This window comes from Polyangiaceae bacterium (assembly GCA_015075635.1).
Taxonomy (GTDB): Bacteria; Myxococcota_A; Polyangia; order Polyangiales; family Polyangiaceae; genus JADJKB01.
The window spans coordinates 2,234,264-2,463,534 of record JABTUA010000002.1 but is presented as its reverse complement, the minus strand read 5'-3'; the positions used below and the strand labels follow the sequence as shown (position 1 = coordinate 2,463,534).

The window sequence follows — 229,271 nt, the reverse complement described above, 5'->3', positions numbered from 1 at the left end:
GGGGAGCCGCCGGGCTCGCTCGCCGAAGACGGCGCAGCCGCAGCCGGGGCGGCTCCCGTTTGCTTCACCAGCTCGAGTCGGATCGTGTCCGCGACCCCTGCCTCCGCTCGGACCTCGCGCTTGCCGGGTTCGTGCCCGTCCAGCTTGGCCTCCACGACGTGATTCCCTGGGTCGAGGAAGACCTCGCTCGCCAGGGGCGAACGCCCGGCCGGCGCCGAGTCGATGGTCACTTCGGCGTCCGCGACGCTCACCTCGATCGTCAGCGCGAACACCTTCGAGCGCGCGGTCCTCGCGCCATCTTCGATGCGCTTCTTCGCGTCCGCCGTCGGTTCCAAGTTCGGGAAGTTCCGGAGCGCGAAGTCCAGGTGCTCCGCGGCGTCCCGGTACTTCGCCAACTTGAGCTCGCTCTGGCCGAGCAGCGCCGCGGTGTCGAAGCTCTTCTTCAGTGCCCACGACTTCAAGAGGAGGTCGCGCGCACGCTGCCAGTCCTTCTTCTGTACCGCTTCACGACCTTCCTTGAAGAGCTCTTCCGGTGTGGCCTGGGCGTGCGCGAGGGAGGAGGCCGACAGCGCGAACGCGACGGCGAGCAAACAAAGAAGCAGGCGGAACGGCATGACGATTGCGATCAAAGAAAGGGTCGATCCGGATCCGGCGGCGTGGGCGGCTTCGCGCTCGGCGTGGGGGCTGCAGGCGGGCTGGACGCGGGAGCTGGCGCCTTCGTCGGCCGGTTCGGCGCAGAAGGAGCCGACGACCCCTCCGGAGCCGCGGAGCCCGTCGCAGTGGCGGCGGTCGGCACCGGGCTCGTGACCGCGGCCGGCGCGGGAGCGGGAGCGGGCGCAGGCGCGGGCATCGGCGACGACGCGACGGGCGAAGGCGTGGTGCTTGCCGCGGGTGTTCGGAGCAGGCGCCACCCTGCGAACAGCGCGATCGCTGCGATCGCGAGCAGCGCGACGGGAAGCCAACGTGCCTGAGGAGCGGCTGGCCGCCCGCCCTCGACGCGGGGTCCTTGGTCGCTCGCGGTCGGCACTTCGGCCTCCGGCGTCCGCGCAAACTGTCGGAACCAGCCCGACGGAGGCCGGCGCCAGAGCTGCGGCGGGACCGTGAACTCCTCTTGCCGCAGTCTGCGCTCGGGCTCCGCCGTGCTCGGCGGCGCTAACGGATCCCCCACGCCACGCAGGGTGTCGCGGCGCTCCGACGGGGCGAGCTCGACGGGCACGTCGGGAGGCAGCCGGGGCTCTTTCGAGTCCGCGCTCATGAAGCCTCCGCCTCCGGAAGAACGCACCACCACCCGCACGGGCCGCGATCCGTACCGTCCTTGGAGCATTCGGCCAAGTCCCGGGCGGCCGCTGAACCCGACGCCGGCGTGCAGCATCGGGCTTCAATATCGGCAGCTCGCCGGCCAGGTTGCGGGGTTTCTTCGTTTGCCATCGCTCAGAGCCCAGATCCCGGGAGTTTGTGGGCCCCAGCCCCGCTGCGAGGCGTCGGCCTCGGGGTCACCGCTGCGGACGGCGGGCCGGACGCCGCGGGGGCCTTCCGCGACTCCGTCGGGACGTCCGCCGAGGGCGGCGGAGGAGGTGAGGGGACGGCAGCGCTCGCCGGCGTCGGCGGGCGCTCGTCCGTCGTTGGATCAGCCGGAGGTGCCGATTGCTTTGCCGGCGGAGCGGCGGCGGACGGTCTCGTTGATGTAGCGGAGCCAGATGTCCGCGCTCGGAGCGCAGCCCCCGTGACCAGCACCAGGCTGGCGCACACGAACGCAATGGCGAGGACCCAGCCCATGCGCACCGTGGGAGGCGCAGGGGCGGCCGCCGGTGGGGTGGGTGGCGACGGTCGGGGCGTGGCGATTCCAGAAGGCGTGGGCGTTTGGGCTGCGCTCGGCGAGCGCGCGACGGGCATCGCCGAGCGCGCCTCGCGTGGCTCAGGTGGCGGCGGCGGCTCCGAGTCTTGCAGGGATGCCGCGCTGAGCACGAACGCAGCCAGCTCGGACCGCGCGAGCTCCGAGTCCTCGGCTGCGCCGAGCAGGAGGGCGAGCAGCGCTCCGCGCGGGGCTGGGTGCATCGCCACCGGAGTCCTCCCGAACGCCACGAGGATCGAGAGGGCGAAGCTCTGGACGTCTGCATCCGCGGCACCGAGCTTGAAGAGCGCGGACTCCGCGGCGTCCGAGCGCGTGCCCGGCTCGAGCAGCAGCGCTGCACCGAGCGCGATGTCGGTCCGCGGCGACGGTGAGCGGTTTGCGTTCCCGGCGCGTGTCCGCTGAGCGAGCAAGGCTTGAAGACGGCCGATGAGGCGCTCGCGCGACTCCTCGCGCTCCGTGCCGATGCGAGCGACGGCGGCGCGCAGCGGCGCGCGCGAGCGGTCGTCGCACTCGGCAGACGCCAGCGAGAGATCGCGACAGATCATCGAGTCACCGGCTGCGGCTGCGATGGCCCGGAGCCCCTGCTCCACGTCCGTTGCCTGCGGAGACGAGCTGGCGAACCTGACGGCTCCACGCATGAGCGCGGCATCGATGGCAGTCGCGCTCCGCCCTCCTGCCTTCGGGTGCTCCGGAGCACTGAACGGTACGGCTGTTTCCTCCGTCGTCGTCGCGAACGACTCGCGCTCACGCGGCGAAGCGACGGCCTTGGGGGCGGTCGGCCGCTGGAACCTGGGCGCGCTGGAGCACGTCGCGAGCGCGGCTTGGAGCTCCGCCGCGAGCTCTCGCATCGACTGCTGGCGATGCCGGGGGTCCTTCGAGAGAGCGCGCAGCACCATGCGATCGACCACGGCGGGGAGCCCTGGCACGTGCTCCGCGAGCGGCGCGGGTGGCGCGTAGATCTGGCGCATGCCGAGCTCGATCGCCTCGGGCAGGTCGAGCGGCCCCGGGCCGTCGCTCCAGCAATGCCGTCCGGCGATCATCTCGTACAGGATGTGGCCGAGCGCGTAGACGTCCGCGCGACCGTCGGTGCGCTCGGCCTTCAATCGCTCCGGCGGCATGTAGGCCTGGGTGCCGATCAGGCGAAACCGGTCAGTGGTCTTGAGCGCCCCGGAGCGACCGAGCTTGTTCGTGATCTTGCTCGTCCCAAAGTCCAGGACCTTGACGCTGGCGTCCCGAAGCACGAACACGTTCTCCGGCTTGAGATCGCGGTGGATCACGCCTTGTTCATGCGCGGATGCCACGCCTTCCGCGACCTGTATTCCGACGCGGAGCGCGCGCTCGACGTCGAGGGCCCCTTCCTTGTTGAGGAGCTCTCTCAGCGAGGAGCCCTGCAAGAGCTCCATGGTGAACCAGACGACGCCATCCGTTACGCCGCCGTCGGTGATCTGAACGATGTTCGGATGACGCATCTCGGCGAGCGTTCTCGCCTCGGCTTGCATGCGTTCGGGATGGTCGCCGGCGCGATTGTGGAGCGCCTTGAGCGCCACCTTGAGGCCCGTGAAGCTGTGCTCTGCTTCGTAGACGACACCGACGCCTCCGGCGTTGAGGCGGCGCAGGATGCGGTAGCGCCCATCGACGGTCTGTCCCGCCTGGAACGGGTCGTCGCCCCCCTCGATCTCCCTCCGGGTCCCCATGGCTGGCTCGGGTTTCTGAGGATACTCCTGGAGCCGGCGCGGACAATCACGGCAAGAGAGTCGGGACGAATCGCGCGGTGACCGTGGCGCAGGCCATGCTCGCCAAGAGCACCGCTGCGAGCGCTGCGATGGAGCGGGTGTCGACCAGCCACAGGCCGAGCGCGGACACGACCACCGCCACCAACGCCGCGCTGGAGTACGCGAGCACGGGGCTCCCGCCCTTGTTCGCGTTGGGCACAGTCGACGCACCTGCCGCTGCCGGGGGCGCCGGTGCTCCCCGTGCCGTGCGCGTGGGGAGCTCGGCGCTTGCCTGCGGCGCCGCGCCCGCGACCTCGATGACCTCGGTCCGTGTGGACGCGCGAGGCCCTCCGCGCGTGGGTGCCGTCGTGGACTCGCCACGGAGCCGCTGCTCGAGCTCAGCGTCGGGCGCGGTGTGGTCGGAGTCCAGCGGTGCGACCGCCTGCTTCGCGGGGTCGCTCGGCGTAGTCTCGAGCCAGCCCATGCGCGCGGTGCGTCGGCTCGAGATCGCCTCGAGCGCCGCGGAGAACTCCGCTGCGCTTTGAAAGCGGTCTGCGGGGTTCTTGCGGATCGCCCGCAGGATCGCCGCGTCGAGCTCGTGGGGCAACGGCTGACGGGCCACGTCGGAGGGTGCGGGCGGATCGTCTCCGAGGTGCGCGATGAAGAAATCCTCCTGACGCTTGATCTGATCGAACGGACCGCGACCGCAGACCAAGGTGTAGAGCACGAGGCCGGTCGCGTAGATGTCGGCGCGATGGTCGATTCCCTTGGCGAGCACCTGCTCCGGGCTGACGTAGCGTGGCGTGCCCACGATGGCGCCGTCCGCCGTCGGCAACGTGAGCGGCGCGGGTGCGCGACTGCCGCGTCCAGCCAACACCTTCGCCACGCCGAAGTCGAGTAGCTTCACGACCCGTTCGCCGGACGACGTCGCGTGCAGGAAGACGTTGTCCAGCTTGATGTCCCGGTGGACCAGCCCGAGCTCGTGTGCAGCGCTCAGTCCCGCGAGGATCTGACGGACGACGCCGATCGCTTCGTCCACGGGGTAGGCGCCGCGGCTCCGGTAGTCTTCGCCGAGAGTGCAGCCGTCCAACTGCTCCATGACGTAGAAGGGACGGCCGTCGGCGGTGCGGGCGAAGTCCGTCACGTTGACGATGTTGCGGTGCGACAGCGCGGCCAGGGCCTGGGCCTCGACGCGCATTCGATCCGCGACGGCCGGATCCTTGGCGAGCTCCAACCGGAGGACCTTCGCGACCGACAGTCGGCCGACGATCTCGTGCTCGACCTCGTACACTTCGCCCATCCCGCCGGCGCCAAGCTGGCGCAGCGCGCGGTATTGGGTTCCCCGAAAGGGGTCCGCCGCCGTCGGGTCGCCGGGTTCCGCCATCCTTCGCACAGACTACCTGACCAAGGTCACGGTGTTTACCGGCATCCATCGGTGCGCCGCGCTGGTGAGTTGCCGAAATTGTCGGAAGGGCGCGCAACTCGTTTCTCCGACCGCCCGATGGTTCGGGTGCCATGACCACCCACCCGATCAAGCGCCGGCCGAGGCGCTTCGCCTTGTACTGGTGCACCACTCCTGATGGCGACGAGGACTGGTTCGTCGTCGCGCCGACCGCGCGTGCCGCCCGGGCGTTTCACGACCTGGCAGAGGGGTACGAGGCGGGCAGCGCGACGGCCGAGCGCGTCGTCGCGCTGCCGCCGCAGTTGCACGAAGGAGACACGTGGATGGACCCCGAGACCGGCGAGCGATCGCACCGCGCGGGTTGGCCCAGCGACGCCGTGCTCAGAGCCTGCGGCGGGGAATTGGCAGAGCTCGAGACCGACGGCATGCGCTCCGCCTTCGGGGTCGTGTGCAAGCTCGTGCGCATCGGCGCCCGCGTCTTCCGCCCAGGCGACAGCGTCTGGAACCGCGAGCGATTGATGGGACTCTCGCTCCGTCCGCGGTTGGGGGTGTTTCGGGGCGGGGAGTGAGAGGTGCCACGGTGCCTGAGCGCTTCAGCTCCCTGTAGCATCTCGCGGCGCGTGCGATACTCACAGGGTAATGAAGACCGCCGCTACTATCGACGTCACGGTTCCCGAGAACCGGGAGCTCAACGTCGTTCTGCCACCGGAGGTGCCGGCGGGGAAGGCCAAGCTCTTGGTCATGGTCGAAGATCCAGCCGACAGCCTGGATGGCCAGGACTTCGATGAAGTGGAGCTCGTCGAAAAGGACGGAGTTCTGATCGCGCGCTCCAAGACCCCCCGCGATTGGCCGTTGGAAGCGTTCGACCATCGTCGACTTCGAGAAGAGCGCATTCGCAAGCTCGCGGGACTCTAGTGCTCGTCGCGTTCGATACCTCGCTGCTCGTTGCGTCCCTCCGCGAAGCTCACCCTCATCACTTTCGCGCAGCCCCGTGGCTGGCAGCTGCGAAGCGTGGCGACTTTCGGGCCATCGCGCCGGGGCCGGTGCTTTCAGAAACGTTCTCATCGGTGGCGGCATGAACAAGGTCCTGACCGCACGCGTTGGGAAGCGCGCGCACGCCGCGTTGACGATGCGGGCGCGGGCGGCGGCTGCGACTGCGTGAGCCGCCCACCCGCTAGCCCGCAGTCGGCACTTGCGCCCCCGCGCTTTCCTTCCACCGTTGTAGGTGCGCGCTAAACCGCCGCGAAAACGGGTCGTCGAACCGGGCGACGTAGCTGGCGAAGCGATCGAAGTCGATGCAGCGATCTCCGCCGGTCGCCGTCGGCTGAACGTAGATGACCTCGATCGGGCTATCGATTGGTGCGACAACGATCTGGGCGAGCTTTGCTGAGAGCCCCGAGCGCGGCGCGGGGTACAGGTACCTTTCCAGGTCCGGCGGCAGCTCGAGGTACCCGAGGCGAGCGAGCGCGGCGCTGAGGTGGTGGTACTTCTGGTGCGCCGACGTCGCCTTGATGATCGAGTGGATGCCCTCGACGATGGGTCGAAAGCCCAATCGCTTGGCGGCTTCGAGGTACTCGTCCTGCGAGTCGCGGCGAGAGGCGTCGTCGGTCTTCAACTCGACGAAGAAGACCTGGCTGCGGTCCTTCGCAAAGAGTGCGTAGTCGACCTTGACGGACTGCTCGGTGGGTCGGTCGGACCAGATCAGGTCGCGCTTGATCGGCAACTCTGGAACGAGCTCGTCCTCGAGCGCGACGCCGGTGAGCTCCTCCACCAGGCCGCGCAAGTAGACCGAGAAGAAGACATCCACGCGGCGCTCTAGCTGGTACGCGGGAAGGTGCCGCCAAGCGTCCAGGTGACCGAAGATCACGTCCAGAGGTTCCATGCGGGACTCACTTCACCGCGCGTGTTTGGTGGCGTCCATACCCGGCGCTCGCCGCCGGCCAATCTCCCTCAACGTCTCCACGATCTTCACCAACCCCCACGTGTCGAGCTCACAGTACGCGAGCAGCGCCGCCCTCAGCTTCGCCCGCTCCGCCAGGGACATCTCCGCGCCACCGAACATCAGCCGCTCGAGCTCCGCCGTCGCGACGCCGCCATCCTGGATCTCGAGCTGGGCGTGGCTCAGCCCCGGCACGAGGGCCGGGAGCACGCGCTTCAAGCCGAAGCCTCCGCCGAATTCAGGGTGGTAGACGTGGTTGCGGACGACGGGGAGCAGATCGCGCACGCGCCCGGCGATGTCTGACAGAGGCGAGGCGAGATGGGGTAGGGCATCGGCGAGCTCGCGAATGCGCTCGATCTCGAAGCTGGCGTTGTAGGCCACGATGGTGTGAGCGCCGCGGAGGGCGCGGATGAGCGCTCGTGCCAGGGGCTCGCGCGGGTCGTCAGGCCCATCGGCGAGCCACTCGTGATGGTCGAGGGCGCCGCGGGGGTTCTCGATGTGGCAAGACAACTGCACTGGCACCGAGTCGTACGGACTGCACCCCTGCCAGACCGGGATGGGTAGGGACACGGTCTCGAAGTCGAGATAGGCGAGCGGCCCCTCGAGCTCTGCCAAGGCGGCGCCGAGGCCGGGCTCGACCACCATCTCTCCGCGCTGCACGGCGCGGCGTTGCCGATCGGCGATGGTGCTCAGCTCGACGTCGCCGGGCAAATCGTGGATGGACTCGTGGCCGCCCTCGACGAGCTGCTCGACCCGTTTGCGGCCGATCTTGTAGAGCGTGCTCACGTGGTCCTTCGGCGCCTCGGGCCAGCACCGGGACACGAACGGGCAGTCGTAGGGGTCGTTGCAGTGATCGCCGATGTCGACGTCAGGCAGCGGGCCCTCGAGCATTCGGAGCTGGCGCCGGACCTCGCGCGGGATCGCGGGTAGCTCGGCCTCGACCTGCTCGGTCACGTCGGCGCGCGTGAACAGGTTTGCCAAGTTCGGGTGACGGCACTGGGTGTTCAGGTGCATGACCTCGGTGCGCGCGACGTCGAGCCCGACTTTGCGAACCACGTGGGTCTGGATGGCGGCGTCGGGGATGTGGGCGGCCTTCACGCTCGCGGTGCTCTTGACCTCAGTGACGATCCAGCCGCGCTTCGACCGATGGAGGATGTCCACGGCGACGAAGACGTCGTCCGCCTTGAACGACGCCTCGTAGATGACCCTGGCTCCGCTTTCGAGCGCCTTGCGGGTGTCGGCGATGCGTTGCTTCACCTCATAGTGAGGCAGATCGATGAGTACGCCGCCCGGGATGTAGCCGCGCGCAACCTCGCCCACGTCGGAACCGTGGTCGAACACGACCTGAAGCGACGCATCGATCTGAAGCTCGGGCGCGTTGCGCTCGTGAACGGTCCACCACAAGCGACGGTGGCACTGGAGCCCGGTTGTGAATCTCGACTTCGACAGCTGCACGGCGGTTAACCTCCAACCAACCTAGCGCTGCCAAGCGACGCAAGCTGTCGCACCTCCCGCTACCTGTTCTCGCGCACGTGCTTCCACACCTCGCGGCTGTCGATGGCTGCGGCCAGCGCGTGGATGAAGTGTGCAGGAGCCTTGTCGAGGAGGTCGGACTTGCGGCGGACGTGGACGTTGAACACGGCGAAAGGCTGGACGACGTGCTGGATGTACAACGATCCATCTGGCATCACCCACGCGCGCGTGATGCAGCGCCCGCGGTGATCCACGAAGATCCGAATCCCGCCCGGCGGCAGGGCGAGCTTCTTGGCCAGAGCGCGTGCAAACCCGAGCGCACGGCGTGCGGGCTCGGCAGCGCCGGCCCTCTCGAGGGCTTTGGCTCGCGCCTTCGTCCTCTCGAGCGCGTCGGATTGGGCCTTCCGAACCCGAGCCTCGCGCTTCTCGCGGGCTACGAGCTTGGGAACGTCAGCGGGGATTCGAATGGGCATCGGACACCTCATCGTGAGCGGCAGAGCCGCATCCGGCGTTGCCACCTTGCCTCGTGAGGTAGGTTGGCCGGGCTTCGATGGGCCGGGTCCCTCTGCCCGTCTGGATGAATGAGGCAAGCGTAGCACCGGGCAGCGACGCAGGCGGTCGCAGGTGAAGGGTTCCTGGAGTCACTCACGAATGCGGATACGAGACTCCTCGACGATCCAGAGTCTGCCCGTGAGCTCAGCGGGGTCGAGCTGCCCGCGCAACGCGTCGAGCACAGAAAGGACCTGACGTTTTCCCTGCCTGCCGAGGCGGAGCACGATGATTCCCGGGTATTCGGAAGGCCGGTAGTTCTGCACGTTCGCAAAGTCGACGTCGAGAGTCACGAGCACGCGCCCTTCGCTTCGGCCAACCCTGGACACATCCGGGTCCGGGTGTCCCCCAAGTCCTTGTTGCATGACGCTGCTGACGTCATGCCCGTCCTGCTGGAGCAGCGCGACAGCCTCGGTCGGCAGGTTCTCATCGAGCTTGAATGCGATCACGAGCCCGTTGCACCGAACGGCAAGACGCGCTCCCGCGCCAAGTCGGCCGCGTATGACATGGCCGCGCGGACATCGTCCACGGTCAGCGTCGGGTAGCTTTGAACGATTTCGTCGGCGGACAGCCCGTCTGCCAGATTATCGAGGACCACGCTGACCATTACTCGCGTGCCGCGGATAGTCGCCTGCCCGTGACAGATCGAGGGATCGGCTACGATGCGATCACGCCAAGTCATGTCGATCGTGAGCGTACCACGTCGTTCGCGTGCAGGCGATCCGGAGCGAGTCCTGACCTTCAACGCCGCCGGCCGGGTCTGTCGCGGTGTGCCGGTCGGCCGCCCTTCGCGGCCCTCACCCCGCCGCTGCGCAGTGATACACCGCGCCCTTCCAGACGGCCGCGGCGTAGCTGACGCTACCGGACGTCCCGGAGAGCGTCTCGCTATTCGTCGGAGACGGCACGCGCGTGGTGTCGGCCGAGCCGAGCTCCTTCAGCGCCGCGCGGACTGCGTCTGCGGCGGACGCCTTCGCCTGCGTGCTTTGCGCGGGCTCCAGAGGCAGATCGGCCAGCGCGCCGCGGAGGCACTTCTGGAACGCGCGCGCGAACAGGCGGCTGGAGCCGAAGAGGTCGATCAGGACCACGCGGCCGTCGCGAACGACCGCGAGGCCGACCTGGTCAGGCAATGGCCGGAGCGTGCTCATCGCGCGCTCCGTCTCCTCGGCGCGCGTGCGGCGGGCGTCCTCGAACGCGGAGGTGGCGGAGTGCGTGCCGGTGGCCTCCATGTAGTCGTGCACGTCCGACCAGACGCTGCGCTGGTTCGAGTCGTAGGTACCCGTGGTGCGGATGGACTCGTTCACGCGCTTCAGCTTCCGCGCGCGGATCTCGGGCGCCAGCGTATTCGACCCCGCCACGAAGCTCCGCGTGGTGTGGCGCCAGCGCCCCTGCTCGACGCAGCTCACGGGCAGCACCACCTCCGCGCCGGGCTCCACCAGGAAGCTCGAGTTGAACGAACGGTTCTGCTTGGCGCCGAGGATCTGCTCACCCTGCAGCACCAGCAACGGGATGCCCCCGCGGTGGAGCACGCGCACCTGACCCACGACGCCGCTCTCGCCAACTTCGTTGACCTGCGTCTGACCGGAAGCGATCCCTTCCTCCAACAACACGGCGTCCGCTTGGCTGTCGGCGTCGCTCAGCAGCAACGGCACCAGCTCGACCCCGAGCAGGACGCTGGCCTCGCCGACCGAGAGTTTCGCGAAGAGAGCCTGGGTTTCGAGGGGTGCGTTCATTTTCGACTCTTTCTGCGGGTTCGGAGGTTGGCGGTGGGAGTACGACACGGACCTGCCCGGCGGCCTTGGCGGGTCAGGCCATGGCGACGTGCGCGCGGGTCGTCGGGGCGTCGCCCACGACCCAGTCGATGAAGGCCGCGGCCGAGCTCGTGAAGTGGTTGACGGCGGCGGTCGCCACGTGAGCTTCCGCCGCGTCGATGCCCGAGAGCCGCGTGTGCCGGGCCGCGTCGGCGAGCTCGCTCGCGTGGCGGGCTCGGCAGGCCGCCATGACCTCGGCGTGGGACAGGACGCAGGCGATGGTCGCCGCATCGCGGTGGAGTAGCGCCATCTCGGCGGCGGCCGCGGCGAGCGCGAGCTCGTGCACGAGCGCGTTGGCGTGGAGTGGGTTCGGGAGGCGGGTCAGGCTCAGGAGCACGCGGGCGGCTTCGACGCGCTGCAGGGCTAGTCTACGGAGCGCGAGCCGGCGACTGGCGCGCAAGTAGCTCGCGACGGACGGGACGCGCGTCTCCCGGTCGGTGATCTGCTGGCAGGAGGTGCAACAAAGGTCGATCTTCGCCTTCTGGGCGTGAACTTCCGTCGTCAGCGCCAGACGCGCGCGCTCGAGCCACTGGAGGTCCGTACCGTTTTCCAGCCATTCGCGTGCACACTCGAGCGCCTCCAGCACCGCCGGTCCGTCGGTGAGTCGGGGCGCGCCCTCCGGATGGAGCCCCTCGAGGAGGGCGAGCGCAGCGGCAACCAGCCTGCGATGTGCGTCACTGCCGGTCTCGACGGCGGTCTTCCCCGGCGCGTGCTCGCTCGACGCGCCGAAGCGAGCCAGCGCCCGTGCCCGCAGCTCCTCGGCCAACCGTTCGCTGATCCCTTCATGTGTCAGGACTTCGACCATCGCTGCTCCTTCCTCGCCGTCTCCAACCTAGGTCTGCCGACCGACGAAAGTCGTCGCAGCTCAGTTCCCCAACCGGAGCTCGACCTGAGACCTCCCGCGACGCACCCGCCCACCGGGCGCCTGCCCGCGCGCTCGCGAGTGCCCGCTCAGGACGTGAGCGAGCTCGGGCAGCAACCGGACGTCGTCGGCGTTGTGCTCCAGCAGGATCTGGCGGGAGTCCGTGCAGTGCTTGCCGAGCCAGCGATGGTACGCGGCGACCATGTCGGCGCCGGTGGTGTCGTCCTCGCGATCGAGGGCGAAATGCTCGAGCACCGTCTGCAGCCGGCAGTCCTCGGGCGCGCGGTAGGTGCGCCGCCAGCGCCGGGCCTCGGGGAGCAGATCCCAGTGCTGAAGGTCGGGCCAGTACGAGCCGTGGCGATCCGCCCGGGCGTGCAGGAACGGGATGTCGAAGCCCAGCCCGTGGTAGGTCACGACCGTCGAGAACTGCGCGACGCGTCGCGCGGCCTCGCGTAGGACCCGACCCTCGTCGCGGGGGTGATCGACGAAGTGCTGCTCGACGACGCGTCCGCCAGGCACCGCGTACGTCAGCCCGACCAGGGTCACGCCGCCCGCGCGCGGCGAGAGCGACGTGGTCTCGATGTCCAGGAAGACCATCTTCCGCTCGTCGGAGCCGCGGAAGTGAAGACTCGGAACCTCGGTGTAGATGCTGCGCGCCCAGAGCGACATGTTTCCAGCCTACGCACGTCGCGGAGAGCAGCAAGCAAGCGCGGGACAGAGAATGTCACACGTCGTCGGCGATTACACCGGCACGCGGAACACGCGACCAGTCGACAGTTCGCCGCGTGAACGGTTCCCGAATCGGTGGGACAGGGAAGGCCCCTGCGCGGGTCTAACCCAGACGCCTTCCGCGGGTCTGACCCGCATGCCGCCATTCTCCGTGTCCCGCTTCTCCGTTGCATGCGCCTGCATCGTCGCGGTGTGTCTCGCCGCGCTGAGCCCCCTGCGACAGTCCGTGACGCACGCGCGGCTCGCAAGGCTCCCGATACCCTCGGTCCCAGCGAGATTCCGCGAAGCGCCGCCGGCCGACGACGAATCCCCGCCGCCGCCGTGTCCGACGGGTCCGACCACCGATGCGTTCCTCAGGAGCTGGTGCCCGACCTCGCCCGGGGTCTCGCGTCCCCCTCCGATGGAGCGAGGCACCTGGCGCGGAGGCTCGCTGTGAGCGCCCGTGTATCATCCAACCAGTGCCCCCCACCGGTCTCCATCCCCAAGGCGCGCCGCGCCCGACGAGCAGCCACGCCGAGCAAAGCCTCCACCGCGCGCTCGCGACGGGACTGCCGCAGGGCTGGAGCGCCTGGCATTCGCTGCGGGTGCGTTCGGAGACGGGATGGGAAGGGGAGGGCGACTTCGTCGTCGCGATCCCCGACCGCGGGTTGCTGGTGATCGAGGTGAAGGGCGGCGCCATCGAGGTCCGGGACGGGCAATGGCTGCAGAACGGCAAGCTCATGGCGCGCGCGCCGCGCGAGCAAGGGCATTCGTTCGCGCGGCTGCTCGTCTCGAAGCTCGAGGAGCGCGGGCTGAGGGGCACTCCGGCGTTCGCCGTGGCCACCGCGTTCCCGAGCAGCCCCTTCAGCAATCCACCCCGCCAAGGCGACCTCGACGGGGCCGTGCTCGGGCAGCAAGACCTACCCTACCTGCGTGAAGCGCTCGAGGCGATGCGCGAGCGGCTCTTCCCGACGCAACAGAGACCGCGCGACTCGCGCTGGGTGGAGCTCCTTCACGAGCTCTGGGGGGAGACCTGGACCCCGCGCCTCGTGCTCGGGGACCGTGCGCGCCTCCGCGAGCAGGAGCTCATCCCGCTCGACCAGCAGCAGCTGCACATGCTCGACCTGCTGCGGAAGAACCAGCGCTGCCTCGTCACCGGCGGGCCGGGCACCGGCAAGACGCTGCTGGCCTGTGAGATGTGGCGGCGGCTGCGCGCGCGTGGAGCGCGGCCGGCGCTCTTGTGCTGGACCAACGCGCTCGCGAGCTCGCTCAGGGCGAGCGGCATCGACACGGCATTCACCGTTCGGGAGCTCGCCGCCGAGCTGATCACCGAGGTTGGCATCGATCCGCAGGACGGCGCCCCGCCGAGCGCGTGGTCGGCGGAAACCTGGGAGCTCGTCTCGCTGCACGCAGCGGCCGACGCGCTCGAGCTCGGGCGGAGTCGCTTCGACGCGGTCGTGATCGACGAGGCACAGGACCTCTCGCCGAACGACTGGGAGCTCGTGCGAGGCCTCGCCGACGGCCGATCACTCTGGGGATTCGCGGACGAAGGCCAGGGCTTCTGGCGCGATCGCCACGTGCCGAAGGACTGTTTCGGCGCACAGGCCGAGCTGCGCGAGCGCTACCGATGCCCCGAGCCGCTCGCCGCGTTCGCAGATCACTACCGCACGAAGGAGCCCAGCTCGGTTCCGCCGCCCGCCCGCCTGTCGTCCGCGCCGCCGCCCGCGCCCATCGTCCCCATCGACGAGCTCCGCATCGTCAGGCTGCCCAGCGCGACCGCCCTCGAGGAATACGCTGCCCGCGAAATCCAGAAGGCGCTCTCCGAGGGCCTGCAGCCTCACGACATCGCGGTGCTGTCCCTAGTAGGCCAGCTCAAGACCGACCTCTGCGCGCGTGATCGCATCGGCGAGGTACCGGTTCGACGCGCGGATGCGCCCGACGCCGGCGAGCAGGTGGTCGCGGACACTTTCCTGCGCTTCAAGGGTCTCGAACGACCGCTGGTGCTGATTGTCGAGCTCGACCGTGGCAAGCATCGCTACGACGTGCGCATGCATGTTGCCCTGACGCGCGCGACGGTGCGGAGCGTGGTGCTCGCGACGCGGGAGGAGCTCGAGGCGGACGCGAGGTTGGCGGCGGTTGCCGCTGCGAGTCGGGCCTGACATGGCCTGTCTGGAGTGCTATAGGGATTCTATGAACGCGCTCAAGGCGCACGTGAAGAACGGCCAGATCATCCTCGATCAACCCGAGGAGCTCATCGAGGGAGCGCCGTTGCTCGTGTTCCGGGTGACCGATGACATGAGCAACCAGGAGCGGGCGGAGCTCGAGCAGTCGGTCGAGGACGGCGCGGAGGACTTCGAGCGAGGCGACTTCGAGGACGCCCGAGAATTTGCGGCGCGCCTCGCGGCCAAACCGTGAAGGTCTTCATTTCGAAGCGGGCCCGGCAGGCCGCCGAGCGGATTGACGCGCGCTGGCGCGCGAGCGCCGACCACCCCGACACCTTTGCGCAGGAATTCCTCGCCGCGGTCGACTTTCTCGAGTCCGAACCGGCTCCCGGCTCGCCATTTCCGACGACGAGACGACCCGGTCTCAAGCGGTTTCTGTTGCCGAAGGCACACTGCCACATCTACTTCGATGTGGACGAAACGCAGCAAGTGATCCGGGTGCTCCACGTCTGGGACGGCCGTCGGGAGAAGCCGCCGAAGCTCTGACTTTGCCTGCCTCAGCTTCATCGATGGGCACGAAGCGCGGCGAGGGCTTCTTTGGCGTCGATGAGCTCGCCGGCTTGCATTTGTCGGAGGCTCTCTCGGATCGAGTCGTGAAGCTTCCGCCGCTCTTCCTCGTCGAGGTGGTCACCGCCATTGGCCAGCACCTCGTCGATGGGCACGAGCTCGACGACCTGACCCTTGTGCTCGGTCACTTGCTCTTCCCTCCGCGCTTCCCGTACATCGCGGCGAGCTGCCGCGCGCTCTCCGCCAACTCCTTGCGCAGCGCCACGGGCTTCCTGACCTCGAGGAGCGGGCCATAGCTCTGGAGCCACCCGCGCAAGTCGAGCGTGTTCGGCACGGTCGCGCGCAGGAGCTCGTGCTCTTCGCCTGCGGGCGCGAGCGATTGGTCGGTGCTCAGCGGCGTCTCGTGCAGGGTGATGGCGACCTCACGGGCGACCAGCGCCTCGAGCGCGATGGGATCGCCGTGCACGAAACCGACCCCGCCGCGCGCCAGGAAGGCGTCGAGGTCGAAGCCCGTCGGGCGCCGCGCCGCCGTCTCCAGTAGCTCGGCCTGTGACATGCGGTGCAGCAGCACGTAGTGAGGATCGTCGTACTCCCAGAACGTGCAGACCAGCGCAAGGGTCCCGTCTCGCACCACCAACCCGAGCGGGTTGAGCTCGTACTTCTTGGCGTTGGGAGCGTGCCTGGGTCGGTACAGCGCGCGAAGGCAGCGATCCTCGAGCAGGGCGTTGTAGACCACGTCCAACACGCGGGGCGGCACTTCTGGCGCCCGGAGCGAGATGCCGCGCGGCAACACCCGCACCTTGCTGGGCCAGCGTGCGAGCTTCGCGCTGGTCGTGTTGCGAATCACCTCGCGCGCCCGGCCGAAGTACGGGTCGAGCGTCTTCAGCGTGCTGCGCGGGAGCGCCTGCGCCAGATGCGCCTGCACGAGCTCGAAGGTCACTGCCGCGCTCAGCTCCATCCCAGGGATTTCAAGCATGGGAACGTCACCGTCCCAGCTCCAGCCGTAGGGCTTGGAGCGCTCGTCGCAATGCAGGTTCTGAAACCGCGCGGCGAGGTGCTGCAGGTCGCGCTGGATGCTGCGCGGCGTGACGTCGATGCCCTCCGCGTCGAGCTGGCGCTTGAGCGTGCCGGTATCAGCGCGCCGCGGCCGGCGGGGAATGAGCCGGAGCAAGGTCCACAGCCGGTGGACCGTCTCTGCTTCAGGACCAGGACGCGGCATTGGCGGACGATACCTCGGCTCGCGACCGCCGGGTCAGCGTTCGACGTGCTTCGCCACCCGCTCCACCAACTCACGGAAGGAGTCGCCGCCGAGCTCGTGCCAGGCCCAGGCGTAGGGCTTGCTGGCGTCGTTGCACCTCAGAGGGAGCCGCGACGACAGGCGCTCGAGGTCTCGCTGGATAGTGCGGCGCGTCACGCAGATCCCCTGCTCCTCCAGGCGCAGCGCAAGCGTTGCCGTGTCGATGTGCTGGGGCGCTACGGGGATCTCGCGCAAGAGCAGCAGGTAGCGGAGGAACGCGTCCATCCACACCCGAACGTACGCCTGCGCAGCGACGAGACTTGTCGCAGGCGACGGCGGTCTGCGCGCTGACATTCCCTGTCCGGCCGGCGATTGCGGTCCGCCCGGCCGCTGTTACTTCATGGAGCATCATGCTCGACCGACCGATCGTTGCTTTCGACATCGAGACGATCCCCGATCCCGACATCGGCCGACGCCTCCTTGGGGTCGCCGGCAGCGACGCGGAGGTCGTGCATGAGATGGTGCGCCTGCGCCTCGGAGAGACCGGCGGGAGCAGCGAGTACCCGCAGCTCCCGTGGCACCGCATCGTCAGCATCGAGTGCGTCGCGCTGAACGACTATTGGGAACATAGCGATCACTGCCCGATTCTTCTGAATATCAGCGTGAGCTGACCGGCCGAGCGTCGAGATGCGCGGCGCTGCTCACCCAGCGACTTGCCTGATACGCTCCGTCTGTGCCCTCCCTCGCCGAGCGCCGCTCCCAGATCAACCAGCTGCTCACCGAAGCCGCCTCCCACAAGCTCCTCCGTGCCGGCACTTCGCGCGCCCTCGAGCGCGCTCGCGAAGCCTACGAGCTTGCGCACTCGCCCCCACCGCTGCAACCCTGGGCTGCGCTCTCCGCATACCGTCTCGCCCACCTCGTGCTCCGCGACCCGCGGACGCGCGAAACCCTGGAGGAGGCTGACGCCCTCTTTGCCGAAGCAGCGCGTGAGCCGATGCTCGGCCCATGCCCGCGCATCTATCGGCTCGCGCTGCTCCACCGGTTGGCTGCCTCGCGCGCTGTCATTGAGCGCACCTTTCAGGAGGCCGTCAGCGCCTACGACACATGGATGCGCGGTCGCGACAGCCCCAGCGAGACGCCCCCGTCCGTGCCGATCCAGACCGACCTCTTCGCGATGCTCGAGCTCGCGGGGTACTTCCTCGAGCTCGACCGCGCACCCCTCGAAGGGCGAGGTGCTCGCCCGGACGAGCCCTTCCTTCGCGACACGCACTGGCGTTTGGTCGGCCCGGACCCGAGCCTCGCCGACGTCAGCATCTCCGAAGCGACGGCCCTGGCCGAGCTCGAAGCGTTCGCCCCGACGTTCGGTCCGGCGTTCGTGTTCCGGCTCCCGCCCGACCGCAACGCAGCCGTGTTCCGAGTCGCCGATGGCCCCTGGGAGCCGCTCCCCCATCGCGCCGCGCGCCTCCTCGCGTGTCTCCTGCGCGGGGACGCGGCAGACATGCGTGAGCTCACCGAGCGCGTGATGGGTAGCGACGGCCGCTCGCAGCAGACCGCGTTTCGGCAAGTGCGTCACCGCTTGAGCGACCAGCTTCGCGCGCGCGGGCTCGCGCTGCCCGAGGAGCTCGTCGTGACCTTCGCGGGCGAACGCCCGCGTCTCGCGCCGGGAATGGTGGTCCTCGGCGCCGTGAGCGACGCCGGCTACTCGGACCGCGAATAGCGCAAATCCAGCCCGGTCACGCGCCGGTCACGCTCCCGATTGCAGGTTGGGGTCGAAAGGACGCCCCATGCGCCACCACGATCCCGTTGTCGACGTCTTCTATCGCCCCGAGGTCAGCGCGCCCGACGCGCGGGGGAACTTCTCCAAGAGCCCAACCAAGCCACGGCGCTTCGTCGAGTGGCTCCTCCGCTCCCCGCTCGCCGCCGCCGTCCGCCTCCGCGAGGACTTCGCGCCCCTCGGTCGCGCCGACTTCTTGCTCGGGCACGCCCCTGATTACGTCGACGGCTTCTTCGCCGGTCGCGCCCCGCACGCGACGTCGAATGGACTGAGCTGGAGCCCTGCCTTCGCAGAGAGCCTCCGCTACACCAACGGCAGCCTGGTAGCCGCGCTGCGGGCCGCGTGCGACCGCCCGAGCCGCATTGCGTTGAGCCCCACGAGTGGCTTCCACCACGCTACCCCGTCCGGCGGCGCCGCCTTCTGCACGTTCAGCGGCCAGGTGATCGCGAGCGTGAGCCTCTATCGCGAGCGCCGCCTCGCCGGCGCCTGGATCGACCTCGACGGTCACTACGGCAACAGCATCGAGGACTCGCGGGGCTTCGTGCCCGATCTCGACCAGGCAATCCCCGTGAACCTGAACCCGTCCGGTGCCCATGCCGCGTACGTCGCTGATCTCGAGCGTGGGCTCGCGGAAATCGGTGACGCGGTCCTTGCCCGTCGCGTGCACTACATCGTGTTCGCGCACGGCGCCGATTCCCACGAAGACGACGAGCTCGGCGGGCAGTGCTCGACCGAGGAATGGCTCGGGGCGAGCCGTCTCGTGTACTCGGCGATTGACCGCTGGAGCCAGGTGCTCGGTGCACCCGTGCCTGTCGCGCTCGCGCTCTTCGGCGGCTACCGCAGCGACGACCCCGAATTCGTTCTGCGGCTTCACGGCGCCGATCTGGCGATCGGGCTCGAGACTTTGACCGGCACGCGCCTGGCGTTCGACCCGGAGGATGGGCGATGAGCGCCAGCGAAAAGACCGTGCGGTTCTACGTGCGCCCCAAGGCCACAGAGACGAAGGCGATCGAGGACGCTCTCATCGTGTGGATCAACGAGGTCCGCGCTGGGCGCGGCCTGCCGCCACTGGAGGAGGACGACGACACAGATGGCCGCGAGGACGATGGCACATGAGGAAGACGCAAAGAGTGCGCCGGCCGGGCCTTGAGTACTGAGTCGAGGATGCAACCCAGGCTGGGCATGACACGGGAGCGAAGCTTCGCGAGCAGTCTGCCGCTCGCCGTGTTCTCGGCCGACCTCACGCCGCAGGCGCTCTTCTTCGCTTTCTCGGTGCCTTTGCTCGCGTGCTCGCCGTCTTCCTGCGCGAACGGCGAGAGGCACCGGCCTCCAGAAGGAGTTTCACCATGGCGGGGCGTCTACGGCGCGCCGCAACCGAGACCGCGTCGTTCTTCTCTTCTGCCGAGCAGTGCGGGAGAAGCGCGCGCGCAGTTCTGGTGCTCGACGAGTCGGCCGCACACATCAGGGGGGTGAAATTCCGATCATCACGGAGGTCGACGCGCGCCCCGGCATGCAACAGCAGCTTTGCCACGTCGGCCTGGTCGCGCAGCGCTGCGAGGTGGAGTGGCGATGCGCGGTAGTGATTTCGGCGGTCGTTCGGACCTATCCCTGCATCGAGGAAGATCTTCGCGATCAGCCTTTGACCTTCTGCGGCAGCGAAATGAAGCCCCGTTTGGCCGAGTTCGTTGCGCACGCGAAGATTCGCGCCGGCAGCTCGGAGGGCCTTGAGCATCGCTGCATCCCCTCGGTCAGTCGCGACGAACACAGCCGACTGACCGTGCTCGTTCTTCGAGTTCACCCTCGCTCCCTCGGTGAGGGCCTTCCTGAGGGTTCTCAGGTCTCCCTTGATCACCGCGCCGTGAAGTCTCTCATTCGCCTCATCTTCTGGGGATGGGACGGGCCGGACGTCGGGAAACCGTCGTTCGACCGCCTTGCCCACGTCGGGCAGCGCGACGCCCCTCGGGATCGCGATCGCCACCACGCCCGGAGAGCCTATTGTTGGCGGGGAGAATCCCTCGCAGACAACCCCGCACTTCTTCTCGAGCAGCGCAACGAGCGGCGCAAACGTCGCTTTGTGTCTGTACTCGAGCGCGTCTACCGAGAAGCCACCGAGCTTGTGGGTACGGCGGTACCTGAGCATCCCGCCTCGGCCCGGGGTGGCAACGATCACATCGCCGTAGGTGGGCCGAGCGCGGAGATACGGGATGTTGTCGAGACGAAAGAGCCCTTTCGCGCGATTGACGACAGAGCACCAAATGGTTTCAATCTCGGCGTCACGGGTATGGAACGCGACCTTCACCTGCCGCGTTGGTCTGGAAGCACGGTGGTCCATCTCGCGGGAGAGTAGGATGAGTCGTGGGAACCAGTCTCCTCAATCGGGGAGCCCGAGTCAGTCGCTCACGCTGTGGACCGGCATCGCGGGGGCTTGGGAGATCCCGCGGTCCCAACCGGTAGCGGGTCGACCGGGCCGCACCTCCGACAACCTCTGTCGCACCCCTCCCGCATCATGATCCCCGCCATTGGCGCCCGACTCCGCGCGCCCTAGCGTCGCCGTTTCGGTTCCGACCGACATGCCCGCTTTTCACCTCCACCGCAGCAACCGCCTCGAGCGCCTCGTCGTGTCGCTCGGCGATCTGCTCGCGGAGCCCGTCGGCGGGCCTCTCTCGCCCGAGGCCGTCGTCGTGCAGGGGAGGGGGATGTCCATCTGGCTCGGTGGCGAGCTGGCGAAGCGCTTCGGGGTGTGGGCGGCGCCCATGCTGTACCCGCGCGAGCTGGTGGAGCAGCTCGTTGGCGAGGTGCTCGGTGACGACGCCTTGGGCGACCCCCCACTCTCGGAAGACTTGCTCGCGTGGGGAGTTCAGGCCGTGCTTCCCGAGTTGCTGGCGCAAGCCGAGTTCGCGGCTCTGAAGCGCTACGCGGTCGGCGACGCGCAGGGCGTGCGGATGGCCCAGCTCGCGACGCGCATAGCCACCGTCTTCGATCAGTACCTGACGTACCGGCCCGACTGGATCCGCGCCTGGGAGGCCGGCGACATCAGCGGCGTTCCGGAAACCGACCGCTGGCAGCCGCTGCTCTGGAAGCACGTCTCGGAGCGCTTGAACCGCCCCCACCTCGGCGCAGCCAGCGAGCGCGTGATCGATGCACTGGCCAAGGGCCCGAGCCCCGAGGGGCTGCCGCCGCGCGTGCTGCTCTTCGGCGTCTCCACCTTGCCTCCGCTCTACGTGCGCGTGCTCGCCGCGCTCTCGCGCCACGTGGACGTGCACCTCTTCCTCTTCTCGCCCGCCCCCGGCTTCTGGCCCTGCAGGCTGCGGGAACCCGCTCGCGCCGGCGGGCGGGCCGAGCTCGACGTGGACAACGCCCTGCTCGCCTCGCTCGGCATGCTGGGCGCTGACTTCGACCGCGTGCTCGAGACGGAGCTGTCCCGTGTGGGCGTCGCGGCCGTACCGCACGACCTGCATGAGACGCCCACCGGAACCTCGCTGCTCGCCACGCTCCAGGCCGATCTCCACGCGGTCGCCCCGGCGAGCTCGCCGAAACTCGCGCTCGGTTCCGAGCCCGCGATCTCGGTCCATTCCTGCCACGGGCCCATGCGCGAGGTCGAGGTGCTCCACGACCAGCTGCTCGAGCTGCTGACGCGAAAAGAAGACCGCGTGGCGCCCGAGGACGTCGTGGTGCTGGTCCCCGACTTGCCGACCTACGCTCCGTTGATCGAGGCCGTCTTTTCGCGTGACCTCGGCAATCTCGACTTCATCCCGTACCACGTGGCCGATCGCTCCGACCGACAGGGCTCGCCGGTGCTCGACGGCCTCCTGCGCGTGATGGGCATGGTGCGCGGACGGGTCACGGCTTCCGACGTGTTCGACCTGCTCGTGCTCGAGCCCGTGCAGCACCGCTTCGGTCTGGACACCGCTGGAATAGAGACCCTCAGAGGGTGGGTCGGCGCGAGCGGCGTGCGCTGGGGTATCGACCGTGCTCACCGCGGACAGCTCGGCGTGCCCGAGGACGAGGCGAACACCTGGCGCTTCGGCCTGCGGCGCCTGATGCTCGGCTATGCGATGCCCGGTCGTGGGCAAGCGCTGTTCGAAGGCGTGCTGCCGTTCGACGACGTGGAGGGCAAGGAAGCGCAGCTCCTCGGCACGCTGGCGTGGTTCACGCGCACCCTGTTTCGCTGGCTGCACGAGCTCGAACGGCCACGTTCGCTGGCGGAGTGGGCGGGCACCCTGGTCGAGCTCGGCGCCGCGCTCTTCGCAGAGAGCCGTGACAACGCGCGGCAGATGGCGCGCGTCAGCCAGGCGCTCGAGCGTGCAGTCAGCGATGCCGCCGCCGCGGGCTTCGAAGGCAGCGTGGACGTCCAGGTGCTGCGTGAGCTGCTCGAACAAGCGGCAGATTCCGCGGGCGCGGACCGGGGGTTTCTGTCCGGCGGCGTGACCTTCTGCGCGATGGTGCCGATGCGCAGCATCCCGTTCTCCGTCGTGTGCCTGCTCGGCATGAACGACGGAGATTTCCCCCGCTCACCGCGCCCGGTCGAGCTCGACCTGATCCGCAACGGCAAGCTGCCGCGGCGACCCGGTGACCGCTCGCCGCGCGACGACGACCGCTACCTATTCCTGGAGACCGTGTGCGCGGCACGCGAGCGGCTCGTGATCACCTACACCGGCCAGAGCGTGCGCGACAATCGCTCGCGCCCGCCGTCGGTGTGCGTCTCCGAGCTGCTCGACTACTTCGCGGCGCGCGTTGACCTTGCGGCCGGCGCCAGCGCGGAGGGAGACGACCCGAGAGCTCGCGCCCGCACGGCGTTCGTGGTGACGCATCCGCTCCAGGGCTTCAGTCCGCGCTACTTCGACGGCTCCGACCCGCGGCTGTTCAGCCACTCGACCGCGTACGCGTCCGCCGCTCAGTCGTCGATGCAGGGGCGGCAAGCCACGAAGCTGTTCATGGAGGGCGAGCTCCCTCCTGCGGAAGTCGGCGAGCTCCGCCTCGACGAGCTGGTGAAGTTCTTCAAGTCGCCGCCCGCGTACTTCCTCAACCGACGACTCGGCCTCTATCTCAAGCAGGAGGACGGCGGCATGTCCGACCGCGAGCCGCTCGAGCTCGACCAGCTCGAGAACTGGAAGCTCGGCACGGCGCTGTTGGGCTGCCTGCTCGACGACCGCCCGCTGGACGAGGCGGAGACGCTGCTGCGCGCGCAGGGCGAGCTTCCGCTCGGACATCCGGGAAGGCTCGAGCTGGAGAAGCTGCTCGCCGACTGCGAAGCGATCGCCGAGCGCACTCGGACCGATCGGCAGGGCTCCAGTCTCGAGCCGCTCGAGGTGCGCGTGGAGCTCGAGGACGGCACGCGGGTAACGGGAGCGATCGGGGACCGCTGGGCCGGCGGGGTCGTGAGGCACACCTACTCGAAGCTCGGGAGCAAGTACGTGCTGGAGGCGTGGATCCGCCACCTGGCGCTGTGCTCGGGCTCCGAGAAGGGCGCACGGACGGTGTGGATAGGGCGAGGCAAGGATGCGGACGCGAATGCCGTCGAGTGGGCCCCGCTTCCGGCGCAGGAAGCGGCACGCGAGCTGGCCGCGCTGGTGCAGCTCTACCGCCGAGGGCTCGAACGGCCGTTGCCGTTCATGCCGGCAACCAGCCGCGACTACTTCGACGCAGTCGGGCAAGGCAAGAACGGCGAGGCGGCGGCCGTCAAAGCCTACGACGAAGGAGACCTCTGCGAGACGGCCTTCGATCCTCACCCGGCGCGCGCCTTCAGCGGGATGCTGCCGCCGTTCGATCCAGCGTTCGAGGTCGGCGAGAAGGAGCTCGAGGACACCGAGTTCCACGACCTGGCGGCGGCGGTGTACGGCCCGCTCGATGCCGCCAGGGCGCCGAATGCGGGGTCGGTGCCCAAGGCGACGGCCAAGGCGACAGCCAAGGCGGCGAAGGCGCCGGCGAAGGCAACGAAGCCGTCGAAGGGCGGGAAGAAGAAGTCATGACCGCCGCCGCGACCGTCCCGTTCGATGCGGTGGAGATCTCGCTCGACCGCAAGAACCTCGTGGAGGCGAGCGCCGGAACCGGGAAGACGTACGCCATCACCACGCTGTTCGTGCGGCTCCTGCTGGAGTCGAAGCGCGATCCCTCGGAGATCTTGGTGGTCACCTTCACGGACGCGGCGACGGCGGAGCTCAGGGACCGCGTGCGCGGGCGCATCGTCGAGGCGGAGGAGGCCTTTCGCGCGGCACTCGCGGGAGAGACCCCGAAGGACGAGGCGTTCGCGAAGCTGGCGAAGCGCCGGGGCCCCGCTCTCGAGGAAGATCTGAAGCGTCTGCGGCGTGCCGTGGAGAACATCGACGAAGCGCCGATCTCCACCATCCACGGGTTCTGCCAGCGCGTGCTCCACGACAACGCCTTCGGAACCCGCGTGCCCTTCGGCGCGGAGCTGATTCCGGATCTGAGCGAGCTCTACGATGACGTCTTGTACGACCTGTGGCAGCGCCGCGTCGCCCACGGTTCGCCAGGATTTGCGCGACAAGCCGCAGCGCTTGGCGTGAACATGCCACGCCTGCGGCAGCTGCTCGAAGAGTCGCGGCGAAACCCCCGGGTGGCCGTGGTGCCAGCGGTTGTAGCGCCGGTCGAGCCATCGGCGCTCCAGCGCGCACTCGAAGAAGTCCGGCAGCAGCTCGCTCGGTTCGACGGGTTTGCGTACGTCGGCGAGCACTGCAAGGCGTCCGCCTTCGGCAAGGGCGACGCCATCCACGTCCTGCTCGCCGAGCTGCGCGCCTGCGTTGCCTGCGACGATCCGAACGAGCTGTACTTCCCCCCAGGCGCCGAGAAGTTGTTCCCTGCGTGTGTCGCAGACAGCCTGTATGTGAAGTTCGCCGGCGACCCTGGCGCCGCCCACCCCTTCTTCGCGGCGTTCGAGCGCTTGGTCCGTCTCTCGTGGCTGCGAGTCCTCTCGCTGCAGCACGAGGTGTTGAGCGAGGCTCCGAAGGAACTGCTGCGCAGGAAGACGCAGCGCGGCGTGCTCGGGTTCGAGGACCTCTTGCTCAGGGTTGCCGACGCGCTCGCCGGTGAGGACGGCGCGAGGCTCGCGGAGGTGCTGCGCCAGCGCTTCAAGGCGGTCTTGATCGACGAGTTCCAGGACACCGATCCCGTGCAGTTCGAGATCTTCGAACGCGTGTTCGGCGGGGGCTCGCACCCGCTGTTCTTGATCGGCGACCCCAAGCAGGCCATGTACGCGTTTCGCGGAGCGGACGTGTTCGCCTACCTGGCTGCGGCGAAGAACGCCCGACGCTTTAGCATGGGGACGAGCTACCGCTCGGATCCTGGCCACGTCGCCGTGGTGAACAATCTGTTCCGCCCGCCTGGAACCTTCCTGATCCCCGCGATCGGGTATTCGGATGTGGCGCACAAGCCGGGGGCGACGAACGCGTTCAACGCCCCGCACGCATCGAGCTCGGCGTCGGTCGAGCTCCTGTTCGCGACGCGCACCGACGACACAAAGCCCGTCAACAAGTCCCTCGCGCGCCGCGCCGCAGCGCGCATCGTGGCGGCGGACATCGTGCGCCTGCTGCAGGGCACGACGACGGTTGTCCGCGCGGGGAAGCAGGAGCGCATCGGTGCCGGCGACGTCGCGGTCCTGACGCGCACCAACGCCCAGTGCTTCATGGTGCAGGACGCGCTCCGAGCGCGCGGCATCGTGTCGGTGGTCATCAGCGACACCAGCGTGTTCGAGTCCGAGGAGGCAGCGGACGTGCAAGCTGTCCTGGGTGCCGTGCTCGATCCGATGAGCCGCTTCGACCTGCGGCGCGCCGTCGCCACCTCGCTCCTGGGCGTCACCGGCGACCAGATCGCGGCGCGCGAGGCCGATCCCGAGTGGTGGCAGGGCTGGGTGACCAGTTTTCGCAGGTGGCACGAGCTGTGGGTCGAGCGTGGGTTCGTCCGCATGTTCCGCGCGCTTTTGACGGACACCGGCGCGGCAGCCCACCTGCTCGCGCTGGCCGGCGGGGAGCGTCGCCTCACGAACGTGCTGCACCTCTCGGAGCTCCTGCACCGGGTCGCAACCGAGCAGCACCTCGGCCCCGCGGCGCTCCTGGCCTGGCTCGGAGAGCAGCGCGCGGGCGAGGCCGCGGTCGCGGAGCGCGCCGAGATCCGCCTCGAGAGCGACGAGGCCGCGGTGAAGATCCTGACCGTTCACAAGGCCAAGGGGCTCGAGTTTCCGGTCGTGTACTGCCCGTTCCTGTGGGATGCCGTGGGCGGGAAGCGTGACAAGGGACCGTTCCGCTTCCACGATCGAACCGGCAGCGCGACGCTCGACATCGACGTGGATGCGCAGGCGCGCGGCGACAACTGGGGGTGGTCGCGCTGGGAGAGCTTCGCCGAGGAGATGCGCGTGGCGTACGTGGCGCTCACGCGCGCCAAGCACCGCACCACGATCGTGTGGGGTGGGTTCAACACCCTCGGGGCGTCCGCCGCGGCATACCTGCTGCATCCTCCCGGCTCGCTCGCCCCACCCGGGGTCCCCGATGGCGCACGGCTGAACGGCGAATCCGACGCGGTCCTTCAGCGCCACCTCGGTCAGCTGGTGAGCCGCGCCAAGGGCGCGCTGGCGCTCCGGTCCGTGCCGCTGAACGACGACGAAGACCCGATGACGCAAGAGGCCCAGGCGGGTGGGCCGCTCGAGGCGCAGCCCATCCCGAACAGGATCCAGTCCTGGCAGCGGACGAGCAGCTTCTCCAACCTCATCAAGCGCGAGCTCGGCTGGCAGCTCGACGAGGAGGAGGGTCGGGATCGCGACGAGGAGGTCAGCGCGGCCGCGGCGGCCGAGGCTGCGCCCACTCCCGTCGTGCCCGGCGAGCGCGTGCGCATCACTCTCGACGGCTTCCCGCGGGGCCGGCGGACCGGCGATCTGTTTCACGACGTGTTCGAGCAGCTCGACTTCGCGTCCGCGACGGACGAGGAGCTCGCCGCGGTCGCCCAGGCGAAGCTCGACGGCTTCGGCTTCACGCAGAGCTTCTCCGCGGAGGAGCTGGAGATCCGCCGCGCGCAGATGGTGCGAGCCGTCCGGGAGACCCTCGGGACACCGCTCTCCGCCGGTGGGCCGCGGCTTCGGGACATCGGGGCGCGGAAGAAGTTCGCGGAGCTCGAGTTCCGAATGCCGGTGGGCGAGGGGGACGCGCCCCTCACTCGCCGGCGCCTGGCCGAGGTGTTCCGCGCGCACCCGAGCGATCGCCCGAGCGGCGCGCTGCCCGCGGCGTACGCCGACCGCGTCGAGCGGCTGGGCTTCCGCGAGCTTCGCGGGTTCCTCAAGGGCTACGTCGATCTCGTCTTCGAGCATGCCGGGCACTGGTACGTCGTGGACTACAAGACCAACCACCTCGGCGATCACCTGGACGACTACGGGTTGCCCGCGCTGCGACGAGAGCTCGAAGAGTCGCACTATTTCCTGCAGTATCACCTGTACACGCTGGCGCTCGACCGCTACCTCGCCCACTGGCAGAAGGGCTACGAGTACGACAAGCACTTCGGTGGAGTCTTCTATCTGTTCGTGAAGGGGATGCACCCGAGCGCGCCCGTCGGGAACGGGGTCTTCTTCGAGAAACCTCCGCTCGCCCGAATGCGGGCCCTGGGTGCCGTGCTCGACGGCGCGAAGCTCGGCGGCGAAGCGCGGGCGGGAGGTGGCGCATGACCGCTCTCTCCACCACGGCGAAGCTGTGTGAGCTCGGGGTGCTGTCGCACCTGGACCACGAGCTTGCGGAGACCTTGCTTGAGCTCGCGGGTGAGGTGTCACCCGAGGTCGCCTTGGGCGTGGCCTTCGCCAGCTGGGCCGTGCAGCGCGGCCACGTTTGCGCGGAGCTCGCGGAGCTGCGCACTCGGGTGTTCACGGATGAAGAGGACAAACCGCTCGAAGGAATCGTCCTGCCCGAGCTCGAGTCATGGCTCGCGGCTCTGCGAAACAGCAAGCTGGTCGCGCTGGACGCCCCGTCTGCTGAGGCGCCGCGGCCTCTGGTGATGTCTGGCAGCAGGCTCTACCTCACGCGCTATTTCGAATACGAAAAGACCCTCGCGGAGGAGTTGCTCGAGCGGAGCAAGGTCGTCCACGCCGAGCTCGACGGCGCGCTGCTCCGCGAAGGGCTCGATGCGCTCTTCCCGGTCTCGAAGCCCGGCATGGAGGGTCAGCGACGCGCCAGTCTGCTCGCGGCGCTGCGCGGCCTCTCCGTGATCTCGGGAGGGCCGGGGACCGGTAAGACCTACACGGTCGCGAAGGTGCTGCTCTTGCTGCAGCAGCAGGAGCTCGAGCGCGGACGGAAGCCGCACCGCATCCAGCTGCTCGCGCCCACGGGCAAGGCAGCGCAGCGTCTCGGCGAGGCCATCCAGCAGAATCTGGCCGACATCCCCGAAGCGATGCGGCCTCACATTCCCGCGGAGGCCTCGACGATTCACCGCGCCCTCGGCTACCAGCGCAACGCCCCCACGCGCTTCCGTCACCACCGCGACAACCCGCTACCCGCGGACATCGTGGTCGTGGACGAGGCGTCGATGGTGGACCTGGCGCTCATGGCAAAGCTGGTGGACGCGGTCCACCCAAGGGCGCGCCTCGTGCTGCTGGGGGACAAGGACCAGCTCGCCTCCGTCGAGGCGGGAGCGATCCTCGGCGACATCTACGGTGGCAACCCGGATGACGGCTACTCGCGGGAGATGGCCGGCGTCGTGACGCGTCTGACCGGAGATACGCTTCCTGTTTCACCGAGCCTTCCCTTGCCAGGGGCGCACGACTGCATGGTGCACCTGACGTACGTGCACCGCTTCGAGGGTGGGGGTGCCATCGCCAAGCTCGCCACTGCGGTGAGGAACGGGCGACCCGAGGAGGCCTTCGAGGTTCTGGACGGGCCGAGCGCGGATGTGGAGCTCTGTCCTGTCGAGGCTGGCGCCGAGCTCGAAGCGGTGTTCGGCGCGCTCGTCCTGGAGCGCTTCGAGCGGCTCGGCACGGCGCCCGTGGACGAGAAGCTGAAGATCCTGGCGTCCTTCCGCTTCCTGTGTGCCCACCGACGGGGAGACTTCGGTGTTCACGGTCTGAACGCCTTCGTGGCTGAGCACCTCACACGGCACGGCAAGCTTCAAGGTCGCGGCGACTGGTACGACGGGCGCCCCATCCTGATCACGAGCAACGACTACTCTCTGGATCTCTTCAACGGCGACGTCGGCGTCATCGCGCAGGATCCCGAGGCCCCGGTCGCCGACGGCGAGGCGCGGCCGCTGGTAGCGTTCTTCCCCGGCTCGAACTCAGCGACGCCCCGCCGCTTCCCGCCCGGCCAGCTCCCTCCCCACGACACAGTGTTCGCGATGAGCGTGCACAAGGCGCAGGGGTCAGAGCTCGACGAAGTGGCACTGGTGCTGCCCGAGCGCGTGTCGCCGATCCTGACCCGTGAGCTCATCTACACCGGGATCACCCGCGCGAAGCGCAAGGTGCAGATCTTCGGGACGAAGCCCGTGCTCGAGCACGCGATCCGAGCGCGGGTGCAGAGGGCGTCGGGGTTGGGGGAGAGGGTTTGGGGGAAGCCCGTATGACGCATGGGCCAGCTGCGTCGTCTACGGTGATTCGTGCGCGGCGGCTCAAGCTGCTGAACTGGAAGTCGCGTGGGAGTCGGCTCGTCCTTCGGAATAGCGGCTCCGAGACACCGTTGTTCGCGTTCCTGGCCTCGACCAACCGTACGGCTCAAAGAGTCAAGGTGGGCACGCTGCCCGCGCGGCCGCTTTTGAAGCCCTTGCTGTCATCCGTGTCCTGGGCGATCGTACCGCGCTGGTGTGCCGGACGCAGGCGAACGCGCCGCAGTCCGCCGGACCCAAAGGGGACGCTCGATGTCTGGTGACGAAGGAATGACACGATACGTCCCCGCACCAGTCGGCCGCTGGTTTCCCCGCTCCCGCAATCGCGCTACTCTTCATGTGGAGCGAGTTGGCAGTGGCGCGGCTAGGTGCGCTGCACCGCTACCCGGCTCCCGAGGCCGTGACCTCAGCGCGCCGGGCGGAGTGCGGCATCTCGCGTTTCGAGCGGGACCCAGTTCCTGCTGCTGGAGTTCGTGATGGTGCCGTTCCACAATTTACTGTCGCGCGCTGATGAGCCGACGCTGGAGGCGTTGATTGGAGCCCCGGCGGTTCGGCTGGCCGCGCTTCTCGACAGGGAGCTCGCCCGCGGAACTCGGCTGCGCGAACTGTTGGTCGATGTCCGGCCCCCGACAGATCTTCTGAGCGACCCGAGCAGCCGGGCTGTGCTCCTGGATCTTCTTCGAGAGGAAGAAGCCGTTGAACTGTGCGAACTTCTCGGCTTGGGTCAAGGCGATGATGTATTCGGCTCGCTTAGGACCGCTCGTTTTCGCAAGCGCAGTAACGCATTCCTGGTCATGCTCGGGTTCTTCGGGTTGACGCTGCCCGAAGTTGAAGCCCGCCCGACGGTCGATGCGACCACGACGTCGGTGCCGGCGTACGCCTTGTTTGCGCACCAGCGGCGGGCCGTGAATAGAGTTGAAGAGGCGCTCTCAACGGGAAACCGGAGAGTCGTGCTTCACATGCCCACCGGGTCCGGCAAGACGCGCACCGCCATGCACGTGATCGCCAACCACCTAGTTCGGCACGAGCCGGGTCTGGTCGTCTGGCTCGCATACAGCGAAGAGCTCTGTGAGCAGGCCGCCGCCGAATTCAACACAGCGTGGGCTGCACTCGGAAACCGACCGGTAACGCTGTATCGTTTTTGGGGGAGCCACGAACCGGAACTACGTCATGCGGCCGACGGCGTGCTCGTCGCAGGGCTGGGAAAGACCTACAGTCGCGGGCTGCAGGATCTCCAGTTTATCGCCCGCCTCTCCGAGTCAACCAGCCTTGTGGTCATCGACGAAGCGCACCAGGCGATTGCCCAAACTTACGGACTCGTGCTCGACACGCTCCATGCACGGAATGCTGGTACCGCGCTCCTTGGGTTGACAGCAACGCCCGGGCGGACATGGAACGATCGCGACGCCGACAAGGAGTTAGCCAAGTTCTTTGATCGGAAGAAAGTGATGCTCGAGGTTGACGGATACCGCAACCCGGTCGACTACCTCGTAGACGAAGGGTACCTCGCCCGGCTGAAAGTGGAGAAACTGACACATCGAGGCGGCCTCGACTTGTCACCCCGAGATTTGCAGGAAGTCGCGGCCGCTTTGGATATTCCCAAAGCGCTGCTCGAAAGCCTGGCTAAGGACGAACAACGCAACCTCGTGATCGTGAAGTCTGCCGAGGAGCTGGCGACGCGGCATCGGCGACTGATTATCTTTGCGACGACCGTCGAGCATGCTCACCTGATTGCTTCCGTTCTGAACGCGCGCAAGAACCTTGCAGCGCGCGCGGTCGTTGGCGAGACGGAGGTCGGGCAGCGCGAGGCTGCCATCCGGTGGTTCAAGGCGGATACGCCTGACCCCCGCGCGTTGTGCAACTTCGGCGTTCTGACCACCGGTTTTGACGCTCCCATGACCAGTGCGGTGTTGATTGCAAGGCCGACACGCTCGTTGGTCTTGTACAGCCAGATGGTGGGCCGAGCCATCCGGGGACCGAAACAAGGTGGCAACTATGAGGCGGAAGCTGTGACGGTCGTGGACACGCAGCTCACGGGGTTCGGGACAGTGGCCGACGCGTTTGTCAACTGGGAGGACAGCTATGAGTGAATCTTTCGATGTTGTACCGACTCATTTGGTCATCAAAGCCATGCAGGACAGTGGCTACCGTAACGCCGCCTATGCTTTGGCCGAGCTGATCGACAATGCCATCCAGGCCGGTGCGACCGACGTGCAGCTCATTTGCGTCGAAGACGAAGAGTTTGTGCGTGAACGAACTCGTTCGCGTATCGCGGCCATCGCCGTGCTCGACAATGGGACGGGGATGAGTGCCGCCGAACTGCGAAGAGCCCTTCAGTTCGGCAACGGGGCGCACCTGAACGACCGCGATGGCATCGGCCGCTTTGGCATGGGGCTTCCGAACTCGTCCTTCTCACAGGGGGAGCGCGTGGACGTCTGGACTTGGCAGGCTGGGCCGGACTCAGCAGTCCATTCCTTTCTTGATCTGGCGGAAATTGCGGCAAGCAGGATGCGCGAGGTTCCGGTTCCGAGTTCCAGCAGCCCACCACCTGAGTGGGTAGCCCGCGCCCGCACTCGACTTGGGAAGACTGGCACGCTCGTGGTGTGGCCCCGCCCAACGCGTTGCACATGGCGAACGTCGGGCGCGGTGATTCGCAATTCCGAGGACGTTGTAGGTCGCATTTATCGCAGATTCATCAGCTCTGGGCAGGTCACGATCAGAATGGCCGCCTTCGTTCGGGCCGCCGAGAAACCCGAGATCGACATCGACACTCGACCCAACGATCCCATGTACCTGCTGACGGAGACCACTTGCCCGGCGCCGTGGGACAAGACACCCATGTTTGAACCCTGGGGGGATAAGCCGGAGCAAGAGATCAAGGTAAAGTTCCGTGGCAAGGTTGAGACGGTGCGAATTCGGTATTCTTTCGCGAAGAAGGCAGCCCGAGAGGGGCACAACCCTGGTGAGAGGCCTCACGGCAAGCATGCTGCGCGGAACGTGGGTGTGAGCATCGTTAGGGCGAATCGCGAACTCGAGCTCGATACCAAGTGGCTTCCCGGCTACGACCCGGTCACACGGTGGATGGGCATTGAAGTCGACTTCCCGCCAGCACTGGACGAGGTCTTCGGCGTGACGAACAACAAGCAGAGTGCAACCACTTTGGCAGACATGGCCGGGATGGACAAAGAGCAACTCGCCGAGCGGCACGGCTTTGGCAGCTACCAGGAACTAAAGGCCGCGTGGGCTGAAGACGGCGACCCGCGGGAGCCGCTCCTCCAGGTACGCGACGCCATCGATTCCGCTTCGCATGCACTGCTTAATTGGCTGAAGGCCCAAACCCGCGGCCAGAAGGGGGGTAAGCGCCATCCGGACAAGTCTACGCCAGAGGCAAAGGCCACGGAGGCGACAGCGCAGCGCAAGAAGGACGGGCACGTTGGCACGAGCGACGCGGGTGAAAACGCACCCAGCGAACAGCGCAAGCAGGAGATCGAGGAAGAGCTGGCCGCCGAAGGAGTGGAAGAGGCTCGCGCGCATGATCTTGCAGGTCAGACCATCGACAATGGACTGAAGTACGTCTTTGCTCACGCTGAGAGCACTTCAGGCGCGTTCTTCAGCGTGAAACCGAAAGGTGGGGCGATCGTGATCACGCTCAACACCGCGCACCCAGCCTACGATCACCTGGTCGCCGTGCTTGAAGACGCGGAAGATGAGGGCGACCTGGAGAAGTTGCAGCTTCGTCAAGCCAAGGCCCTCGACGGGCTGAAGCTGCTGCTCACAGCATGGGCTCGATATGAAGACGAAGAGCCTGACGGACAGCGGCGGATTCAGGTCCAGGAGTCGCGGGAGGACTGGGGGCGCGTAGCCCGACAATTCCTCAGGCAGAAAGGATAGCGCCGAGCGGCCCGAGCAGGCTGAGGTCAAGGATGTTTGGCAAGCTGGACAGAAAGCGGGCGTATGAAGTCGCGAGATCGGCACTGCGAACCGGCGCGATATCGGACATGCAGCGCGCGCTCAAAGGCCTGCCCGACACTGGCGAGAAGGCCAACGACCTCCGCCGTCGGCTCGAGGCGGCCCTGGAAAAAACCCCGCCAGGCAGCACCCATCTCAGGAAGCGCGGCACGGAGGCCATGTGCTTGTCAGATGGGCTGGAGTTTTCGTTCCGCATTGGGAGCACCCGAACTCCAAGTGTGTTCGACGTCCGACACGTCGGTGCGCGCGTCACGATTGTGCTGAACAGTGAGCATCCGTTCGTGAGGCGGCTTGAAGCATCTGGGGAATGGGCATCGCCAGCGGTTCTCACACTCCTCGCGGGGTGGGCTCGCTTCGAACTGGAACAGCCCGACGGCCGACTCTCCAGTCAAGCCGCCGACGCGCGGACAGATTGGGGGCGGGCGGTCCGCAGGCTCCTCGACGCCGATCCGAAGTTCGGCGATGGATAGGCCTGGCGAGGCACTGCTGCGGCTTTGCAGCGAAGCGCGCAAGGAGGTTCTGCTTGCCGCGCCGTTCTGCAAGACAGCGACACTCGCGCGACTGATGTCCGTGGTTGATCCGGCGGTACCGATCAGAGTGGTAACAAGATGGCGACCAGTTGAGGTCGCCACTGGGGTTAGCGACCTTGAGGTCTTTGAGCTTCTATGCCGCAGGAGGGCTGGCGTCTTGTTTCTGCGCCACGACCTGCACGCCAAGTACTACCGCGGCGATGACACTGTACTCGTCGGCTCGGCGAACCTGACAGCGACGGCGCTAGGCTGGGCGCCAAACTCAAATTTCGAGCTACTGACCCGACCTTTCGAAGCGCGCGGCGTTCTCGCTTCGTTCGAGACTGAACTGATGCGGCAGGCGGTGCTCGCGGACGGAGACACTAGAGACATGGTGGCGGCTGCGGCCGCGATGATCGCCGTCGCCCCCAGTCAAGAAGGAGCACCCGCGGAGCTGCTGGCTGCGAGCAATCCGGGCCCCTGCTGGGTACCATATTCGCGGAATCCGGAGAATCTGCGCGCAGTCTATGCGGGCGACCACGAATCTGTTGCGGCCGGAGCTCGTGCGGACGCCGAACGCGACCTTGCGTACTTCGACCTCCCCCGTGGGCTGGGCGCGGACGGATTCCGCGACGCGGTGGCGGTTGTACTACGCCAACATCCGCTGCTACTCCGAATCGACTCATTCGCGGCGGTCCCGCGACGGTTCGGGGAGTTGAGGACGCTCGTTCGAGAGTATCTCGACGAACGCTCCGCGCCCGAGAACGCGACAGACCTCACACAGCGCTGTATCCGATGGCTCCGATACTTCACGCCGACTCGCTACGAGTTTGAGACGCCGAAGTACTCTGAGGTGCTTGTCCGCCGACGGGGCAACTCTTGAGTCCTATTCCACCCTCTGGAAGTTGAACTCCGAGTCAAACGTCCACAGTGACAGATTCTTGTGTGCGCGCACTGCGTATTCCAGCTTCTCGCTGCAGCGTTCAGCGAGCACGACGCCCTTCGCGTTCATCTGCTTTCCGTTCCGTTGGACGTTCTGCATCCAGCCGACGTACCGGCTCGCCTGTCCCACAACGGCATCGGGCGGGCGACCCTTCTTCAGCTCGAACACCCACCAGTGTCGCCGCTTGGCGTCCACGCCGAGTAGGTCGATCTGGCTCACGTGAGTGAACACTTGACGACCTGCGATGCCGTCTTTCTCCTGAGAGCAGAGCTGAATCCCGAGCTCCGCAAAGGGAGTGTTCTGCCAGTTGCGCTGGAGGTACTCCTCGATCGCCCTCTCGGTCCAATCCAGGTGAACCAAGGGCACTGATGGCGCGCCTTCATCGGCGTAGACCATCTCGAGCACGAACCCCAAGGCCCGCTTGAACGCATCCCGATCAAGGGCCTTGAAGAGAATCGTCAGAAGGTGGAGTCGCGCCGTTGGGGACTTCACGAGCTCGGCGAAGACGGTTCTGTCGAGGCGTGCGAACGCGACGCTGCGCAGGATCTTGTAGGCCCTTGCCTTGGACGCGACGGCTTGAACGTAGTCTGGGATCGCGTCTTGGATCGGGACCAGCTGCCAGATCCCGTCACGTTCGAGGTGACGGAACGGTAGTCTGACGTCCACCTTGTAAGGCCAGTCGGGATAGATGGCGCGAAGGAGCTGCTCGAACGCGCTCTTGAGGCCGTCGTCCAGAGCAACTTCGGGCGACGCGACTTTCCGCTTCGCGATCATCATCACGACCGCCGCGAGGAGCAGGGGCTTGTACGGCTTCGCCCGTCCGCGCGCGCGATCTACGCGAAGGTTATCGGCGCGCCGGCAGAATTCATCGAACCTCATCAGCTCACCGCCGTTCAGGTCTTCAGCCCAAGCTTGGCCGTGACTTGACCGCGAACGTCCGACGGCAGGTACTTCTCCAAAAGCCTCTTTGCCACGCGCTTTGCCATCTCCGGTTTGCTGACGAGCTCCTTCCATAGCCGTGCATCGACCTCGCCGACCGCGTCCTTGAGGGCCTTGCCGGACTTCTTGTACTCGTCTTCCCCTTCGCGAACCTTCCAGAATCCCTCGCTCTGGAGGTGCACGAACGGGAGGGCCGCGTTCGCCTTCTTTGCTCCCCCGAACTGCTGGATCGCGCTCGCAAGGTCGTCAGCGACATCCTTGTAGGCGACGGTGTTCCCCTTTCCTGACTGGGCCCGCGCAATGAGCATCAGAACCAGTAGTGGCTTGTGCACTGCCGGTCTGCCGCCGCTCGAGCCGACCTTCAGAGAAGTGAGTGCGTCTTCCCAGTTCTTTTCCACCTTGGTTAGCTCCTCCCGGTATTCCGCCGCCCAGGATCAAACAGGCGCGGAGGGGCCGCGTCTAGCCTCATCCGGCATGCGGTCCGCGGAAGCCGGTGTATTCTAAGGACCGCGATGCTGGAGCCGGAGACCGAAGGCGTAGAGGGCGAACAGCCGAGCGTTCGCAGGGGCCGCACCGCGATGCAGCGATATCGGGCATCGCGGCCGGTTTCGGTCGCGCTCGCGGATGGGCTCATCACCAAAGAGACGACCTTCTTCGACTACGGCTGCGGACGCGGTGGGGACCTGAAGTTCCTGAGCGGGAAGTGCGCGGGTGTGGACGGCTGGGACCCGGAGCACCGACCAGCGGCCAGAGTCGCGCCGGCCGATGTGGTCAACCTCGGCTACGTCCTGAACGTCATCGAGAACCCCGCCGAACGCAGAGAGGCGCTGAAGCGAGCATTCGCGATTGCTCGGAAGGTCCTCGTGGTGTCCGTGCGCGTGGACAGCGTTCCCGAGAACTTCGTCGAGTTCGGGGATGGATACCTGACGGGTCGGGAGACGTTCCAGAAGCTCTACACCCAGACCGAGTTCAAGGAGTTCGTTCAGGACGTCCTCGGTGTTCGCCCCTACGTTGGAGGGCTCGGCACGGTCTACGTCTTCCCGAGCCAGGACGCTGAGGCGGACTTCATTGCCAGTCGCGCCTTCACTCGCCGACTCGAGTACCGGACCGACCTCATCGAGGAATTCAAGAAGAGTCCGGTGGCGCGGAAGTTTGTCCGGCTGGCGAATCGGCTCGGTCGGGTTCCACTTCCTGAAGAGTTCAAAGACTTCGGAAAGCTAGCCGATGCCTTCGGTTCGCCACAACGGATAGAGCGCCTCACGCTCCGCCACATCAATGCCGAAGCGTTCAAAGGCTCGCGCGAGCAGCGGCGAGACGACATCATCACCTACTTCGCAATGCTGCGATTGCAGGGGATCCGCCCGTTGCCCTTCAACGTGCTGCCTTCAACTATTCGGCAAGACATCAAGGCGATCTGGCCGAACTACGCGGCGGCCGTTCAGGACGCGATGGAGTTCCTGTTTCGCCTGGGTCAGCCCGACCTGGTCAAAGAGACTTGCCGGTCCTGTGGGCTAGGCAAGCTACTTCCCGGCGACCTCTACATTCATCAATCAATCGAGGACGATCTACCGGCGCTCTTGCGATTGGTGATCTTCGCGGCGAGTAGCGTGGTCGGTTCGGTGGAGTGGAACATCGCTAAAATCGGGCTCGACGGCCGCACGGTGTCGTTCCTCACTTACGAGGACTTTGACAATGTCGCGCATCCGGCGCTGCAACGAAGCATTCGCGTCTACTTGCCCAAGGCGTCGTACGGCATCCGCGAATACAGCCACTACGCGAACCCGCCGGTGCTGCATCGCAAGGAGGCGTTCGTGACCACCAGCTACCCGCACTACGAACGATTCCGCGCTCTCTCCGACGCGGAAGAGGCTGCCGGGCTGCTGTCCCAGCCGAACATCGGGACGCGGCTCGAGTGGGGCGAGATTCTCAAGGGCGCGGGATGGGACATTTCCGGTCACAGCCTGATACCCCGGGCACCTACCGATCTGGGCGGATGAGCACTAGACAGATGGGGAGCAGTTTCGGCTTTACCCAGCCCGGACCCGTGGAATAGGGTGCCTCCTCGTGGAACCCAGTGGAACCAATTCTGGACAGGTATTCACCGTGCAAGAAGTGGCCGAGTACCTTCGCGTGACGCCCAAGACGGTTTACGGACTGGTGAAGGACGGGAGCCTGCCATCGTTTCGGGTGGGCCGGTCAGTGCGGTGCCGGCGAACCGATCTCGAGGCGTTCGTGGCCCGACAGGCAGAACGCGCGAAACCGGAAGATTCGAATGGCCGAGGGAGGCAGTAGATGACTGCCCCCGAGCAGACCTCATTCGCCGGCCACGAAACCTTCCCGTTCCGGTACACGTGGCTGAGCAAAGCTTACGATGGGGTGTTTAGTGACCCTTCAGTGTTTGGCTCGGACGACGCGATGGTCCAGTTCGGCGTCGGGAAGAACATGGTTCGGTCGATGCGCCACTGGGCGTTGTCGTGCGGCATCGTCGAGGAAGATCCAGACGTGCCAAACAACCGTGGCCGACAGCTCAGGGTGACAGAGCTCGGGGAGCGTCTGCTCGGTGTGGACGGCTGGGATCCATATCTGGAAGACCCCGCGTCGCTATGGTGGCTGCATTGGCAATTGGCCAGCTCACCCGACCGTGCGACCACCTGGTATTGGGTGTTCAATCACCTCCCGCAGCCCGAGTTCAGTCGATCGCAGCTGCTGGGCTGGCTGATGGGACTGGCTCAGCAGGTTCGAACTGCGCGAGTGTCTGAGGCCTCCCTCAAGCGAGATATCGACTGTTTTGTTCGCACATACGTGCCAGCGCGGCCGACTCGGACGGTGCCACTCGAAGAAACCTTGGACTGCCCGCTCGTCGAGCTGGGGCTGGTGCGGGAATTTGGAGCGCGCGGGAACTACTTGCTGCTGCGAGGCGAACATCCGTCTCTTCCGGACCACGTCTTTGCCGAGGCGCTGGCGGCGTTCTTGAGAAGGAATGAGGAGCGCGCGAATACCGTTCCGCTCGACGCCATTGCGTTCGCACCTGGTTCTCCGGGTCGAGTGTTCTGCCTGACAGAAGAGGCACTCCTCATGAGGCTCGAGCGGCTGCGCGCGACGACGGCTGGAGCTTTGGTATTCGACGAGACGGCCGGACTTCGGCAGGTAATGATCCATAGAGAGAGCGAAGAGCTCAGATTACTAGACAAGCACTTCCGAAACCGCGCAGCGAAGGGGGCAGGCGAATGACGCCTCGAGCCGTGTTTGCTTGGTCCGACGCTGTCACGCTCCGCGCGCGTTACCGGCGTTCCGTGCACCTCGAGCGGGACTCCGAGGAGCCCCACGCGCTCGACGGCTACCAGGTCACTCCGCTCGTCCGCAGTCTGGTCGGTCGGCTTGGGCAGAGCTTGAGCAAGGGCAGCGGGACGCGCGCGTGGAGCGTCACCGGGCCGTACGGCACGGGGAAGTCGGCGTTCGCGCTTTTCCTGGCTAGCCTGCTTGCGCCGGAGACCGTTTCCCAGGGTCGGGCTCGGGCGTTGCTGCGGTCTGCGGACGCTGAGCTCGGCCAGCTCCTGCTGGGCAAGGGCGGACCATTGGCGTCGAAACGGGGTCTGTTGCCCGTACTCGTTACAGGCGAGCGGCGAACTCTCGAGGAGCTGTTCTTGGGCGCGCTGTCGAACGCGTTGGCCAAGTACTGGGGAGGTCGCGGCGCGACCCCCGCAATCGTTGGCGAAGTAGCGCGAGCCGCAAAGCGAGCCGCTGCTGGCCGCAAAATCACCGCGCGCGACGTGGTCGAACTTACCGAACGCGCTGCGGCGAAGGTGAAGGAGTCAGCTCAGCCGGGTGATGGGCTCCTGCTCATCCTGGACGAGGCAGGCAAGCCTCTCGAGTTTGCGGCGCACCAGCCTGACGGCGCCGACGTGCAGCTGCTACAGGAGCTCGCTGAAGCTGCAAATCGCAGTGCGGACACCCCGCTCGTTCTGGTGGTGATGCTGCATCAGGCGTTTGAGCAGTACGCGGGGCGCCTGAGCAGTGCCCAGCGGCAGGAGTGGGCCAAGGTCCAAGGCCGCTTCGAAGATCTCGCGTTCCTCGAGCCACCAGAGCAGCTTCTTCGGCTCATCGGAGCAGCGTTCGACCACCACCCATTGCCCCAGAAGCAGCTCGCCGATGTTCAAGGCCTCGCAGTGAACATCGCCGAAATCGCAAACCCGATCGACTTCCCCGACAAATCGCGATTGAGAGCCCTGCTTCAAGAGGCGGCGCCGCTCCACCCTGTGACCGCGCTGTGCGTGGGGCCACTTTTCCGAAGCCGGTTGGCACAGAACGAGCGCTCGCTCTTCGCTTTCCTGGGTGCAAACGAGCCGCATGGCCTGCAGGAACACCTCCGCGGCGGAACCGCGCAGTTGTATCCACTCGATAGGCTCTATGACTACGTCGCTAGCGCATTCGCAGGGCGGATGTACGGCCGCAATTCGCAGCATTGGGCGCGTGTCGAAGAGGCCCTGCGCCGGCTTCCCACGGACGCGGGGTCGGAAGATGCGAGAGTCGTCAAAGCATTGGGTGTGCTTACGTCGCTCGCGGATTCCGGAAGTTTGCCTGCGTCCGAGGATGTCCTGGCAATCGCGCTTTCGACCGGCCCGTCCGTGGCGCGCACAGAGCTCCAGGCGTGCCTGAAACGACTGCAGCAGGCGTCGATAATCGTCTACCGGCGCTACAAGAACGCATACCAGCTATGGGAGGGGAGTGACCTCGATGTCGACGCGCTGGTCTCTGGCGCTGTCGCTAAGCTGGACCCCCGAGCTTCACTCGTCGAGCGGCTGACTCGGTTTGCGCCGCCGCGCCCAATCGTCGCGAAGCGTCACCTGTTCACGACGGGTTCGCTGCGCTACTTCGATCTGCGGTTCGCCGACGAGGCACTGCTTTCCAGTGACCTCAGCCAATCGAAGCACGCTGCAGATGGCGTGATCTGGATTGCGATCCCATCGTCAGCTTCGGAAGCGGCAAGCCTGACGCGACAGCTGAGCAGCGGCGCGCCATTGCTGGCCAGCAGCACTTCAGAGCGTCCTTTCGTAGTCGCGGTTCCGAAGAATGTGGAACGTCTCCGCGAAGTGGCCATGGACCTGGCTGCCCTCGAGTGGGTTCAGAATCACACGCCGGAGCTACAGTCGGATGCCGTGGCTCGACGCGAAGTCGCGGCGCGGCTGGCTGACGCGGAACGTGTCTTGAGAGCTGAGCTGGGCAGCCTGGCGGAGGGCGATGGTTGCGTTTGGTGGTACCGAGGAGAGTTCTGCAGTCTTGGGACTGCCCGACGGCTGTCCGGGTTTCTGTCGGACATCTGTGATGACGTGTACCGCCACTGTCCGGTGATCAAGAACGAGCTCTTGAATCGCCGTCACCTCTCCTCTGCGGCGGCCGCGGCGCGGCGAACGCTCATTCAGGCGATGGTGCTTCGTGGCTCCGACGCCCAACTCGGAATCGAGGGCAGCCCTCCGGAACTGTCGATGTATCGCTCGGTGTTCGAGCAGCACCAGCTCCATCAAAAGCGCGATGGCGCTTGGGTTTTTGCTGCGCCGGTCAAGAAGAGCTCGCTGCGGCCAGCTTGGGATCGACTCGTCCGCGAATTGGCTGAAGCCCAAGGGCGGCGCATCCGCATTGCTGAGCTGTACGATCTACTGCGACGCCCCCCGTTCGGCATCCACGACGGAGTTCTCCCGGTCTTGCTGACAGCGATAGTCCTCCAGTCAGATGCCGAGGTCGCGGTGTACGAGGACGGCGCGTTCGTGCCCAAGCTCACCCCGCCGGTGGTCGAACGGTTCCTGCGCTCCCCTGACAAGTTCGAGCTTCAGCATTTCCAGGTGGCTGGCTCCGGTATTGCCTTGTTCGAACGATTGTTTCAGATGCTGAGCGGCGGGAAGCAAGCGACTCCGACGAAGCTGGGGTTGGTTCCAGTCGTTAGGGAGCTCGTCAGGTTGGTTCAATCTCTACCGGACTACTCGCGCAATACGCAGTCGGTATCGGATCTGGCGAGGGCCGTACGTGAGGCTCTGCTTCGGGCGCGGGAACCCGGGACGCTACTCTTCAAGCAGTTGCCCGAAGCTTGTGGGTTGAGTGCCTTCGCGCCTCACCGGGCAGCTCCCGGTCCGGACGTGGAAGTGTTCGTGAACTCGTTGCGGGATTCGCTCCGCGAACTGCAGGGCGCGTTCCCCGGGCTGATGCGCGAGATCCGCGAAGGCATTGCGGACGCGTTTGGCCTCTCGCGTTCCCCGGACGGGATGCGACGCGAGCTGGCGGCTCGAAGCGCCCAGCTGCTGCCGGTTGCAGTCGACTCGCGGCTCAAGGGGTTCCTGATCCGAGTGCTCGACGAGTCGCTCGAGAGCGACGAGTGGCTTAACTCCCTCGCGACACTTCTGGGTGGAAAGCCGCCCGCGGCGTGGCGTGACATCGACCTGGACGAGATGCGGCTCAACCTCGGGATTGTTCATCAACGGTTCTCCTCGCTCGAGAGTCTGATGCTCGAGCGCGCAGAACGAGACAATCCCGATGGCACACGCCTGATTCGAATTGCGGTGGCCCAGCCGGGAGCTCTGGAGAGCGAGCGTGTCGTCTCTGTGCGAGACGAAGACCAGGAGCTGGTGGAGAAGCTGTGTAGCCGTCTCAGGGAAACGCTGAGCGCGGCGCGAGCAGAGCTCCCCCAAGACGCCGTGTTGGCCAGCCTTGCGTTTGTTGCGGCGGAGGGCATGAAACAACTCAGTGGTGAGGACACCACTGCCCAAGCGGAGAAGATGCGCTCATGACTCGACACATTCTCGGGCTCTCAGGCGGCAAGGACAGCACCGCGCTTGCCGTTTACATGCGCGATCGCGTGCCTGAGATGGAGTACGTGTTTTGCGACACGGACAAGGAGCTGCCTGAGACGTACGAGTACATGGATCGTCTCGAGGCGTATCTCGGCAAGCCGATAGCCCGCCTCAATGCGGATCGAGGCTTCGACCACTACTTGAAAGTCTACAACAACTACCTGCCGTCCTCGCGGATGCGCTGGTGCACTCGGCAGCTCAAGATTCGGCCGTTCGAGCAGTACGTCGGCGAAGATCCCTGCGTCAGCTACGTCGGCATTCGTGCTGACGAAGACCGAGAGGGCTACATCTCCACGAAGCCCAACATCGCGCCTCGATTTCCCTTCAAGGAAGACGGAATCACCAAAGCCGACGTGTTGCGCATCCTCGAGGAGGCCGGAATTGGCCTGCCCGAGTACTACAAGTGGCGGAGCCGTTCGGGCTGCTACTTCTGCTTCTTCCAGAGGAAGGCGGAATGGGCTGGCCTGCTGGAGCGCCACCCAGACCTCTTCGAGCTTGCCAAGCAGTACGAGAAGACGGACCCAGAGACCGGGCAACGCTACACGTGGCAGGCTGGCGAGAGCCTTGACGACCTGCAGCAGCCCGAGCGGCTCGCCCAGATTCGCAAGAAGAGCGCGGCGGTGAATCCAGGGCTAGCGCCGACGTTGGCGAATGTGTTCGCCACTGACGATGACGATGGGGATGAGGCGGCGTGTTTGATTTGTCATTTGTGAGTCTGCTGCGCGGTCCAGAAGCCATCGAACACGCGGTAGACGTCGTCCACGCTACCGAAGTTCTCGAAGTTGTCCCGGACGTCTACAAGAGTGCACCTGTCGCCGCCGCCCATGAGCGGCCCGCGCAGACCACGGCCCACCATTTGACTGTAGAGTACGACAGAAGCAGTGGGCCGCGCGATAACCACAGTCCGTATGCGTGGAGCGTCGAAACCCGTCGACAGGATTCCGAAGTTTGTCAGCACCTGGAAATCACCACGCCGGAATCGCTCAATGACGCTGCGGCGTGCGCCCTTGCGCATGGTTGAGTCGATGTACTCTGCCGGCACTCCGCGAAGTGTAAGTGCAGCCGCGAGTAGTCTTGCATGCTCAACTGTGCAGGCAAAGACGACGCACGGATTTCCAGCCGCGACCTCTGTCGCGACGTTCTCAACGATCACCCGGTTGCGGCTTGGGTTGTGCGAGAGCGTCTCAAGGATGCTCTTCGGCAGGTCAAATGCGCGTTCGACGTGAGTCTGGTCGCCGGCGCTGAGGGTCAGGGTGACGCCGGTTTCGATTACTCTGCGGTGCACTTGCGCGAGCACACGCAGGCCACGAAGTGTTTCCAGCGGATTAGCGCCGAGATCTGGGGTTACAAGGTTGTGGTTGAAAAGGCTGGCAAGCTCCTGGTTTTCCCGCTGCCGATCCAGTCCGCGTCCAGGCGTGGCGGTGAGTCCCACCAGTGAGCAGCCGGGTCCACCAGACAGAGCTGAGGTGACCTCACGGAATGTCGGGGCGAGGACCTTGTGTGCTTCGTCCACCACTACCACCTCAAGGTTGGACTTGAGGAAACGGAAGAGGGTGCTCTCCCTTGCCGCCACGAGCTTCTGAAATGTCGCAACGACGAATGCACCCTGCACGTCCATGACGCTGGGCACGTGGTTCGCCCAGAGCCGCACCACCTGCGAGCTTGAGCTTGCTTTTGCTTGCCAGAGGTTCTTGAACGCCTCTATCGCCTGCTCACAGAGTTCCTCCGTGTGCGCAATCCATGCGACGCTTCGCCCGGAACCAAAGACATTCCTTTGGTCCACAACCGCAATCAGCGCTTCCATTACCGTTCGCGTCTTGCCGGCCCCAGTTGGAAGCTGGACGAGGACTGAGGGCGAGAGACTCGTCAGGTGGGCGAGCAGTTGGCGGTAGACATCGTGCTGGAAGGCATGAAGCGCTGGAACTGGGTCAATTGGGTCAACGATTTCAACTGTCGTTGCGCCCGCTGCAGACGGCGGCGCGCACTCTCTGGGGAGGTTCAACGCGAGTAACACCCGTTCGACTAGCAATGACCCCGCCCGCCATGGCGTCGCAGCGAGCGCCAACGCGTTGTCATGGTATTTCGGAAGTACATTCCCGGTAAACTCCGCCGCCAGTTCTGCGAGAAGTTCTGGCGGGAGGGTCTCCAGCAATAGCCGGCGGAGCGGCCTTTCCGACAGAGCGTCCATCCCGAAAAGCCCGACGGCACATCGCGCCAAGAGTGCTGAGCTCTCTTCCAAGTTGGTGGCATCCGACCCTTCCAGCAGGTCGGCTAACACTTGGATTCGCTGTGGCCCGATAGCGCGGGATAGCCTCTCGGCCGGTACCCTTGAGAGCACCGCCTGGAGTCGACTACGAGTCTCCAAGGCCCAGATACTTTCCTAAGTCGCGAAGGTGCCCCTCCGTCGCTTTGGTGGCTTTTTTGTTCACTTCGGCTTTGAAGGCGTCCAGTCCACCCGTGAAGGTCGGCGCCATCTGACCGCGGTAGTATTTGCGGTAGCCAGACCTGAGTGGCGTGGAGAGTTGCTCACCACACTCTGTCCAGACAGCTTCCAGCGCAGCCTGCGGCGCTTTGGCCCGAACGAAAACCAGAATCTGCATCATTGACCCCAGCGCGGCGCGCTGCTGGTCAAACTTGTAGTTGATGATGCTTCCGCTGGCGTCATAAGCCACATGGGTCAGCAGTTTTTGCTTTTGCTTGTCGAGCTTATCGAATGACTTGAACCAGCCGTCTGCGTAGACCTTGTTCAAAGCATCGGTGTACCACTTCGCATAGTCTAGCCATGTTGATCCCGCAGATTTCGCCTCATCTAGGGCTTCTTTGCCATAGCCATATGCGCACATTACTGCGCGCATTCCGATGTCCCTAGCAAGCAACTCGTCAAGGAACTTTTGTTTGAGTGCGTCGAACTCACCAATCAGGTCGTCATACTTTTCCTGAACCAACGCCAGGAGTTCTTCCGAAGCGCGGCACGAGCCAAATCGAAGTTTGGTGAATGCATGCTGCGCCAAGTCGGAGTCCTGGCGCTGCTGTCGTTCCATCGCACGGCATTCCGCCACGTACTTCTTGTAGGGCGCGAAATTCTCGAGGAGGTAGCTGAGGCCCGGCAGAAATGACTTCTGTGCCTGGTCTCTCACTCTCTGGGCATCGTGGTGAGAAAGCCGCTTCTCGGGGCCAAAAGTTGAGAGCGGGGGCACCATGTCCTCCAGGGCCAGGGCGGTGGACTGGGCGTCGGAGCCGTCTTCCCCTAGCAGGAAGTACTCGAGCCAGCCCTCGACTTCCTCGATCATGGTTATCGCGGCCGGTGCGACGACGCGCTGGTTGTTTTGTGTCTCGCCTCGCCAGTCAAAGAACATCAAGGGCAGTCGAGCAGCGTTTCGCTTCTCCTCAGGCAGGCAGTCATTTTCGTGTGCAAGTCGCACCAATTCCTGCGCACAAATCGCGTTCACGCTCTCGTCGTTCAGCAGGATCTTGCGCGCTTCGTTGACCTCTCTAGCTTCAGTGTTGATGTAGACGAAAGTCTTCCTGACAATTTCGAGCAAAGTGGCTGCGTCCTTGTCCTGATGAGCTTTGAAAATGCCGAGGATGATGACGGGAATGCGCCAGTTCTGCAGATCGACTCGTGCGCTTTCAGGTTCGTTCTTGAGTCGCTTCAGGGCCGACAATCGATGCTGGCCGTCAATTGCGACGAGTCGCACGGCTTGGTCGCTCCAGCTGAGATTGGAGTACGCCGGATTTTGAAGGTGCTCGGCGAACCGAAAGTACCCTTGGAGCTCGTACACTGAGTACCGATGGCCGTCTTCAGTCACTTCAGTCGGTTCGATGTACTTCAGCGTGCGCTCTACGCTGTGGGCATTGTCCTGCAGAGGGAGGACCATGAGGGTAAGAGGGTTGAAGTACTTAACCTTTGTTCCGTCTTTCAGATACGGCAGGATGCTGTTCGTGACCCTGTCCTTGTCGACGTCGCGCTGGAAAAGGTCGCGCACGTCCCATTGCTCACTCCCAGGGATATTCTCGATGAGCGTGATGGAGTCGAGTTCGTCGGACGTGATTCCGGTCTGCAAGAACTTGATGTGTGCGTTTGCACCTTCGCCAAGCTGGCCGAAATAGCCGTTCTTCACCTTGTTGTACTTGACCATTTTGATCGGCGGCAGCTGACTCATGCGCGGAGCTCCTTCTTACTTGATGCCGTATGGGGGTCTGGACGCGCGTTTTAGGATCTCTTCCACTACGGTTTCCATTTCTTCGTTGTCGTCGTCGACTTCGGAAGAGCCGGTCCGAATGCAAGCGAAGATGAGATCGGAGACGTTTTGGGCGTGAGCCCCGACGCTCCGCGCGTATTCCACGTATCGTGCATGAAAACTGTTGTCGCTCGACCCTGCGAGGTGCTGTCCACAGCGGGTGAGCAGGTTGTGAGTCTTGCCCACGTACAGCGGTGGCATCAGGATGCTCCCGCGCAACACCATCCTTCGCAGTTGATCGAACCGAGCATCGTTCGAAACGATTTGCTCCCACTGGGCGCTGACGTTCTTAGGCACCGGTCCATCTTTGTGGAGCACTCTCACGTGGAGTCCAATGCTCCGCCATGTGAACGCGGCTTCCACCTCGGCTGCGGGCGTTCCTCTCGCGGCAGCGTCGAATGCGAATATCTGGCTGACCTCGGTCAGGAAGTCGCCGAGGTCCCGGGTGGTAACGCGCAGCGGGTAGAACCAAGCGTAGACGCCTGGGTGTGGTGGCACACGATCAAAGCGGCCCTTCCAGAAGATGCCGATCTCACTGGAGATGTTCCGCCAGACGTCGTTAAGCATTCGACGTCTCCCTCTTCATGTATCTCCCGAGCTCGCGAGGGTGAGAACGCGCCAGCGCATTGATGCATGTGTTGACGACAAAGGCGTCGTCCAGATAGCCGACCCCTGGAGTGTGGTCGGGTATGACGTCATGGGGATTGACGAAGTAGAAGAGCGCCGCTGCGAGGACGGTGACGCTGTCCGAGGTAAGCACGAGCTCGCCGCTGACGTGGTCCTGATACATTCGATACAGCGCGCGGGTCTTCCTTGCCAGGTCCGCCACCCAAGAAGTCGCGGAGTTCTGGAGCGCATTGAGCTTGCGTTCAGCGTGCTGACCGACGAAGAACAACTCCTCGTTGCCCACCGACTGCACGACGGAGTGGAACGCCCGTTCCACCAGCGCACGAACTTCCGAGGAGAGGACGGCCGAAGGCTGCACTCGCCAGTCACGCACTCTCCTCGCCACGCCGCGATCTCAGCGCAAGAAGAGCCATTGCGTCAAGGCGCTCCCCTAGTCTGGCAGTGCGAATCCTGCCGTCGCGCGCGTTGACGTTGCATGCGACCGGATGTGCCGCACCGCGCGGGCGGACGCAGAAAGGGTCTTCGCGAGGAGTCGAGTGCGCCAGGCCAGCTGGGCAGTTGCCCCGCCGGATTCACTGGACGCGCGACCACGGCGGTGAGCGAGTGCCCGTGGGGTGTAGCAAAGCCCGCCCCGACCCTTCGCTCGCTTAGCTCTTGTACGTAGTTGTCGGTTGCACGTTAGTCGCGGCAAGTCCGACAATGTCCTTAAGCGAACGTTCTCTTGGCAGATCTGGCGCCGCGCCGCCGACGGCAACAGCGAGGGCCGGGTAGGCTTCACCGAGTCGCGCCGAAGCACCGCGGGGCGACGCTTCGAACCGGCGACGGTGCAGGCGAACGCCGTGCACCGTGATTTCACCTTCTGCGAGGCGCCTAACCATCGGCAGAGACGAACCGCCGCCGGTCAGGACAACGAGGAGTTCGCTCTCCACCTTCTGCAGAATCTGTGCCGAGGTGCCGCTGGCGAGTGTTTCCGCGAACTTTGCGGCGAGCTGCTCTCCGAATGTAGTGATAGCGCGGTGCTGCAGGAACTCTTCCTCCGTGATGGTGCCCTCTCGGTCGTTGGGGAGCGTATACCGAAGGAATCCGTCTCGGAGCAGAGCCTCCTTCCACAGTCGCTCCTCGCGCTCGATGCCTTGGCTGATCCGAGTCCCATCAACCGACCTGGTTTCAATTTGCTCGCGCTCGAGAATGCTCATGCGAAGAGCTCGGTCGACAACATTCCCGGCTTGCCGCAGTGCCCCTGCCGTTCCTTCGACAAGCCAGAGTTTGACGAACTCATCGTTCTTGTCATCAGGATCCTGAACGATGACGAACAGTGCGTAGTCTGTCGTTCCGGCACCGCAGTCCACGACCATGAGCAGCTGCCGGCGGCGACTGTCAAATGCGGGTTCTACATCTTGCGGTCCCGCAGCGTAGGGTTCGAGCACCCCACGGTCGATCAGCAATCGGGGGAGCTCGTTCTTTCGAGCCTCGATCTGATCGACAGCGTGTCGGATGTCGGAGACTTTGACCCCGCGGTTCCATTGTCCTCGGAAGGTGTCGGCTAGCACCTGCGCCCTCGCTAGATGGTCCTTGAGAAGATCTTCGCCCCATTTGCGACGGTCCCCCTCCCAGCACGGCAGCGCAAAACGACGAAGGACGTAAGGCGCTATGCCAAGTCGTTCTAACTCGCGCTCGGCGAGGTCAGTCAGGTACCCGAGGTAGAAAGAGATTAGATCGCCTTGGTGTAAGAGCGTCGTGGTGGGGTTGACGCTCGAGTCGACAGGTGTCCCAGCGATTCCACCTAAGATCCCCTGGGTAAGCTCGTCCTTCAAGGAGTCGAGGCGTTGCCGCCCTTCATGACGCTGCTGGATGCTCCGGGCGAGAGCTTCGTGGCCGACAAAGACGTCGCCTGAGCTCTCGATCCACACGGTCGAGGCCACCGAAAACCCTTCGTCGCCGGATGCCTCCCCAAGCGCAAGTTCAAGGTCATAGATTCCGGGCTGCGAGCGACGACGCGCGAACGCTTTGGAACGCGCAGTGCCGAAGTCGAGGCAGAGGATTACATCGTCGTCGACCGGGGCCTTCTGCCGGTTGGGGTCGAACTTCAGCGTCCAACGCGGAGCCGGCGCTGACTGCAGTGAAGCGGACGTTGCTGGCGGCGCGTGCGCGGACGGTGAAGTCCCGTCGGCGCCCGATGGCGACAGCGGGAGCGGAGTGGCTTGATGCGGGGCTCGTCCGAGCTCCGCGAGCGCATCCTGCAGCGCCTCGAACTCTCGAGAAGTGATCACTCCGTCAAGGCGAAGCTTGCCAGACTCTGCATGGCGCTCGATTCGCTCGACCAGGTTTGCCAGTACGGCGCGAGCATCTGCCTTTTCCATGGTCCTCCGTGCGCTGAATGCGTTTGCGACTAAGGTTCTCGAAGTGCACCGGTGGAAAAGGGTTCGACGATTGCTCTGACGACGACGACGGCAACGCCATCATCGCGGATGCGCTCGACCCCCGGCTCAACGACGCGCACCATGCGGGCAACCTTGGCTTCGTCTCCCAGCATGTGCCGCGCGGGGGAGTACTCTTCCACGCCGTTTCTCTGACCGACTAGCCGGAGTTGTCGTCGGCGGCCGAGGCGTTCGACCTCGTCCACCAAGCGCGAGACTGAAGCTCGGTAGCTTTCCATGGGGCGGACCAATGTCGGCGATAGGATCTGCAGTTCCGCGAGGACGCGCTCGCGAATCGCCTGCTCGGCCTCTGAGACCAGCGAAGCATCCAGTAAGACGCGCGCGAGCGTCTCGTCATCATTGCGCTGTTGCACAAAGAGTGCAGCCCGTCCTTCGCTGGAAGGCGACGCGGCAGGGGTGTCTCTCAGCCACGCCTGCACCGCAGCTGCAACGGCAGGATGTCGATCGGCGATCGTGATGCACTCGCGCCGAGCCGACTCGACTGAGCCAGTCGTTGCAGCGAGACAGTCAAACAAGGCGTCATCAGCGGTGCCCTGTTTCGCCAAGATGGTCAGCGCTGTCACGAGATCGCTTCTCACCTGCGGCGCAGCGCGAATGGAAGGGACAAGGCGTGTCCAAGCGTACTCGGGAAACGATCGGCGCAGGCGTAGAATCGCCTCGTAGGTGGCGGCTTCGAGCGCGATCGAGAAATCGCGAGCAATCATCGCGTGGACCACGGCGAAGACCGCGTCCGCCAGTTCCCGAGCGATCTTGTCGTCGATGACAGACGCACCCGCGGCAGTCTTCCTGGGTCGAAGCAGTGCGCTCAGAGCTTTGCCAGCTTGATACGTCGGTAGCGCCTGGGAATCTGGGATTGCGCTGGCGAGACCGTCTAGGATTCTACGCAACCGTACAGTTCTGGAACGTTCGGCGTCCTCGGTTCCGGGCTCCCAGTCGGCGAAGGCATCAGCGAGTAGTTCGAGCGCAGCATCAAAGCGCTCCGCCCTGGCAAGGAGTGACTGGAGGGCAGCGACACGGGCATTCTCGCCGGATTCTTCTTCGACTGCCGAGCGCGCCAGATAGGGCTCCGCCCAGGATGAGTCCGAGAACGCCAGGGCGGTTAGCAGATACTCTCGATCGTCGGCTGTGAGCCCGCTCAGGAGGTGAGGGAGAGGGTCGACCGTCGCTCGCCTGATACGCGCCGCGACATCGTTGCTGACGAGTGGCGGAAACTGCTTCGCCTTTCTTGAGGCGATAATCTTGCCGATCTTCAGCAGGGCGGCGACGGCAGCGAGGCGGTCCTGCCCGTCACCGTGCAAAGCCGACGCCTCCAGTTGGTCAAGCCCAAGCACGAACTCCGGTCGCTTGGCAGCATTCTGGAGCGCCTTTGCCTTGACCAGTTCGTCCAGGGCAGCAAGTCGTGCCGCTGACGTCGGGGCTTCGGCGAATCGGCTCAGAAGGTCCTGCATGAGACGCTCGATAGTAGACTGAAGTGAGGCGGCGTGTGACGATGATCCGTGGCGGGCCCCTGCAAGATCGCCTTGCTTGGATGCGGCCTCGGGCGAGCGCTGAGGGAGGGGGCAGAAGCTGCTGCCGTAGAGGGCGGCGGAGCCGCGTAGGTGGCAAGAGGAGCTGCGATCTGCAGACCAGCACGGTGGGCGTCACGCGGAGGGCCTCTGTTCCCCGGGGTGCTCCGTGGCATGGACAGGTCGCCGGAATGTACCTCGGGCGCCAGGCGTGTACCGCTCGCCAGCGTACCTCAAGCGGGTCGAGGCTAGACTGCCCTGCGGAGCGTCCTGTTCCCGACTGCAAGGCCTTCAGGCGGAGCCCGCTCACGGAATTGGCACCGCTATGCCCGCAGAGCGCAACCGCCCACTGCTAGGCCCTGCACCGCTTGCGTGCAGCCGTCGGTCCGCCTCGGACATATCCTGTCGCACCCCGCACGTTGAACCCATTGCCCAGCGCACTTCACGTGTCCACCGCTGTCGGAGCCCCATCCGCCGGAGGTGAGATTGACGAAGATCAAGACCCACAGCGACGACCGGCTTCGCCGCTTGCTCGTCGCGCGCCTCGACGGCCGCGCCCAACCCTGGGCCTGCGCGGCGCCGATTGACCTCACCGTCAAGCGAGACAGCCGTGACCACCAGCGCCTCGTGATCGCCGCGTACGAGCTCCTGCGCTGCATCGGCACCCGGCAGCCGACCGGCGCGCATCGCGAGCCGGCCGCGAAGACGGGCCTGGCCGTGGTGCGTCAATGGGTGCGATTCGGGCTGGATCCGGAGTCCGGCTCCGAAGCACGCACTGCGCTGGTCGTCGCGCGCGGGCCGCTGCAGGCCGCGGTTGCGCGCTGGACGCGGATATGCGCTGGCCAGGAGCCGCGACCGGTCGCGATGCCTCTCCTGGCCCGGGCGCGCCGCACGCTGGCGCTTCGGCGCTGGGCGCTCGGCCACTTGCGCGCGACCCACGCGCTCGTCCATCTGGTCCGGGCGCCCATCTACCTGCGCGTCCGCCCCTTCGTGGAGGACGTGTCGCTATGCGCCGCAGCAGCGGAGGTCGCGGGCTTGCTCGAAGATGAAGCGGCGCTCCGGGATCTGGAGAACCTCGCGTGGATCCGGGCCGCGGAGCTCGCGCTTGGGCCGGCAGCGATCGAGGACGAGGTGCGCCGCACGGCTCTGCAGCTCCTGGCAGAGGCGGATCAGCTCCTGACGGAGCGCGCGGCCCGGGCCTTCGAAGCCTCGGCGGTGCTGTTCATCGAGTGGGCGCTCGGCGGCGACCAGCGTGTCGCTCAGCTCGCGAGGGCACATGCCTGAGGTCGAGGAGGCGGAGGGGTCACATCCGTGCAGGCGGACATTCCGTGTCCGAGGTCGGGTTGGGCTCGTCAATGGAGTGGTCACACTGCGGGAGGACCCATGGCTCAACCGAAGATGACGCACGTAATGTTCGCGGTGGCTCTCGCGGCGACGCTGATCACCGGCGCCGCTCGGGCGGAGATGGGCGCGAAGTCGTTCACGATGACGCCACTCGCCGAGGAGATGCTCTCGGAGCCGATCACGCTCAGCGACAAGTGCGACGGCGTCGTGGTGCGGGAGTGGCGCGAAGGAGACCCGGGGACCGAAGCCACGCCCGCGGCCATCCGCGTGATCGACAAGCTCTGCAACCGCGCGCTCGGCGCGTTCGAGGGGTTCATCGACCGCCACGGGCTCGCGCGGGTCCACTCCCAGCCCTTCAGCTGGAGCGTCTCCGTGATCCCGGACGAGGACTGCTACCGCTGCTTGAACGACATGACCTACCGCTTCTCGAGGCGGTCCGCGCAGGTCGAGGTCTGGGGCTACACGAGCCTGAACCACCGCTTCATCTTCATCCTCAATCAGGTGCAGGTGAACGGGAAGCCGGGCCTGCTCTGGCAGAAGGTCTGGGTGCACGAGCTCTTCCACGCGCTGAGCATGCACTACGGCATCTTCGAGTCGCACGCCGGGACGGACGCCAAGCGCGTGAAGATAGACGAACGCTACGCCAAGAAGTTCGAGGTCGAAGTGTTGGGGAAGTGAGCCAAGGAGGAAGCGAATGGAGACGACGACGATGATCATGTTGTTCGTGGGACTGAGCTGCGAGGGTGAGACCGCCCGCATGTGCCGGGTCTTCGCGGATCCGGCGGCGTCTAGGGGCGCTCCGGCGTTGAGCAGCACGCCAGTGCCGTCGCCCGCGAGCGGACACCGAACCACGAACGCGCTGCGCGACGGAGCCCAGCGCGCGAGCGCCGCCGAAGCGGTCGAAGAGACCAATCGGTCGGAAACGGCGGCGCGCCGGTGACGCTCGCGGTCGGCGAGATGCCGAGAGTCGCCGGCTTCGATATGCCTCGCGATCTCTACTGCGTGGCGCTCGCCCCGGCGCCGCTGTTCGGCATGCCCCACCCCGCGAGTCGAGCGCGCGAAGCCTGGCAGGCGCTCGCCACCGCAGGAGCGCGCGGCGTGCTTTGCCTGGCGGGCGAGAACCCCGAGTACGACCCGTCGCCGCTCGAGCTCATCGGAGCCGTCGAGCTGGAGGACCTCTTCCATGGAGGACCGCCTCGCGATCCAACGGCCGAACTCGAGCTCGTTCGGCGGCAGGTGGATCGCGTGCTCGATCGGCTCACGGCGGGCGCGGGGGTGGTCGTCCACTGCGCGGGTGGGACCGGTCGTACCGGGACGGTGCTTGGAGCGGTGCTCGTGTGCTTGGGGAATGAGCCTGGCTCGGTCATCGAGTACCTCGATCGCCTGAACAGGGCTCGCGGACGCGTCGGCTGGCCGGAGGCCCCTTGGCAAGCGGATGTCGTGAGGGCATCCAGAGCGTGGCGCGAGGGTGTGAGCCAACCGAGGTGACGATGAAACAGCCATCAGTCCTGCCGATCACCTTCGCAACCCGCCCCGCGGTCCCGGTCGCGTTGCTCGCCCTCCACGATGAGGCGCTGGGCGCGTTTCTCGCGCGCGAGTATAGGCGCGCGCTCCCGCTGCTCGGGCGGCTAGCGCTGGCGCTTCCGTTCGGACACGGCTTGCGGCCAACGGCCCGAGCGAGCCGTGCGCGTGCGTACCTGGAGCTTGGCGACCTCGATGCAGCCCGGCGGGAGCTCGCGCTCGCCCGCGCGGCGGAGCCCGAAAACCCGATGTTTCGTGTACTGGACATCATGCTGCGCCGGGCGGAGCGGGCGCGTGCGCGATGAGCGCCGCGAGTCATCACCAGATGACGCGTCCCTTCCGCCGCGGCTGGGTGCTGAAGGACGACAAGCTCCTCATGTTCGAGGACTCGCGCGTGACCGTGCTCCGCGCGTGGCCGGACCCGAGGGCGTGGCTTCGAGCCGACGGCCAGCCGTGGCGGGGGTGCCGCCCGGGAGAGCCCATCCTCTGGCGCATCGGCGCGGCGACCCACCCGCGCTTCGTTGAGCGCAGCATGCGGAGGGTGCGACTGCTCGAGGGCGTGGGCGAGGGCGCCGAAGCGCTCGGGCGCCTGCGCGCGGGGCTGACGCTACGGAGCCAAGCTGCGCGCGACTTCCTGGTGCGCTTTCCCGAGAGAGTGCTGTCCTTGGCTGGCGCCCTGCCCGAGCGCCACTGGCATCTGATCACGCTGCTCGCTCGCGTCCCCGGTGCGGACGAGCTCGCCGAAGGCAACCTTGCGCTCGCGCACGCCATGGCGTCGAGTTGGGTGTTTCGACCGCGGCCGGAGAGCCAGCCCTTTCGCTCGGCGCGGCGCGTAGTTCGGCGCCGACGCCCGCAGATCGCAGAATGGCTCGGTTTTCCGGCCCGCCCGACGGTCGTCCGCGTGCTTGCCAAAGTGCGGCCAAGCGCGGTGACCGTGCGGGGGCTGCTTTACCTGCGTCGGACGCTGTGCGCCGAGCCCATCCCGAAGGCGCTGCTGCACCTGCCGTCCCTGGACCGCTGCGTCCTGCGCATTGCGACCGACCCGCAGCTCGTCTCGCACGTGACGCACACGTTCCTCGACGACGTGGGCAGCGACCCGACGGAGGCGGGGCTCGAACGTCTGGCCTACATGCTCGACGACACCGTGCGCATGGCCGGGGAGCTCGGGCAGCGGTTCGGACCGATGCGTTCGGTGACGGAGCTTCGGCGCTTGCACGATGAGCTCGCCGAGACACTGAATCGGAGCGAAAGCGAGGAGCTCGCGAGCATGGTGATCCCGCCTCCGCCCGTGGCCGGCACGGACGCGATCGTGCCGCTGGTGTCCGCGGCCGAGATCCTGGCCGAGGGCCGTGAGATGCACCATTGCGTCGCGTCGTACATCCGGCGCGTCGCGGCAGGGCAGGTGTACGTGTATCGAGTGCTCGCCCCCGAACGCGCGACGCTCAGCCTGCGCAGCGACCGTGACAACTGGGAGCTCGAGCAGATCCACGGCCCGGCCAATGCGCCCGTGGAGCACGAGACATTGCTGCGAGTCCAAGCTTGGCTCGCGAGCATGCGACAGGTCACGTCGGACCCTTGGCGTATTAGAGGCATGTGGCAGCGAGTGCAGATGGAGCCGATGTGGGAGCGACCGTGAAGGAGCGCGCGTCGGACCAGGGCGTGTTGCCCGGACTCGGGGTTTCGGAGGGCACCGGGCGTTGGGTTGCGCCGTCGCGCGTGCGCACACACCTGGGACTTCGGCTGTTGCGCATGCTCGTGCGTGGGAAGCTCGCGCGGCGATTGTGGGACGAAGGCGACTGGCCGGAGCGCAACATCGCGGACGCGCTGGGCGTACGGCGCCCGCACTCCCGAGATCCGAAAACGCAGGAGGGTGACATTGACGCCCTCGAGGAGCAGCTCGGTGCCTGGCTTGCCCAGCTCGAGCAGGGCGAGCTCGAGCCGGACCCGCGCGAGCGCAACGTGACGTGGCTTGCGGAGAAGCTGGGCCTGAACCCCGTCGAGCGCGACGTGCTGCTGTTCACGGCCATGCTCGTTCAAGAGGAGGCGCTGCAGGCGGCCATTCAGGCGGCGCCGCGGCCTAATGCCCGGCTGGCGATGATGGCCTGTGGCATGGCGCGCCCGACGAAGGCGGTGCAAGACGCGCTCAGGCCCAGCGGGGTGCTCTATCGCATGCGGTTGCTCGGGCCCGCTGAGTCGCACTGGCGTGGCGCGATACCCTTTGCGCTGATGTCGGGGCTCGATGAGATCCTTGGGGGTGAGTACGCGAGCGCGGACGCTCTGCTCGGCTGCTTCTTCCGCAAGGGGCCCGAGCCCGAGCGCACGCTGGAGGACTTCCCACACCTGCGCGTGGACGCAGAGCTCGCGGTGCGGCTCCTGCGAGGGGCGAGGAAGAAGCGCGCGGCGGGGGTGAACGTCCTGATCCACGGGCCGCCGGGCACGGGCAAGACGGCGCTCGCGCGTGCCCTCGCGCGGGCCGCCAGCGCGACGCTGCACGAAGTGGTGGTGGAGGACCGCGATGGCGACGCCGTACACGGCCACAACCGCCTCGGCGCGTACACCGTGTGCCAGCGCCTGCTCAGCGGCGCCCGCAACGCGGCCGTGCTGTTCGACGAGGCCGAGGACGCCTTTCCGCGCTTCGAGGTGGGCCAAGGGTTGCGGAGGGAGGTCGGGGGGAGCAAGGGCTGGGTCAACGCGCTGCTCGAGGGAAACCACACGCCGACGCTCTGGATCAGCAACTCGGTGGACCACATCGATCCGGCCTACCTGCGGCGCTTCGACCTCGCCATCGAGGTGCGCGAGCCGCCCGCGCCGGTGCGACGCAAGATCCTCGAGGCCGCCGTCGGTCCCCTTGGCGTAGGCCGAGCGTGGCTGGAGCGCCACGCCGCCGACTCGCGCATTCGCCCCGGGCACGTGGCCCGCGCCGCGCGCGTCGCGAGGCTGGTCGCGGTCAAGGGCGCCGACGACGCCGAGCGCACGGTCGCGCGCGTGATCGACTCTTCGCTCCGCGTCGAGGGCGCCCCCTCGCCACGGCGGCCGGCCCGCCTCGAGGCGTGCGCGTACGATCCGAGCTTCGTGAACGCGAGCGCCAACCTCAGCCGTATCATCGACGGTCTAGCCCGCACCCGGCAAGGAACGCTCTGCCTGTACGGCCCGCCAGGCACGGGCAAGTCGGCCTTCGTGGCGCACTTGGCCGATCGACTCGGCGTGCCGCTGCACGTGACGCGCGGCTCGGACCTCTTGAGCATGTGGCTCGGCGGTACCGAGGCCAACATCGCCGCCGCCTTCCGCCGCGCCGCCGCCGAGGGCGCGCTCCTCTTCGTGGACGAGGCCGACAGCTTCCTGCAAGACCGCAGCCGCGCCGTGCGGAGCTGGGAGATCACCGCGGTCAACGAGCTCCTGATGCAGATGGAGTCGTTCGAGGGTCTGTTCGCCTGCGCGACCAACCTGTTCGAGGCGCTGGACGCAGCGGCCCTGCGGAGGTTTGCGTTCAAGCTGCGCTTCGATCCCATGCGGCCGGAGCAGCGCTGGCGTCTGCTGGTGGCGACGCTCGGGGCGAGGGGAGTCGTCGTGGGCGATGAGAGGGCGCGGGCCGCCCTCGATCAGCTCTCGAAGATCACGCCGGGGGACTTCGCGGCGGTGGCGAGGCGGGTAGACGTGCTCGGCGGTGACCTGACGGCGGAGGCGTTTGTTGCCGAACTCGTCGAGGAGGAACGGGTGAAGCCGGGGGGCGGTGGGGGGAGGGTTGGGTTTCGTTGATGGGGACATCGAGGCTCTGGGACAGCATCGGGCGGTACATCGACAAATTCCACAACGTCGAGCCGCGCCGCTCTCGCCTCGGTTGCGTCAACCCGGTCGAGTTCGACGGGTCGAGAGGGGCTCAGAAGAGCGCGACGGCAACGCCGCGGCTTGCGAAGACTCCCACTCTGTTCAGCCGACCGGGAGGCCCCGCCGTCGCTCTCTTTCCGTGCTCCAGCTTTCGAACGAAAGGACGGGGTGAGCGTTGAACTTGCAGGCTCGAGTGTTAGGCTCGCCCCTTGCTGGGCGGTTTCGGGCTGCTGGTCCGGAGGGCGAGCGACACTCGGACCGGTAGCGCACTCTGCCGGTTGGGTCGCCTCGAGAGGTAGGATGCCTCATGGGTGAAAGCAATGCACTCCGGCTTCCCGGCGAGAAACGCGAGCTACGCGTCCTTGTCGATACATCGAGCTGGATGCACGAGCACGCAGACACGATGCTCGAGCGTTTCTTCATCCCAGTGGTTCTCGAAACAGGCCAGAAGCTGGTCGTACCCGTTCAGGTTGTCGAGGAAGTCCAGCGGCACCTGGAGGCCGCGGACCCCGTCCTGAGAGGCAAAGCCGAGCGCGCCGATGATCTTCTCCGACGTTACCGTGCGATGGGGCTCGCCGATTTCTTCGGTGGGAGTGAGAAGACCTTCACGGACAACGTCATCCAGATGGTCATCACGCGCTTCTGCGAGAAGTACCACTTCTGTCTCGTCACGCAGGATCGCGCCCTTGCTGCGGACACGCTTCGCCTCGGCCACCGTGCCTCTGTCTCGCGTTCGAAGTCGATTATCGCCGTACGCGTGGGTCAACGTGGAGGGCTGGACCGCTGGGAGTTGGATCCGTCCCACCCGAAGGGCGCCATTTGGCACGAAGTTGAGGCGGCGCAATACGTACCGCGCACGAGGCAAGATGGCGCGCCTGAACCGAAGCGCTTCCGACTGTGTTCGGGGGCTCCGCGGACCGACACGCGCGTGCTTGGCATCAGCTCCCCGATAGGCGAAGGATCGATCCTGCTGGATTCGACCGGTAACCCGTTTCGCCTTGGAGAGAAACTCGGAGCCGGAGGGGAGGGAGCCGTCTACGCCACCGACAGGGGCCTTGTCTGCAAGGTCTACGAGGGATCTCGGCTTACCGCGGGTACCCGCGAGAAGATCTCGCTCATGGTGCAGCACCCAGTCCGACACGCGGGCATATGCTGGCCACGTAGCATCACCACGAACGACCGCGGCGAGTTCGTCGGGTACTTCATGGAGCGAGCGCAAGGACGCGAACTGCAGCGCACGATCTTCATCAAGCCGCTGCTCGAGCGAGCATTCCCCAATTGGGGGCGCGTCGAGTTGGTCGCGCTCGCGACTTCGATTCTTGAGTCGATTCAGGTCCTGCACCTGCGAAACGTGCTCCTCGGCGACATCAACCCACTAAACATCCTGGTCGCAGACGAGAAGTCAGTCTACTTCGTCGACACAGATAGCTACCAAGTCGAGGACTTCGCGTGTCCGGTCGGGACCGCGACGTTTCTGCCACCTGACCTACTTGGTAGGAACCTTGCGTCTATTCTGCGCGACTTCACTCACGAGCGGTTCGCGGTAGCGACGCTGGTGTTCATGATCTTGATGCCTGGCAAGCCGCCGTACTCTCACGCGGGCGGCGGCGATCCCGCAGAGAACGTCCGGCGGCGACACTTCCCATACGGACTGGCGGAGAAACGAGGCAAGGGCGTCCCTGCCGGTCCGTGGCGATTCATGTGGAGCCACCTCCCTTTCTACATGAAGGAGGTCTTCCACGATGTCTTCGTTGATGGCGCCCGCCCGACAACCGACGACTGGCTGGACATCATGCATCGGTACTTCAACGATCTGACTCGCTGTCACGTGTCGAATGAGATCTTCCCGACCACGTTCAAGCGCCTGAAGAAGTCTGATGTCATCAGAAAGGGTGGAACATGGCAGGCGTGCTCGAAATGCGGCGGAGAGTTCGGCCAGTTCGACAAGACCGACGGGCCACCGCTCTGCCCCGAGTGCCAGAACGAGGAGACGAGGGCCAACTGCTTCCTGTGCGAGCGCGAATTCGTTCTCAGGATGAGTCAGGTGCGGCGGGCCGGCGGACGAGAACCTATCTGTCACGAATGTCGCGTCCACTCACAGACTCGGCAGTGCCGGATGTGCGGACAGGCGTTCGAGATGACCGCGACGGACCGCGCTTTCTTCAAACGGAAGGGGCTCTCCCTTCCCAAGAAATGCACCTCGTGCCGCAGACAGAACCGCACGGGCACGGTGCTGCGCGCGCCTGAAGCGTCGGGCACCGTGTCGCCAGGGCCCACAACGCCGAGCACGGCGGTACCGGCGCCCGCAGCGCCGAGGGGCGAGAGCGTGCTCGACATGCTTGCGCGGTGGCTCAAGTTCTAGGACCGTGACGGTCGGAGGAGACAACAATGAATGAGGATCTAGTAGTTCGACGCGATGAACTCGTGAACAACCCGACGGCTCGAGTGCCCGTTTGCCTCTGCCTCGACACGAGCGGTTCGATGGCTGGGGCCCCGATCGCCGAGCTCAACGAAGGCGTCGGCTTGTTTTTTCACGCGATTCAGGACGATGAGGTCGCGAAGTACGCTGCGGAAATTGCCGTTGTCACGTTCGGCGGTAGCGCGGAGAAGCTCCTCGACTTCGGGTCCATTGCCCGCCAACAGGTTCCGGTCCTCCGGGCGGACGGAGCAACACCGCTCGGAGGCGGCGTGAATCTGGCGCTGGACCTGCTCGAAGCGCGGAAGAAGGAGTACTCGCAGGCTGGCATCGACTACTACCAGCCGTGGCTCGTGCTCATGACCGACGGCCAGCCCACCGACGGCGCTGAGGTAGTTCAAGCCGCCGTGGAGCGAACGGTCTGCCTCGCCGACGCCAAGAAGCTCACACTCTTCCCGATCGGCATCGGACCGGGTGCCGACATGGCAGTTCTCGCGCGCTTCTCACCAAAGCGCACGCCGCTGCGCCTTCAGGGCCTGAACTTCAAGGCGTTCTTCGAGTGGCTGAGCAAGAGCGTATCCCGCGTATCTCAGAGCATTCCGGGCGAGAGCGTTCCGCTCGACGAGAAGGGCATCAAGGGATGGGCCGACCTCTGAGCCGATGGATGTTCTCGAGCGCAGCCGTAGTGGGACGGTCGCATGAGAGCGCTGGCGTGGCATGCCAGGACGCCGTCGCTGGCCGGCGCGCAGGCGGCGTCGTCGCCATCGCGCTCGCTGACGGTGCGGGCTCTGCTCGACACTCAGGCCGCGGCGCGCAGACCGCGGTCTCGACGGCTCTCGATCTCGTCACGGGTTCGTTCGACTCCCTCTACGACGATTCGGTCGACGCCGGGCGTGAGAAGATCGTCGGTGCTGTTGTCGCGTCAGTCACCGAGGACGCTCGAGCGCTCGGCGCGTCGGTCTCCGATTTCGCAAGCACCCTGCTGTTCGTGGCCGTCAAAGGTGAGCGCTACCTCGCGGCTCACCTTGGAGACGGTGTCATTGTGGCCGAGCGCAGCGGCGAAAGGACAGTGCTGTCTCACCCGCAACGTGGTGAGCACGTCAACGAGACCGTCTTCGTGACGTCCCGTGGTGCTGCCGCGCAATTGCTTCTAGATCGCGGAACACTTGGCGCGGTGTCCGCATTCGCGGTGATGTCTGACGGCTCCGCTGAATCACTCTACATGCGGAGGGACCGGACGACCGCGGCAGCGATCACGTCGATGTGGTCCTGGCTCGATGGCCACCCTCCTTCGAAAGTTAGCGCGGCCCTCGCGAGCAATTTGCGTGATCACCTGCGCCTCTTCACCGGCGACGACTGCTCGCTCGCACTGCTCAGGCGTGTCACGGTGATGGCGGACAAGCTCCCGGAGATGGACGTTGCGTTCGCCGGAGCATTCCTAGACTGCAGGTCACCACGCGGACTGCACAACCGTCTCGCGGTTCTCGCTGCGCTCGGCGGTGCCGATAGGCCAGTCTCGACGGCTGAACTCTCCGCTCGGAGCTCACTGTCTGTCAGCGCATTTCGAAGGCACGCCCGGTACCTGCGGGAACTCGAGCCCCCGGCCAGATCGGCGTGACCCGCGCGACGTGGGGTGGTCCTGCGCTGGCGCGCAAGGCGTCAGGGGCTCTTCGTCAGTGCCACCGCGGGCAGCTTGTCCTCAAGGTCATCCAGCCGCCTCATGAGGGCGGCATCGAGTTCGTGCAGCTTGCCCTCAAGGCCATCCAGCCGCTTCATGAGGGCGGCATCGAGTTCGCGCAGATATTTGTCACTGGCGCCCAGCTGCGTATCAATGTCGTTCAGCTTGCTCTCAAGGTCCCACTTGAGGCTCCGCAGGTCATCCCGCACCTTATCGGCATCGCAATAGTCCATGCCTACACCCTACCAGTCGACGCGCGTGTCCCGCCAGCCCAGGTGCTGCACACGGCACGGACTTGAAGTCGTTCGGTGATTTCGTTGGCAAGTGGGATGAGGGCTGATCCCGTCCGCGCGCGAAGCTCCACGGGGTCGCCCCGGCCGCGTACCTCCGCGAAGCGATCAGGGCTGCTGACCGCGGCGAAGTGCTCCTGCCCTGGCAGATGCCCCGCTGAGCTCGGCGATCAGGTCAAGACGGGGCGCCGAGGGCACTTACCGAATGCCGGACACCAGCGGCTGTGGCGTCGAGGCTCAGCGACGACGCGAGCCGCGCGGCGCCGAAGCTTCGGCATGTGGGGCGCGTACGTCTACACGTCGACGTCCACGATCAACGGCACGTGGTCGCTCACGTCGCTCCAGTCCTCATGCGCGCCCACTCGGACATGCAGCGAGCGGTCCGCCCAGTCGCGCGGGAGAAAGCAGTAGTCCAAGTGAAACTTGCTGTTCGGCTTCCCTCCATGGAAGTGCGTTGCGCGGCGCTCGCTTCCGGGCACCTCAGCGAAAAAGTGGTGGTACGCGCTGACCAAATCCAGAGACTCCGTGCGCGCAATCAAGTCCGCCCATTGGCGATGATCGCGACTTGCGTCGACGTTGAAATCGCCAAGAAGCACCGTTGGCAACTGCTTGATCCATCCCCGGTAATGATCGATTCCAGCATGGGCCTGCAGGTAGGCTTCGCGTGGCTTCGCTTCTTCTTTGAACGTCCACACTGCTGCCACCTGGAACCGGAGGTCTCCGCGTCGTGCAGTGAATGGCCAAAAGCCCGCTATCGCTTCTGATGCGTGGAACGCAGGCTCGAGCTCAATGCCAGTGTATGAAAGCACGCCAAGGCCGCGGCTCCATCCAGGCCCGCTACATCTCTGGCGGAACGTTGGCTGATGGTCTCCGTCGAGGAAGAGCTCGCCCTCGAGCTCTTCCATTTCGGGGACGATCAGCACGTCTGGCTTGAAGCGGGCGACCCTCGCAGCCTTGCGGCGAAACGCTCCAATTCGACAGTTCCACGTGCTCAATCGCATCGCTGTTCCCTCCACCGATCATTACTCAGAGCATCCCGAGGTCGCAAGCGCAGCGCGCGGTGCGCCGCGAACTGACGCCGGCGATCCGAGTGCGCGATACCGCGCCCGTCACTGCGGCCGCCACTACGTGCTGCCAGCCTGAGTCACGACCTTGTTTGCCGCCCACGCGATGACATCCAAGAAAAGTCCGCGCCCAGCGGCGTCGGCCAGAACCGTCAGAGAGAACTGTGGCCAGCCCGTCAGTTCGTCGTCGCCGATCCCGGGGACGGCGTTCAACTTCGACGCGAGCTCGCGGCGCGCGGCTTCGCTCGAGAGCGACGGGTGCTTGTCGAGGTATCCGAACTGGACCTGGAGAGTGCCGTCTGTCCACACGCTGAACGGTCGAAAGCCTCGCGCGCCGTCATCGAAGCTCGGTACGAAGGAGCCCCTCGCCGTCCCCGTCCCGAAGACTACTTCTGCGTTCTTCTTGCACCAGTCGAGCAGCGTGAGCGCTACGTGCGCGGCGTCTGGCGAGGCTTGTTGGGCTAGGGCCTCGCGGAACGAGCCCTCGTCCCACTTTTTCCGTTTCCCTGGAAGCCCCTTCCGCTTGTCGTCGATGCTCTTTTGCGTGATGCCAAAGACCTGGGGCACGAGCGTTCGAAGCCCTTCGCCAGCGAACAATCGGATTTGCACGGCGAGCACCTCTGAGGGGTGCATCTGCTCGTTGAGAAATTCCACCACCCTCCGCAGCTCCTGCGGGATCTCGTCCGCGACGAACACCATGCGTATCCGGCCCGCGTGGAGGTTGGTCTCGACTTGGTTCCAGAACTGCTGGTGCTCGACGTCGGGCCCGAGGAACTCGCGCAGTACGTGATCGATGTTGGAACCGCTCGCCTCGCAGCGAGAAGCCAAGGAGCTCCGGACCTGGTCTGCTGGCCAGTACGCTACGCCGTTGGCGGCGTAGTCCAGCATCTGGCCCACGACCTCGCGGCGAATTCTGGTGTCGGAGCTCCGCTTCACCTCGACAAGTGTGGGGATGCCATCTTGGTCGAGGAACAAGTGGTCCAAGGCCCACCGGTCAGCGGCACCCGTCGCGTCCGGCACCCCCGTTTCCCGCGATACGAGCAACCACCTGCGGGGCGACGTCGGGTCGATCTGATCTCCCGCGAGGAGGCTCGGGTATTCCGCCAACAGCCGCTGGAGCAAATCTTCAGAGTCGTACTTCTGACTCGCCATCTCCACGAGTTTCCCGTCGTCGCGGATCACGTAGATTCCTACGGCCACTCCAAATCCTCCTGCGGTCTGGGCGCTTCGATTGCTGACAATAGCCCGGGGCCAGCATCTCACGAACTGCCAGACCGAGAAGCCAAAGCTTGGAGGCTGACCGCCCCCGGGCCGGATGGAGCGTCCCAAAACCAGCGCCGGAGCCCACAGGTGAAGAATGAGCAGCCAGTCGCCAGTCAAGCAAGCGAAGCGTGCGGGGCGGCCCCGCTTGGTTATCGACTTTTTCTACTTGGACGCGCTCGGCACGCGCCGACGCTACCGCCGTGACGCGCACACGTGCACTCCGACGGCCGCGCGAGCCGAAGCTCAACGGCTCATCGATCTCGCGGCGCGCACAGGCTCACCCTTCGAGTCGACGCAGGTCATGAAGACGTTCGAGGCGTTCGTGCACGAGGTGTACCGCCCTCTCTTCATGCGCCGACTCCGCCCCGGAACCCGGGAACGATACGAGGGCATCTTTCGCCAGGGCGTCATGGCTCACTTCGGCTCGATGCGCCTCGACGCCATCGGGCACGTCGAAGTGCTGAAGTACACGGCGAAGCTCGAGCAGCGGCGGCGGACTCACACGCCGAACGGCAAGAGCCGCGGCATCGATCCCCGCGGCCACGGGGATCTGGTCCGAGCAGTCCTTCGAGCGGCAGTCGCCGCGAGGGAGCTGGCAACGATGCCCGTGCTTCCGCGTTTTCCCGAGTCCGCCAAGCTCCCGAGCGCACCGCCCGAGCAGCACGTCGCTGCGCTCCTCGGCGCGGCGCCTCGGGGCCTCCGACTCTCCGTGGCTCTCTGCGCGCTGGCGGGACTTCGGCAGGGCGAGGTGCGAGCTCTGCAGGTCGGCGACATCGATTTCGACCAACTTCTCATCTGGGTACGGCGCGCGTACAGCGCCGACGAGCTTGTCGCCCCGAAGGGAAATCGCGAGCGCGTAGTCCCGATGATCCCGGAGCTCGAGCAGGTCCTTCGCGAGGCGGTCGTGGGTAAGTCTTCCAGAGCGCTGCTCGTCAGCGACGAACGGTGCAAGCCGTTGCCGCGCCAGCGCCTGCTGGCTCAGTTGAAGGCCTTCGAGAACCGGAGCGGGCTAGCCGAATGGGGCTGGCATGCCCTCCGTCACTACTTCTGCAGCCAGCTCGCGCGAAAGGGGGCGAGCCTCGAGGCCATTCGAGTCCTTGCGGGTCACGGCAGCGTCCGCACCACGGAGCGCTACCTGCACGTCACTCGCCAAGACCTTCGCGACGCCATTGCGCGGCTGAGCGCTGCCCCCGCTCCACTCGCATACGTACGGTGAAGGCCTCGGGGGTAGAGACAGCGTCCGAATCACGTGCCAGCACCGTGTGTTACAGCGGTCGTGCACCGCCGCCGCCACGGCCGCCGGGGCGCCGCCGCGACCGCCGCACGCATGCCGCGTGCACGCTGCCTGCAGGTCCCGCGGACGGCGAACACCAGGTTCAGTGAAAATCAGCCCAGAAGAGCCCAAATTTACGCCTCCACGACGTCCTTCAGAGGCCTCTGCGACGCTCCCCGGGGGCTTCGCAGAGGCTCGCGTTCTCGCTGCGCCGCAGCCTGGTATACGCGCGCACGGTGCTCGACAGGAACGCTGCGTATTCCCGTTGAAATCGCGCTGTTGGCGCGGTCTACGTCGCGCGCACTACGCGGCAAGGGCGCACCCCTCAGGCGATTTCTACGCCCGCATCGTGCGCGCATTGCACCGAATCGCGCGGCGCGCTCCGGGCACGCGCGACCCTACTGCAAGCACCTGCTCCGCCCTTGCAGGGGCGCTTCGCCGGGGCAGGGACTATCGCATCCGAAGCGGGCCACAAGGCCCAGGAGGATGAGATGGAAGACGACTACATCACGTACGAGCAAGCCGCCCAGGTGCTGGGCCTCAAGGTCAACACCCTCTACAGCATGGTCGCCACCAAGCGCGTGCCGCACGTCAGGTTGGGCCCGCGCCTGGTCCGGTTCTCACGCAAGGCCCTCGCCGAGTGGCTCTGCACCCACGCCGTTCAGCCGACCGAGCCCGCGACCGGGAAGGCCACGACCTGACCCGGGGTGGCGGGCGCCTCACGCCCGAGGCGGTCGTAGTCGGCCTGGAAGGCCTCCGGGGCCAGGTGGGCATAGCGCTGGGTCATCACCACCGACTGGTGGCCCAGGATCCTCTGGAGCTTGAACAAGTCGCCGCCCTTCATGACCCAGTGGCTGGCGAAGGTGTGGCGGAGGTCGTGGAAGCGGACGTAGGGCCGCTCCTTGCCGCCCCGGATGACCTTGGGGAAGCCCGCGGCGTCGAGCACGCGGTGCAGGACCTCCTGGAAGATCCGGGCGGACTCGCGGTACATGCCGGCGTCGCGGTTGGTGAAGACCAGACGGCCGGGGTGGCGCAGGCGCCACTCCTTGAGCACGCCGAGCAGCGGGGTCAGGATGGGCACGTACCGGACCTTGTCGGACTTGGTGGGCCCGTCGAAGCTGCGCTGGACCGTGATCAGTCGCCGCTCGAGGTCGATGTCCGGCCACTCGAGCGCCGCCAGCTCGCCGGCGCGCATGCCGGTGTAGATGGCCACGGCGTAGAGCACGAAGGCGTACTCGCCCTCGGCCCGCGCGGCCCGGAGGAATCGCTCGATCTCCTCGTCGGTGCGCAGGTACTGGTAGTCCGTGCTGAAGAGCGAGACCTTGGGCTTTCGGAGCTTCGGCACCCGGGTCAGCCACGGCACCCTGAAGCTCGCGGCGACGTTGAGCATGGTCTTGAGCAGGGTCAGGTGGTTCGAGACGGTCTTCGGGCTGAGCTCGTCCTTCTCGTTGATGTAGTCGTCGCCGTCCTCGACCCCGACGTCCATCACCCGCATCTTCCCGAAGAACGGACGGAGGTGGGCCCGGATGATGCTCACGTCGTCCTTGGAGCTGCGCTTGTGCAGCGCGCGCTTGTCGAGCCAGTAGTCGAAGAGCTCGTCGCAGGTCTTGTCGGGGTCGATCTGGGCCAGGCGCCCGCGGCGGATGTCGGCGGTCTCGGCCTGGTTCTTGGCGAGCTCGGCCTGGGCCGTACGGAACTCGTCGAAGACGGCGCTCTGCCGCTGGCCGCGCGCGTCTGTCCAGCGGATGCGCCACTTGTCGCCATGTCGAACGGGCTTGGACACCGGAGTACCGGATCCCTTCCCCCGGCTCGGCCCGCCCCGCCCCTGCAAGCCCGAGCGCTGCCTTGCAGCGCCTGCGGCCGGTCGGCTCTGACTGGCCCACGCTTGGCCCAAGAAACGAAGAAGCGGAGTCGCCCGTGGGGGCTAACTCCGCATTCTCACTCGGTTGCGCGGGCAGGATTTGAACCTGCGACCTTCGGGTTATGAGCCCGACGAGCTACCAGGCTGCTCCACCGCGCGGGCGCACTCTACCCACGTTCCTTCGAGTGTCAAGCTGGGTTTCGGGGTGGGCGCGCGGGGCTCGCCGGCACTAATTTCGTGCGGGTTCCGCGCGCAGGGCGAGCGGGCGGTTCGGCGCGTAGCGCGCTCCGTGCGCGGCGGGGTTTCGCGCTCCGTCGCGACGTGCTCCGACGTCCCCGCGCCGGCTCAGGCGCGCATCCCCGGCGCTTCGTAGCCGACCTCGTCCACGTATTCGGCGTAGCCCCCGCCGAACGTGCGCACTCCCGTCGGCGAGACCTCGAGCACGCGGTTCGAGAGCAGGCGCAGGAAGTGGCGGTCGTGGGACACGAACAGCATCGTGCCGTCGTAGCCGGCCAGCGCCTCGATCAACATCTCCTTGGTGGCGATGTCCAGGTGGTTGGTCGGCTCGTCGAGCACCAGGAAGTTCGGCGGGTCGTACAGCATCAGCGCGAGCACCAGGCGCGCCTTCTCGCCGCCGGAGAGGATCTTGACGGGCTTCTCCACGTCGTCGCCGGGAAAGCCGAAGACGCCGGCCAGCGTCTTGAGCGAGCCGACCGAGGCGCGGGGGAACTTTCCGATCAGCATGTCCCAGACGCTGGAGCCGGGGTCGAGCAGCTCCATCGAGTGCTGGGCGAAGTAGCCGAGCTTCACGCTGGCGCCGACGGTGACGCGGCCGGCGTCGGGCTCTGCAGCGTGAGCCACGAGCTTGAGCAGCGTGCTCTTGCCGGCGCCGTTCACACCCATCACGCACCAGCGCTCCTTGCGGCGGATCAGGAGGTCCAGCCCGTCGTAGATGACGCGGGACCCGTAGGCCTTCTTCACGCCGTCCAGCTTGACCACGTCGTCGCCGGAGCGGGGCGACTCGGGGAAGTCGAAGCGGAGCTTCTTGCGTCGTTTGGGCGGCTCCACCCGCTCGATCTTTTCCAGCTTCTTCACCCGCGACTGCACCTGCGCGGCGTGGCTGGCGCGGGCCTTGAAACGGGCGATGAAGGCTTCTTCCTTGGCCAGCATGGCCTTCTGGCGCTCGAATTCGCTCTGCTGCTGGGCGTCCAGCACGGCGCGCTGCGCCAGGTAGCTCTCGTAGTCGCCGGTGAAGCTGGTGAGCTCGCCGCCGTCGATCTCGATGACGCGGTTGACCAGCCGGTTCATGAACTCGTGGTCGTGCGAGGTCATGATCAGCGCGCCGTCGAAGGCCTTCAGGAACTGCTCGAGCCACAGGATGGACTCGAGGTCCAAGTGGTTGGTCGGCTCGTCGAGGAGCAGCGCGTCCGGCTTCATGAGCAGGATGCGCGCGAGGGCGACACGCATCTTCCAGCCGCCGGACAGCGCACCGACGTCGCCGTCCATGACCTCCCCGGAGAAACCCAGGCCAGCGAGGATCTCTCGGGCCTTGGCCTCGAGCGCGTAGCCGCCGAGCTCTTCGAAACGCGCCTGCGCCTCCCCGAACTCCTCGATCAGCCGGTCCATCTGCTCGGCGAGCGCCGGGTCGGCGAGGTCGTGCTCGAGCTGGGCGAGGCGGGCCGCGATGGCCGACACGGGACCGGCGCCGTCCAGGGTCGCGGCGACCACGCTCTGCCCCGACATGTCCCCGACGTCCTGGCTGAAGTAGCCGACGGTGATCCCCTTGTCGACCATCACCTGGCCGGCGTCCGGGTCCTCCTCCTTGACGATCATGCGGAAGATCGTGGACTTGCCCGCGCCGTTCGGACCGACCAGGCCCACCCGGTCGCCGCGGAACACCGCGAACGAGGCGTCGGCGAACAGGATCTGCTTGCCGTGCTGCTTGGCGACCGAGTCGAGGCGGAGCATGGGGCGCCGCCTTTGACACGGCCTGGGAATGGTGTCGAGGAATGCGGGAAATCCAGCGCTTGACGCGAGTTTGGCTGGCGGCTAAGGATACCTGTGGTAACCCTGACGCATACGTAAGGGTTCTGTCCCGCACGAGAGAGTTTATGGCCAGGAAAGTCCGTCTCCAGGTAGCTCCCATGCCGGCGAACGAGCGTTCGCCCCTGGCGGAGCCGCCGGTGGAGGAGCTGGGCGTGAGCCCGGACACCGTCCTCCTGGTGGGTGACCTCGCGAAGTCCACCGGCAAAACCGTGCGCGCCATTCACCTGTACGAAGATCTCGGGCTGCTCCGGCCGCACGAACGCAGCAAGGGGCGCTACCGCCTGTTCGGGCCGGAGGCGCTGGTTCGCGTGCGCTGGATCACCAAGCTGCAGTCGCTCGGCTTCTCGCTCTCGGAGATCCAGGAGCTGGTCAAGGCCCAGGGCGACTCCGAGAGCGCCAAGCTCGCGGCCAGCCGCTTGTCCGAGGTCTACCTGGCCAAGCTCGCGGAGACGCGGGCCAAGCTCGACGAGCTGACCCAGCTCGAGCGCGAATTGGTCGAGAGCCTGAGCTACCTGAACGCTTGCGGATCGGCTTGTGAGCCGCGTGTACCGGTGCACGCCTGCCCCACATGCGAACGGCACAGCGAAGAGAACGCGCCCGACCTGGTCGCAGGCGCCCAGACGCACTGAACATGGCCCTGAAATTCCCCATCTACATGGACAACCACGCCACGACCCGCGTCGATCCGCGCGTCGTCGAGGCCATGTTGCCCTTCTTCGACCAGACCTTCGGCAACGCAGCCAGCCGCACCCACGCCTTCGGCTGGGAAGCGGAGGCCGCCGTGGACGACGCCCGCGACACCATCGCCGGGCTGATCAACGCGGAGAGCGGCAAGGAGATCGTGTTCACCTCCGGCGCCACCGAGAGCGACAACCTCGCGATCAAGGGCGTGGCCGAGTACTACAAGCAGAAGGGCAACCACATCGTCACCACGGTGATCGAGCACAAGGCGGTGCTCGATTCGTGCAAGCGCCTGGAGAAGCAGGGCTACGAGGTGACCTACGTGCACGTCGGCAAGGACGGGCTGGTCGATCCCGACGACATCCGCCGCGCCCTGACCGACAAGACCATCCTGGTGAGCGTGATGCTCGCCAACAACGAGGTCGGCACCATCCAGCCGATCGGGGAGATCGGCAAGATCACCCGCGAGAAGGGCGTCCTCTTCCACACCGACGCGGTGCAGGGCATCGGCAAGACCGAGTTCGACGTGCGGGCCATGAACGTGGACCTGGCCTCGCTCACCGCCCACAAGCTCTACGGCCCCAAGGGCGTGGGCGCGCTCTACGTCCGGCGCAGCAAGCCCCGCGTGCGTCTCGTGGCGCAGATGGACGGCGGCGGGCACGAGCGTGGCAACCGCTCCGGGACGCTGAACGTCCCGGGCATCGTCGGCTTCGCCAAGGCGTGCGAGATCCTGAAGCGCGAGGGCAAGGCCGAGAACGAGCGCATCCGCGGCTTGCGCGAGCGTCTGCACAAGGGCATTGCCGCGGCGCTGGACGAGGTCGTGCTGAACGGCCACCCGGAGAAGCGCCTGCCCGGCAACCTGAACCTCTCCTTCTCGTTCGTGGAGGGAGAGGGCCTGATGATGGCCATCAAGGACGTCGCCGTTTCCAGCGGCTCGGCTTGTACCAGCGCGAGCCTGGAGCCCAGCTACGTGCTGCGCTCCATGGGCCTGGACGAGGAGCTGGCCCACTCCAGCATCCGCTTCGGTCTCGGGCGCTTCAACACCGCGGAGGAGGTCGACTACGTGATCGACCTGGTCGTCGGCAAGGTGAAGAAGCTCCGAGACATGTCGCCGCTCTACGAGATGTTCAAGGACGGCATCGATTTGAAGAGCATCCAGTGGGTTCCCCACTGAACCAGATTCGAGGGTCCCATGGCCTACAGTGAAAAAGTCATCGAACACTACGAGAACCCGAAGAACGTCGGAGTCCTCGACAAGGACGATCCGAACGTCGGCACCGGTCTAGTCGGCGCGCCGGCGTGCGGTGACGTGATGCGGCTGCAGATCAAGGTCAGCGACGAGGGCGTGATCGAAGACGCCAAGTTCAAGACCTTCGGCTGCGGCTCGGCCATCGCGTCGAGCTCGCTCGCCACCGAGTGGATCAAGGGCAAGCACATCGACGAAGCGGAAAGCATCCAGAACAGCCAAATCGCCGAGGAGCTCAACCTGCCGCCGGTGAAGATCCACTGCTCCGTGCTGGCGGAGGACGCCATCAAGAGCGCCATCGAGGACTTCCGGAAGAAGCGGGCAGCCCAGAAGGCGCTGGCGGAGCCGGCGGCGGCTGCAGCGGCAGAGGCGAACGCTTCCGCGGAGTGACCATGTTGGCGATGAGCAGCGAGACCACCTCCCCCAAGCCCGAAGCACCGGCCGAGACGAGCCGGGCGCTCTCGATCACCATCACCGACAAGGCGGTGCAGTTCGCCCGTGAGAAGCTGGCGAAGCGCGGCACGCCGGATGCGGCGATTCGCCTGGGCATCAAGGGCGGGGGGTGCTCGGGTTTCAGCTACGTGATCGCCTTCGAGGACGAGGCCCCGCGCGAGCGCGACCGCGTGTTCGAGGCCGACGGCGTGCGCTTCATCGTCGACAGGAAGAGCCTGATCTACCTGGCGGGCTCGGCGCTCGACTTCGAGAAGACGCTGATGTTCCAGGGCTTCAAGTTCAGGAACCCGAACGAGGCCACGAGCTGCGGCTGCGGGCACTCGTTCACCGTGAAGTAGAGGGGCCTGCCGAGCGCGCCTCGGCGGCCGCCGGCCATGCACGATCCGTTCACGACTCTTGGGCTCTTGCCCGCGTTCGACCTCGACGTCGAAGCCGCCGAGAAGCGTCACCGCGAGCTCAGCCGCGCCTTGCACCCCGATCGCTACGCGCAGAGCCCACCAGCAGAGCGGCGCGCCGCGCTCGGCAAGGCCATCGAGGTGAACGAGGCCTGGCGCACGCTGCGCGATCCCATCCGGCGCGGCGAGGCTCTGCTCAGGCGCATGGGCCTGCACGTGGACGAGGGGCAGGAGCCCAGGCCGGATCCCGCGCTCTTGATGGAAATGATGGAGAAGCGCGAGGAGCTCGCGCTCGCCGGCCGGCAGCGCGACGCGGCGCGGCTCGGGGCTCTGGTGAAGGAGATGAAGGAGCGCGAGGCCAAGGCCACGGCGGCGCTCAGCGCAGAGTTTCGGCGCGCGGCGGACAACGGCGGTGCGGGCAGCCACGCTGCCGCGCTGCAGAGCGGTCTGGGTGAGCTGCGCTACTACCGGCGCTTTCTGGACGAGGCCGCGACTCTCGAAGACGAGATCCTCTGATCATGGTCCTGCTCGACATCTTCGACCCCAAGGCACCGCCGAAGCCCATCGGCATCGACCTGGGGACCACCAACAGCATCGTGGCTCACGTGCGCGACGAGCGCCCCGTGGCGCTGACCACCTGCGACGGCACCGCGCTCCTGCCCAGCGTCGTCTACTACGGCGAGCACGGTAACGTGGTGGTCGGGGCTTCGGCCAAGGTCTACGCGACGCTCGCCCCGCAATCGACCCTGGCCAGCGTGAAGCGCTTCATGGGCCGTGGCGCCGACGACGCCGAGACCGGGCGCCTGAGCACCCATCGCTTCGCCCCGCCCGCGAGCCCCGAGCAGGCGAAGGTCGTGCGCTTCGACGTCGGTCGGGGCCGCGTCGTGACTCCGGTCGAGGCCAGCGCGGAGATCCTGAAGAGCCTCAAGCAGAGCGCGGTCGATCAGCTGGGCGCGGTGGGCGGCGCCGTGATCACGGTTCCGGCCTATTTCGACGACGCCCAGCGCCAGGCCACGAAAGACGCCGGCCGTCTGGCGGGTCTCGAGGTGCTGCGCCTCTTGAACGAGCCGACGGCGGCGGCCCTCGCCTACGGGCTCGACAAGAAGCAGAACGGCCTGTTCGCGGTCTACGACCTCGGCGGCGGCACCTTCGACATCACCATCCTTCTGCTCGAAGACGGCGTGTTCCAGGTCAAGAGCACCGGTGGCGACAGCGCCCTGGGCGGTGACGACATGGACCGGCTGGTCGCCGAGGAGATGATCGCCGCGATGGGCGCTCCGGCGCACACCCCGGAGATCGTGGGCCTGGCGCTGGAGGCGGCGCGGCGCGCCAAGCACGGCCTGACGGACGCCACGGAGGTCGCGGTCGAGCTGCCGAAGCGCGGCGGTGGCGCGGTGGAGTACCGGCTCACGCGCGCGCACTTCGACGAGCTGATCCAGCCTCTGCTCGAGCGCACGGGGCGGGCTTGCCGGCGCGCGCTCCGCGACGCAGCCCTGGGCCCGGCGGAGCTCGCGGGCGTGATCCTGGTCGGCGGCTCGACCCGGGTCCCGCGCGTGCGGAGCTACGTGAAGGAGATCTTCGGCCAAGAGCCGCTGGGCGACATCGATCCGGATCTGGTGGTCGCCTACGGCGCCGCAGTGCAAGCGCAGCTCCTGGCCGACGCGAGCGACGAGATCCTGCTTCTGGACGTGCTGCCGCTCTCTCTCGGGGTGGAGACCATGGGCGGCGGCGTGGACAAGGTGCTGCCACGCAACACCACGATCCCGGCCGGCGCGCGCTCGACCTTCACGACCTACGCCGACAACCAGACCGGCTTCGAGATCCACGTCGTGCAGGGCGAGCGGGAGCTGGCCCGTGACTGCCGCTCGCTCGCGCGCTTCACCCTCAGGGGCATTCCGCCCATGCCCGCCGGCATGGCCCGGCTCGAGATCACCTTCCACGTGGACGAGAACAACCTGCTCCAGGTCGAGGCCAAGGAGCTCGGCACCGGGGTGCACCAGGTGATCGAGGTCAAGCCGAGCTACGGCCTGACGGACGAGCAGGTCGAGGAGATGCTGCTCGACGCCCTGGACCACGGCGAAGAAGACTTCGAGGCGCGGCGCCTGGCGGACGCGAAGGTCGAGGGCTCGCGCATGCTGCTCGCGACGAAGAAGGCACTGGCAGCGGACGTCGATCTCCTGAGCTCCGACGAACGCGCGCGGGTCGAGGCGGCCATCGGCGCGCTCGAACGCGCGCTCGAAACGGCCGAAAAAGTGGCCACGGTGCAGCTTCGCATCGACGCCCTGGACGACGCGACCCACGAGTGGGCGGGCCGCCGCATGAACCGCGCGATTCAGTCCGCGATCGGCGGCAAGAGCGTGGAGGACGTCGGCGCGACGGTGGCCCACGCGCGCGGAGTGGACGCCCACCTGGCGGAGCACGGCGCGTTGCCGGTAAAGGAAAGCTGATGGCGAAGATCCGCTTCATCGATCAGGGCATCGAGGTCGAGGTGCCGCTCGGCCAGAGCGTGCTCCAGGCCGCGCAAAAGGCCCACGCCCCCGAGGGCTCGGCCTGCGGCGGGGTGTGTGCGTGCTCGACCTGTCACGTGTACGTCGAGAAGGGCGCCGAGCTCTTGAGCGAGGCCGAGGAGAAAGAAGAGGACATCCTCGACAAGGCCTTCGACGTGCGCATGAGCTCGCGCCTGGGCTGCCAGTCGAAGGTCGTGAAGGAAGGCGTGGTCGAGGTCCGGATCAGCCAGGAGAGCCTGGACGCCTTCTACAACGAGCACCCGGACGTGCAGCGGCCGGGCTAGGGTGTCCTCGGTGTGCGACCGGGCGGCTCGCATGATCAGATCTCGATCCGCCAGTGAGGCGTGAGTGCGAGAACAGGCCGGACGCGCTGCGCGACGACCCTTGGAAGTCCCCGGAGGGGATACCCGACGGGGTGGACCGGCGCCGGCTGTTTCGACAGTTTGGAAGCGTCGCGTGGCGGTGGCTGTGGTCAACCGAGTGAGAACGAGGGACACCGCTCAGCGCGCAGACGTGTAGCGGGGCTCCTGCGTCTCCACGCACATCAGCGACTCCGGGCGAACCGGGGCGGCGCCGGCGTCGGGCGAGGTGGCCGTGTGGAACACGCGCGCGCGGAGCTTGAGCCCGGCTTCGAGCAGCTCTTTTCCCGCGTCCTTGGCCGGACCGGTGGCCACGATGGCCTTCACGTGCTCGAGGGCGGTCTTCTTGCCGAGCGGAACGAAGGCGAAGCCGAGCAGCGCGAACATCCCCACCCCGATCTCGAGCACACGCCGGCCGACTCGGGTGATCACGGCGACGAGGGTAGTCGTCCGCGCAGTGCATAACGAAGTTCGCGGGGACGCACGTGCGTCAGCTCTTGCCGGTGAGCTTGAGCACCCGCTCGACCAGCTCGCCGGAGAGCGTGCCCTGCCCGAGCTGCTTCAGCGCCGGGACGATCACCTTGCGCCACTCCTCGCGGTCGGCGCTGGAGAGGTCCACGACCTTCATCTTCTTGGCGATGCGGGTGTAGGCCTGGGCGTCCTGCTTGCGCACGCGGTCCTTGTTCACCTGCGTGGCGCGCTTCTGCAGATCCCAGAAGATGGTCTGCAGATCTTTGGGCAGGTCGTCGAGGGCCTTCTTGCGGAACACGGTGCCGCCGATGGCGCACACGCTGGCCGTGGACGAGACGTGGTCGAGGTAGGGCGTCCACTGGAGCTGCTCCGCCGCCAGGGCCGGCGCGTTCAGCGCCTCGATCTTTCCGGCGCGCAGCGCGGGTAGCACCTCCGTCGGCGAGAGCGGCGTCGGCACGACCCCGCCGATGGAGGTGTAGATGGCTGGTCCAATCGGCTCGTTGCGCCACACCAGCGGGCGCCGGCCCTTGAGATCGCTGGGCCGGCGCAGCTCGAAGCCGCGCGTCCACTGGCGGATGAGCCCGAGATCGCCCCAGCCCACGACCTGGAAGCCCTCCTTCTCGAAGCGCTTCTCGAGCTCCGGCGCGAGGTCGGCGCGCACCTTGTCGAGCAGATCCCAGGAGTCCACCACTCCCGGGAGCTGGAGCACCATCACGTCCTTCGTGATGCGGGACATGCCCACCGAGGTGAGCGCGGCGCCGTCCAGGGACCCGGTCTTCATCTTCGAGACCATGGTGTCTTCCATGCCCTGCGAAGCGTTGTAGTAGACCTCGAGCTCGAGCTTGCCGCCGCTCTTCTGCGAGAGCGCCTTCTGCCAGACTTTGAAGACCTTGCCCCAAGCGGAGTTCTTCGGCGCCAGGGTCCCCACGCGCAGCTTGTGGGTGTCGGCGCGGCCGGGAGCGGCGTGCAGGAGGAACGCGCAGGCAACGAGGCAGGCGAAGAGCAGGCGCATGGAGAGCCTCACTTGGGGGGTTCGATGGGGGCGCAGGTGCTGACACCCGCGCCGACGATGGCGAAGGACTCGGACTTCTGTTTGAGGGTGCTGCCGGCCTTGGGGTCGTACTGGAAGACGTCCGTCGAGGTGCCGGGGCCGACGAACAACCAGAAGCTGCCGCCCCAGAACGCGAAGGCGAAGTTCGAGCCGCCCGGGGCCGACTGAACCGGCGCCTGCGGGGCCGCCGAGATGATCTTGGCGTTCGACTTGTCGATCTGCGCGACCTTGTAGGGCGCGCCCTCGAAGGCGCCGAAGAGCTTGCCATCGCCGGTCCCGGTGAGCTCTGCCCGGGCGTTCAACAGGTCGTACATGCCGATGGGTGTCAGCACCAGGGACTGCGTGTCGATGCTGGCGAGGCCCGTGGTGCCGCCGGCGAAGTCCGACTGGCTGACGAACAGGGTATCCTTGGTGCTGCCAGCGCCCTCGGTGGAGAAGCCCATGCCGAAGGTGACGAAGCCGTGCTGCCCGGGCGTGAACGACGTGGGCGTACAGCCCGCAGTCTTGGTGTCCACCTTGAACAGACTGCCATTCGTGTAGACCACCCAGGCGTTGGCGTTGCGATCGACGGCCATCGAGAACGGCGTGTCGAGGACGCCGGCGGGGCAGTTGAGCGTGCCGATGGGGGTGAAGGTGAGCGCGGGTGGATCGAACTTGTAGAGCTTGGCGGCCGAGTCGAGCACGTACACGTACTGCGACTCCGCGGAGCAACCGGTGTTGGTGCCGCCGCCGTTGCCCCCGGTGATCAGCACGCCGCCGGAGCCGCCGCCGGCGCCAGAGCCACCGGCGCCGCCGAAGCTGATGCCACCGGTCGCGCCGGTACCCGTACCGCCCATACCTCCGCCGCTGCCGCTCGCGCTCGAGCAACCGACGGCCGCGAGCACACCGATCCCAGCCAGAACCCGCTTCACGCCTGGGAGAATAGCTCAGCCCGCGGGGTCGAGCACCACCGGCGGTAGGCCGTCCGCGGCGATGGCCACGACCCCGGCTCTCGGCTCGGGAACGTAGAGCGTTCCGGCCGGATCGTCGCTGGTCGGGACGAAGTAGCCATCCACCTCGGCGACGCTCTGGCCGGCGCCGTCGAGCAACGCCACGCGGCGCTTCTGGCCGCTGGGTGTGCGTGTGAACGTGATGCTATTGCCCCAGGAGAGCGTGCCGTTCGGATCGACCAGGAGCTTGCGGTACTTCTCCGGCGAGCCTGGGGTGACGTAGTAGTTGGCGTTCACCCACTTGATGCGTTTGAACAGCTTCCCGTAGTTGACGTCGCTGATCCACTGCGGATCGCAGTAGCTCATCACGTCGCGGAAGCCGCTCGGCTCCTTGAGCTTCTGGCTGACCAGGCTGTAGCCCCAGGCGCCGATGGTGGCGCCGGAGTAGGGGAACGCCTCGCCGGAAACGCCGCAGGGCGCGTGGGGCCGGCCCATGGTGTGCCCGACCTCGTGGGCCATGATGAAGCCGTTGGTGTCGGCGTCCTTGAAGCCCAGCCCGACCGCGCAGCGCGAGTACTCGTCGCTGGCGTCGGGCACGTAGCCGAGGCCCGCGATGCCGCCGCCGTAGGAGCCCCAGCTCGCGGCTGGCGCCATGATGCCGAAGTAGTAGACCTTCGAGTCGACCTTGTCGGCCTGCCGCAGATCGCACAGCGTGTCGAGCCAGGTGGACCAGCCGGAGCCGGCGCTCACGTACTTGTTGTAGTCCACGGCGTCGCGCAGCGAGACCTCGACCTTCGTGGTCGGGTACATGGCGAACAGGATGTCGTGATAGCGCTGCATCTGCTCCGTCGAGGTGTCGGGCAGGCGGCTCGAACCGTCGGCTTTGTAGCGGAAGGGCACGAATTTGACGCGCATGACGCCGGACGAGTCGGCGCCGACGTTCATCCCGGTCTGCGCCGGCCACTTCACCGTGGACTGGGTCGCGCCGACGCTCGCGCCGGAGGGCTCGTGCAGCGACGCGGTGAGCTTCAGATCCGTGGTCACCTGCTCGGGTGGGATCAGGAAGTTGAACGTGCTGCCCAGGTTCGAGTCCGTGGACGCCGCGCTCACGTCCAGGCTGACGGTCTGGGACTTCACGTTGGGATCGGTGGACGTGAGCTCGAGCTTGGCGGTCAGCTTGCGGTTGGTGAAGCCCGTGACCGGTGCGACGAACACGCGCACCAGCGCCGGGCGCCCCGCGACCACCGGTGCGTTCTTCTGCGTGACCTCCTGGCCGTTCTTCATCAGGCCGATCTTCACCGCCTGGTAAAGCGCGATCTCCTGGATCTTCACGTTGCCGGCATAGTCGCCGACCGGACCGAAGGAGCCGCCGCCGAAGCCGCCGTTGCCGCCCCATCCGCCGCCGCCGGTGGTGCCGCCGGAGCCCGTGCTGCCTCCGCTCGGCGCGCCGCCGCCGCTCGAGCCGCCGCCGCTCGAGCCGCCGCCGCTCGAGCCACCGCCGCTCGAGGCGCCGCCGCTCGAGCCGCCACCCGGTGAGCCGCCACCGCTGGGCGCGCCGCCGCTGCTCGAAGCTCCGCCCGCGGGAGCGCCGCCATTGCCGGAGCCGCCGCCGCCGCTCGGACCGCCGCCCTCCGGTGCGCCGCCGTTGCCGCCGCTCGGGCTGCCGCCGGTGCCCCAGCCGCCGCCACCGACGCCGCTCGAGGCGCTGCAGTCGCACTTGGTGTACGCCATCCCGTCGGCGGTGCAGCTCTGGGCGCCGAGTTGTCCGCCGGGACAGGCGCAAGCGACCTGCATGCCGGGCGCGCAGACCTTCTCCTCTTCGCCCAGAGAGTTGGCGGAGCAACCCAGGGCCAGCAGCATCCAGAGAGCGTTGGGGCGGAACATGCTTCCTCCGAGCTACGAGCACTCGACCGCGCAGGCCTGGGCCGCGCAGCCACCGAGGGACATGGCGGCGGGGACCGCCTTGAAGTTGATCATGTAGACGCCGCAGCCGAACAGCAGGCAGCCGTAGTCACTGAGCGAGCAACCGCTCGCCTCCGCGCATTGCACCAGCTCGATGCAGCCGGAGGTCTGCGTGCACCCCGACAGCTCGTTCGGGCAGCTCTGCGCGACGCAGCTCGGGCAGTCGAGAGCGCCGCCACCGCTCGAGCCGCCGCCGCCCGAGTAGCCGCCGCTCCCCCCCGAGCCGGAGTAGCCGCCGCCGCCGCCGGAGCTCGGGGCGCCGCCCGAGCTGGCGCCGCCCGTGCCGCTCGGGGCGCCGCCGCCGCCACTCGAGCTGCCGGCGCAGGACTTCAGGCAGGCCTTGGCGTCGCCGCCCTGACACACGCAGGAGTCGAAGCACGAGGTGCAGCCGTCACAGTCGGGCTCGCTGCTGCAACCCTCGACGGCACCCTGGCAGCCGCTACAGGCGCCGAATCCGGAGCCGTCGGCAGCGCATTCCTGCACGCCGAGCTCGCCGCTGGGGCAGGTGCAGGAGATCTGCTGGTTCGGGATACAGGGGTCGTCCTTCGCTTCCTCGGGGCTACCGCCACACGCAGCAGCGCTGCCGGCGAGCGAGAGCAGCAGGGCTTCCAACAGTGTGCGTGGAGACATCGCCCCACATAGACACCGCTCGTGGGCGGGTTTGCATCAGAACCCACAGCCTCGACTTCTGCAGTCTCGGCATGAGCAGATCGCGACCTGCCACTGACGACAAAGCCCACGAGAATACCGGCGAACGCGCTTCGCGATACCCGGCGGGGTGGGCCGGCGCACGCCCGCCGCCAGGTCGGAATTCTCGCCGGGCGCTTCCTGATCGGGACTCGCCGAGATCCCCGAAGAGGGCAGGAGGCGGCAGCAAACGCGGGGCAGTCCTTCTAGAACCCCATCGTGTTCTTGGTCCAGGTCTCGCCGTAGGTCTTCTTCACCCAGGCGCGGAGGGCCGCCGCATCGGAGCTGGTCTGCAGCTTGAGGTAGTAGGCGTCCATCTTGTCCCACTTGAACTCGGTCATGACCTTGGTCTGCTGGTAGAGCGCCATGGCCCGCTCGCTGTTCCACTTGAGGAACTCCCGGAACTGCGCGTACCCGGTGAAGTAGGTCGGGTCCTTCGCCTCCGCCGCCATCCCGACCGCCATGGCGTAGACCGTGAACTCCAGCGAGCCGGAGGAGTCGCGCCAGCCGGAGCTCCACTTGCCCTCCTTGACCAGGTTGACGCCCGCCTCGGTGCCGTTGGTGTAGGCGACCCACTCGTCGAAGAGGTAGAGCGGAGTGTCGTTCCAGTCGCTGGAGCCCTGCAAGTACAGGTTGTAACGGCTGTCGCGCAGGCTCTGCGGCACGTAGGGATTGGCGTCGCTCTTGAGCATCTTGGGCTCGACCACCAGCGCGAACTTGTTGCCGCCCACGTAGAAGGCGTTGGCCTTCTTGCCGGTGTCGTTCAGGTAGTTGCGCAGGTGTGAGTTGATCCCGTGCGTGGTCTCGTGGACGTAGGTGACCTTGTCGCTGTCGTAGTAGGTGTTGCCGTAAGACAGCGGCAGGTGACGGATCACGTCCGTCATGTAGCTGCTCCAACCGGCGTTCGAGCTCTGGTGCTGCTCCGGGAATGTCTTCCAGACTACGGCGCCGGCGGGGAAGCCGCCGCTGCCGCCGCTGCCGGTGGCGCCGCCGCTGCCACTCGTGCCACCGCTGCCGGCGGTGCCGCCGCCGCCGGGCGTGCCGCCGCCGGGCGCGCCGCCGCCGCCGGACGAACCGCCGCCGCCGGACGAGCCGCCGCTGCCAGCCGGCGTGCAGGTGCCGCAGCCGAACGAGTCCACCTCGTCGACGCAGATCTGATCCCACTCGGTCTTGCAGCAGTAGTCGTCCTGCGCGCAGACGCAGGACTCGATGCTCGAGTCGCCGCAGCCTGGGCTCGTGCCCGGCGTGCAGCAGGTGCCGCCACCGCTCGCACCGCCGCCGCCGCTCGCACCGCCGCCGGCGCTTCCCCCGCCGCTGCCGGGAGCACCTCCGGTATTGCTGCTGCCGCCGGCCGAGGCGCCGCCGGCCGGTGAGCCTCCGCCTCCCGCCGTCGAGCCGCCGCTGCCGGTCGAGCCGCAGGCGTGCAAACAGGTCTGGGCGTCGTTGGTCTCGCAGACGCAGCGCTCGTAGCAGCTCTTGCACGCGTCGCAGGTCGGCGCCGCGCACACGCCGCTGCCCGAGCCCCCGCTGCTTCCCGAGCCACCCGGAACGGAACCCTCGCCCTGGCTGCCGACGCTGCAGCCGGAGAGCGCCGCGACCAACCACACCAGCCAGAGATTTCGCTTCATGGGACTCCTCCGCTCAGAAACGCACCGCGACGGTCTGGCGCGCGCCCGGTTCGACCTCCACCGCGCGTGCCTGCCGAGCTCCTTCCGGATGCACGAACACCACCATGTGGGAGCCCGGCTTCACGGGAACGTTGAGCCTGGGCGTCCGACCGAGCGGCTGCCCGTCGAGCACCACGGCCGACGCCGGGATGGAGTTGAAGCTGAGGAACGAGGTGCCTGCCGGAACCAGGGGGACGCGGGGCGGCGGCGGCGGGGCTGGAGCTGGAGGCTCGAGCGATGCTGGCGGGAGCGGATCGGGCTCGGGCGCCGGGGCCGCTGCCGGTGCTGACGTGATCGGTGCCGGCGGCTCGCTCTCCCGCGCCAGCTCGACGTGCAGGAGCGACGGCTCGCGCGCGGCGACGCGGACCACGCGCGGGCTCGTGGTCACGTGGTCGGCGGCGGTGACGGTCACGAAGTGCAGCCCGCTCGGCAGCCCCGGCACCAGACACGGTGAGCTCTCGCAGCGCCGCACGCCGTCCACGAATACCTGAGGCGTGTGGACGGCGCCGCCACCCGGGCCGGCCACCGTGATCAGGAGCGCGTCGTTGCTCGAGGCTGGAGCAGCGGGAGAGGCTGGAGTCAGCGCCAGATACGCGCTCAGGAACACCACCAATCCGAGCACGGCACCAGCAGCGGCCGCGGGCAGCGTGAAGCCGACGCGCCACGGGCGCCTGGCCTCGCGCTCCACGGCGCCGGAAACCGGCATCACGCTGGTGCGTTCATCCGTGTCTTCGACGGTCCGCTCGGGCTCTCCGAGGGCCCACTCGAGCGTCGCGGGCGCGCGGGGCAGATCCCGTGGGAGCGATGGCGGTGGCGGAAACGACTCCTTGGGCTTCGCCGGAAGCGGGGCGATGGGCGGTAGCGAGCGCGGCTTCCTGGCCTTGGCACGCGGTCTCACACTGCTCGCCTTCTTCGGCAGCACGGGCAGCGGAGGCAGCGGAGCGCTGGGCGGGGGCAGGAGCGTCACCGGCTCGGCCGGTTTCGCCGGCGCCGGCGGGGGCAGCAGCGTCACCAGCTCGGTCGGTCTTGCCAGCACGGAGCGCTCGGCGCGGGGGACCGTCGGCGCGTCCTCCACCACGCTGAAGTCCGGCAGCATTCGCACCGTGGGATCGGTCGGACAGTCGGCGTAGGGCTGGAGCGCGATGACCGACGGGTCCAGCGGTACCAGCGCGGACTCCGACAGCTCGGCGATGGAATCCAGATTGGGGCGGGGCTCGGGGATGTCGGGTGTCGTGTCCGTCATGGCTCACCTCTGGCGTCGCAGCGCCAGAGCGCTGACAAGGGAGAGCGCGAGCAGCGCCAGAGGCGCCGGCGGCGGCGCGTTGCGCCCAGCTCGGCAGGCGCAGCCCGCGGTCACCTCGCTGTTGTCGCGCGGCGCGGCTTCGTTCGGCGGCGCACTCGGTGGGCTCGTGCCGGGGCCCGAGCTCGGACCGTAGGGCGCGCAAGCCACAGCGCAGCCCTCGGCATCCCCGGTCGCGCAAGTGCAGTGGTCGGCGCAGGACGCGCACGCGCTGCAGTCGGGCGCGCTCGAGCAGCCCGGCTGCCCAACGCTCGCCCCGCCGCCGCCAGAGCTGCCTCCACCCGCGTTCCCGCCGGACCCTTCGCCGCCGTAGCCGCCGGGATCACCGCCGCTCGAGCCGGCGCCGAAGCCGCCGCTGCCCTCGCCGCCGTTGCCGGCGCCGCCGTTGCCGGCGCCGCCGCTCGGTCCTCCGCCGCCGACGTTGCCGCTTCCGCCCGCCGAGGAGCCGCCGCTGCCACCGCCGCCGCTCGGTGGTGCGCCGCCGCTACCGCCGCCACCGGTGGGGCCTCCGCCGAAGGGCGCGCCGCAGGTCGCGCTGGGACCGGACAGATCCGTCGTCGCGCAGCCTTGAGCCCAGGCGCCGCCGCCCAGGTTCGGCGATTTGGGGAACCCGCTGCACGCCGCGGTCGGCGCCCACTGCCCCTGCTGATGGCACGGCGTGAGGTCGATCCCCGAGGTCTGCTCCAGCCAGTCGATGGCGGTGTGCATCATCGAGTAGTAGCCACCACCCCCGCAGTACTCCCCGTAGGAGGTGATGCCGAACACCCGCCACGTACCGTCACCGAGCTGGATGTAGACCGGACCCCCAGAGTCGCCGTAGCAGGTGTCCTTGCCCGCGCCTCCGATGAACGCCTCCCCGTTCTTGATGGAGTTCAGCTTCATCGTGACTTCGCGCTTCGGGCCCCATCCCAGGCCGTCGTTCGCTTGCCCGAACCCGACCGCCACGACCTCTGCGCCGGCGACCAGGCTCTGGGTCTCGCAGCCCATCAAGATCGGAACGATGGGCACCTGGGTCACCGGCTTCGACAGCTTGCAGAAGGCGACGTCGCGACCCGATTGGCCGTAGTACTTCGGGTCCGACTTGCAGCTGGTGGTGCTGACCGAGAACGCGGGGGAGTTCTCGTTGTCGCCGAAGGTGACCTTGCTCGGTCCGCCCCCGCCCTCCATGCAGTGGGCCGCGAAGATCACCAGCTCCGGGTGGACCAGCGTGCCCGTGCAGCCGCCGAGGGCCACCGTCGTCGGCCAGCCGCAGGGCTTGACCTTGCTACCGCCGTAGATGGCCTGGGCGTCCGCGGCGATCGCCCGGGACGCGCCGAGGCCCAGCGCCAGGGCGAGCCAGAGGGCCGTGGAGATGCGGTGCGTGGACATGGCTGGGCCCACCCCCAAGACACCGGCCCCGACCGGCCTTGCAGCCAAAATGCCAAGCTTGGCCTTCGTCGCTTTCGCGCGAGCAGATCTCGGCCTGCCACTGAGGCCAAGACCCACGAGAATTCCGGCGAGGCCGGCGCGCCCCCGCCGACGTGCGGGAGTAGTCGCCTGGCGTTTCTTGATCGGGTCTCGACAGGAACCCCGAGCAAAGCAGCGCGCAGCAGCAATTTGCGGAGCACTTGCGGGGCGAAGCCCGGGTCAGAACCTGGTGTCGAGCGGGTTGCCCGCCGGCCGGCCTCGGCGTCGGGGTGGCGGTCCGGCGTCGGCGCTGGCAGCGGGCAGGACCTGCGGGCGGCGATCGTCCAGCGCCTCGGATTCGAGGCTTTGTCGCGTGGGGGCTGTGGCGGGCGCCGCCGAGGGGCTGGCCTCGACCGCGTCGTCCAGCGAGGTCACCAGGAACGCGGCGGCCACGCCGACCGAGACCAGCAAGGCGGCGGCGGCCCCGATGGCTCGGCGTCGCGTCGAGACCTGACGGCGGAAGGACGCCGTGTCGGTCACGTCCGGGCTCGGCCCCGTGCTGACCCGGATCGGCGCCGGCGGAATGGGCGTCAGGCGGGGCGGGGGCGGCGGCGCCGAGATGCGCGGGACGCTGGCCTCGGCGACGCCGCGGATCTTGTCGACGGCGACGCCGCCGGCGTCCGCGGCGAAAGGCGCCAGGAGCTCCGCCAACGAGCGCACGCTGAAGGGCCGCGCGTCCGCGTGCTTCTCCAGGCAGCGCAGGATGATGGCCTCGAGCGCCGCGGGCAGCTCCGGTCTGAGCTCCCGCGGCGGGCGCGGCTCGTCGCTGACGATGGCAGCGCACAAGGCCGGCAGATTCTCGGCGAGGAACGGCGGCACGCCGGTCAGGGCCTCGTACAGGATCACGCCCAGCGCCCAGATGTCCGTGCGGGCATCGACGCTCTTGGAGCTTCGCACCTGCTCGGGCGACATGTGCGTGGGCGTGCCCAGCACGTCGGCGGTTCCGGTGAGTCGGAGCCGAGCGGCCTGCTCGAGCCAGTCGGACTTGGAGACCCCGAAGTCGAGCACCTTGATCAGGCCGGAGGTCCCGGGCTCGCCCAGCACCATCAGGTTCTCCGGCTTGAGATCCCGGTGCACGATGCCCATGGCGTGGCACTCGGCCACCGCCACGCACGCTTGAAGCACGTAGTGCAGCGCCTCTGCCACCGGCAGCGCGCCTCGCTTCTTGAGCAGGCGTCCCAGGGTCACACCCTCGAGCTGCTCCATCACGATGAACGGCACGCCCTCGTCGCTCTGCCCGACCTCGAGCACGCGCACGACGTGCTCGCTCGCGACCGCGGACGCCGCCCGGCCCTCGCGTAGGAATCGCTCAACCGCGGCGCGGCTCTTGGTCGCGCGTGGGGGCATCAGCTTGATCGCGACACGCCGGCCGGTGCCCTGCTCGGTCGCGGTCATCACGGCGGCCATGCCCCCGCGCCCGAGCAGGCCTTCCACCTGGTACTTGCCCGCGATGATCGCGCCGGTCGTCGGGATCCACTCGCGATCCCTGCCGACGCTGCGCTGGTCGCGCAGGGCGCGGTGCTCGAGCGCGGCACGCTCGACAGCGTCGGCCAGCGCCACCGCCGAGGGGAAGCCGTCGGGGCGCTCGAGAGCGCTCTCCAAGATCGCGATCACGGCCGGGGCGCCGCCGCCGCAGCGCTCGAGCAACGTGAGACCGAGCCGGGCCGCGGTCTGCGTGTCGTCGAGGACGAGCTCCGCGTCGGTGAGCGCCCGACCCTGGAGCGCGTTCGCCAGACCGAAGTCGGCGACGTGGACGTGTCCGGCGAGATCGACCAGCACGTTCTCGGTGCGCAGATGCCCGTGCGGCGCGCCGGCGCGGTGCGCGGCAGCGAGCGCGCCGAGCAGCTGAGTCACCACGTCCTGCGCCAGCTCTGGACCGATGCCGCGGGCTCTCAAGAGCGCTGCCAGATCGTCGCTCGCCACCAGGTCCTCCACCCAGAGCAGCGTGCCGTCCTCTTCGTGGCACTCCCGCGGGCGGACGACGTTGGGGCTCTCGATGGCGCGGGCCCGGGTGAGCGCCGCCCGGAGGCGTTGCCCCACGCCCGGCTGCGTGGCCCAGTCTCCTCGGATCCACTTCAGCCCGACCAGCTCGTCGTGGGCGCGGTCGCGAGCCACGTAGGCGGCGTAGAGCGAGCTGTCCCCCATCTCGCGCAAGGGCACGTATCTGCTCGCCAGATCCGCGGGCAGCGTGACGCCCAGGCGCTGCGCGGGGACCGTCGGCGTCTCGTCGTCGCGGGGGTTCTCCTCCTCGTGGGCCAGCGCCGCCAGCACCCGCCGGCAGTCTTCACAGCCGTCCAGGTGCCGATCCGCGCTCGCGCGGGCCTCCGGAGCCGCCGAGCCATCCGCGAGCGCGCACAGCTCGTCTTCGCCGAGACACGCCCCATCCGGTTCTGGCGCCATCGCTCATACCTCGACAGTGCCGGCGGGCTCGGTTTGCAGGAGGCGCGCGATGCTCAGGTGCAGATCGCTCCGCACCAGGCGCATCACGCTGGCGCACTCGGAAGGACGCAGCGCGTGGCGCTCGAGCAGCTCGGACTGGGCTTCCTCGAGCAGGCGCGTACGGACCTTGGTCAGCCACCGCGAGATGGTCGAGGCATCCACTGCGTGGAGCTTGCCGAGCTCGGCCAGCGAGAGCTGGTCGATCACGTAGAGCCTGAGCAGGTTGCGCTGCTCGCTGGTGAGCCGCCGAAACGCGCCAGCGACGGCTTGGGCCAGCGTGTCGGCGTACTGCGCCTTCATCACTTGCAGCTCGGGATCCGCGGAGTCTTCCGCGATGCGTGTCGCCAGGAGGTCGTCGTCGCGCGGCACGTGGCGCTTCTCGGAGCGCTGCGTGTTCAGCGCCGTGCGCACCACGACCACGCGGATGAAGCCTCCGAGCGCGCCTTTGCCGGAGTACTGCGCGAGCTTGGGCGGCGTTCCGGAGAGGAGCTTCTCCCGGGCGAGCTGCAAGGCTTCGTCTCGGGACTCTGGGCTCTGACCGAAGCGGCCGAGCGCTCGGGCGGAGTCGGAGATGAAGCGCCGGTCCAGCTCTGCGACCGCGGCCTTGGAGCCGGCGAGGCAAGCGCAGCACAGGTAGAGCTCTTCGATCCTGAGCTCCCCGAGCGCCAGCGACGGAGCGACGTCGCCCGGAACGCGCTCGCCCAGGAAGCGCGCGAACGTCAGCTCGTCGACGCGCACACCGGGCCACGCGCGCCCGCCGCGTTCGGCCGCGTCCCGCAGCGTGAGCTCGAGCTCCGCCGAGTCGGCCACGGTGCCGGCCGGGGCAGCTTCTCGAAAGGCGGAGCAGAGGGGGCGCGTCACGCCCTGCCATTTTCCGTGCTCGGCGACCGGCCTGCAAGCCGAACTCCTGAGCGCACGCGCGCTCGAGCCGGCCAAGACCCGAATCAGCGATCGGTTCGGGTCAGACGCACGAGCAGGAGCTGCCCCCCGTCGCGCTCGAGAACACCGAGCCGCTCCGCCAGCGCTCGGCGCTCTGCTCCGACCACCAGCCAGTCGGCTCGACTCTCCTCGAGCCGGGCTCGGAGCGCTGCCGGGCTGGAAGAGATGTCCAGTCGGGGCTTGCGTGGGTCGCGGTCGTCCACCGGCTCCGAGCGCGACGGAGCGGCGAAGCCCGCCATCACCGCGTAGAAGCCGAAGTCCTCGCTGTCGATCAGCAGTCGCCCGGAGGGCGCCGCGGCTCGGGCGGCGACCCGTCCCATGGCGAGCTCCGCGCTGCGGTCGATGAAGGCGTCACGCTGGCCGTACCAAGGCCGCACGACGCCGGCCATCGGCGCCGTGATCAGCCCGGGCAGCGCGACCAGCGCCGCCCGAGCGGGCCCCCGGGCGCGCCACCAAGCCTCCGCGAGCGCGTCACCGCCGAGCGCCGCGAGGCCGAGCCACAGCGCCAGCAGGGCACGCTCGCCGTGGTGCGTCGGCGCGCCGTCGCGGAGATCTCCGACCACGAGAAAGGCGAGCACCGCGGCGAGCGCGAGGAGCACGCGCGCGTGGCGCACGAGCACCGAGCGCACGCCGAGCACGAGCGCGGCCGCGACTGCGACGAGCGCGAAGGCGAACAGCTCCGGCTCGCAGCGCGCCAGCATCGACGGAAACCCTAGGAGCGCTTGCCAAACGTCCGAGCTCCCGGCGCCGACGGCGCGGCGGTACTCGCTCACGCGCTTGACGAAGAACAGGGCGCTGCCATGTCGGAAGGCGCCGTTCACGAGCCAGGCGACCGGGCCCGCGAGCCCGAGGAGCGCCGGACCGAGGCGGGCAGCGGTCCGGTCGCGCCAGGCGTCGCGCAGGCAGAAGAGCGCGAACACTGCGGCGACGGGCCAGGCCTCGTAGCGACAGAGGCAAGCCGCCGAGAGCGCGACGGCACCAGCCAGCCGCGCTCTGCCGCCCCGAGCGAGGCTCGCCATGCCGAGCAGGCAGAGCGCGGCGCTGGGCAGCTCCGGGACGGCGGCCACCCCCAACCAGGCGGAGTACGGGAACACGCTGGCGACGAGCGCGCCGAGCAGCGCGCCCGGGCGGCCGGCGCCGAGCCAGCGGAGCGCGACCCAGACCGCGAGCGCCGACCCGAGACCGAGCGCGAAGGCCAGCACCTGCGCGGTCTCGACGCTCGGCCCGAGGAGCAGCATGGCGCTGCCGTTCAGCCAGAACGGGAAGGGGAGCCAGCTCGTGCCGCTGGGGTCGAGGCTCGGGCTCTCCGCGAAGCGTTGTGCGATGACGACGCGCGCGTAGTCGTCGTCCGAGAGCGCGCGAAAGCCGCCGGCCAAGACCAGCGACGAGACCAGGGCCTTGGCGGCGACGACGACGGCGGCGTCTCGAAACGACGATCGGCGATCTGATCGTGCCAAGACTGCTCGAGTCGGGTCTAGTTCACTTCGAGCTCGCCGGCGCCGGGGGCGTCTCCACCTGGGTGGTCGGCGGGCCCTTCTTCTCTTGGGGCGCGCTGCGCTTCGCCAGCGAGTCGTCCGACGACGTCGAGAGGTAGGCCAGCGTGAGGCTGGTCACGAAGAAGATGCTGGCGGTGACCCAGCTGATCTTCGTCAGGATGTTGCCGGCTCCGCGGCCACCGAACACCTGCTGCGCCGCCGCGCCGGTGAAGGCGCCCATGCCGCCGCTCTTTCCTGGCTGCAGGAGCACGACGATCATGAGGAAGATGCACGCGAGGATGTGCACGACGGTGATTGGGGTCTTCAGAATTTCGGCCATGGCTCAGACTCTCGACGGGCACGCCTCTACGATTTTCGCGAACGAGCCCGCATCGAGCGAGGCCCCGCCGACGAGCGCGCCGTCGACGTCCGGGCAGGAGAGCAGCCCCGAGGCATTGTCGGGCTTCACGCTCCCACCGTACAGAATGTGAGTGCTGCGACCGAGGGTCGCGTCCTTCTGGGTCAGGCGCTGGCGCAGCGCGTGGTGCACCTCCTGCGCTTGCTCCGGGCCGGCGACCTTCCCGGTCCCGATGGCCCAGACCGGCTCGTAGGCGATGGTGCCGAATCCGGGCCGCTCGGCGAGCACGCTCGAGAAAGCGTCGAGCTGACGGTGGACCACGTCCAGCGTCTTGCCCGCGTCACGCTCCGCCAGCGTCTCGCCGATGCAGACGATGGGCCGAAGACCAGCGGCCATGGCGGCGGCGGTCTTCTCGCGTACGCCTTCGTCCGTCTCGCCGAAGAACTGCCTGCGCTCGCTGTGCCCGATGATGACCCACTTGCAGCCAGCATCGAGCAGCATCGGTGCGCTCACCTCGCCGGTGAAGGCACCCTCCGGCTTCGGGTACAGGTTCTGCCCGGCGACCTCCACGCGGCTGCCCGAGACGGCGCGCACGACCTCCGCCAGCACGGTGAAGGGCGGGGCGAGCACCAAGCTGACTCCGGCCAGATCGCCGCACGCGGTGACGATGGCGCGCGCGAGCTCGGGCCCGGCGCTGCCGCCTTTGTACATCTTCCAGTTGCCAGCGATGATCGGTGTGCGGTTCATTTTCGCCTTCGGGTCAGCTCCTCGAGCGCAGCGCTTCGACGCCCGGTAGCTTCTGGCCCTCGAGCAGCTCGAGCGCGGCACCGCCGCCGGTGGAGACGAAGCTGATCTTCTGCTCGAGCCCGTCGCCGGCCTGGCGCAGGGCTGCGGCGCTGTCGCCGCCGCCGACCACGGTGAAGCCGGGCGCCTCCGCCAGCGCGCGAGCCATGCCCTTCGTGCCGGCCGCGAAGGCCGGGTTCTCGAACAGCCCCATGGGCCCGTTCCAGAACACGGTCTTGGCGCCGAGCACGTGCTTCTTGAAGGCGTCCAGCGTGGCCGGGCCGATGTCGAGGGCGAGCGTGCCGTCGGGCACGGAGCCGACGCCCACCGTCGTTCCCGAGCTCGCGTCCGTGGCGGCGCCGACCACCACGTCGCTCGGCAGCACGATTTCGATGCCTTTGTCCCGGGCCTTCTCCAGCAGCGTGCGCGCCGCGGCCAGGAAGTCCTTCTCGACCAGGCTCGCCTTCATGTCGTGGCCCTTGGCCGCGAGCAGCGTGTTGGCCATGGCGCCGCCGATGCAGATGGCCGTGCACTTGCCGAGCAAGGACTCGATGACGCCGATCTTGTCGGTGACCTTGGCGCCGCCGAGCACCGCCACGAACGGTTTGTCCGGCGCCTCGAGCACCTTCGACAAGTTCGAGACCTCGTTCTTCATCAAGAAGCCCATGGCCCGGGTCTGCATCAGGCGCGGCAGCGCCTCCACCGAGGCGTGCGCGCGGTGCGCGGCGCCGAAGGCGTCGTTCACGTACATGGTGCAGAGCGTCGCCAGATCCTTGGCGAAGGCCTCGTCGTTCTTCTCTTCCTCGGCGTGGAAGCGCAGGTTCTCGAGCAGCACGAGCTGACCGTCGCGGAGATCCTGCACCACCTTCTTGGCTGCCTCGCCGACGCAGTCGTCGGGGACGAACACCTCGTAGCCGGTGAGCTCCGCCAAGCGAGCGCCCACCGGCTCCATGCCGTACTCCGGCGTGGGCTTGCCCTTGGGCCGCCCGAGGTGGCTGGCGAGGATCACCTTCGCGCCGGCGTCCATGGCGTGCTTGACGCTGGGCAGCGCGGCGCGGATGCGTTCGTCGTCGGTGATCTTCCCGGACTTCTTGTCGAGCGGGACGTTGAAGTCCACGCGGATGAAGACCTTCTGGCCGGCGAGCTCGAGCTCGTCGATGCAGCGAATGCCGTCCAGCATGCCCATGGCGGTTCTCCTCGGTTCGAGCTCGAGAGCTCAGCCCTTCTTCGCCATCAGGCGCATCAGGTCGATCATGCGGCAGGAGAAGCCCCACTCGTTGTCGTACCAGGAGAAGACCTTGGCGAAGTTCTCGCCCATGGTCAGCGTCTGGGTCGAGTCGAAGGAGCTCGAGTGCGGGTTGCCGATGAAATCGCTGGAGACCAGCTCCGACTCCACGTACTCGAGGATGCCCTTCAGCGGGCCGTTCTCGGCGGCGGTCTTCATCGCGCCGTTGATGGCCTCGACGCTGACGGCCTTCTCGGTGATGACCGTGAGATCGACCAGGGACACGTTCGGCGTGGGCACGCGAATCGCCGTACCGTGGCACTTGCCCTTGAGCGCCGGGATCACCTCGGCGATGGCCTTGGCTGCGCCCGTGCTGGTGGGGACCATGCTGACGGCCGCCGCGCGAGCGCGGCGCAGGTCACCCTTCCGGTGCGGGAGGTCGAGCAGGTTCTGGTCGTTGGTGTAGCTGTGAATCGTCGTCATGAACGCGTTCACGACGCCGAAGCTGTCGAGCATCACCTTGGCGACTGGGGCCAGGCAGTTGGTGGTGCAGGAGCCGTTCGATACGACCTGGTGTTTCGCCGGGTCGTATTGCTCGTGGTTCACGCCCATCACGATGGTCAGGTCGTGATTCTTGGCCGGCGCGCTGATCATCACCTTCTTGGCGCCGGCCTCGATGTGACCCATGGCCTTCGCCTTGTCGGTGAAGAGACCGGTGCACTCGAGTACGATGTCGACGCCGTGGCTCTTCCACGGCAGCTCCTTCGGGTCCTTGATGGCGGTGACGGCGATGTCCTTGCCCCCGACCGAGATGCCGGTGTCCTTGTGCCCGACCGCGGCGGCGGTGAAGGTGCGGTGGATCGAGTCGTACTTCAGCAGGTGAGCCAAGGTCTTGGTGTCGACCAGGTCGTTGATCGCGACGACTTCGACGTCGCCGACCTTCTGCTCGACGAGCGCCCGCAGAACACAGCGGCCGATGCGGCCGAACCCGTTGATCGCGATCTTGGTTGCCATGCCACGTCTCCTCGCCCGCGGCGCCGCCGCGGCCCTCGCCCGGCATTCCGGGCGGCTGTTTCGATGCTGCCGCAGCGCTGTTTCGGCGCTCGCGGGGCCCGGAACCTAGCGACGCGGCCGGGGCCGGTCAAGGACGGGTCCCGGCCGCCGAAAAGCCTGCTCAAAGGCCCGGCATGTAACGGGTTTGGCGCCCGTCAGCCCTTGAACGCGGACTTCACGTCCTGGTTCATGAGCACGACGATGGCCCAGATGCCGAGAGGCAGGCCCAGGAAGCAGCAGGGCGAGGTGCAGGGCAGCGCGGCGATCACCGCCGCGGCCATCGAGAGCCCGTAGCTCTCGAGCTTCTTCATCTTGAGCGCGCCGAAGATGACCAGGCCGCCCATCAGCAGCCAGACCACGTTGAACACCAGGCCCAGCACACCGCCGAACAGGCTGCCCATGCCGCCGCTGTCGCCGCTCGCCGCCGCGAACGCGCCGATGCCGGTGCCGAGCAGGTTCATCACCACGCTGACCAGCTGGTACAGGATGCCGATGATCGCGGTGACGATCAGGCCGATCGCCGGAGCGCCGACCATGCCCTCGGCCTTGCCCGGCATGCCGCCAGGCGGACCTCCGGGAGCGAACCCGCCGCCGGGGGGACCGAAGCCGGCGGGCGGTCCGGGTGGCGGACCGAAGCCGCCGGGAGGCGGCCCGTAGCCGCCGGGAGGACCAGGAGGGGGACCAGGGGGACCGCCGTAACCGCCGGGGGGATAACCTTGCATCGCGGGTAAAGCAGTCGGCCTGCCTCGGGAAGTCAATCCTCCCTGCCCAGTTTTCCTGTGGCTCCGCTGGAACAACCCAGGGTGCTCGGCCGTTTCGGCCCTCTAGGAGGAGCGGATGAGCCGGGTCGACGTCGTGATTCTGGGGGCGGTCATCGTCGTGATGGGCTGCGCCTCCGCCCAGAAGGAAGAGCCCCAGCCGGCCTCGAGCCCGCGCCTCTCGCGCAGCTCCCGGCCAACTCCGCCTCCTCCGCGCACCTACCCCATCAGCCTCGACGCCCGCGCTCCGGCTACCGAGCTCGGCCAAGCGCTCGCCGAGCGCGCCCGCGAAATTGGCGTCTCGGGCCAGGTGGCGTTCGTTTGGGGCGACGTCGTGCCGGCCCCGCCCAACGCGCGTCGAGTGGAGCTGCGCGCCGGGAGCGCCAGCGTGCCGGGGTTCCTGGTACCGGAGGCCCACGAGATCGACATGGGCCAGCTCGCTCCCGACATCCACAACGTGGTGATGGTCGGCTGTGACGAGCAGGGCCTCTACGGCAGCCACCCCTCCGGACCCGGGCGCCACCGCATCGACTTTTCGGTGAGCGACGCCGAGACCCGCCGCGAGGCCCACGAGGTCTTCGCGTTCGTGAGCATCATGCCCGGGGACTTGTCCTCCCGCCTGACCTCCGGCCAGGTGGTGTCGCTGCTCGGGCAGCTCCCGACGCGCGTTCGCTACGCCGTCCTGGCCCTGCCGAGCTGATCAGGTCCGCGTACCCGCCGCGCCGCGCGTGGCACAGCCTGACACAAGCGTCCTCGGCAGATTTACGCCGGAAACTGCCTTCCGCGTTCGGGCACGACAGATGCATTGGCCCGCGACATGCGCAAGCGAATCAGTCGTTTCGGGATCGCGGTCTTGGGTATTGGGGCGCTGGCCTGTGGCGGCGCGCCGGAGACGGTGCAGAAGCCGAGTGACGACAGGAGCGCGGCGCTGGTCGCTCTGCCGACCTGCGGGGACGTGGAGGTCGCGCTGCGCGAAGCGGCGCTTGCCGAAATGAACCGCCAGCTCGACGCGGCGCTCGAGAGCTACCTCGAGCACGGCATCGGCGACGGCTGCAACTGGTACGGCGCGGAGGACGCCATGGCGGGCTCGGGGGGCTCGGGCGGCGGCGCCTCGGCTCCAAGCGGCTCGAACGGCGGCGCCAAGCAAGCCTCGGGGACCAACAACCAGGTGGCCGGGGTGGACGAGGCCGACTTCATCAAGAACGACAACGAGTACCTGTACGTGGTCGCCGGCGGCTCGCTGCGCATCATCGACGCCTGGGCCGCCGCCGAGGCTCACGAGATCGCAGCCGTGAAGCTCGAAGGCACGCCGAAGAAGCTGTTCGTCGAGAAGAACCGCGCGCTGGTCTACTCGTCGATGCCGAAGAGCGGCTCCGGGCCTGGCTACTACGGCTACGGCAGCGGCGAGTGCACCTACGGCTACGACTGCGACTTCACCGGCGATGGGCAAGCGACCCGCATCAGCGTGTACGACATCACGGATCGCACCGCGCCCAAGCTCCTGCGCCAGCTCGATCTCTCGGGATCGTTCATCAACGCTCGCCGCATCGGGACGTCGATTCACACCGTCGTTCACGACGCCCGCTCCAACTTCGAGGGCGTCAGCTACAGTCCGGAGAATCTCGGCTGGTGCGACGGGACCTCGAGCCTCCTGGCGCGGGTCCAGTTCGAGGTGCTGCGCGCCAAGAACACCGAGATCATCCGCACCGCGCCCATCAGCGACTGGCTGCCGTCGGTGACCGACAAACACCTGGACGGCTCGGGCAAAGCTGACGCGAACCTCCTGGCGGCCTGCGACGGCTTCTACAAGTCGCCGCTCGGCGACGGCAACGGCTTCATCACGCTGCTCTCTCTCGACATCGCCGAGCAGGGCACGCTCGGGTCGAGCACCATCGTCTCGCGCCCTGGCGCGGTCTACGCCTCCGCTGACGCGCTCTACATCGCCGTGCGCCAGAACGCCGGTATGAGTGACGGCTGGTACTCCGGCATGGAAGGAGAGAAGAGCGCCACTACCGTGCACAAGTTCGCCCTCGCGCACTCCCCGTCGAGCTCCAGCTACGCCGGCAGCGGCCTGGTCAAGGGCACCGTGCTGAACCAGTTCGCGATGGACGAGTACCAGGGGCACCTGCGCATCGCTACCACCAGCGGCCACACGCCCGATCCGAACGTCCACAGCACCATCACCGTGCTGAAGCAGGAGCGCGACGCGCTGATCGAGACCGGTCGCGTGGATCACATCGCGCCCACCGAGGACATCCGCTCGGTGCGCTTCGCCGAAGACAAGGGCTTCGTGGTGACCTTCAAGAAGACGGATCCGCTGTTCGTGTTCGACCTCGCGGATCCCAAGGCGCCGCGCACGCTCGGCGAGCTGAAGATTCCAGGGTTCTCCACCTACATGCACATGATGGACGACACCCACCTCCTGACCATCGGCTACGACGCCGACGACCAGGGCAGCTTCGCCTGGTTCCAGGGCGTGATGCTCCAGATCTTCGACGTCAGCGACCCCCAGCACCCGGCGCTGACCCACAAAGAAGTGATCGGCACCCGCGGCTCGAGCTCCGAGGCGCTGACCAACCACCTGGCGTTCAACTACTTCGCGCCGATGAACCTGCTCGCGTTCCCCATCACGGTCTGCGAGGACGCCTCCGGCGGCGGCAGCTACGGCCTGAACATGACCTTCAGCGGGCTGATGGTCTACGACGTCACGACCGCCGGCGGCTTCAAGGTCAAGGGCAAGGTCGCGCACCCCACCGACCCGACCAGCGGCGGCTACGACTCCAGCGGCTGCAGCAACTGGTGGACGCAGGCCTCGAGCAAGGTGAAGCGCAGCGTGATCATGGACAACTTCGTGTTCAGCGTGTCCGACGACCTGATCAAGGTGAACGACCTGAACGCCCTGTCCACGGATCTGGTGGCCATCCCCATCGGCAGCTGAGGAGAGCCTCCCAGCGCGCGGGCGCGTCGCCTTCGAAGGGCGGCGCGCCTGCTGTCTTTTGCGCGCGAACCGTTTTGCGGTAGGGCCGGCTCTCACGACCGGAGACCTGCCATGCACCCCGACTACACCCTGACCCGCGAAGTCCCCCATTTGAGCCAGGAGCAGGCCCTCGAGCGCGTGAAGGAGCAGCTCGCCAAGGAGGGCTTCGGAGTGCTCACGACCATCGACGTCGCCGCGACGCTGAAGGCGAAGCTGAACGTGGACCGGGAGCCCTACGTGATCCTGGGCGCGTGCAACCCGGGGCTGGCCAACCGCGCGCTCCAGGTCGAGCCTGCCGTCGGCGTGTTCTTGCCCTGCAACGTGGACGTCTATCAGCAGGACGGGAAGACCGTCGTGCAGGCGGTGAACCCCCGCAGGCAGTTCGAGCTGATCTCGAAGCCCGGCGTCGCGGAGCTCGCCGACGAGGTGGCGGCCAAGCTCGAGCGAGTGCTGGAAGCCCTGTAGGAGTCAGCCCGTGGTCCCGGGCTTGGACGCCGTGACCTTCCACACGAAGTTGTCGAGCAAGACCACCGAGTCGTACCAGGGGTCGCCAGTGTCCCAGATCACGAAGCGCAGTTCGACGGTCTCGCCGGGCTTCACGTTGCCGGCCACGTTGAGCCAGCCGGTGCCGCCGCCGGCCTGGTTGTTGGTGCCGCAGTAGCCGGGATCGGCGGGGAACTGCGAGGGCGGGTTCAGGATGTCCATCCCGGTGCCCACCAGCTCGGCCGTGCCGGTGCAGGCGGTGGTGCTGCTCAGCACCGAGCCCGAGCCGCAGCCCGTCTGGCCGTTCTTGCAGGCCCGGAAGAGCCCGGTGTTCCCGAAAGCCAGGTTCACGCCCAGCGGGTAGTAGGGCGGGCCGGGAGTACCGGGATCGACGAAGGCCAGGTTCTTGTCCGAGGGGTTCGCTGTCTCGCCGGGCCCGGGGACGAAGGTCGAGTCGAGCAGCGTCAGGAAGAAGTCGTTGAACGCGCTGCACACCCACTCCGGGTACTCGCTCGAGTAGAAGTAGCTGTTCAGCGTGAACGACTTGGCGTTGGTCGGCACGCGCACCCGGATCTTCAGCATGATGGGGTCGTTCGCCGTCGTGCCGCCTTGCGGGTCCGGGCATCCGGGCGCGTTGGGGAAGTTGTTGCCGTTGGCGCTGAGCCAGTCGGTCGGCACGGGGCTGGTGGTGCCGTTGTTCTGGCCGCCCTGGAACGCCGCCCACGCCGGGTTCGTGTTGTTGGGCGCCGCCTGTGCCGCGGCCCGCCCCGTGGAGAGCACCGCCAGCTTCGTCCCGAGCTTGGGCGCGACGTTGCTGCCGAAGCCGGTGCGGATCGAGCGCGCGTTGGCGTTCGGGGTGCCGGCACCGTTCGCCAGCGAGAAGGTCGCGCTGATGACGCCCCACTTCTTCTGGGCCAGCGGTGGGTTCTCGGTGGTGGTCTGGCACAGGTCGATGGCCTTGGCGTAGTCGAGGCCCGTCCCCGAGTTGCTGGCCAGAGGGCCGTCGCAGCCCGTCAACGGGTTGTCGCTGGTGCCGTCGCAGTCGTCGTCCACGCCGTTGCCGCCGAGCTCGAAGGCGCCCGGGTTCACCAGCTTCGGATCGCTGCACTCCGAAGGGGTCTCGCAGCAGTCGCCGTTGCACTTCGTCCAGCCGTCGCCGTCGGTGTCCGGGACGTCGTCGGCGACGCCGCTGCAGTCCTCGTCGATGTTGTTGGCGCAGATCTCCGCCGAGGGGACCACCTGGTTCAAGCAGGGTCCCCAGAGCAGGCCGCTGGCATCGCAGGTCTGCGTGCCGGCCTTGCAGAGTCCCTTGCCCTGCGTGCCCGCCGGCCCGGTGTAGCAGGCTTGCGTGGCGCCGGGGGTGCAGGTGCAGTTGGTGACGATCGCGGAGTTGATCTCGCAGCCGTCGGTCGCGCTCTTGTTGCAGTCCAGGAAGCCGACGGCGCAAGCGCCCATGCCACAGGCGCCCGCCGTGCAGGTGGCGGCGGCATTCAGCGGCGTGGGACAAGCCGTGCCGCAGGTTCCGCAGTTGTTCAGATCGGTCTGAAGATCGTGACAGCTGGCGCCGCAGCAAGTCTCCGCGGTGTTGACGCACGGCTGCGCGGTCGAGCAGCCCTGCGCGCAGGCGTTCTGCACGCAGATCTGCCCCGCGCTGCAGTCCGTGTCGCCCAAGCACTCGACGCACTTGTTGGTCGCGGTGTCGCACTTGGTGGTGGTGCCGCTGCAGTCCGTACCGTCGGTGCAGCCCGCGGCGCAGCCGTTGTTGGTCGTGCAGTACTGGCCGGTCGGACACTGATCCTTGGCCGGTGTGCACTCCACGCAGGTGCTCGTCGCCGTGTCGCACACCGGTGTCGGAGCCGCGCACTCGCTGTCGCCGGTGCAGCCACCGCTGCCGCCGCTGCCCGCTGCGCCTGCCGCGCCGGCCGAGCCGGCTGCGCCGCCCGTTGCGCTGGTGCCACCGGAGCCTCCGCCGCCGCTCGTGCTGCCGCCGCTTCCTCCAGCACCACCGCCGTCGGTGGCGCCGCTGCCACCAGCTGCGGCGGTGCCGCCCACGCTGCTGTCACCGCCCGCCGCGCAGCCCCAAGCCACCGAGCCGACGAGGCCGGCGCCCACCACGATTCCGCCAAATCCCAAGCGCATGCCCGAAGCTTACCGCAAGGATTTCGCAGCTGACGAAGGGGCAGGTTCAGTTTGGTGGGGCGCTGTGGGGCGTCCGCGCACATCAGTGACAGGTTGCGCGGACCGCGCGCAGGACCTCGCTCTGCCGTCGGGCGCGCTCGGTGAACAGCACCACCAGCTCGGAGCCTTCGGCGTGAACCGCCAGACTTCCGACATGGTTCGGCGTGCTCGCGAGCTCCAACGGCGCTCCGACGGGAGCGAGGTTCGCGCCCAAGATCCTGCCTCGAATGCGGCGACCGCTCGCGCGGTCACCCTCGAGCCAGGCCAGGAACCAACGGTCGAGCGGGAGCGCCGCGAGGGCGGGGCACTGCTGATCCATTTCGGGATCGCCGCCGCCGAACCGGAGGGTAGCCGCTGGCAGCTCGCCCGTCTTCGCCGGCGACAGCTCGATGCCCCAGGGCGCGTCGTTGGGTTGCCGCACGGCGTAGGCGAGGAGGACGCCGCCCGCTCGCGCAGCCAGCGCCGGGGCGTCGAGCATGCCGGACGCGACCGACAGCATGCCGAGCTCGCTCCGTCGCTCCCCGCGCTGGTCGAGCCAGCCCATGCGGATCACGCCGGAGTCGGCGTCGCCGCGGCGGAAGGCCACCGCGAACCCCGCGTCCCCGGCCCTCGCGACGATCGGTCGGGAGATCACCGCGCTCGATTGGCCCGGCCACAGCGTCGTCTGGGAGCCGTCGTCCGAGATGCGCGAGAAGCCAGCCGGGGTCATGCCGAGGGAAAAGGGTTCTTCGGCGTGGACGCGCCTCGAGAAGCGATCGACGTGAAATCCCGTTCCTGCCGGCACGATGCCTGCGACCTGGATGGGATCTGCCAAGAGCGCGCGCTGCTCGACCGCTAGCGGCTCGAGCGCGAGCGTGAGGCCGTAGCCGGTGGAAGAGCACGCTGGCCAGACTTGCGACGACGACGGGCCGCGGCCCCCGGAGCACCAGGTCGATCGCCGAGAGCTCCGCGGCGAAGAGCACGAGCCAGAGCCAACGCCCCGAGGGCATCGGTGGATCTCGTCACGTTCCCTCGCGGCTCCGCGAGCGTGTTAGCTTGCGCCCGTGACGTGGCGAGCGCTCGCTGTGCTGGTTCTTGTGACGGCCTGCGCGGGTCCGAGCGCTCCGCCGGCCGCACGCGCTCCCCGGGCGCCCGCTCCGGTCGCTGCCGCTCCGCCGGAGCCGCCGCCGGACTTGTCGCCGGTTCCCGAGCCGAAGTCCTTGCTCCTGGTGGCGCGCCTCGATCGCGACGCGCTGGGGCGGCTGCCCCTGAGAGGCTCGCTGCGCGACCTGGCGAACGCGCCGCTCGACGCGCTGGCCCCGGAGCTGCCGTCGTCGCTGAACGAGCTGGTCACGAGCGCTCCGCTGGAGCTCGCCGTCGCGCTGGACTCGCCGGAAGCGTTGCTCCTGGGCGGCCCGGATCTGGTCTGGTCGCTGCCGCTGGTTTCGTTCGAGGGGGCGCTCGCCCTCCTGCGCGAGCGCGAAGGCCAGGGCGAGCTGTCCCTCGAGCGCAAGGGCCCGGGGGTGGTGGCGCTGGGCGCCGGCTCCCGCGTTTGCTTGCTCTCGGTCGCGCTCGGTCCGGCGCCTGCGCGGCTGGTCTGCGCCGAGCGCCGCGCGACGCTGGATGCGCTCGGACCATGGGCGGCTCGTGGCTTGCCCACGCGCACCCTCGGACCGGAGCCGCTGGTGGTCGAGGCCTGGCCCCAGCGCTTCGCTCGGGAGCACCGTGACAAGCTCGCCGCGCTGCTCAGGTTCGTCGCGCCCGCTTCCGCTGGGCCGACTCGCTGGACGGACCAAGCCCTCTCGGTGCTCGGCCGAGACGGCCTGGACCTGCTCGGCGACGTGAAGCAGCTGCGCTTCTCGGCGGCGGAGCAGAGCGGCGGGCTCGCGCTCGAGCTCAGCGCGGACCTCGACGGGGAGCGCTCGTGGTTCGCGCGCACCGTTGGCTCGATGCCGCCGAAGACCGCAGGGGTGAGCCAGCTCTTCGCGCGCCTGCCTCCGAGCACCGACGCGGCGTTCTTCTTCTCCGGCGCCGATCCGACGCGCAGCGACGAGGCGCGCGCCGCGTTCTCCGGCTGGCTCGCGGCGGAGCTCGGACCGAGCGTACCGCGGGCGACGCTCGACCTGGTCGCAGCGACCTTCATCCAGCGCGTGCCCCACCTGTACGCGCACGGGGACGCCTACGATCGGGACGTGGGCTACGGGCGCCAGAGCGGCCGCGCGCTGTGGGAGAAGACCCGCTCGACCTACGGCTGGCACCTGATCGGATTCGACGAGCCCGCCAAGGCGTTCTTGCCGAAGCTCGATCAGGGCATGCGGGCCTACAACACCGGGCCCTTGCACGCCTTCGCCTACCGGACCCTGCCGCGCCTGTGCCGCGGCCTCGGCAAGATCCGCAAGAAACCGGCGCCGCGAACGCTGCCCGCCGGCAGCGTGGTCTACGAGCTGCCGTTGCCGGGGAAGTTCTTCGACGACTGCATGAAGGGGCGCGGCGTTCCGCCCGAGCCCGCGCCGAACGACGCCATCGTCGTGGTGCTGATGCCTTTGGGTGAGCGGAGCTTCATCGGCTTCGGGCTCCAAGAGCGCGAGATGATCGCGCGCATGCGCGCCGTGGCGCAGAGCAGCGCGGGAGCCTCGGCAGAGGAAGATGCGGATGTGCGTCTGGGTGGGTACGTCTCGCTCGCTGGTGTCGGCGGCCTGCTGCGCTTCGTCAGTATGGCCGAGCACTGGGACTGGGAGCGGCGGCGCCTGGCCCGCCTGCCGAATCAAGGCAAAGATCGCGCGGTTTTCGCGGTGCGCGTGTCGAAGTCGGGCGCGCCCCCTCGGACGCGCGTCGTTGCAGAGTTGAAAGTCCCGGAGGCGATGCTGAAAGACGCCGCAGCGCGCTGACATTTCGCGAGCGGCGCGGCTGGCCGTGGTGTCAGGCCCCGGCTAACCTGACGATTGGCATGCTCCTACCTCCGACGGCGCCGAGGCGCGCTTGAGCGCTCGGTCCAGGCGCGAAGCAGAGACGCTTCCTGCGGTCCCTTCGAGTGGCAGCGTCCGGCCTCCCGAGCCGGGGCTCTTCGACGCGCTGACCGGTGACTTCCTGGCGCGCTATCGGGCTTCCGGTGAGGCCAGCACCGGCGGCATGGGCGTGCTGACACACCTGCACGATCTGTGGCTGGACCGCCGGGTCGTGTCCAAGGCGATCCGCTCCGATCACCGGCACTCGCGGCGCGTTCGCCAGCGCTTCCTGCGCGAGGCGCGCGTGCAGGGCGCGCTGCAGCACCCCGGCATCGTGCCGGTCTTCGACATCGGGATCTCGCCGACCGGCGATGCTTACTTCACCATGCGCCGGGTCAGCGGGCTCACTCTCGCGGAGGTGCTGGACCGTCTCTGCGACGGAGATCCGGAGATGACGGAGCGCTTCTCGTCGCGGCGACTGGTGGTGGCGCTGAGCCAAGTCTGTCAGGTGCTCCACTACGCCCACGCGCACGGCGTGGTGCACCGCGATCTGAAGCCGGCCAACATCATGCTGGGCGACTTCGGCGAGGTGTACGTCCTGGACTGGGGCATCGCCAAAGTGAGAGGAGAAGCGGACGAGGTCCCGGACGGCGATGAGCTCTCGCGCGCGGAGTCCGGGGAGCGCCTGACCCACGACGGCTCGGTGCTCGGGACGCCGGAGTACATGGCGCCGGAGCAGAAGGGACGCGCGGAGGCCGTGGACGAGCGCGCCGACGTGTTCGCCCTGGGCGCCATACTGTTCGAGTGCCTCACGCTCGAGGCGCTCCGCAAGGGCGGCGACGCGGCCCTGGCCCTGGCGGAGGTGGACGAAGATCCCGAGGTGCGCAGCCGCTTGGAGGCGCGCCCGGAGCTCGAGCCCGAGCTCATCGACGCCTGCGCGGCCGCCACCGCGGTCGATCCCGAGCAGCGTACCCGCGGCGCCGACGCGCTGCACGCCGCGCTCGAAGGGTACCTGGAGGGCGCTCGAGACTTCGAGCGCCGGCGCGGCGAAGCGGCTCGCCTGGTGACCCGTGCCATGGCGGCGCTCGCTGCTGCGTCCGAGCTCCCGGGCGAGCGCGACCGGGCGCGCTCGGAGGCCCTGGCGGAGCTCGGGCGCGCCCTGTCGCTGGACCCCGAGTGCAAGCCCGCGCTCGAAGCGGTGATGGACGTCGTGCTGGCCGAGCCCGAGACCTTGCCCACTGGCGCGCGCGAGGAGCTGGAGAAGGCCGCGCAGGCGCAGGCGCACGAGACGGCGCGCGTCGTCGTGGCGCTCGCCGTGGTCTGGATCGGGCTCGTGGCGCTCTCCACCGCGATGGGAGTCCGGGACTGGATGCCGTTCGCGGTGATCAGCGCCTGCATCGCGGTGCTCGTCGGCTACAACGCGAAGGTCGCGCTGACCGGGCGGCACCAGCGCGCGCTGCGCGCCCTGGTGGTGGTGGTGACCTTCGTGGCCATCGCGACCTTGGGCGCCTTCGCCGGTCCCTTCGTCGTGGTGCCGGCGGTGACCATCCTGGCGGCCACCGCCTTCGTCTTCTCCATGCGCGCCGATCGGGCGCTGCGCCGGCTCGCCGTGGCGTGCAGCGTGGCCGCAGTGGCGGTCCCGCCGCTGCTCCAGCTCGCGGGCGTTCTGCCGCAATCGTACTCCTTCGAGCACGACGTGGTTCACGTGCTGCCGAACGCGGTCAGGTTCCCCCCGACGGCCACGTTCGTAGTGCTCTGGATCACCAGCACGGCCGTGGTCGTCTTGTGCGCTGCGCTGGTCAGCTTCGGGGTCCGGCGCCTGGCCACGACCCAGGACGCGGCCCTGCTCCAGGTCTGGAGGCTGCGGCACCTATTGCCGCCGGCGGCGGCACGCGTGCTCGCGTCGGCGGCGCGCCGCGTCTCGCTCGCCGAGCCTCAGGCCACGAACGAGCCGAGCCGGCGGAAGCGCTGATAGCGGTCGGCGGCCAGCTCGTCTGGAGAGAGCCCGTCCAGCGACACCAGCGCCTCCCACAGCGCCCGGTCCAGCCGGCGAGCCGCGTCGTCGTGGTCCTGGTGTGCGCCGCCGGGTGGCTCGTCCACGATGGCGTCCACGCAACCGAGCTCGAGCAGGTCGGGCGCGGTGATCTTGAGGCGCTCGGCGGCCTTCGGGGCCAGCGAGCCGTCCTTCCACAAGATCGCGGCGCAGCCCTCCGGCGAGATCACGGAGTAGTAGCTGAACTCCAGGATCAACACGCGGTTGCCGATGCCGAGGGCCAGCGCGCCCCCGGAGCCGCCTTCGCCGATGATGGTGGTGACGACCGGCACGCCGATGCGCGCCATGACCTCGATGGCGTGTGCGATGGCCTCCGCCTGACCACGTTCTTCGCCTTCGATGCCGGGGAACGCCCCGGGCGTGTCGATGAAGGCGAGGACCGGCAGGCGGAAGCGATCGGCGAGCTCGTAGAGCCGAGTCGCCTTGCGGTAACCCTCGGGATTGGGCATCCCGAAGTTCCTGACCATGTTCTCCTTGGTCGTGCGGCCCTTCTGGTGCCCCAGCACGACCACGCTGCGATCGTGGTAGCGGGCCAGGCCTCCGACGATGGAGGCGTCCTCCGCGAAGCGTCGATCACCCGAGAGCTCGACGAAGTCGTCGAACAAGCGCGCGAAGTAGTCCAGCGTGTAGGGTCGGCTCGGGTGCCGCGACAGCTGCACCTTCTGCATCGGCTCGAGCTGCGAGAACATCTCGCGGGCGAGCCGGGCGGCCTTCTCCTCCAGCCGCTTGAGCTCGGGAGCCAGCCGCGCGTCGGAGCTGGCCAGCTCGCGCAGCTCGCGCACTCGCGAGACCAGCTCGACGACCGGTTTCTCGAACGCGAGCACGTGGGCCATGGCAGCGGCGCGGAGAGTCGCAGACCCGAGGCCCGCGTGCCAAGGGGTTGTCGCGACGACAGGTCTGACCAGCGCCGACGCGGCGCATCAGCGGCCTCACTTCTTGACCAGCTCGATGGCGTCTCGGAGCGCGTCTTCGCCCTGGTTCTCGCCGCCGACCCAGCGCACCACGCCGTCGCGCCCGGCGACGAAGGTGGCCGGCATCTCGCTGATGCGGAAGCGGCCGGAGAGCACCTGCCCGGAGTCGTGGACGACCGGAAAGGTCAGGGAATAGCGCCGCACCAGCTCGGCGGCCGTGGAGGCGCGCTCGTCCTCCGAGACGCCGATGAACGTCACGTCCGGGTGCTCGCGGGCCAGCTCCTGGGCGGCGGGAAGCGTCTTCTTGCAGGGCGCGCAGTAGTCGGCGAAGAACTTCGCCACGACCACGCGCCCGACCAGGGTCTTGGTGTCCAGGGACTCGCCGCTCAGCGTGGTGCGCTTGAAGCTCGGCAGCGGCTTGCCGGAGAGCGGGCTCGGGGCCGAGGCCGGCATGCTGGCAGCCTGCCCGCCGCAGCCGAAGAGCCCTACCGCAGCCATGGAGAGCCCCCAGGCGAGCAGGTGGGAACGCGGAAGCCTCATCCCACCGATGCCGGCACCTGGACCGCCGGCGCGCGCCCCAGCACGTTGAACACGCGGAACGGCTTGCCTTTGCCCTTGAGCTGCGCGGGCGGCAGCTCCTCGTACTCGTAGCGCTCGGCGAGGCGCGCCAGCGTCTGCTCGCTCACCAGGATCTGGCCCGCGGCGGCGATGCCGCATAGGCGCGCGCTGGTGTTCGCCACGTCGCCGATAACCGTGTACGAGAGGGCGCGCGAGCTGCCGATGTAGCCCGCGACCAGCGGCCCCGTGTGGATGCCGATGCCGATGCCGAGCGGCGGCTGGTTGTCGGCGACGCGCTCGCGGTTGAAGCGCCCGAGGACTTCCATCTGCTCGATGGCACACGCCACCGAGCGCGTCGCGTCGTCCGGGTGGGCCACCGGCGCGCCCCACAGCGCCATGATGCCGTCGCCCATGAACTTGTCGAGCGTACCCTCGTACTTGAACAAGACCTCGACCATCTGCTCGAAGTACTCGTTCAGCATGTCGACGATGACCTGTGGCTCGGCACCCTCGCTCATGCGCGTGAAGCCGCGGATGTCGGAGTTGAACACCGTGCACTCCTGCACGAGCTGGCCGCCCTTGGTGACCTCGAGCTCCCCGGAGAGCACGCGCTGGGCGATGTTCGGCGAGAGCAGGCGGCTGAAGCGCTCGCGGTTGACGATCTCCTGCTCGATCTTCTTACCCAGGATGTTGATCTCGATGAACATCGCGGCCTGCGCGGCGATGGCCGTCACGATCTCCATGTCCTTGGGCTGGAACTGAGCCAGTGTCTCGCTGTCCAGCCACAGCACCCCGAGGATCTCGTCGTTGTGCAACAGCGGCGCGACGATGGCCGAGCTGATCCGGTTCAGGATCATGCTCTTGCCCTTGGAAGCCGCGAAATCCATCGCGGCGTCGTGGGTGAGCACGGTCGCCCGCTCCTTGATCACGTGGTTCATGATCGTGGAGGAGACGCTGATCGGGGAGTCGGTGCCGTCGCGCCGGAGGCTGGCGCCCGGCCGCAGCTCTCCGCTGGCGTCCCTGAGGAAGATCACCCCGCGATCGGCGCGCACGAACTTGAAGATCGTGAGCAGGATCTTGTTGAGCAGGACCCGCAGGTCGCGCTCCATCGCGATCTCGCGCGAGAGCTCGTGCGAGAGACGCAGGCGCTCGTAGTCCGCCTGGAGCTGGGGAGTATTCGACGCGAGCTGGTCGTAGGGCAAGAAGCCCTTCTGCGTCGCGGCGATCTGCGTGCCGATGGCGCGCGACTGGTCGTTCATGTCGACGCGCGTCGCGTTCAGGGGTGGCAGCGGCACGCTCTCCGGGTCGTCCAGCGTCGGCGTCCGGTCGTAGGGTTGGTACTGAACGGGGGAGGTGACGCTCTGCGGTCCCGGAACGGACAGCGGGATCTGCGGCAACATGCCGGGCCCGGCCGGCGTGGTCGCGGGGATGGCGCTCATCGGTACCGGTCGCTGGTGCGAGACCGGCGGGGCGCTCGGCGCGGCCACCGGCGCGGCCGGCTGCCAAGCCGGTGGTGCGGCTGCCGTCATCGGCGCGCCGGGCGCGCCTGGTGCCGGCGCCGGCGACCAGACCGGCGGCGCCAGGGGCTTGCCGGAGCCGTCGTCGAAGCGGGCGCGCGTGCTGCCGAGCGCGATGTCGTCGCCGTGGCGCAGCATCTGCTCGCCGCCGACGGCCACGCGCTCCCCGTTGATGTAGGTGCCGTTCAGGCTGCCCAGATCGCGCAGCACGTACTCGGCGCCTCGCCGCTCCACGATGCAGTGCTCCTTCGAAACGATCTTGTCGAGGAGTTGGATGGTGTTGCTGGGGTGGCGTCCGAGCGAGTTGAACGCGCGCAGCTCGACCACCTGTTGGCCTTCCGGCGTGGCAAGAAGCAAGCGCGGCATACTCGACGGGGAAGGCTACCGTCCTCATCCCGCGACGACAAGGGAGCGCAAAGTTTCCCGCGATTTGCTCCGGGCTCGAGCGCTCTTCCCCGCGGGCTTCAGCCTGATAGTCTGAGGGGCCGTGACTTTGCACATCCTTGCCATCGATCAAGGGACGACCGGCTCGACTGCGCTCGTGATGGACACCCACGGCCGCACGCTGGGCCGCGCCAACCGGGAATTCACCCAGCACTTTCCCCAACCCGGCTGGGTGGAGCACGACGCCGAGGAGATCTGGCAGAGCGTCGTAGACTCGGTGCGAGAGGCCTTGGCGGCCGCCGCAGTCCGAGGCGAGCAGATCGGAGCCATCGGCATCACCAACCAGCGCGAGACGGTCGTGCTCTGGGAGCGTGCGAGCGGGCGGGCCGTCCATCGCGCCATCGTGTGGCAGGACCGGCGCACGGCGGAGCGCTGCGCCGCGCTGAAGGGGCTCGGTCACGAGGCGCGCGTCCGAGAGGTGACCGGGTTGGTCCTGGACCCGTACTTCTCCGGGACCAAGCTCGAGTGGCTGCTCGACAACGTGGACGGTGCCCGCGCCCGCGCCGACCGGGGGGAGCTCGCCTTCGGCACCATCGACAGCTTCCTGGTGTCCCGGCTCGGAGGCGGTGCGCCCCACGTCATCGACGTGACGAACGCGTCGCGTACGCTGCTGATGGACCTGGCCGAGCGCGAGTGGAACGCCGGGATGTGCGATCTGCTGCGAGTCCCCGCGTCGGTGCTGCCCAAGATCGTGCCGTCGGCCGGCGAGGTCGCCCGCACCCGCGCGGTGCCGGGCCTACCGGACGGGATCCCCATCGCGGGCATGGCGGGCGATCAGCAGGCCGCGCTGTTCGGCCAAGCGTGCTTCGCGGTGGGCGACGCCAAGTGCACCTACGGCACCGGCGCCTTCGTGCTGGTCAACGCCGGCAGCAAGCCCCTTCCGAGCCGATTCGGCCTGCTCTCCACGGTGGGCTGGCAGATCGGCGACGAGGTGGTCTATGCCCTGGAAGGCAGCTCTTTCATCGCCGGTGCCGCCGTGCAGTGGCTGCGGGACGGCCTCGGCCTCATAAAGTCTGCACACGAAGTGGAGAACTTGGCTCGATCGGTCGCCTCGAGCGACGGCGTCACGTTCGTGCCCGCGCTGGCAGGGCTCGGCGCGCCGTACTGGGATCCCGGGGCACGCGGGCTGATCTCGGGCCTGACCCGCGGGACCACGGCGGCTCACCTCGCGCGGGCCACGCTGGAGGGCATCGCCTTCTCGGTGAACGACTTGCTCGGCGCCATGGCCGACGACCTGGGCAAGCCGCTCGGTCGCATGCGGGTGGACGGCGGCGCCGCCGCCAACGACCTGCTCATGCAGTTTCAGAGCGACGTGGGCCAGCTGGTCGTCGAGCGCCCGAGCGAGCTCGAGTCCACGGCGCGTGGAGCGGCCATGCTCGCCGGTGTCGGCGCCGGCCTGTTCCGGACCGGCGGCGAGGCCAGCCAAATGATCGCGGTGGAGCGGACGTTCCATCCTTCCATGGCCGAGGCCGAGCGCTCGGAGCGTCTCGCCGGCTGGCGCGACGCGGTGCGTCGCAGTCGGAGCGGCAGCTGATGACGGAAGCAGCGGAACGCGGAGCGGATCTCTAGCAGAGGAAGCATGTCGAACGTGGACAACACAGGACCGGCGCGCGACGTACCCGTGGACTGGGAGGCGCTCGAAGACGCCTTCGAGAACAACGCTCCGGAGGTACACAGCTACCTGCACTTGGGGACCGGCGAAGTGCTGCGCGTCGTGGACGGGATCGCGGATCCGGAGATGCACGCGCGCATCGCCTCGGACGCCACCTACCTGCGCATCGAGCCGGTCAGCTCGCGCGAGCAGTACCGCTGGATGGAGCGGTTCATCCCGATGGTGGACGAAGGCGAGCTGCGTGACCGGCTCACCCACGCCATCGACGGCAAGGGCGCGTTTCGTCGCTTCAAGGACGTGCTCATGTCCCACGGACCCGAGCGGGAGCGCTGGTTCGCTTTCCGCAGCGAGCGCCTGCGGGTGTTCATGGAGGCCTGGCTCGCGGCTCATGCGCTGAACCCCATCGCGCGCGCGGTCTTCCCCGCTTCTCCCGAGCCAGCTCAGGAGACGGCGCCGATCTCCCAGGATCAGCTCAGCGGCCGGCGGGGGCGCAGCGCCGAGGCGCTGCGCCGTCAGGTCAAAGAGATCACCGAGAACCTGGGCGTACGCGACCTGGACAAGGTGTTGGCCTTCGCCGAGTTCGTCAAAGCCCGGCGTGCGGCCCGCACCTACTCGCATCGCCGGGACGAGCGAGCCGAGGGCGAGGCCGGCGCAGACTCCGAGGGCGGATCCGACGACGCGCCGGACGACGAAGACCCGAACCCCTCCTCGGCTCCTCACCCGCTGGCCCGATGAGCTCGCTCCGCGCGTTCGTGGCGGCCTGCGTGGTTCTCGGGCTCACGCTCGCGCCGCGGGTGGCGGGCGCCGAACGCGTGGCGCTCGATCGCGCGGTGGTGCGGTTCAGCGCGCCGGAGACCGGCGGTGCGCGCTCTCCGCGCTTCATCTTCGAGCGCACGCTCGCGTTCGAGGCGCGCATCGAGGCCCTGGCGGATCCGGACCGCGCGACCACCCGCGACGTTCGACCCTACCGGGAGCGGCACGTTCGGGCCGCGCTCGAGCGCCACGTGGCGGAGACGCTCCTGTCCAGCTTGCGCATCGACCCCGAGCCCAGCGAGCAGGACCTCTCTCGCCAGACCGAGTCGGCGCGCCGCATGCTGTACGAACGCGCCGGCGGTCCCATCGCCATCGAGCAGGCGGTGCGGGCCGAGGGCATCGACAGCCGCGAGCTCACCAGCATCCTGCGCCGGCAGGCGCGCTCGAGCTTGTACCTCGATCGCATGGTGGCGCCCATGCTGGCCCCGAGCGAGGCCGAGCTCCGAAACATCCATCGCTCGGTGCAGACGCCCTTCCGCGATCGGCCCTTCGAGGAGGTGGAGGTGCCGCTCCGCCGCTGGTACGTCGGCAAGCGCTTGACCCTGGCGCTGACCTCCTTCTTCCAGAACGCGCGCTCGCGCGTGACCTTGACGATTCTGCCGCCGCCATGAGGGGCGGCGTCCCCGGGCACGCCCAGCACTACCGTCGCAGTCCGTGGCAGGCTCAGATCCCGATCCGCAAGGGTGACGAGAGCCCACCAGAAAGTCCGGCGCGGCCGGCGCCCGCTGCGCCTTCGGTCGGCACGATCGCCAGGCGCCGTGATGCGCCCGGCGACTCCTCCGACCAGAGGGAAAGCACGCGCTGGCTTCGCCAGTAGTCCAAGTGGAAGGGTGCTCTCACTTCCAGTTCGTGATCTTGCGATCCGAGACTGCGACAGTAGTGTTAGCAGCCATGGCCGTGCTGGAGTTCGAAGACGTCTGGAAGCGCTACGGCGACAAGGTCGCCTTGTCCGGCGTGTCCTTCGACGTGCGACCGGGTGAGGTGTTCGGCCTGCTCGGCCCGAACGGCGCGGGCAAGACCACCAGCATCCGGATCCTGATGGACATCGTCCGGGCCGACGCCGGCAAGGTGACCCTGTTCGGCCAGCCGCTCACCCGCGGGCACCTGGATCGCCTGGCGTACCTGCCGGAGGAGCGGGGCCTCTACACCAAGCAGAAGGTCATCGACGTGATGATCTACTTCGGCAAGCTGAAGGGCCTCGGAGCGTCGGAGGCTCGGGCGCGCGCGCGCACTTGGCTCGAGCGCATCGGCCTCGCGTCCACGGAGAATCAGCACGTGGAGCGGCTCAGCAAGGGCATGGGTCAGAAGGTGCAGCTCGCCGCCACGCTGCTCTCGGAGCCGGAGCTGTGCGTGCTCGACGAGCCGTTCTCGGGTCTCGACCCGGTGAACACCGCGCTGGTGCGCGACTTGATCGGCGAGATCCGCGCCTCCGGGCGCACCACCATCCTCTCGACTCACCAGATGAGCATGGTCGAGACGCTCTGCGACCGAGTCGCGCTGCTCTCGGAGGGCAAGCTCATGGTCTACGGCGAGGTGAACGAGGTGCGGCGGCGCTACAGCTCGTCCGAGCTCCGCGTCGGCATCCAGGGCGAGCTGCCCGAGCTGCCGGAGGTCGAACAGAGCGTCGTCGAGCGCCCGGGCACCTACCGGTTGGTGCTCGCCGAGGGGGCCGACCCGCAGCGGGTGCTGGAGCGATTGCTCGAGGCCAAGGTGCCGGTCGAGCGCTACGAACGCGTGCTGGCGCCGATGGAAGACATCTTCATCCGCGTCGTGAAGAACGGGGCAGCATGATCCGCTGGAGCAAGGTGCGCACGGTGGCCTGGTTCGAGCTTTCCTCGACGGTGCGGCGGCTCGGCTACCTGATCGTGACGCTGGGCATGCCGCTGTTCGCGGTGCTCTACGGCGGGCTGGCGCTGATCCCCGCCTACCTCGCCAAGCAGCAGGAGGAGGCCACCCGCGTCTACGGGGTGGTGGATCAAGCGGCCGTGCTCCGGCTCGGTCCCGGCGAGTCGGAGACGATCCGCAACGCGGTGTTCCGCGGCTTCGCCGACGAGAGCTCGGCGCGCGAGGCGCTGGTCGTCAAACGCAGCATCCGCAGCTACTTCGTGGTCACGCCGGACTACCTGGACTCTGGACGCGTGCTCGCGCACTCGGGTGAGGGTGGGTCCCTCGGACCCTGGGAGGGCCGCAGCGAGCTGAATGAGCTCTTGCGCACGCGCCTGCTCGGGACTCGGGTCGAGCCCAAGGTCGCCGCTCGGTTGCTCGAGCCCATCGCCGGCCGCGAGACCTTCCGCGTGGCCGGCGACGGTCAGGTGATGGCGGAGGCGTCCGAGGCGTACATCGGCCGCTTGGTCCTGCCCATCGGCTTCGTGTTCCTGCTCTTCACCTCGATCTTGATGAGCGGGAGCTACCTGATCCAGGCGACCGCCACCGAGAAGGAGAACAAGGTCGTCGAGGTGCTCCTGTCCAGCGCCAGCGCCGACGAGATCATGACCGGAAAGCTGCTAGGGCTCGGCGGCGCGGGGCTGCTCCAGGTCATCGTCTGGCTCGGCATGACCCTGGGCGTGCGCTTCGGTTTCGCGCAGCTGGTCTTGCCGTTGAACATCCAGGTGTCCTGGCAGGCGGTGGCGATCGCGCCGGTGCTGTTCGTCACCGCGTATGCCTTCATCGGCAGCCTGATGCTCGGCACCGGGTCCTTCGGCGGCAACGTCCGCGAGAGCCAGCAGCTCGGCATGTTCTGGGCGTTCCTGGCCACGCTGCCGCTGATGTTCTTGCCCCTGCTGCTCGCCGATCCGCACAGCATCGTCGCCCACGCCCTGACCTGGATCCCGTTCTCCGCGCCGGCCACGCTCGTGTTCCGCATGTCCCTGGACCCCGACGCGATCTCGATCTGGGAGATCGCCGGCTCGCTCTCGGTGCTCTTGCTCTCCACCTGGGCCGCGGTGCGCATCGCCTCCCGGCTCTTTCGCGTGGGCCTCTTGCTCACCGGCGCGCGCCCGAGCCTGCGCGAGATCTGGCGACAGGCGCGGATCGCTCCGTGAGCACGGGCGCACCGCGGATACGGGCGCGCTGTGCGGCGAGGGGCGGCGAGCGGTGACCGAGGGGCGGGCAGGGGCGGCGAGAGTAGCGCGCATGCGCGCGCGGAAACGGGCGGGCGCGTGAGCGCGGGCGTGAGCAAGGGCGAGAGCGAAAGCGTCAGCGTGGGCGCGGGTGCGGGCGTGAGCGTGTCACGTTCTTCAGGCTCGGAAACCACTACGTGGAAGCCGTGGGCGTGGCCGCGGACAAGTCCGACCCGGCAGCGAAGTGGAGCACCGTCCTCGAGAAGCGGCTGGGATCCTCCACGAACCCTGATCGAGCGCTGGCGTCGCGCCAGCGCCAGCGCCAGCGCCAGGGCGAGGACGACCCAAGCCGCGCGCTCTGGCCCTGCGGCGCGCGCCCACGACCGGAGACGATCACGCGAAAGCGCCGCCCATTGATCACGATGAGACTCGACGGAACGTGGCGCGTTCCACGGACGCGCCCCACGCCACGGCCGCCTCATCAAGCCGCGTGCGAGCGCCACGAGGGGATGCACCCCAGCATGGCTTGCCGCTACAGCCTGTCGTTCGCCGCCTGGGCCAGTGCCTTGGCCTTGACCCGGTACGGCTCGAAGTCCTCGCTCAAGGCACCGGTGATGGCATAGCGGAAGGTCACCGCGAAGGCGGCCTTCTTCCAGGTGATCTGCACACCGCGCGTTTGGTCGAGGACCTCGCCGCCGTCGCCGATGGTGTACGGGGTCGAGCCAACCAGAGGCGTGTACGCTGCCACCGGTGCGACCGAAAGGACGAGCTCGTCGTTTCGCAGCACGGTCGAATACTCGCGCTCCCACGCGCAGCGTCGCGAGGTACCGCCCGGAGTGTCGTTCGTTGCAGCGACGCCCGGAGTGGGGGCGCCCAGGATGTCCTCGATCTCCCCGGCCGTGAGCAGCGTGCAGGCGTCGGGGACGTTCCCGCCACCGCCGCCACTACCACCGCCGTCATCCGAGCTGCACGCGAGGGCTAACGGGGCAATCGCCAGAGCCGACACCAATCGCTGGATTACACTGTGCATGCCCCGGAACTTGCACCAGCTGCCCGCTCGGATCCAGTCGAGCCCGCCATGTCCGCTGGACCCCCTCGTGGGCCGGTGTACTTCGCGGGCAGTGGCGCGCCGTCCAGGCTGATGTCGTCGCCTTCGGCCGTCCAGGCCGCGCTCACCGCGTCGTCGGCGACCGCGCGCCCTCACTCCCACGCGCACTCGGCAGCAATGGGTTTCCCGCCGTCGAGTCGGAGCATCATGTGCTGCCCCTCGACCACGAACGCGACGCGTGCCGGGGGGGCGGGTCCTTCGAGGAGGACCCGAAGGCGGCCCGGCGGCGGGTCCCAGCGAGGCGTGTTCCAGCGGGTCGCGACCAACACCTCTTGCCAGCGACCCGCGACCACCGCCGTGTCGACCAGCTTTCGCTCGCCCACGATTCCTCCGGCGTCGTATTCGACCCGCACGAGCTTGCCGTCGTCCAAAGTCACGATGACGGACGCTCCCGCGAACGCGCCGGCATACTCCGGAGCGTCCATCGGATTCGCGGGGTCGAGCTCGGTCGTGGACCGTGCTTCCCCCATCTCTGCGCCGCAGCTTCCGCTCGCCGAGAACGGGCCTGCCACGGCGAAGCGTGGGGGCCCGCCACAGCCGTAGAGCAGAGCAGCGAGCAGAGCCGCTCCACCCCGCACCGACACCGCGACGTGGAACCCTTCCCTTCCGCCCCAATCGCAAGACAAGGCGGTGTCGGTCATCGCTCCGCGAGCTTACCCGGGCGCGCGCGCCGGTAGTGCATGGCGACCGCGCCGCAGCGGAGCGGCTTCGCCGAGACCAGCTCGAGCCGTCGCGTGCTGGGCAGCCCGCTCTGGTACAGGGTCGGGCCGTGGCCGGCGATCCTGGGGTGGACGAGGAACTCGTACTCGTCGATCAGATCCAGCCGGTCCAGCTCGGTCGCGAGCTTGCCGCTACCGAGGAGCACGCCGGCCGGGGTCGCGTCCTTGAGCTTCTGCACGCCCGTGCGCAGGTCGCCGGCGATGTGGTGGCTGTTGGTCCACGGGAAGTCCTTTCGCGTCGACGACACCACGTACTTCGGCTTGACCTCCAGCTTGGCCGCCCACTCGCGCATCGCTGGGGGCGCTTCCTCGTCGCCGCGGGCGACCGCCGGCCAGAAGCTCTCCATCATCTCGTAGGTGACGCGGCCCCACAGTATCGCCCCGCCCTCGTCCATGAGGCGGGTGAAGAAGGCGTGTGTCTCGTCGTCGGCGATTCCCTCCTGGTGGTCGACGCAGCCGTCCAGGGTGAGATTGATGCTGAAGGTCAAGAGTCCCATGGTGTCCTCCGTTCGAGATACACGACCAGACGCTCCGCCGTCTGGCAAAGTGCTCGGCCTTGGTCCACGCCTCGAAGACCAGCTCGGGACCGATCAGTGCGGCTCGCCCTACTGCAAGTGGTGAAGAGCGAGCGTCACCGCTGCTCCAGGGCAGGCGGCGCCGGGGCGCGGGCGGGCGCGCCCTGACCGCCGGGCGGTCACGACCAGGAGCCGCGCTCACGGCGTGAGCGTGTAGCCCTTGCCCGACATGCGGTAGCGCACGCGCCTGCCCATGATGGGGTAGGTCCAAGCCGCGAGCTCGCGGTAGCCCGAGGCGTCCCGTTTGCCGGCCTCGACCTGATAGCCCTCGACCTCGCCGACGAGCTCGTGGCAGTGGCCGCGGTCGACGAACACGAGCCAGAGCCAGTAGTCGACCGAGGTGTAGAGGAGCACGCGGTCCACCCGACCGTCGGCGTCGAAGTCGAGCGGCCCGAAGAAGGCCAGGCCTCGATCGAGGTCTCCGAGCTTGCCCTCCTTGACCGGGGCGGGCTCGAGATCGGTGAGCGTCGGCGGGCCGAGCTCGGGAAACTCGAGGTTCTTCGGGAAGGGGGCGAGGGCCTTCTCGAGCGCTCGAGGCCGGCAGACTCGCAGCGGAGCGGGCGCCGGCTCGGGCTCCGCTTCGGGCTCCGGGGCCTGCTCCGGCATCGGCGGCGCGGCCGCCGGCACGGGCGGAGTCGCCGACGGCGTCGGCGGGACGAGGAGCGGCGCTGCCGCTGCCGGCGGGCTGGGCCGAGCGCACGCGGCGAGACTCACCGAGAGCAGAAGCACGCGCCACATGCGAGCGGACAACGCCGGGCACCGCGCGGCGCATTCCGTCAGAGGGATGCCGGCGGCGCACGGCTTGCGTGCCGACTCACTGAACGGTCATGTCCGGGCCCACGCTCTCGATCAGGCAGTCGCTCTCGGGTCCGAAATCCAGCGAGTAGACGAAGCCCTGCGGCGTGCACTTCGCGGGCAGCGGCGCGCCGTCCAGGCTGATGTCGTCGCCCTCCGCCGTCCAGGCCGCGCTCACCGCGTCGTTGGCGGCCGCGGCCTGGGCGAGCTGGGTCCACCAGGTGGCCACGTCGTCCGTCGGGGCCGTGCCGGCGGGCAACAGGTTCGCGAAGATCTTCCGGCGTGCCTCGCGCACCCAGGTCGGGTCGAGCACCGCCACGTTCATCTCGCCTTCGTAGAGCATGCCGCGGTTGTTCTTGTTGGCGCTGCCCACGCTCAGGAACTTGTCGTCCACGATCAGCATCTTCGAGTGGACGTCGATGTTCGCCCAGCGGGCCTCCGTCTCGTCGATGCCCCAGGTGACCACGGTGTCGAAGGAGCGGAGCTGGAGCAGCACGTAACGCCCCGGAAACTTGGTCTCGAAGAGCGCGTGGCTCTTGTAGGTCCAGGCGCAGCCTGGGTCGGTCCACTCGTTGATGGGCTTGGTGATCACCACGAGCTTCACGTTCGGGTTCGCGTCCATGCGCGCCACGATGGCGTCGTTGAGCATCGGCGCCCGGAAGTACTGGTCTTCGATGTAGATGTACTCGTTGGCCTGGCTGACGGCGTTCACCCAGGTCTCGGCGATGGCGTGCTCCCAGAACGGCTGCGGCAAGGTCGGCGTGACCTGGATCTGCTTGCCGTTCGGTCGCTCGGCGATGTTGCGCTGTACCGCAAAGTTGGTGCTGTTCGTCGCGTAGTCCACGCCGCTCTTGAGCTGGTGCTCCCAGCGCTTCTGGAACACGTCGGCGGCGTCCTGAGCGGCCGGCCCTTCGATGCGCACCATGTAGTCCTTGCGCGGCCCCTGGTCCGGCAGCGCCTCCTTGTTCTTCACCGCCTGGCGGGCGGTGGTCGTCGCGTCGAACAGCATGCGACGCGGCTCGAAGATGGCGTGGGCGCTGCTGTCCCAGTCCACCTCCTTCAGGTTCATGCCGCCGATGAACGCCAGCTCGTCGTCGATGACCATGAACTTCTGGTGGTAGGAGGCGATCTGGGTGTTGATGCCCACCGGCCACTGGGTGAGATCGACGTCCTTCTCCGGCAGCGTGGACGCGATCTCGGCCTCCGCGTCGAAGCTCTGGGAGGCCGTCTCCGCGAAGCTCGCGCGGACGCGATCGCCGAAGGTGAAGGGCGAGGCCGCGAAATGGAACTTGCCCTTGGTCTGGTTGGCCATGCCCATGAACTCGAACTCGTCGTTGGGCGTCTCGGCGAAAGCCTTGAGCTTCGAGTCCGTGGTCATGAAGCTCAGGATGCTGTCTTGACCCCAGAACTGTCCGACCAGGACGCGGCGCTCGGCGGGCAAGGTCTCCAGGATCCCCAGGATGGTGTTCTGCCAGCGCTGGGACGGCGTCAGCGTGAGGTGCGTAGTCGAATCGCGGAGCAGCTCGAAGTCGGACTGCCACCACCAGGTGGCGATCATCACGGACTTCTTCGCGGCCTTCAGGCTCTGGGCGACGCTGGCCCAGGCTTGCTCGCCGTCCATCATGAAAGTGATGTCGTTGCCGCGCCGCGCGGGGCGCCCGCCCGCCGAGAACCACTTGTGCCGGAGACCCAGGAACAGGGAGTGGACCGGCAGCGTCAGGCCGTCCACGCTGCGGATCTCGTGACCGAGGGAGAGCCCCTGGCGCGCGCTCTCGGGGTTGGGCGAGAGCTTCGCGCTCTCCTTCGAGTCGGAGCCGTCGTAGACGATTTCGGCGCTGAGTGAGTCGTGCTCCGGCGCGCCGAGCTCGACCTTCAGCGTTCCGGCCTTCACCAACGGGACGCGCACGATGGGGCTACCAGTGGTGTACGCCGGCGCACCGTCGATGCTGACGGTGACGGTCGTCTCGGTCGCGGGCAAGAGCTGACCCCATATGTCGAGGGGGTAGACCTCCACCCAGGCCTTAGGCGGGACGTCGGGGGCATCGGGGCCGCCGTCGTTGCCGGCCGCGTTGCCCGAGCCGCCGCCGCCGCCGCTCTGGCCCGTGCCACCGTCGGAGCCACCGCAAGCGCCGGCCCAGAGCACCGGCAGGACTAGCGCGAGAGTCGTGAGCGTCCCGAAAGAGCGCATGGTGCGATTATCACTCGAATCGGCGCGCGCGCCCAGCCTCAGGGACACATCGGGCACTCGCCGTTCTGCATCGATTGCACGCACTGGCACTCGAGCCCGAAGGTACAGGAGATTCCGTGTCCGGCTCTCGGGCGAGGTGAGGACGCTCGTCCGGCGCGCGGTCAGGCGGACGGGTTGAGCGCCGCTAGCGCAGCGTTCAGCGCCGTCGCGTAGCTGACCCAGGCCAGGTACGGCACGAAGAGCCAGCCGGCGATCTTGTCGACGCGCCAGAAAGCGGCGGCGGTGGCCGCGATGCAGATCCAGAGCAGCACGATGACGACGAGCGCAGCTCGCGGCGAGTGCGCCCAGAAGAAGACCCAGGACCAAGCGGCGTTGAGCGTCATCTGAGCGAAGAAGACGCCGATCGCACGCGAGCGACCTCGAGCGTCGCGGGGCGTCCGCAGGACCCGCCAGAACGAGTACGCCATGGCGACGTAGAGAGCGGTCCACACCGGCCCGAAGAGCCAGTTGGGTGGGTTGAACCACGGCTTCTCGAGCTGGGCATACCAGCCAGTGATGTTGGGTCTGGTCGCGATGCTGCCGAGCACGGCCGCTGCTAGAACCGGCGCGATCGCTGCGAGCGCGAGCCGCAAGGTGCCCGCCGTCGAAGTGCTCCGAGTCGGGCTCGCGCCGTGCGCCGACATGGCAGCATTGTGCGGCGCCGAGCGCCCGAGGCAAGTGCCAAGCGCAGGCGACGGTTGAGCGGCGTTCCGATCGTGGGCTGGCCGATCGGGGCTCAGGGATACATCGGGCACTCGCCGTTCTGCATCGGCTGCGTGCACTGGTTCTGGCAACCCGGGACGCCGCAGGGGTAGCAGCACTTGAGCCCGAGCGAGCACTCGTTGTCGGTCTGGCAGGTCGTGCCAGCGCCGCCGTCTCCCATGCAGCTCGTCCCGGGGCTCACGTCCACACCCGCAGCGTTTGCGCCGCAGGCGTTGCAGTACTGCTTGCCGTCGCAGCCGCACACGCCGGGACAGTCCTCGGGGCAGCCGCCGGGCTTCTTCACGCACACCCCCGTGGAGTCGTCGCCACCGCAGGCGCTCTGGTCCGGGTAGTCGCAGTACTCGTCGGCGGCGCACGTCTCCTCTGCGAGGCCGCCGCAGGTGCTCGCGACCACCTTCGTGTAACAGCCACCCGTGCAGAGGAGGTAGCCGCCGTCGACCGGGATCTTCTCGCCGTCGCCGCAGCTGCAGCACCCGCAGGCCGCCGTGCACCCGGTGTCACACATCGGAGGCTGGGCGCAGCCCACGGTGGAGCAGTCGATTCCGCCGCTGCCGCCCGTCGAGCTGCCGCCGCTGCCAGCCTGGCCGCCGCTGCCGCCGCTCGAGCCGTCGGAGTCCGTGCTGCCGCCGCAGGCCGAGAGGCTCAGGAGGCCGAAGCTCAACGCAATCACCAAGCTCGAGAACGAACGCATGGACGCGTCCAGAGCAAGCTGCATGCCGCCGTCGACTGCGACAAATCCGCGGGAGAAGCTCCTGTGCCAGCCGCGCCGGTGTGCCGAAGACCGCGACAAGGCCGCCAGTCGGCTGGCGGGTTTGACCGGCCCGGCCCCTCGCAAGTAGGTTCCGCCCCCGAAGTGCACCAGCTCACCGCCATTCGCCCCGTCCCGCGCACCGGCGTCATCTACGTGATGGCCGAGGCTCAGCGGCACGGCTACTCGCAGGAGAACCCCGACTGGTGCAACCTGGGCCAGGGCATGCCGGAGACGGGGCCGCTCGAAGGCGCCCCGCCGCGCGTCGAGCACATCGACATCGACGTCGCCGACCAGGAGTACGCGCCGGTGGCTGGGCTCTGGGAGCTGCGCGAGGCGGTGGCTGGGCTGTACAACGAGCTGTACCGGCGCGGTCTGCCGTCGCAGTACAGTGCGGAGAACGTCGCCATCGCGGGCGGTGGGCGCGTCTCGATCATGCGGGCCTGCGCGGCGGTGGGCCCCGTGCATCTCGGGCACTTCTTGCCCGACTACACGGCGTACGAAGAGCTCTTGGACGTGTTCCGCCGCTTCACGCCCATCCCGGTCCTCTTGGACCCCGAACAAGGGTATCGCTTCTCGGTCTCGGAGCTGCGGCGCGAGATCCTGGGGCGCGGCCTGGGCGCGATTCTGCTCTCGAACCCCTGCAACCCGACGGGCAAGCTGATCGAGGGTGACGAGCTTCGCGGCTGGGTCGGGACGGCGCGGGAGCTCGACTGCACGCTCCTGATCGACGAGTTCTACAGCTACTACATCTGGGGCGCCGAGCCGCGTCAGGTGAGCGCCGCCGCCTACGTCGAGGACGTGAATCGAGATCCCGTCGTGCTGTTCGACGGCCTGACCAAGAACTGGCGCTACCCGGGCTGGCGCACGACCTGGATCGTCGGCCCGAAGAGCGTGATCGAGGCCGCGGCCAGCGCCGGGTCGTTCCTCGACGGCGGCGGCTCGCGGCCCCTGCAGCGGGCCGCCGAGCGCTTCGTGCGCGCCGACAACGCTCGCGCCGAGTGCGCGGCCATCCACCGCGCTTTCGGTCAGAAGCGGGCGCGGCTGCTCGACGGGCTCACGGCGCTGGGTGTGCGCACCGACGTCGAGCCGCAGGGGACGTTCTACGTCTGGGGCGACATCTCCGGCTTACCGGAGTCCATCAAGAACGGGCACGACTTCTTCAAGAAGGCCCTCGAGCGCCAGGTCATCGTCGTGCCCGGGGAGTTCTTCGACGTCGATCCGGGTGGCCGGCGCACCGCCCGTCCGTCGCGCTTCCGCCATCACGTGCGCTTCTCGTTCGGGCCTTCCCTCGACACGATGGACCGGGCGCTCGAGCGGCTGCGGGCGATGGTGCGCGAAGCCTGAGAATTACGGACCGGGCTCGGCCCGCGCTCGCGCTATGCTGGCGCGACCATGTTCTTGGCGCCGGACGACGACCACCTCGGTGGGCTCGAAGGCGTGTCGGTGCGTGCCGCTGCTCAGCCCGAGGTCGTGTACACGGTCGAGCGCATGGTGGGAGCGGGGAGCTATTCCATCGCGTTCTTCGCCCTGCGCCGCGCCCCGGACGGCGAGGCGCCGGTGGTGCTCAAGTTCGTGCGCCCGAGCCTGATGCGCGCCGCCGGCGAGATGGCCATCCTCGCCGTCGAGAAGGAGACCGTGGCGCTCGGCCGCCTGAACGAGCGCGTGCCGCCCACTCCGTTCGTGGTGCGCCTGCTCGCCAGCGACGCCATCGACGTCGAGCAGGGCGGGGTCGAGCTCCGGCTGCCGTGGTTGGCCCTCGAATACGTCCACGGTGGCGCCGAGGGCACGACGTTGGAGGAGCGCGTCGAGTTCAGCGTCGAGCAGACCGGCTACGCGTTCGACCCGGACCGCGCGGAGCTCGCGCTGACCTGTCTGGCCAGCGGGCTCGAGGCCATCCACGAGGTCGGCGTGGTGCACCGCGATCTGTCCCCGCACAACGTGCTCTGTTGCGGCTTCGGTCAGGACGAGCTGTTCAAGATCGCCGACTTCGGCATCGCGCGGCCGCAGGGCGGGACGGGCACGTTCGTCGGCATCGCCGGCGGCACGCCGGGCTACGCGGCGCCCGAGCAGGTGCGGCAGGGCGGCGCCAAGGTCTGCCCGGAGAGCGACGTCTTCAGCCTGGCCGCCGTCACCTTCAAGCTCCTGACCGGCGAAGAGCTGTTCAACGCGAATTCCGTGATCGACGGCGCGGTGCTCGCCATGGCGGCCGAGCGTCGCAGCATCACCAAGTGCAAGGGCCTGTGTCCCGAGCTCGCCGAGCGCCCGGGCGCGTGCGCAGCCATCGACCGCATCATCGCCCGGGGGACGGCGGCGGATCCGCGCCACCGCCCGCCCACGGGCTGGGAGCTCGTCTCCGGCGTGCTGCGCGCGCTGCGCTCGGGAAAGAAGCGCTCGCGCCCGCCGCGGCGGCGCCTGGAGAGCATCACCGACTACTCGGCGCCGATGCGCTTCGGCTGGACCTGGCGCGTCCGTCACCAGGCAGGAGGGAGCCGGATCCTGCGCAGCGTGGCCTGGGACGCCGACGGGCGCTGCCTGGCCGCCACCACCAGCGGGCTGGTGTTCTGGAACGGCACCGGCTGGGTGTCGGCGCGCGTTGACGGTCTGCCCTCCGAAGGCGGAGTCCGGTTCGTCGAGCGCGTGGGCGCCGGCAACTGGATCATCGGCGGCGACGGCGCCTTCATCGCCCACTACTCGAGCGACGGCGCGACGGGCCTCTTGCGCGGCGAGGATCCGAGCGTCTCGTTCACCCACGCCAGCGGCGATCTCGAAGACCTGGCGGTGCTGGTGGCCGAGCGGGCCGGCGAATCCCCGCTCTTGTTCGGGCTCGCGGCGCGCCGCTGGATGAAGCCCGCCGCGCTCTCGCGCGCCAAGAACGTGCGCTCGCTCGCGCGCATCGACGACGAGCGCTGGCTGATCGCGGGCGAGTCCAGAACTGGCGAGGGCTACGCGGCCATCTACAGCCCGCTGATGTTCGAGGTCGAGCTCATCGCCGGCGGCGAGCCGGTGTCCTACGCCGCGTGCTCGGGCCGAGCCGACCTGGGGATCGGCGCGGTGGTTGGCAGCGGGGGACGCGTGATCGCGCTCGACGAGGAGAAGGCCACACCCCTGGTCGTCGCGGACGGGCCGGACCTCGGGGCGGTGGCCGTGGACGTCGGCGCGCGCATCTGGGCCGGCGCTGCCGGGAGCATCTGGCTGCACGAGCCCGGCGGCTCGCTGCCCTGGAAATGCGTGTGGCAGAACGAGACCTGGAGCGTGCCCTTCATCGGCGTATTCGCCGACGTCGGCCGCGTGGTCGCGACGGCGCGGGACGGCGGCGTGGTCGAGGGCCGGTGGGAGGCGAAGTAGCGCGCCGACGCACGTTTTTCGCGAGCGCGCGCCGGTGCCGGTGGCCGGCTCGCCCGCGCTCTGCAAGGATTGGATCGATGAGACGGCTGGGTTTGGGGCTGGGCATGGCGCTGTCATTGGGCGCGTTCGGCGCGTGCAGCGGCGACGACGAGCCGGGCGCGAAGCAACACACGCCGCACCCCGACGCGAGCCTGGTGGACGGGCCCGTCGGGGACGCGGGCATGGACCACTCGAACGGGGACGGCGGCGGGGAAGCCGGCGACGCCGACCTGCCCTTCGACGGACCCGCGAAGCTCTCCGAGACCGGCCTTTTCACCGACATGGCGACGCGCACGCTCGCGCCCGACGTGATGCCGTTCGACGTGCGCTACCCCGTGTGGCACGACGGCGCGCCGAGCAACCGCTTCGTCTACTTGCCCCCGGGTGCGCAGATCGACACTTCCTACATGGACGTGTGGAGCTTCCCCACCGGCACCAGAGCGTGGAAGGAGTTCTACAAGGACGGCAAGCTCGTCGAGACCCGCTACCTCGAGAAGCGCGCCGAGGGCGCCGACGGTTGGCTCAAGGTCTCGTACCTGTGGGATGAAGCGAAGCAGGACGGCGCCGCGGTGCCGGGCGGCGTGAAGAACGCGCTCGGCACGACCCACGACGTGCCGGACAGCGAGACCTGCACGCAGTGCCACAACGGGGCCGGCGACGTGCTCATCGGCGTCTCGGCCATCCAGAGCAGCAAGGAGGCCGGCGGCGGGTTCTTGACCACGCTGGCTTCGAAGAACCTGCTGTCCCACCCACCGGGCAAGGAGTTTCCGATGCCGGGGGACGGCCTCGTCGAGGACGTGCTCGGCTACTTGCACGGCAACTGCGGGCACTGCCACAACGACACCAACTGGCTCGCGAAGATCAGGACGCTTCGCTACAAGGTCCCGGTGGACGTCGCCACGCCGGAGGAGACGCCGACCTACAAGACCAACATCGACGCGCTGATGAATCACATCACGCTCGACACGACGATCGCGGTCATCCCCGGCAACCCAGGCAAGAGCCAGGTCTACGTCCGGATGGGGCTCCGGGACGACAACGGCATGCCGAACTTCGACACCAAGGAGGTCGACACGGCCGCGGTGGCGATGATGGAGAGCTGGATCAACGGGCTGAAATGAGGCGCGGGCGGCGGCCGCGAGGCAGCGCGCCGCCCGCGACCCGCGCTCACTTCAGCAGATCGCCGGCGCGCGCGATCACCTTGTCGATGCCGGCCTCGGTCACGCCGGGGACGACGCCATAGCGATCGAAGAGCGACCCGAGGCGCATGGAGAAGCGCTCGAAGTCGTCGGTGCGGCGCAGCTCGTCGAGCTTCGCGCGCTCACCTTTGAGCAGGTAGAAGCCATTCAAGTCGCCGCCGTGCGCGGTCAGGCCGATCAGCTCGTAGCTCTCGAACCAGCCGTCTTTCTGCCACTTCTGGATCATGCCGCGGCTCTCGATCAGAGCCGACATGCCCTCCTTGTGCTGGCCGGGGTTCGGGCGGTTCCATCCGATCAACAGACATGCAGTTGCCATCGATTTCCTCCCTCTCTGGGAAATGAGCAGGCAACGTAACGAGAGCTTTCCGGGGCCCGCAAGCCGGTCCCCGCGGCGGCGATCTCGCGATGGATATCCGCTAGTTCCGCGTGGCTGCTGCTGCCGGGAGCCCTCGGGTGAGGGCGCCGAGCATCAGCACACCGCCGCCCGTGCGCCGGGATCCGGGCACTTCTCGAGCTGGAGCGGAACTTGCGTGCGCGGAGTGCATGGCGCGTACCCACATCCTCGGCTGGTCTCGCTTCGTTCTCCCGCTCCTCGCCGCCGCCCTGATCCTGCCCGCCTGCGGCGACGACGACGACGGCCCTTCCGGCCTCGAGTGCGTCGGCGAGAAGTGCAACCTCCAGTGTCCGGCGGGCGACCCGAGCTGCGAAGCGACCTGCCGCAACGGCGCCGACTGCGATCTCGACTGCAACGGCACCGAGTGCGATCTGGACTGCCAGGCCAAGTCAAACTGTGTCGCCGACTGTAGCGAGCGCGGCGGTTGCGACACCAACTGCCAGGGCCAGTCGACCTGCACGGTGAACTGCGAGCAGGCGGGGAACTGCAACCTCGACTGCGCCGGCGGCTCCGAGTGCACGACGACCTGCAAGGAGAACTGCGGCGGCGGCTGCGCGGGCAACTCGAGCTGCAACCTGGGCTGCGAGCAGAATTGCGGGATCGGCTGCACCGGCAACACGACCTGCGGCCTGAGCTGCAAGACCGGTTGCTACATCTGCTGTCAGGGCAGCGCGACCTGCAACCTGACCTGCAGCGACGCGGAGGTCACCGAGTGCCCAGGGGACGACAACACGAAGATCTACGTGTGCGGGCGCGAGTGCCCGCCGGCGAGCGAGTGCCGCTACGAGAACGTGGTGAGCACCGAGACGACGCCGCAGTCACCGCAGTGACCGTGGAGGTTGTCGGCGGCGTTCGGGAGCGCTACCAGTCCGGGAGTGGGCGAGCCCGTGGAGAGAGACCCGACCTGGCTCGGCGGGCGCTGGTTCTGGGCCGTCGTCGCCCTGGGGCTGTTCGCGTTCGCCAGCTACGTCGGCTCCCAGTGGCGCCTCCACCAGCGCGGCGAGCCCGGGGAATTCCGCGTCGTGTCGCTGGACGCGCCCGATGCGGTCACCCCCGGAGACAGCGAACGCTTCCGGGTCCTGGTCCACGACCTCCGGACCGGGCGGCCCGTGGCCGGAGAGCACGTCGAGCTCTTGGCCTTCATCGACGACGAGGACGAGCGAAAGCTCGCGGCCGGCGTCACCGACGCCGGAGGCGAGTGGCTCGCCGAAGCTCGCCTGCCCGAGCAGAAGTGGAGCTCGCTCACCTTCGTCGCGTATCTGCCGAAGGACGGGGAGGCGAGCGGACGCACCGCTCGGATCTGGGGCAAGCGCTCTCCGACGACCGCGCTCAGCACCGACAAGCCGCTCTACCAGCCGGGCCAGGTCGTCCACGTCCGCGCGCTGGCGTTCGACGCCTCGGACAAACCTCTCGCGGACAAGGACGTGATTTTCACGGTGCTCGACCCGAACGGCACCAAGGTCTTCAAGCAGACGCGCAAGACCTCGGCGTTCGGCATCGCCCGCGCCGACTTCGCGCTGGCCGCGGAGATCCTCCTCGGCGAGTACACGGTCGAGGTCTCTGGGCCCTACGCCTTCGCGCGCCAGAAGATCCTGGTCAAGCGCTACGCGCTCCCCAAGGGGAAGCTGACGCTGAGCGTCGAGCGCGATCGCTACGAGCGCGGTGAGCCCGTGCGCGGCACGCTCGCGGCGCTCTGGAGCTTCGGCAAGCCGGTGGTGGGTGCTCGGGCCAAGGTCTTCCGCGGCGCGGCCGGCCCGAGCCCCGCCGTCGAGGGCAAGACCGATGAAAAGGGAGAGTATCGGTTCGTGTTGCCGCCCCCACAGGTGAGCGGGCCGCTGCTCGGCGTCGTGGAGGTCGAAGGCGGGACGACCCTCGAGGGCAAGGGCGACGTCCGCGTCGCCGGCTCGGGGTTCGCGATCGAGGCCGTTCCGGAGAGCGGCGTGCTCGTGCCCGGGGTCGAGAACCTGGTCTACGTCCTGGTCAGCGATGGCGAGCGACCGGTGGCCGCCACGGTGAGGGGCGATCCGGAGGGACCGGGCGTCGAGACCGACGAGCAAGGCTTCGCGGTCGTGAGCGTCAGGCCCCAGGCCGACCGCCAATGGCACGAGCTGACGGTCGTGGACGGGAGCGGGCGCAAGGGCAGCGCGGGAGTGGCGGTTCGACAGCCCGGGGCGCGCTTCCGGGGTCGGGGGAGGTACGAGTGGGCAGAGCCGCTTCCCCCGCCGCTGTTGATCCGGGCCGCGAAGCCCGCGCTGCCCGCTGGCGGCAGCGCGCCAATCCGGCTGCTCGTGCCCGGCGGCAACCCGGGCACGGTCCAGCTGGCGCTCTGGAGAGGTGACCGCCTGCTCTCCACCGCACACGGAGCGTGCACCGGCGAGATGACCGAAGTGGCGCTCGCGGTGCCCGCCACCGCCCGGGGGCTGGTCCGCCTCGAGGCCAAGTCCTTCGGCACGCGCGGCTTGTTCGAAGGCCAGCGCCTCTTCTTGACGGATGCCTCCGGCGAGCTCGCGCTGAGAGCGGAGGTGAACAAACCGCAGCACGCGCCGGGCGAGCGCGCCACCATCGACGTCTTCGCGCGAGGCCCGGGCGGGCCGGCCAAGGTCGCGCTCGGGCTGTCGGCAGTGGACGAGGCGTTCTTCGCGCTCTCGGACGTGCGACCCGACCTCGAGAAGCGCCTGCTCACGCTCGATCGCGAGCTCGCGGCGTACCGCAGGCGCCACTACGACGAAGCAGGACGTCGCGAGTCGCACGGACCGTCGGAGCGCATCGCGCCCGAGATCCCCGGTGTGCTCGACGGCCAGAGCTCCGACAACGTGCGCTTCGCGGCGCTCGGGCTCTTGTCGGAGCACCTGCGCGGGCGCGCGACCGGCCAGACCTGGTTCGATCGGGGCGTGCTCCCCAAGGTCGCGGAGGAGCGCAAGGAGCGGAGCGGCGGCGTCGGCATCCTCGGCCTGGGTGCGCTGGGTCTGCTCTCGTTGGTGGCCTTCGTAGCCTTCGGCTTCTGGCGCGTCGCGCGGGCGCCTGCGGTGCCGGACACGAGCGCGTACGACCGGGAAGACTTCGGCGTCTCCATGCGCCGGGCGATGATCTTCTGGTTCTTGGGCGCAGTGTTGCCGTTCGCCGTGGCGATACTCGCCACGCTCCTGACCGACGAGGGTCGAGTGTTCAAGCTCGGCCCCAGGTGGGAGCTCCTCGTCGCTGGCATCGCCTGGGCCCTGACCGCGCTCGGATGCTTCGCGCTGCAGGTGCGGGCGATCCAGGGCACCGAGGCCACGCCAGTGGCGCGTGCGTTGCCTGCCACCCGACGCGTGCTGTGGCTGGCGCCCGCGGGCATGCTCGCGTGTCAGCTCGCCATCGCCGCGGCGTTGGCCGTGAGATTCGAATGGGTGAAGCTGGTGCTCACCGGGGAGCTTCGGTTCTTCCTGCTGGCCTGCGTGTTGGTGCTCGTCGTTCAGCTCGCGTTTGGCGTGCTCGCGCTCCTCCGGTCCACGAGCACGCTGCCCGTGGGAGCTGGGCGCCGGCTCTGGCTCTTGCTCAGTCGCGCGACCTTCGTCGGCCTGCCGCTCACCTTGGCCGTGCTGGGGGTGCTCGTTCACAAGGCCAAGAAGTTCGCGCGCAGCGCGGACGACTTCGAGGCCCGCGAAGAAGTCTACCTGCCGAGCGAAGACGCCGACAACAAGGAGGGCGGGACCGGCACGCGCGCCAAGGGCGAAGAGGGCTCGATGGGGAACAAGCGCTACGCGGTGGCGGGGCCGGCGGACAACTCCAGCGGGGCCCCCATCCGCGTGCGCAGCTTCTTCCCGGAGACGCTGCTCTGGTTGCCGGAGATCCTCACCGATCAGAACGGGCACGCTCGCATCGAGGTCCCGCTCGCGGACTCGATCACCACCTACCGCGTGGCGCTGTCGGCGGTGTCGCAGAAGGGCGAGCTCGGGAGCCTGAGCTTGCCGCTGGTGGCGTTCCAGGACTTCTTCGTCGACGTGACCGCTCCGGCGACGCTGACGCAGGGCGACCAGGTGAGCGTTCCGGTCACGGTCTTCAACTACCTGTCCGAGCCGCAGAAGGTACGCCTGACCCTCGAGGCCGACGGCTTCGAAGTGCGGGGCAAGAGCGACCTCGAGCTCGAGCTCGGGCCGAGCGAGACGCGCGGGACGAGCTTCGGCGTGCGCGCGACCGCGGCGGGCGCGCGGCTCCTGCGCGTGAAGGCCGTGGGCACGAAGCTCTCCGACGCGGTCGAGCGCAAGGTCAGCGTCGAGCCAGACGGCCTGCCCGTGGTGAGCGTCGTGAACGGCTCCGCCGCCGGCACGGTGCGGGCCAGCGTCGAGGTTCCGAAGGAGGCCATCGCCGGTGCCAGCACGCTCGCGCTCAAGCTCTACGGCGGCGCGTTCAGCCAGCTGGTCGAGGTCCTGGACGGCGCGCTGCGCCGCCCCTCGGGCTGCTTCGAGCAGACCTCGTCCGCGACCTACCCGAACGTGCTGGTCCTCGACTTCCTGAGGCGCACCAAGACCTCGAGCCCCGCGGTGGAGGCAAAGGCCACGGCCTACATCGACGACGGCTATCAGCGCCTCTTGGCGTTCGAGGTTCGGGGCGGAGGCTTCGACTGGTTCGGCCGCGGACCCGCGAACACGGTGCTCTCGGCCTACGGCTTGCTCGAGTTCCACGACATGTCGAAGGTGCGGCCGGTGGACGAGGAGATGATGCAGCGCACCCGCGCGTTCCTCTACTCCGCGCAGCGCCCCGACGGTTCCTGGGAGGCGCCTTCGCACGGCGTCGGATCGGCGGGCAACATCGGCCAGCACGACCTGCTCGCGACGGCGTACATCGCCTGGGCGCTCGGCGAGACGGGTGAGCAAGACGCGCGCCTCGGTCGCGCCCTCGATCTGGTGGAGGGTTCGAACGCCGACGACCCCTACGCGCTCGCGCTGGTAGGCAACGCCCTGTCTTCGGGAGGAAGGAAGGAAGCCGCCGCCGTCCGCGCCAAGGCGCTGTCCGGCTTCGTGAAGCGCGACGGTGGGCTCGCTCACTGGGAGTCACCGGGCCGCGGCCTCACCCAGAGCTACGGCGTGAGCTTGGCCGTCGAGACCACCGGGCTCGCGGCGCAGCTCCTCGCCCGTTCGGGAAGCGACAAGGGCCTCTACAAGGAGGCCCTCGGGTGGCTCGTCTCGAAGCGCGACGCGCTCGGGCTCTGGCCCTCGACCGCCGCGACAATCTCCGCAATGCGCGCGCTGCTCCACGACGCGGCGCCCGGCACCGCCGGAAACCAGACGGTGCGCGTCCGCGCTCACGGCGAGCTGGTCAGGGAGGTCAGATTCGACAAGGGAGCGCTCGACGTCCATCAGCTGGTGTCGCTGTCCGATCGCGTGCGTCCGGGCGAAAACGCCATCGAGCTCGAGGCGCCGGAGGGCTCCGACATCGCCTATCAACTGGTGGGCACCCACTACCTGCCGTGGTCCAGCGCCGCCGCCGTGGCCGCGCTGCCCATCGTGCTGCGGGTGGACTACGGGTCACGTCAAGTGACTCCGGGCAAGACCCTGGAGGTGACCGCCGAGGCTCGCTGGAACGCCGTGCGACCTTCCGGCATGGTGCTGCTCGAGCTCGGCGTGCCCCCGGGCTTCGAGGTCGAGTCGGACGATCTCGAACGTTTGGTGCGCGACCAGAAGGTAGCGCGCTACTCGATCACGTCGCGGGGCGTGATCCTGTACCTGGACCAGATCGCCCAGCTCTCGCCCGCCAAGCTCGGCTTCCGCTTGCGTGCGCTGTATCCTGTGCGCGCTGCGGCGCCGGCCTCGGTGGCGTACGCCTACTACGAGCCCGACGCGCGCTTCGAGACGCGCCCGGTGTTGGTGACGGTGGGCCCGTGACGGCGCGGTTTGGGGCGGCTGACCCGCCTCCGCCTGTTTCGCACCACTGAAACCGACCGGGCTGGCATCCTGTACGCTAGTCTCAGGCCAATGTATCGGCAGACGGCAGACGAAGACCGCTCGATCCTGGTGACCGCCTTCAACGGCAAGGTGTTCGGCGTCGACCGCGCGACCGGGCAGGTCCGTTGGAAGTTCCCTGGTCCGAAGCACGGCGAGATCGAGCTCGCGGTGGGCTCCGGTGTGGTGGTCGCGTGCGCCGCCAAGCAGCTCGCCTTCATCGAATACGCGACGGGTCGGCCGCTGCGGGTCGTCGACCTGGTCGGCGAATTTCCAACGCGGACAGTCATGCTGATTGACGGTCCGCACATCTTCGCGGCGCGCGCCGGCGAGATCTCTTGCTACAGCACAGGCGGCGATTGGCTCTGGACTCAGCCGCTCAAAGGCGAGGGTCTCGGGGACATGTCCCTGGCGCTGCCGGGCAACGCGCGGCAGGCGGACCGGGTGAGCTAGGCCATGCAGGCGGGCGGCACATGGCGTTCGGTCTTCGTATTGCCCGGTGGCAAGCTGCTCTTGCTCCTCGCGCTGACGGCAGGCTGTGCGGAGCCGGCTCCGCTGGCGAGGAGCGCTCCAACCGTGGGCGAGCCCGCCCCGGGCGCGCCAGCGGCCGAGGCAGCGGCGTCGCCCGCACTGGCCGAGCCACCGAGCGCCGCCGCCTCGCGCTGGGTCTGGGTGTTCCCGGTCGACCACGGCATTCGCGCGGACCGCGGCGGAGGCGGCGGATTCCTGGCGCCGCGCGCCCACGGAAAGCACAACGGCATCGATCTCGTGGCGCCGCTCGGCACGCCGGTTCGCGCGCCTTGCTCCGGGAAGGGCAGGGCCGGGCAGAACTCCTCGCACGGCAAGTGGGTGCAGCTCGTGTGTCCGCTGCCGCCCGAGCTCGGCATCGAGCCGGCCCGCCGCGTCTCGCTCTTCTTCGCGCACCTGCTGGACGTTGCCGGACTGGGCGAGGCTCCAACGGAGATCGACGCCGGGGCCGAGCTCGGCAGCGTCGGCAAGACGGGCAACGCCTCGGCCGCGATCATCGCAGCGCACCTGCACTTCGAGGCCATCGTCCACGACGACGAGTCGAGCGCGCTCGCGGAGCACCACTCTGGACGTGACCAGAGCGACACGCGAGGCGCTCGTGAGGTGGCCGGGGTGCTATCGAGCCGCTGCCTCGGTCCTCTGGGCTTCGCCCCGAAGTCCGGGAGCCTGTGGAGGTCGCGCCGAGCCGACCCGTTCGTGCTGCTGATTTGCCTGGGCGCCGAGAAACCTGCGTTCACCCGACCGAACGGCAAGCTGGGCGAGGCGAGCTATCCGTGGAGCAGCGAGTATTCGGCGACGGGGTTCGACGTGGACAGCGGAAGCTTCGCGGTGAAGTAGTCAGCGCTCGCGCGCTGAACCAGGGATCGCTCACGGGCAAGCAATACCCGTGGCCGTCCATTTCCCTCCCGAGCACTTGAAGCCCTGGAAGGCAGTGCTGCAGCAAACGACATCCGCCGCCGTCGAACACGATTTCCCATCACCGACGCCTGCGGGGTTGCTCGGGCAGCATTGCGAGTTTTCAACGTCGACATCGCACAGCATGCACGGGATGCCCTTGGTGGTCTTTGTCAGCGGCAGCGCCGTGGGTCCGGAAGCTGCGCGTCGAGCTCGAGTCCGATGGCGCTCCCTCCAGCGCGTCGCTTCTCAACCTCTGTCCGGCCCGACTACCGAGCGGGACTGGCAGGCACGGCCAGGACGTCCAGCGCCGCGCCCGACTGCACCCCCTGCCACCCTGCGCAGTCCAACCCGGTCACTCGCAGGCGCAGAGCGGATCAGCTGGAGCGCACGCGCACGGCGGTCGGTCGGCGGGCACCAACACGGCACCGTCGAGCGCTTGGACCTCCGCTGCGCAGCGGCGCTCGACGCAGCGCGGAACGCGTCTCGCGCGCGGCGGCATGCAGGACTTCTCGGGACATTGACTGGTGTCGCAGCGTTCATGAGCGCGCGTCAGCGCATCGTGAAACTCACGGCTCACCGAGGTCCTTGGATCACACAGCGAGTCGCAGCAGCTACCGTCGACCTTGTTGGTGATCACGCAGTCCGAGTCCGACTTGCAGGCGTAGGCTCGCTCGCCGAAGCCCGGCAGGAGCGGCGGAACGCTCGCAGCGTCGCCGCCCTGGAGCGCCGGGCGGAGCCGCGACTCCGCGTCGTCCGACGTGCTGGGCGCCGCTTGCGCGCGAGCTTCGTCGGACGGGGTCGGGGCGGAGCGCTGGCATGCGGCAAGCGCCAACGCGAACGCGAACGCGAACGGAGCCCGCAACATCTGTCGCCGGCTACCTCTGGAGCCCGCCGTGTGCATGTGACGTCCCACCGTCACACGGCGCCGCACTCGGCGCTCGGGAGCCCGTATCCAACTTGGCAACAGGCGGGTCACCGGACTGTTGCCGTGCTGGCTACACCTCCTCGAGAAACGGCGCAAGACCGCCGCTCCGAGTCGGGCCTGCCGGTTGCTTGGCTCTGGCGTCATCATGCGTGTCCTCCTGCTCGGCCTGGGGCTCGTGCAGACCGGCAAGCTCTCACTGGCAACTACGATCATCGACGCGGTGAAACAGAGTCACTGCAACCCGCCCGAGCCCCCGGAGTGACTGACGCGCCGACGCTGGACGGAGTGCGGCCGTGGCGCGCCGGCTAATAGTGATAGTCCACCGAGTAGCTCGTGCAGGCGTTCGCGGCGCCTTGGTCGACTCGAAGGTAGATCGTCGCGTTGTCCGTCCCGCCGTTGCAGTCGAGGGACATGTCCACCTTGCCGCCGGAAGGGACGCAGCAGCCCGGGCGGCCGCCGGGGGAGGTGCTCGGGGTGCCCGACGAACAGCCAACCGCGGCGCCGGGGCAGTCCGCGAACATGCACAGTCGAACCTTCGCGGTCGTCGAAGCGACGGGATCCACGAAGCAGCCGCCGACGTCGGTGCCCCAGAACGACAGGTAGTCGACGTCGCTCGCGCCATCGAGCTTGCCCGACACTGACGTCCCGGTGCTGTCGCAGTCGGTGATCGTCCCGAGGTTCGTCGCGGTCGCCTCGGTGCCGTTGGGCTCGAAGCCCTGATCCACGCAGCTGGTTCCCCCCGTGTTTCCGGTGCCGCCGGTGCCGGTGCCGCCCGTGCCCCCGCTGCTGCTCCCACCGCCGCTCGGCGCGCCGCCGCCGCTCGGCGCGCCGCCGCCGCTCGGCGCGCCACCGCCGCTCGGCGCGCCACCGCCGCTCGGTGCGCCACCACCGCTCGGCGCGCCACCGCCGCTCGGCGCGCCACCGCCGCTCGGCGCGCCACCGCCGCTCGGCGCGCCGCCGGCTCCTCCGGAGGAGCCCCACTCGAAGCACTGCTTTCCGTCAATCGCGCAGACGGGGTGGGACTCGGGGCAGCAGCCGACGAGCTTGCTCTCGGGCGAGCGACACTCGATCGGCTCGCTCGCCGAGCAGGTAGTGCTCTCGTCGTCTCCGGCGTCGGCGGCGCACGCTCCGAGCGCCGCGGCGAGCGCCAGCGTGGCGAGCGCGGCGCGGGTCCGCATCATCCGCCCCGCCTTCGCAGGGCCTCGTGCACCAGCTCGTCCACCAGCGTTGCCGAGCTTGCCGTCTGGGCGACGCCGCTCAGGCGCAACGCCTTGGCGTAGTCCGTCAGGCGGTCGTGATCCACCGTGGCCAGGCTCTTCATGGTCGTGCGCAAGTTGGCAGCGACGAGCTGGCTGCAGGGGGCCCGCTGCGCGCGGAGCAGGTCCACCGTGAAGTCGAACCAGCGGGCGGTCCCCGTCGCTTGCGCCAACCGAAGCGCATAGCTGGTGGCGAAGTCGAGCGAGTCCTGCTCGAGCTCGTGCCCCAGGCTCACCTCTTGGGCCATGTCCAAGAGCGTGGTCTTGAGCAGGTCCTCGGCGTCGTCCACCCTCCCGGCGTCGAAGGCGCGGTCCGCGATGCTCGCCAGGATCTCGAGCGCCCTGCTCTTCTGGGTCGTCTCGGGGTCGTCGGGGGGCTCTGAGATCCGGCGCGTGGTCTCGGCCTCGCTGCTGGAAGGAACGGGCGTGAACTCGTCCTGTGTCGAGGCCGCCGAGCGTCGCCGCGCGGTGTCCCCGATCAGGACTTCGAGCTCCTCGCTTCCAGCGGTCAGCCAGTCGCCGTCGAACAGCGGCTGCGACCCAGTCAGTCGCACGCCGTTCACGTAGAGCCCGTTCATGCTGCCCAGATCGTCGATGGAGACCTGCTCGCCGCGCACGTTGATCCGCGCGTGGCGCCGCGAAACCTTGGCGTCGTCCAGGAGGATGTGACAGGACGCGTCGCGCCCGATCAGGTAGGTGCCCTCCGTCAGCAGGAGCTCCTGCCCTCGATGGCGGAGCCTGACCCGTGTCAGCCCTCGCGACTCGCGATTGCCCATGTCCGAATCACCTTATCGCGCCGGGTGCCGGGATCAATCCCGCTGCGAATTTGGGCGCCGAATAGGCCGCGGAACGCGCTCGGGACTCGACGGTCCGAGCAGCTGCCGACGCGCTCGAACGCCATGTCGCCGGAGCGTAGACGAGCGGACGGACCGGCAAACAGACGAGCTCCACGTTCATCGAAGTAACAGGATGAAGGAGCTTCGCGCGGCGCTGTGTCGTTCGTTGCGCCAAGCTCCGTTGCCACCGTTCCAACCCGAGACGAGCGTCGTCTCGAGCCAGGATATGGAGCGATGGCTCGCGATGAGAATGACGCAGGCGTCCGGCGTGGCCAAAGCGTACTTCCCGTCCCGCCGGGCGCTCGTCGAGCGGGTGTCCGATCTGGGGACACCTGAGTCCGTTGATCCTGCCGCAACTTGCTCGGGCGAGAGCCTGTGTGGGGCCTTGCTCGGCCTCGTGGCCGAGCTTCTGTCCGAGCCGGCGCTCGCGCCGGCGGGTGCGTCGCGACCCGGGGCTGGGCGAGCTCTTCTGGGGGGGCGCCGCTAGCCGATCTCGACGCCGGCGATGGCGGCCGAGATCTCTTTCTCCACCTTGCGGAAGTGGTCGGCGTCGCCGCCGGTCTCCACCACCACGACGCGGCTCCCGGCGACGAACACCGTGACCCAGAGCACGTTGGGGCGGCCGTTGCGGCTGGTCCGGTACTCCAGTCTCTGTCCGGGCGTGCCGTTCTTGCTCTTGACCTTCTCCGCCTTGGGCGAGCCATAGCCACGCTGCGAGAGCTCGTTCCCGATGGCGTCCGTCCAGAACTCGAGGTTCGCTCTGGGTTCGTTGGCTTCGCGCCGAACCGCCAAGACGACCCCATCAGCGCTCGTCGCGCGGTAGCGGTAGTCTTCTCCGCCCTCGAGCTCCGCGAAGCCGTCCGGAGTCTTGATGTCGAAGCCGCGGCTGCAGCCGCTACCGAGCAGCAAGGAGGCGGTGAGGGCAAGGGCGAGGATGATGGTCCGCTGGGTCATGTTCCTTCTCCGTCTCATTCGAGCCTGAGCAGGCCATCCAGGCCGACGCTCTTGATCCACTTCACCGGCATGCGCAAGGGCCGCGCCGGCGGCGGTGCCTGGCCGTCGTCTCGCGCGACCACCGGCGCTTTTTCCGGGACCGGCTCGACGGCGAGCGTGATGAGCGAGTAGCTGGCGCGCGTCTTCAAGTAGGACATGCGCCCTTTCGCCTCGTCGATCTGACGCACGACGGCTTCGAGCTCCTTGCCGACGCGCAGAGCCTCATCCACGTTCGCGGCGCGCGCCAGGAACTGCTCGAGTCGGTTCCGCACGGACTCCAGGTTCCTGAGTCGCACCTCGAGGTCGTGGTACTGCTCCGATACGTCTTGGGCGCTGACCGAGCGGCGCGTCACTTCTCCGAGGCCACCGAGGTCCTTGAGCGCGAGACGGAAGCGCTGCGACGGAACCCTGAGCTGTGCCCCGCTGTCGCTCCGCGACACCAAGTACCCGCCGTGGCCCTCGGCCACGTCGATCGCCTTCTCTATCGACTCGGCGATGTCCGCCTTCGGCACGCGTACGCCGAGGGACCCCTCGTAGATCAAGAGCGGCCTCTGCGCGTCGTCGAGCTTCGGCGGATTGGGGTCCTGCTTGGCTTGGGCTGCGGTCGGCGCGGTCTGGGCAGGCGCCCCGGTCTTGGCCGCTGGCGCGCCGAGCCCAGCGGTTCCCGGGGCCGGAATCGGAGCGCTCACCTGAGCGACCGCTGCCTGGTCGTAGCTCTCAGCCGCTGGCGGAGCGGCAGCCGATGGTGAAACGGGTGCAGATTTGGGCGCTGCAGCGCAGCCTCCGGCCAGGAGCGAGGCGAACAGCAGGGCCGCGAGCACGCCGCCAGGTCGAATGCGTCTCATGGGGCCGAAACGCGACCTGGCGCTGCCGGCTTACACGCGCCCCCCTTCCTTCGCGCTCCGCCGCGTGGAAACCTGGGCTCTCCCCGTGCCCCCGCGTGACGTCCTCTCGATCCGTGGTCTCGAGACCGAGTGCGTGGTGGGCGTGTACCCGCGCGAGCGCGGCCGCCCGCAGCCCCTCAGTCTGGACATCGATCTCACCGTGGACTCCGAGGTGGCTGCAACCACGGGCAAGCTGTCGAGGACGGTCGACTACGACGCCACGGCGCAGGCTCTGGTGTTCCTGCTGCAGAGCTGTCGCTTCGGGTTGCTCGAGACGGCCGCGCACGCGCTCGCCCGCTACCTCTTGTCCGAGCCGCTGCCGACCCAGCGACAGGCACGCGTCCACGCGGTCCGCATCCAGCTGCTCAAGCCGCAGGCGTTGCCGGGTACCGCCGTCGCTGCGCTTCGGATCGAGAGAGACGCGAGCTGGGCAACCGTCGTGCGTGAGCCCACCGCCTTCGGCAGCGTGGACCTGATCCTCGATTGCCGCGAGGCGACCATCGTGCGCGTGAACCTCGGACCGGGTGCGGAGGTGGCGCTCCACGAGGCAGAGGAGGCCCACGACGCCGAGCTCGCCCTGACGCAGGGCCTGGTTCTCGACGGTGCGCCCTTCCCTCGCGGCTCGCGTCGCACGCTGGGTCGCGGCACGCCACGCGTGCTCGCGAATCCGACGCGGCGCTGGCAGTCGATCTTGTGCGCAGACTCGCCTGCGTTGCCGCGCCCGCGCCTTGCTCGAGAAGCTGCCGCACGGACCGGCGACAAGGTCCCGAGCATGTAGGTCCATGTCATCCATGTCCCACGTTGTCCTTCCATTCTGATCCGCCGATGCCGATCCCCTATTTCCATTCGCGCTGCATTCGGGCATTGAAGAGCGCGACTGGGGAGGATTCGTGGTGGGTCAGGTCAACGAGAGCCCGGACATTCAGCATTCCATCCTGACGGCGCCCGCGTACGAGCGGGGCCGGGAGAGCCGCGATCGCCGCCGCTCGCGTCGCAAGCGCGCGGTACGAGCCCGCACGCTCAGCGTGAAGCGGATGAGTCGCACTGACTCGGAGCTCGGTCGTGAGATCCGCGCCCGCCTCGACGCTCTCCGGCCGAAGACGCGGGGCGAGTGCGCCGAAGGGCCGAGGCCCTGCCCCCACGTGTCCTGCCGGCACCACCTGTACCTGGACGTGTCGCCCAGGACCGGGGCCATCAAGCTGAACTTCCCAGATCTGGAGGTCTGGGACATGCCCATCTCGTGCGCGCTCGATGTTGCCGAGAACGGGGCGACCACCCTGGAGGACGTCGGGGGCATCCTCAACCTGACCCGGGAGCGGATCCGCCAGCTGGAGCTGTCTGCCTTGAGCCGCCTCGAGGCGTTGGGGGACATGCTGGCGCTGCGCGAGCTCGTCGATCCCGACTTCTGCCCTTGAGCGCGGAGCCCGGTAAATCCGGACATTTGGCTGCCGTGCCGGGACATGGCGCCGGCGGCGCCTGGGATGGTAAGCTTCGATGCTCGCGCGCTCGTGCGCGACCTTCGCGATGGTAGGCAACCAGCCCCCCGGTCAGCCCCCCGGTCGTCCTGGGGGACCTCCGCCCAAGCCCCAGCGCCCTGCGGTGCCTGCGGGCGGGAGACAGGAGCCGCCGCCGAAGCCCCGCGTGCTGCCTCCCCCGCGCCCGGCGGCAGGTGCGCCCCCACCCCCGAGCCCGGCGGTCTCGGTCGCGGCCGCTCGGGAGCAGGAGACCCTGCTGGCGCCGGAGCGCGCGCAGTCCGTGACCCACGAGCGCGTGAAAGCGCAGGTTCCTTCGAGCGGCGCGGCCGGCGTGCCTTCGGGTCGCGAGCCCGACAAGTACATCGGCACGACCATCGACGGCCGCTACGTCGTCGAGTCGGTCCTCGGTGAAGGCGGCATGGGTGTCGTCTACAAGTGCAAGCGCAAGGTGTTCGATCGCCCCGCCGCGTTGAAGATCTTGCGCGCCGATCTGGCCAAGAACACGGAAGTGCTCGATCGCTTCGTCACGGAGGCGAAGGCGGCGTCGGGCATCGGCAACGATCACATCGTCGATGTCTTCGATTTCGGCGAGGTCCCCGACGGCTCGACTTACTTCGCGATGGAGTACCTGGAGGGCGAGACCCTCGGGGCGCGGGTCTCGAAGGGGCGTTTCGCCGCGGAGCAGGTCGTGCGTTTGGGTTGTCAGATGGCCGAGGGCCTGGCGGCGGCCCACGCGGCGCAGATCGTCCATCGCGATCTCAAGCCCGACAACGTCTTCATCATCCAGAGAGACGGTCAGGACTTCATCAAGATCCTCGACTTCGGCATCGCCAAGGTGATTGGCATCGACAACAAGATCACCCGCGCGGGCGCCGTCTTCGGCACGCCGCACTACATGTCACCGGAGCAGTGCCGGGGCAGCCCCGTGGACCACCGCACCGACATCTACTCTCTCGGCGTCCTCTTGTACGAAATGACGGTGGGTCGGGTGCCGTTCGACGCGGAGAACCCGTTGACCATCCTCTCGATGCACCTCAACGAGACGCCGAAGCGCTTCGCCGAGGCCGTGCCGGGCATCGAGCTGCCGGCGGGACTCGAGAACTTGGTGCTGAAGTGTCTGGCCAAGCAGCCGGACGATCGTTTCGGGTCCATGCGGGAGGTCGAGCAGGCACTCGCCGCCATCGAGCGCGGAGAGGCGGTCGAGATCGAGGTCCCGATCAGCATCGCGCCCCCGGAGGACGAGCTGCCGGTGCCCGTGGTGGTGCCGCCCACGTCCACCGCGCCGTTCGGCGGCCAGGTGTCGGCAGGACCAACGTCCGTTCGCGACGGCGTGCCGAGCTCGGACCCCGCCCGCGCCTCGTTCGTGGGCGACGTGCGGCCCTCGCTCCCCGACGGCCGGCTGTCGCTCGCGGGCGTGCCGAGCTCGGCGGACCTGGTGGAGGAGCAGCTGCGCCGGACCGCGGAGGCCGCGGACGCCGAGCGGGAGTGGGCCAAGTCGGGCGGCAGGCGGCGCTGGCCGGTCGTCGTGGGGGTCATCGCGCTCGCGGCGGTCGCCGCCGTCGTGGTGTTCGTGGTGCTGTCTCTCCACGTCGAGACGATGGGCGAGGCGTTCCAGCCCGCCCGCTCGCTGCTCCTGGGCAGCCACGTGCAGGCTCGCGAGGCAGCCCCGGGCGACGAAGTGAAGGTCGCGCTCGTGCTTTCGCCCATCGACGCGCACGTCTATCGGGCTGGGCGTGATCTCGGCACCATGCCGGTCGAGGTCCCAGTGAAGCAGGGCGAGAGGGTCGAGATCGAGGTCAAGCGCGAAGGCTACTGGTCGCGCAAGCTGACCCTGGACGCCGACAAGCCCAAGGTCACGATCCGCCTTGCGCCGATAACCGGCGGCAAGGGGCTGGCAGCCAAGCACCCGGGTGGCGACGCCAAGGGCGCTCCGGAGAAGGCCGGTGCCGAGCCAGCACCGGCGCCGGCACCCGAGCCCGACGACTCGGAGTGAGCTAGGGGGTGTCCCTGATTCCCGCTCCGCTGATCGCGGCGAACGCCACGCGACGTTTCCGGACGGTCGAAACAGCCGGCGCCGGCCCCGGCCGGTTTTCGCACTCACGCCACAGTGGCGGATCGAGATCTGATCATGACCAGACCGTTCAGGTGATTCCGGGGCTCGGCTGAGCGCCGAGCGGCGCGTATCGAGCCTCTCGGCCGCACCCTGAACTAGGGACACCCCCTAGCGCGACCGCACGAAGGTGCGCCGCTCTCGGTGCTTCTCCACCCCCGGGAACCCGAGCGCGCGGCCGTGCATCACCACGAAGACCCCGGGCGACAGGAGCCTGCACGCGAGCAGGGACTCGGTGACGTTCTGCAGCGCGTCCGAGTCGCGGAACTCGAAGGGACGCATGGCACCGGTCAGCACCACGGGCAGCTCGAGCGCACCGAGGTTCTGTTCGAGGTGCCCGCCCGTCTCGGCCAGCGTGTCGGTGCCGTGGATGACCAGAATCGCGTCGTAGTGAGGAAGCGCCGCGCGGACCTTGTCCAAGATCTGGTCTCGGTCCCCCGCTGTCATGTCCAGCGAGTCCTTGTTCATCACGGGCACGTGAGTGACCTGGAGGTCTGGTAGCCGCAGTTCCTCCAGAAGTCGGTCGAGCACCGAGCGGACGTTCCGGAGCGAGCCGTCGGTCTCGTCGTAGGTCTTCTCGATGGTTCCGCCGGTGGTGAGGATGGCGACGTGAAACGGCCCCTCGAGGCGCTCGCGCGCGGCGCGCGTCACTTGGGCGCCTTGCCCTTCGGCTGTTTCGACTTGTCGTTGCTGCCGAACTCCCCGCGTTTCTCCCCGACCACGGCGTCCTTGGCGGTCGGCCCGAGCAACGTGCCGCACAGCGTCTTGCAGCTCACGTCCTTCGGGTCGCAGCTACACTTGCCCTGCTTCTTCAGCTCGAGCTTTTCCTTCACCTGAGCCACCGTCCAGCCCGCGAGCTTCTCCACCTTCTCGATGGACCAGTTCTCCTTGATCTGCTTCGGCGTGCGCGGGTCCGTGGGCTTGCCGTCTGCCTCCGCGCAGCAGCGGAAGCTCAGGAAGTAGTAGTAGAAGCCCTCGTCGTGCGTATAGACCTTGGGGCGACACTGGTTGCGCACGCCCTCGTACCAGGGGCCGCCGGTGTGCACGCTGTCGTACTTGCCGCGGAAGTCGTGCTGGGTGTGGTGCTCGCTGGCCACCACCTCGTCGGTGTTGCCGGGCATGTCCGCCACGCCGTAGTCGCTGACGCAGTTGGGCTGGCTGCCGCTCGGCACCCCCTTCCAGAGTCGCGCGAGCTCCGTCGGGTCGCGCTGCGCGACCTTCTTCATGTCGGGGTTGTCCCACTTGTGATCGCCGTTGCACTGTGACGAGTCGCGCACGTACCCCTGCGGATAGGGCTTCATGCTCGGCCCTTCGCAGGCCATGTTCCACTCGCTCTCGGTGCACATCCGCTTTCCGACCGCGGCGCACTTGAGCTGCGCCTGGTGGAAGCGGTTCATCACCTCCGGTCGCTCACCTTTGACGTTGGGCCACTCGTAGGTGTCGACGCAGTAGCGCTTCTTGACCTTCTGTCCCACGCAGACGCTCTTCTCCTCGAAGCGCTCGCAGACCGTCTTCTTGTTCCACTTCGCGTACCAGCTCTTCTCGCACTTGTAGTCGACGTCCGTGCAGTACTCGCCGCTGACGAGCTTCATCCCGGCCGGGCAGGCGCCCTCGTCGGCTGCCGGACCGGAGCCGCTGCCGGCGTCGCCCGCGGCCGCAACAGCACCGGCCTCGGGCGTAACACTCGCGTCCTCGAGTGACGTCACACTGGCGTCGGGCGCCGATGTAGGTGCGCCGGGCCCAACCAGGGGCGGAGCCGCGGATTCGGGCTCCGCAGGCGGGACCGTGGCGCAGGCGAAGAAGCCGAGAAGGGGGGCGATCGAGAGCAGCGTGGCGGCGCGCATGACGGCACCCTTTTACGAGCGAGCCCCGCGGACGGGAAGGGTTTTTCGGGCGAGCGCGCCGGCCTCCTACGGAGTGGCCCGACCCAAGCTTCCTCGCCCCTCGGGCGTTCCAAGGAGCGACTTCGGGGCGACACACCCGGTGTGGTTCGGGACCCACGCCGGGGGTGAAAGAACGACGTCGATTCGCCGTTCCCAGGTTGGTCCAGCAATTGCTGAGGAACCTTTGCAGAGACAGACGGTCACAGTTGCTGGGTCAGGCGCGATTAAGCGAGGCCGGCCCCGGTCGGTGAAAAAAAGGTCGTAGGAGGAACAAGGGTCATGAAGAAGCTCGGTGCGATGATGATGGTGGCGGTTTCGGCGTTCGCGGCGGTCGGCTCGGTGGCGAGCGATGCGAAGGCCTGCGGTGGCGAGTGGGTTCCCGCGGTCGAAATCGACCATCGTCCAGAGGGCATTGCCCGAGCCGAGAAGGCGCTGAAGAAGGGCGAGCACGCGGCTGCCGCGGCGATGATCGTCCGCATGATGCCCCACGTGAAGGACCTCAAGGCGAAGAAGGACGGCACGCTGGTCGCCCGCGCGCAGCGCGTGCTGGCGCTGGCCGTCGCGCGCAACAACGGCGCGCTGCCCATCGACAAGGAGCTCCCGGGCTACGTCCAGGGCACCTGGATTGGCAAGACCGGGAAGGACAAGGCCGCGAACCTCGAGTGGTCGGTGGCGGCGCTGCGCAAGCTGAACGACATCAAGAAGGACGACGCGGCCGTTCAGAGCGATCTGGCCGAGGCGCTCGCCAAGGTCGAGAAGCACCGCGGCGAAGCCAAGGAGCTACTGGAGAAGCTTGCGCAGAAGGATCTGGTGGCGACCCCCGAAGCGTACGCCACGCTGGCCGAGCTCCGCAGCGCGGCCGGTGACAGCGCAGGGCAGAAGGTCGCGCAGAAGCGCTGCGAGTCGATGGCGAAGTCGGCCAGCGTGTGCCGCGCCTCGGCCTGAGGCTTGAACTGGCGGCAGAGCGAGAGTTGACTAGGAGGTCTGATGACCCGCCCCCTGGTCCTCTCGCTCGCGCTTTCGCTGGCGCTCGCCGGCGGCTGTAAGAAGACGAGCGGGGGCGCGACCCCGGAGGCTCTATCGAGTGCAGGAGCCGACGGGTCCGCGTCTCCGGTCGGTCAGGTGAGTCCTACGACCCCAAAGCCTCACCTGGCCGGCGATTCGGAGCGAGGTCGGTCTCTCGTGGAGAAATTCGAGTGCAGTCGATGCCACGACGGGACCGGCCTCGCTGCCGCACCTTTCGAGAAGCACTGCGTCACCTGCCATCAGGACATCTGGACCGACAAGTTCAAGGCGAAGCCCGACAAGATCGCCAAGTGGAAGAAGACCGTCGTCCACTACCTGAACGCGCCCAGCCTGGAGCTGGCGGGTGACCGGCTCGAGCCCGCCTTCATCCAGGCGTTCCTGCTGAAGCCGCACGATCTTCGGCCCAACATGGTCTCCAGCATGCCGCGCCTGCGCATCAGCGAGCAGGAGGCGGCGGACGTCGCGGCCTACCTCACCAAAGGAGCCAAACCCTCCGCGGAGCCGCCGAGCGGAGACCAGGTTGCCGGCCGCTTGGTGCTCGAGAGCAAAGCCTGCGGCACGTGCCACCTCTTCAGCGGCGTGCCGGAACTGCCCATGAAGCCGACGCTGACGACGCCGTGGCAGAAGGGCAACGACGCCATCGAGCTGGCGCCGGACCTGCGCTACGTCCGCGATCGGATGAGCTTCGGCAAGCTCGTTCGCTGGCTGTTGGATCCGGCGCAGGTGAAGCCCGGTACGCTGATGCCGAAGCTCGGCCTCTCGGAGAAGGAGGCGAAGGACGCCGCGGCCTACCTGCTCGGGACGAAGCTCGAGCCGCTGGCGAAGAAGCCGATCCCGGCGCGTCTGCCCGTGCTCGAGCGCAAGGTGAGCTTCGAAGAGGTGGACCGCGAGGTGCTCCAAAAGACCTGCCGGCACTGCCACACGAACCCCGACATCGCGCGGGGCGACGGCGGGCCCGGTATGACCGGGGGCTTCGGTTTCATCCCGCGCAAGCTCGACTTCTCGACCTACGAGAGCACGAACGGCGGCCTCTTGGACCTCAAGGGCGAACGCATGAGCGTGTTCACCAAGACCCGCGACGGCACGCCGCTCCTGGTCGCGGCGGTGCTGGCCCGACAGAAGGAAGAAGCCGGTGAGATCGACCCGGACGCGCGCGGCATGCCGCTCGGGCTGCCCTCGCTGACGGCCGAGCAGGTGCAGATCGTCGAGAGCTGGGTGGCCCAGGGCCGGCCCCAGTGAGGCCAGTCGAGCCTACCTCAAGACATCGCCCAGCGCGGTGTGCAGCGTCTCGGCGCTGAACGGCTTGAGCACGCGCGGTGAGCTGACCGTCTCGAGGAAATCGGCAGCCCGCTCGGTCAAGACTCCGCCCGTCATGAAGACGAAGCGGCGGGCGAGCTCCGGCTTCGTGGCGAGCACCCGCTCGTACAGATCGACGCCGCTCATGCCTGGCATGACCAGGTCGCACAGCACCACGTCGAAGCTGCCGCTCTGGAGCGCGCGCTCGGCCGTCGTGCCGTCCGGGACCACGACGACGTCGTGGCGTTCGCTCAACATCTTCGCGACCATCCGGGCCACGAGCTCGTCGTCCTCGACGACCAATACGTTGCGGCGCTGCTCTTCCCGGACGTCCCCGGGGCCGAGCACGGGCAAGCTGACGCGGAAGGTCGTTCCGACCCCGGGCGCAGACTCGACCGCGATCTCACCGCCCAGCTGGTTGATGATGCCGTGACAGATCGACAGACCCAGGCCGGTGCCGACGCCGACGGGCTTCGTGGTGAAGAACGGGTCGAACACCCGAGCCGCGATGTCCGGCGCCATGCCCGGCCCGTTGTCGGCGACATCCACCACGACTCGGCCATCGACCAAGCGTGCCAGGACCTTGACGTGGTTCTTGCTCGGGTCCCCGTTGGGCATCGCCTGCAGGGCGTTCAGTACGAGGTTCAGGAACACCTGCTCCAGACGTCCCTGCTCTCCGAGCACCGGCGGCGTGTCACCCGCGTCGATGGTCAGAGTGGCGCGGTGTCGGTGCTCGGACGCCGTGATGCGTTCCACGAACGCGAACACGTCCCCGAGCTTCACGGGGCCCCGGGGTTGATCGGCCGAACGCGAGAAGGTTCGGAGGTCCCTCACGATGCGCGTGACCCGGTCCGCGCCACCCCTGAGCTCGACGAGCTGGGTTGCTGCTTCCGCCCGCAGCTCCTCCGGGAGACGGCTGAGCCAGCGCTCCAGCGCGTCCAGTCGCAGGTAGAAGAAGGTCAGCGGGTTGTTGATCTCGTGGGCGACGCCGGCCGCCAGCGTGCCCAGCGCGACCAAGCGGTCCGCCTGCGCCAGCTGAGCCTCCATCTTGGTGCGCTCGGTCACGTCACGGGCGAAGCCGAGCACGGCCGGGCGTCCCTGGTGCTCGGTCTGGATCGACGTGATCTCGACACGGACGCGCGCGCCGTCGCCGCGGATGCAGGTGTAGACATAGGGCGCGAAGTGCACGCCTTCGGTCAGCATGGCCCGAATGCGCGCTCCCATCAGCGCGAAGTCGCCGGCCTCGAACAGCTGATCGAGCGGCTGAGCGCAAAGCGCCTCCGCCGACTCGAAGCCCAGGATGGCGGTCGCACGGGCGTTCGCGTAGACGAAGCGGCCGTCTTGGATGATGCCCACGCCGTCCGGCGCGTGCTCGACCAGCTCTCGAAAGCGAGCCTCCGAGCGGCGGAGGTCCGCTTCGGCACGCCGGCGCTGGCTCAGCTCGAAGATGAAGGTGACGGCTGCGGCCTGCCCGTCGAGATCGATCGAAGTGAACGCGACCTCGACCGGGACCCGCTCGCCGTTCTTCTTGGCGAGCACGGTCTCGACCACGCCGGAGCGCAGGCCTCGCTCGAGCCAGTCGCTGAGCAAGCTCGCCGTCTGCTCGCTCCGCTCCGGTGCGACGGTCGCGAGCGGCGGCAGGTCGCGCAGCTCTTCCACGGAGTACCCCATGATGGCAGCGGCGCGCTCGCTGACGAAGACGCTGGAGCCGCCGTCGGTGTTGGGGATGAACGCCGTGACTCCGATGCCAGCGAGGTCCGCCGCATGGATTACGGCCTCGGCGATGCGCGGGTCCGGCATGGCCGCCCAGTATGCCTCAGCCGGCGTCGGATTGCTTCGAGTCCGAGGCGTCGGTGCAGCAGCGGAAGCCCGCCTCGTAGCCGTAGTCGAATTCCTTGTGGAAGGTCACGGTCGGCCGGCAGCGGCTGCGCACCGGGCCCCACCAGCCGCCCTTCAGCCCGCTCCGGTTGGGGTGCTTCTCGCCGGGGAGCTCCACCCACTCGTTGACGTTGCCGTTGATGTCCACGACGCCGGCCCAGGACACGCAGCTGTGCCGTGAGCCGATGGCGTGCCGCTGGTCCAGGCGCTTCATCTCCGACTTGCAGAACTCGTTGTCGGGGCACTTGTCGTAGGTGGCCATCTGCCGCGACTGATCCGGCTGCACGTAGGGCTTGTCGATGTTGCACTTCTCGGGCTCGCGGTCGTACCCGGTGGCGTAGGGCAGCATCTCCGGCCCTTCGCAGGCGAAGTTGAACTCGTCCTCCGTACACAGGCGCTTGCCGGCCTTCTCGCACAGCGCCTTGGCCTCGAGCCAGGAGGTGAGCACCCTGGGCAGCTCGCCGACCTGGTTTGGCCACTCGTACCGATCGATGCAGAAGGACAGGCGTTTGCGCTCCTTCGAGACGCAGGTCGAGGGCTGCTTGTACTTCATGCACCGCTCGCTGACTGTCTTCTCTCCTCTGCGTGCCTTGTATTCGGGGTGGTGCTCGATGCAGTCCTGCATGACGCCGGGGCAGTAGTCGCCTTCGACGCGAACCATGCCGTCTCGGCAGCCGTCCGTGCGCGCCTTCGGGGGATCGTTGGCCGCCTGCGTGCCGGCCTCGGCGGGCTCGGCGGGAGCCGCGTCCGGCATCACGAGCGCGACCGGCGTTGCGCTCGCGCTGCTCGCAGCCGAGGCCGCTGCTTCGGACGAGGCCTGACTCGGCTTGCAGCTCGGCACGAGCAACCACGCCGCGAGTCCAGCGGGCAGGAGCGCGCGAAGCGAGGTGAGCGCGGACATGGCGCCGCGAACTCTATTCGCCCCGAAGCCCGAGGCAACCCCTCAAGAGCTGTCGAAAGTGCGCCAGCTCTTTCACCTTTTCATCGGGGAGGCACGCGCCTCCCCGCCCCAAAGAAGTGAATTCTTTGGGGCCCCACCCCACGCGGGCCGGCTTCGCCGGCGTTCGCCCGGCGATTTTGCGACAGGCCATCAGCAGCCACAGCCGTTGAAGGGGACCGAGGCGTCGACGTGGACGCGCTCTCCGTTGGCGACGAAGCTCGCGTGGAGACCGGAGAAGAGCTCGAGGCCGCCGTCGCCGTCGGCGTCCAGGACATCGCGGGGCGGGGTCTCGTCCTGGCCCACCGCGCGGACCACGAGCCCGGACCGGCGGGCTTCGAACAGGGCCCAGAGGCTCGCCCCGAAGTCGCCGCAACCGGCGCCGGCCGCTGCGCTCACCAGGACGAGCCTCCTGCCGCTGGCCGCCTCGCGGAACATCCGCGTCGTGGGCGTTGCACCTTCGTACTGATCCCAGGGTCCGCCGGGTCGTGGCGGCTCGGCCGGCTCCGAGTAACCCTCCTGGATGGCGATGTGATCGGGGAGCTGGCGAAAGCTCCCGAGCGCGCGGGCGGCCAGCAGCGGATCGTGCTCGTCGGGCGTGAACACGCGAGGTGCGCGGCTCTGCTCCGAGCTCGCCCAGGCCGCGCCCCGGCAGGCCGTAGGTACCGCGCGCAGGCGCGCGACCAAGAGCGCGCCGCTCTCGCCGAGCTCCCACGCCCGCGCCGGGTCCTTGTCCGCGCTCTCCCTCCACTCGAAGCCCGCTTCGAAGCCGGCTCGGCGCAGCACGCCGACGTCGTCGGCTACGACCCGGCAGAGCTCGCCCTCGTGTCCGAACAGCACGAAGGGCTCGGGCCCGAGCGGTTCGTCGAGCGCCACGCGGTAGGTGTGGATCTCCGCGTCGTCCTCCGCCGACACGAGCTCCACGGGGCCGGAGCCGACCTCGTCTCCCGCCGAGGTGTCGAGCACCACGAACGCGTGCTCCTCCGCCATGACGACGAAGTGGAGCCCGTGGGGTAGGGGGGCAGTCGCTGCTTCCGGCACGAACCCCTCGGGAGTCGAATCGGAGCCTTCGGCCGGCTCCGCCGCCTCCGGCTCGAGCTCTTCCGCCGAGTCCGTCGCCTCCGACTCCAGCGGCGCGGAACAACTCACGCACAGGGCCAAGAGAGCAGTCAGCGTGAGCAGCAGACGCGCCATGAGAGCGTGCCCATCGCAACCAGCGTGCCAGGGCGAGTAGCAGGGTCTTCCGCGCAGATCTCCGGGCGACCTGTGGCTCTGCGCCCACGGCCCGTGGGCATCGCGCCTCGAGTGGCGCAGGTTTCTCGCTGCCGCGAAGCGTGACCTGCCAGGACTCCGCCGGCCTACCCGGCTGACCATTGCTCACATCTCGCCCGCGGCGCCTGGACCCTCAGAAAACCGCCAAGTGCGGTGCCGGGCGAGCAAAGTTCGCCAAGTCCGAGATTTCTCAATTTTCGAATCTCTGAACTTGTGAGTTTCTCCCTGGCGAACTTGGCGTTCTTTCTGGCGTCTTGGCGGTTCTCTCTCGATCCGAGGCGGCACCGGCAGAGATGTGACCAATCGTGAGCCCTCCGGAGACCTCCAAGGGTCGTCGCGAAGCGCGTTTGCCGGCCGGCTTTCTCGGGGATTTCCCCACCCTTCCCCGAGCGCGATCGGGTCGCGGCGAGACCGCCCTGGGCGAGTCCGGTCACGCGCCGTTCCATCGGCGGACAAACTGCTCTAGTCGGTGGTCATGGTCGACACCAGCGTCAGCTTCATGAGCTCCCTGTGCATGGGCATCATCGAAGAGCAGGTCCTGATCCCCTATCCCAGCATGGCCCCGGAGCAGAAGGAGACGCTCCACGGCGTGATCGACTCGATCAAGCAGCTGCTCGGCCCTCGCAGCGACGACTTCCGCAAGTGGGATCGGGCCGGCGAAATGCCGAGCACCTTCATCGAGGAGCTCAAGCAGTTCGGCCTGTTCGGCCTCGTCATCCCCGAGGAGTACGGCGGGCTCGGGTTCAAGAGCGCAGCGTACGCCCGCACCTTGCAGGAGATCGCGAAGCACGACGCCTCGGTCGCCGTGACCATCGGAGCCCACAGCTCCATCGGCATGCGCGGCCTCCTCTTGTTCGGGACCGACGATCAAAAGCAGCGCTACCTCGCCAAGCTGGCGAGCGGCGAGATGATCGCGGCCTTCGCCTTGACCGAGGCCGGAGCAGGTTCGGACGCCGCCGCCCTGAAGACCCGCGCGGAGCGCGACGGCGACGACTGGGTCCTGAACGGCAACAAGCTCTGGATCACCAACGGCGGCATGGCGGACTTCTTCACCGTCTTCGCCCGCACCGGCGAGCTGGAAGGCAAGCCGCACATTTCGGCCTTCATCGTCACCCGTGACATGCCCGGGGTGAGCGTCGGGCCGCACGAAGACAAGATGGGCCTCAGGGCCAGCTCGACCACCACCGTCCATTTCGACAACGTCCGCGTACCGCACGCCAACCTCCTGGGCGAGGAGAACAAGGGCTTCAAGGTCGCGATGGCGATCCTGAACAACGGCCGCACGGGGCTCGGCGGCGGCGCCATCGGCGGCATGAAGAAGCTGATCGAGCTCTCCACGAAGTACGCCAACGAGCGGGTCACGTTCGGCAAGCCCATCCGCGAGTACGGGATGATCAAGCTGAAGGTCGGGCAGATGGTCGTGGACTGCTATGCGACGGAAGCCGTGGTCGACATGGTCGCGGCACTGATCGACAACGGCTACCAGGACTACGCCGTCGAAGCCGCCATCAGCAAGGTCTTCGCCAGTGAGGCGCTCTGGCGTGCGGCGGACGAAGCGCTGCAAGTAGCCGGCGGCAACGGCTACATGTGTGAGTACCCGTACGAGCGCATGATCCGCGACGCGCGCATCAACCGCATCTTCGAGGGCACCAACGAGATCTTGAGGCTGTTCATCGCGCTGACGGCCATGAACGACGTGGGCAGCCAGTTGAAGGAGCTGTCCTCGAGCGTGCGCGGTATCTTCGACGACCCGATCAAGGGCTTCGGAGTGCTGCGCCAGTACGCGCTGAAGCAGGCCAGCCTGGTCACCGGGATCCCTCGCGCGCGCAGCCGCTTCACGCTCGTCCGCCCGGAGCTCCACGAGGCGACGACCGTGTTCGAGGAGCTGACGCGGCACCTTGCGGCGGCGGTGGACCGCATCCTGCGCAAGCACGGCCGCAACATCATCGGCAAGCAGCTCGCGTCGCGCCGGCTCGCGAACATCATGATCGACCTGTTCGTGCTGGCGTGCGTGATCGCGCGGGTCAACGCCTCACTCGAGGCGCTCGGCCCGGAGAAGGCGGCCAAGGAGATCGACCTCCTCAAGGTGTTCGCCGGGCAGGTTCAGCGCCGGGTGAAGCACGCCTTCGGCCTGATCGACATCAACGACGACGAGCTGATCAAGGGGCTGGCCGATCACGCGTTCGAGGCGGAGAAATTCAGCTGGGACAACGTGTGAGCGCATGTGAGAAAATGGGGCCTTTCGGCCGTGTTTGGCGCGCTGGGGCCCGCCGGAAGGCTCGATCGGGCCGAAGACCGGCTGGCGCTGGACCGAGCGGGCTCCCGCACGTACTCTTGCGGAGCCCATGGCCGCACCCCAGAACCCGAGCTCCAAGGCTGCTGACGCATCGCTCGACGCGATCCCGATGAAGAAGTCCAACCCGATGGTCCTGTTCGGGATCATCGGCGCGGTGCTCCTGGTTGGGGGCGTGATCGTCTTCAAGTCGATCGGAGACAAGCCGAAGAAGACCGCCGCGGTGGCTGCGAGCACCGACGATCCGCTGGCCGGAATGTCCGTCGAGGAGCGCAAGCGTCACATCGAGATCACGCGCAAGAGCCTCGAGGTCGTCGCGGCCAAGCAGGCCGAGGAAGACGCCAAGAAGAAGGCCGCGGAGGAAGCCAAGAAGGCTGAAGAGGAAGCCAAGCCGAGCGGCGGTGGCGGGCCCGCGCCCGCTGCGGGCGGCGGCGGTGATCCGACCCCCGTCGCGGCCAAGGCGCCGTCGGACGACCCGCCCAAGAAGAAGGCGCCGACGGTGGCGGAGAAGAAGAAGATGGACGACCTCGACAAGCTCGGGTCGGACATCAGCGGCAAGCTGGGCAAGTAGCCTGCGGCCTCCAGGCATCAGCTGCGGGGTGCGGCCAGCAGCGCTCGGTGTCCGGGCCGCGTGGCCGGACGGGGATTTCGCGACTTTCGACGCAAGGTCTCCGTGGCACGGGGTCTGCAAGATGAGCGGTCATGCGTCTCGGCCTCGTCATCCTCGGAGCGATGCTCGCCATGGGGGTCTCGACCAACGCCTCGGCTGAGCGTCGGGTTTCGCCGAGCTGGGCGGCGCCCGCCCTGGAGGTGACGTTGCTCGACGGCTGGCGCACGCGTGGCACGGAGCTCGATCTCGGCCGAACCAGCGGCACCACGACCCGGGAGGCCCCGGAGCCCGGCGAGGAGCTGAGCTTGGCGGTGGAACGAATGTGGTCGCAGGTGCGTGCCTACCGCCGCCGGGGCGGGGCAGAGCTGATCGTGCGCGGCAGGTTCTGAGTAGTTGCCCATCGGCGTGGCGCCGGCCCCGCTCGCGTGAATGCCTCTCGGGCAACTACGCGAGCGAAGCGAGCCCGCGAGGAGCGCAGCGAGTCGCGTCGGGGGTCCGGGGGCTCGCCCCCGGCGGAGGACTACGGTGGGGGTGGGCGGGCGGGACATCCAAGCAGAGGCAAATTCCGCGCGGGACCGCCCGGGGACGCGCGCTACCATGACGCCTCGTGCCACGACCGCACCCCACCCCGGGATCGCACGCCGAGGCCCAGCGCCCGTCGTCGCGCCCGCTCTCGGCGCGCGCGCAGAAGCTGTCCGCCCAGTTTCGCGTGCGGCGCTTCGCGGGCCCGAGCGCCCACGTCGGGGCGCTTTCGCACCTGCGCATCGCACACCTGACCGACCTGCACGTCGGGCGCGTCACCTCCGAGGCCGTGCAGGAGACGGCGGTCGAGCTCACCAACCGCGAGCATCCCGACGTCGTCGTCATCACCGGCGACTTCGTGTGTCACAGCCAGCTCTACCTGGACCAGCTGTCGTGGTTGATCTCGAGCTTCGACGCGCCCGTGGTGTGCGTGCTCGGCAACCATGACTACTGGGCTGGCGCGGCCGAGGTGAGACACGCGCTTTCGCGCGGCGGCGCCGAGGTGCTCTCGAACCAGCACACCACGCTCACGTTCCGGGGCCAGCGCTTGCAGATCGTCGGGCTCGACGACGCCTACACGGGTCACGCTTCGTACGACGACGCGGTGCGGGGACTCTCGCCCGGCCTCCCGACGATCGGGCTCTCGCACATCGCGGAGGAGGCGGACGCGCTCTGGGCCCACGGGGTTCCGCTCGTGCTCTCGGGTCACACTCACGCGGGTCAGGTGACGCTCGCTCGGCTGCACGAGCTGGCCATCGGTCGGCTCGCGGGACACCGCTACGTGCACGGCCTGTACGGCGCGCGGAACGGCGCGGGCTCGTTTCCGGGCGCGGTCTACGTGGGGGCCGGCGTCGGCGCCTCGGTGATGCCCTTGCGGATCGGGGAACGCGGACGGCGCGAGCTCACCATCTTCGAGCTGGGACACGAGCCGGGGAGCTTCGAGGAGCCGCTCGACGAGCAAGCCCCCGGCCCCGGTCGCGCCCCTTCACCCAAGAAGCGCTACCAACGCGCCGCCGCGGTGGTCCACAAGGAGCACCAGCGCCAGAAGCGAGCTCGGGCTCAGGTCGCGAAGCCGTAGGCCTCGGCGCGTTCGAGCTTCGGCAGGTGCTCCTTGGCCAGGAGGATCGTCCGCACCGACCAGAGCTCGTCGAAGATGCGATAGCGCGCCGTCTGATCCAGGTAGTCGACGCCGCTCGAGCCGCCGGTGCCGACGCGGCGCCCGATGATGCGCTCGACCATGCGCGCGTGTCGCGAGCGGAACAAGACCAGCTGCTCCTCGAGCTCCACCACGGAGTCGATGAGCAGGCGCGGCCAGGCCAGAAGCGGCAGCTCGCGGTAGCTCTCGATGAACAGCACGCCGGCGCGGACGCGCATGATCCGGCCCCGCTCGGCGGCCGGGGCGTCTTCGGCGAACAAGAAGCGCTTGGCGGCGGCTTCACCTTCGCGCATGCGCTGCTCGATCGCCGCGGCGTCGCCCCCGAGCGCCGCCTTCAGGTTCTCCGTCTTCTGCTGGTTCGAGCGCTGGAGCGCGGCGAAGTAGTCCGAGACGAAGCGCTGGACCGCCGCGGCGTCGGCGGGGTCGTTCGGGCTCGAGCCCTGGAGCGGTGTTCGGTACAGCCACTCGTGCATCGCCGCGCGCAGGCTGAGCTCGCTCCGCGCCTTCTCGATGCGGCTCCAGGCGAGCTTCCCCCCCGGCGACGTCGCGGACAGGGCGCGGATGTGCTCGAGGGGATCGGCGCCCGCGTAGGCGATGCGCTCCTTGTCGTCGAGGCCGAGCAAGATCTCGAGCTCTCGGAGCTGGAAGGACTGGAAGCCGCTGGCCGGGATCAGCTTGTCGCGGAAGGCCAGGAAATCCTGCGGCGTGAGCGTCTCCATCACGCGAAACTGATCGACCGCGAGCTTCATGATCTCGGTGACCCGTCGCAGGTGGTGCACCACGTAAGGGACCTCGTCCTCCGGCACCCGCGGCGCCGCCAGGTGGTCGCGGGCGTCGCGCAGCTCGCGCAGCACCAGCTTGAACCAGAGCTCGTAGGCCTGGTGCACGATGATGAAGTGCAGCTCGTCGGGCATGAGCGCGCTCTCGTCGCCCTCGACCCCGCCTTGCAGGTCGAGCAGGCGATCGAGCTTCAGGTAGTCCCAGTAGGTCGGCCCCATGGGTGGGGAGAATATGAGCATTTCCCACCAGGACACACCTCGCGACTGGCGCGACCCGATTCCCGGCGTCCGCCGGCCTCGCCGGTGCTCTCGGTGGGGCTTCGCCCCACTCCCCGGCGTGGGGACCCCAACCCCACGCGGCCACCGCGCCGAACTGCGGCGCATTCGCGAGCCGGCACAAACGACGACGGGCGCCCCGAAGGACGCCCGCCGCTGCCCTCCCGAGGGAAGGCGCTTCTATCGACGACTCAGCCGCCGGTGCCCGGCAGGGTGGCGTTCGGGAGCCACTTGAAGCCGTCCATCAGGGCCAGGGAGTCGAGGATGGAGTCACCCACGTCGAAGATCGAGAAGCGGAGCTCCACGATCTGCCCCGGGATGACGTTGCCCGCGGTGGTGAGCCAGTAGGTGCCGCCGCCGACCACGTTGCAGCTGGTCGCTGGGGTGGCTTCGAAGCCGGTGCCGAGCAGGTCGGTCACGCCGAGGGAGCAGGACGCCGGGTTGATGTCGGTGTCCTGGCAGCCGGAGCCGGCCACGCTGACCTTGGGATCGCACACTGCGAACAGGTTGGTGCCCTTCGCGATGTTGATGCCGACCGGCCACTTCTGGTTGGTCGAGAGGTCGATGTAGGTCATCAGGTTCTTGTCGACCGGGTTCGCGATGGGCTGCGGGGTGCCGCTCGGCGTGTCCACCAGGGCCACGAACTGGTCGTTGTAACCCGTGCAGACGTACTCCGGGTACTCCGCCGAGAAGAAGTAGCTGTTGAAGGAGAACGAGCGGGCGTTGCTCGGCGCACGCAGGCGCAGCCGCAGCATGACCGAGTCGTTGGCGTTGCCGCCGCCGGGGGTGCCGCAGGCCGGCGCCTGCGGGAACTGGTTCGCGCCCTTGAGCGTGCCATTTGCGGTCGAGTACCAGTCCTTGATGCACTTGGCGCTCGTGCAGCTCGAGATGTTCACGCTGGAGCTCGGGGTGTGGCTCGTCGAGAGGCCAGCGTTCGGGCCCGGGGTGGTCTGGGTCTTGTCGGAGGCGATGCCGCTCGACAGGACGACCATGCTCTTGCCTTCGAGGCTCGTGATGTTGTCGCCGAACTTCTGGCGGATGCTGCGCGCCCGGGCGTCGCCGAGCGGCGTGCCGTCGGCGCGGAGGATCTCCGCCTCGATGAGGCCCCAGGTCTTGTCCTTCTTGTTGGCCGGGGTCTCCTCGGTGGTGCGGCAGATGCCGAGCGCCTTGCCGTAGTCCTTGGCGTCCGAGGAGTCGCTGGTCAGCGCAGCGTCGCAGTCCTGGGTGTCGGACTTGTCGAAGAGGTCCGCCAGGCCGTTGCAGTTGTCGTCGATGCCGTTGCCGACCACCTCGAGGGCGCCGGGGTTCACGAGCTGCGGGTTCGCGCCGCACACGCCGGGGACCTCGCAGCAGTCGCCCTCGTTCTTGCCGGCGAAGCCGTCACCGTCGCAGTCGGTGGTGTTGACGTCGCAGGAGCCGCAGGTGCCCTGGAGGCAGGCCTGACCGCTCGGGCAGACCGTGCCGCAGGCGCCGCAGTTGTTCTTGTCGTTCTTGACGTCCACGCAAGAGTTGCCGCACTTCGTGTAGCCCGTGCCGCAGCTGGTCGAGCACGCGCCCGCCGAGCAGACCTGGCCGCTGGGGCAAGCCGCAGCGCAGCCGCCGCAGTGGTTCGGGTTGCTCTGGATGTCCACGCACTCCGTGCCGCACTTGGTGGCGCCGCCGGTGCAGCTGACGCCGCACACGCCGACCGAGCAGACCTGGCCCGTGGGGCAGGCGGTGCCGCAGGCGCCGCAGTTGGCCGGGTCGGTGTCCGTGTCCACGCACTTGCCGCCGCAGTTCTTGGTGCCCAGGCACTGGCCGGCGCACTGGCCCTGCGAGCAGAACTCGCCGGTCGCGCAAGCGGTGCCGCAGGCGCCGCAGTTGGTGGGATCGAACTCGGTGTTGGTGCAGGTCCCGTTGCAGTCGGTGAGCGTGCCCGGGCAGCCCGCGCCGCCGCCGGTGCCGCCGCCACCGGTGTTGCCGGTGTTGCCGGTGCCGCCGGTGTTGCCGGTGTTGCCGACGCCGCCGGTGTTGCCGGTGTTGCCGACGCCGCCGCCGCCGGTGTTGCCGACGTTGCCGACACCACCTGTTGCCGAGCCGCTGCCGCCATCGCTGCCGCAGCCCGGAGCCATTGCCGCCGCGCTCAGGCCAAAGGCCGCGAGCGCAGACGTACGGAGCCATCCCATCCTAAGACTCATTGCCGTAACCTCCCGAAGAGGGTGGTGGGGTAGCCCTATGTGGGTCTTGGTGCAACCTCTGCGCCCAAAAAAGCCTTGGCGCACCGCGGCGTGCGGACGCTGGAACAGGAATTGTACCCAAAAGCCCACCTAGGAGCTGCGGTCACGGGATAGGCAGCACTTCAATCACGACCTCGCCGGCGCGGCCAGGCGACGCCCCGGTGGTCAGTCGACCGTCGCTCAACGCGAAACGCTCCGCGCTGCGCTTCGCGAGCGCCTCGCCGAGTTTCTTGTCGGCGGCGGAGACGCGGATCGGCGAACGCTGGAACACGCCGGCGACGAAGCCGAGCTCGGCCTCGACGGCGTCCGCGTCCAGCGGCGCCGGCCTGCGCACCACGAGCAGCGGCCGCGCGCCGGGCTTCGGCTTCGCCGGCGACGGCGCTGCGGCGTCCTTCGCGCGCGCGGGATCGGCGCGCACGAGCTGCGCCACCAGGCCGGGCGCGAGGGGAGAACGCTCGGGCGGGGCAACGTTGACGAGCTTCGCCTCGCGACCGAGGCGCCACATGCGGGACAGGAGCGAGTCCAAGCTCACCGCGCCGCGCCCCGAGAGCCCGAACAGCTCCGCGTTCTCCGCGAGCCCGATCGGCGCGAGCTCGCTCAGCCGACCGAGCAGCGCGATGGGCTCGGGGGCACCTTCCAGGGTGGAGATGCGCCGCGCCGAAGCGGTCGGATCCGACGTCAAGCGCTTGACCCCGTCGAGCCAGGCCGAGAGGAACTTCGACAGCTCGCCCGGGTGCTTGTCGACCAGCGCCGCCGAACAGACCAAGACGTACGGGGCGAAGCGAGTCGCCTCGGACGTGCTCAACAGAACGTCCTTCTGGTCCTTGGGCTCGAGCTCGGCGCGGGTCAGCGCGTGCGCGTGGATCTTCGCGTCCCCGCGCTCGGCAGGCCGCACCCGCGCCGGCGGCACGCCGGCCAGGTCGAGGGCGAACAGCGCGAAGGACGAGGAGGCCGGATCGCTGCCCAGCGCCAGCGTGATCTCACCCGCCGGCGGCAGCTTGTCGAGGGGCTGCTTGCCGCTCAGCACCTCGCGGCCGCGCGACCAGGCGCTGGCGTAGATCGCAACCGGGCGCAGGGCCTGGAGCTTCTGGTAGGAGCCGAGCAGGCTGGCGAGCGGCACCACGACTAGATCCGCGCCGGCCTCGTCCCCGCCGCCCCGGGCCAGCGCCGCTTGCAAGGCTTCGTCGTCCCGCGCGACCTTCACGGACACCTCGAGGCCAGCTTTGGCGGCGTCGCTGTCCTTCTTCGGCTCGAGGCCGTCGTTGGCCAAGATGATGGGGGCCAGCGTCTCCCAGGCTGCGCCGCTCACCTGGAGCGGGCGGCCGAGCCCGGCAGGCGCCGCGACCGTTGCCGCGGAGCCGCTCGGAGCCGGCGCTGTCGAGGCTGCCGCGCTGCCGCTCGCGGCTGGCGCGACGGACGCGCTCGGGGCGGGCAGCGCGACGCTGTGAGGTTTCCGGTCCCGCGTCACGAGGCTGATGCCGAGCACGCCGAACAGGCCGAGCAGGACGAAGAAGACGAGGTTCTGCCGCACGAGCTCACCAGGTGGAGGACTTGCCGCTCTTGCCGAATTTCCGGCGCTGCGGGTACTCGGGTCGGACGAGCGCCTTCAACGTGTTGATGGGCACTGCCAGGTTCAGGTTCTGCCCGACGATCGGGCCGACGATGGCCGTCGTGACGCCGATCACCTTGCCCTTCATATTGAAGAGCGGTCCGCCGGAGTTCCCGGGTGAGACCGGCGCGGTCATCTGGATCCACTGGCGCCCCATGTAGGTCCGGCGCTGGGACACCAGGCCGTCGGTGAGCGTGTGCTCGAGCCCCAGCGGGTTGCCGATGGACAGCACGCGCTCGCCAACCTCGACGCCGTCGGAGTCACCGAGCTCCACCGGATCCGTCTTGGGCGCCTGCCCTTCCTTGGGCTTTCCGAGCTCGACCCGGAGCAGCGCCAGATCTTGCCCGGCGTCCTCGACCAGGAGCTCGACGTCGTCGTAGACGGCGCCGTTGATGAACTTGACCGTCAGCGTGTCCGCCTGCGCGACGACGTGATGGTTGGTCGCGATGGTGCCGGTCCTGTCCAGCAGGAACCCCGTGCCACCGCCGTCGTTGTCGCGGATCTTGAAGCTGACCGTCACCACGGACGGTGAGAGCTTCTTGAACAGCTCGGCGGGGCCGAGCTCGCCCTTGTCTTCCTTCTTCTTCGGCGGACCCGCATCGGGCAGCGAGGAGCCCGCTGGGTCCGGCGTGGCGCTCGGCGCGGGGTCGGCGGCGCCGCTTGCGACGGACGCGGCGGCGGAGCCGCTCGGGGCCGGGGCCGCGCCGGCTGGCTCCGGCTTGGCGCCGCCGAGCAGGAATACGAGCTTGGCGGCTGCTCCGAAGCCCGAGGCTGCCAGTCGATCGCCCTCGCGCACGAGCATGGGTCGCGACAGGCCGCCGAGCGCGACCACGAACAAGACCCCGAACCCGAGCCACGACACGGCGAACACGTCGCTCGGCAAGCCCTTGGCCCGCGACAGGTCGTCGCCCTCGGGCAGCAGGCGATCGGTGAGCACGGCGGGGACCGCGATGGCGGCGACCAGCGCCACGCCGAAGCGCGCCCAGCCGTTCGGCGTGAGGCCGCCGACCAGCGCCATCAGCGAGACCAGCGTGAGCACGAAGCCGACGGCGAGCGCGAGGACCTTGACGACGCCGCGCAGGACCGCGAGCCCTCCTCCTTCTTCCGCCATGCTGGCCGCGAGCCTACCCCAACGGACGAGCCGGGCGGAAGCGCGCTCCGAGCTCCGCCACGATGCCCGGCGCGCGTCCGCGCACGGCGTGGCGGGCCGACTCGGCCCAGCGCTCCACCAGCGCCGCCTCGCCGCGTCCGAGCGCGAGGCGCGAGCGGCCCGCCAGCGCTCGCTCGACTCGGTACGCGACCACCGCGGGCGTGGTGTGCTGGCGAGAGATCCCCCGCCCGCGCATCGCCTCGAGCAGCGCGTCGAAGGCCTGGGCTTCGGGCTCGCTCCGCCAGACCAAGCGCGGGCGCTGGCGGAGGGCCGCGAGATACGCATGGCGCGCGCTCGGCTCGTCGGCCAGCACGCCGTCGAGCAGGATCTCGACGCCGATGTGGGCCACGGCGCGGGCGGCGCCGCGCCCGAGGCCCGCGCGCGAGAGCTCGTCGAAGGAGGCTCGGCAGAGCTCACGGAAGTCGGAGGCGTCGTGGAACACCTCGTCGGTGGCGTGGTGGAACGCCACCCCTTCGGCCAGCGCCGGGTCGCCGACCTCCGGCGCTCGCGCGCGGATCATCGAGGCGAAGTCCGGCAACATGGCGCCGAGCACGAAGCCCGGATCGCCGGAGCGCCAGGACGCCACGGCGGCATGACCGAAGAAGTTCACCGGGGCCAGTATACGCGAGCCGTCAGCCGGGGCGCCTGCCGCGCGCGCGCACCTCGCCGGGCGTGGCTCCGGTCCAGCGCCTGAAGGCGCGGGAGAAGTTCGCGGTGTCCGAGTAGCCCAGGCGCGCGGCGATCTCGTCGAGCGAGACGCGGGGGTCGTTCAGGAGCACGAGGGCGCGCCCCCGGCGCACGTCGTCCTGGACCCGGGAGAACGAGGTCTCTTGCTCAGCGAGGCGGCGCTTGAGCGTGCGCGTCGAGACGCCGAGGGCGCGCGCGGCGACCGGCAACGCCACGAAGCCCTCGCGCTGGAAGAGCCCGCGCAGCCGGGTCACGACCCGCGAGCCTTCGCCCAGCGCGGCCAGCTCGCGCTCGCACTGCTCGCGGGCCAGGCGGGTGGCTGCCGGATCGGCGCTCACCACCGGCAAGGCCAGGACAGCCGCGGGGATCACGATGCGGTCGACGGGCTGGCCGAAACAGAGCGCGCCCAGGGCCGGGAGCGCGCGCAGAAAGCGTGGGAAGTAGCTGGGCTCGGCGTGGCGTACGTCCACGCGCCCCTCGAGGGGACGGCCGGCGAGCCCCTCGCCGATGATGGCGATGCCCAAAAACAGCGCCGTCACGAAGAACTCGCGCAGCTCGCCCAGCGGCACGTGCTCCTCGAGGAGCACCGACACGCTGTCGCCGTCGCGATGGCTGACCAGCGAGACGGCGTCGGTGCGCGTGCGCCCGAAGCGTTCGGCGAGCTCGAGCGCCTCGCCCAGCGTGCTCGCGGTCATGGCCGCGAAGCCGACGAAGCCGTGCCACGAGACCCGCGTGGAGAGCGCCGCGTGATAGGCGAGGCCCGGCTCTCCGGTCAGGCGCTCGGCGCGACGCACCAGCGCGGTGAAGGTGGACAGCGGCACGCGCGCGTCGGGGTGGGTCAGCTCCTCGAGGGAGAGGTCGAGGGTCGCGACCACCTCCTCCGGTGGCACGTCGAAGCGCTCGCACAGCGCGACGACCTCGCGAGCGTAGCCGGCAGGAAGGCTGGACTCTGGTCGGTTCAGGGGAAGTTGACCGTGCGCGCGTCGCGCTTCTGGTAGAGCTGCCAGAACCGTTCGGCGATGTCGCTCGCTTCGAGCGTCGCCTGCCCGGAGTCGAACGCGGTTCCCTTGACCATGCCCATCACCACGACCTCGCCGACGTACACGCCCTCCTGCTCGAGGCGGGACGCGAGCAAGCCGGTCAGCTTGTGCTGCGCGGCCTTGCCGAGCGCAAGCCCGGCGGCGCCGAAGGTGTTCGCCAGCGCATCGACCTCGGGCTCGTAGTACGCGAAGCCGCCGCCGGTGACGAGCACGGCGCCCTTCGCCGCCTTCAGGCTGGGGAGGGCCTCCTGCACCGCGGCGAGCAAGCCACAAGCGTTGATCCGCAGCGCGAGCTGGAGGTCGTCCGCCGAGAGCGACAGCAAGTCGCCGCCGCCGCCGCCGTAGGCGTTGTACTGAATCGCGCTGACCGGACCGAGCGAGGAGGCCACGCTCTTCAGCATGCCCTTCACCGCCGCGGCGTCGCCGAGGTCGCAGGGGAACGCCTTGGCCGCCACGCCGGCCTCCGACAGCGCCGCTGCCGCCTTGCTCAGGCGCTCGGCGTTGCGGGCCACGACGGCCACGTTCCAACCCTCGCGGCCGAAGCGCCGGGCGACTGCGTCCGAAATTCCGGGACCGTGCCCGCAAACCACGATGGTGTGCTTCATGGGCGCGACTCTCCCAGGGTTGGCCCCAAATGACAACAGCGAGGCCCGGGCCGACCTGCACCCTTTCTCGCGAAAGCGCCAGGCTCTGGCCGACGCCGCGCGACATCCCCCGCCGTAGCCCCGACTTCGTCTTCGAGCCCGAGTCCATCCCGGCGGGCTTCTACGCGAGCGACCCGATGCTGTCGCTGGTCCCCGCCGCGCTCTCGCTGGTCTTCCCAGAGGGCGAGCGTTTCTTCGTCGAGAGCGTGGTCCGCTTCAAGGACGAGATCTCGGACCCCGAGCTCCGGCAGCGCATCGCCGACTTCGCCGCCCAGGAGGGCAAACACTCCAACGCGCACCTGGCGTTCAACGCGATGCTCCGCGCGCAGGGGCTCGAGGTGTTCCCGGAGCTCGAGCGTCAGGTGAAGTTCCTGCTCCGGCGGGGCGCGCTGACGCACTCCCCGGCCGGGCGGCTCGCCATCACCTGCGCCCTCGAGCACTTCACCGCGGTGATGGCCGAGCAGCTCCTGACCAACGCGGATCTCCGCGAGGCGTTCCACCCGGCGGTGCGCGGCCTCTGGCTGTGGCACGCGCTGGAAGAGACCGAGCACAAGTCCGTGGCCTTCGACGTCTACGAGCAGGTGGACGGCTCGTATGCGCGGCGCGCCGCCGTGATGCTGACCACTACGCTGTTCTTCGTCGGGTTCATCGCGCTCGCGCACCGGAGGCTCCGGCAGGCGCGCGGCCGGGCGCGCGATCTTGGGGCGTTCGCGCGAACCTTCGGGCATTTCTGGCTGACCCCGGGACACTTCCGCCGGCTCTTGCCCGGTTACCTCCGCTATTTCGCCCCCGGCTTTCACCCGGATGGGCGCGACGCGAGCGCGCTGGTGCGAGAGTGGCGCGAGCGTCTGTTCGGCCCCGATGGCATGCTGCGCGAGCAGGCGGCGCAGGCGGCATGAGAGAACACTTCGCCATCATCGTCGGTTCCGGCTTCGCCGGGCTCGGCATGGCCATCGCGCTCCGGCGCGCGGGCATCCGGGACTTCGTCGTGCTCGAGAAGGCCGCCGAGCTCGGCGGCACCTGGCGCGACAACACCTACCCCGGCTGCGCCTGCGACGTGCCCTCCCACGTCTATTCGTTCTCGTTCGCGCCCAACCCGCGCTGGAGCGAGACCTACGCCACGCAGGCCGAGATCCGCCGCTACATGGAGCAGGTCGCGGATCAGTTCGACGTGCGGCGCCACATCCGCTTCCGAACCGAGGCAGAGGCGGCGGAGCTCGACGTGGCGAGCGGGCGCTGGACGTTGACCACGGCAGACGGGGAGAAGCTCCGCGCTCGCATCCTGGTGGCTGGGCTCGGGCCGCTCGCCCGCTTCAGCCTGCCGGACATCCCGGGGCTCGGGAGCTTCCGCGGCAAGAAGTTCCACTCCGCCGCGTGGGATCTCTGCTTCGAGCCCGAGGGCAAGCGCATCGCCAGCATCGGCACCGGTGCGAGCGCCATCCAGTTCGTGCCGGAGCTCGCCAAGAGCGCCGCGGCGCTCCACGTCTTCCAGCGCACGCCGGCGTGGGTGCTGCCGCGCCTCGAGCGTCCCTACGGGGAGTGGGAGAAGCAGCTCTTCACCAGTGTCCCGGCCGCGCGCTTCCTGCACCGGCAGGCCATCTTCTGGCGGCTCGAGCTGTCGAGCTTGCCCTTCGCGCGCGAGCCGCGGCTCATGCGGGTCGCGGAGCGGTGGGCCATCCGCCACATGGAGAAGAGCATCCGGGATCCCGAGCTCCGGAAGAAGCTAACACCCAGCTACCGCATGGGCTGCAAGCGCATCCTGATGTCCAACACGTATTACCCCGCGCTCGGGCAGCCGAACGTCGAGGTCGTGACCTCCGGCGTCCGCGAGATCACCGAGGACGCGATCGTCGATGGCGACGGCGTCGCGCGCCCGGTGGACGCCATCGTGTTCGGCACCGGCTTCGACGTGCACGACTACCTGGGCAAGCTGAGGGTCACGACCAGCGAGGGTCGCGACCTGGGCGCGCTCTGGGCGGAGCACGGGGCGCAGGCGCACCTGGGAACCACCGTCGCCGGCTTCCCGAACCTGTTCCTCTTGGTCGGACCCAACACGGGTCTTGGACACAACTCCATCATCTTCATGATCGAGTCGCAGATCGCGCTGATCATGCGCTGCGTGAAGGAGCTCCGCGCCGCGCCGGACTGCACGCTCGAGGTCCGAGAGCAGGCGCAGCTCGCGTACAACGAGAAGATCCAACGTCGCCTGTCGCGCAGCGTGTGGCAGAGCGGCTGCCGGAGCTGGTACCTCGACGGGCACGGCCGCAATACCACGCTCTGGCCCGGGTTCTGCGCCGAATTCCGCCTGGCCACGGCGCGCTTCGAGCGCGGCGACTACCGCCTCTCGCCGGCCCGGACGCGCTGAGATTTCGCTGGGCGACTCCCGCGCGCTGTTCAATGCTTCGCGCGCGTGTACCAAATCGTTCGCCACGAGGCCTTCTCCGACACGACCTTCCTCTGGGAGGTGTTCGCCCCCGATGTCGCCAAAGCAGCCCAGCCGGGCCAGTTCGTCATGCTTCGCCTCCACGAGCACGGCGAGCGCATCCCGCTGACCATCGCCGACTTCGACCGGAGTCGCGGCACTGTGACCCTGGTGATCCAGGCGCTCGGTCGCTCCACGCGCGAGATGCTGACGAAGTACCGGCAGGGCGACTGGTTCTTGGACTTCGTGGGCCCGCTCGGCATCCCGAGCCACCTGGACGAGCCGGGGCACGTGATCCTGGTGGGCGGCGGGCTCGGCGTCGCGCCCATCTTCCCGCAAGCTCGCGCCTTCAAGCAGGCCGGCCACCGCGTCACCAGCGTGATCGGCTTCCGCTCGAAGAGCCTGGTGTTCTGGGAGGAGCGCTTCCGCGAGATCAGCGATCAGGTCGTGGTCTGCACCGACGACGGCAGCTACGGGCGCGCGGGTCTGGTCACGGCAGCGCTCGCCGACCTGATCGCCGGGGAGCCGAGGCCGGCCCGGGTGATCGCCATCGGGCCGCTGCCGATGATGCGCGCGGTGGCGGAGGTGACGCGCCCGAGCGCCATCCCCACCGTGGTCAGCCTGAACGCCATCATGGTGGACGGCACCGGCATGTGCGGCTCGTGCCGGGTCAGCATCGGCGGCGAGGTGCGCTTTGCCTGCGTGGACGGTCCGGACTTCGACGCGCACGCGGTGGATTTCGCCGAGCTCTCGGTGCGCCAGCGTCGCTTCAAAGGCCTGGAGCAGCGCGCCGAGGAGGACTTCGGTCACGTCTGCAACCTCGATCTTCAGCTCTTCGAGCAGGGCAAGCGCAACTACAAGAAGCTGAAGGAGGTGCCCGTCGCCGCCACGCCGATGCCGGAGCGGCCTGCCCTCGAGCGCTCGCAGAGCTTCGACGAGGTGAACCTGGGCTACACCGAAGCGCACGCGCTGCTCGAGGCCGAGCGTTGCATCCAGTGCGTGCGGCCGACCTGCGTCGAGGGCTGTCCGGTGAACATCGACATCCCGCGCTTCATCCGCCACGTCCTGGTGCGCGATCTGCCCGGCGCGCTCTCGGTGATCCACGAGAGCAACCTGTTCCCGTCCATCTGCGGGCGAGTCTGCCCGCAGGAGAGCCAGTGCGAAGCGCAGTGCATCTTGCACAAGAAGATGGAGCCGGTGGCCATCGGCCGGCTCGAGCGCTTCGTCGGCGACCAGGCCCCGGCGCCCATCACCGAGCCGGTGGCGAAGGATCCGCAGAAGGGCAAGGTCGCCATCGTGGGCTCGGGGCCCGGCGGACTGGCCTGCGCCGGCGATCTCGCCCGCGAGGGCGTGGAGGTCGTGGTCTACGAAGCGCTGCACGTCGTGGGCGGCGTGCTGCGCTACGGCATCCCGAGCTTCCGCCTGCCGCGCGAGGCCATCGAGAAGGAGATCCGCGCGCTCGAGGCGCTGGGCGTGCGCTTCGAGGTGAACAAGGTCGTGGGCAAGACCTTCACCATCGAGCAGCTCCTGGGCGAGATGGGATACACGGCGGTGTTCGTCGCGACCGGCGCGGGCTACCCGGTGTTCCTCGGGCTACCCGGCGAAGGGGCGGGGCAGGTGCTCAGCGCGAACGAGTTCTTGACGCGGGTCAATCTGATGGGCGGCGACCGCTTCCCCTATCAGGACACGCCCATCGATCTGGGCGACGCGGTGGTGGTGATCGGCGCGGGCAACACCGCGATGGACTGCCTGCGCGTCTCCAAGCGCCTCGGGGTGAAGCAGGTGCACTGCGTCTACCGGCGCACCGAGGCCGAAGCGCCGGCGCGCGCCGAGGAGCTGCGTCATGCCCGCGAGGAGGGCATCGAGTTCCACTTCCTGCGCGCGCCGACGGAGATCCTGCTGGACGCCGAGCAGAACGTGCGCGGCGTGCGCTGCCAGCACATGGAGCTCGGTGAGCCGGACGCCTCCGGACGCCGGAAGCCGGTGCCGGTGGAGGGACAGTTCACGGATTTTCCGGCGAGCACCGTGATCTACGCGCTGGGGACGCGGGCGAACCCCATCGTGCCGCGCTCGACCGAGAAGCTGAAGCTGACCAAGTGGGGCTACATCGAGGCCGACCCCGTCACGCAGGCCACGAGCATCCCCGGGGTGTTTGCCGGCGGTGACATCGTGACCGGGGGCGCGACGGTGATCCTGGCCCTGGGCGCCGGTCGCCGCGCGGCCCGCCACATCAGCGCGTACCTGGCCGGGCGAGCCTGGCCGCCCGTCGCCATCGAGGCCGGCGAGGAGGAGTTCCCGGCGGGCGAGGGCAAGTGCCCGCGCTGCCACGGGCGCATCGAGGCGGGCGAGCCCTACGTGTGCTGCGCCGGCGCCACCATCCGCTGGCAGTGCCTCGCCTGCCACAAGCTGCACGAGGGCTTCGCCTACCCGTTCGGGCGCTGCTCCGCCTGCGGCGGCAAGCTGACGCGCGAGCAAGCCGGGCCCCCTGTGGACGACGCCGCGCGCGACGCCGTGCAGCAGGCGATGGAGGTCGAGCTGGGCGGCTTCGCCTTCTACTCGCGCGGCGCGAAGACCACGAGCGATCCCGAGCTGGCCGACATGTTCGGGCGCCTGGCGGCGATGGAGCGCGAGCACTTGGAGCTCTTGCAGGCGCGCTACCACATCGCCGCGCCGGAGCTCGGGGCGATGTCGCTCGGCGCCGGCGTGAGCGCGCTCTACGACGGCGCGGGCTCGGAGCCGAAGAGCGCGCTCGAGCTGCTCGAGGTGGCGCTCGGGTTGGAGGAGCGCGCCAAGACTTTCTTCGCCGAGCGCTCGGCGGCGCTCACCCGCGGCAGCGCCGTGTGGCGCATGTACCGCGAGCTCGAGGCGGAAGAGCACGAGCACGTCGCCTTGATCGAGACCGAGATCCAGCGGAGGAAGAGCGGCAAGGCGGGGATGCTCTGAGTCGACCGGGCAACGGCCCCGACCGGAAGGTGGGGCCTCAAGGCTCGAACCGATACTCTCCCACCACGGGGAAGCGCGCCTTCAGGTCCCCGAATGGATCCCCAGGAACGCAGTGCAGCGTCTCCTCGAGCGCTGCGGCGGTCGAGAAGTTCACGATGGCTCGGGTCTCGGCCTCACCGGGCTGTCCCGCCGGGCAGTCGAACAGGAGACCGGCCAGGTTCGCGTTCTGGACCTGATACTTCTGCGCCACCTCGAAGATGTTCTCGCCGGCCGTGTTCTCGAGCCAGCACAGCGTCGACGGGAACAGGTGTCCGGCGCCCGACAGTCCGACCAGGCGCTTCTTCGCGGGCGAGGCCTCGTAGCCCTTCACGGTCTGGGAGTAGGCCACCACTTTGTCGGCTTGTCCGCCCATGACCAAGGTCGAGACCAGCGCGGCGCCCGGGTCGGTGCCGCCGGCGGCCAGCGGCATCAGCACCTGCGCATCGGCGCCTCGGGATTTCACGGCGCCCCCGCCGGCGCTGTGGCCCGCCATGCCGATGCGAGTGGCGTCGAGCCGGCCCGCCAGGAACGCGAGCTCGCCGGAGGTCGAGCCGAGCGCGGCGACGACCGCGTTCAAGTCGCCGTCCAGATCGCGCTGGGTCTGGAAGACGAGCATGTCCTTCAGGTAGAGCCCCGGGTGATCGGCGGCGAGCACGACGAAGCCGCGGCTCGCCCAGTGCTCCATCTGCTCGAGGGACTGCGTGCGAAAGCCCGCCGTTCCGTGCACGAAGATCACGGCGGGGTACGGCCCGCGCTCGGCGTCGAGGGGCAGGTCGGCGAAGCTTGCCGACTTCTGCCAGGGGTTGTCCGCGTCGGGGATCTTCCCTTGCTCGGAGTCGGGCAGCCACTTCCGGAGGTCGTAGACCTTGCCGTCTTTCCCCACCTCGCTCCCCGGAGTCGCCGGATACCAGACTTCCACCGTCAGCTCGCCGATCTGGAGCGTGCGCGCTCCCACCGGCCAGGGCCCGGCGTTGGAGAAGTCCGCGTCCTTGGGCAGGAGCTGCACCTCGGCGCTGCATCCCTGCACGGTGCTCGGGGCGCCGCCGCTGCCAGCGCTGCCACCGCTCCCCCCGCTGCCGGCCGCCGGCTCGTCGGAGCCGCCGCCGCAGCTCGAGGTGAGGGCCACGAGCACGAGGAGCGAGAGGTGTCGCGTCACGCGCGGAGCGTGGCACGAAGCTCCGGCGGGAGCCAACTGGGTCAGCGCCCGAGGAGCGCCCGGATCCGCTCGTGCAGCGCCTCGGATGTCCAGGACGGCAAGTCCTCGCGCGCGAAGGTCGCCTCTTCTTCCGGCGTCACGGCGAGCAAGCCGCCCCGCAACAGGTGCTTGGCGCGGGCGTAGGCGTTAGGGGGATGAGCCGACAGCGCCGCCAGGCGCTCGCCGGCGCGCGCGCTCGCGTCGTCCGAAAGCTCGTCGAGCAGCCCGACCTCCAGGGCCGTCCTCGCGTCGAACAGCTCGGCGCCCAGGACGACGCGTCCCAAGTGGCGCTCGGGCACGCGCGCCTTGGCGAGCTTCAGAATGCGCGGCGGAAAGCGCAGGCCCAGCGCCACCTCGTTCAAGCCGATGCGTCCCTTCATGTCGCTCGGCGCAATGCGGTGGTCGCAGCACATCGCCAGCACCGTGCCGCCCGCGATGGCGTGGCCGTTGACCAGCGCCACCGTGGGGCCGGGGTACTCGTAGAGCGCCCGGGTCAGATCCTCGAGCAGGCCCAGGAACACGGCCATCCCGGGCTCGTCCAGGGAGAGCACCTCCTTCAGATCGAGTCCGGCGCTGAACGCGTCGCCGGCGCCGGTCAAGAGGAGCGGCTCGCCGCCCGCACGCTCGAGCTCGGAGAGCAGCTGGCGCATCACCTGGCTGCCGATGGCGTTCTTGCCGGGTGCGGAGAGGATGACTTCCTTCATGGCGCGGGCTCCGTGACGAGCTCGAAGGCGAGCTCGGCTTCGGTCTTGGGATCGATGCTCAACGTGACGGTCTTGGCGCCGCTCGGTACTTCGACTTGCTTCCCGTTGGCGCGAGCGCTCTCGACCCGCTCGCCGGCGGGCGCCTCGAGCGAGAGCGTCCGCGCGGTCTTGCCGCTCGGCCGGTAGCGACCGCTCAGGGTCGCGCCGCGCTGGGAAAGCTCGATCAGCGCCGTCCTGAGCGAGAATTTCCGGCTGGGGATGCGCGGCGACAGCGTGAGCCCCTCCGCGGTCGCCTCGACGCCCGCGAGCTTGAGCGCGGCCAGCAGCGGCAGCGCGTGGGTGTTGTTGTTCTGCACGGGGAAGTCGGTCATCGGCGTGACCTGGCTCTTCCAGGTCCAGCCGCTCGTGCTGCTCACGCCATCGGGTCCGCTCCAGATGCCGTACCAGCTCTCCGGGAAGGCCTGGGCGTGGGCCGCCATGGTGTTGCGCGTGAAGTGTTTCCAGGCGCGGGCGGGGTCGGAGCGCGCGTAACCCCAGCTGAGCGGCGCGCTGATGGCCGGCCAGACCTGCGCGCCCGGCGTCAGCGTGGCGCCGATGGGCGAGGGGTCGTCGAGCCTTGCGGCGACGTTCTGGAGCAGCGTCTCCCGCGCGAGACCCGGATCGAAGGTGTCGGCGATGAGCGCCCAGATCTGCGCCTCCAGGTTGATGGTGTCGGCGTAGCGCGGCTTGCCGTCACCGAAGTAGCAGCGATAGAAGTGCGCGTCGTTGTGGGCGGAGGTCAACGCCTGGCGGTAGTCCTTCACGCGGGCGCGGACTTCGCCGGCCAGCTCCGGCGCCCTCGATTCGACCAGGTCGGCGATGCGCGGCAGAACTGCCACGGCCATCTGCGTGTTCGGGACGCTCTCGCCCTTGGCGACGGCCAGCTCGCGGTTCGGGGCCTCCAGCACGATGCCGTCGCTCCAATCGCCGGTGCCGATGCGGATCAGCCCGTGCTCGCCGGTGCCGACCACGTCGAACAGGTGCCGGAGCGCGCCCACGGTGTGGTTCCAGACCGTCGCGTCGGGTCGCGCCTCGCGGGGCCAGTACGGCGCGTTCTCGTCCAGGAAGCCGAGGTCGCCGGTGGCGCCCAGGTACTCGCCGAGGGCCCACAGGAAGAACAGCGGCAGATCGCTCGGCGCCGAGTGGATGCTGGCGTCGTCCAGCATGCCGTGGCCTTGGAAGGCGTACGAGAATCGCTCGTCGGCGAACTGGATCCCCATGTAGAGGCGCAGCTCTGCGCGAGCCAACGCGGGGTTCGTGTACACGAGCGGCAGCGCGAACAGCCCGAGATCCCGCGCCGCGCCGTCGGCGCCGTGGAGATACAGGTAGGTCGAGCCTTGTGGGACCACCGGCCCTTGCCAGTAGTCGCGGTACCCGACGGAGGCCTCGACCTGGTAGGCGTGCCAGGCGAGCTCGCGGCCGAGCTCCGGTGCGCTCGCTTCGCCGAAGTAGAAGAGCTTGTCGGCGAGAGCTTCGGCCTGGGCGTCCCGTGCGCTGAAGCTCGGGTCGTGCCAGTTCGGGTCGTCGGGGAAAGCTTCGCCCTCGCGAGCGTAGCCGTAGACGAAGCGCAAGGTCTTCTGCTCGCCGGGCGCGAGCGTCACCACGCTCTTCATCACGAAGGCGTGGGGCTGTCCCAGCGCGCTCCTCGGCTGCAGGGCGAAGCTCTCGGCGCCGAGGCCCGCGACGTCGAAGAGCACCGCGTCGGGCTGAGCCACCGATCCCAGACCGAAGAAGCCGGCCTGATGCAAGAACACGTCGCTCACACCACCGAGCGGAGCGGTCAGGAACGGGCTGTTCGCGTAGTAGTCGGCCGCGCTCGGCGCGTTCGCCGCCGGGCGTGGCTCCGCGCCCACGTAGCTGCGGACGAGGCCCAATCGGCTCGCGTCCGCGTCGAAGCTCGCTGCCTCGGCGAACCAGCCGTTGCGCGCGTCGCGGCTCTGGCGGGCCGTCGCCGGGGCGAGCGCGAACGGATCTCCGGACACCACCCAGTTGATCTCGATGGGCCGCCGGAACACGTCCCAGTACTCCCAGTGGGTCAGCGTCCTGGGCTCGCCGCCGAGGTTCTCGAGCGTCACGTCGCTGATGATGGCCGCGACGTTGCCGGGGGGCGCGGCGGTCACGCGGGTCGCCCGGACGCCGCGGTGCTCCAGGCTGGTCTCGGCGTAGCCCATGCCGAAGCGGCGCGAGGTGCGCGCGGCCTTCGGCCGCCATTTGTAGGCGGTGCACCAGGTCTCGTCCCCGTCCGAGAGCCAGCCGAACCCGCCGGCGTACGCTTGCCTCTCCTCGTCGAGCTTGTTCAGGTACTCGACCCCGCGATCTTGGGTGACGAGCTCGATCACGCCGTCGTTGAAGATGTGCGCGTTGACGCGGTGGTTGCCGAACGCCGCCCAGTGATCGCGACGATCGAGCGGCTCGCCGTCGGCGTTCTGCTCGCTGACCGGGTAGGTCGCGCGGGCGTCGGCGTGCTGATCGAGGCGGTAGTCGTAGGCGGGCCAGCCCCGCTCGTCCACGACCCAACGGCCGAAGATGCCGCTGCCGAGCGAGCAGTCGCGGAACGCGGCCAGGTCGTCGAGATCCGGGGCCTCGCAGCTCTCGGGACCGGCGACCCAGGGCGGGTCACCCGTGCCCGGCGCGGGTGCGCGTTCGTCGTCGCCGCAGCCGGTCAGGGCCAGGGGCAGCAGGAGACAAGAGGCCCGCGCTCGCATCGGGGCCGATGCTAGCGGAGCGAAGCGCTTGCGTCGCGCTCTCGGGAGGCGCTAGCTCGGACCCGCGTGGAACAGGTCATTCCGGCTCCGGGCATGGTGCTCGCTCAGCGCTACCGTCTCGACGCGGAGATCGGTCACGGCGGCTTCAGCCAGGTCTTCCGCGCCACGGAGCTGCGCATCGGGCGCGAGGTGGCGGTCAAGATCATGAGCCAGGACAGCGTGGACGCGGCCGGCGAGCAGCGCTTCGCGCGTGAGGCCGAGCTGGCGCGCCAGCTCCGCCATCCGAACACGGTGCACTTGCTCGACTTCGATCTCGGGCACCGGCCGAGCCCTTTCATCGTCTACGAGCTCCTGTCCGGGGAGACGCTCGAGGCCGTGCTGAAGCGCGAAGGGCCCGTCGCCGAGCAGCGGGCGGCGCGGATCGCGGCGCAGATCCTGAAGAGCTTGATGGAGGCCCACGCCATGGGCGTGGTGCACCGGGACATGAAGCCCGGCAACGTGTTCCTGTGCACGTACGCCGGCGAGACGGACTTCGTGAAGGTGCTCGATTTCGGCATCGCCAAGGGCGCCGAGAGCACACCGCTCACCGCCGCGGGCATGGTCATCGGCACTCCGCGCTACATGCCGCCCGACCAGATCCTGGGCAAGCCGCCGCACCCGAGCATGGATCTGTACGCGGTGGGCATGATGCTGGCCGAGATGCTGTGCGGACACCCGATCGTGCGCGGCACGCCGATGGAGGCCGCGCAGGCTCAGCTCGCGAAGGAGCTGGTGCCGCTGCCGGAGGTGGTCGAGCGCTCGGTGCTCGGCCGGCTCATCCGCCGCGCCACCGAGAAGAGCCCGGAGGCGCGCTTCGCGAATGGCCAAGAGATGCTGGCGGAGCTCGAGCGGCTCTCGCCGCGGCTCGCCTCGGAGCCGCTCGCGCCGCGTGGGTTCGGGACACCGGAGTCCGCGCTGCCGTCCGGACAAGTGCCGACCCAGCTCTTGGGTCCGCCCTCCGGCGCCGAGCCGACGCGCGTGCAGCCCATCGAGCTCCTGGCCGCCGCGCGGCGCGCGCCCGCACCCGCGAAGAACCCGCTGCTCTTCGTCGCCGTCGGGGTGAGCGTGCTAGCGCTCCTGGTGCTGATCGTCGCCGTCGTCTTGGTCTGGCGCTGGCGCTCGGCGGAGCGCGCGCTCCCCGAACCGGTCGTCGAGCCGGTGCCCGCCGGCTCGTGACGGCCAGCCTTCAATCGCGCGCGTGGGGGTACTACCCTCGGTGCATGCGCAGCGTATTCGTATGGGGAGTCCTCCTGGTTGGATGCGGTGGCTCGAGCTCGGCGCCTCCGGCTCACGCCGAGGCCACGGAGGCGCCCGCCCGAGCGGCGAGCGCGACCGCGCCGGCCGCCGACGTTCCTTGGTGGAAGCAGGCCAAGCCGTGTCCCGAGGGGACCGCGCTCAAGGGTGCGGAGCCGCCCGCGGACAAGGCGCTCTGGTGCGAGCGCCCGGACGGCAAGAAGCACGGGCCGTTCGTCGAGTTTCATCCGGACGGAAAGAAGGCCAGGGGCTTCTCCTTCGTGGGCGGCGTCGAGCAAGGCCGCTACGTGGTCTTCTTCCCGAGCGGACAGCAGATGGAGGAGGGGACTTACAAGAACGGTAAGCTCGACGGGCGTCGCGTCACCTGGCACCCGAACGGTCAGAAGGCCAGCGAGGGAGAGCTTCGGGGCGGAAAGGAGTCGGGCAAGCAGATCCGCTTCAACGACGCCGGACAGAAGGTCGAGGAGGCCGAGTACCGGGAGGGCGGGATCCACGGGGTGGCTCGCAAGTGGCACCCGAGCGGCGAGCTGGCGGAGGAGACGGAGTACCGCGGTGGGGTGAAGCACGGGCAGTCCCGCGCCTTCCGCGAGAACGGCAAGCTGGAGCGCGAGGGCAAGTACGACCAGGACCAGCGTACGGGCGTGTGGACCTTCCATCGAGAGGACGGCACGAAGCTCGAAGAGAGCGAGCTCGTCGCGGGACAGCGCGAAGGAAAGGTGACCCGCTGGCACCCGAACGGCGTCAAGGAGCTCGAGGGCAGCTTCAAGGCCGGCAAGAAGGAAGGGACCTGGAGCTACTTCGAGGACGAGGAGGGCGAGCTCGTCCGGGTCGAGGAGTACAAGGCGGACCGCCTGATCAAGAAGACGATCAAGAAGGTCGTCGCGCCGAAGGGGAAGAAGCCGGCGCCGAAGCCCAAGTAGGTCAAGGTACGGTGAGACTCAGCTGGTAGATCAGCGTCGGATTCTGCTGCCCGGCGAGCCAGCTCAGCTCCTTGCCATCGAGCGGAGAGGTGTAGTTGTAGACCAGCAAGCTCTTGTCGCGGAGCAGCACTGCGCTGGCGAAGCAGGTGTCGCCATTGGACGGCAGATCGAGCACGAAGCCCACCGTCAAAGCCACGGGATCCACCTTCCAGAGCGAGCAGCGCTTCGGTGTCTTCCAGTACGCGGCCTCGTAGGCGCTGGTCTGCGCCTCGGCGGAGAGCTCGGTCTGGAACAGATCGTAGTTGCCGTCGTTGGCGAGCTGCCTGCGCCCGATCAGCCAGACGTCGGCGCCCTGCCGGAAGACCAGCGGCGAGTCGTACTTCTTGGGATCGGGCTTGCAAGTCCACGTCCCGAGATCTCCTGCCTCGGCCCGACAGATCTTCGAGCCCCAGCGGTCCTCGTCCCCGAGCTCGTTGCGGCTCACCGCGACCAGCGCGCCGTCGTCCAGGAACGCGAAGTCCGTCTCCGAGCCGCCGCCCTTCAGCACCACGGGTTGGTCCGCGACCACCGGCTCGAAGCTCCGCCCGTCGTGCGTCTTCAGGAAATGGACGTCCACGCTGGGCTCGGTGCCCTGGTAGATGTTCTCGCCGCCGGTGTAGCCGATCAGGTAGCCGACTTCGTCGATGTTGCGCGCTCGCCAGGGGATGAAGCCGGCGTCGAAGATGGCCTCGGGGGCGGTCCACTTCGCGTCACCGACCCGCTCGATGACGCGGGCGCCCTCGGGCTCGAAGGCCAGCGGGTTCGTGCCCAGCACCGCGAAGTAGAGGTAGAGCCGCCCGCTCACGTCCAGGAAGCGCGGCTCGCGCACGTCGCGGCCCAGCACGACCTTGGTCTCGAAGCGCCAGCTCCGTTGGTCTTCGGTGCTGACGACGTAGAGCACCGTGTCCGGGCCGGCGAAGTGATGCGGCGCGGTGCGGAAGGCGAAATAGAGCCGCCCGCCGAACCAGGCGATGTCCAGGTTGTTGTGCGAGCGCTGCGACTCGACCTCGGACGGCAGCGAGCCGGACGGCGCGACCTGGATCGGAGGGGAGAACGCGGGCCCCTGGGCGGGCGCCGCCGTGCAGGCTTCCGTCAGCTGGTCGCAGATTGGCACCAGCGGAACGGCGCGCTCGTCCTGCCCGCAGGCCGCCGCGAGCAGAGCCAGCGAGGCGGCCAGCCGGCGGCTCACTCGACCGGCCCCACCACGGCCAGCACTGCGTCGGCCTCGACCTGCTCGCCTTCGGAGACGAGGAGCTCCTTCACGATCCCTGCCTCGGGGGCCTTGACGGAGTGCTCCATCTTCATGGCCTCGAGCACCAGCAGCACGTCGCCCGCGTTCACGGCGGTGCCTTCGAGCGCCACCACCTTGACGACCTTCCCCGGCATCGGCGCCACGCACGCGCCGGGCGCGGCCGAGAGCTGCTTCTCCGGGAAGCGTGGCAGCTCGACCAGCGTGAACGAGCCCGAGCGCGCGTGGACGAACCAATGATCCCCGCGCGCGCTCACGCGGAAGACGTGGCGCAGGCCCGTCTCGTCCTCGAAGGAGACGTGCCGTCCCGCGCAGGCGATCTCCCTCACCACGTGCTCGCTGCCGTCGAAGCAGATGGCCAGCTTGCCGCCTGAGAGCCCCGCGTATTCGACCTTGACGTGCCGATCCGCCAGTCGATACTCGACCCACTCGCGGCTCGAGCGGTTGTTGCGGAAGCCGGGCTCGACGCCCGGCAGAGTGCGCTCGCGGGTGCGCTCCGCGCGGCCCGCCAGTGTCGCGGCGACGGCCGCCCAGCGCTCGCGCTCGGCGCGGGTCGGGTCCGACGGACGCTCGGACAGGTGCTGCTCGATGAAGTGCGTGTGCGTGGCGCCCGCGCGGAACTCCGGGTGGGCGAGCACGCGCATCAGGAACTCCCGGTTGGTGACCAGGCCCTCGGCGGCCAGCCCCGCGAGCGCGCCGAGCATCTTCTGCGTTGCCTCCGCGCGGCTGGGAGCGTGAACGATCACCTTGGCCAGCATCGGGTCGTAGTGGATGCCGACCTCGGAGCCCTGCTCGACGCCGGAGTCCACGCGCAGGCCCGGCATCTCGGGCACGTGCCAGTCCACCAGCGTGCCGGTGGTCGGCAGGAAGTGGTTGTCGGCGTCCTCGGCGTAGAGGCGGCACTCGATGGCGTGCCCCTGCTGCGTCAGCTCTTCTTGGCGGAACGAGAGCGGCTCGCCCTGCGCGATCAGCAGCTGCTCGCGCACGATGTCGATGCCCGTCACGCACTCGGTCACCGGATGCTCGACCTGGAGCCGCGTGTTGACCTCCAGGAAGTAGAACGCGCCGTCTTGGCCCAGGATGAGCTCGACGGTGCCGGCGTTCTCGTAGCCGACAGCCTTGCCCACGGCCACGGCAGCAGCGCCCATCCGGGCGCGGAGCTCGGCGTTCAGCGCAGGCGACGGAGACTCTTCGACGATCTTCTGGTGCCGGCGCTGGATGGAGCACTCGCGCTCGAACAGGTGAACCAGGTTGCCGTGCCGGTCGCCGAGGATCTGGATCTCCACGTGGCGCGGCCGTTCGATGTACTTCTCGATCAAGAGCGTGTCGTCGCCGAACGCGCTCTTGGCCTCGCGTTTGGCGCCCTCGATGGCGTCGATCAGTGCGTCGGCGCGGCCGACGACCCGCATGCCCTTGCCACCGCCGCCCGCGCTGGCCTTGAGCAAGAGCGGGAACCCCACGCGGGTCGCGTGCTCGGCGATGGACTCGACGGACTGGTCGTCGGGCTCCGCGCCCGGCACCACGGGCACGCCCGCCGCGGCGACCAGGCGCTTGGCGGCCTTCTTGGAGCCCATGTCTGCGATGGCCCTCTCGCCGGGCCCGACGAAGATCAGGCCGGCGCCGGCACAAGCTCGGGCGAAGGCGGCGTTCTCCGCCAAAAAGCCGAAGCCCGGGTGGACGGCGTCGGCGCCGCTCCTCCGGGCGGCCTCCACGATGCGATCGATGCGGAGATAGCTGTCCGCGCTCGGCGCGGGCCCGAGGCGCACGGCCTGATCGGAGGCGCGCACGAAGGGGGCAGCCGCGTCGGCGTCCGAGAAGACCGCGACGGTACCAATACCCATTTGCCTCGCCGTGCGCTGGATGCGCAGCGCGATCTCGCCGCGATTCGCGATCAGGAGCTTGGAAATCGGTCGCATGACGCGGCGGAGGCTACCACGGAGAGCGACGTTGCAGGGCAGGAGCGCCTTGGACTATTAGGGCGCCTCATGAGCTTGTCGGAGCCACGTCCGTTCAGGGCAGAGGTCGTGGCGCAGTCGATGCTGTCGCCGCGTGTGCGAGGCCTCTCGCTGGCCACGCGCGGCCCCGACCCCATCGATTGGGTGCCGGGGCAATACGTCGAAGTGGGCCTGCCGGGCGAAGCGAAGCGCATGCCCTACTCGATCGCCAGCGCGCCCGACCCCGAGCGTCCGGGCCTGTTCGAGCTGGCGGTCTTGCGTGGCTCGGGCGGCGGCGTGCTCGACGACTTGGTGGTCGGCGGCAGCGTCGAGGTCTTCGGACCAAAGGGCACGTTCGTACGCCAGGAGCCGGCGGGGCCGCCCGAGATCTACGTCGGGACCGGCACCGGGCTGGCGCCGCTCCGGGCGATGCTCCAGTCGGCGCTGGCCGGCGGGGACTTTCCTCTGGTCGTGCTGTTCGGGGCGCGGACGGAGACGGAGATCCTATGGCGCGCAGAGCTCGAAGCGCTGTCCGAGAGCCAGCCACGCTTCCGCTACATGGCTACGCTCAGCCAACCCCAGAACGGTTGGACGGGCGCGCGCGGCCGCGTGCAGGATCACCTGGCCGATGTCGTCGTTCCGCACCCAGACGCTCGGATCTACGTGTGTGGCGTCAGCGAGATGGTGGCGGAGTGCGTCGCGAAGCTGACGGCGGAGCTCTCGATCCCGCGCGAGCGGGTGGTCACCGAAGGGCATTGAGCCGCCGCCGTGAAGCGCGCTTCGCCTGCGAAGCCCGCGACCGCGAACTGGTAGAGCCAGTTTGGCTCTCTGCCTGGTGGATCTCTCGGCGGTTTGGCCACAATTATTGCCAAAACTCCAGGGACTAGTGAGGCATCATTGTTGCAACTGGTTAATCCACTATGGCGGACGGGGCGCTGGAGGCCGGTGGACCGGGGCGGAGCGAGGAGCTGAGGGGGCGGCGCCTGAAGCTCGGGGAGGGCGAGCTCTTGGTGCTGATCTTCCCGCTTCCCCGGCCGCCGCCGCGGGGGGAGCTCACGGAGGCGGAGCGGGAGGTCGTGGCGTGCGTGCTCGAGGGGGCGACGACCGCCGCCATCGCGGCCAGGCGCCGGACGTCACCGCGCACGGTGGCCAACCAGCTGCAGTCGATCTTTCGCAAGCTCGGCATCGCCTCGCGGGCCGAGCTTGCGCGTTGCTTTGCGGGCATGCCCGCAGGACGGCGGTGACTCGAGGGAGGTGACAATGGTGGACGAAGCGAACGAAGTAGAGACTTGGGACGAGCTCATGAGCGGGCGCTGGCGGATCGTGGAGCTCTTCGACGTGGACGGGCGGCGACACGTGGTGGCAGAGCGGCAGAACGGGGAGCCGATGTCGCCGCTCGAGCGCGTGGTCTTGGAGCGGCGGGCTCGAGGCGAGGCGCTCAAGGTGATCGCGATGGACATGGAAGTGAGCGTGGCGACAATCTCGCGGCGCCTGCACGCGGGGATGCAGAAGCTCGGGATCCGTTCGCTCGCGGAGCTGGCGCGGCTGCTGGTGCGATAGGCCGCCCGCCGGGCGAAACGGGCTGCGGATGCGAGCGCCGTGGTCAGGCGTGACATCGCGCCCGGATCGGCGCATCATGCGGAGTCATGACCGACGGGGACAACAAGCGGCTCATCTTGGCGCGGCGCGCGCGCTTCGTCGCCATGGCGCTCGCGAGCGCGGGCGTCGCCAGCGTGACGACCTCGGCGTGCGGCGGCGATTCGGACGGCGGCGGCAGCGGTGGCGGCGCGGCGGTGTCCGGAGCCGGCGGCAGCAGCGGTGGCGCCGGCGGCGCGAGCGGCGGCGGTGGTGCGAGCGGCGGTGGTGCGAGCGGTGGCGGCGGCGCCAGCGGCGGTGGCAGCGGCAGCGGTGGCGCGAGCGGTGCAGCCGGCGGGGACGCGGGGCCACAGCCCTGTCTCGCGCCTCCTCCCGACGACGCTTCGGACGGTCCTCAGGTCTGTCTGTCGCAGCCCCCGCCGGACAGCGGCTTCGGCTGAGCTACGGCCCCTTCAGCATGCCGAAGCCCATCACCCCGAACACGAACAGGATGAGCACGAGGTTCAGCAGCAACAGCACCCCGTTGACCACCACCGCGGCGATGGCCACGGCGCGGCTGCCGTAGCGATCCGGCGCAGCGCGCACCCGGGTCAGCGAGGCGACACCGAGGCCGAGCCCGACAATGTTCAAGACCAGCGAGAGGCCGCCGCAGCACAGGTAGAGCGGCAAGCTGAGCACGCCCAGGATCAGGCCCACCAGCCCGCTCGGCTCGACGCCGCTGCCACCTTGCTTCTGGTACGCGCTCTCGGCGCTCACGCCGGGCGGCAGCGCGAGGCCGTAGCCACCCACGGGGCCTTCGGGCGGGGGCGGGCGCGGCGGCGGGGTCGGTTCCATCTCAGAGGTTCTCCTGCATGACGGCGAGCAAGAGATCGGGGCGGTCGCTCTTCAGGCCGTCCACGCCGAGGGCGAGCAGCCGGCGCATCTCGAGCGGATCGTCGATGGTCCAGACGTGGATCTGGAGCCCGCGGGCGTGGGCCGCGCGCACGAAGCGCGGGGTCACCACCGGGAGCGAGTAGTAGAACGGCGGGACTTGCAGCGCGTCGTAGGCGATGGGCACCACTCGGTCGAGGCCGACGCGCGTCGCTGCCCAGAGCTCGAGGACCTCCCGCGCCGAGGCGCTGGTGGCGACCGTGCCCCGGGCGAGCGCGCGAAACTCGCGCCCCAGGGCCGCTTCGGCCGAGGCGACCAGGATGCGATCGTGGATGCCGTGCGCTTCGATGAAGTCCCAGAGCGCGCGCGGCAGGCCGACGCCGGCCTGCTTCAGCTCGACGTTCACCCGGAGCGTGGGGCTCAGCTCGAACACCTCGCGGAGGAGCGGAATTCGGACGCCCTTGCCGCGCCAGGGTCGGCTCTTGCCGTCCGGCGAGTACCAGTAGCCCGCGTCCAGCCGCTCGAGCTCGCTCAGGGTGAAGTCGCGGAGGAGGCCGTAGCCGTCGGTGGTGCGCTCGAGCCGCTCGTCGTGGAACACGACCAGGTGCCCGTCACGCGTCAAATGGACGTCGGTCTCCAGGTAGCGAAAGCCGAGCCCGACGGCGCCGCCGAGCGCCGGCAGGGTGTTCTCCGGCCAGAGCTTCGCCCCGCCCCGGTGCGCGAAGCAGAGCGGGCGCGGTCCGTCGAGGAACGGTTTCGGGCGCGGCATTCGGGCGACGGCCAGCCTAGCGCAAGCGGTGCGGGCTCGGGGGCTTGCGGCGGCTCGGCCGAGCGGCAAGGCTCCGGTCGTCCGTCGGAGGTCGTCATGCGCTTCATTCGCTTCGTGTTCTTCCTGGTCATGGTGTTCGTGTCGGCGAGCTGCATGGACGGAAAGTTCGGCGCGCTGGGCGGCGCGGCCTGTCCCGCGCTCGGCTCCGGCGATCCGATGCAGATGAGCTTCTCGGCGAACGCCAAGGCCAACGCCGAGGTGCGCGCGTTCGTCGCCGCCACCAAGGATCTGATGCAGGCCTCGATCCAGATGGAGGGCTTGGCCACCACCGCCTGCAAGAACATGGGTCGCGACCTCGGCATCCCGGACGCGGCCATGGCGCCGAAGAACGACGAGCCCGGCGCCGCTGCCAAGGCGGCCTGTGGGGCCCTCTCCGCCCAGGTGGACTGGATCTTGAAGCAGGGCATCCAGATCCAGGTGCAGGCGCAGCCGCCGATGTGCCAGGCCGACTTCCAGGCCAAGGCGAGCTGCGAGGGTCAGTGCAACGTGCAGGTGGATCCGGGGCAGATCGTGGCGCAGTGCGAGCCCGCGCGGCTCTCGGGCTACTGCCAGGGGACCTGCGAGGGCCGCTGCGAAGGTCGCTGCAACGGCACGTGCAACGGCCAGTGCAGCGCGGTGGACGCGCAGGGTCGTTGTGCCGGCGCCTGCAACGGCACCTGCACCGGCAGCTGCGACGCCACTTGCCACGCCAAGTGCCAGGGGCAATGGCAGGCGCCGAAGTGCGAAGGCTCCGTGCAGGGCCCGAGCGCGTCGGGCGAGTGTCAGGCGAGCTGCAACGCGCGCGCCAGCCTGCGCGCCCAGTGCACGCCGGGGCAGGTGAACGTGAACGTGAGCCAGAACGCCGAGATGGCCATGCGGCTCGCCGCCACGCTGCGCGCGAACCTGCCCTACTTGATCCAGGCCGAGGTGGGTCTCGGCAAGCGGGTGCTCGGTGACGTGAAGGTCGTCGTGGACGTGGGCGGACGGCTGCCCAAGATCATCGGCAACGCTGGCGCACAGGCCGTGGCCTGCGTGGCGGCGGCGGCGCACGCCTCCGTTCAGGCCTCGGTGCGCATCAACGTCAGTGTGCAGGCCAGCGCCAGCGTGAGCGGTCGCGTCGGCGCAGGGACCTGACTCAGCGCAGCGCGCCGAGGACCACCAGCAGCGCTCCGGCGAGCCCCGCCGTCCAGAGGACGGCGACGCGGGTTCGCCCGCGGTCGAGCCAGCGCGCGGCGTGCCTCGAGGCGAAGAACCCGATCAGCACTCCCGGCGTGAGCCAGGCTGCGGCCTCGACCTCCCAGCGACCGAAGCGTCCGCTCAGCACGAGCGCCACCAGCGACAGGAGCGCGCCGAGCGTGAAGTAGCCCGACAGCGTTCCGCGCATGCGAGCGCCGGGCTCGTGCTGGTAGATCAGCGCCATCGGCGGGCCACCGATGCTGGAGCTCGTGCCCATGATGCCGCTCACGAAGCCAGCGCCCAGGAGCGCGGGCCGACTCGGCTGAATCGCCGGGCCGAAGGCCATGATCAGCGTCGCGAGCACGATCAGCGCGCCGAAGAACGGCCCCAGGGCGTGCGCCGGCACGCGGGTCAGGAGCCACGCGCCGACCGCCACTCCGGGCAGGCGTCCCAAGATGGCGACACCGACGCCGCGGAGGTCCATGCCCTCGCGCTCTCGCACGCTGAGCAGGACGGTCAGCACAGTCGTCGCGACGAGCAGAGGCCCGGGCACCAGCCGCGGGTCGATGAGCACGAGGAACGGCGCCGCCAGGAGCGCCGAACCGAAGCCCACCGAGCCCTGCACCGCCGAGGCGATGGCCAGGACGAAGCCTGCGAGAGCGAGCGCGGCGAAGGACACTCAGCGCCCGCTGGGCGCCGACGCGCTGCACGTAGCACCGGAGCAGGTGACGACGGAGGTGAGCTCCTGGTCCACCTTGCCGTCCCCGTCCAGGTCGGCACGCGCGATGGCTTTGCCGCTGCCGGGCCCCGTGAGCTGCCACTCGTACTGGAAGTACTGGGGCATGCTGATCTCGAAGCTCGCGCACTTGTAGGTCGGCTGGGACCAGTCCGTTGGGCTCGACATGTACTTGCGCCCCGAGACGTCGCCGAGGCTCGCCGGGACGGGCGGCGCGCTGGGCGGCAGGGTCGGATCGCTGGCTGCTGCGACGCCGCCACCCTCGGCGCAGCGGGCGATGCCACGGGCCAGCCGCTGCACCTCGGCCTGACCTTCCGCGGCCTTGGCTCGGCTCAAGTAGCTGCGGAAGCCCGAGATCCCGAGGGCCGCCAGGACGCCGACGATCACCACCACGAGGGCAAGGGCGCCGCCCACTACCATCAGGACGATCACGAGGGTGCTCTTGCCCTTGGTGCCTTCGGCCATGAGCCGCGTTTACCACGTCGGCCCCGTCGGGCTAAGAGTGCGGTCATGCGCGTCGGGATTCTGCTCGGGCTCTGCCTGACGCTGGGAGCCTGTGGCAAGCCGCGAGCCGAGAGCGGCCCGCCGACTCGCGGGCTCGAGGTGAGCTACGGCGTCGAAGCCATGCGCCCCCGAGAGGGCTTCGAGCTCACGCTGAAGGCCGAGGGGCTGACGCGGCTCACGCTCCGCCGCCCGTGGCGTGGCGAGCAAGGCGGGGCCGTCGGCTTCTTCGCCGTGCGGCCCAAGCCCGAGGAGCGGAGCGCCATCGAGCGGGTGGTGCGCGACCACTCGCTGCTCGACCGCGACGACGAGCCGGGGTTCACGGCGGAGGGGTCGGGTCACTTGCGTCTCGCCCACGGCGCTCGGCGCGCGGAGGTGTCGCTCTTGGGGAGCGACGAGGGGATGAAGTCCTTGCGCCTGCTCCTGGACGGTCTGATCGAGTCGGCCCGACAGCGACCGCTGGCAGCGCTGAAGCTCGCCGCCCGCGCCCGCGTCGACGGCCCGAACGCGGTGGTGGACGCCGCGCTGGTCCACCAAGGCGTCAGGCCCCTCGAGCTGGCCGTGTACGAGCCGAAGCTCCCCGACGGTACGCTGACCTTGCGGGTCGTGTTCGAGCGTGCCGGCCGCCTCAGCGACGAGCGCTTCGTGTCCCGAGAGGATCTGGCGAAGCTGGTGGGCCGGAAGAAGCTGCCCGCGGGCTGGCACGCGCTCCCGCCGGGCGAAAGGCTCGTGATCGAGCTGCCGCTGGTGCGCTTGCCGGCCGCGCCGGAGGAGCTCACGGTGCGCGTGGAGGCCACCGTGCTCGCCCGGCTCGGCGCCGAGAAGGCCGAGCTCTCGCTCTCGTCCGCGGCGGCGCCACTCGAGCCGGAGGCGCCCGCCGAAGAGTGATTTTGTCGCGCAACTCGCGCTGCGCCGGGGCCGAAGTCGGGCCATGATGGCGAGCATGCGGCGCTGGGTGGTGTTCCCGCTCGCGGCGGCTCTCGGGCTCGGGGCCTGCAGCGACGACGACGACGACGCGGCTTCGTCGGGCGGCGGTGGCGCGGCCGGCGCCGACGCCTCGGCGAGCGACGCCAGCGATGCTCCGAGCGAGGCCGACGCGTCCGAGGAAGCCGCCGACGCGACGCCCGAAGCAGAGGCCGCGGCGCCCTGCCCGGCCGACATGCTGCTGGTCGAGGCGGCCTGCGTCGATCGCTACGAGGCACCGAACCAGCCGGGAGCGCTCCCTCTGGTCATGTTCACGTTCGACGAGAGCGAGGCCTGGTGCCAGGCGCGCGGCAAGCGCCTGTGCTTCGACGACGAGTGGACGCGAAGCTGCGAGGGGCCGACCGGGACCAGCTACCCGTACGGCGACGCCCACGTCTCCGGTACCTGCAACGACGACGAGACCTGGAAGCTCTACGACCAGAGCAAGCTGAACGGCTGGCCGTGGACCGTGTCCAAACCGAACGTCGAGTCGCTCGGTCAGCTCCTCGACGCGGCGCGCGTGACCTCGGCCTCGGGGAAGGTCGCCGCCGATCACGTGGAGGCGCTGTACCAGGCCGAGCCGAGCGGCTCGAACCCCGGCTGCGCAGGTCCGGCGCAGGTCTTCGATCTGTGCGGCAACGTCGAGGAGTGGACCCGGCGGCGCGATGGCGGCTCCGGCAAGGACTTCTCCGGGTCGTTGAAAGGACGCTACTGGGCCGAGCCGCGCACCTGCCAGAACGCGGTCACGAACCACGGCAACGCCTTCCGCTTCTACGAGATCGGCTTCCGCTGCTGCAAAGACGCAGTCCCGGCGGAAAAGTCCGGGTAGATCGAGGGTGCGGCGGAGTATCGGCCCCGCTACCATCAGCGAAGGAGGTCCCGATGACACGCTGGCTCGGCGCGGTGTTCCTGGTGAGTGGGCTGGCCTCGTTGGCCTTCGGCTGCGGCGGCGAGGACGGCGGCGAGACGGCCGGTGGCGGCGCGTTGCCGGGCACCGGTGCCAAGGGTGGCAGCGGCGGCAGCGGTGGCATCGGCGTCGGCGGCGGCAGCGGGGGCATCAGCAGCGGCTGCGCCGCCGGCTGCGACAGCGCCAGCTTCTGCAGCACCACCGGCAAGTGTATCCCCACCGGGAGCTGCGAGGCGGACGGCGACTGCGATGCCGGGCTAATGTGCGACACGACGAGCAAGACCTGCGTGCCCGGCGGCGGCTGCGGCGCCGAGGAGTTCACCATCGAGGCAGTGGCGCCGAACCTCTACATCTCGCTCGACCGCAGCTGCTCCATGACGGGCGGCGGCGGAGGAGGGCAGACCAAGTGGGTGATCGCCGTGAACGCCCTGAACCAGATGCTCACCAACTTCAACGGCAAAGTGCGCTGGGGGCTCGGCCTGTTCCCGGACATCACTGGCGCGAACTGCACCCAGGACGCCTCGCAGTTCGCCATCGCCGACGCCAACGAGGCTGGCATCCAGGCGCTCCTGACCGCGGCGCTCAAGGCGGCGGACAAGTTCTTTCCGGACGGGCCCTGCGTGACCAACATCGACACCGCGATGCAGCAGGCGAGCCAGGACCCCGCGCTCAAGGACACGACCCGCAAGAGCTACGTGCTCCTCATCACCGACGGCGCGCAGGCGGGCTGCAACGCCGCGGGCGGCGACGTGGGCACCGAAGGGATCATCACGGCGCTGAACACGTCCGGGGTCTCCACCTTCGTGCTCGGTTTCGGCAACAACATCGACGCCGCCCAGATGAACAAGTTCGCGGTGGCCGGCGGCGTCCCGAACAACGACCCCACGGACCCGACGGCGAAGTTCTACAAGGCCAACGATCCGACGAGCCTCTCGGCGGCCCTGAGCAAGATCGCGGGTAGCATCGCCAGCTGCTCGTTCACCCTGAACACCACGCCCAAGGACCCCAGCAAGGTCTTCGTGTTCTTCGACAACGTGAAGCTGCCCCAGGACAAGACGCACCAGAGCGGGTGGGACTACGATGCTCAGACCAATCAGATTACCTTCTACGGGGCTGATTGCGACAAGCTGAAGGCTCAACAGGTGCAGGACGTGGACGTGGTGTTCGGCTGCGATCAGCCGACGCCCGGCTGACCCCGCTTCTGCTCGCGCTCGCGCTCTGCCTGCTCTCGGCCGCCGCGCGCGCGCAGGGGCCGGACGTCGAGCGCCCCCGCGTGGTCGGCGACACGAGCGTGGCTTACCCCGAGGGGGGAGAGGGCGACGCCAGCGTGGTGCTCGAGCTGGTCATCGGCGTCGAGGGCGACGTCCGGGACGTGACCGTGGTCAGCGGCGAGCCGCCCTTCTCGGAGGTCGCGCTGCGGAGCGCCTGGCGCTGGCAGTTCGATCCCGCCAAGCGCGGGGGCCGGGCGGTGGCGTCGCGCATTCGCTTCGAGGTCCGCTTCACCGAGCCGCCGCCCGCGCCGCCCGGCAGTGAGGCACCTGCGCCGGAAGCCGGGCCGCCGGCGCCCGGCCCGCGCGCCCGCGAACAGCTCGAGGTCACCGTCTACGGCGACAAGCGCGCGCCCACGGTGCGGAGCTTCACCCGCGCCGAGGTGCGAGAGCTCCCGGGCGCCTTCGGCGATCCGTTCCGCGCCGTCGAAGCTTTACCGGGCGTCACGCCGATCATCAGCGGCGTGCCCTTCTTCTTCGTGCGCGGCGCGCCGCCGGGCAACGTCGGCTACTTCCTGGATGGCATCCGGGTGCCGCTCCTCTATCACGTGGGGCTCGGGCCCTCGGTGATCCACCCGGGCATCGTCGAGCGCGTGGACCTCTACCCCGGCGGCTATCCGGCGCGCTTCGGGCGCTTCGCGGGAGGCATCGTGGCCGGCGAGACCACGCCGCCTCGGCCGGAGCTCCACGGTGAGGCGAGCGTTCGGCTGATCGACGCCGGCGCGCTGGTCGAGGCGCCCTTCGACGGCGGCCGTGGCACGGCGCTGGTCGCCGGCCGCTACTCCTACACCGGCCTGCTCTTCTCGCTCCTCTCTCCGGAGGCGGTGCTCGAGTACTGGGACTACCAGCTGCGCGCCAGCCACGACGTCACGGCCCGGGACACGCTGACCGTGTTCTCGTTCGGCGCCTACGACTTCATCGGCGAGAAGGACGAGCAGGAGGTGAAGACGGTGCTCGGGACCGAGTTCCACCGCGTGGACCTGCGCTGGGACCACCGCGCCTCCCAGCGCACCGAGACGCGCCTCGCCCTCACTGCGGGCTTCGATCGGACGCGGGGCGGAGAGCGAGACTTTTTCGTTCGGGACCGCATGCTCTCGGCGCGCAGCGAGGTCAGGCACCGGCCGAGCCGCCGGGTCGCCATCCGCGCGGGCACCGACGTCGCGGTGGACAGCTACGACGTCCAGGCGCCGAGCTTCGACATCGACGAGCCGGAGGAGCAGGAGATATTCGATCGCTTGTTCCCGACTCGCACCGATCTGGCGATCGGAGCGTACAGCGACGTCAGCATCGAAGCGGCGCGCGGCGTGAGCGTGACCCCGGGCCTACGCCTGGACCTCTACGCGTCGAACGGCGCGGCGCTGATCGGCATCGACCCGCGCATCTCCGCGCGCTTCGAGATCACGCCGAAGCTGCGCCTGATCCACGCATTCGGCATCGTGCACCAGCCGCCGAGCTTCGTGGTCCCGGTGCCCGGCTTCCAGCTCGCCGGTCTGCAAGGCGGGCTCCAGGAGAGCTTGCAGTCCAGCGCGGGCGTGGAGCAGGACTTGCCCGAGGGCTTCACCGGGTCGCTGACGCTGTTCCAGAACGTGTTCCTCGACATGACCGACGGCATCGGCGCCAATCAGGGCGGTGGCGGCAGCGGAGATCGCGCCGATCGCATCGATCGCCGCAGCCTGGGCTCCGCCGTCGGGGCCGAGCTGATGCTGCGCCGGCCGCTCACCCAGAAGCTCGGCGGCTATCTCTCCTACACGCTCAGCCGCTCCACGCGCAGCTACGGACGCGAGCACTTCCCGTCGTCGTTCGACCGCACACACGTCCTGAACCTCGCGCTGGCCTACGACCTCGGGCGGCGCTGGCGGGCCGGGACGCGGCTGGTCTACTACTCCGGGTTCCCGTCGGAGCAGGCCGATGACGACCAGCTACGCTCCGAGAGCCCGCCGCGCGTGCCGGACTTCTACCGGGTGGACGTGCGCCTGGAGAAGCGCTGGCGCTTGGGGCAGCGCGGCTATTGGGCGTTCGTGCTCGAGGTCCTGAACGCCACGCTCAGCAAGGAGACGGTGGATCTCGAGTGTGACGCCGACGGCGAGTGCCGGGCGCAGGAGATCGGCCCAGTGACGATCCCGAGCATCGGCGTCGAGGCGGTATTCTGAGGCGACTTCAGTCCGAGCTGCTGGCATCCGCCGAAGCGTCGCTGCCGCTGTCGTTGGCAGCGTCGCCGCCGGCATCGCCGCCGGCGCTGCCGCCCAGGCCCGAGTCGCTCCCCGCGACGCCGCCCCCGCCCGGAGCGCCGCCGAAGCCCTGCGTCCCACCGCCGCTCACCACCGCGCCGCCGGTCCCGGAGCCACCCGAGCCGGCGGCCCCGCCGCTGCCGCCGGCCGCGCTGCTTCCCCCGGCATCGCCAGCAACGCCGCCGGCCTTGCCGCCGCTGCCTCCTCCGACGGTTGGCGCGAGCTCGCCGGTGTTGTCGGAGCAGGCCACCGCGAGGCAGAGCGTCGTGAACGCGAGGAAGAGGACGCGCGTCGAAGACATGGCGAGAAAGGTAGCACGCGGAGCCACCCCGATCTGACGCAGGGCGGCGCGCGTGCGACGCCCTGGGCAGCTGTGCTACACCAGAGGACTCGGGAGGCGAGATGATCGAGCGCCGCGGCTGGGGTGGGGCTTTGCTTCTGACAATCGGGCTATCGGCGTGCGGCGGTGACGACGACGTCGGGTTCGGGACTTCCACCGGTGGCACGGGCGGCGCTGGAACCGGCGGCAGCGGCGGCTCGGTAAGTGGCGGCGCCGGCGGGGCTGGCGGTGGCGTCACCGGAGGTAGCGGCGGCAGCGTGACCGGCGGCAGCGGCGGCAGCGTGACCGGCGGCAGCGCCGGCAGCGTGACCGGTGGTAGCGCCGGCAGCGTGACCGGCGGCAGCGGCGGCACGACCGGCGGCAGCGGCGGCACGCTGACCGGCGGCAGCGGCGGCACGACCGGCGGCAGCGGCGGCACGCTGACCGGCGGCAGCGGCGGCACGACCGGCGGCAGCGGCGGCACGCTGACCGGCGGCAGCGGCGGCACGACCGGCGGCAGCGGCGGCACGCTGACCGGCGGCAGTGGCGGCACGCTGACCGGTGGCAGCGGCGGTACGCTGACCGGCGGCAGCGGCGGCACGCTGACCGGTGGCGCGGGCGGCAGCGGCGGCGCGACCGGTGGTACGGGCGGTGGCGGTGGCTGCACCAGCGCCGCTCAGTGCAACGACAACGACGCCTGCACCACGGACGCGTGCGCGGCGGGTACGTGCACGAACACGAAGGTGGACGTGAACGACAACAATGCCTGCACCATCGATCTGTGCGATCCGACCACGGGCGTGAGCCACGTCGGGGAGCTGACGCTGTTCGAGGAGGACTTCAGCGACAACTCCGCCGGTTGGACGCTGGGAACGGAGTGGGAGATCAAGCCCGCGGTGGCCTCGTCCGGCGCGGCGCTCGGCGGCAACGATCCGGGGAGCGATCACAGCCCGAGCGCCGACAACGGCGTGGCCGGCGTGGTGATCGGCGGCTTCCCGTCGAAGAACGTCCACGGCTTCTACTACCTGGAGAGCCCGGCCGTGGACACCACCAAGGCCACGCCCGGCGCGTCCGTCGAGCTGCGCTTCTGGCGCTGGCTGAACGCCGACTACAACCCCTACATGCGCAGCCGCATCGAGGTCTGGAACGGCTCGGCGTGGACCGTGATCTGGAACACCTTGAGCCAGCCGTCTCCGCAGTTCCTGATCGACGCGCCCCCCCGGGGTATGGGCTGGTACCCGATGTCGTTCGACGTGTCGGCGTACAAGAACCCGCAGTTCAAGGTGCGCTTCGGCTTCGACGTCGGCAACGGCCAGGTCTACAGCGTCGGCGGCTGGACCCTGGACGACCTCGCGATCGTCTCTTCACCGGTGAAGACGGACGCCGATCAGTGCACGACCATGACCTGCAACACGGCGAGCGGCGCGCAGTTCGCGCAGCTCCCCACCAGCGACGGCAATGCCTGTACGATCGACACGTGCAGCACCTTCGGCGGGCTCAGCCACGTGCCGAAGTCGCGGCGCTTCTTCGAGGACTTCTCCGACAACAACGCCGGCTGGACGCTGGGCAACCAGTGGCAGATCGGCGCGGCGCAGAGCTCGAGCTGCGGCAACGGCAGTTGCGGCGGCAACGACCCGAGCTCCGACCACACCTCGACCAACGACAACGGCCTCGCCGGTGTGGTGATCGGCGGCTGCACGGGCACCGCGCAGCACGGCGACTACTGCATGACCAGCCCCAACATCAACCTGTCCACGGAGACGGGGGCCGTGAGCCTGGCCTACTACCGCCACCTGCACGCGGACTACAGCCCGTACATGGTCAGCCACGTCGACGTGAGCAGCAACGGCGGCGGCGCCTGGACGCAGATCTGGTCCACAGGCTCGGCGGCCTGCATCAACGACTCGTCCTGGACGCTTCAGTCGTTCGACGTCACGGCGTACAAGACCACGACCTTCCGCGTGCGTTTCTGCTACTCGATCCCGCAGTCGGGCGCCTTCGACGGAGGCGGGTTCAGCGTGGACGACGTGTCGCTCTACGATCCGGCCTGCATCACGCCCTAGTGCCGGAACACGCCGAAGCTCATGCTGCCCTCCACCGGGGCGGTGTGGGCCGCCGAGAGCGCGATCCCGACGACATCGCGGGTCGTGCGCGGATCGATGATGCCGTCGTCCCAGAGGCGGGCGGTCGCGAAGAACGGGTCGCTCTCCTGGTCGATCTTCATCTCGATCATCTTCTTGGCCATCTCGAGCTGCTGCTCGTCCACGGCGACGCCCTGCTTCTCTGCGGCTTCGCGCCGGATGATCTCGAGCACCCCGGCGAGCTGCTTGCCACCCATCACCGCGATGCGGTGGTTGGGCCAGGTGAAGAGCAGGCGCGGATCGTAGGAGCGCCCGCACATGGCGTAGTTGCCGGCGCCGTAGCTGGCGCCGATCATGATGGTCACGGCCGGGACGCGGCTGTTCGAGACGGCGTTGATGAGCTTGGCGCCGTTTTTGATGATGCCTTCCTGCTCGTACTTCTTGCCGACCATGAAGCCGGTGATGTTCTGGAGGAAGAGCAGCGGCACGTTGCTCTGGTTGCAGAGCTGGATGAACTGGGCGCCCTTGTTGGCGCTCTCGCTGAACAGGATGCCGTTGTTGGCCAGGATGCCGACCGGATAGCCGTGGAGGAAAGCCCAGCCGCACACCAGCGTGTTGCCGTAGAGCGGCTTGAACTCCGCGAAGCGCGAGCCGTCCACCAGGCGGGCGATCACCTCGCGGGCGTCGAACGGCACCCGCACGTCGGCGCTGGCGATGCCGAGCAGCTCGTCGGGGTCGTAGCGCGGCGGCTCGACCGCCCGTGCCGGCAGCGGTCCCGCCTTCTTCCAGTTCAGGTGGGCGACGATCTCGCGGGCCAGGCGGATGGCGTCGCGCTCGTCCTCAGCCAGGTAGTCGCTCACCCCCGAGACCTTGCTGTGCATCTCCGCGCCACCCAGTGACTCGTGGTCCGTCTCCTCGCCGGTGGCCATGCGCACGAGCGGCGGCCCTGCCAGGTAGACCTGCGCCTGCTGGCGCACCATCACGACGTAGTCGCTCATTCCGGGCACGTAGGCGCCGCCCGCCGTCGAGCTGCCGAACACCACGCATACCGTCGGAATGCGCTCCTCCGAGCGGCGCGTCAGGTCGTGGAAGCCGCGGCCCCCGGGCACGAAGATCTTGTGCTGGTTCGGCAGATCGGCGCCGGCGCTCTCGATCAGGCTGATCCCCGGCAGGCGGTTCTGCTCGGCCACCTCCGCCAGGCGGCGAGTCTTCTTCACGCCCAGCTCGTTGATGGCGCCGCCTTTGACGGTGGACTCGCTCGCGGTGATCACGCACTCGACGCCGCTCACGACGCCCACGCCGCCGACCATGCTGGCGCCGGTGGCGTGGTCGTCGACCTCGTGTCCGGCGAGAGCGCACAGCTCCAGGAAGTACGAGTCGCGATCGATCAAGAGCTCGACGCGCTCGCGGGGCAGGAGCTTCCCGGCCTTCTTGTGGCGCTGGACGTATTTCTCGCCGCCACCCGCCCGCGACTTGGCCAGCGCTTCGCCGAGCTTGTCCAGGCTCTGGAGATTCGCGGCGTAGTTGGCCTGATAGTCGGCGCTCTTCTTGTCGATCTTCGTCGGCAGGACCGGGTAAGGCTGCTCGGCACGCATGGCGGAGCACGCTACCTCACCCTCGACGCTCTGGGGAGAGCCGGACGCTCAGCGGCCATCGCTCGAGAGCACGCGGCGGGCCGTCGTCGCCAAGGGGCCCTCCGGGACGACGATGAAGCCGGCGCCGCGACGGTCGAGCAGCACCACCGAGCCCGCGGGCACGTCGGCGAGCGCGGCGCCGGGCGACGCGACGCTGCGAGCGTCCTTGCCCAGCCGGCGCTGGTGCTCCCACAGCGCCTCTTGTTGCACGACCGAGCGCGCGACCGGCCAGGCGATGCGGCATTCGCGGAAGCGCTCGATCGGGAGCTCGTCGGCCCCGCCGCAGGCCACGAGACTCTCGGCGAGCGCGCTCGGGTCGGCGGCGCTGGTTCGCCGGATCTCGGCCAGCCGTCCCGGCAAGGTGACCAGGAGCTCGAGCTGGCGCAGCGACAGCAGCAGCGCCCCGCCGATCAGCACCTTGTCGAGCCGCGCTGGCAGGCGCTTCGCGGGCCGATTCAGCCGCAAGTAGGCCAGCACGAGCAGCGCGACGAGGAGCGCCGGCGTGATCCAGCTCACGCGCAGCGCCTCGAGCTGGAAGGCGAGGCTGCCTTGCAGGGCCAGCTGTGCGGCGAAGGCCGCGCCCACGCCTGCGCTGCGCCGCACCACCACGTAGAGCACGAACAACGCGACGCCGTTCATCATGATGAACGGAACCCGCATCGCTCGCTCCGGATCCGTCGCATCCTCCAGGATGGCGATCTCGCCCGCGTCGAAGGGCACCGCGGTCGACAGCCAGTAGCGAAGCACCGCGCCACCGACCAGCGTCGCGACCAGCAGCGCGGCCTCCAGCCAGAACCGATCGCTGCGCTGCGCTGCGCCGCTCACCGCTGGGTCCGGTACATTTTGCGCCGCTCCGCCCGCGGGTCCTTTGGCAGAATCTCTTCCAGGAGCACGATCGGCTCGGGCATGGCTCGGGCGCATCTTACTCCTTCCGACAGGAGGTGAGTCATGTCCGCTGGAGGCGCGCGCCTCGCGTTGGTTGGGCGCCGGCTGGAGCACAACGAGAACCTCGGGCTCGGCTACCTCGCCTCGGCGCTGGAGCACGCGGGCTTTCGCGCCGAGCGTCACTACGTGAACGACGCGCTCGAGCTCGAGCGGGCCCTGACGGCCATCAGCGACCACCCGCCGGCCGTGGTGGGCCTGTCGCTGGCGGACGGCGGGTCGGCGCTCTTGCCACTGGCGCTGGGCGAGGCGCTCCACCGCTCGGGCTACTCGGGTCACGTCACCGCCGGAGGTCAGTTCGCGACGCTGGCCCGCGACTGGCTGCTCGAGCGGCACCCCTGGCTCGACAGCGTGGTGCGCTTCGCGGGGGAGGGGCCCCTCGTGGAGATCGTGCGGCGTTCGCTCGCCGGTCGGAGCGTGGAGGGCACCGCCGGTGTGACCACCCGAGAGGGTGACGGCGAGCCCGCGGACGTGTTGACTCCGCTCTCCTTGCGGCCGCTACGCGACGAGCTGCCCGAGATCCTGGGCCACAAGGCGGCGCACATCGCCGCGTCGCGGGGCTGCCTCGGCCGCTGCCAGTACTGCGGGCCAGCGGCGCTGCACACGCTGGAGCGCCGCGAAGGCGTGCGCGCCGGGCTGGCCAAGGAGGCGCTCACGCGGTCCGGCGTGGGGGGAGTGCGGCGGCGCGAGATCGATGCTGTCTCGGACGAGATGGCGGAGCTCTGGCACGAGCGGGGCGTCCGCTACTTCTACTTCGTGGACGAGCACCTCTTGCCCTACGAGGAGCCCGAGGCGCTCGACTACCTCCGGCGCTGGAAGCAGGCGCTCCGCGAGCGCGAGCTCGGGGCGTTCGGCATCGGCACCATGCTGCGGGCCGATCGCGTGACGCCGGCCGTGGCGCGGGCCTTTGCCGACCTCGGCCTGGTCCGCGTGTTCGTGGGGCTCGAGCTGGCGACGCCCGAAGAGGGCCAGCGTTTCGGGCGTAGACCACCGGGCGAGCGTGACCTCGCGCTGCTCGGAGAGCTCGCCGATCTGGGCGTGGTGACGGTCTCCAACCTGATGCTGGTGAACCCGTACTCGACCCCCGAGACCATCGCGCGCGGCATCGACCTGCTCGAACGCGTGCCGCGAGGGGTGTTCGAGGCGACGCGCATGATGGTCTACCACGGCACGCGGCTCCACCGGACGCTGCTCGAGGCGGGCCGGCTCATCGGCAACCCGCTCCGGTACGGCTACACGTTCGCCGATCCGCGCGTGGAGCGCTTCGCGGAGATCTTCATGCGCCTGCGCGCCGAGGCGTTCTGGGACTACAGCGTGGCGTTTCGCACCCATGACGCATTTCTGGCCGTGTCGTTGGCGCGGCGGCTCCGAGCCGAGCGCGTGGATCCCAGGCTCGTCACGCGCATCGAGCGAGCCCGGGCGCGGGTCAACCGCGTGTACGTGGACGCCTACCGCCGCGCGCTCGACCTGGCGCTGTCCGGCGGCGGATTCGCCGAGGCGGCGCCGCTGGTGCGGGCCCTGCGCCCGCAGGTCGGCGAGATCGAGGCGGAGCTCGCTGCCGTCGAGGCGGAGCTCGGCTGCCGCCGGCCCTTCGCGCCGATGCGCGCCGCTGCGACCTCCGTGGTGAGCTTCGTGCTGGCCGCGGCCTGCGCGCGCGAAGCAGCGGGCCCCAGCGTCGCGCCGACGGAGCTCGCCGCCGACACGGCCGAGGCGCCCGCCGCGCCGGCGGGCCCGGAGGTCGTCGCCGACGCCAGCGTCCCGAGCGAGGAGCTGAGCTACCCGGACGCCGCGGACACGAGCACCGCGCCCGCCAACGTCTGCTCGTCGGTCGAGCGCGAGAGGCTGGTGCAAGACGCCTTGCGCGTGGTCCGGGCCCGAGATGCCTGCTTCAGCGGGAACGTCTCGCTCGGTGAGCCGCCCAGCGCGAGCCTGGGCCTCGGCAGCCTGGCGGGCCCGGGGCGCCTGTGCCGCGTGCGGGAGCGGAGCGATCCACAGAAGGTGGGGCAGGCCCTGGCAGGGCGCGCCGCCCGCTGCACCGAGAGCGACGGCACCACGCTCACCTTCGGCGTGAGCGGCAAGGGTCAGACCGACGCGCAGGCGGCGGCCAACGCCGTCGCGAGGTGCGCGGTGATGGGCATGAGCCCCGCGGTGCGCATCGTGCTCGACGCCCAGGGTCGCGTGCAGCGGGTGGACGGCGGCCTCCCCGAGCAGGCGAAGTGCATCCGTCGGGTGCTCGCTGGCCTCCGCTTCCCCTGCCTCGCCAGCTTCGAGGTCTGCCCGGAGCACGTGATCATCGAGTGATCGAGGTGGCGTGGGCGCGCCGGTCGAGCGCAGCCACTCGGAGCCGAATCAGTCGTTCAGGCCCTTGCCAGCCAGGATCTGGGGGATGCACTTCGTGATCCGCGCGCTTCGCGTCTGAGACTGTTTCGCGCTCGTGAAGTGCATCACGTAGGCCCGCCGTCGTCCGGGGGTCAACGAGTCGAAGGCCTTCGCCAGCCGGCGATCACTCTTCAAGACCTTCGTCAGCTCCTCCGGGAGCACGAGCTCGCGTTTCGCCTTGAAATCGACCCGGAGCCCGGCTTTCTCGACCGCGATGGCTCGTTTCACGTAGTCGCTCAGCACGCGCCTCGTGATCTGCGCCTCGCTGGTGAACTCGAGACGCCTCGCGGACTGGGTGTTCTCACCCTGGCTGCGGAGCAGCCCGTGCGGATCCTCGAGCAGCGCACCCTTGAAGAACATCAGGGAGCAATGCGCCTTGAACGGTTGGATGATGGCGACGTTCTTCCCCTCGAACGAGAAGCACGGCTTCCCCCACTTCAGGTCCTCGTCGAGCCCCGAGGCCAGGAGGATGGCCCGAAGCTTCTGGATTTCGTGTCGCCACGTCTTGGCGCGGCTCACGAAGGCATCGACGCTGGCACTCGGCGCGCTCATGGCAGACCCCGACAGCTCAGCCCACTCTATCACGAGGGCCTGGCCTGCTCGCCGGCCACGCTGCGGGCGCGGCCGGCGAGCGCCCAGGCTCAGAGCGCCGTCACGACATCGGCGGACGCAGGGAACGTCCCGGCCGGGAAGGACTTGAGCTGAGCCCAATACGGGGTGGTCGTGGCGAGCGAGCCCACGACCCCGGAGCCGTCCGTCTTGTAGAAGAGCACCAGCCCGTTGCGCAGGGCGACCACGCGCGTGTACCCGGTCGCGAAGGTCCCGGCGGGGAAGGGGTGGTTGAAGATGTCGCTCGAGCTGCTGGCGGGCCAGCGCTGGAGGCGCCCGGCGCCCGTCGTCCCGACGTAGGAGAAGAGCAGCGACGTCGCAGGATCCGCGCAGAGCGCCAGAGTGGAGGCATCGACCGCGAGCTGGCCGGCGGAGCCCAGATCCGTCAGAGCCCCCGCGGCGGTGTAGCCGCGCCGGTACAGGGTCGTGTCGAGGCTCGAGTAGAAGTAGATGCTACTGCTGCCGGAGCACGAGAACACCCACTCGTAGCTCGAGGCGGAGAGGAAGCCCTGCTGCTTCAGGGCCCAGTCCGTCGCGCCCCAACCTCCCGAGATCCACTTACCGCTCGTATTGGTGTAGAAGAGGATGTCCCCTTCGGCTGCCTTCGTCGCGCGGTCGTAGGTCGTGGTGACGAAGGTCGTGTTGTTCTTCTGGCTCGAAGTCGTGTCGTTGGCGATCGCGACGTTGGCCGTCACCCCGGTGTACGAGTTGTGGAAGACGAGCTCGGCGCCAGCGCCCGCGAGCTTCTTCACGCTGGTCACCGTCGCCCAGCCGCTGCTGAACGGGAAGCTCGCCGCCGTGCGCTGCGAGCCGTCGATCTTCACCCAGCGCAAGCTGTTGGCGCCGTTGCTCGATTGGTAGAAGAGCACCCCCACCTCGTCCGCGGCGGCGGCGTTGGGATTGGAGCCCCCCGTGCCACCGGTCCCGCCGGTCGCGGTGCCGCCGGTCCCGCCGGTCGCGGTACCACCGGTCCCGCCGGTGGCCGTTCCGCCCGTTCCTCCCGTGCCGCCGCCCGTTCCTCCGCTGCCGGCCGCGCCGCCGCCGCCGGCCGCGCCGCCGCTGCCGGCAGCGCCGCCGCTGCCGCCGCCCGTGCCGCCACTTCCGGCTGAGCCGCCGCTGCCACCGGTCGCACCGCTGCCACCAGTCGCGCCGCTGCCGCCGGTCGCGCCGCTGCCGCCGGTCGCGCCGCTGCCGCCGGTCGCGCCGCTGCCACCGGTCGCGCCGCTGCCGCCGGTTCCACTACTTCCGCCGCCGTCGTCATCCGAGCCGCACGCAGCCAGTAGACAGGTGAGCACACCAATCGCGACACGCTTCATGAGCATTCAGCCTCCAGGTTGACGCTCACTAGCCGGTGCCGCTCGATGGCGCATCTGCCAGGTGGGAGGTCGCCGACGTCACTGGAAGGTGATGTCGCCCGCGGCCCCGCTGACGGATGCGGTCAAGGTCACCTCGCGGACGCCAGCCATCGCGATGGTCGTGTCGCCGGAGCTCACGCTCAGACCGCCGGAGCCGACAGAGAGCTTCTGCAGCAACGTCGTGGGCACTTTCCCCATGCCGGCGGCGGCGGCGAACGTGCACGCGACTTGTCGCGAGCCGGTGGCCACCAATACCCACACCGAGCCGGAGCCGCCGCCCGTCCACTGGACATCGAGGGCCTTCGCGCGATCGACCGCGAGCGGCATGCCGCTCACCAGCGTCGGCGCGGTGAGCGAGACGGCCCCCGCGCCGACGACGGTCCCCTCGAAGGCCGGCACCGTGTCACCGGAAGCCTTGAAGCTGAGGCTGGCTCCGTCGCTCCAGAGCAGCTGTTGCCCGGACACGGCGGGGTAGGTGCCTGCGCTCTCGGGCGTCAGCGTCACGGTCTCCGCGCCGCCGGTGATGGTGATCGTGCCAGCGCTGGCGAAGACGGCGGCGCCGCCGTCCTGCGGCGTGTACGTGCACTCCTGATACGTGCAGCTACCCTCGACTTGCTTGGTACAGGTCAGGAGGACGTCTCCATCGCTGTCGGGGAAGATCGCGTCGGCCTGGTAGCTGACCGTCGAGCCGCTCACGCTCTGCCGCAGGGTGACGGCGCCGATCTTCGGGCTGCTTCCGCCCGTGCCGCCCGCGGCGACGCCGGCTCCGCCACCGGTGGCGGAGCCCCCGCTCCCGCCGCTCGAGCTCCCGGCGCTGCCTCCGCTGGACGTTCCCGCCGTGCCACCAGTCCCGCTGCCTTCGTCGTCGGAGCCGCAGGCGCACAGGTAGACCGCGCACGAGACCAACAATGCTCGCTTCATCTGCTCGAGCTTGTCTCGGGGGAGCGCTTGCGCGCATCTCTCGGGTGGGAGGTTCAGAGTCCGGCGAGGAAGGAGACGAGGCGTACCAGTCCGCGCTGGCCGTCCACGCCGGTTCGCGCGTAGACCTGCTTCAGCTGGAAGCGCGTGGTGCCGGGTGTGATCTTCAGCCGCGCCGCCGTCTGGGCCGGCGAGTGGCCGGAGCCCACGAGCGCGGCGACCCGCGCCTCGGCGGGCGTCAGGCGATACAGGCTCCTGAGCGCCGCCTCCACGGCGAGCAGGTCGATGGGGGCGACGGGGTCGTGAACCAAGACCAAGACCGCTGGCCGCGGGCCCGGGATTCGCTTCGACGACACGGCCTCCGTCAACGGCGAGATACTGGCGACCAGCGCGGGCCCCGACGAGCGCTGGATCGCGAGGAGGGCCCGGGCCGGGCCGGGGTGCTCCTCGGCACTTGGAACCGCCCCACGAACGCCGCGCGACAGCTCCGCGTCGCTGATGGGGCAGACGGCGTGGAGCTCACCAGAACGGGAGCAGAGCGCATCGCCGGCACGCAGCAGGTGCTCGGCTGTGGGATTGGCCGACGCGATCCGCCCAGACGAGTCCAGCACGAACAGACCGACGCGAGTCAGGTTCGGTCTTCCTTGGAGCCCTGCGGTCTCGAGCTCCGCCAGCTGGCGTTCGACCCAGATCGCCTGGCGAAAACGCGGGATGAGCGCGTCGAGCTGGGCTGCGTCGATGGCGTCGAAGCAGCGCGCCCCGTCGGCACGCATCACCGCGAAGGTGGTGATGCCGGATGTCGACTTCTCGACCACCCCACCGACGATCTCTCGCAGCCCATGGGGTCTGAGCAGGTCACGATAAAACTCCGAGCGCTTCAGGACTTCGTCGGGAACGAGCGCCTGGCTGGGAACGCAGCGCCCGAGCGGGAGGCTCCGAGCGCCGGGCATCCAAGGGTCGTGCTGGTGGAAGTGGTCCAGGTAGGCGCGCTCGAACGCGGCGGGCAGGCCCCACCACACCTGATGAACCTGCTTGTCTGCGTCCTCGAACCGGAGGCCGCACGCCAAGCCGTCGAACGCTCCGCCCACGGCCTGGAGGACCGAGCTCCAGCGCTGGGGATCCACTGCGACCTCGTGGAGTTGCGAGGCCATCGCAGCGACGGGTATTTGCACGCTCTCATGATGGCGGCTCCCGCGTGCGGCCTCAAGTCGAGACACACCTCCCAATTGGGAGGTGTGTGACGGATGGCAGGGCTTGCCAACCACGCGCCACGCCGAAACGCGACGGTGGACCTGGCAGCACGCAGCGCGCCCCAAAACGTGGGTTTTCCTGGGGTTTGCCGACGCCGCCAACGCCCGGGGCGAAAGTGTTAGGCTCCGCGCCATCGATGACGACCGAGCCCGTCTTTCGCATCGAAGTCGCCGTCCGTCCCGAGCTGCCTGACGCCCGCGGCGCGGGGGTCGCCGAGACCGTGAGGAGCTTCCTGGGCATCCCGGTAGCGCGCGTGCGCACCCGGGATGTCTACTGCATCAGCGGCGACCTGAGCTCGGCCGAGGCGGAGAAGGTCCGGGCGGAGCTGACCGATCCGGTGCTTCAGGTGGGCGCCCTCGGGCGGCTGGAGGGCGAGCGCTTCGACTGGGCACTCTCCGTCGGCTTCAAGCCGGGCGTCACCGATCCCGTGGGCAAGAGCGCCAAGGTGGCGGTCGAGGACACCCTGGGTCGCAAGCTGCCCGACGCCGCCGCGGTCTACACCTCGACGCTCTACCTGGTGGACGGAGTGGACCGCGGGCAGGCGGAGCGCATCGCGCTCGAGCTCTTGGCGAACCCGGTGATCCAGACCACGCGCATCGAGTCCCACGACGAGTGGCGCGCGTCGGCCCCGGACCTGTCCGTGCCGCGGGTGCAGAGCCACGACACGCCGCGGGTCGCTCGCATCGACCTCTCCGGCAGCGACGCGGAGCTCGAGCGTCTGAGCAAGCAGAAGCTCCTCTCGCTGTCTTTGGCAGAAATGCGGGCGATCCGCGACCATTTCCGGGCGCAGGCGGCCGGCGAGGCGCGAAAGCGCGCTGGCCTCTCCGAGCAGCCGACGGACGTCGAGCTCGAGTGCCTGGCGCAGACCTGGAGCGAGCACTGCAAGCACAAGATCTTCAACGCCACGGTCACCTACCGCGAAGGGGACGGGGCGCCGGAGACCATTCGCTCCATCTTCAAGGCCTTCGTCCGAGGCACCACGGAAGCCGTGGAGCGCGCGCTCGTCGAGCGCGAGGGCAAGAGCTGGCTCGTGTCCGTGTTCCACGACAACGCCGGCGTGGTCGAGCACGACGAGCAGCACCACCTGGTCTACAAGGTCGAGACACACAACTCGCCGTCCGCCCTCGATCCTTACGGCGGGGCCATCACCGGAATCGTCGGCGTGAACCGCGATCCCTTCGGCACAGGCCTCGGCGCCGAGCTCCTGAGCAACGTCTGGGGCTACTGCTTCGCGTCACCGTTCCACGCCGGGCCGCTGCCCAAAGGACTGCTCCACCCGCGCCGCATTCGCGACGGGGTCCATCGCGGCGTGATCGACGGTGGCAATCAGAGTGGCATTCCGTACGGGCGCGGCTGGGAGCTCTTCGACAGTCGCTTCTTGGGCAAGCCTCTGGTGTTCTGCGGCACGGTCGGCGCGCTGCCGGTGACCATCGCGGGTCGGCCGGGGCACGAGAAGGGCGCGGAGCCCGGCGACGCCATCGTGATGGTCGGCGGGCGCATCGGCGCCGACGGTATCCATGGCGCGACGTTCTCTTCGGCGGCGCTGGACGAGAGCGCCCCGATCCAGGCGGTGCAGATCGGCGATCCCATCACGCAGAAGCGCATGTTCGACTTCCTGCTCGAAGCGCGCGATCGGGGCCTGTACCGCGCCATCACCGACAACGGCGCGGGCGGCCTCTCGTCGAGCGTGGGCGAAATGGCCGAAAAGCCCGGTGGAGCCCGGCTCGATCTGGAGCAGGCGCCGCTCAAGTACGCCGGGCTCGCGCCCTGGGAGATCCTGCTCAGCGAAGCGCAGGAGCGCATGACTCTGGCCGTGGCGCCGGATCAGGTCGGAGCGCTCCTGGAGCTGGCCGCCCGGCGCGAGGTCGAGGCCACGGTCATCGGAGAGTTCACGGATAGCGGCAATCTCGAGGTTAGATTCCGAGGCGAGACCATCGGTCTCCTCGACATGACCTTCCTGCACGAAGGGGATCCGGATCTCGACCTGACCGCGCGCTGGGTGCCGCCGCGCTTCGCCGAGCCGGACGACCCGCCGCCGGTCGATCTGGGCGCGACCCTCACCGAGCTGATCGGGCGCTTGAACGTGTGCTCGAACGAGGAGAAGGCGCGGCACTACGACCACGAGGTGAAGGGCCTGACGGTGGTGAAGCCCTTCGTGGGCGTCGCCGCCGACGTGCCGGCCGAGGCCAGCGTGTTCCTCGTGCGCCACGGCTCGCTCTCGGGTTACGTGCTCTCCGAGGGCGTGAACCCCTTCTACTCGGACATCGACTGCCACGCGATGGCGCGGGCGGTGGTGGACGAGGCCGTGCGCAAGCAGCTGGCAGCGGGCGCTCGGCTCGACCGCATCGCGCTGCTCGACAACTTCTGCTGGCCCGATCCGGTCGCCTCCGCCGACAACCCCGACGGCGAGTACAAGATGGCGCAGTTGGTGCGGGCCTGTCGGGGTCTGTACGAAGCGGCGGTCGCCTACGGCGCCCCGTTGATCTCGGGCAAGGACTCGATGAAGAACGACTCGCGCATGGGCGGCGTGAAGATCAGCGTGCCGCCCACGCTGCTGGTGTCGGCCATCGGGCGCATCGACGACGTGAACACCGCGCTGACCCTGGAGCCGAAGCTCGCGGGGGATCTCGTCTACCTGCTCGGCACGACCCGCGACGAGACCGGTGGCAGCGAGTACTACCGCTACCGGGGAGAGCGCGCGGGCCAGCACCCGGCGCTCGGACAGCCGGCGCCGTTCGTGGGCATGAAGGTCCCGCTGCTCGATCTCGAGGCGACGCGCCCGCTCTACCGCGCGCTCGAGTCCTCCATCCGCGCTGGCCTGGTGCGTTCGGTGGCCGTGCCCGCCAAGGGGGGCCTGGGCCTGGCCCTCGGGCGCATGGCGATCGCGGCGAAGCTCGGGCTCGACGTCGATCTCGCGGCGGCGCCCGATCTCGACGCCTTGGCTCCGGACGTGGCGCTGTTCAGCGAGTCCGTGGGGCGCCTGGTCGTGACGATCGTGCCGAGCGCGGCCGCGGACTTCGAGGCCCGGATGTCCGGGACGGCGTGTCGCCGCATCGGCGGCGTCTCGGCTGCACCCCGCGTGGTGATCCGGAGAGGCGGGGCGCTGCTCTGCGACGTGGAGGTCGGGGCGCTCGAGGCGGCGTTCAAGCGCACGCTGGGAGGTGCGGCGTGAAGAAGCTCGCCGACGACCTCGCGCTCTTCGACGGCCTGCCCGCGGCCGAGAAGGACCGCCTGCGGCGCGAGGTGCGCGTGCTGGTACTGACGGGCCTGGGACTGAACTGCGAGGCCGAGACGGAGGCGGCGTTCCGATTGGCCGGGGCGCGCCCCGAGCGCGTGCACCTGCTCGACCTGCTCCAGGGCACGGCTCCGCGGCGCCTGGCGGAGTTCCCGGTGCTGGCGTTCATCGGGGGCTTCGCCTTCGGTGACCACCTGGGCGCTGGCTTCGTGTTCGCCAACAAGATCCGCTATCGCCTCTACGACCAGTTGCTGGAGTTCATCTCGCGCGGCGGGCTGGCGCTCGGGGTGTGCAACGGTTTTCAGACCATGACGCGGCTCGGCCTGCTGCCGGGGCTCGACGGCGACTACCGCACGCCCCGCGCCACGCTCGCGCCCAACGACCGGCCCGGCTATCGCGACGCCTGGGTGAGTCTGGGCTTCGACAGCGCGTCGCCGTGCTTGTGGACGCGCGGGCTCGGGCGCATGGACCTCCCGGCGCGACACGGCGAGGGGAAGTTCCTCGCGTCGGAGCAGACGCTGGCGCTGCTCCGAGAACAGCACCAGGTGGTCGCGCGCTACCTCGGTCCGGATGGCGCGCCGACGCAGGACTGGCCGGCGAACCCCAACGGCTCGCCGGACGCCATCGCGGGCATCTGCGATCCTTCGGGGCGGCTCTTCGGGCTGATGCCGCACCCCGACGCCTTCCTCTATCCGTTCCACCATCCCGACTGGGCGCGGCGCCGAGCGCTGGGTGAAGCGCCCAGCGAGGGCGCGGGCCTGGCGATCTTCAGGAACGGGGTGGACGCGGCGGCGGCCGCGCTCGCCTGAGTCTTGGCGCGGGCTCTTCTCTTGCGCGTCTGACGCGAGCTCACCAGGGATCTAGCATCGCGCGAGGGTGCGCGCGTGCTCCGGAACGTTCTCCAGAAAACGCTGCCTCGCCGCCGGATCTTCGATGCGGCCGGCGCGTTCGAGCAGCTCACGCTTCGCTTCGGCGCGCGCCGCGGCCGCTTCCGCCTGGCGTCCGCCGGCCTCGAGCGCGTCGGCGTGCACCAGTCGGATCAGCGCCTCTCCCGCCTCGATGGCGCCCGCAGTCACCCGGCGCATCGCCGCCTCGGCGTGCGCGAGCGCTTCGACCCGATCCCCGAGCGCGAGGCGCGCGGCTGCCAGGATGCCTTGAGCCAGAGGCTCGATGGGCGGCGCGACTCGGCTCACCAACTCGAGCGCTTCCCTCGCGACCCGCTCCGCCTCGGCAAAGTCGCCAGCCAGGAGCGCGATCTCGGCGAGGTAGGTCAGCGCAGCGCCCTCCAGTCGGCGATCGCTCTGCGCGCGGAAGACTGCGAGCGACCTCTCCTCGGTGCTCTTGGCCTCGTCGAAGCGACCCAGCCGAGCGTACACCAAGCCCAAGTTGTGCCACGACGCAGCCTTCACGTGCTCGAGGCCCAGCTGCTCCGCCCGCTCGAGCGCTTCCTTCAGGGTCGCTTCGGCCTCGTGGTAGCTGCCGAGCTCCATCTGGGCGAAGCCGATGCTCCCGGACTCGTTGAGCGCACGCCGGGCGTCTCCCGCCTCTTCGAAGTGCTGCCGCGCCGCGAGCTCCTCGCGGAGGTAGGTCGAGAAGTCGCCGCGATACAGCGCGGCGAGCGCGCGAAACACGCGGCTCTGGGCCCGGGTTCCGGGCTCCACGTCGACGCCGGCGCGTTCGGCGTGAGCCGCTGCGCTTGCCAGCTCCTCGGCCAGCGCGCCGTGCCCGGACAAGAGGCAGAACAGAGCGGTGCGCACCAGTGCGTAGGCGAGGGCGTCGCTCGGAGCGTCTCGCACCGAGCGTCCCAGCAGCGAGCGCCCCAGGCTCGGCAGCGCGTCGCCGCGACCGAGTCGCTGGAGCAGGAGCGCCTGCTCGGCGACTCCGTGGCACCAACGGGGCGTGCCGCTGGGGAGGAGCGCGAGGCCTGCTTCGAGAGCCGAGAGCGCGGCTTCGAGCTCGCCGCCCCAGCGCAGCGCCTCCGACTCCGTGAGCAAGAGCGCCCCGAGCAACGGACCGCTGGCGCCTGCGCTCTTGCCGCGAGTGACGAAGCTCAGGGCCTTGGAGAAGTCGTTGGCGTCGAGCGCGGCCACGGCGGCGCGTTGCCACCACGGCACGGCGCTCGTGGCGCTGCCGCCCTGCTCGTGGTGCTCGGCCACGAGTCGCGCGTCGCGCTCGCCGTGCTGCTCGAGCCAGGCGGCGGCGAGCCGGTGACCGAGCGTGCGATCCTCGTCGGTGAGCGTCGCGTGCGCCGCCTCACGCAAGAGGTCGTGGGAGAAAGCGTACTCGGGCTCCCCGGCAAAACGCGTCTCCAGCGCGGGCACCAGCAGCTCTCGCTCCGAGAGCATCGAGAGCCAGGTCGAGATGCGCGGAGCCCCGAGGTCCGCGACCAGCGCCTCGAGCGCACCCCGCCAGAAGCGCATGCCGAACACGCTCGCCGCTCGGAGCAAGCGCCGCCCCTCGGGTTCGACGGCGTCGAGGCGAGCCCGCACCATCGCGAGCACGCTGCCCGGCGCCGCGGCGCGGCCGTCGGCGTGGGCGCGGACCAGCTCCTCCAGGTACAGCGGGTTTCCGGCTGCCCGCTCGACCAGCGAACCGAGCTCGGCGTCGCCCACCTCGGGCAGGGCGAGGCGGGCGAGCTCGTGGGCGGCCTTGCGGGAGAGCGGGCCCACCCGCACTTCCTGCACGTCGCGCTCCGCCCACAGGTTGGGCAGGGCGGAAGACACCTCCGGCCGCCCGACGCCGAGCACCAGGAACGGCAGCTCCGTCGCTCGGCGCAGCGCCGCGTCGACGAGCTTCACCGAGGGCAGATCGCCCCAGTGCAGGTCGTCCAGGATCAAGACGAGCGGCCGCGTCCGGGCCGCGTGGAACACCAGAGCCTCGAACGCGCGCCGGATCTGATCGCCCATCAAGATCGGATCTTGGCGCGCGGCGCGCAGCTCGCGGCTGTGCTCTTCGGGGAGCGGCAGACCCGAGAGCTCCGCCAGGAACTCCGTGACCCGGTCGCGCTCCGCAGGCGGCACCCAGCGCGCCACCTTGGCGGCGAGAGCAGCCCGGCTCTGCTCGGGCGTGGGGCGTGCCAGCTCGAACGCGTTTTGTAGAGCGTCGGCCAAGAGCGCGAAGGGCGTCCCGGCGCGCAGGAGATCACCGCGCCCGAGCCAGACTTCGGAGTCGCCCAGATCGGCGCTGAGCTCCTGCCGAATGCGGCTCTTGCCGATGCCCCCGGGTCCCGTGAGCAGCACCACCCGGGCGATGGGCTCGCTCCGGCACTCCTCCCAGGTCGCACGCAGCGCCTCCAGCTCTCGCTGTCTGCCGAGACAAGGGGTTGCCCTACCCAGGAGCATGCGATGCGAGCGCGGAGCGTCGCGCTCGGCGCCCAAGGTCGGACCGCGGGGGGAGTCGTGGACGACGAAGCGCGACGACAAGAGCCCCGCCAGGGTCTCGTCCAAGAGGATGCCGGTCTCGCGGCCCGAGCCCAAGAGCGCCACGGCCCTGTCCACGGCGCGGGCGACCGGCAGGTGCTCGCGATCGCTGCTCTGTCCGGCGACGACGACGAGGGCGATGTCCGGCGCTTCCCGCTGAAGCGCGAGGGCGGCGCGACCCGCCCGCACCGCGATTCCGCTCGGCTCGCCGCGTCCGGAGAAGGTGGCGACGAAGCTCCGCGCGCCGAGCGGTTCGAAGCGTCCGCCGAGCTCTTCCGCCAGCCTGGCCCGTTGCCGGTTCTGCGCCTCGAGCTCCTCCAGGACCAGCGTCCGATCGGCCGCCAGATCTCCGCTGTCTCCCACGACCGCGCAGAGCAACGCCCGCTCGTCGCCGGTCAGCGCCGGGGGACGCAGGCTGGGCGTGGCGACGGGGACGACGGCGGTCTCGTCGAAGCCGCCGAGCAGGGCGCAGAGCTCGTTGCCGTCGCGTGGGCGCTCCCCGCGCTCTCTGGCCAGCGTCCGAGCTAGGAGCAGCTCGAGCTCCTTAGGGACGTCGCTCCTCAGCGTTCGGACGCGGGGCGCATCTTCGAGCACGATCTTCGCCAGCACTGCCAGGGGTTGATCCGCGTGGAACGGCGACTCGCCGGTCAAACACTCGAAGAGGACCGCCCCGAGCGCGAACACGTCGGCGCGCGCGTCCACGTCGATCTCGCCCCGAACCTGTTCGGGCGCCATGTAGCCGATGGTGCCGAGGGGTGTCCCGGTGCGCGTCATGCGCGCCCGGGGGCTCGGGGCCAGCGCGACTCCGAAGTCGAGCACCTTCACCTGGTCGTGACGTCCGGAGACCAACAAGAGGTTCTCCGGCTTCACGTCCCGGTGCACGATCCCCTGGAGGTGCGCGGCGCCCAGCGCCTCGGCCACCCGGCGCGCGAGCGCGACGCTCTCGCTCACGTCCAGCCGACCAGCCAGCAGGCGCTCGCGCAGCGACACGCCTTCGACCCACTCCATGGCGATGTAGGCCGGCTCTCCGTCGCTACCGTCCCCGTGGCCGAAGTAGCGCACGATGCACGGGTGCTGGAGCGACGCCAGGACCTCGGCCTCGCGGCGAAAGCGCGCTCCATGTGGCGAGCGCTGCGCCAGGAGCTTCAGCGCGACGGCCTGTCCGCTCACGCGATCGATGGCTCGGTAGACGCTTCCCATGCCGCCGCTGCCGGCGAGGGACTGGATCTCGAAGCGCCCTCCGATGACGCTACCGGCCTGGATCATCGAGCTCCGAGACGCGCCACTCCTTCGCCAAGCTGAGCAAGCGCACGTTGTCGGGGACGTGCTCGAGGAAGCAGTCCTGAAGGGCCGGATCCGCGAGCCGAGCCGCCTCTTCCGCCAGGCGCTCGCGCGCCTTCTGCACGACGTTCCGGGCAGCCTCGCGCTGGCCGCTCGCGTCCAGCGCTTCGGCTCGGGCCCGATGGATGGCGTGCTCGCCGAACTCGGTGCCCGCCGAGCTGAGCAGCGCGTCGGCCTCGTTGGCCAGCTCGAGCGCCTCCCGCGCGTCGCCGAGCCCGAGCCGAGCGCGCGAGAGAGTGGCGAGCGCGGCGGGGACGAGGGGCGGCGCGGCGCTCTTCAACACCTCGAGGGCTCGACTGCCGGCGTCGAGGGCGCGCGCGTTGTCGCCGTGCAAGAGGTGGATCATGGCCAGGGCGAGCTCGGCGCCGCCGGCCATGCGCTGATCGCGGTCGCGGAAGGCATCCAGGGCTTGCTGCTCCAGGCGGATTGCCTCGTCGAAGTGCCCCAGGTGAGCCAGCGCGAGCCCGAGGTTGTGCCGAGCGCCGGCCAGCGCGTGCCAGAGCCCGAGTCGCTCTGCGCTGGCGATGGCCTGGCGGAGCGTCTTCTCCGCCTCGGCGTGAGCGCCGAGCTCCATCTGCATGCTGCCGATGCTGATGCTCTGCTCGAGGGCCAGGCGCACGTCGCCGACCTCGCTGTAGCGTGCGTGGGCGGTTCGGGCCTCGGAGAGATAGCGCGCCGGGCTGCCGTCGAGCAAGGCCTCCACCGCCCGGAACGCATGGATGTAGGCGGAGGTGACCGGGCCCGCGATCGGCGCAGCGCGTTCCGCGAGCTCGACCAGGCTGCGGGCGCGCGCACGCTCGCCAAAGCGGATCAACGCCAGCGCCGCCCGCACGCGGGCCAGAGCCAGCGCATCCGTGGCGTCGTCGTCGGGTGCGGCGGACTCGAGCTCGAACGCCGTCGCCACGAGCTCGACGCTCTGCCCGAGTCGCTGCAAGATGAGCGAGCGCTCCCCGACGGCGTTGCACCAACCCAGGCTGCCTGGAGCGAAGCTCGCGAGAGCGCGGTCGACCACCGGCAGCGACTCGGCGACCCGGCCTGCGAGGCGAAGCGCCTCGCCGCGGCAGAGCTCGAGCTCGGCGGCCTCCTGGCCGATCACGCCGGACGCGAGCCCCCGCTCCGCGCGGGTGATCGCCGCGTCGAAATCGCAGGCGTCCAGGGCCGCACGGGCGGCCAGGCCCCAGAACCGGGCGGCCCGCTCCGGCGTTCCCGCGCGCTCGAAGTGCTCGGCGAGCAGCGTGCCATCGAACACTCCGCTGCGCTCCAGGTGCTCGGCCGCCAGCCGGTGACCCAGGGCGCGGTCCTCGTCCGTGAGCATGGCGTAGGCGGCGTCTCGGACCAGCGCGTGCCGGAACGTGTACTCGCTGTCACCGGCGACCGGCTCGGCGCGGCGGGTCACGACCTCGCGCTGCTCGAGGGTGGACAACCACTCGCCGATCTCGCCAGCCATGGCGTCACCGCCCACGAGCGCGGTGATGCCGTTGCCGGTGAACGTCTGACCGAACACGCTGGCCGCGCGCAGCACTCGCCGTGCTTCGGGCTCCATCCCCTCGATGCGCTCCTTGACCATGCCGAGCACCGTGTCGGGCAGCGCGTCGCGCCTCCCCTCGGCCCGCGCGCGGATCAGCTCCTCCAGATAGAAGGCGTTGCCGGCGGCGCGTTGCGTGAGGTCGCCGAGCGTGGCCTCGTCCACGTCGCCCAGCGTCTCTTTGACCAGGCTCTCGGCGGCGCGCCGGGTCAAGGCTCCGATGCGGACCTCCTGGACGTTGCGATCCTGCCACAGCGCCGGAAAGCTCTCGTGCACGTCGGGACGGGCGATGGCCAGCACCGTCCAGGGAAGCTCCGGTAGGTTCCTCAGCGCGGAGTCGATGACCTTGACGGTGGCGGCGTCACCCCACTGAAAGTCCTCCAGGACGAGCAGCACCGGGTTCTTGCCGCACTCGAGCGCGAGGAAGTCCTCCGCCGCCCGGCGCACCTGATCGCCCATCAAGAGCGGGTCCTGACGCGCGGCTTGGAGCGCGATGGACTCCGGAAAAGGCACGCCGACGAGCTCGCCCAGGAACTCCCCGATGCGTTCGCCGTCAGCCGCCGGGCCGAGGCGGCCGACGTGGTCCGAGAGCTTCGCGCGCTGCGCCTCCCGCGGGTCACCCTCGCCGATCCCCAGCGCTTTGCGCAGCGCCTGGGCGAGGATGCCGAACGGCGCACCCGCGCGCATCGGATCACCGCGGCCGAGCCACACGCGGAGCTCCGGGTGTCGCTCGTCCAGCTGCCGCATCAGCTCGTAGCGGACGCGGCTCTTGCCCGCCCCCGCGGGGCCGGTCACGAGCACGACCTGCGACAGCGGCGCGCCGATGCTCTCCTCCAAGATGGCGTGCAGGGTGCGTAGCTCGCGGTCCCGGCCGACGCACGGCGTCTCTCTGCCGAGGAGCAGGCGCGCGGGGCGCTCCTTGTGGGTGACCTCGACCAGCGTGAAGCTGCCGCGTTCTCCCGCGACCTCGAAGCGCGCGGGTAGGAGCCCCCGGGTGACGTCGTCCAGGGCGATGACGCCCGATCGCGCGGACGAGCGCGCGGCTCGCTCGACCACGTCGCCCTCCGCCAGGCCGCCGGCCACCGTCGCCCAACCGGTGGCGATGCCGATGGCGAAGCTCGAATCGACTGCCGAGAGCTCGAGCGCGGTGCTCGCGGCCCGCGCCGCTTGGTCGCTGGCGACGCCGCTGCCTGCGGAGGTGAGCACGTAGGACCCGTCGGCGAGGGACTCGGAGCGGAGCTTCGCCCGCGCCGCCAGGCCGAGCACGCGCCGGTCCAGGTCTCGGTGCGACGTCGCGTCGGGCACTCTCGCCAGGAGCACGCTGACCAGCTCCCGCTCGCGCTCCGTGATGGCGAGGGTGTTCCCCGCGATGGGCGCCCGCAGCGTGGGGCGGGAGCCACCGACGCCGTTCAGGGCCTCGAGCACGGCGTCCGCAGACGCCGGCCGCTCGTCAGGGTCCTTGGCCAGGAGCTGGCTCACCAAGTCCTCCAGCGGGAGCGGTGTCTCCGGCACCAGGTCCCGAAGGCGCGGCGCGCTGGCGACCACGATCTTGGCCAGCACCGCCAAGTAGCTCTCCGCGCCGAACGCCGGCCTGCCGCTGATGCACTCGAACAAGATCGCGCCGAGCGCGAACAGATCCGCTCGGCCGTCCACCTCGGTGGTGCCGCGGGCCTGTTCGGGCGCCATGTAGCCCATGGTTCCGGCAGGCCCCTCCCACTGGGCGGTGGTCTCGGTGCGGTCGCCGCGGTGGCGGGCCAGGCCGAAGTCCAAGAGCTTCGCCTGCCCCGCGCTGCCGTCGATCAGGAGCAGGTTGGCGGGGCTCAGATCGCAGTGCACGATGCCCTGGGCGTGGGCGTGGGCGAGGGCCCCGGCGACGCGCCGCGCCAGATCGATGCACTCCTCCAACGGCAGCGGCCCCCGCTCCAGGCGGGCGCGCAGGTTCTCGCCCTCCAGCCACTCCATCGCCAGGTAGTGCTCGCCGCCGGGAATGCTGCCGTGGGCGACGTAACGCACGATGGCTGGGTGGCTGAGCAGCGCCACCGCGCGGGCCTCGCGGAAGAAGCGCTGCTCGCCCTCGCGAGCCACCCGCACGTGCTTCAGCGCCACGGGCTCGCCGGTCTGGCGATCCAGTGCGCGGTACACGTCCCCCATCCCGCCTTCACCCACGAAGGCCTGGACCTCGAACCGAGCCGCGATGACGTCGCCGAGCTTCAAGACGCTCGAGGTGGCGTAGCCTCGGGACCGTCCGGCCGCCAGGGGGCGGCGTTCGGAATCAGAAACCGTAGACCACGAGCGCCGCGGCGGAGGCGATGCGCTCGAGCGTCGACACGTCGCTGGCACGGAAGGCGTGCCCGACCCGACCGAGCTCGATGATGGCCATGAGGTCGCGCCCGACGCTGATCGGGACCATGGCTACGCCCCCGAGGTCCGGCGGAGCACCCAGCCGGCTCGCGACCGCGCGCTCAGCTTCCCCCGCGCTGGGCGGGCCGACGAACAGGCCGCCCAGTCGTGCCAGGCGCACCGCCGGGTCTTCCGGGAGCGGGGCCCCCAAGAGCCCCGTCATGCCCACGCCGCGGACGCAGGTCGTGATGGCGCGCTGGTCGTGGTGGAAAGCCCGGTGCACTAGGCCGAAGCTCGCGCTGGTCGCGGCGAAGCACTCGTGCAGCGCGAGCGAGAGCACCTCGGCGGCGTCCCGGGCCAGCGAGAAGCGCTCGATCAGGTGGCCGTGGCTCTGGCTGGGGACCGGGCGGACCCTGAGCGCATCGGTGCCCGTTCGCTGGACTGCCCGGACCTCGCGGATCTCGTCGAGGCGGCGCCAGGTGCGCCAGGTGAGCTCGCGCACCAGGCAGTCTTCGGGGATACGCCGGTGGAAGACGCCGCGCTGGAGCAGGTCGGTCCGCACCGGGCCCACCGTGACCTCACCGTTCGTCACGAACCAGAGCGGGGGCGGACGTTGCGGGCGCGATGTCTTCTTCGTCGGGGAAACGACCACGGGGAGCCTCCTTGGCCGGTGGAGCCGGCGCGGCGAAATTGTGGCGTGTCCAGCTGCTGTCGGGCCAACATCGCTGCGCTCAGACTCGGCGCTCCTGCCAGCGCCCCCGCGCGAAGGCGGCGGCGAGCCAGAGCGTGCGCGTGACCCAGTCGGCGGCGCTCGCCAGCCAGAGCGCCCGCACTCCGAGCTCGAGCTCCAGGCCGAGCCAGACGGCCAGCCCCACGCGCACGAGGGCTCCGCCGACCACCGCCGAGTAGAGCGGCGACATCGTGTCCCCGGCGCCGCGGAGCGACGCCGAGAGCACCACCGCCGCCGCCATGAAAGGCTGAGACAGTGCGAGCAGGGGCAACGCGCTCTGGCTCGTGGCGACCAGCGCGCTGCCGTCTTGCCCGGTCGGAACGAACGCCCCGAGCAGCACCGGGCCGGCAGCCCAGATGCCCAGGCCCAGGCTGCTGAGCGCCGCCGCACAGAGCGCAGAGCCGAGCCAGCCCGCGCGGGTCGCGCTCCCCTTCGCACCGCGGCCCAGCGCCTGGCCGACCAGCGCCGACGCTGCGACTCCGAAGCCGTCCGCGCTGAGGAAGCAGATCGACTCCAGGGTGATCAAAGCCTGGTTGCTGGCCATGACCAGCGGGCCGAGCCGGGTCACGACGCTCGTGTAGGCGAGGTAGCCGGCGTGGATCGCGATGCGCTCGAGCACCGCCGGTCCCCCGAGCCGAAACAGATCACGGCGCGCCGCGCGCTCGGTCGCGCCCCCCGAGCGCCACGGCCGGACGACGCGCACCGGCGAGCTCGCTCGCGACAGGACCCAGCTGAGGAGCGACGCCTCCAGCGTGAACGCCAACACCGAGCCGATGGCGGAGCCGGTGACCCCCAAGGCTGGGACTCGGCCGAGTGGCCCCAGATCGGCGCCGAAGATCAGGACGACGTTGGCGACGACGTTCACGCCGTTCGTGAGCAAGCCCACCACGAACGGCGTGCGGGTGTTGCCGGCGGCGTTCAGCACCAGAGCTGCGGTCCAGGCGACGAACATCGGTGGAAAGGCGAAGATCGCCACCACCAGGTAGCGGCGCGAGAGCTCCCGCACGACGTCGTTCTTCGGCCCCAGCCCCACGACGATGGGCTCGACGAGAGCGAGGCACGCGAGGGTGACCAGCACGCCGACCACGAAGGCAACGCGCAGCGAAGCGTGGGCGGCGCCTTCGGCCCGCGCTCGATCGCCCGCGCCCACCGAGCGAGCGACCAGGGGGACCGTGCCCACGAGCACTCCGCCGAACACGCTGAACAGCGACCACAGGACCGGCCCCTGCACCTGCATGCTGGCCAGTGCATCCTGGCTGAAGCGGCCGAGCAGCAGGCGGTCGGCGAGGAAGACCGCGGTCTGCAGGAAGCCCACCATGACGGCGGGCCAGGCGAGCCGGAACAGCTCCCTCGCCACCTCGAACGTGGAGCTCTGCTCCGGTGCGGCGCGCATCGGCGGCGCTGCTCACTCGCCGCACATGATGCGCACGTACTGCTGGATCTCCGCGCGCGCGTCCTCGGCGAGCTCGGTGAACTCGAAGCCCGTGGCGTGTCCGCCCCGGCCGGCGCGCGTCCAGCGAGACACCGCCGGGGTCTCCGCGATCCGCCCGGTCGCCGGCAGCGCGAAGCGGATGCGCATCACCTCGCCGACGGTGATCGGCCGCTCGCCCAGGAACTGCAGCCCACCCTCCGACATCTCCTCCAGGCGCCCGTCCACACGCTCGCCGCTCGAGCTGGTGAGCCTCGCCAGCGTGCTGTAAGGCGCGCGTGTGTGCTTGCGGCGGGTCGCCGGCACGCCACCGGGGTCGGCGAGCGAAGGCGCCGTGGCCGAGACCGGGATCGAGGGGCGCGGCTGTCCGAGCACGCGCACGCTGTCCATCGGCATTCGCGTGGAAGCGCGCAGCGCGTCGCCGAGCTCGCGCGCACTGGCGAAGCGCTCTGCCGGGTCGCGGTGCGTGGCCCGCTCGACCGCGGCGACCAAGGCGTCCGGTAGATCGGGGCGCAGCTCGCGGAGGGGAGCCCGGGGCGTTTCGGCGTCCGGCCCGTGGGGTATGCCGCCGGTGAGACACTCGTAGAGCGTCGCTCCGAGCCCGAACAAGTCCGCCTGGTGATCGGCGGCCTCGGGCGTCAGGAGCAGCTCGGGTGCCGCGTAGTCCTCGGAGCCGACCGGCGCGATGCTGGCGATGGCGTCCTCGACGCCGTCGACCTTGGCGACGCCGAAGTCGAGGAGCGTGATCTCTCGGCCCGGCTGGCGCGACACGAACAGCGTCCCGGGCCTGACGTCGCGGTGGACGACGCCGCTCTCGTGGCAGAGCTCCAGGGCATCGGCCACGGCCGCACCGATCTTGGTGACCTCGTCGGCTCCCAGCTTGCCTCGAGCGATGAGCAGACCTGCGAGGGTGCGCCCCTCGAGCAGCTCGAGCACCAGGTAGTGCCCGGCGGCGTGCTCGCCGGCGTCGAGCAACTCGATCACTCCGGGGGCGCGCACCCGCGAGAGGGCCTCGAGCTCGCGGGCCATCCGCGCGGCGCCCTTGGGGTTGTTCGGATGGGGGACCTTGACGGCGACCTCCCGTTTGGTGAGGCGATGAGTGGCGGCGAACACGTCCGCTCCGCCACCGCTCGCGCGCAGGCTCTTGAGCAAGTAGCGGCCTCCGATCACCTCGGTTCGCGCTTCCGGGCTCACGCTCGGCTCCCCTTCGGCGTTGCCAGCTTGCCCGGACGGGCGCCGGTCAGGCGATCGGCTTCGAGCACGATCTCGCCCGCGACCAACGTGGCGAGGTAACCCTCGGCTCGTTGCACCAAGCGGCGCCCGCCCGCGGGGAGGTCGAACACCATCTCCGGTCGCGCCAGGCCGAGCCGGTCGAAGTCGATGACGTTGAGGTCGGCGCGCTGGCCAAGAGCGATTTCGCCGCGGTCCGAGAGCCCCACGTAGCGCGCGGTGTCGCGCCCGAGCATCTGCACGACTCGCTCCAGGGGTAACCGGTCACTTTGGCGATCGCGCGCCCAGTGCGTCAAGAGGAACGTGGAGAAGCTGGCGTCGCAGACCGTGCCGACGTGCGCGCCGCCGTCGCTGAGCCCCGGCAACGCCAGCGGGTGCGTGAGCATGCTGCGAACGTTGTCCAAACTCATCTCCGTGTAGTTGTAGATGGGGAAGTAGAGCAGCGCCTTGCCGTCGTCTTCGAGCAATGCGTCGTACACTGCCTCGAGGGTGGACACGTTGCGGGCGAAGGCCTCCGCGGCGATGGACTCGCCGACAGCAGGCTCGTAGTTGGGCCGCGAGCCCAGGCGAAAGAGGCGCATGGCGACCACGTCCATCATTTCCAAGAGCTTGTCGGCCAGCGGGGGGATCGGGCTGCCGTCCCCCGCGACGGGCTCGTGCTTCTCGGTCAAGAGTCGCGCGCGCACGGCCGGATCGGCGAGCTGTCGCACTCGCTCGCCGAGGGGCAGGTGCGCGATGCGCTTGTAGGAAGGGAAACCCATGAAGGGATGGAAAGTGGCCTCGAACCCGAGCAGCACGCCGATACCCCGCGCGCCCGCCTGCACCCGCATCGGCACGCCGCGCGCGTGCGCGCGCTCCACGCGCTCCAGGATGCGGCGCCACTGGTTCGGTGCTTGATCGCGCTGCATCAGCGAGACCGATGTCGGGCGCCCGCCGGCGGCCTCGGCCATGCGTTCGAGCACGTCGAACTCGGCGTCGAAGCGCTCGTCGCCCACGTTCATGTCGAAATCCGAGACGGCCTGTAGGACGCCGCTCTCGCGCCCGGCGAAAGCCCGAGCGATGCCGGCGAGCTCCCGAGCCTCCGCCTCCGAGGCGGGTGTCGCGCCGCCGTCGGCTGCGCGGTGGTTGTCCGAACGCCCCGTGGAGAAGCCGATGGCGCCGGCGTCGAGGGCCTGCTTCACGAGCTCGCGCATCGAGGCGATCTCGTCTTCGTTCGCCGCTTCACCGGCGATTGCCCGATCGCCCATCACGTAGACCCTGAGGGCGTCGTGGGGGATCTGCAGACCGAAGTCGATGGCGTGGGGGCGTGCGTCGAGGGCCCGCATGTACTCCGGGAAGCTCTCCCACTCCCAGTTGATGCCCTCCGAGAGCGCGCTGCCGGGGATGTCCTCCACGCCCTCCATCAGCGCGATCAGCCGGGCGCGGTCACGCTCCCGCACCGGCGCGAAGCCGACGCCGCAGTTGCCGAGGACCACGGTGGTCACGCCGTGCAGGCTCGACGGGGAGAGCTCTTCGTCCCAGGAGATCTGGCCGTCGTAGTGGCAGTGAATGTCGGTGAAGCCGGGCGTCACCAGCGCACCGGACGCGTCGATGACGCGCCGAGCGTTGCCGCCGATACGCCCGATCTCGGCGATGCGGCCGGCACGAATGCCGATGTCCGCCGAGTAGGCTGCACTCCCGCTGCCGTCGACGACGGTTCCGCCGCGCACCACGAGGTCGAAGGTCATACGACGGACGTTAGAGCATTTATCCCCCCCTGCGCCCCTCCAAACGGCCTCAGCTCTCGGGGGCGCCCCCGCTCAGGGTCCGCTGGACCGAGGCGAAATACGTGAGCTCGTTCACGTCGAACGGTTTGTCGAGCACCGCGACCACGCCGAGCTGTCGCGCGAACTGGTGCAGGGCTTCGTCGCCGAAGGCGGTCACCAACACCACGGGACAGCGGACGGAGACTCGCCGGAGCGCGGTCAGCACGTCCAACCCGCTGAAGCCGGGCATGCGCACGTCGGTGACGAGCAGATCCACGCCGCGGATGCTCCCGTCCGAGCCCAGGTGGTCGGCGCAGTAGTCGAGGAGCTTCGCTCCGTCTTCGAGCGCGGTCACGGCGAAGCCCTCCCGGCGCAATACGCTCGACAAGAGCTCGCGGAGCTCGCGGTCGTCTTCCGCCAGTAGGACGTGGAACGGGACGGATTCGGGCAAGGCGCTCTCCACGGCTCAGGTACGCAGTAACACCGAGCAGCGCACGCCCATTCCCGCCGCGGGGCAGGGTGGAAACTCGTCGAAATGCGCTAACATCACCCGACGTGGACGCCGTTCGTATCGACCGCTGGCTCTGCGCGGCGCGCGTCTTCAAGTCGCGCACTCAGGCCACGGACGCTTGCGCGGGCGGTCACGTGCGGGTGAACGGGGCGTCGGCGCGGGCGAGTCACCCGGTCCGGGTCGGCGATCGGATCGGCGCGCTGGCCCCCCGTGGCGAGGTCGTGCTCGAGGTGTTGGCCCTGGCCGACAAGCGTCTCTCCCCACCCGCCGCGCGGGCGCTGTACGTTGACCACTCGCCGCCGCCCCCGCCGCGGGAGGAGCGCGTGGCGGTCCGCGATCGCGGTGCTGGGCGCCCCACGAAGGCCGAGCGCCGCGCGCTGGAGCGCTTCCGGGACGGCTGAGTCTCGACTCGGGCAGTGAGGGTCAGTGATCTTCAGCGGAGGGTGGCGCCGCTGCTGCCGCGCCGGCCGAGGCCGCCAGCTGAGGGATGAAGCGCAGCGGGGTCGCCATGAAGCGCGCGTTCGGGTTCGGCGCTGGCGGCGGCGGAGCCGCGGCCCCTTCCTCTTCGTCCTCGGCGGACTCGTGGGTCGGTGCTGCAGGCGGCGGAGCGGCAGGGGCGGGCGGTGGCTCGACGCGCCGGGGCTCCTCGGGCGGGCTCGGCGGCGGCGCGACCGGGACCGGCGCGAGCACCGGGGTGGTGGGCGGCGGAGCCGCCGCCGGCCGGCGCGGCGTCGAGCCGGCCCGATCGGCACCCGTGGCCAGCGCGTTCGCCGGCGCCGGTCCTTCGATCACGTTGACGCTCTTGGGGCTTCCGCCGAACGACAGCGTCTTCGGGGTCACCAGCACCACGATCAGCACGTACAGGAGTGACGACGCGATCAGCGCGACGCACGGCGTCCAGCGCCACGTCACGAAGGAGGTCAGGAGCTTCAGCGCGCGCACGACGGAACCCTCGGCGGCAGTCTACGGGGCGGCGGACGCGCGCACCAGGCCCGGAGGGACTCGGCCGAAATTGCGGGCCTTTCTCAGCCGCCGCTGAAGGCGTCCTCGGCATCGGCCGAGGGCGGCGTCGCGTCGAGCCGGTCGTCCAGGTAGCCCTCGGGTAGGCTGACGTCCTGCGTGCCCGACGCCTTGCCGCGCGGCACGCGCATCGCGGAGGGCGGGAACGGCTGCGAGCGATCCACCGTCCCGACGATGGCCGCGAGATCCGCATAGCTCTGGATGTGCATCATCCGTTCGCGCAGCTCGGCGCTGCCGCGGAAGCCCTTGGTGTACCAGGTCGTGTGCCGGCGAAAGGCCCGCATGGCCGCGCGCTCGCCGATCCAGTCCGCGAGCAGCCGGGCGTGCTCCAGCATGACGTCGACGACCTCGCCGAGGTTGGGCGGATTGTCCGGCTCGCGACCGTCGAAGACCGCCACGAGATCGCGGAACAGCCAGGGTCGGCCCAGGCAGCCGCGGCCGACGATGACGCCGTCGCAGCCGGTGGTCCGCATCATGCGCAGTGCGTCCTCGGCCTCCCAGATGTCGCCGTTGCCGAGCACGGGGATCTTGACGTGCTGCTTGAGCTCGGCGATGGCCTCCCAGCGCGCCTGTCCGTCGTAGAGCTGAGCCGCCGTGCGGGCGTGGAGCCCCACCGCCGCGCAGCCCGTCTCCTCGCCGATGCGACCCGCGTCGAGGTAGGTGAGCAGACCGTCGTGGACGCCCATGCGGAACTTGATCGTGACCGGGACCTCCCCGGCCGAGTCCACCGCCGCCTTCACGATGCCCCTGAGCAGGTTCGGCTTCACTGGGATGGCCGCGCCGCCTCCTTTGCGAGTGACCTTGCGCACCGGACAGCCGAAGTTCATGTCGATGTGATCGACCCGCCCTTCGCCCACCAGGCGCTTCACCGCTTCGCCCACGTAATAGGGGTCCACGCCGTAGAGCTGCAGGCTGCGAGGGCTCTCGTCCGGGCCGAAGTCCGCGAGCTTGAGCGTCTTGTCGCGGCCCTCGACCAGCGGGCGGGCGGTGATCATCTCGCTCACGTAGAGCCCCGCCCCGAAGCGACGGCACAGCGCGCGAAACGGGTAGTTGGTGACGCCGGCCATGGGCGCGAGCACCACCGGCGGCCACACCCGGAGCTGACCGATGCGGAGCTCCGCGATCTCGCCCGGGCGCGCCGGCGGGACGTCGCGGTTGATCTCACTTCGGTAGACGGGATCCATCGATCACAAGAGCGACAGCTGGCGCGGACGAACGCGGTTCCACACCAGCTCTTCGGCCTGATCCAGCCACTCGGCTCGGTGCTCGGGGTCGAGCCGGGTCGCCTCGAGGCCGCGCTCGGCGAGCTCGCGGGTCAGGCGATCGTCCACCTTGCGCTGGAACTCTGGGTCGGTGGTGCGGAAGCCGTCGGCGCTCGGCTCGTCCACCACGGGGACCTGAACCAGGAGGTCGTAGGTCTTCATCCAGTAGCTCACCAGGAGCTCGAGGCCCTCCTGGGGCCCCGCCGCGAGCAGGAGGTACACGTAGTTGTCGAGCGCGCTGCGGTCGCAGATCACGACGGGATAGCGCTGGGCGGCCACCACTTCCTCCGCGATCTGGCTGTGCAGGATCCAGGACTCGCTGGCCACGCCGGTTTCCTCGTTGATGGGCAGGGGACAGCGGCGAGCGACCTCGTGGATCACCTCGAGCACGACATCCCGGGCCTTGAGCCGCGCGGCCAGGCCGTAACACAGCGTGGTCTTGCCCACGCCGTGGCTACCGACGAACGCGACCTTGAGCTTCTGCGTCTCGGTCACCCTCACTCCCAGCCTTCGTCGGTCGGATCCGGGTCGCTCGCGGCGGGGGCCTGCGGCGGGCGCACCGCCGGGATGCGGGCGGTGGACTTGCGCTCGGGCGGTCCCGGCTTCGAGCGGTACGCCTCCTCGGGCAGGTCCACCTTCAGCACGCGTGGCGTGTTGCGGCGGTGGACGTCCGGGGCTTGCTGCTCCACGTCGGGAAGCGTCCTCCTCGCGTGCAGCTCCGCGCTGCGCTTCGAGTCGGTCGATGCCGCCGGCCGGGGCGGAACGCTCTTGCGCCGCGAGGCGGCAGCGATCGGGCGCCGGGCGGAGCTCACCGGGGACTCGGAGGCCGGAACGGGCGCCACCATCGCGGGTACGCTGGGGGTGGCGGGCGGCCGCGAGTGCGGCACCGCCGACAGCGGCACATGCGTGACGCGGCCCTGGGCCTTGCGCAGGCGCAGCTCGTCGTCGCGCCGGGTGTCGAACACGACCAGTGGCGCCAGCGCTTCGGGGTTCGCGGTCGCCCAGTCCGCCAGCTCCGCCAGCGGGACGGCCACCGAGATGGTCCGAAGCCGTTCGAAGTGCTTGCCCACGTCCACCCGGATGTCGATCTCGGTCGCCAGCCCGAAGTCCCGGAGGACGATGTCCAGGGCTCCCTCCACCCAGGCGCCGTGCGAGAGGCGCGCGAGGACCTCCAGGATCCTGTGCGCGCCGCGCCCCGGCTTGGCGACGCGCGCCATCTTGTCCAAGAGCTTCAGCACCTGCTCCCGAGGCGAGCTCGTGCCCGGCGCAAACGCCCGTTCGATGAGCTCGGGGTCCAGCTCGTCGCAGCTCTTGAAATCGAGCGAAAGGGGTTTTGCGTTGGCCATCGGGCCGGACAGGGGGGCCAGGATCGAAGAAACACCGCCGTGCGTCAACCGCATCGCCGCCGCGAGCCCGAAGGCTCAGCCGCGAATGCCGCTCTTCTTGGACGCGAGCAACGCCTTGACGGCTTGGCGGGCCAGCGCAGGCGCGCTGAACATGCTCTTGGCGAGGGAGCGCGCGAGCGCGAGCGGCGTGGACCCGTGAGCCTCGATGGCCACGCGCTCACCGCTCGTCACCTCTTCGATGGCCCCGCGAGCGATGGTGCGGGAGCCGTCGGAACGGATCTCGACGATCATCCGCGCGACCACTGGCGGCTCGCCCGGGCGCTCGGCCAGCGTCGTCGTCTTGCGCTCGCCGCCGGCGTCGCTCTCTTCATCCGAGCTCATCGGCGTCCGGCCGGTCCCTTCACGCTCTCCTCTGCGCTCTCGTCGTCGCCTCGTAGAGAGTAGCCTCCGAGGGGCTGCATCGCCGGATCCGGCTTGCGCTTGAGCGGCGGCTTCTGCGGCGGCGTGGGGACCGACTGCGCGGGGATCCCCGCGGGGGGCGACGGGCGGGACATGGCGATGGCGTTCTGCAGCTCCTCGCCGGGCGGCGCCGTCATGCGCTCGCCGATGTTCTCGCCCGTACCCTCCTCGGCCGGCGGCACCGGGTCGGTGGAGCGCACCGCCAGGTGCGGCACGGCGGGCTGAGTGCGGCGCGCGTCTTGCGGCGACACCAGCGGGCGCGGAGGCGCGATTCGGCCCGGGGCGACCCGGCTGAGCTCGGACAGGTAGCGGTCGCGCTCCTTCGTGACGTCGGCCAGCGCTTGCTGCGCCGCGTCGCGCTGCTGTTGGAGGCGGCGCAGCACCTCGCGCGAGCGGTCCCGCTCTGCCAAGAGCTTCTCGACGTTGCGGTCCATCTCGGTCACCACGACGGGGCGGACGCTGGGCATGATTGGAGTCGCGTCGCCCAGGCCCGGGCTCGTGCGTCGCACGCCGCCGGACGGCGGCGCGGTCTCCTGCGTCTGTCGCATCAGCTTCTCGATGCGAGCGAAGGCCTCCTCCCGATCCCGGACCAGCCGCTCCACCGCCGCTTCGTGTTCCTCCAGCAAGCCGGCCAGGAAACGATCCTGCTCCTGGATCAAGAACTCGCGGTCGCTCCGCGCGTCCGCCAGCTGCTGCTCCAGCAGCGAGACCTGGTTCATGAAGACGAGGCGCTGCTCGTTGCTCGCGGCCAGCATCTCGCGGACGCGGTGCAGCTCCGACGCCAGCTGGTCGTTGGCCTCGCGAGCGCCGCTCACGCCCTGCGTGACCTGTTGGATGGCTCGGTAGAGCGCACCCAGGGTCGCTTCTGCGCGCGTGCTCGCAGCGAGCGCGGCCTCCACCGTCTGCTCGTGGCTAGTCGGACCCCGAGTCTCGACCTCCGGCCCTTCTCGGGCGGCAGCCGGCTCCTCCTCCGCGCTCTCGGCTGGCGACAAACCCGGCGAGGTGGCCATGGCGCCCAGGATAGCCCATGGGGGCGCCTTTCAAAGCCCCGCCCGCGCGGCCGGCCCCGAGGCCGCCCGGCGAGGCTCCTAGCGCGACCCCGAGCTGCTACGATGCCGCGTCATGAAGCGGTCTTCGGCCGTCGCTCTGCTCGCGCTGGCTCTGGCGCTCGGGTGCGACTCGCCCCAGCCCAAGCCGGGCCCTGCCGCGTCGGCGCCTCCGCCCGCGCCGGCGGGCAGTGACGTGCCCTCGATCATGATCGTCCCCACCCCGGGCAAGCCTGCGACCTTTGCCTCCAGCGACGGCGCGGCCCTGGCCGGGGAGCTGTTCGTCTCGCCGGAGCCCAATGCGCCGGCGCTGATCCTGATCCACCGGTTGAGCGGGGATCGCGCCGAGCTCGCGCCGCTGGTCCAGCGCATGGTGATCGCCCCGAAACGCTTCAGCATCTTGAGCTTCGACCTGCGCGGCCACGGCGGGTCGAAGGCGCCGCCGAAGGCCAAGCTCGGGGACAACAAGGATCTGGTCAAGGACGTCGAAGCTGCCATCGCTCACGTCACGGAGGCGACCGCGCCTCGGGCGATCGTCCTGGTCGGGACCTCCATCGGCGCGGCGCTGGTCAGCCAGGTCGCGTTCGGGGCGGCCAAGGTGACCGCGCTCGGCCTGGTGTCTCCGGGGGAGAGCATCAGCGGTCACCCGCTCTACCGGCCGTACGCGGAGGTGCGGAACCTGCCGACGTTCCTCGCGGGGGCCAAGGACGACACCGTCAGCAAACCCGCACTGGAAGCCCTCGAGAAGATGGCGATGAGCGGCACCGTGAAGCGCTACGACGGCTCCCGACACTCTGCGCAGTTCTTGGCCGAGGAGCACCCAGAGCTCTGGGCCGACCTCGAGAGCTGGCTCTTGGGCGTGTTCGCCGAGGAGCCGCGGGAGCGGCGCTCCCTGTACGTGGCGCCGGGCAAGGAGCCGAAGAAGCCCGCGCCGGGCGGACAGCCGAAGAAGCCGGGGGGCCCAGGCTGATGGCGCGCGTGCTGTTGGTCGAAGACTCCGGCGCGACCCGCGCCTTCGTGCGCGGCGCGCTCGCGAACGTCGAGGCCGGAGACGTGCCGCTCGAGGTGGTGGAGGCAGAGAGCGGGTTCGAGGCCCTGAGGCTCCTACCGCGCGGTCCGTGGAACCTGGTGATTACCGACGTCAACATGCCCGACATCAACGGCCTGGAGCTACTCAGCTTCATCCGCTCGAGCGAACGTCACCGCTCCACGCCGGTGCTGCTCATGTCGACGCAGACCTCGGAGCGCGACCGCGAGCGTGGGCTCGCGCTCGGGGCGGTCGGATACCTCGCCAAGCCGTTCAGCCCCGAGCAGCTCCGAGACGAGGCGTTGCGTCACTTGAGCCGGGCGGAGGGCGAGAGCGGTCATGGCTGACGCCGGGGATCGCGCGCGCGAGGAGTTCTTCACCGAAGCCCAGGAGATCGTCGAGACCTTCTCCAGAAACCTGCTCTCACTGGACGCGACGCTGAAGGTGGGCGGCGACGACCCTGCGCTGGTGAACGAGGCGTTTCGCGCGGTCCACACCTTGAAGGGCCTGGCCGGGTTGTTCGGCGCGTCCAGGATGGGGATGCTGTCGCACCGGCTCGAAGACGTGCTCGACGCGCTGCGCCTCGGCCGCATGCAGCTCAGCGCTCAGGTCCTCGACACTCTGTTCGCCGCCGTGGACGTCTACGCCCAGATCCTCGCGGTCGAGAAGAGCGGCCTCGACGCGCCGCTCGGCGCCGTGGACGAGCTGTGCGCCCGCCTCGACTTGCTCGGGTCCGGCAGCGCGGCTCAGGCGAACCTCGTGGTGGAGTACGAGCTCGACCCCGGATTGCTCGCGGTGCTGACCGAATACGAGGAGCACCGCCTGCGCACCAACATCGAGCACGGGCTCGGGCTTTACCGGCTGCGCGTGCAGTTCGACCTCAGCACCATCGACCGGGCGCTCGAGGAGATCAAGGAGCGCGCGAAGCGTCACGGCGAGATCATCACCTACCTCCCCACTGGCGAGTCACCGAGCCCCGAAACCATCGAGCTCGATCTGCTGATGGCGTCTCGGGACGACCTGGCCACGCTGATCGGCACGCTGGGCGCCGACAACGTGGTGATCGAGGAGGTGCCGCGGCGCCGCAGGCCGTCATTGGCGGCCGGAACGGTGCCGCCGCCGGCCCTGGGCGGGACCCTGGTCTCGCTGGCGCCGCGGGGTCCGGCGGTCGAGCCCTCGCCTGAGGAGGACCACCCGCCGCTCGAGCCGGCCGCTTCGCTCAAGGCGGTCACCCAGACCGTGCGCGTGGACATCAAGAAGCTCGACCACCTGATGAACATCGTGGGCGAGCTCAGCATCGTGCGCGGCGTGCTCTCACGCCTGTCGGACCGCGCACGCTCCGACGGCCAGCGCCAGCTCGCGAGCGAGATCATGCGGCTGCACCGCAGCTTCGACCGCCGCCTGGGCGAGCTGCGCGACGCCATCCTCGAGGTCCGCATGGTGCCGCTCGGGCAGGTGTTCGATCGCCTCGCGCGCGTCGTGCGTCAAATCAGCAGGGACGTGGGCAAGGAGATTCGCCTGGTCATCACCGGCGCCGAAACCGAGATCGACAAGCTGATCGTGGAGGAGCTCAGCGACCCGCTGATGCACATGATCCGCAACGCCATCGATCACGGCATAGAGCAAGCCGAGGAGCGCGAGAAGGTCGGCAAGCCCGCCGCGGGCACGATCGCGCTGAACGCCTATCAGAAGGGCAACCACGTCATGATCGAGATCGAGGACGACGGCGGAGGCATCGACGAAGAAGCCCTGCTGGAGAAGGCGGTCGCGTTCGGGCGCATCAGCCGCGCGGACGCCGGCGAGCTGTCTCGACAGGAGCTCCTGGGGCTGATCTTCACCCCGGGCGTCAGCACGCGAGAGCGCGCGGGGGACCTGAGCGGGCGGGGCGTCGGCATGGACGTGGTGAAGACCAACCTGGGCAAGATCGGCGGCGTCATCGACGTGCACAGCGAGCGCGGCATCGGCACGAAGATGACCATCACGCTGCCCATCACGCTGGCCATCGTGAGCGCGCTCCTGGTGCGCGTGGCCGGGCAGGTGTTCGCGATCGCGGTGAGCAGCGTCTCCGAAGCCATAGTCTTCGAGAGACGAGGCGTCCGCAGGGTGGACGGGCGCGAGGTCATCTCTCTGCGCGGCGCGACGCTGCCGATCTGTCGCCTGGCAGAGCACCTGGACCTGCCGCCTCCCGACGAGGACAGCGCTCGTCGCTTCGTGGTGGTGACCGCCCTCGGTCCGCGGCGGCTGGGGCTCGTGGTGGACGCCGTGCTCGGGCAGGAGGACATCGTGATCAAGCCGCTCGGCCCTTCGCTCGCGGACGTGCGCGGCTTGGCCGGGGCGACGGAGCTCGGCGATCAGCGGGTCGGGCTGGTGCTCGATTCCGCGTCGCTGATCGAGGAGGTGCTGTCGACCGGCGAGGCCGGCGTCTCGGAGGTAGCCGTCCGTGGCTGATCTGGTCAAGGCTGGCGGGCGAGGCCTGCAGCGCCGCGCGCACGCCGGGCCGGTGCGCGAGTTCCTGGCGCTCGCCCTGGGGGGCGAGCAATACGGCGTCGAGCTGACGGCCATCCGCGAGATCTTGAGCCCGCCGCCGGTGACCTTCGTGCCGCGCGCGCCGAGCTCGGTGCTCGGCGTGTGCAGCGTGCGCGGCCTCCTCGTCACGGTGGTCGACCTCAGGCGCCGCCTGGGGCTGGGGCAAGCGGTCTCGACGCGCCGAACGCGCATTCTTCTGACCACGGGCCCCTCGGACGAAGTGTTCGGCGTTCTGGTCGACGAAGTGAGACAAGTGGTGCGGCTGTCGGAGGCCGAGCTCGAGCTGTCGGGGAGCGTGCTCGGTGACGACGTCGCCGAGCACGTGCTCGGCATCGGGCGGCCGAAGCCCGGGGACGACGTGATCATCCTGCTCGACCTGGGACGGATCGTGGGTCACTTGCCGGAGGGCAGCTGATGGCTGGAGCGAAAGGAAGACCGGACCCCCAGAAGAGCTTGGTCGGGTTCATGGTCGGCGACGTGCACTACGCGGTACCGATCGCGTCGGTGCGCGAGATCGTGAACCCCCTGCCACTGACGGTTCTCCCGCACTCGCCGCTCGCAGTCGCGGGAGTCGCCAACCATCGCGGCACCGTCATTCCGGTGGTCGATCTGCGGGCGCGCTTCGGGCTACCCCCCGCCGCCGATCAGCGTCGCGCGAAGTGGATCTTGGTCGAGGTGGAGGACCACACGGTGGGTCTGATGGTGGACAGCGTCACCGAGGTGTTCGGGACGGGGGGCGCCGAGCTCGGCCCACCGCCGAACCTGGGCGGGGGCGACGACGCTCGGGGCATCCTGGGTGTGGCCAGCCACTCCGACAGCCTGGTGTTCGTGCTCGACGTCGCGCGCTTCGAGGCGATGGTCGCTCCTCTCGCCCTTCCGGGACTCGTCGGTTCTGGAGACGCTTTGTGAGCGCGTGGGCGGACGTCGAACGGGCGCTCTCGGCGGACGACGCCGAGGAGCGGCGGCGAGCAGCGGCGAGCCTGCGCCGCCCCTCGAGTGAAGTTCCCGTGAAGCTGCTGATGCGGGCGTTGAGCGACTCCGATTGGCGCGTGCGCAAGGAGGCGGTGCTCACCGCGGTCGCTCTGGCTCCTTCTCCGGAGGTGCTGTCGGCGCTCGTGGCAGCGCTCGGCCCCGGCGACAACGTCGGCGAGCGCAACAGCGCCGTGGAGGCCCTCGCAGACTACGGCGTCCACGCCATCGGCGCGCTGGCCCACGCCCTGGGCGACCTGGACGCGGACGGGAGGAAGCTGGTGGTGGACGTCCTCGCCCTGGGCGCGCGCCCCGAGGCGCTGCCGCTGCTCAAGCGCTTGCTGAAGGACCCCGACGTCAACGTGCGCGGAGCGGCGGTCGAAGCCGTCGCGGCCATCGGCGAAGGTTGCGCCGAGGAGGCGATCGCGATCCTGGACGAATGCCTCGACTCGTTGTCGCGCTTCGAGCGCCTGGCCGCGCTGCAGGGACTCGAGCGCCTCTCGGCCACGCTGCCCTGGGAGCGGCTCGAGCCCCTGGCCAGCGATCCCATCTTGCTGCCGGCGGTGCTCGCCCTGGCGGGCAGGAGCGGCGCCGAACCGGCAGTGCCGGCGCTATTGGACATGTTGGCCGCGGCTCGGGGCAGGACGTTCGCGGATGCCCTGGCTTCACTGGTGGAGCTCAGCCGGACGAGCGCTCGGGCTCACGAGCGCCTCGGCGCGGGCCTCCGGGAGGCGCCAGCTCAGGTGCGCGAGACCATCCTGGCGCTCTGCCTGGACGAGGATGGTCAACCGGGCGAGCGGCGCAACGCGCTCTGTGCCGCCGGCCTCCTGGGCAGCGACGCTGCGGCGCGGGCGGCGGTGGCCGCGCTCGCCGACGATGCGCTGGCCGAGCAGGCCGAGGCCACGCTCACCGAGCTCGGGAGCGCTGCGGTCGCAGCGCTGGTCGCGGGCGCCGAAGGCCCGACGCCCGAGCAGAGGGCCGCGTGCCTGTCGCTGCTCGGGCCCTTGGTCGCGCTCGACCCCGACGCGAACGCGGCGGCCAAGCGCGCCCTGGGTGACGCTGCACCGGAGGTCGTCGCCGCCGCGCTCGACGCGCTGGCCGCCGCCGGTGATCGAGCCGCGCTGCAAGACGCTGCCGGGTTGCTCGGCGCAGCGCCGGTCGTCGCGCAAGCGGCGCACCGGGCGCTCG

Annotated in this window: 194 protein-coding genes, 1 tRNA gene, 2 pseudogenes and 1 riboswitch (2 of these 198 running past the window's edge); of the genes and pseudogenes, 93 read left to right on the top strand and 104 right to left on the bottom strand. The window is 69.1% G+C overall.

Going from position 1 to position 229,271, the window contains the following annotated elements; translation table 11 throughout:
- Positions 1-614, bottom strand: partial view of a PEGA domain-containing protein gene (locus HS104_27180; protein ID MBE7483650.1) — the 5' portion only. 415 nt of this gene lie to the left of the window's left edge; the window shows 614 of its 1,029 coding nt (coding positions 1-614); it begins with the start codon at positions 612-614; its stop codon lies off the left edge, out of view.
- Positions 615-656: 42 nt separating this feature from the next.
- Between HS104_27180 and HS104_27175 the strand changes: the two genes are divergently transcribed.
- Positions 657-971, top strand: coding sequence for a hypothetical protein (locus tag HS104_27175; protein ID MBE7483649.1), 315 nt, complete (start codon positions 657-659; stop codon positions 969-971).
- A 460-nt stretch (positions 972-1,431) separates the two neighbouring features.
- Here the strand turns inward: HS104_27175 and HS104_27170 are convergent, their stop codons facing one another.
- Both HS104_27170 and HS104_27165 read right to left on the bottom strand, forming a co-directional pair.
- A complete protein-coding gene (locus HS104_27170) occupies positions 1,432-3,546 on the bottom strand; it encodes a serine/threonine protein kinase (protein MBE7483648.1) in 2,115 nt (704 codons plus the stop codon).
- 46 nt (positions 3,547-3,592) lie between these two features.
- Entirely contained in the window at positions 3,593-4,948 is a 1,356-nt protein-coding gene (locus tag HS104_27165; protein MBE7483647.1) for a serine/threonine protein kinase, read from the bottom strand.
- Positions 4,949-5,079: 131 nt separating this feature from the next.
- Here HS104_27165 and HS104_27160 point away from each other — a divergent pair, with 131 nt between their 5' ends.
- Together HS104_27160 and HS104_27155 are read left to right on the top strand one after the other, a co-directional pair.
- A complete protein-coding gene (locus HS104_27160; protein MBE7483646.1) occupies positions 5,080-5,535 on the top strand; it encodes a hypothetical protein in 456 nt (151 codons plus the stop codon).
- Positions 5,536-5,605: 70 nt separating this feature from the next.
- Entirely contained in the window at positions 5,606-5,881 is a 276-nt protein-coding gene (locus HS104_27155) for a hypothetical protein (protein ID MBE7483645.1), read from the top strand.
- Positions 5,882-6,140: 259 nt separating this feature from the next.
- Here HS104_27155 and HS104_27150 read toward each other — a convergent pair whose 3' ends face one another.
- From HS104_27150 to HS104_27115, 8 genes are all read right to left on the bottom strand, one after another.
- On the bottom strand, positions 6,141-6,848 hold the full coding sequence (locus HS104_27150; GenBank protein MBE7483644.1) for a hypothetical protein: 708 nt from the start codon (positions 6,846-6,848) through the stop codon (positions 6,141-6,143).
- Between the two features lie 12 nt (positions 6,849-6,860).
- Complete coding sequence (locus HS104_27145) at positions 6,861-8,360, bottom strand: DUF2779 domain-containing protein (protein MBE7483643.1); 1,500 nt, start codon at positions 8,358-8,360, stop codon at positions 6,861-6,863.
- Between the two features lie 59 nt (positions 8,361-8,419).
- Positions 8,420-8,851: a hypothetical protein gene (locus tag HS104_27140; protein ID MBE7483642.1), complete on the bottom strand. Its 432-nt coding sequence runs from the start codon at positions 8,849-8,851 to the stop codon at positions 8,420-8,422.
- Positions 8,852-8,856: 5 nt separating this feature from the next.
- Positions 8,857-8,962: riboswitch (SAM riboswitch) on the bottom strand.
- 57 nt (positions 8,963-9,019) lie between these two features.
- Positions 9,020-9,373: a DUF5615 family PIN-like protein gene (locus HS104_27135; GenBank protein MBE7483641.1), complete on the bottom strand. Its 354-nt coding sequence runs from the start codon at positions 9,371-9,373 to the stop codon at positions 9,020-9,022.
- The gene (locus tag HS104_27130; protein MBE7483640.1) at positions 9,373-9,609 is read right to left on the bottom strand and encodes a DUF433 domain-containing protein; all 237 of its coding nucleotides are present in this window, start codon (positions 9,607-9,609) and stop codon (positions 9,373-9,375) included. Before HS104_27130 ends, HS104_27135 begins: the two co-directional genes overlap by 1 nt.
- 115 nt (positions 9,610-9,724) lie before the next feature.
- Entirely contained in the window at positions 9,725-10,657 is a 933-nt protein-coding gene (locus HS104_27125) for a hypothetical protein (protein ID MBE7483639.1), read from the bottom strand.
- Between the two features lie 73 nt (positions 10,658-10,730).
- Positions 10,731-11,540, bottom strand: coding sequence for a hypothetical protein (locus HS104_27120; GenBank protein ID MBE7483638.1), 810 nt, complete (start codon positions 11,538-11,540; stop codon positions 10,731-10,733).
- A gap of 60 nt (positions 11,541-11,600) precedes the next feature.
- Positions 11,601-12,266 carry a ribonuclease H-like domain-containing protein gene (locus HS104_27115; protein MBE7483637.1) on the bottom strand — a complete coding sequence of 222 codons (666 nt, stop codon included), beginning with the start codon at positions 12,264-12,266 and terminating at the stop codon, positions 11,601-11,603.
- Between the two features lie 518 nt (positions 12,267-12,784).
- Between HS104_27115 and HS104_27110 the strand changes: the two genes are divergently transcribed.
- From HS104_27110 to HS104_27100, 3 genes are read left to right on the top strand one after another with little or no spacing between them, the layout of a single operon-like run.
- Positions 12,785-14,464 carry an AAA family ATPase gene (locus tag HS104_27110; GenBank protein MBE7483636.1) on the top strand — a complete coding sequence of 560 codons (1,680 nt, stop codon included), beginning with the start codon at positions 12,785-12,787 and terminating at the stop codon, positions 14,462-14,464.
- 31 nt (positions 14,465-14,495) lie between these two features.
- Positions 14,496-14,720 carry a hypothetical protein gene (locus HS104_27105; GenBank protein ID MBE7483635.1) on the top strand — a complete coding sequence of 75 codons (225 nt, stop codon included), beginning with the start codon at positions 14,496-14,498 and terminating at the stop codon, positions 14,718-14,720.
- Entirely contained in the window at positions 14,717-15,013 is a 297-nt protein-coding gene (locus tag HS104_27100) for a type II toxin-antitoxin system RelE/ParE family toxin (GenBank protein MBE7483634.1), read from the top strand. Before HS104_27105 ends, HS104_27100 begins: the two co-directional genes overlap by 4 nt.
- A 17-nt stretch (positions 15,014-15,030) precedes the next feature.
- On the opposite strand, the gene HS104_27095 is transcribed toward HS104_27100, so the two are convergent.
- Genes HS104_27095 through HS104_27085 form a run of 3 tightly spaced genes read right to left on the bottom strand, consistent with a single transcriptional unit; the run spans position 15,031 to position 16,556 of the window.
- A complete protein-coding gene (locus HS104_27095; protein ID MBE7483633.1) occupies positions 15,031-15,222 on the bottom strand; it encodes a hypothetical protein in 192 nt (63 codons plus the stop codon).
- On the bottom strand, positions 15,219-16,253 hold the full coding sequence (locus tag HS104_27090) for a WYL domain-containing protein (protein ID MBE7483632.1): 1,035 nt from the start codon (positions 16,251-16,253) through the stop codon (positions 15,219-15,221). The genes HS104_27095 and HS104_27090 overlap by 4 nt, the downstream gene beginning before the upstream one ends.
- 33 nt (positions 16,254-16,286) lie before the next feature.
- Entirely contained in the window at positions 16,287-16,556 is a 270-nt protein-coding gene (locus HS104_27085) for a hypothetical protein (GenBank protein ID MBE7483631.1), read from the bottom strand.
- 35 nt (positions 16,557-16,591) lie between these two features.
- On the opposite strand from HS104_27085, the gene HS104_27080 reads away from it, so the two are divergent.
- The 4 genes from HS104_27080 (at position 16,592) to HS104_27065 (ending at position 19,161) form a co-directional block, all read left to right on the top strand.
- Positions 16,592-16,942 (top strand): hypothetical protein, encoded by a 351-nt coding sequence (locus HS104_27080; protein ID MBE7483630.1) that lies wholly within the window; start codon positions 16,592-16,594, stop codon positions 16,940-16,942.
- A 62-nt stretch (positions 16,943-17,004) separates the two neighbouring features.
- A complete protein-coding gene (locus HS104_27075; GenBank protein ID MBE7483629.1) occupies positions 17,005-17,988 on the top strand; it encodes a hypothetical protein in 984 nt (327 codons plus the stop codon).
- 67 nt (positions 17,989-18,055) lie between these two features.
- Positions 18,056-18,994, top strand: coding sequence for a hypothetical protein (locus tag HS104_27070; protein MBE7483628.1), 939 nt, complete (start codon positions 18,056-18,058; stop codon positions 18,992-18,994).
- Positions 18,991-19,161, top strand: a complete 171-nt coding sequence (locus tag HS104_27065) for a hypothetical protein (protein ID MBE7483627.1) — start codon at positions 18,991-18,993, stop codon at positions 19,159-19,161. The genes HS104_27070 and HS104_27065 overlap by 4 nt, the downstream gene beginning before the upstream one ends.
- A 124-nt stretch (positions 19,162-19,285) precedes the next feature.
- On the opposite strand, the gene HS104_27060 is transcribed toward HS104_27065, so the two are convergent.
- Positions 19,286-20,344 (bottom strand): ankyrin repeat domain-containing protein, encoded by a 1,059-nt coding sequence (locus tag HS104_27060; protein ID MBE7483626.1) that lies wholly within the window; start codon positions 20,342-20,344, stop codon positions 19,286-19,288.
- A gap of 271 nt (positions 20,345-20,615) precedes the next feature.
- Here HS104_27060 and recC point away from each other — a divergent pair, with 271 nt between their 5' ends.
- From recC to HS104_27025, 7 genes are all read left to right on the top strand, one after another.
- Positions 20,616-24,014 (top strand): exodeoxyribonuclease V subunit gamma, encoded by a 3,399-nt coding sequence (recC, locus tag HS104_27055; GenBank protein MBE7483625.1) that lies wholly within the window; start codon positions 20,616-20,618, stop codon positions 24,012-24,014.
- A complete protein-coding gene (recB, locus tag HS104_27050; protein MBE7483624.1) occupies positions 24,011-27,706 on the top strand; it encodes an exodeoxyribonuclease V subunit beta in 3,696 nt (1,231 codons plus the stop codon). Before recC ends, recB begins: the two co-directional genes overlap by 4 nt.
- Positions 27,703-29,586 (top strand): exodeoxyribonuclease V subunit alpha, encoded by a 1,884-nt coding sequence (gene recD, locus HS104_27045; GenBank protein MBE7483623.1) that lies wholly within the window; start codon positions 27,703-27,705, stop codon positions 29,584-29,586. The genes recB and recD overlap by 4 nt, the downstream gene beginning before the upstream one ends.
- 518 nt (positions 29,587-30,104) lie before the next feature.
- Entirely contained in the window at positions 30,105-31,715 is a 1,611-nt protein-coding gene (locus HS104_27040) for a DEAD/DEAH box helicase family protein (protein ID MBE7483622.1), read from the top strand.
- Positions 31,708-33,516: an ATP-binding protein gene (locus tag HS104_27035; protein MBE7483621.1), complete on the top strand. Its 1,809-nt coding sequence runs from the start codon at positions 31,708-31,710 to the stop codon at positions 33,514-33,516. The genes HS104_27040 and HS104_27035 overlap by 8 nt, the downstream gene beginning before the upstream one ends.
- A 32-nt stretch (positions 33,517-33,548) precedes the next feature.
- A complete protein-coding gene (locus tag HS104_27030; GenBank protein ID MBE7483620.1) occupies positions 33,549-34,064 on the top strand; it encodes a hypothetical protein in 516 nt (171 codons plus the stop codon).
- Positions 34,057-34,986: a hypothetical protein gene (locus tag HS104_27025; protein ID MBE7483619.1), complete on the top strand. Its 930-nt coding sequence runs from the start codon at positions 34,057-34,059 to the stop codon at positions 34,984-34,986. Before HS104_27030 ends, HS104_27025 begins: the two co-directional genes overlap by 8 nt.
- A gap of 3 nt (positions 34,987-34,989) precedes the next feature.
- On the opposite strand, the gene HS104_27020 is transcribed toward HS104_27025, so the two are convergent.
- Both HS104_27020 and HS104_27015 read right to left on the bottom strand, forming a co-directional pair.
- Positions 34,990-35,925 (bottom strand): hypothetical protein, encoded by a 936-nt coding sequence (locus tag HS104_27020; GenBank protein MBE7483618.1) that lies wholly within the window; start codon positions 35,923-35,925, stop codon positions 34,990-34,992.
- Between the two features lie 14 nt (positions 35,926-35,939).
- Entirely contained in the window at positions 35,940-36,383 is a 444-nt protein-coding gene (locus tag HS104_27015) for a hypothetical protein (protein MBE7483617.1), read from the bottom strand.
- A gap of 114 nt (positions 36,384-36,497) precedes the next feature.
- Between HS104_27015 and HS104_27010 the strand changes: the two genes are divergently transcribed.
- The 5 genes from HS104_27010 to HS104_26990 all read left to right on the top strand — a co-directional run bounded on the left by HS104_27010 (position 36,498) and on the right by HS104_26990 (position 43,537).
- Positions 36,498-37,982 (top strand): DNA phosphorothioation-associated putative methyltransferase, encoded by a 1,485-nt coding sequence (locus HS104_27010; protein MBE7483616.1) that lies wholly within the window; start codon positions 36,498-36,500, stop codon positions 37,980-37,982.
- A gap of 67 nt (positions 37,983-38,049) precedes the next feature.
- Positions 38,050-38,277 carry a helix-turn-helix domain-containing protein gene (locus tag HS104_27005; GenBank protein ID MBE7483615.1) on the top strand — a complete coding sequence of 76 codons (228 nt, stop codon included), beginning with the start codon at positions 38,050-38,052 and terminating at the stop codon, positions 38,275-38,277.
- Positions 38,278-39,216: a DUF4007 family protein gene (locus tag HS104_27000; GenBank protein MBE7483614.1), complete on the top strand. Its 939-nt coding sequence runs from the start codon at positions 38,278-38,280 to the stop codon at positions 39,214-39,216. It begins immediately after the preceding gene.
- Between the two features lie 62 nt (positions 39,217-39,278).
- Positions 39,279-42,761: a hypothetical protein gene (locus tag HS104_26995; protein MBE7483613.1), complete on the top strand. Its 3,483-nt coding sequence runs from the start codon at positions 39,279-39,281 to the stop codon at positions 42,759-42,761.
- Positions 42,758-43,537, top strand: coding sequence for a phosphoadenosine phosphosulfate reductase family protein (locus tag HS104_26990; GenBank protein ID MBE7483612.1), 780 nt, complete (start codon positions 42,758-42,760; stop codon positions 43,535-43,537). The genes HS104_26995 and HS104_26990 overlap by 4 nt, the downstream gene beginning before the upstream one ends.
- Here HS104_26990 and HS104_26985 read toward each other — a convergent pair.
- From HS104_26985 to HS104_26960, 6 genes are all read right to left on the bottom strand, one after another.
- Positions 43,528-45,012: a DEAD/DEAH box helicase family protein gene (locus HS104_26985; protein ID MBE7483611.1), complete on the bottom strand. Its 1,485-nt coding sequence runs from the start codon at positions 45,010-45,012 to the stop codon at positions 43,528-43,530. The genes HS104_26990 and HS104_26985 overlap by 10 nt on opposite strands.
- 163 nt (positions 45,013-45,175) lie before the next feature.
- The gene (locus HS104_26980) at positions 45,176-46,987 is read right to left on the bottom strand and encodes a hypothetical protein (GenBank protein MBE7483610.1); all 1,812 of its coding nucleotides are present in this window, start codon (positions 46,985-46,987) and stop codon (positions 45,176-45,178) included.
- 15 nt (positions 46,988-47,002) lie between these two features.
- The gene (locus tag HS104_26975; GenBank protein MBE7483609.1) at positions 47,003-47,632 is read right to left on the bottom strand and encodes a hypothetical protein; all 630 of its coding nucleotides are present in this window, start codon (positions 47,630-47,632) and stop codon (positions 47,003-47,005) included.
- Positions 47,625-47,855 carry a DUF1232 domain-containing protein gene (locus HS104_26970; GenBank protein ID MBE7483608.1) on the bottom strand — a complete coding sequence of 77 codons (231 nt, stop codon included), beginning with the start codon at positions 47,853-47,855 and terminating at the stop codon, positions 47,625-47,627. Before HS104_26970 ends, HS104_26975 begins: the two co-directional genes overlap by 8 nt.
- Before the next feature lie 484 nt (positions 47,856-48,339).
- Positions 48,340-50,052 carry a hypothetical protein gene (locus HS104_26965; protein MBE7483607.1) on the bottom strand — a complete coding sequence of 571 codons (1,713 nt, stop codon included), beginning with the start codon at positions 50,050-50,052 and terminating at the stop codon, positions 48,340-48,342.
- A 29-nt stretch (positions 50,053-50,081) separates the two neighbouring features.
- On the bottom strand, positions 50,082-51,578 hold the full coding sequence (locus tag HS104_26960; protein MBE7483606.1) for a hypothetical protein: 1,497 nt from the start codon (positions 51,576-51,578) through the stop codon (positions 50,082-50,084).
- A gap of 543 nt (positions 51,579-52,121) precedes the next feature.
- On the opposite strand from HS104_26960, the gene HS104_26955 reads away from it, so the two are divergent.
- The 10 genes from HS104_26955 to HS104_26910 all read left to right on the top strand — a co-directional run bounded on the left by HS104_26955 (position 52,122) and on the right by HS104_26910 (position 62,359).
- Positions 52,122-52,919 (top strand): hypothetical protein, encoded by a 798-nt coding sequence (locus tag HS104_26955; protein MBE7483605.1) that lies wholly within the window; start codon positions 52,122-52,124, stop codon positions 52,917-52,919.
- Between the two features lie 99 nt (positions 52,920-53,018).
- A complete protein-coding gene (locus tag HS104_26950) occupies positions 53,019-53,657 on the top strand; it encodes a hypothetical protein (protein MBE7483604.1) in 639 nt (212 codons plus the stop codon).
- A 16-nt stretch (positions 53,658-53,673) separates the two neighbouring features.
- On the top strand, positions 53,674-53,919 hold the full coding sequence (locus HS104_26945) for a hypothetical protein (GenBank protein ID MBE7483603.1): 246 nt from the start codon (positions 53,674-53,676) through the stop codon (positions 53,917-53,919).
- A 41-nt stretch (positions 53,920-53,960) separates the two neighbouring features.
- Positions 53,961-54,467 (top strand): hypothetical protein, encoded by a 507-nt coding sequence (locus HS104_26940; protein MBE7483602.1) that lies wholly within the window; start codon positions 53,961-53,963, stop codon positions 54,465-54,467.
- Positions 54,468-54,469: 2 nt separating this feature from the next.
- The gene (locus tag HS104_26935; GenBank protein MBE7483601.1) at positions 54,470-54,805 is read left to right on the top strand and encodes a hypothetical protein; all 336 of its coding nucleotides are present in this window, start codon (positions 54,470-54,472) and stop codon (positions 54,803-54,805) included.
- Positions 54,806-54,825: 20 nt separating this feature from the next.
- Entirely contained in the window at positions 54,826-56,136 is a 1,311-nt protein-coding gene (locus HS104_26930) for a PcfJ domain-containing protein (GenBank protein MBE7483600.1), read from the top strand.
- A gap of 113 nt (positions 56,137-56,249) precedes the next feature.
- Positions 56,250-58,256, top strand: a complete 2,007-nt coding sequence (locus HS104_26925) for an ATP-binding protein (protein ID MBE7483599.1) — start codon at positions 56,250-56,252, stop codon at positions 58,254-58,256.
- Positions 58,257-58,632: 376 nt separating this feature from the next.
- The gene (locus HS104_26920; protein MBE7483598.1) at positions 58,633-60,687 is read left to right on the top strand and encodes a zinc-ribbon domain containing protein; all 2,055 of its coding nucleotides are present in this window, start codon (positions 58,633-58,635) and stop codon (positions 60,685-60,687) included.
- A 26-nt stretch (positions 60,688-60,713) separates the two neighbouring features.
- Positions 60,714-61,397, top strand: coding sequence for a VWA domain-containing protein (locus HS104_26915; GenBank protein MBE7483597.1), 684 nt, complete (start codon positions 60,714-60,716; stop codon positions 61,395-61,397).
- A 56-nt stretch (positions 61,398-61,453) separates the two neighbouring features.
- Positions 61,454-62,359: a protein phosphatase 2C domain-containing protein gene (locus HS104_26910; protein ID MBE7483596.1), complete on the top strand. Its 906-nt coding sequence runs from the start codon at positions 61,454-61,456 to the stop codon at positions 62,357-62,359.
- 41 nt (positions 62,360-62,400) lie between these two features.
- Here the strand turns inward: HS104_26910 and HS104_26905 are convergent, their stop codons facing one another.
- The 3 genes from HS104_26905 to HS104_26895 all read right to left on the bottom strand — a co-directional run bounded on the left by HS104_26905 (position 62,401) and on the right by HS104_26895 (position 64,955).
- Positions 62,401-62,652 (bottom strand): hypothetical protein, encoded by a 252-nt coding sequence (locus HS104_26905; protein ID MBE7483595.1) that lies wholly within the window; start codon positions 62,650-62,652, stop codon positions 62,401-62,403.
- A gap of 350 nt (positions 62,653-63,002) precedes the next feature.
- Positions 63,003-63,710 carry an endonuclease/exonuclease/phosphatase family protein gene (locus HS104_26900; protein MBE7483594.1) on the bottom strand — a complete coding sequence of 236 codons (708 nt, stop codon included), beginning with the start codon at positions 63,708-63,710 and terminating at the stop codon, positions 63,003-63,005.
- A gap of 123 nt (positions 63,711-63,833) precedes the next feature.
- A complete protein-coding gene (locus HS104_26895; protein MBE7483593.1) occupies positions 63,834-64,955 on the bottom strand; it encodes a hypothetical protein in 1,122 nt (373 codons plus the stop codon).
- Positions 64,956-65,337: 382 nt separating this feature from the next.
- Between HS104_26895 and HS104_26890 the strand changes: the two genes are divergently transcribed.
- Positions 65,338-66,252 carry a tyrosine-type recombinase/integrase gene (locus tag HS104_26890; protein MBE7483592.1) on the top strand — a complete coding sequence of 305 codons (915 nt, stop codon included), beginning with the start codon at positions 65,338-65,340 and terminating at the stop codon, positions 66,250-66,252.
- A gap of 548 nt (positions 66,253-66,800) precedes the next feature.
- Positions 66,801-67,010 (top strand): helix-turn-helix domain-containing protein, encoded by a 210-nt coding sequence (locus HS104_26885; GenBank protein MBE7483591.1) that lies wholly within the window; start codon positions 66,801-66,803, stop codon positions 67,008-67,010.
- Here HS104_26885 and HS104_26880 read toward each other — a convergent pair.
- From HS104_26880 to HS104_26870, 3 genes are all read right to left on the bottom strand, one after another.
- Positions 66,971-68,092: a site-specific integrase gene (locus tag HS104_26880; protein ID MBE7483590.1), complete on the bottom strand. Its 1,122-nt coding sequence runs from the start codon at positions 68,090-68,092 to the stop codon at positions 66,971-66,973. The genes HS104_26885 and HS104_26880 overlap by 40 nt on opposite strands.
- A gap of 163 nt (positions 68,093-68,255) precedes the next feature.
- Positions 68,256-68,329, bottom strand: a tRNA-Met gene (locus HS104_26875).
- Positions 68,330-68,515: 186 nt separating this feature from the next.
- On the bottom strand, positions 68,516-70,138 hold the full coding sequence (locus HS104_26870; GenBank protein ID MBE7483589.1) for an ABC-F family ATP-binding cassette domain-containing protein: 1,623 nt from the start codon (positions 70,136-70,138) through the stop codon (positions 68,516-68,518).
- 254 nt (positions 70,139-70,392) lie between these two features.
- On the opposite strand from HS104_26870, the gene HS104_26865 reads away from it, so the two are divergent.
- Genes HS104_26865 through HS104_26835 form a run of 7 tightly spaced genes read left to right on the top strand, consistent with a single transcriptional unit; the run spans position 70,393 to position 75,782 of the window.
- Positions 70,393-70,845, top strand: a complete 453-nt coding sequence (locus HS104_26865; protein ID MBE7483588.1) for a MerR family transcriptional regulator — start codon at positions 70,393-70,395, stop codon at positions 70,843-70,845.
- An 8-nt stretch (positions 70,846-70,853) separates the two neighbouring features.
- Entirely contained in the window at positions 70,854-72,071 is a 1,218-nt protein-coding gene (locus HS104_26860) for an IscS subfamily cysteine desulfurase (GenBank protein MBE7483587.1), read from the top strand.
- 18 nt (positions 72,072-72,089) lie between these two features.
- Complete coding sequence (gene iscU / locus HS104_26855) at positions 72,090-72,533, top strand: Fe-S cluster assembly scaffold IscU (protein ID MBE7483586.1); 444 nt, start codon at positions 72,090-72,092, stop codon at positions 72,531-72,533.
- An 11-nt stretch (positions 72,534-72,544) separates the two neighbouring features.
- Positions 72,545-72,934, top strand: a complete 390-nt coding sequence (locus HS104_26850; GenBank protein MBE7483585.1) for an iron-sulfur cluster assembly accessory protein — start codon at positions 72,545-72,547, stop codon at positions 72,932-72,934.
- A 36-nt stretch (positions 72,935-72,970) separates the two neighbouring features.
- On the top strand, positions 72,971-73,507 hold the full coding sequence (hscB, locus tag HS104_26845) for a Fe-S protein assembly co-chaperone HscB (GenBank protein ID MBE7483584.1): 537 nt from the start codon (positions 72,971-72,973) through the stop codon (positions 73,505-73,507).
- Positions 73,508-73,509: 2 nt separating this feature from the next.
- The gene (gene hscA / locus HS104_26840; protein MBE7483583.1) at positions 73,510-75,438 is read left to right on the top strand and encodes a Fe-S protein assembly chaperone HscA; all 1,929 of its coding nucleotides are present in this window, start codon (positions 73,510-73,512) and stop codon (positions 75,436-75,438) included.
- Positions 75,438-75,782, top strand: coding sequence for a 2Fe-2S iron-sulfur cluster binding domain-containing protein (locus tag HS104_26835; GenBank protein ID MBE7483582.1), 345 nt, complete (start codon positions 75,438-75,440; stop codon positions 75,780-75,782). The genes hscA and HS104_26835 overlap by 1 nt, the downstream gene beginning before the upstream one ends.
- 216 nt (positions 75,783-75,998) lie before the next feature.
- On the opposite strand, the gene HS104_26830 is transcribed toward HS104_26835, so the two are convergent.
- The 16 genes from HS104_26830 to HS104_26755 form a co-directional block, all read right to left on the bottom strand.
- Positions 75,999-76,289: a hypothetical protein gene (locus HS104_26830; GenBank protein ID MBE7483581.1), complete on the bottom strand. Its 291-nt coding sequence runs from the start codon at positions 76,287-76,289 to the stop codon at positions 75,999-76,001.
- Positions 76,290-76,347: 58 nt separating this feature from the next.
- Positions 76,348-77,340 carry a TRAP transporter substrate-binding protein DctP gene (gene dctP / locus HS104_26825; protein ID MBE7483580.1) on the bottom strand — a complete coding sequence of 331 codons (993 nt, stop codon included), beginning with the start codon at positions 77,338-77,340 and terminating at the stop codon, positions 76,348-76,350.
- 8 nt (positions 77,341-77,348) lie between these two features.
- The gene (locus tag HS104_26820; GenBank protein ID MBE7483579.1) at positions 77,349-78,290 is read right to left on the bottom strand and encodes a hypothetical protein; all 942 of its coding nucleotides are present in this window, start codon (positions 78,288-78,290) and stop codon (positions 77,349-77,351) included.
- A 15-nt stretch (positions 78,291-78,305) separates the two neighbouring features.
- Positions 78,306-80,192, bottom strand: a complete 1,887-nt coding sequence (locus tag HS104_26815; GenBank protein ID MBE7483578.1) for a hypothetical protein — start codon at positions 80,190-80,192, stop codon at positions 78,306-78,308.
- Positions 80,193-80,204: 12 nt separating this feature from the next.
- Positions 80,205-80,900: a hypothetical protein gene (locus tag HS104_26810; GenBank protein MBE7483577.1), complete on the bottom strand. Its 696-nt coding sequence runs from the start codon at positions 80,898-80,900 to the stop codon at positions 80,205-80,207.
- A gap of 263 nt (positions 80,901-81,163) precedes the next feature.
- Positions 81,164-82,585 carry a hypothetical protein gene (locus tag HS104_26805; protein ID MBE7483576.1) on the bottom strand — a complete coding sequence of 474 codons (1,422 nt, stop codon included), beginning with the start codon at positions 82,583-82,585 and terminating at the stop codon, positions 81,164-81,166.
- 13 nt (positions 82,586-82,598) lie between these two features.
- A complete protein-coding gene (locus tag HS104_26800) occupies positions 82,599-83,867 on the bottom strand; it encodes a hypothetical protein (protein ID MBE7483575.1) in 1,269 nt (422 codons plus the stop codon).
- 3 nt (positions 83,868-83,870) lie between these two features.
- On the bottom strand, positions 83,871-85,292 hold the full coding sequence (locus tag HS104_26795; protein ID MBE7483574.1) for a trypsin-like serine protease: 1,422 nt from the start codon (positions 85,290-85,292) through the stop codon (positions 83,871-83,873).
- A 258-nt stretch (positions 85,293-85,550) separates the two neighbouring features.
- Positions 85,551-87,770: a protein kinase gene (locus HS104_26790; protein ID MBE7483573.1), complete on the bottom strand. Its 2,220-nt coding sequence runs from the start codon at positions 87,768-87,770 to the stop codon at positions 85,551-85,553.
- Positions 87,771-87,773: 3 nt separating this feature from the next.
- Positions 87,774-88,670 carry a sigma-70 family RNA polymerase sigma factor gene (locus HS104_26785; GenBank protein MBE7483572.1) on the bottom strand — a complete coding sequence of 299 codons (897 nt, stop codon included), beginning with the start codon at positions 88,668-88,670 and terminating at the stop codon, positions 87,774-87,776.
- A gap of 83 nt (positions 88,671-88,753) precedes the next feature.
- Positions 88,754-90,205, bottom strand: a complete 1,452-nt coding sequence (locus HS104_26780) for a hypothetical protein (GenBank protein ID MBE7483571.1) — start codon at positions 90,203-90,205, stop codon at positions 88,754-88,756.
- Between the two features lie 22 nt (positions 90,206-90,227).
- Positions 90,228-90,563 (bottom strand): preprotein translocase subunit SecG, encoded by a 336-nt coding sequence (gene secG / locus HS104_26775; protein MBE7483570.1) that lies wholly within the window; start codon positions 90,561-90,563, stop codon positions 90,228-90,230.
- A 3-nt stretch (positions 90,564-90,566) separates the two neighbouring features.
- Positions 90,567-91,328 (bottom strand): triose-phosphate isomerase, encoded by a 762-nt coding sequence (locus HS104_26770; GenBank protein ID MBE7483569.1) that lies wholly within the window; start codon positions 91,326-91,328, stop codon positions 90,567-90,569.
- 13 nt (positions 91,329-91,341) lie between these two features.
- Positions 91,342-92,544: a phosphoglycerate kinase gene (locus HS104_26765; protein MBE7483568.1), complete on the bottom strand. Its 1,203-nt coding sequence runs from the start codon at positions 92,542-92,544 to the stop codon at positions 91,342-91,344.
- Positions 92,545-92,580: 36 nt separating this feature from the next.
- Positions 92,581-93,603, bottom strand: a complete 1,023-nt coding sequence (gene gap, locus HS104_26760; protein MBE7483567.1) for a type I glyceraldehyde-3-phosphate dehydrogenase — start codon at positions 93,601-93,603, stop codon at positions 92,581-92,583.
- Positions 93,604-93,797: 194 nt separating this feature from the next.
- Complete coding sequence (locus tag HS104_26755; protein MBE7483566.1) at positions 93,798-94,364, bottom strand: hypothetical protein; 567 nt, start codon at positions 94,362-94,364, stop codon at positions 93,798-93,800.
- 115 nt (positions 94,365-94,479) lie between these two features.
- Between HS104_26755 and HS104_26750 the strand changes: the two genes are divergently transcribed.
- The 3 genes from HS104_26750 (at position 94,480) to HS104_26740 (ending at position 97,842) form a co-directional block, all read left to right on the top strand.
- The gene (locus HS104_26750; protein MBE7483565.1) at positions 94,480-95,100 is read left to right on the top strand and encodes a hypothetical protein; all 621 of its coding nucleotides are present in this window, start codon (positions 94,480-94,482) and stop codon (positions 95,098-95,100) included.
- A gap of 117 nt (positions 95,101-95,217) precedes the next feature.
- Positions 95,218-97,338 carry a beta-propeller domain-containing protein gene (locus HS104_26745; GenBank protein MBE7483564.1) on the top strand — a complete coding sequence of 707 codons (2,121 nt, stop codon included), beginning with the start codon at positions 95,218-95,220 and terminating at the stop codon, positions 97,336-97,338.
- Positions 97,339-97,449: 111 nt separating this feature from the next.
- Positions 97,450-97,842, top strand: a complete 393-nt coding sequence (locus HS104_26740) for a DUF302 domain-containing protein (GenBank protein ID MBE7483563.1) — start codon at positions 97,450-97,452, stop codon at positions 97,840-97,842.
- Positions 97,843-97,845: 3 nt separating this feature from the next.
- On the opposite strand, the gene HS104_26735 is transcribed toward HS104_26740, so the two are convergent.
- On the bottom strand, positions 97,846-99,999 hold the full coding sequence (locus HS104_26735) for a hypothetical protein (GenBank protein ID MBE7483562.1): 2,154 nt from the start codon (positions 99,997-99,999) through the stop codon (positions 97,846-97,848).
- An 82-nt stretch (positions 100,000-100,081) separates the two neighbouring features.
- Entirely contained in the window at positions 100,082-100,852 is a 771-nt protein-coding gene (locus HS104_26730) for a hypothetical protein (protein MBE7483561.1), read from the bottom strand.
- A gap of 229 nt (positions 100,853-101,081) precedes the next feature.
- Here HS104_26730 and HS104_26725 point away from each other — a divergent pair, with 229 nt between their 5' ends.
- Positions 101,082-102,905: a hypothetical protein gene (locus tag HS104_26725; protein ID MBE7483560.1), complete on the top strand. Its 1,824-nt coding sequence runs from the start codon at positions 101,082-101,084 to the stop codon at positions 102,903-102,905.
- A 91-nt stretch (positions 102,906-102,996) separates the two neighbouring features.
- The gene (locus HS104_26720) at positions 102,997-104,934 is read left to right on the top strand and encodes a protein kinase (GenBank protein MBE7483559.1); all 1,938 of its coding nucleotides are present in this window, start codon (positions 102,997-102,999) and stop codon (positions 104,932-104,934) included.
- On the opposite strand, the gene HS104_26715 is transcribed toward HS104_26720, so the two are convergent.
- The 3 genes from HS104_26715 to HS104_26705 form a co-directional block, all read right to left on the bottom strand.
- The gene (locus tag HS104_26715; GenBank protein MBE7483558.1) at positions 104,898-105,848 is read right to left on the bottom strand and encodes an acetyl-CoA carboxylase carboxyltransferase subunit alpha; all 951 of its coding nucleotides are present in this window, start codon (positions 105,846-105,848) and stop codon (positions 104,898-104,900) included. The genes HS104_26720 and HS104_26715 overlap by 37 nt on opposite strands.
- Positions 105,849-105,944: 96 nt before the next feature.
- A complete protein-coding gene (locus tag HS104_26710) occupies positions 105,945-106,466 on the bottom strand; it encodes a TlpA family protein disulfide reductase (GenBank protein ID MBE7483557.1) in 522 nt (173 codons plus the stop codon).
- Positions 106,463-108,367 (bottom strand): FHA domain-containing protein, encoded by a 1,905-nt coding sequence (locus HS104_26705; protein ID MBE7483556.1) that lies wholly within the window; start codon positions 108,365-108,367, stop codon positions 106,463-106,465. Before HS104_26705 ends, HS104_26710 begins: the two co-directional genes overlap by 4 nt.
- A gap of 121 nt (positions 108,368-108,488) precedes the next feature.
- On the opposite strand from HS104_26705, the gene glpK reads away from it, so the two are divergent.
- The 5 genes from glpK to HS104_26680 all read left to right on the top strand — a co-directional run bounded on the left by glpK (position 108,489) and on the right by HS104_26680 (position 113,911).
- A complete protein-coding gene (gene glpK / locus HS104_26700) occupies positions 108,489-109,979 on the top strand; it encodes a glycerol kinase GlpK (GenBank protein ID MBE7483555.1) in 1,491 nt (496 codons plus the stop codon).
- Positions 109,980-110,024: 45 nt separating this feature from the next.
- On the top strand, positions 110,025-110,792 hold the full coding sequence (locus HS104_26695) for a hypothetical protein (protein ID MBE7483554.1): 768 nt from the start codon (positions 110,025-110,027) through the stop codon (positions 110,790-110,792).
- Positions 110,789-111,481, top strand: a complete 693-nt coding sequence (locus tag HS104_26690; protein ID MBE7483553.1) for a hypothetical protein — start codon at positions 110,789-110,791, stop codon at positions 111,479-111,481. Before HS104_26695 ends, HS104_26690 begins: the two co-directional genes overlap by 4 nt.
- A gap of 280 nt (positions 111,482-111,761) precedes the next feature.
- Positions 111,762-112,661: an ATP-binding cassette domain-containing protein gene (locus HS104_26685; protein ID MBE7483552.1), complete on the top strand. Its 900-nt coding sequence runs from the start codon at positions 111,762-111,764 to the stop codon at positions 112,659-112,661.
- Positions 112,658-113,911 carry an ABC transporter permease gene (locus HS104_26680; GenBank protein MBE7483551.1) on the top strand — a complete coding sequence of 418 codons (1,254 nt, stop codon included), beginning with the start codon at positions 112,658-112,660 and terminating at the stop codon, positions 113,909-113,911. The genes HS104_26685 and HS104_26680 overlap by 4 nt, the downstream gene beginning before the upstream one ends.
- Positions 113,912-114,461: 550 nt before the next feature.
- Here the strand turns inward: HS104_26680 and HS104_26675 are convergent.
- The 7 genes and pseudogenes from HS104_26675 to HS104_26645 form a co-directional block, all read right to left on the bottom strand.
- Entirely contained in the window at positions 114,462-114,935 is a 474-nt protein-coding gene (locus HS104_26675; GenBank protein ID MBE7483550.1) for a hypothetical protein, read from the bottom strand.
- A gap of 194 nt (positions 114,936-115,129) precedes the next feature.
- Positions 115,130-115,678, bottom strand: coding sequence for a hypothetical protein (locus tag HS104_26670; protein ID MBE7483549.1), 549 nt, complete (start codon positions 115,676-115,678; stop codon positions 115,130-115,132).
- Positions 115,675-116,253 (bottom strand): dihydrofolate reductase family protein, encoded by a 579-nt coding sequence (locus tag HS104_26665; GenBank protein ID MBE7483548.1) that lies wholly within the window; start codon positions 116,251-116,253, stop codon positions 115,675-115,677. The genes HS104_26670 and HS104_26665 overlap by 4 nt, the downstream gene beginning before the upstream one ends.
- Positions 116,254-116,883: 630 nt before the next feature.
- Positions 116,884-116,970 (bottom strand): annotated as a pseudogene (locus tag HS104_26660) (DUF3071 domain-containing protein).
- Between the two features lie 175 nt (positions 116,971-117,145).
- Positions 117,146-119,314 carry a hypothetical protein gene (locus tag HS104_26655; protein MBE7483547.1) on the bottom strand — a complete coding sequence of 723 codons (2,169 nt, stop codon included), beginning with the start codon at positions 119,312-119,314 and terminating at the stop codon, positions 117,146-117,148.
- Between the two features lie 161 nt (positions 119,315-119,475).
- Positions 119,476-119,997, bottom strand: a complete 522-nt coding sequence (locus HS104_26650; protein ID MBE7483546.1) for a tryptophan-rich sensory protein — start codon at positions 119,995-119,997, stop codon at positions 119,476-119,478.
- Positions 119,998-120,089: 92 nt separating this feature from the next.
- Entirely contained in the window at positions 120,090-120,767 is a 678-nt protein-coding gene (locus HS104_26645) for a hypothetical protein (GenBank protein ID MBE7483545.1), read from the bottom strand.
- Between the two features lie 216 nt (positions 120,768-120,983).
- On the opposite strand from HS104_26645, the gene HS104_26640 reads away from it, so the two are divergent.
- The 3 genes from HS104_26640 (at position 120,984) to HS104_26630 (ending at position 125,332) form a co-directional block, all read left to right on the top strand.
- A complete protein-coding gene (locus HS104_26640; protein MBE7483544.1) occupies positions 120,984-122,171 on the top strand; it encodes a pyridoxal phosphate-dependent aminotransferase in 1,188 nt (395 codons plus the stop codon).
- Between the two features lie 48 nt (positions 122,172-122,219).
- Positions 122,220-124,172, top strand: a complete 1,953-nt coding sequence (locus HS104_26635) for a serine/threonine protein kinase (protein MBE7483543.1) — start codon at positions 122,220-122,222, stop codon at positions 124,170-124,172.
- Positions 124,173-124,249: 77 nt separating this feature from the next.
- Complete coding sequence (locus tag HS104_26630; protein MBE7483542.1) at positions 124,250-125,332, top strand: hypothetical protein; 1,083 nt, start codon at positions 124,250-124,252, stop codon at positions 125,330-125,332.
- A 46-nt stretch (positions 125,333-125,378) separates the two neighbouring features.
- Here the strand turns inward: HS104_26630 and HS104_26625 are convergent, their stop codons facing one another.
- Complete coding sequence (locus HS104_26625) at positions 125,379-125,726, bottom strand: hypothetical protein (protein MBE7483541.1); 348 nt, start codon at positions 125,724-125,726, stop codon at positions 125,379-125,381.
- Between the two features lie 227 nt (positions 125,727-125,953).
- Here HS104_26625 and HS104_26620 point away from each other — a divergent pair, with 227 nt between their 5' ends.
- The 4 genes from HS104_26620 to HS104_26605 all read left to right on the top strand — a co-directional run bounded on the left by HS104_26620 (position 125,954) and on the right by HS104_26605 (position 133,087).
- On the top strand, positions 125,954-126,634 hold the full coding sequence (locus HS104_26620) for a hypothetical protein (GenBank protein ID MBE7483540.1): 681 nt from the start codon (positions 125,954-125,956) through the stop codon (positions 126,632-126,634).
- Between the two features lie 45 nt (positions 126,635-126,679).
- Positions 126,680-131,665 (top strand): hypothetical protein, encoded by a 4,986-nt coding sequence (locus tag HS104_26615; protein ID MBE7483539.1) that lies wholly within the window; start codon positions 126,680-126,682, stop codon positions 131,663-131,665.
- Between the two features lie 90 nt (positions 131,666-131,755).
- Positions 131,756-132,175, top strand: coding sequence for a PQQ-binding-like beta-propeller repeat protein (locus HS104_26610; GenBank protein ID MBE7483538.1), 420 nt, complete (start codon positions 131,756-131,758; stop codon positions 132,173-132,175).
- 3 nt (positions 132,176-132,178) lie between these two features.
- Complete coding sequence (locus tag HS104_26605) at positions 132,179-133,087, top strand: M23 family metallopeptidase (protein ID MBE7483537.1); 909 nt, start codon at positions 132,179-132,181, stop codon at positions 133,085-133,087.
- A gap of 412 nt (positions 133,088-133,499) precedes the next feature.
- Here HS104_26605 and HS104_26600 read toward each other — a convergent pair whose 3' ends face one another.
- The 3 genes and pseudogenes from HS104_26600 to HS104_26590 form a co-directional block, all read right to left on the bottom strand.
- Positions 133,500-134,012, bottom strand: coding sequence for a hypothetical protein (locus HS104_26600; GenBank protein MBE7483536.1), 513 nt, complete (start codon positions 134,010-134,012; stop codon positions 133,500-133,502).
- A gap of 794 nt (positions 134,013-134,806) precedes the next feature.
- A pseudogene (locus tag HS104_26595) lies at positions 134,807-135,049 on the bottom strand (endoglucanase).
- Between the two features lie 200 nt (positions 135,050-135,249).
- A complete protein-coding gene (locus tag HS104_26590) occupies positions 135,250-136,104 on the bottom strand; it encodes an FHA domain-containing protein (GenBank protein ID MBE7483535.1) in 855 nt (284 codons plus the stop codon).
- Positions 136,105-136,297: 193 nt separating this feature from the next.
- On the opposite strand from HS104_26590, the gene HS104_26585 reads away from it, so the two are divergent.
- Positions 136,298-136,651 (top strand): exodeoxyribonuclease V subunit gamma, encoded by a 354-nt coding sequence (locus tag HS104_26585; GenBank protein ID MBE7483534.1) that lies wholly within the window; start codon positions 136,298-136,300, stop codon positions 136,649-136,651.
- Here the strand turns inward: HS104_26585 and HS104_26580 are convergent.
- Positions 136,648-137,118 (bottom strand): hypothetical protein, encoded by a 471-nt coding sequence (locus HS104_26580; GenBank protein ID MBE7483533.1) that lies wholly within the window; start codon positions 137,116-137,118, stop codon positions 136,648-136,650. The two genes, HS104_26585 and HS104_26580, sit on opposite strands and share 4 nt — an antisense overlap.
- 14 nt (positions 137,119-137,132) lie before the next feature.
- Positions 137,133-137,846, bottom strand: a complete 714-nt coding sequence (locus HS104_26575) for a DUF4349 domain-containing protein (protein MBE7483532.1) — start codon at positions 137,844-137,846, stop codon at positions 137,133-137,135.
- Between the two features lie 154 nt (positions 137,847-138,000).
- On the opposite strand from HS104_26575, the gene HS104_26570 reads away from it, so the two are divergent.
- The 3 genes from HS104_26570 (at position 138,001) to HS104_26560 (ending at position 141,509) form a co-directional block, all read left to right on the top strand.
- The gene (locus HS104_26570; protein ID MBE7483531.1) at positions 138,001-138,819 is read left to right on the top strand and encodes a dihydroneopterin aldolase; all 819 of its coding nucleotides are present in this window, start codon (positions 138,001-138,003) and stop codon (positions 138,817-138,819) included.
- 256 nt (positions 138,820-139,075) lie between these two features.
- Positions 139,076-139,456, top strand: a complete 381-nt coding sequence (locus HS104_26565; GenBank protein ID MBE7483530.1) for a DNA-binding protein — start codon at positions 139,076-139,078, stop codon at positions 139,454-139,456.
- A gap of 79 nt (positions 139,457-139,535) precedes the next feature.
- A complete protein-coding gene (locus HS104_26560; GenBank protein ID MBE7483529.1) occupies positions 139,536-141,509 on the top strand; it encodes a serine/threonine protein kinase in 1,974 nt (657 codons plus the stop codon).
- A gap of 228 nt (positions 141,510-141,737) precedes the next feature.
- Here HS104_26560 and HS104_26555 read toward each other — a convergent pair whose 3' ends face one another.
- Both HS104_26555 and HS104_26550 read right to left on the bottom strand, forming a co-directional pair.
- The gene (locus HS104_26555; GenBank protein MBE7483528.1) at positions 141,738-142,277 is read right to left on the bottom strand and encodes an asparaginase; all 540 of its coding nucleotides are present in this window, start codon (positions 142,275-142,277) and stop codon (positions 141,738-141,740) included.
- On the bottom strand, positions 142,274-143,470 hold the full coding sequence (locus HS104_26550; protein MBE7483527.1) for an SUMF1/EgtB/PvdO family nonheme iron enzyme: 1,197 nt from the start codon (positions 143,468-143,470) through the stop codon (positions 142,274-142,276). Before HS104_26550 ends, HS104_26555 begins: the two co-directional genes overlap by 4 nt.
- Positions 143,471-143,848: 378 nt before the next feature.
- Here HS104_26550 and HS104_26545 point away from each other — a divergent pair, with 378 nt between their 5' ends.
- Positions 143,849-144,454: a hypothetical protein gene (locus tag HS104_26545; protein MBE7483526.1), complete on the top strand. Its 606-nt coding sequence runs from the start codon at positions 143,849-143,851 to the stop codon at positions 144,452-144,454.
- Between the two features lie 42 nt (positions 144,455-144,496).
- Entirely contained in the window at positions 144,497-145,774 is a 1,278-nt protein-coding gene (locus HS104_26540; GenBank protein ID MBE7483525.1) for a c-type cytochrome, read from the top strand.
- A gap of 12 nt (positions 145,775-145,786) precedes the next feature.
- On the opposite strand, the gene HS104_26535 is transcribed toward HS104_26540, so the two are convergent.
- The 3 genes from HS104_26535 to HS104_26525 all read right to left on the bottom strand — a co-directional run bounded on the left by HS104_26535 (position 145,787) and on the right by HS104_26525 (position 149,840).
- Entirely contained in the window at positions 145,787-147,631 is a 1,845-nt protein-coding gene (locus tag HS104_26535) for a PAS domain S-box protein (protein MBE7483524.1), read from the bottom strand.
- A gap of 16 nt (positions 147,632-147,647) precedes the next feature.
- Positions 147,648-148,610 carry an SUMF1/EgtB/PvdO family nonheme iron enzyme gene (locus HS104_26530; GenBank protein MBE7483523.1) on the bottom strand — a complete coding sequence of 321 codons (963 nt, stop codon included), beginning with the start codon at positions 148,608-148,610 and terminating at the stop codon, positions 147,648-147,650.
- Between the two features lie 189 nt (positions 148,611-148,799).
- Entirely contained in the window at positions 148,800-149,840 is a 1,041-nt protein-coding gene (locus HS104_26525) for a hypothetical protein (GenBank protein MBE7483522.1), read from the bottom strand.
- Positions 149,841-150,393: 553 nt separating this feature from the next.
- On the opposite strand from HS104_26525, the gene HS104_26520 reads away from it, so the two are divergent.
- The 4 genes from HS104_26520 to HS104_26505 all read left to right on the top strand — a co-directional run bounded on the left by HS104_26520 (position 150,394) and on the right by HS104_26505 (position 154,421).
- Positions 150,394-152,136, top strand: coding sequence for an acyl-CoA dehydrogenase family protein (locus HS104_26520; GenBank protein ID MBE7483521.1), 1,743 nt, complete (start codon positions 150,394-150,396; stop codon positions 152,134-152,136).
- A gap of 127 nt (positions 152,137-152,263) precedes the next feature.
- Positions 152,264-152,782 carry a hypothetical protein gene (locus HS104_26515; protein ID MBE7483520.1) on the top strand — a complete coding sequence of 173 codons (519 nt, stop codon included), beginning with the start codon at positions 152,264-152,266 and terminating at the stop codon, positions 152,780-152,782.
- A 131-nt stretch (positions 152,783-152,913) separates the two neighbouring features.
- Positions 152,914-153,210, top strand: a complete 297-nt coding sequence (locus tag HS104_26510) for a hypothetical protein (GenBank protein ID MBE7483519.1) — start codon at positions 152,914-152,916, stop codon at positions 153,208-153,210.
- Between the two features lie 302 nt (positions 153,211-153,512).
- On the top strand, positions 153,513-154,421 hold the full coding sequence (locus tag HS104_26505) for a metallophosphoesterase (protein MBE7483518.1): 909 nt from the start codon (positions 153,513-153,515) through the stop codon (positions 154,419-154,421).
- Here HS104_26505 and HS104_26500 read toward each other — a convergent pair.
- The 7 genes from HS104_26500 to HS104_26470 form a co-directional block, all read right to left on the bottom strand.
- Positions 154,403-155,497, bottom strand: coding sequence for a tryptophan 2,3-dioxygenase (locus tag HS104_26500; protein ID MBE7483517.1), 1,095 nt, complete (start codon positions 155,495-155,497; stop codon positions 154,403-154,405). The genes HS104_26505 and HS104_26500 overlap by 19 nt on opposite strands.
- Before the next feature lie 248 nt (positions 155,498-155,745).
- Complete coding sequence (locus HS104_26495; GenBank protein ID MBE7483516.1) at positions 155,746-157,719, bottom strand: hypothetical protein; 1,974 nt, start codon at positions 157,717-157,719, stop codon at positions 155,746-155,748.
- A 154-nt stretch (positions 157,720-157,873) separates the two neighbouring features.
- Positions 157,874-159,301: a hypothetical protein gene (locus HS104_26490; GenBank protein MBE7483515.1), complete on the bottom strand. Its 1,428-nt coding sequence runs from the start codon at positions 159,299-159,301 to the stop codon at positions 157,874-157,876.
- A gap of 4 nt (positions 159,302-159,305) precedes the next feature.
- A complete protein-coding gene (locus HS104_26485) occupies positions 159,306-160,490 on the bottom strand; it encodes a trypsin-like peptidase domain-containing protein (GenBank protein MBE7483514.1) in 1,185 nt (394 codons plus the stop codon).
- A gap of 13 nt (positions 160,491-160,503) precedes the next feature.
- Positions 160,504-161,139: a hypothetical protein gene (locus tag HS104_26480; GenBank protein MBE7483513.1), complete on the bottom strand. Its 636-nt coding sequence runs from the start codon at positions 161,137-161,139 to the stop codon at positions 160,504-160,506.
- 22 nt (positions 161,140-161,161) lie between these two features.
- Positions 161,162-162,106, bottom strand: coding sequence for an AraC family transcriptional regulator ligand-binding domain-containing protein (locus HS104_26475; GenBank protein ID MBE7483512.1), 945 nt, complete (start codon positions 162,104-162,106; stop codon positions 161,162-161,164).
- A gap of 68 nt (positions 162,107-162,174) precedes the next feature.
- Positions 162,175-162,861 (bottom strand): SDR family NAD(P)-dependent oxidoreductase, encoded by a 687-nt coding sequence (locus HS104_26470; protein ID MBE7483511.1) that lies wholly within the window; start codon positions 162,859-162,861, stop codon positions 162,175-162,177.
- Positions 162,862-162,890: 29 nt separating this feature from the next.
- On the opposite strand from HS104_26470, the gene HS104_26465 reads away from it, so the two are divergent.
- The 3 genes from HS104_26465 to gltA are packed head-to-tail and all read left to right on the top strand — an operon-like array spanning position 162,891 to position 168,265.
- Positions 162,891-163,799, top strand: coding sequence for a metal-dependent hydrolase (locus HS104_26465; GenBank protein MBE7483510.1), 909 nt, complete (start codon positions 162,891-162,893; stop codon positions 163,797-163,799).
- The gene (locus HS104_26460; GenBank protein ID MBE7483509.1) at positions 163,796-165,265 is read left to right on the top strand and encodes an NAD(P)/FAD-dependent oxidoreductase; all 1,470 of its coding nucleotides are present in this window, start codon (positions 163,796-163,798) and stop codon (positions 165,263-165,265) included. Before HS104_26465 ends, HS104_26460 begins: the two co-directional genes overlap by 4 nt.
- Before the next feature lie 45 nt (positions 165,266-165,310).
- The gene (gltA, locus tag HS104_26455) at positions 165,311-168,265 is read left to right on the top strand and encodes an NADPH-dependent glutamate synthase (GenBank protein ID MBE7483508.1); all 2,955 of its coding nucleotides are present in this window, start codon (positions 165,311-165,313) and stop codon (positions 168,263-168,265) included.
- A gap of 37 nt (positions 168,266-168,302) precedes the next feature.
- On the opposite strand, the gene HS104_26450 is transcribed toward gltA, so the two are convergent.
- The 3 genes from HS104_26450 to HS104_26440 are packed head-to-tail and all read right to left on the bottom strand — an operon-like array spanning position 168,303 to position 172,947.
- Complete coding sequence (locus HS104_26450; GenBank protein MBE7483507.1) at positions 168,303-169,460, bottom strand: hypothetical protein; 1,158 nt, start codon at positions 169,458-169,460, stop codon at positions 168,303-168,305.
- 41 nt (positions 169,461-169,501) lie between these two features.
- A complete protein-coding gene (locus HS104_26445; protein MBE7483506.1) occupies positions 169,502-170,203 on the bottom strand; it encodes an enoyl-CoA hydratase/isomerase family protein in 702 nt (233 codons plus the stop codon).
- Positions 170,200-172,947 (bottom strand): hypothetical protein, encoded by a 2,748-nt coding sequence (locus tag HS104_26440; GenBank protein MBE7483505.1) that lies wholly within the window; start codon positions 172,945-172,947, stop codon positions 170,200-170,202. Before HS104_26440 ends, HS104_26445 begins: the two co-directional genes overlap by 4 nt.
- 66 nt (positions 172,948-173,013) lie before the next feature.
- Between HS104_26440 and HS104_26435 the strand changes: the two genes are divergently transcribed.
- Both HS104_26435 and HS104_26430 read left to right on the top strand, forming a co-directional pair.
- The gene (locus HS104_26435; GenBank protein ID MBE7483504.1) at positions 173,014-174,162 is read left to right on the top strand and encodes a serine/threonine protein kinase; all 1,149 of its coding nucleotides are present in this window, start codon (positions 173,014-173,016) and stop codon (positions 174,160-174,162) included.
- Between the two features lie 44 nt (positions 174,163-174,206).
- Positions 174,207-175,160 (top strand): toxin-antitoxin system YwqK family antitoxin, encoded by a 954-nt coding sequence (locus HS104_26430; protein ID MBE7483503.1) that lies wholly within the window; start codon positions 174,207-174,209, stop codon positions 175,158-175,160.
- A 1-nt stretch (position 175,161) separates the two neighbouring features.
- Here the strand turns inward: HS104_26430 and HS104_26425 are convergent, their stop codons facing one another.
- Both HS104_26425 and HS104_26420 read right to left on the bottom strand, forming a co-directional pair.
- Positions 175,162-176,388 (bottom strand): hypothetical protein, encoded by a 1,227-nt coding sequence (locus HS104_26425; GenBank protein MBE7483502.1) that lies wholly within the window; start codon positions 176,386-176,388, stop codon positions 175,162-175,164.
- Positions 176,385-178,364 carry an ATP-grasp domain-containing protein gene (locus tag HS104_26420; protein ID MBE7483501.1) on the bottom strand — a complete coding sequence of 660 codons (1,980 nt, stop codon included), beginning with the start codon at positions 178,362-178,364 and terminating at the stop codon, positions 176,385-176,387. Before HS104_26420 ends, HS104_26425 begins: the two co-directional genes overlap by 4 nt.
- A 69-nt stretch (positions 178,365-178,433) precedes the next feature.
- Between HS104_26420 and HS104_26415 the strand changes: the two genes are divergently transcribed.
- The 4 genes from HS104_26415 to HS104_26400 all read left to right on the top strand — a co-directional run bounded on the left by HS104_26415 (position 178,434) and on the right by HS104_26400 (position 180,418).
- Complete coding sequence (locus tag HS104_26415; GenBank protein MBE7483500.1) at positions 178,434-179,141, top strand: hypothetical protein; 708 nt, start codon at positions 178,434-178,436, stop codon at positions 179,139-179,141.
- Positions 179,142-179,302: 161 nt separating this feature from the next.
- A complete protein-coding gene (locus tag HS104_26410; GenBank protein ID MBE7483499.1) occupies positions 179,303-179,626 on the top strand; it encodes a hypothetical protein in 324 nt (107 codons plus the stop codon).
- 16 nt (positions 179,627-179,642) lie between these two features.
- On the top strand, positions 179,643-179,942 hold the full coding sequence (locus HS104_26405; GenBank protein MBE7483498.1) for a hypothetical protein: 300 nt from the start codon (positions 179,643-179,645) through the stop codon (positions 179,940-179,942).
- Positions 179,943-180,028: 86 nt separating this feature from the next.
- Positions 180,029-180,418, top strand: coding sequence for a hypothetical protein (locus HS104_26400; GenBank protein MBE7483497.1), 390 nt, complete (start codon positions 180,029-180,031; stop codon positions 180,416-180,418).
- Position 180,419: 1 nt separating this feature from the next.
- On the opposite strand, the gene HS104_26395 is transcribed toward HS104_26400, so the two are convergent.
- Both HS104_26395 and HS104_26390 read right to left on the bottom strand, forming a co-directional pair.
- Entirely contained in the window at positions 180,420-180,812 is a 393-nt protein-coding gene (locus tag HS104_26395; GenBank protein ID MBE7483496.1) for a hypothetical protein, read from the bottom strand.
- A gap of 1 nt (position 180,813) precedes the next feature.
- Complete coding sequence (locus tag HS104_26390) at positions 180,814-181,617, bottom strand: glycerophosphodiester phosphodiesterase (protein ID MBE7483495.1); 804 nt, start codon at positions 181,615-181,617, stop codon at positions 180,814-180,816.
- Positions 181,618-181,713: 96 nt separating this feature from the next.
- Between HS104_26390 and HS104_26385 the strand changes: the two genes are divergently transcribed.
- Complete coding sequence (locus HS104_26385) at positions 181,714-182,790, top strand: hypothetical protein (protein MBE7483494.1); 1,077 nt, start codon at positions 181,714-181,716, stop codon at positions 182,788-182,790.
- Between the two features lies 1 nt (position 182,791).
- On the opposite strand, the gene HS104_26380 is transcribed toward HS104_26385, so the two are convergent.
- Together HS104_26380 and HS104_26375 are read right to left on the bottom strand one after the other, a co-directional pair.
- A complete protein-coding gene (locus HS104_26380) occupies positions 182,792-183,511 on the bottom strand; it encodes a sulfite exporter TauE/SafE family protein (GenBank protein ID MBE7483493.1) in 720 nt (239 codons plus the stop codon).
- On the bottom strand, positions 183,512-184,033 hold the full coding sequence (locus tag HS104_26375; protein MBE7483492.1) for a hypothetical protein: 522 nt from the start codon (positions 184,031-184,033) through the stop codon (positions 183,512-183,514).
- Positions 184,034-184,078: 45 nt separating this feature from the next.
- On the opposite strand from HS104_26375, the gene HS104_26370 reads away from it, so the two are divergent.
- The 4 genes from HS104_26370 (at position 184,079) to HS104_26355 (ending at position 189,357) form a co-directional block, all read left to right on the top strand.
- Complete coding sequence (locus HS104_26370; GenBank protein MBE7483491.1) at positions 184,079-184,957, top strand: hypothetical protein; 879 nt, start codon at positions 184,079-184,081, stop codon at positions 184,955-184,957.
- Between the two features lie 271 nt (positions 184,958-185,228).
- Positions 185,229-185,861, top strand: coding sequence for an SUMF1/EgtB/PvdO family nonheme iron enzyme (locus HS104_26365; GenBank protein ID MBE7483490.1), 633 nt, complete (start codon positions 185,229-185,231; stop codon positions 185,859-185,861).
- A gap of 53 nt (positions 185,862-185,914) precedes the next feature.
- The gene (locus tag HS104_26360) at positions 185,915-187,132 is read left to right on the top strand and encodes a VWA domain-containing protein (GenBank protein ID MBE7483489.1); all 1,218 of its coding nucleotides are present in this window, start codon (positions 185,915-185,917) and stop codon (positions 187,130-187,132) included.
- Positions 187,133-187,230: 98 nt separating this feature from the next.
- Positions 187,231-189,357 (top strand): TonB-dependent receptor, encoded by a 2,127-nt coding sequence (locus tag HS104_26355; GenBank protein MBE7483488.1) that lies wholly within the window; start codon positions 187,231-187,233, stop codon positions 189,355-189,357.
- A 7-nt stretch (positions 189,358-189,364) separates the two neighbouring features.
- On the opposite strand, the gene HS104_26350 is transcribed toward HS104_26355, so the two are convergent.
- Positions 189,365-189,736 (bottom strand): hypothetical protein, encoded by a 372-nt coding sequence (locus HS104_26350; protein ID MBE7483487.1) that lies wholly within the window; start codon positions 189,734-189,736, stop codon positions 189,365-189,367.
- A gap of 101 nt (positions 189,737-189,837) precedes the next feature.
- Here HS104_26350 and HS104_26345 point away from each other — a divergent pair, with 101 nt between their 5' ends.
- Positions 189,838-191,817: a hypothetical protein gene (locus tag HS104_26345; GenBank protein MBE7483486.1), complete on the top strand. Its 1,980-nt coding sequence runs from the start codon at positions 189,838-189,840 to the stop codon at positions 191,815-191,817.
- Here the strand turns inward: HS104_26345 and HS104_26340 are convergent.
- Together HS104_26340 and HS104_26335 are read right to left on the bottom strand one after the other, a co-directional pair.
- Positions 191,814-193,430, bottom strand: a complete 1,617-nt coding sequence (locus HS104_26340) for an acyl-CoA carboxylase subunit beta (protein ID MBE7483485.1) — start codon at positions 193,428-193,430, stop codon at positions 191,814-191,816. The genes HS104_26345 and HS104_26340 overlap by 4 nt on opposite strands.
- A gap of 48 nt (positions 193,431-193,478) precedes the next feature.
- Entirely contained in the window at positions 193,479-194,294 is an 816-nt protein-coding gene (locus tag HS104_26335; protein ID MBE7483484.1) for a hypothetical protein, read from the bottom strand.
- Between the two features lie 123 nt (positions 194,295-194,417).
- Between HS104_26335 and HS104_26330 the strand changes: the two genes are divergently transcribed.
- Positions 194,418-196,712: a radical SAM protein gene (locus HS104_26330; GenBank protein ID MBE7483483.1), complete on the top strand. Its 2,295-nt coding sequence runs from the start codon at positions 194,418-194,420 to the stop codon at positions 196,710-196,712.
- A gap of 48 nt (positions 196,713-196,760) precedes the next feature.
- On the opposite strand, the gene HS104_26325 is transcribed toward HS104_26330, so the two are convergent.
- The 4 genes from HS104_26325 to HS104_26310 form a co-directional block, all read right to left on the bottom strand.
- Positions 196,761-197,342 (bottom strand): YdeI/OmpD-associated family protein, encoded by a 582-nt coding sequence (locus tag HS104_26325; protein ID MBE7483482.1) that lies wholly within the window; start codon positions 197,340-197,342, stop codon positions 196,761-196,763.
- An 89-nt stretch (positions 197,343-197,431) separates the two neighbouring features.
- Positions 197,432-198,715: a hypothetical protein gene (locus HS104_26320; protein ID MBE7483481.1), complete on the bottom strand. Its 1,284-nt coding sequence runs from the start codon at positions 198,713-198,715 to the stop codon at positions 197,432-197,434.
- A 78-nt stretch (positions 198,716-198,793) separates the two neighbouring features.
- Complete coding sequence (locus HS104_26315; protein ID MBE7483480.1) at positions 198,794-199,675, bottom strand: hypothetical protein; 882 nt, start codon at positions 199,673-199,675, stop codon at positions 198,794-198,796.
- A 53-nt stretch (positions 199,676-199,728) separates the two neighbouring features.
- Positions 199,729-200,823, bottom strand: coding sequence for a helix-turn-helix transcriptional regulator (locus HS104_26310; protein ID MBE7483479.1), 1,095 nt, complete (start codon positions 200,821-200,823; stop codon positions 199,729-199,731).
- Positions 200,824-201,059: 236 nt separating this feature from the next.
- On the opposite strand from HS104_26310, the gene HS104_26305 reads away from it, so the two are divergent.
- On the top strand, positions 201,060-204,095 hold the full coding sequence (locus HS104_26305) for a phosphoribosylformylglycinamidine synthase (protein ID MBE7483478.1): 3,036 nt from the start codon (positions 201,060-201,062) through the stop codon (positions 204,093-204,095).
- Between the two features lie 59 nt (positions 204,096-204,154).
- Entirely contained in the window at positions 204,155-204,967 is an 813-nt protein-coding gene (locus HS104_26300) for a phosphoribosylformylglycinamidine synthase subunit PurQ (protein MBE7483477.1), read from the top strand.
- 51 nt (positions 204,968-205,018) lie between these two features.
- On the opposite strand, the gene HS104_26295 is transcribed toward HS104_26300, so the two are convergent.
- From HS104_26295 to HS104_26265, 7 genes are all read right to left on the bottom strand, one after another.
- A complete protein-coding gene (locus HS104_26295) occupies positions 205,019-208,843 on the bottom strand; it encodes a protein kinase (GenBank protein ID MBE7483476.1) in 3,825 nt (1,274 codons plus the stop codon).
- Entirely contained in the window at positions 208,827-212,657 is a 3,831-nt protein-coding gene (locus HS104_26290; GenBank protein ID MBE7483475.1) for a protein kinase, read from the bottom strand. Before HS104_26290 ends, HS104_26295 begins: the two co-directional genes overlap by 17 nt.
- 58 nt (positions 212,658-212,715) lie before the next feature.
- Positions 212,716-213,435 carry a hypothetical protein gene (locus HS104_26285; GenBank protein ID MBE7483474.1) on the bottom strand — a complete coding sequence of 240 codons (720 nt, stop codon included), beginning with the start codon at positions 213,433-213,435 and terminating at the stop codon, positions 212,716-212,718.
- Between the two features lie 79 nt (positions 213,436-213,514).
- Positions 213,515-214,906, bottom strand: a complete 1,392-nt coding sequence (locus HS104_26280) for an MATE family efflux transporter (GenBank protein ID MBE7483473.1) — start codon at positions 214,904-214,906, stop codon at positions 213,515-213,517.
- Between the two features lie 12 nt (positions 214,907-214,918).
- On the bottom strand, positions 214,919-216,136 hold the full coding sequence (locus HS104_26275) for a protein kinase (protein MBE7483472.1): 1,218 nt from the start codon (positions 216,134-216,136) through the stop codon (positions 214,919-214,921).
- On the bottom strand, positions 216,133-217,899 hold the full coding sequence (locus tag HS104_26270) for an amidohydrolase family protein (protein MBE7483471.1): 1,767 nt from the start codon (positions 217,897-217,899) through the stop codon (positions 216,133-216,135). The genes HS104_26275 and HS104_26270 overlap by 4 nt, the downstream gene beginning before the upstream one ends.
- Before the next feature lie 49 nt (positions 217,900-217,948).
- Complete coding sequence (locus HS104_26265; protein MBE7483470.1) at positions 217,949-218,380, bottom strand: response regulator; 432 nt, start codon at positions 218,378-218,380, stop codon at positions 217,949-217,951.
- Between the two features lie 92 nt (positions 218,381-218,472).
- On the opposite strand from HS104_26265, the gene HS104_26260 reads away from it, so the two are divergent.
- Complete coding sequence (locus HS104_26260) at positions 218,473-218,829, top strand: RNA-binding S4 domain-containing protein (protein ID MBE7483469.1); 357 nt, start codon at positions 218,473-218,475, stop codon at positions 218,827-218,829.
- A 22-nt stretch (positions 218,830-218,851) separates the two neighbouring features.
- Here HS104_26260 and HS104_26255 read toward each other — a convergent pair whose 3' ends face one another.
- From HS104_26255 to HS104_26230, 6 genes are all read right to left on the bottom strand, one after another.
- Positions 218,852-219,370, bottom strand: coding sequence for a hypothetical protein (locus tag HS104_26255; GenBank protein MBE7483468.1), 519 nt, complete (start codon positions 219,368-219,370; stop codon positions 218,852-218,854).
- Between the two features lie 83 nt (positions 219,371-219,453).
- Positions 219,454-220,632 carry a tRNA dihydrouridine synthase DusB gene (gene dusB / locus HS104_26250; protein ID MBE7483467.1) on the bottom strand — a complete coding sequence of 393 codons (1,179 nt, stop codon included), beginning with the start codon at positions 220,630-220,632 and terminating at the stop codon, positions 219,454-219,456.
- A gap of 3 nt (positions 220,633-220,635) precedes the next feature.
- The gene (locus HS104_26245) at positions 220,636-221,205 is read right to left on the bottom strand and encodes an ATP-binding protein (GenBank protein MBE7483466.1); all 570 of its coding nucleotides are present in this window, start codon (positions 221,203-221,205) and stop codon (positions 220,636-220,638) included.
- 2 nt (positions 221,206-221,207) lie between these two features.
- A complete protein-coding gene (locus HS104_26240) occupies positions 221,208-222,056 on the bottom strand; it encodes a hypothetical protein (protein ID MBE7483465.1) in 849 nt (282 codons plus the stop codon).
- Between the two features lie 75 nt (positions 222,057-222,131).
- Positions 222,132-222,437: a hypothetical protein gene (locus HS104_26235; protein ID MBE7483464.1), complete on the bottom strand. Its 306-nt coding sequence runs from the start codon at positions 222,435-222,437 to the stop codon at positions 222,132-222,134.
- Positions 222,434-223,525 carry a hypothetical protein gene (locus HS104_26230; GenBank protein ID MBE7483463.1) on the bottom strand — a complete coding sequence of 364 codons (1,092 nt, stop codon included), beginning with the start codon at positions 223,523-223,525 and terminating at the stop codon, positions 222,434-222,436. The genes HS104_26235 and HS104_26230 overlap by 4 nt, the downstream gene beginning before the upstream one ends.
- A 112-nt stretch (positions 223,526-223,637) precedes the next feature.
- On the opposite strand from HS104_26230, the gene HS104_26225 reads away from it, so the two are divergent.
- The 6 genes in view from HS104_26225 to HS104_26200 are tightly spaced (at most 50 nt apart) and all read left to right on the top strand, a layout consistent with a single transcriptional unit that may run on beyond the window.
- Positions 223,638-224,531 carry an alpha/beta fold hydrolase gene (locus tag HS104_26225; protein MBE7483462.1) on the top strand — a complete coding sequence of 298 codons (894 nt, stop codon included), beginning with the start codon at positions 223,638-223,640 and terminating at the stop codon, positions 224,529-224,531.
- The gene (locus HS104_26220; GenBank protein MBE7483461.1) at positions 224,531-224,935 is read left to right on the top strand and encodes a response regulator; all 405 of its coding nucleotides are present in this window, start codon (positions 224,531-224,533) and stop codon (positions 224,933-224,935) included. The genes HS104_26225 and HS104_26220 overlap by 1 nt, the downstream gene beginning before the upstream one ends.
- A complete protein-coding gene (locus tag HS104_26215) occupies positions 224,928-227,036 on the top strand; it encodes a chemotaxis protein CheA (protein ID MBE7483460.1) in 2,109 nt (702 codons plus the stop codon). The genes HS104_26220 and HS104_26215 overlap by 8 nt, the downstream gene beginning before the upstream one ends.
- Positions 227,029-227,529 (top strand): purine-binding chemotaxis protein CheW, encoded by a 501-nt coding sequence (locus HS104_26210; protein ID MBE7483459.1) that lies wholly within the window; start codon positions 227,029-227,031, stop codon positions 227,527-227,529. The genes HS104_26215 and HS104_26210 overlap by 8 nt, the downstream gene beginning before the upstream one ends.
- A gap of 50 nt (positions 227,530-227,579) precedes the next feature.
- Positions 227,580-228,023 carry a purine-binding chemotaxis protein CheW gene (locus HS104_26205; GenBank protein ID MBE7483458.1) on the top strand — a complete coding sequence of 148 codons (444 nt, stop codon included), beginning with the start codon at positions 227,580-227,582 and terminating at the stop codon, positions 228,021-228,023.
- Positions 228,020-229,271, top strand: partial view of a HEAT repeat domain-containing protein gene (locus HS104_26200; protein MBE7483457.1) — the 5' portion only. 851 nt of this gene lie beyond the right edge of the window; only the first 1,252 of its 2,103 coding nucleotides appear in the window; the start codon lies at positions 228,020-228,022; the stop codon falls past the right edge of the window. Before HS104_26205 ends, HS104_26200 begins: the two co-directional genes overlap by 4 nt.

What these genes read in the sequence shown, in the direction of transcription:
- HS104_27170 (MBE7483648.1), bottom strand. Translation starts at nt 3,546, where the DNA reads ATGGGGACCCGGAGGGAGATCGAGGGGGGCGACGACCCGTTCCAGGCG.
- HS104_27165 (MBE7483647.1), bottom strand. Translation starts at nt 4,948, where the DNA reads ATGGCGGAACCCGGCGACCCGACGGCGGCGGACCCCTTTCGGGGAACC.
- HS104_27160 (MBE7483646.1), top strand. Translation starts at nt 5,080, where the DNA reads ATGACCACCCACCCGATCAAGCGCCGGCCGAGGCGCTTCGCCTTGTAC.
- HS104_27155 (MBE7483645.1), top strand. Translation starts at nt 5,606, where the DNA reads ATGAAGACCGCCGCTACTATCGACGTCACGGTTCCCGAGAACCGGGAG.
- HS104_27150 (MBE7483644.1), bottom strand. Translation starts at nt 6,848, where the DNA reads ATGGAACCTCTGGACGTGATCTTCGGTCACCTGGACGCTTGGCGGCAC.
- HS104_27140 (MBE7483642.1), bottom strand. Translation starts at nt 8,851, where the DNA reads ATGCCCATTCGAATCCCCGCTGACGTTCCCAAGCTCGTAGCCCGCGAG.
- HS104_27130 (MBE7483640.1), bottom strand. Translation starts at nt 9,609, where the DNA reads ATGACTTGGCGTGATCGCATCGTAGCCGATCCCTCGATCTGTCACGGG.
- HS104_27125 (MBE7483639.1), bottom strand. Translation starts at nt 10,657, where the DNA reads ATGAACGCACCCCTCGAAACCCAGGCTCTCTTCGCGAAACTCTCGGTC.
- HS104_27120 (MBE7483638.1), bottom strand. Translation starts at nt 11,540, where the DNA reads ATGGTCGAAGTCCTGACACATGAAGGGATCAGCGAACGGTTGGCCGAG.
- HS104_27115 (MBE7483637.1), bottom strand. Translation starts at nt 12,266, where the DNA reads ATGTCGCTCTGGGCGCGCAGCATCTACACCGAGGTTCCGAGTCTTCAC.
- HS104_27105 (MBE7483635.1), top strand. Translation starts at nt 14,496, where the DNA reads ATGAACGCGCTCAAGGCGCACGTGAAGAACGGCCAGATCATCCTCGAT.
- HS104_27090 (MBE7483632.1), bottom strand. Translation starts at nt 16,253, where the DNA reads ATGCCGCGTCCTGGTCCTGAAGCAGAGACGGTCCACCGGCTGTGGACC.
- HS104_27085 (MBE7483631.1), bottom strand. Translation starts at nt 16,556, where the DNA reads ATGGACGCGTTCCTCCGCTACCTGCTGCTCTTGCGCGAGATCCCCGTA.
- HS104_27070 (MBE7483628.1), top strand. Translation starts at nt 18,056, where the DNA reads ATGCGCCACCACGATCCCGTTGTCGACGTCTTCTATCGCCCCGAGGTC.
- HS104_27065 (MBE7483627.1), top strand. Translation starts at nt 18,991, where the DNA reads ATGAGCGCCAGCGAAAAGACCGTGCGGTTCTACGTGCGCCCCAAGGCC.
- recC (MBE7483625.1), top strand. Translation starts at nt 20,616, where the DNA reads ATGCCCGCTTTTCACCTCCACCGCAGCAACCGCCTCGAGCGCCTCGTC.
- recB (MBE7483624.1), top strand. Translation starts at nt 24,011, where the DNA reads ATGACCGCCGCCGCGACCGTCCCGTTCGATGCGGTGGAGATCTCGCTC.
- recD (MBE7483623.1), top strand. Translation starts at nt 27,703, where the DNA reads ATGACCGCTCTCTCCACCACGGCGAAGCTGTGTGAGCTCGGGGTGCTG.
- HS104_27035 (MBE7483621.1), top strand. Translation starts at nt 31,708, where the DNA reads ATGAGTGAATCTTTCGATGTTGTACCGACTCATTTGGTCATCAAAGCC.
- HS104_27030 (MBE7483620.1), top strand. Translation starts at nt 33,549, where the DNA reads ATGTTTGGCAAGCTGGACAGAAAGCGGGCGTATGAAGTCGCGAGATCG.
- HS104_27025 (MBE7483619.1), top strand. Translation starts at nt 34,057, where the DNA reads ATGGATAGGCCTGGCGAGGCACTGCTGCGGCTTTGCAGCGAAGCGCGC.
- HS104_27020 (MBE7483618.1), bottom strand. Translation starts at nt 35,925, where the DNA reads ATGAGGTTCGATGAATTCTGCCGGCGCGCCGATAACCTTCGCGTAGAT.
- HS104_27010 (MBE7483616.1), top strand. Translation starts at nt 36,498, where the DNA reads ATGCTGGAGCCGGAGACCGAAGGCGTAGAGGGCGAACAGCCGAGCGTT.
- HS104_27000 (MBE7483614.1), top strand. Translation starts at nt 38,278, where the DNA reads ATGACTGCCCCCGAGCAGACCTCATTCGCCGGCCACGAAACCTTCCCG.
- HS104_26990 (MBE7483612.1), top strand. Translation starts at nt 42,758, where the DNA reads ATGACTCGACACATTCTCGGGCTCTCAGGCGGCAAGGACAGCACCGCG.
- HS104_26985 (MBE7483611.1), bottom strand. Translation starts at nt 45,012, where the DNA reads ATGGACGCTCTGTCGGAAAGGCCGCTCCGCCGGCTATTGCTGGAGACC.
- HS104_26980 (MBE7483610.1), bottom strand. Translation starts at nt 46,987, where the DNA reads ATGAGTCAGCTGCCGCCGATCAAAATGGTCAAGTACAACAAGGTGAAG.
- HS104_26975 (MBE7483609.1), bottom strand. Translation starts at nt 47,632, where the DNA reads ATGCTTAACGACGTCTGGCGGAACATCTCCAGTGAGATCGGCATCTTC.
- HS104_26970 (MBE7483608.1), bottom strand. Translation starts at nt 47,855, where the DNA reads ATGTATCAGGACCACGTCAGCGGCGAGCTCGTGCTTACCTCGGACAGC.
- HS104_26965 (MBE7483607.1), bottom strand. Translation starts at nt 50,052, where the DNA reads ATGGAAAAGGCAGATGCTCGCGCCGTACTGGCAAACCTGGTCGAGCGA.
- HS104_26960 (MBE7483606.1), bottom strand. Translation starts at nt 51,578, where the DNA reads ATGCAGGACCTTCTGAGCCGATTCGCCGAAGCCCCGACGTCAGCGGCA.
- HS104_26950 (MBE7483604.1), top strand. Translation starts at nt 53,019, where the DNA reads ATGGCTCAACCGAAGATGACGCACGTAATGTTCGCGGTGGCTCTCGCG.
- HS104_26945 (MBE7483603.1), top strand. Translation starts at nt 53,674, where the DNA reads ATGGAGACGACGACGATGATCATGTTGTTCGTGGGACTGAGCTGCGAG.
- HS104_26940 (MBE7483602.1), top strand. Translation starts at nt 53,961, where the DNA reads ATGCCTCGCGATCTCTACTGCGTGGCGCTCGCCCCGGCGCCGCTGTTC.
- HS104_26935 (MBE7483601.1), top strand. Translation starts at nt 54,470, where the DNA reads ATGAAACAGCCATCAGTCCTGCCGATCACCTTCGCAACCCGCCCCGCG.
- HS104_26930 (MBE7483600.1), top strand. Translation starts at nt 54,826, where the DNA reads ATGACGCGTCCCTTCCGCCGCGGCTGGGTGCTGAAGGACGACAAGCTC.
- HS104_26925 (MBE7483599.1), top strand. Translation starts at nt 56,250, where the DNA reads ATGCTCGTGCGTGGGAAGCTCGCGCGGCGATTGTGGGACGAAGGCGAC.
- HS104_26920 (MBE7483598.1), top strand. Translation starts at nt 58,633, where the DNA reads ATGGGTGAAAGCAATGCACTCCGGCTTCCCGGCGAGAAACGCGAGCTA.
- HS104_26915 (MBE7483597.1), top strand. Translation starts at nt 60,714, where the DNA reads ATGAATGAGGATCTAGTAGTTCGACGCGATGAACTCGTGAACAACCCG.
- HS104_26905 (MBE7483595.1), bottom strand. Translation starts at nt 62,652, where the DNA reads ATGGACTATTGCGATGCCGATAAGGTGCGGGATGACCTGCGGAGCCTC.
- HS104_26900 (MBE7483594.1), bottom strand. Translation starts at nt 63,710, where the DNA reads ATGCGATTGAGCACGTGGAACTGTCGAATTGGAGCGTTTCGCCGCAAG.
- HS104_26890 (MBE7483592.1), top strand. Translation starts at nt 65,338, where the DNA reads ATGAAGACGTTCGAGGCGTTCGTGCACGAGGTGTACCGCCCTCTCTTC.
- HS104_26885 (MBE7483591.1), top strand. Translation starts at nt 66,801, where the DNA reads ATGGAAGACGACTACATCACGTACGAGCAAGCCGCCCAGGTGCTGGGC.
- HS104_26870 (MBE7483589.1), bottom strand. Translation starts at nt 70,138, where the DNA reads ATGCTCCGCCTCGACTCGGTCGCCAAGCAGCACGGCAAGCAGATCCTG.
- iscU (MBE7483586.1), top strand. Translation starts at nt 72,090, where the DNA reads ATGGCCTACAGTGAAAAAGTCATCGAACACTACGAGAACCCGAAGAAC.
- HS104_26850 (MBE7483585.1), top strand. Translation starts at nt 72,545, where the DNA reads ATGAGCAGCGAGACCACCTCCCCCAAGCCCGAAGCACCGGCCGAGACG.
- hscB (MBE7483584.1), top strand. Translation starts at nt 72,971, where the DNA reads ATGCACGATCCGTTCACGACTCTTGGGCTCTTGCCCGCGTTCGACCTC.
- hscA (MBE7483583.1), top strand. Translation starts at nt 73,510, where the DNA reads ATGGTCCTGCTCGACATCTTCGACCCCAAGGCACCGCCGAAGCCCATC.
- HS104_26835 (MBE7483582.1), top strand. Translation starts at nt 75,438, where the DNA reads ATGGCGAAGATCCGCTTCATCGATCAGGGCATCGAGGTCGAGGTGCCG.
- dctP (MBE7483580.1), bottom strand. Translation starts at nt 77,340, where the DNA reads ATGCGCCTGCTCTTCGCCTGCCTCGTTGCCTGCGCGTTCCTCCTGCAC.
- HS104_26815 (MBE7483578.1), bottom strand. Translation starts at nt 80,192, where the DNA reads ATGTTCCGCCCCAACGCTCTCTGGATGCTGCTGGCCCTGGGTTGCTCC.
- HS104_26810 (MBE7483577.1), bottom strand. Translation starts at nt 80,900, where the DNA reads ATGTCTCCACGCACACTGTTGGAAGCCCTGCTGCTCTCGCTCGCCGGC.
- HS104_26805 (MBE7483576.1), bottom strand. Translation starts at nt 82,585, where the DNA reads ATGAAGCGAAATCTCTGGCTGGTGTGGTTGGTCGCGGCGCTCTCCGGC.
- HS104_26800 (MBE7483575.1), bottom strand. Translation starts at nt 83,867, where the DNA reads ATGACGGACACGACACCCGACATCCCCGAGCCCCGCCCCAATCTGGAT.
- HS104_26795 (MBE7483574.1), bottom strand. Translation starts at nt 85,292, where the DNA reads ATGTCCACGCACCGCATCTCCACGGCCCTCTGGCTCGCCCTGGCGCTG.
- HS104_26790 (MBE7483573.1), bottom strand. Translation starts at nt 87,770, where the DNA reads ATGGCGCCAGAACCGGATGGGGCGTGTCTCGGCGAAGACGAGCTGTGC.
- secG (MBE7483570.1), bottom strand. Translation starts at nt 90,563, where the DNA reads ATGGCCGAAATTCTGAAGACCCCAATCACCGTCGTGCACATCCTCGCG.
- HS104_26770 (MBE7483569.1), bottom strand. Translation starts at nt 91,328, where the DNA reads ATGAACCGCACACCGATCATCGCTGGCAACTGGAAGATGTACAAAGGC.
- HS104_26765 (MBE7483568.1), bottom strand. Translation starts at nt 92,544, where the DNA reads ATGCTGGACGGCATTCGCTGCATCGACGAGCTCGAGCTCGCCGGCCAG.
- gap (MBE7483567.1), bottom strand. Translation starts at nt 93,603, where the DNA reads ATGGCAACCAAGATCGCGATCAACGGGTTCGGCCGCATCGGCCGCTGT.
- HS104_26755 (MBE7483566.1), bottom strand. Translation starts at nt 94,364, where the DNA reads ATGCAAGGTTATCCCCCCGGCGGTTACGGCGGTCCCCCTGGTCCCCCT.
- HS104_26750 (MBE7483565.1), top strand. Translation starts at nt 94,480, where the DNA reads ATGAGCCGGGTCGACGTCGTGATTCTGGGGGCGGTCATCGTCGTGATG.
- HS104_26745 (MBE7483564.1), top strand. Translation starts at nt 95,218, where the DNA reads ATGCGCAAGCGAATCAGTCGTTTCGGGATCGCGGTCTTGGGTATTGGG.
- HS104_26740 (MBE7483563.1), top strand. Translation starts at nt 97,450, where the DNA reads ATGCACCCCGACTACACCCTGACCCGCGAAGTCCCCCATTTGAGCCAG.
- HS104_26735 (MBE7483562.1), bottom strand. Translation starts at nt 99,999, where the DNA reads ATGCGCTTGGGATTTGGCGGAATCGTGGTGGGCGCCGGCCTCGTCGGC.
- HS104_26715 (MBE7483558.1), bottom strand. Translation starts at nt 105,848, where the DNA reads ATGGCCCACGTGCTCGCGTTCGAGAAACCGGTCGTCGAGCTGGTCTCG.
- HS104_26710 (MBE7483557.1), bottom strand. Translation starts at nt 106,466, where the DNA reads ATGAGGCTTCCGCGTTCCCACCTGCTCGCCTGGGGGCTCTCCATGGCT.
- HS104_26705 (MBE7483556.1), bottom strand. Translation starts at nt 108,367, where the DNA reads ATGCCGCGCTTGCTTCTTGCCACGCCGGAAGGCCAACAGGTGGTCGAG.
- HS104_26695 (MBE7483554.1), top strand. Translation starts at nt 110,025, where the DNA reads ATGTCGAACGTGGACAACACAGGACCGGCGCGCGACGTACCCGTGGAC.
- HS104_26690 (MBE7483553.1), top strand. Translation starts at nt 110,789, where the DNA reads ATGAGCTCGCTCCGCGCGTTCGTGGCGGCCTGCGTGGTTCTCGGGCTC.
- HS104_26685 (MBE7483552.1), top strand. Translation starts at nt 111,762, where the DNA reads ATGGCCGTGCTGGAGTTCGAAGACGTCTGGAAGCGCTACGGCGACAAG.
- HS104_26680 (MBE7483551.1), top strand. Translation starts at nt 112,658, where the DNA reads ATGATCCGCTGGAGCAAGGTGCGCACGGTGGCCTGGTTCGAGCTTTCC.
- HS104_26670 (MBE7483549.1), bottom strand. Translation starts at nt 115,678, where the DNA reads ATGACCGACACCGCCTTGTCTTGCGATTGGGGCGGAAGGGAAGGGTTC.
- HS104_26665 (MBE7483548.1), bottom strand. Translation starts at nt 116,253, where the DNA reads ATGGGACTCTTGACCTTCAGCATCAATCTCACCCTGGACGGCTGCGTC.
- HS104_26655 (MBE7483547.1), bottom strand. Translation starts at nt 119,314, where the DNA reads ATGCGCTCTTTCGGGACGCTCACGACTCTCGCGCTAGTCCTGCCGGTG.
- HS104_26650 (MBE7483546.1), bottom strand. Translation starts at nt 119,997, where the DNA reads ATGTCGGCGCACGGCGCGAGCCCGACTCGGAGCACTTCGACGGCGGGC.
- HS104_26645 (MBE7483545.1), bottom strand. Translation starts at nt 120,767, where the DNA reads ATGCGTTCGTTCTCGAGCTTGGTGATTGCGTTGAGCTTCGGCCTCCTG.
- HS104_26640 (MBE7483544.1), top strand. Translation starts at nt 120,984, where the DNA reads ATGGCCGAGGCTCAGCGGCACGGCTACTCGCAGGAGAACCCCGACTGG.
- HS104_26635 (MBE7483543.1), top strand. Translation starts at nt 122,220, where the DNA reads ATGTTCTTGGCGCCGGACGACGACCACCTCGGTGGGCTCGAAGGCGTG.
- HS104_26630 (MBE7483542.1), top strand. Translation starts at nt 124,250, where the DNA reads ATGAGACGGCTGGGTTTGGGGCTGGGCATGGCGCTGTCATTGGGCGCG.
- HS104_26625 (MBE7483541.1), bottom strand. Translation starts at nt 125,726, where the DNA reads ATGGCAACTGCATGTCTGTTGATCGGATGGAACCGCCCGAACCCCGGC.
- HS104_26620 (MBE7483540.1), top strand. Translation starts at nt 125,954, where the DNA reads ATGGCGCGTACCCACATCCTCGGCTGGTCTCGCTTCGTTCTCCCGCTC.
- HS104_26610 (MBE7483538.1), top strand. Translation starts at nt 131,756, where the DNA reads ATGTATCGGCAGACGGCAGACGAAGACCGCTCGATCCTGGTGACCGCC.
- HS104_26605 (MBE7483537.1), top strand. Translation starts at nt 132,179, where the DNA reads ATGCAGGCGGGCGGCACATGGCGTTCGGTCTTCGTATTGCCCGGTGGC.
- HS104_26600 (MBE7483536.1), bottom strand. Translation starts at nt 134,012, where the DNA reads ATGTTGCGGGCTCCGTTCGCGTTCGCGTTCGCGTTGGCGCTTGCCGCA.
- HS104_26590 (MBE7483535.1), bottom strand. Translation starts at nt 136,104, where the DNA reads ATGGGCAATCGCGAGTCGCGAGGGCTGACACGGGTCAGGCTCCGCCAT.
- HS104_26585 (MBE7483534.1), top strand. Translation starts at nt 136,298, where the DNA reads ATGAAGGAGCTTCGCGCGGCGCTGTGTCGTTCGTTGCGCCAAGCTCCG.
- HS104_26580 (MBE7483533.1), bottom strand. Translation starts at nt 137,118, where the DNA reads ATGACCCAGCGGACCATCATCCTCGCCCTTGCCCTCACCGCCTCCTTG.
- HS104_26570 (MBE7483531.1), top strand. Translation starts at nt 138,001, where the DNA reads ATGGGGCCGAAACGCGACCTGGCGCTGCCGGCTTACACGCGCCCCCCT.
- HS104_26565 (MBE7483530.1), top strand. Translation starts at nt 139,076, where the DNA reads ATGAGTCGCACTGACTCGGAGCTCGGTCGTGAGATCCGCGCCCGCCTC.
- HS104_26560 (MBE7483529.1), top strand. Translation starts at nt 139,536, where the DNA reads ATGCTCGCGCGCTCGTGCGCGACCTTCGCGATGGTAGGCAACCAGCCC.
- HS104_26550 (MBE7483527.1), bottom strand. Translation starts at nt 143,470, where the DNA reads ATGCGCGCCGCCACGCTGCTCTCGATCGCCCCCCTTCTCGGCTTCTTC.
- HS104_26540 (MBE7483525.1), top strand. Translation starts at nt 144,497, where the DNA reads ATGACCCGCCCCCTGGTCCTCTCGCTCGCGCTTTCGCTGGCGCTCGCC.
- HS104_26535 (MBE7483524.1), bottom strand. Translation starts at nt 147,631, where the DNA reads ATGCCGGACCCGCGCATCGCCGAGGCCGTAATCCATGCGGCGGACCTC.
- HS104_26530 (MBE7483523.1), bottom strand. Translation starts at nt 148,610, where the DNA reads ATGTCCGCGCTCACCTCGCTTCGCGCGCTCCTGCCCGCTGGACTCGCG.
- HS104_26525 (MBE7483522.1), bottom strand. Translation starts at nt 149,840, where the DNA reads ATGGCGCGTCTGCTGCTCACGCTGACTGCTCTCTTGGCCCTGTGCGTG.
- HS104_26520 (MBE7483521.1), top strand. Translation starts at nt 150,394, where the DNA reads ATGGTCGACACCAGCGTCAGCTTCATGAGCTCCCTGTGCATGGGCATC.
- HS104_26515 (MBE7483520.1), top strand. Translation starts at nt 152,264, where the DNA reads ATGGCCGCACCCCAGAACCCGAGCTCCAAGGCTGCTGACGCATCGCTC.
- HS104_26510 (MBE7483519.1), top strand. Translation starts at nt 152,914, where the DNA reads ATGCGTCTCGGCCTCGTCATCCTCGGAGCGATGCTCGCCATGGGGGTC.
- HS104_26500 (MBE7483517.1), bottom strand. Translation starts at nt 155,497, where the DNA reads ATGGGGCCGACCTACTGGGACTACCTGAAGCTCGATCGCCTGCTCGAC.
- HS104_26495 (MBE7483516.1), bottom strand. Translation starts at nt 157,719, where the DNA reads ATGGGATGGCTCCGTACGTCTGCGCTCGCGGCCTTTGGCCTGAGCGCG.
- HS104_26485 (MBE7483514.1), bottom strand. Translation starts at nt 160,490, where the DNA reads ATGGCGGAAGAAGGAGGAGGGCTCGCGGTCCTGCGCGGCGTCGTCAAG.
- HS104_26470 (MBE7483511.1), bottom strand. Translation starts at nt 162,861, where the DNA reads ATGAAGCACACCATCGTGGTTTGCGGGCACGGTCCCGGAATTTCGGAC.
- HS104_26465 (MBE7483510.1), top strand. Translation starts at nt 162,891, where the DNA reads ATGACAACAGCGAGGCCCGGGCCGACCTGCACCCTTTCTCGCGAAAGC.
- HS104_26460 (MBE7483509.1), top strand. Translation starts at nt 163,796, where the DNA reads ATGAGAGAACACTTCGCCATCATCGTCGGTTCCGGCTTCGCCGGGCTC.
- HS104_26445 (MBE7483506.1), bottom strand. Translation starts at nt 170,203, where the DNA reads ATGAAGGAAGTCATCCTCTCCGCACCCGGCAAGAACGCCATCGGCAGC.
- HS104_26440 (MBE7483505.1), bottom strand. Translation starts at nt 172,947, where the DNA reads ATGCGAGCGCGGGCCTCTTGTCTCCTGCTGCCCCTGGCCCTGACCGGC.
- HS104_26430 (MBE7483503.1), top strand. Translation starts at nt 174,207, where the DNA reads ATGCGCAGCGTATTCGTATGGGGAGTCCTCCTGGTTGGATGCGGTGGC.
- HS104_26420 (MBE7483501.1), bottom strand. Translation starts at nt 178,364, where the DNA reads ATGCGACCGATTTCCAAGCTCCTGATCGCGAATCGCGGCGAGATCGCG.
- HS104_26415 (MBE7483500.1), top strand. Translation starts at nt 178,434, where the DNA reads ATGAGCTTGTCGGAGCCACGTCCGTTCAGGGCAGAGGTCGTGGCGCAG.
- HS104_26410 (MBE7483499.1), top strand. Translation starts at nt 179,303, where the DNA reads ATGGCGGACGGGGCGCTGGAGGCCGGTGGACCGGGGCGGAGCGAGGAG.
- HS104_26405 (MBE7483498.1), top strand. Translation starts at nt 179,643, where the DNA reads ATGGTGGACGAAGCGAACGAAGTAGAGACTTGGGACGAGCTCATGAGC.
- HS104_26400 (MBE7483497.1), top strand. Translation starts at nt 180,029, where the DNA reads ATGACCGACGGGGACAACAAGCGGCTCATCTTGGCGCGGCGCGCGCGC.
- HS104_26395 (MBE7483496.1), bottom strand. Translation starts at nt 180,812, where the DNA reads ATGGAACCGACCCCGCCGCCGCGCCCGCCCCCGCCCGAAGGCCCCGTG.
- HS104_26390 (MBE7483495.1), bottom strand. Translation starts at nt 181,617, where the DNA reads ATGCCGCGCCCGAAACCGTTCCTCGACGGACCGCGCCCGCTCTGCTTC.
- HS104_26385 (MBE7483494.1), top strand. Translation starts at nt 181,714, where the DNA reads ATGCGCTTCATTCGCTTCGTGTTCTTCCTGGTCATGGTGTTCGTGTCG.
- HS104_26375 (MBE7483492.1), bottom strand. Translation starts at nt 184,033, where the DNA reads ATGGCCGAAGGCACCAAGGGCAAGAGCACCCTCGTGATCGTCCTGATG.
- HS104_26370 (MBE7483491.1), top strand. Translation starts at nt 184,079, where the DNA reads ATGCGCGTCGGGATTCTGCTCGGGCTCTGCCTGACGCTGGGAGCCTGT.
- HS104_26365 (MBE7483490.1), top strand. Translation starts at nt 185,229, where the DNA reads ATGCTGCTGGTCGAGGCGGCCTGCGTCGATCGCTACGAGGCACCGAAC.
- HS104_26360 (MBE7483489.1), top strand. Translation starts at nt 185,915, where the DNA reads ATGACACGCTGGCTCGGCGCGGTGTTCCTGGTGAGTGGGCTGGCCTCG.
- HS104_26350 (MBE7483487.1), bottom strand. Translation starts at nt 189,736, where the DNA reads ATGTCTTCGACGCGCGTCCTCTTCCTCGCGTTCACGACGCTCTGCCTC.
- HS104_26345 (MBE7483486.1), top strand. Translation starts at nt 189,838, where the DNA reads ATGATCGAGCGCCGCGGCTGGGGTGGGGCTTTGCTTCTGACAATCGGG.
- HS104_26340 (MBE7483485.1), bottom strand. Translation starts at nt 193,430, where the DNA reads ATGCGTGCCGAGCAGCCTTACCCGGTCCTGCCGACGAAGATCGACAAG.
- HS104_26330 (MBE7483483.1), top strand. Translation starts at nt 194,418, where the DNA reads ATGTCCGCTGGAGGCGCGCGCCTCGCGTTGGTTGGGCGCCGGCTGGAG.
- HS104_26325 (MBE7483482.1), bottom strand. Translation starts at nt 197,342, where the DNA reads ATGAGCGCGCCGAGTGCCAGCGTCGATGCCTTCGTGAGCCGCGCCAAG.
- HS104_26320 (MBE7483481.1), bottom strand. Translation starts at nt 198,715, where the DNA reads ATGAAGCGTGTCGCGATTGGTGTGCTCACCTGTCTACTGGCTGCGTGC.
- HS104_26315 (MBE7483480.1), bottom strand. Translation starts at nt 199,675, where the DNA reads ATGAAGCGAGCATTGTTGGTCTCGTGCGCGGTCTACCTGTGCGCCTGC.
- HS104_26310 (MBE7483479.1), bottom strand. Translation starts at nt 200,823, where the DNA reads ATGGCCTCGCAACTCCACGAGGTCGCAGTGGATCCCCAGCGCTGGAGC.
- HS104_26305 (MBE7483478.1), top strand. Translation starts at nt 201,060, where the DNA reads ATGACGACCGAGCCCGTCTTTCGCATCGAAGTCGCCGTCCGTCCCGAG.
- HS104_26295 (MBE7483476.1), bottom strand. Translation starts at nt 208,843, where the DNA reads ATGATCCAGGCCGGTAGCGTCATCGGAGGGCGCTTCGAGATCCAGTCC.
- HS104_26280 (MBE7483473.1), bottom strand. Translation starts at nt 214,906, where the DNA reads ATGCGCGCCGCACCGGAGCAGAGCTCCACGTTCGAGGTGGCGAGGGAG.
- HS104_26270 (MBE7483471.1), bottom strand. Translation starts at nt 217,899, where the DNA reads ATGACCTTCGACCTCGTGGTGCGCGGCGGAACCGTCGTCGACGGCAGC.
- dusB (MBE7483467.1), bottom strand. Translation starts at nt 220,632, where the DNA reads ATGGATCCCGTCTACCGAAGTGAGATCAACCGCGACGTCCCGCCGGCG.
- HS104_26240 (MBE7483465.1), bottom strand. Translation starts at nt 222,056, where the DNA reads ATGGCCAACGCAAAACCCCTTTCGCTCGATTTCAAGAGCTGCGACGAG.
- HS104_26235 (MBE7483464.1), bottom strand. Translation starts at nt 222,437, where the DNA reads ATGAGCTCGGATGAAGAGAGCGACGCCGGCGGCGAGCGCAAGACGACG.
- HS104_26230 (MBE7483463.1), bottom strand. Translation starts at nt 223,525, where the DNA reads ATGGCCACCTCGCCGGGTTTGTCGCCAGCCGAGAGCGCGGAGGAGGAG.
- HS104_26225 (MBE7483462.1), top strand. Translation starts at nt 223,638, where the DNA reads ATGAAGCGGTCTTCGGCCGTCGCTCTGCTCGCGCTGGCTCTGGCGCTC.
- HS104_26220 (MBE7483461.1), top strand. Translation starts at nt 224,531, where the DNA reads ATGGCGCGCGTGCTGTTGGTCGAAGACTCCGGCGCGACCCGCGCCTTC.
- HS104_26215 (MBE7483460.1), top strand. Translation starts at nt 224,928, where the DNA reads ATGGCTGACGCCGGGGATCGCGCGCGCGAGGAGTTCTTCACCGAAGCC.
- HS104_26205 (MBE7483458.1), top strand. Translation starts at nt 227,580, where the DNA reads ATGGTCGGCGACGTGCACTACGCGGTACCGATCGCGTCGGTGCGCGAG.